Origin of the sequence: Citrobacter sp. Cb028, assembly GCF_030336705.1 — a bacterium.
Classification (GTDB): domain Bacteria; phylum Pseudomonadota; class Gammaproteobacteria; order Enterobacterales; family Enterobacteriaceae; genus Citrobacter; species Citrobacter braakii.
The window spans coordinates 507,989-691,151 of sequence record NZ_JAOWCZ010000035.1 but is presented as its reverse complement, the minus strand read 5'-3'; the positions used below and the strand labels follow the sequence as shown (position 1 = coordinate 691,151).

The following is a 183,163-nucleotide window of genomic DNA, read 5'->3' as shown; positions in this document are numbered from 1 at the left end:
ACCCGCATCCCTGCGGGTTCTCCCGGCCTTACGGAAACACGTCGGCAATTTTCAGCCGGACCAGCCCACACCTGACCCCCCTGCGTTTTTTATCTGAACAGCAAAACAGAGTTAACTGGAAGTCAGTGCGTTGCAGCGATGACCCCGGTCCGGCTGAAAATCGATGAGGCGTTGACGGCTGACCGGGTCTGCCCGCAGGGATGCGGGCAGAGGGGACGGCCTGCAGGGACGCAGGCCCGGCCCCGACCCGACAGGCAGACGGCATAAGACGAATGAATCGCGCAGCGACGATTTTCCCGCCGGGAGCCTGGGATGCAAGGGAGGCGGCGGTGAGCCTCCCTTGCGCGTTCACAGGTATAACGTTATCAGAGAAGCAACGCACATAAGGTGAACGGAAACTGATTCAGAGCAAAACATTTCCATACAGGCTTAACTGAACGGTATTGCACCATGGGGCGAAGTTCAGCGTGGCCGAAAACTATGCTTCCTTACCATCCGGAAGCACAATGTTACTGGCGGCAAGCTGCCCCATGTTGTTGTACATTGCACAGGCGGCTTCAACAATCGGCATCGCCAGCGCGGCCCCGCTGCCTTCGCCCAAACGCATCCCCATATTGAGATACGGCTCCAGTTCAAGATGCGCCAGCGCGGTGCGAGCCCCCTTCTCGGCGGAGAAATGTGACGGGATCAGGTAAGGTTTAATCTGCGGCGCAATCTGGCAGGCCGCCAGCGCAGCGGAATAAGAGAGAAAACCGTCCAGCACAACCGGCAGGCCGCAGGAGGCCGCCCCCAACATCACCCCCGCCATGCCGACCAGATCAAACCCGCCTACCTTAGCCAGCACATCGATACCGTCATTGCGATCCGGTTGATTGACGGCAATTGCTCGCCGCACAACATCGACTTTATTGCCTACTCTTGAAAGCGGCAGGTTAGCGCCGATACCCACCACATCCTCGGCATCGCTGCCGGTCAGCACGCTGACGATTGCCGCCGCTGGTGTCGTATTTGCCATACCAAGTTCACCGACGCCAAACAGCGTTACGCCATCTTTGGCCAGCTCATGGGTATAGCGAATAACCTCCAGCAGCAGCTCCTCGGCCTGCGAACGACTCATCGCCGGGCCTTGTGCAATATTGCCGCAGCCGCGCGCCACGCGCATATTCACCACGCCAGGGATAAGCTCAGCATCGATGCCGACATCAATCACATGTACCTTTGCCCCCGCCTGAGCGGCCAGCACACAAACGCCTGTCGTCCCACGCGTCATATTAGCAGCCTGAATAGCCGTGACGATTTTAGGCGAAACAGCAACCCCTTCATCCCATACACCGTGATCGGCGCACATCACCAGCATCGCTTTGCCATTCACATGCGGTACGCCCTTCAGACCCGGCATTCCGGCCAGTTGCACGGCGAGCGACTCGAGCCGACCAAGACTTCCTGGCGGTTTAAGCAAGCCATCGACATGCTGCTGTGCACGCAGCATCGCAGCACTATCAGGTGAAGGGATTGCGTGGAGTAAAGAGGTTAAAGTCTGCATAAGGGTTCCAGTATGTTGGCTGACTCAGAGCAGAGCCAGCAGGAAAATCAACTCGCCAAGTTCAATGGCCGCGCCCAGCGTATCGCCGGTCTGCCCATCCAACGTGCGTTTTAATAACTGCCCAAGAATAAAAATCGCCACTATCGTGATAACCAGCGCCGCCACGCCGCGCATGCCAGGAAGAAGCACGGCAGCCAGGATCGCCGCGAATCCCAACGTGACGCAGGTTTGACGCCCGGTGACTTTACCGATAAAGACGTTGCCCAGCCCTTCTTCGCGGGCGTAGCGATGTCGATACATCAGCAAAACAGCGGTACCCCGCCCGGCGACACAAGCGGCTGCAAGCGCCGCCAGCATCGGCGTGCCCCGCAAAGCCAGTTCGCTCACCACCAGCACTTTTGCCAGCAACACGAAAATTAACGCCAGTCCACCGTGAGTCCCCAGGCGGCTGTCACGCATGATTTCCAGCATCCGCTCGCGTCGACGGGCCGAAAAAATACCGTCACAGGTATCCGCCAGACCGTCGAGATGAAATCCCCCGGTCAATAACGCCAGCGTGAGGACTGCAAACAGGGCCGCCAACGGCACCCCACACCAGGGCTGCAGCGCCATAAAGACCAGCCCCGTCAGCCCTCCCAGCACCACGCCAATTAGCGGGAACATCACAATGCCACGTGAATAGTGCTCGAAATCCAGTCCTTGCGACCAGCGAGCAGGAACGGGCAAGCGACTAATAAAAGAGAGCATTGCCCAGAACAACTTACTCATTTAATTTTGACTCCAATTCCTGATACCACCAGCCAGACCTCATCAGCCGCCGCCGCCAGTCGCTGGTTCACACGTCCTGCAATATCGCGAAAATGCCGTGCCAGACGGTTCTCCGGAACAATCCCCATTCCGACTTCGTTAGTGACCAGCACAACCCTGGCCGGACAGCGCTGACAGGCCGCAATCAGCGAACGAATTTCATCCTCAATAGATTGCTCCATCGCCGCGTAATCCCAGCTATCCGGGTCGCTGTCACCGCCCAGCGCAAACAGCAGGTTAGTCACCATCGTGGTGATGCACTCCAGCAGAATGGCTTCTTGTGGATCGTTTGCTGCCGTAATCAGTTCATCGAGATGTTGCCAGCGTTCGGCTGTCCGCCAGTGCGCAGGACGTCCGTCACGATGATGCTGAATTCGCGCAGCCATCTCCTCATCAAAAATCTGCGAAGTCGCGATATACAAAACGTTTGGAGAATCTGCGATCAGCGCTTCCGCATGCCGACTCTTGCCGCTTCGCGCGCCGCCAGTCACCAGAATCATCATACTGGCTCCCGGTGTTGCTGCATGATGGTATAAATTTTCTCAATATCGATGTGTTGCCGCATCGCATCCGCCAGCAGATCAAACTGCTGCGATTTATATTGCGCGTAATGGAAGGTGGAATCCAGCGGCGCTAACCCTTTACGTTCTCGCAGGCCATTAACCAGCGCACGGGTAAATTCATCGCTGTCGAACAGACCGTGAAGATAGGTGCCGAACGCCAGGCCATCGGCAGTGACCGCGCCATCAGCCACGTTGCCACCGTCTTTACGCAGCGTCATCACCGACCGGCATTCCTCGGTTAATGCCGTTTCGCCCATATGAATTTCATAACCGCGAACGGATAATCCCGCGGTACCCGCCAGCCAGTCCGGCAGCGAGGAGGACATTTGTCCCTCAACCAGGGTCGTGGTTTTATGCTGGGCAAAATGCGTTACGGTATTGAGCAAGCCCAGACCCGGCAACGTACCGAGTCCTGACTCAACTTCATCAATGATGGTTTCGCCGAGCATTTGATAGCCACCGCAAATCCCCACTACGGGTACGTTATTACGATGTAATTGCACCACGCCATGCGCCATCCCGCTTTCACGCAGCCACACCAGATCGCCCAGGGTGTTTTTGCTGCCGGGCAGAATCACCAGATCGGCCCCCGCCAACTCTTCAGGCTGGCGAACATAGCGCACGCGCACATCCGGCTGTGCGGCAAGCGCATTGAAATCAGTAAAGTTAGAAATGTGTGGTATCTGAACAACGGCGATATCGATGTCGCGTTTGTCTGTGCGCAAATATTTGCCCTTTTGCAGCGCAACGCCATCTTCATCTTCCAGGTCAACGTCCAGCCATGGCATGACGCCCAGGACCGGAACGCCGGTCAGCGCTTCAATTTGCTCAATCCCGGAATACAGCAACGCCACATCACCGCGAAACTTATTGATGATCACCCCTTTTACCCTGGCGCGTTCATGGTCGTGCAGTAGCGCCAGCGTGCCGTAAATGGAGGCAAACACCCCGCCGCGGTCGATATCCGCCACCAGAACGACAGGGCACTGCGCCATTTCAGCCATACCCATATTGACGATATCGCGATCGCGCAGGTTAATCTCAGCCGGGCTTCCCGCCCCTTCCAGTACCAGCACATCGAATTCCTGCGCGAGACTGTTATAAACAGACAGGATTTGATCCCGTAGTTTCGGTTTGTACTCGTGGTAGCTCACCGCATCCATATCGGTTGCCACTTTGCCCATCAGTACAACCTGCGCTTTACGATCGCTGGTCGGCTTAAGCAGCACCGGATTCATACGCACATCTGGCGTAATACCGGCGGCCTCAGCCTGAAAAATTTGCGCGCGGCCCATCTCTTTGCCCTCTGGCGTAATGCCAGAGTTCAGCGCCATGTTCTGCGATTTGAACGGTGCGGTACGCAGTCCATCCTGATAAAAAATTCGACACAGACCGGCGACCAACACGCTTTTACCTACATCAGATGCCGTTCCCTGCAACATTATTGCCTGCGTCATGACGCCTCCTTCAGTGCGTTCTCTCGCATACAGCTAAAAAATTCAGCCTCTGTTTTACACAGCGGGAAACCCAGCTCGGTATGCAGCTTCACCAGCCAGGGCTGAGTTAATCCCGCTTGTTCAATAAGATCCGTCCGGGCAAACACATCACCCGGCGAGCCGTGCGTTAGCACTTCACCCCGGCGTAAAACGTACACTGCATCGCTGACTTCATAGATAAGATCGATATCATGGCTGGAGATAACCACGTGGTTTCCTTGCGCTACGATGCGTTTGATTATCTCAATCATCTGCGTGCGGCCTGATGGGTCAAGGCCCGCAGTAGGTTCATCCAGTAGCAAATACTGCGCCTGCAACACCAACGCCCCGGCAATCGCCACACGTTTTTTCTGCCCGTGACTTAAACACTGAATTGGTTGATGGCGAAAATGCTTGGCATCGACCAGCGTGAGCGCATCATCCACCCGGCGGGAGATTTCAGTCTCATCCACCCCAAGGTTGCGCAGGCTGAAGGCAATATCGCTGTCGATATCGGTATAAAAAATTTGCTGATCGGGATCCTGAAATACGGTTGCCACCTGCTGTCGCAGCGCCAGCAGGCCGCGCTTGCTGTAATCCAGCGGTTTGCCTTGCCACATCACCGCGCCTTCCTGCGGGCGCAGTAAACCACTCAGGTTCATAAACAGCGTGGATTTCCCGCAGCCATTAGCACCGACCAGCCCGGTGACGGCATGCGTTGAAAAGTCCAGCGTTAGCCCTTTGAGGATCGGGTCATCCTGATAGCGAAACCAAAGCGCTGAAGTGGCAAGCATACTTTTCCTTACAGGTGAAAATCACCCTGATACAGTTTGATATCCAGTGTGGTGGTCATTTGCTGGTAGCGGATCAACACGCGGGTAAACAGCAATCCCACCAGCATCGCCAGCGAGCGATAGCCCAACGGCAAGCTACGATAACCAAAACGTAGCGTTTGTGCGCGATGAATAGCCAGCGCCTCGTCTAACAGGATAAAAATAAAGCGCCAGGTTAGCAGGATCTGCTCAGTGAGCAGGCGAGGAACGTGCGCGCGTTTGAGTAAGATAATCAATTGCGGAAACGGCAGATTCAGTACCAGCCAGAACGTTGCCGCCAGCGCAGCCAGGCTGCGCCAGAAGGTTTCATTGGCGGTGACAAGCCCTGGCGCGCTAACGCCTAACCAATAGCTTCCAACGGGGATGCTGGCCAGCAGCGTCTGCGGATCGCGGCTAAAACTAAACAGAATGGTCACGACGCCGACCGTCAGAAAACCAAACGGTAATGCCATCCAGCGACACCAGCGCCAGAAGGAAATGCGCAGCAGCCAGCAGCTCAGCGCGGCAATCAGTAACAGCTCAATACCCTGCCCCAACGGGGGCAGAGTAAACGCCAGAATCATCATCATCAGCCAGAGCAGAAATTTCCGCACGGGTGAGACATGAAACCAGCGACTTTGATAGCTAAGCCTGTCAAGCCCGGTCATCACGGCGTTGCCTGCCCTTGGTGTAACCCAGAATGTAGAAAATCACTGCTGCGCCCAGCGATCCCTGAAGCGTAAACAGCAGGCTTTCAATCTCACCGCTTGCCGGTTCATACAAGGGCTGGAACCACGGCTCATAATGTGGGGCAATTGCCTGAATCTGACTCTCCGCCTCACCGTCTGAGCCACCGTACTCTCCACCATGGTTGATAAAGAACGGCAGGATCACCAGCGCCACTACCATCCCTAACAAAATCAGCGTCTTTTTCATCGTTAATGTCCTTGAGCGGTAATCAACTGCCGTTTGGTTAACTGGTCATAAATCATTACGGTGAGCAGACCTTCCGCTATCGCAATTGGGATCTGCGTCAGGCAGAAAATCCCCATGAACTTGATGATTGAACCCGTAGCACCGGCGGATGGGTCCGGGAACGCCACGCCCAGTTGCACCGAGGTCACGAAATAGGTGACGAGATCCGCCAGCATCGCGCACAGGAAGACGCAAACATCACGACGCAACCCCGCACGGCAGGCCATTTTCCACACCATGTAACCCACCACCGGGCCAATCACTGCCATCGACATGCCGTTAGCGCCAAGCGTTGTCAAACCACCGTGCGCCAGCAACAGTGCCTGGAACAGCAGGACGATTGCCCCGAGGATTGCCACCACGCCCGGTCCAAACAGGATAACCGCCAGGCCTACCCCGGTAGGGTGCGAGCAACTTCCGGTAACAGAAGGAATTTTCAGCGCTGACAGCACAAAAATAAACGCGCCGCACAGAGCCAGTAACACTTTTTGGTGACTATCTTCCTGCACGATTTGGCGCAGCCGCACCAGCCCGTACCACAGGCACGGTAAAAACAGCAGCCACCAGGCCAGCGCCCACATCGGCGGCAAGAAACCTTCCATTATGTGCATGGCGAACGCTTGTTCAGGAACAACCATCAGTAATAGCGCCGCAGCCAACCCGCTGAAAGACAGCTGTTTTAGCTGTTGTTCAAGCTTCATTGTGCATACTCCCACTGTTTATTGACCAGAATGGTCGAGAAATAAGGCAGCGGCTGATCGTCGCTCACCTCATCGAGATGACGCCAGCACTGTTCACCCGGCAGCGTGGCTTCAGACATCATCAATGCACAGCCCAACAAACCCTCTTGTTGCAGCAGCGCTTTGATGCGCGCAAAACGACCGTATACCTTCATCAGCACCAGACTGTCATGCTGCTTTAACGCCTGCTGGATTTCCGCTTCCGGCGCGGTACAGGAGACCACGGCCAGTGACTGTTGCTCCATGGCGAGCGGCGTTTTTGACCGCGCGGCAATCGCAGCGAAAGAGGTCACGCCCGGGACGATTTCTAACCAGTCAGGACAGCCAATACGCTGGAGTAAAAAAACCCAGGTGCTGAACAGCATGGCGTCGCCAAGTGTAATAAAGCCCACTTGCTTACCCGCTTCGACTTCCTGAACCAGCGCGGCCGCAACGTCATCCCATACTGCCTCTTTTTCGGCGCTGTCAGCACTCATAGGAAAATGGCAGCAGCGAACTTCGGTCTGCTCGCCGATATATTCACGTACGATCGACAGCGCCAGACTGTCGCCACCTTTACGCCCAGCGGGCGCATAGAGAATATCCAGCGTACCCAGCGTGCGTGCGGCCCGCACGGTGATAAGATCGGAAGCGCCAGGCCCGGTGCTTAATGCGTACAGTTTTCCGCTCATGCCGCTTCCTCCAGCGCCACATTAAGCGCCTGTTGTAAATGCGCCACGAACATAGCGCGAACCGCCGGATTCTCACCCAGACCACTGAGCCACGGCGTAGCCGGTATCCCGGCCGCATTGAACAATGTTTTCCAGGAATCCTCTTCGTCAGAGGCCATATCATTGATGGCATGATCGCCAGCAACTAACATCAGCGGCATCAGATGCACCGCCGTCACCCCTTCCTGAGACAAACTTTCAATCAGCACATCGACTTCCGGGTAACTTTCCACCGCCCCAACCCGCGCCGGGTAGCGCTGTGCCGTCATCATATGGTCGAGGCAGGCATAGGCGGCAAAGGCATGATGGCTGGCACCGTGTCCCATAAACACCACTTTTTCATTTTCGCCAAGCACCGGCATCTGCTGTTGCAGCGCCAGCATCAGCTGGGCGTAATCGTCATGGCTGCTCAGCAGCGGAACACCCAGCGTCAGGCGAGAAAAAAGCGGGCGCATGCTTTGCACTTCGCGGACAATTTTTTCGTATTCATCACCGTTGATAATGTGCAACGACTGAATAGCCACGTCCTGATACCCCTGCTCCGCCAGCTTTTGCAGCGCCTGCAGCGGCGTGTCGATCTCAATGCCGTCGCGCTGCTTGAGCTTGCGGATAATCATCCCGGAGGTAAACGCCCGAAACAGGTCGCGGTCAGGGCAACTGGCTGCGAGATCGCTCTCGCAAGCCACAATATTTTTCTCACAGGTGTCGTGATAGCTGGTGCCAAAGCTGACCACCAGAAGCGCCTTTTTCATCTCTAACTCCTTAAGCAGCGGCCAGCCAGCGCGTTAAACGCGCCCCAAAGGCGGCCTGACTTTCCAGTAACTCTTCTCCCGTCACCAACGGTGCCGGACGTGTAATCACGATGCAGGGGATACCAGCATCCAGACAGGGTTGAACTTTCTCCTGATAACCACCTTCCGCACCGGATGCCTTAGTGATCACCACATCAGCCTGACACTGGCGATAAAACGCAGCGTTGAACTCGGCGCTAAACGGCCCGCACAATGCAAAAATCTCACCGACGCCAAATCCCAGGTCCGCGCATTGCTGAATAACCTCGGCTACAGGCAGGACGCGCGCCAGCAGCGTTTTTTCAGGCAACCCTTCGCGCCAGATAGCCAGATCTTTACTGCCGGTCGTCAGCAGCACGCGGTCACCGAAACGGCGCGCAACCTCGCAGGCTTGCTGAATACTCTGTACGGTATAAAGCTGCGGGTGGGTTAAACCGCTTAACTGCTCAGGACGTTGATAGCGGCTCAGCAGTACCCCCGCCGCTTCGCAGGCGTTCATGATGTTGCGGCTCACCACCTCGGCATACGGATGCGAGGCGTCTATCACCCAGCGCGTCTGATTTTCCTGTAGCCAGGCAATCATTTGTTCGCGTTCCAGACGTCCGCAGCGCACCTGACCTTTGATATCTCCCGCCAGCTGCTTCCCCGTTGGGGTCGCAACTGACAGGGTGTAGGCCACATTGGCTGCGTCCAGTTGCTGGCACAGCATGCGCGCATCGCTGGTACCGCCCATGACCAACACATCACCGTAATTCACAGCACATAACCTCGTGGCGTGATCATCAGGCCGTCCTGAACATAGGTTGTTTTGTTGCCAACGATCACAAGGCTGGTCATATCAACCGGTTCAAAGTCCATTTCACCCAGGGTGGTCAACCATTTTTCCTGTTTTTTACGTCCGGCTGACTTCACAATACCCACCGGCGTTTGCGCGCTCTTGCTGGCAGAAAGCAGCTCAAATGCGCGCGCCAGATGACCTTCGCGACCCCGACTGCGCGGGTTGTAGAAACAGATTACAAAGTCTGCTTCGCCGGCAGCCACTATGCGTTTTTCGATAACTGGCCACGGTGTTAACAGATCGCTCAAGCTGATGTGGCAGAAGTCGTGCATCAACGGCGCGCCCAGCAAAGAGGCGGCGGCAATGCTGGCCGTCATTCCTGGGATCAGCCTGACCTCAACATCCAGCTTTTGCTTGCTGACCAGCTCAAGCACCAGCCCGGCCATACCGTAAATCCCTGCATCACCGCTGCTGATCAGCGCCACATTGTGACCTGCCTGCGCCAGTTCGATCGCCGCCTGGCAGCGTTCAATCTCTTTGCACATCCCGGTTTTGATCACCTGCTTGTCGCCAGTGAACGCTTTTACCAGGTGGGTGTAGGTTTTATAGCCAACGATGATTTCCGCTGCCTGCAATGCTTCAACGGCTTCCATGGTCATCATTGCCTGCGAGCCAGGGCCAATTCCAATTACGCTTAACATCAGTGTGAAACTCCCAAAGTGATAGTGACGCCCTGTTCTCGCAGGGTCTCGCCTAACAGTTTTCCGTGGCTCAGCAGCCAGGCTGCAGGACCGGAAACGCTTCCTGTACCCACCGTTTTGCGAACAAACGATGAGGCCGGAAAACGGTGTTCATGCTCACGCAGCGCGTCAGCAGTAAAGGTTTCGAAAGGAACGCGACAGCACGAAGCCAGTTGGATAAGTCCCTGTTCATCTTTTTTCAGCGTGATACTGCCAATCGCTTTAAGCGCCAGCGGATCGAGCTGCTGGGCTTCGAGTTGCCTGGCAAGCAGCGCGGCCAGCAACGGGAACGGCGTGTCACGACGACAACCAATTCCGGCCACAACACGTTGTGGCACCAGCTTCCAGTGCGGAACAGGCAGATCGGGTAAGTTGGTGCGTAAGGTGATACACACCAGCGCATCCAGTTCAGGAAGCTGATTGAGATCGGTTACCGTGATAAAACCGCGCCGGTCGCAATGACTGACATCCTGCGTCAGTTCATCATCCCACCACAGCCCAACCCGCTTATTACTGACCAGCATCTGATTAACGATCTTCACCGCCGAACGGAAATCACTCATCCGGGCATTCAGTTGAAATGCCAGCGTATCCAGTGCCGCCATATCGTTGACATCCGTCGCAGTGGTGATCACCGGATCGGCGCCCAACATGCCCGCCAGATACCGCGCCAGCGCATTGGCACCGCCCGCGTGACCGGAGAGCAGGCTGATGACATGCTGGGCGCGTTCATCAATGACCACCACCGCCGGATCGCAAAATTTGTCGTTGACCAGCGGGGCCAGCACGCGCACCGCAATGCCGGTCGCACCGATAAAAATCAGCGCCGAGTAATTCGCAAACGCTTCGCGGGCGGTATTCGCAAAGCCGTTTTCGAAAGGAATGAATCCCTCCTCCAGCAGCTTTTCACTGGTAAAACAGGTGACCGGCAGCATGGCCGCCAGACGTTTTGCCAGCGCAACGCCTCCCGGGGTCAGGCAAAAAAGCGCAATTGACTCAGGCTTTACGGTATTCATGGCTAAAGTCCGCCGCATAGAGTTTGGAGTAGTGATACTCCGAGCCCAGGAAATTACCGACCAGAATAAGAGCCGTTTTACGGATGCCCGCATCACGAACCTTGTCGCCAATATCCGCCAGGGTACCGCGCACAGTCTGGCTTTCCGGCCAGGTTGCCTTGTAGATCACCGCCACGGGCGTGGTCGCCGGATAACCGCCTTCAATCAAACGCTCGGCCACACGATGAATACGCTGAACGGACAGATAAATCGCCATAGATGTCTGGTGACTGGCAAATGACTCCAGCTGTTCGCGCTCCGGCACCGGCGTGCGTCCTTCCAGGCGGGTAATGATCAGGCTCTGTGAGACCTCAGGCACGGTATACTCAACGCCCAACTCCGCCGCCGCACCAAGGAATGCGCTGACGCCGGGCACCACCTGCCAGTCAATCCCGCGTTTGGTCAGTTCCTCACCCTGCTCGCGCACGGAACCGTACAGCGAAACATCGCCGGTTTGCAGACGCACCACGGTCTTACCCGCTTTCACTCCGGCTTCCATCAGATCAAGGATCTGCTCCAGATGCAGTTCAGCGCTGTCGTGGCATTCAGCACCAGCAGGACAATATTCCAGCAGTTCGGTGTTAATCAGCGATCCGGCGTAGATAACAACCTGCGCCTGCTGTAGCAACCGGTAACCTTTGAGGGTAATCAGCTCGCGATCGCCAGGACCTGCGCCAACAAACCACACGCTACGGGGATCAAAAATCTCAGACATGGTTTCCTTCCTTCTGACAGGCGATAACAAATACGGGGTTATTCGGTTTGAAATAGTGACCACTGCCAAGCGTGGTAAGCGAGGAAACCTGTAGCTGCAGGCAATCCACTCCCGGTACGCCAAGATGGTCCAGATGTGCCAGCGCGGTGTTGAGGTTTTCCTGGAGGATGAATGTCATCACCAGCCGCCCTGCGGGATGCAATTGACGCATTGACCAGTCAATCAGTTCAGTCAAATGGCCACCGCTGCCACCCATGAAAATGGCATCGGCTTTTTCAGCGATGGTCATCGGCGCAACACCGGGAAAAATGTCGATGTTTGCACAGGCAAAATGCTGGCGGTTTTCATCCAGCAACCTGAGCGCCGCCGGGTTACGCTCGATTGCCGTCACGCGCAATCCAGGGTATTGCAGCGCGGCTTCTATCGACACGCTGCCGGTTCCCGCGCCAATATCAATCAGGTGACTGGCGCGGTGTAATTCAAGTTTTGAGAGGGCAAGTGCACGTACCGCTTCTTTGGTCATCGGCACTTTCTCTCCACGTAAAAACAGCTCATCTTTCATCAAGGATCACCACTGCATTCATGTCATAGTCGGCGTTAACTTCGTTCACAGGCAGGAAATGGATCCGTTCGTTTTCCATTGCCAGGTTTTCGCCAATCACCATCCAGCGATGTCCCTTGCCTCGTGCAATGAGCTGCTGCGCAATTTCACGCGGGCCGCACTGCGCATCTGTCACCATCGCCACCTTGTTATGTCGCGCCAGTTCATCGAAACAGACGCTGCGACCATGGCTACTGGTCAGCCACATATCGTTCATATCAATACCGGACTGCGCACACAGGTACTGCACCGCGCTAATACCGGGAATAATGCGCACATTTTCAATACCAAAATGCGCCACCATGCGCGTCCCGATGCCGTAAAACAGCGGATCGCCAGATGCCAGCACCACAACGCGTTGCTCCTGGTGCGCGCAAATCCAGTTCAAAAGTTCGAGAATATTGGCGCCGAGAACAAACTGTTCACCGGTAAAATCCGGGAATTGCTGCAAATGCCGCTTTCCACCGACCAGAACATCAGCCGTTGCGACCGCTTCACGCGCCGCAGGCGTCATCAAATGCAAACCGGCTGGTCCCATCCCTACAACGGTTAACATTGCATCTCCTCAGCAATCTCTGCGACCGGGCGATTACTTCCAAGCACCTGATTATCAAAAGAGAACATGATGGCGTCACAGGTCGGGGGATTTTTGGTAAAGCGCAACGTTTGCAGGACGCGCATACAGATGCGCTTAGCCAGATGGTTGTAAATGTGCTGAAAACCGTATGCTTCTATGTGTTCCATCGCCGCCTCGGTGGTATCGCAGTCGCTGACCAGCGTGAGCAGTTCCAGCGGCGCCCCCAGTAACGCGAGGTGGGCCACCAGCGTTTCCATGCGAGCATCGGCAATATGGCTGTGGGTATGAAAGATCCCCGCCGCAATTTTGACGAGCTTACCAGGGTGTCCCACCAGCACAATTTGTCGGAACCCCAGACGTACGGCTTCTTCAATCATGTAGCCGACAAAATTGCTCATAGTGACCACAACCTGGGTGTCGATCCCCATCTGCTCACGCACAAAACGTTCGCCGTGGTTTCCTGGCACCAGTACGACACGCTCCAGCCCCGCCGCTCGCTTAATTTCCAGCTCCAGCGACAGTGAACGTTTCCAGCTTTCTTCAGACATCGGCGTGACGATCCCAGTCGTACCAATGATCGAAATGCCGCCCAGAATGCCAAGGCGGGAGTTGTAGGTTTTTTGCGCCCGCTCTTCGCCTTCCGGCGCGAAAATTTCAATTTGCGCCCCACGATTCGGACCAATCGCCTCACGAACCGCAGACTCAATGGTCTGGCGAGGTGTGCGATTAATCGCCGAACTGCCCACTGGCAGGCCGATCCCTTTGCGGGTTACCGTGCCAACGCCTTCCCCGCCCTGAAGGGTTATCTCTTTGCTATCGTTTAACGTCACGCGGGCAAAAATCAGCATGCCGTGAGTGGCATCCACATCATCGCCACCGTCTTTGCGGATGGCGGCTATCGCCTGCTGTCCTTCGATATGCGGTGACTCTACGTTCAGACACAGCGTCACACCTGATGGCGTCACGATAGAAACCTGATGGATCAGGTGTTGGCGCAATACCATCAGCGCCGCCACTTTTGCCGCCGCCGTCGCGCACGATCCCGTGGTATATCCTTTACGCAGCGCTTTACCGTTGTGCCACACAGGCGTATCGAAGGACTCGCTCATCGCGCCCCCTGCATGTGATAAAGCATGGCGTTGACGATCGCGGCGGCGACGTTACTTCCTCCTTTACGACCTAACGCAGCAATGGCGGGCAGATTGCTTTGGGTCAGTGCATCTTTCGACTCTTCTGCACCGACGAACCCAACCGGTACACCAACTACGCCACTGACGGCCACATCATGCTCAAGCAGGCGGAACAGCGCTGTCGGCGCGTTGCCAAACACAAACAGCTTTTCACCCTCTTCCTTCACCGCAATGTCAACGGCCGCCATTGACCGGGTAATGCCCTGCTCTTTTGCCGTCCGCACGACCCGCGGGTCGCTGATGTAGCAGCGGCATTCGCCACCGAATTTTGCCAGCAGCGTTTTATTAATCCCGGAAAGGGCCATAGTGGTATCGGTATAAATCACGCTCGAACGGCTAAGCGCCGCACAGAACTGCTCCAGCACATCACTGGAAAACCACAGAATGTCCAGCCAGTCGAAATCCGCTGTCGTGTGAATAACCCGCTTGATAATGGCTTCATGTAACGGGCTGGCAAACTGATAGTCCGGGCGGGTTTCACGGATGATCTCGCCAATAATGTCGAAACTTTTGGCCTCAATCGCCTGGGGTTGCTGGATATATTGCATTGTGTTGTCCTCAGGCTACACCGACCAGCAGCCACCGCAGCGCAATAAACAGCGCCAGTGCCAGCATCGATGCCACCCACATCAATCGAATCGTATGGGAAATGTCGTCTACCGAAATGTCGCGTTGTGCATCACCGATCCACGGTTTCTCAACGCGCTCGCCAAAGTAGTCATTAGGACCACCCAGACGAATTCCTAATGCCCCGGCAACGGACGCTTCTGACCACGCGCAGTTTGGGCTGCTGTGGTTGTAGCGATCGCGCCAGCCAATCTGCAAAGCACGCGCGCCGTCCTGGCGACATAAAAATGCCGCTGCGCCCAGCAGCAGCCAACTTAGTCTCGCGGGAATATAATTTGCGACATCGTCCAGACGAGCGCTGACCATACCGATAGCGCGGTATTTTTCATGTTTGTAACCCACCATGGAGTCAAGGGTGTTTACCGCTTTGTAGGCCATCGCCAGAGGCGCACCGCCGAGGAGCAAGAAGAACAGCGGCGCGATGATGCCATCAACGGTGTTCTCTGCCACGGTTTCCACTACGCCGCGATTGATCTGCTGTGGCTGTAATTGCGAGGTATCACGTCCTACAATCCATGACAGCTTTTCCCGACTTGCAGCAAGGTTACCGGCACGTAGCGGACGCTCGACATCCTGCGCGGCGTTTGCCAGGCAGCGCCCGGCCAGCACGGTAAAGATCATCCAGACCTCAACCACCCAACCAAGCCAGGGATGAATAGAGTGCGCCAGCGCCAGTACTCCCCAGGACACAGCCCAGGTCAGCCCAACCACCACAATCCACATCACCGCGCCACCGATGCGTAGCGCACGGTCGCTATGGCAGTAACGCCGAACAACCCGTTGCACCGCAGAAATCAGATTGCCAATCCAGCGCACCGGATGCGGCCAGTTCTGCGGATCGCCGATGATAAAATCAAGCAGCCAGGCAACACACCACGCGAGGATGGTCATAGTGCGCTCCTCGCGGCTGCCAGCCAGTGGTTAAGCATCTGCGGACGTTGAGCAAAATGAACGTGTAGATAGCTGGCAAAGGTATTTCCCACCTGCCAGCCGCCGGACCAGGCTTGCAGCGTTTTGCCATCGCGCACTTTGCGACAGTTCATCACCGCGGGAGTTTCAGGGGTAAAATCGGAGTAGTGGAATTCATGTCCGCGCAGCACTTCGCCTTCTGCAGCCAACAACGTTTGCTGCGCGGCCTGCGCTTCGCAGTAGCCAAATCGGGTCAGACGTTTTCCCATTTTGCTGTGACCGGGAATGATATCCGCCATCAGCCAGGTATCACCCTGGCTGTCTTCCAGCGAACTGCCGAGATACATCAGCCCCCCGCACTCGGCATAAATCGCGACACCCTGCTGGTGCGCCGCCCGCAGTTGGTTAAGCATTGCAATATTACGGGCCAACGCCGCAGCATGTAACTCAGGATAGCCACCCCCCAGCCAGATCATCTGACAGTCGGGTAAACAGGTGTCGTGCAACGGACTAAAACGGACAATTTTAAGCCCCGTGCGCTCCAGTAGCGTAATGTTGTCCGGGTAGTAGAAGTTGAACGCTTCGTCATCGGCGATAGCAAGCGTTAGCCCTGCCCCGGCGTCTGCGGCGGGCAGCGCTGGCCATTCACCAGCAGGAAGCGTGTCTAACTGGCTTAATCTCAACAGCGCGTCGATATCAAGGGTTTGCTCCAGCGTCGCGGCAAACGCCTGCCACGGCTGCTGGTTGATAACCGACTCACGCGCGGTAACCAAACCCAGATGACGCTCGGGAAGCGCAACGCCTTCCATACGGGGAACGTAGCCTAAGACGGGTACAGCGCAGTAACGCTCAATCGCCACTTTCAGGAGCTGGTAATGCGTTTCGCTGTTAACCCGGTTAACAATAACGCCGGCAATATTCAGGGTTGGATCAAAATGCTGAAACCCCATTACCGTCGCGGCGATCGAGGTGGAAACGGCTTTGCCATCAACCAGTAGGATAACCGGACAGCCTAACTGTTTGGCCATCGCGGCGGTGCTGCAGTAGTTTGGGTCGGTGCCGTATCCGTCATACAACCCCATAACGCCTTCAATAACGGCGATATCCGCATGTTGCATGTGCTCGCGAAATAAAGCATTCAGGGTGGGGACGGGAAGCATGAAGCTATCAAGATTGCGGGAAGGAGTGCCGCATACCGCGGTATGCCAGCCGGTATCAAGGTAATCGGGGCCTACTTTGCAAGGCTGAACGCGTAAACCGCGTTTTTTCAACAAGCTCAACAAGCCCAGCGTCACCGTGGTTTTACCACAGCCGCTTCCGGTACCTGCAAGAACAAAAGCGTGAAAATTGGCCGCCATACCCTGATCCTGTTCAGGGTGGTAGGGGTGTAAAGATACCCAGTCTCTCGACTGTATGCATCTGAACCACCCACTTCCCACCGAAGTTGTTGGTAGTCACTGACAGGCAGGTCTTCTGGCTTAGCGTCATCCTCACCCGTCCTTCCCAATCTTGCGATCAGTGGTCAATACGGGGTCGTCAGCATCACAGCAGCGGGGGCTGCGGGGGATTCTCACCCCCTTCCCTACCACAAATGTGGCAAACCTGTCAGTTCAAGAGCCTGATTAATTAAGCTCTCTGTTATGAGGTAAATTCACGACCTCATGACAATAATTCAATTTAATATCTTGCCGGGTTCATTCAACCAATTACCTGGCATAAACCCACTTATTCATATGCTCGCATTCTGAATGAAAGTGCCAACAAAGAATAAAGAAAGTCATTCACAGAGACACTGTATCTCATCACAAAAATAAAAACTGGTGCAGTTTATCCCTCTAATACTAATATTTTGTTGCGCTATGACAATTTATTGACTGCTGTCGCTACTTTTCATTTTATAATGACTGGCATAGCGCCCTATATCAAAAATCGGCAATAGCAAAATATTGCCATTTAAGCGGATTCGCCACGTGAAATGACATTTATTTGCTGGCGAAATGCCTGCGGCGTGACCTGATACGTTTGACGAAAAACTTTGCAAAAATAACTGGTTTGCGAAAATCCTAAATTACGCGCAATGCTGGCTATGCTCCAGTCACTGTGGCAAAGCAGCTCTTTTGCACTGGCCATTCGCTGCTGGTTTACCCATGCGTTAAAACCGATACCATGATATTTTTTGAACAATTTGCTGAAATAGTAAGGGCTAAGGTAAACATGAGAGGCGACATCTTCCAGACGCAATTCGTCTGATAAATGCGCATCAATATAGCGCAGTGCTTTTTTCATTTTGCTGTCATGAGGATTGGTGCTGCGGTTAGCGCGTACCGGCTCTGACTGCTGCGGGTTATCTTTGATAACCACAAAATTAAGTTGTTTCTTAAGGCAATTTTCCACGATGAGCTTCAGCAGATCCGCTGAGGCGATGACTCGCGAATAATCCATTTCCGGTACATTACGAAACTCGTTGACCAGTTCGGGATCGGCTTGCCAGCGGTCATCTACATTCAGAATATCAACCAAACCAACATCGTTACTTAAGCGTACCTGGCCACAAAGCACAAACCCTACCAGGTGCCCCGCAATGACCAGCGGAATTGAGAAATCGGTAAGTCCGGCGTGACAGCGATAGATGCAGGGTTGATCGGATTTAGAGGCTTCCAGCCCTCCACAGCGATCGCTCATACGACAACGGGTACTGTGCTGAGGATGCTGACGCATCAACTGGCAAAAAGGGGTGAAATTAAAAAGCTCAGAAATTTCATCACCGTGAATATTGACAACCACAACGGCCAGACTGGTGGCCTGCGCAAAATCCTGTGCGATTTTATTAATGAGTTCTGAGTTCAGGGCACTCGCAGAAATCATGATAAAACCTCTCAGTTAATTTATTGTTATAAATAAAACATATTATTCACATTCATTTTCACCCTGCCATCCTGAGCATTGATGAAAGTCGTAATTGAACATAACAAAAGTCTCCCATTCTTGGGAGACTTTTTGGGCAGTTCAGGATACCGGATCACGAAAACAGTTTTTACTTTTCAAAAATAAACTTCTTCTGTGAAGCTAGCTCTCATTTTCGTCCAGCTTACACGTATTACAGGGTAAATTTTTGCCAATCAAATAACGATAAATTGCTGCACCCGCGCACGCGCCGATGATAGGGGCCACAATCGGTACAATGAAATAAGGGATATCACGCCCACCGGTCATCGCAACATCTCCCCACCCGGCCATCCAGGCAAACAATTTAGGGCCAAAATCACGCGCCGGATTCATCGCAAATCCGGTGAGCGGACCGGTGGATGCGCCGATAACAGCAACCAGAATACCAATCAGCAGTGGTGCCAACGGACCTTTAGGCACACCGTTACCGTCGTCAGTCAGCGCCATGATCATCCCCATAAGAATGGAGGTAATCACCACTTCGACCAACGCTGCCTGCCAGACGCTGAGCGCCGCCGCAGGATAAGTACTAAAAATACTGGCAAGGTGCAGGCTTTCCAGACTGCCGCGCACCATCTGGTGGGCCGACTCATACTCGGTAAACAGACTGCCGTAGAGCAAATAAGCCAGCAAAGCGCCACCAAAGGCCCCCGCGACCTGCGCCACAGTGTAAGGTAAAACTTTGCGCCCCGGAAAACAGGCAAACAACCACAGTGCGATGGTGATAGCAGGGTTGAGATGCGCGCCAGAAATCCCGGCCGTCAGGTAGACTGCAAGCGAGATCCCCAGACCCCAAATGATGCAGATCTCCCACAATCCCAGGCTGGCACCTGCGACTTTCAGAGCGCTCAGGCAACCAATACCAAAAAACAAAAACAGCCCGGTACCCAAAAACTCAGCAATGCATTGCGCTTTTAGTGAATCGTTCATTGTGACACCTTCTAAGCAGAGTTCGTGTCTTTACCAGCGGACTCCTCACTGGCAAGTAGAATACTTCGAGGCTTACTATAAAAGGCCGTATCAGCAAATTGTTGGCATTCTGCGGATAGCTTGCCCTTTAAAATCGTGGTGCAATAGCAAATTCTTGCTACGCACTTTATTAAAACATTAGAGACAATCGGGATTACGCGTATTACACGGACATTTTCAAAACAATAAAATATTGCTATTAGCAGAAATCCGTTTTCAAACCACCATCACAATTTCATTTTTTTCGCATAGCAAATGATATTTATAATGTCACCAGAAAAAGTGTAAATGTGGAACTGACATAACTAAATAATCACATCAATAAAATTTAATATACCCATTAAAAACAACAAGTTAAAATAATTAATAGCAATTTTATATCACCTTACCTCTATTATTTTTTCACTCTCAATTTCAAGTCAGCCATTCTTTTTCCTCGCATCTTTTTATAGTCATGAACATCGGGACAACCCAGGCGAGGTCTTTATGCAACAAGAAGCGTTAGGAATGGTAGAAACCAAAGGCTTGACTGCAGCCATAGAGGCCGCAGATGCAATGGTGAAGTCAGCCAATGTAATGCTGGTCGGCTACGAAAAAATTGGTTCGGGGCTGGTAACAGTCATTGTCCGCGGCGATGTTGGCGCAGTCAAAGCAGCAACAGATGCAGGTGCCGCCGCAGCACGTAATGTGGGAGAAGTGAAAGCCGTACACGTCATCCCACGCCCTCACACCGATGTAGAAAAAATCTTACCGAAGGGAATTAGCTAATGAGCAGCAATGAGCTGGTTGATCAGATCATGGCGCAGGTGATTGCTCGCGTGGCAACGCCGGAACAGCAGGCTATCCCTGAAAATAATCCTCCAACACGAGAAACGGCTATGGCAGAGAAAAGCTGCAGTTTAACGGAGTTTGTCGGTACTGCGATTGGCGACACCGTCGGTCTGGTAATCGCCAACGTGGACAGCGCCCTACTGGACGCAATGAAACTTGAAAAACGGTATCGCTCCATTGGCATCCTTGGCGCGCGTACTGGTGCAGGCCCGCACATCATGGCCGCAGATGAAGCGGTAAAAGCCACCAATACTGAAGTCGTCAGTATTGAGTTGCCACGTGATACCAAAGGCGGCGCGGGTCACGGTTCGCTGATTATTCTCGGCGGCAACGATGTTTCCGACGTGAAACGCGGAATTGAGGTTGCGCTGAAAGAACTGGATCGCACCTTTGGCGATGTGTATGCCAACGAAGCCGGTCACATCGAGATGCAATACACCGCACGCGCCAGCTACGCGCTGGAAAAAGCCTTTGGTGCACCGATTGGCCGTGCCTGTGGCGTGATCGTCGGCGCCCCGGCATCCGTTGGTGTCCTGATGGCTGATACTGCGCTGAAATCCGCCAACGTGGAAGTAGTGGCCTACAGCTCCCCAGCCCATGGCACCAGCTTCAGTAACGAAGCCATTCTGGTCATTTCAGGCGATTCCGGCGCTGTGCGTCAGGCCGTTATCTCCGCCCGCGAAATCGGTAAAACCGTACTCGGGACCCTCGGCTCAGAACCGAAAAACGATCGTCCGTCCTACATCTGATATCAGTGAGGCTGATTCATGAGATCGAAAAGATTTGAAGCACTGGCGAAGCGCCCTGTGAATCAGGATGGCTTCGTTAAGGAGTGGATCGAAGAAGGCTTCATTGCGATGGAAAGCCCAAACGACCCTAAACCGTCGATTAAAATCGTCAACGGTACAGTCACAGAACTGGACGGCAAATCCGCCAGTGAATTTGACTTAATTGACCATTTCATTGCCCGCTATGGCATTAACCTGGCGCGCGCTGAAGAAGTCATGGCGATGGACTCAGTAAAACTTGCCAATATGCTTTGCGACCCTAACGTGAAGCGCAAAGACATTGTGCCGCTGACCACCGCAATGACCCCGGCAAAAATTGTCGAAGTGGTATCCCATATGAACGTCGTTGAGATGATGATGGCCATGCAGAAAATGCGGGCTCGTCGTACACCGTCTCAGCAGGCGCACGTCACTAACGTTAAAGATAATCCGGTGCAGATTGCCGCTGATGCTGCTGAAGGCGCCTGGCGCGGATTTGACGAACAGGAAACGACGGTTGCCGTTGCGCGTTATGCCCCCTTTAACGCCATTGCGCTGTTAGTCGGCTCACAGGTTGGGCGCCCTGGCGTATTAACCCAGTGCTCGCTGGAAGAGGCGACCGAACTTAAACTCGGTATGTTAGGCCACACCTGTTACGCGGAAACCATCTCTGTCTATGGTACTGAACCCGTCTTTACCGACGGCGATGACACGCCATGGTCGAAAGGCTTCCTCGCCTCTTCCTACGCCTCACGCGGTCTGAAAATGCGCTTTACCTCCGGCTCTGGCTCAGAAGTTCAGATGGGCTACGCCGAAGGTAAATCGATGCTTTACCTTGAAGCCCGCTGTATTTACATCACCAAAGCCGCTGGCGTACAGGGTTTACAAAATGGTTCAGTAAGCTGCATCGGCGTGCCTTCCGCTGTGCCGTCAGGCATTCGTGCGGTGTTAGCTGAAAACCTGATCTGTTCCTCCCTGGATCTGGAGTGTGCCTCCAGCAACGACCAAACCTTTACCCACTCGGATATGCGTCGTACTGCCCGCCTGCTGATGCAGTTCCTGCCGGGTACTGACTTCATCTCTTCCGGTTATTCCGCTGTGCCGAACTACGACAACATGTTTGCGGGTTCGAACGAGGATGCCGAAGATTTTGACGACTACAACGTTCTCCAGCGAGACCTCAAGGTAGATGGGGGTCTGCGTCCGGTTCGTGAAGAAGACGTTATCGCCATTCGTAATAAAGCGGCGCGCGCTCTGCAGGCCGTCTTTGCCGGGATGGGATTACCGCCAATCACTGATGAAGAAGTGGAAGCGGCGACTTACGCCCACGGTTCGAAAGATATGCCGGAGCGAAACATCGTTGAAGATATCAAGTTTGCGCAAGAGATCATCAATAAAAACCGTAACGGTCTGGAAGTGGTGAAAGCCCTTGCTCAGGGCGGGTTTACCGATGTTGCTCAGGACATGCTCAACATCCAGAAAGCCAAGTTAACCGGGGATTATCTGCATACCTCCGCCATTATCGTTGGCGACGGACAGGTGCTATCCGCAGTAAATGACGTCAATGACTATGCCGGTCCGGCAACAGGTTATCGCCTACAAGGCGAACGCTGGGAAGAGATCAAAAACATCCCTGGCGCACTTGATCCCAACGAACTTGGCTAAGGGGTGAAAAATGGAAATCAATGAAAAGCTGCTGCGCCAGATAATTGAAGACGTACTGTCTGAAATGCAAACCAGCGACAAACCCGTCTCATTCCGCGCATCGACAGCGGCTAGCGCGCCACAGGCTGCAGCGGCGCAGGGCGACAGCTTTCTGACCGAGATTGGCGAAGCCAAACAAGGCCAGCAGCAGGACGAAGTGATTATTGCCGTAGGTCCCGCGTTTGGACTGTCGCAAACCGTCAATATCGTAGGGATCCCGCATAAGAACATCTTGCGCGAAGTGATTGCGGGTATTGAAGAAGAAGGCATTAAAGCGCGCGTTATCCGCTGCTTTAAATCCTCCGATGTGGCATTTGTCGCCGTGGAAGGTAACCGTCTGAGCGGTTCCGGGATCTCTATCGGCATCCAGTCAAAAGGCACCACGGTAATCCACCAGCAGGGGTTACCGCCGCTTTCTAACCTGGAGCTGTTCCCTCAGGCACCGCTTCTGACGCTGGAAACCTATCGTCAGATCGGTAAAAACGCCGCGCGTTATGCCAAGCGTGAATCTCCGCAACCGGTCCCTACTCTGAATGACCAGATGGCTCGTCCTAAGTACCAGGCGAAATCGGCCATTCTGCACATTAAAGAGACCAAATACGTCGTGACGGGCAAAAACCCGCAGGAACTGCGCGTGGCGCTTTGATAAAGGATAACTCCATGAATACCGACGCAATTGAATCGATGGTTCGGGATGTGCTAAGCCGGATGAACAGCCTGCAAGGCGAGCCCGCGACGCCGGCCGCGGCGAGTTCATCAGCACATACCGCGAAAGTCACGGATTACCCTCTCGCGAATAAACATCCTGAGTGGGTAAAAACCGCAACCAACAAAACTCTGGATGACTTCACGCTCGAAAATGTTCTGAGCAACAAAGTGACGGCGCAGGACATGCGCATCACCCCTGAAACGCTGCGCCTTCAGGCGGAAATCGCCAAAGATGCCGGACGTGACAGACTGGCGATGAACTTCGAGCGTGCCGCTGAGCTAACCGCTGTACCTGACGATCGCATTCTTGAAATCTACAACGCGCTACGCCCATACCGCTCAACGAAAGATGAGCTGATGGCCATCGCCGACGATCTCGAAAATCGTTATCAGGCAAAGATCTGTGCAGCTTTCGTTCGTGAAGCGGCAGCGCTGTACGTTGAGCGTAAAAAACTCAAAGGCGACGACTAACTCAGGGACAGGATCATGCGATATATAGCTGGCATTGACATAGGCAACTCATCAACGGAAGTCGCTCTGGCTACCCTCGATGAGTCTGGCGCACTGAGCATCACCGGCAGCGCGCTGGCAGAAACCACCGGAATTAAAGGCACATTACGTAATGTGTTTGGTATTCAGGAGGCACTTTCGCTGGCAGCAAAAAACGCCGGTATCAATGTCAGCGATATTTCGCTCATCCGTATCAATGAAGCCACCCCGGTCATTGGTGACGTCGCGATGGAAACGATAACCGAAACCATCATCACTGAATCCACCATGATCGGCCATAACCCTAAAACGCCGGGCGGCGTCGGATTAGGCGTTGGCGTCACTATTACGCCGGAAGACCTGCTCAGCCGTCCGGCGGATACGCCCTATATTCTGGTGGTGTCATCGGCATTTGATTTCGCCGATGTCGCCACGATGATTAATGCCTCCGTCCGCGCCGGATACCAGTTAACTGGCGTTATTTTGCAGCAGGACGATGGCGTATTGGTCAGTAATCGTCTGACTCATCCCTTGCCTATCGTCGATGAAGTCCTTCATATCGACCGCATCCCGTTAGGTATGCTGGCTGCCATTGAGGTCGCAATTCCAGGAAAAGTCATTGAAACGCTTTCTAACCCTTACGGGATTGCGACCGTTTTTGGCCTCAACGCCGACGAGACTAAAAACATTGTCCCGATGGCGCGGGCGCTGATCGGCAACCGTTCTGCCGTGGTCGTGAAAACGCCATCAGGTGATGTGAAAGCACGGGCCATTCCTGCCGGAAATCTGGAGCTACAGTCGCAGGGTCGTACCGTACGGGTCGACGTTGCAGCTGGCGCTGAAGCGATTATGAAAGCGGTTGGTGAATGCCCGAAACTGGATAACGTCACCGGAGAGGCTGGGACCAATATTGGCGGCATGCTGGAGCATGTGCGACAGACAATGGCTGAATTAACTAACAAACCCAGCCACGAAATTTTTATTCAGGACCTGCTGGCAGTCGATACCTCGGTTCCCGTCAGCGTGACCGGCGGGCTAGCCGGTGAGTTCTCGCTGGAACAAGCTGTCGGCATTGCTTCCATGGTGAAATCAGACCGCCTGCAAATGGCGATGATTGCTCAGGAAATCACGCAAAAGCTCAACATTGACGTCCAGGTTGGCGGCGCCGAAGCCGAAGCTGCCATTCTGGGGGCCTTAACCACCCCCGGCACGACGCGGCCACTGGCTATTCTGGACCTCGGTGCAGGATCGACCGATGCCTCCATCATCAACCCGAAAGGCGAAATTATTGCCACGCACCTGGCGGGTGCGGGCGATATGGTCACGATGATTATTGCCCGTGAACTGGGGCTGGAAGACCGTTATCTCGCTGAAGAGATCAAAAAGTACCCGCTGGCGAAAGTCGAGAGCTTGTTCCATCTTCGCCACGAAGATGGCAGCGTCCAGTTCTTCCCTACACCTCTCCCGCCAACGGTTTTTGCCCGCGTATGCGTAGTAAAACCCGATGAACTGGTGCCACTGCCAGGCGAACTGGCGCTGGAGAAAGTCCGGGCCATTCGCCGCAGCGCTAAGGAACGCGTTTTCGTCACCAACGCACTCAGAGCGCTACGTCAGGTGAGTCCGACCGGGAACATTCGGGATATTCCCTTTGTGGTGCTGGTTGGCGGCTCATCCCTGGACTTTGAAGTTCCGCAACTGGTCACCGATGCGCTGGCACACTATCGCCTGGTTGCCGGGCGCGGCAACATTCGTGGCACCGAAGGTCCGCGCAACGCGGTCGCGACAGGGCTGATTCTCTCCTGGTACAAGGCATTCGCTCATGGAAAGTAATCTCACCACGCCAGCCATCGTTATCTTCGCCACTGCTGACTGCATTGACGTCTGGAGTGATGTGCTGCTGGGTATTGAAGAAGAAGGGATCCCCTTTGTGATTCAGGAGAGCCCGTCAACTGACGTTATCCACAACGCATGGCTGGCGGCTTGCCACTCGCCGCTGCTGGTTGGCATTGGCTGCAGTCGCGAAAAACTGGTCGTGCACTATAAAAACTTACCCACATCAGCGCCACTATTTACGCTGACGTATCAACAAGATAACCACGCCCGACGCAGCATTGGTAATAACGCTGCGCGGCTGGTTAAAGGCATTCCGTTTCGGGAATGCCACTCATAACCCACAGGAGAAAAGCAGTATGAATAACGCACTGGGACTGGTTGAAACAAAAGGGCTTGTCGGCGCTATTGAAGCCGCTGATGCCATGGTGAAATCCGCAAACGTGCAGTTGGTTGGTTACGAAAAAATCGGCTCAGGCCTTATCACCGTTATGGTTCGCGGCGATGTCGGCGCAGTGAAAGCTGCCGTAGATGCAGGAAGCGCTGCAGCAAGCGCCGTTGGCGAGGTGAAATCCTGCCACGTTATCCCGCGTCCGCACAGCGACGTTGAAGCCATTTTACCTAAATCCGCATAAGTCGTTGCAACCAAGGAGCACAGCGTGAAGCAATCACTGGGATTACTTGAAGTTAGTGGTCTGGCATTAGCCATCAGTTGCGCGGACGTCATGGCGAAAGCCGCCTCCATCACGCTGGTGGGCCTCGAAAAAACCAACGGTTCAGGCTGGATGGTGATCAAGATAATCGGGGATGTGGCCTCCGTCCAGGCGGCCATTTCCACCGGTGTCAGTTTCGCTGACCAGCGAGATGGACTGGTGGCTCACAAAGTCATATCCAGACCAGGGGATGGCATTCTGTCACATAGCATCACCCCGGAGTCTGAGTCTGAGTCTGAGCCAGCGCCCGCCCCGACACCGGTCGTACCACATGAAGAGATCCCTGAGGACCATGCAGCGCCCGAAGCGCCACAAGATGCAGAGTTGATTAGCTGCAATCTGTGTCTTGACCCTGCCTGCCCCCGTCAAAAGGGCGAGCCGCGCTCTCTTTGTCTGCACTCAGGCAAACGAGGTGAAGCGTGATGGATAAACAGCAACTGGAGACAACGGTCACCAAAGTTCTGGATGAAATGCGTGAGCGCCCTATTCCGCTAGGGATCTCTAATCGTCATATTCATCTATGCGCTGAAGATTACGACCGCTTGTTTCCCAATCACCCTATTAGTGAGAAAAAAGAGCTGCTGCAGCCCGGACAATATGCAGCAGACCAGACCGTCACGCTGGTGGGACCAAAAGGTCAGTTAAAAAATGTGCGCTTACTCGGCCCACTGCGTAGCACCAGTCAGGTCGAAATTTCTCGTACCGACGCTCGTACGTTGGGAATTGCTGCTCCACTACGGATGTCAGGCAGTATCGAGGGCACGCCAGGCGTTCGCCTTATCAGTCCATTTGCTGAACTGGACTTAGCATCCGGGGTAATCGTCGCCCAACGCCATATCCATATGTCGCCGCTCGATGCCCTAATCCTGCGCGTTTCCCATGGCGATAAAGTCTCTGTTGCCATTAATGGCGATGAACGTCGACTGATTTTCGATAACGTCGCCGTACGCGTTTCGCCGGATATGCGCCTTGAGATGCATATCGATACCGACGAAGCCAATGCTGCGGGCGCAGATAATCCGCAGGCATTTGCCACACTGGTGAGCCCACGATGAACAACGAACTGCTGCAACGCATTATCGAGGAGGTTGTTTCCCGATTAAAAAAACGCGCGGAAAGCACGCTCTCGCTTAGCGTCGCGCAGTTACGCGAAATCGAACCACGGACATTGTGCTGCCAGTACTCGTCGCTCCACCTCCTGCAGGCGGACCTGCCATTGCTGGAGCAAATTGCCGAGGGCTGCGCGGACAACATGTCGGTGGTAACGATCCACGAAGCGCTGGCATGCGGAGTCCGCGTGAAAATTTCACTACAACACCGATTGTTACCCGCAATCCCCGTTAGAAAACTTGCGCGTCTGCCTCTGGAGTTCAGTGACGAGCTGGGGCGAATCATCGTTTTGCATCCTGACAAACTTCTCAGCTATGCCGACGTCGCCCAACTGAAAGGGGGCGTTCTGGTGCTACGTCGTCGATGTGTCGTGACGGCTCTGGCTCAGGACGCCGTCGGTACGCGAAATGTCCAATTAATTAAGCAGGAGTGAGCTATGCATCTGGCACGGGTTACAGGCGTTGTGGTTTCCACGCAAAAATCCCCATCACTGGTGGGGAAGAAACTGTTGCTGGTACGTCGGGTGAGTGCGGACGGAGAGCTTCCCGCGTCCCCTGTGAGTGGAGATGAAGTCGCGGTTGATTCTGTCGGCGCTGGAACTGGAGAACTGGTATTACTCAGCAGTGGCTCCAGCGCCAGACACGTTTTTTCCGGCCCTAATGAGGCCATCGATCTGGCTATCGTCGGCATTGTCGACACGCTTTCTCGTTAGGAGGAACTATGGCGATTTATACCCGCACTGGCGATGCCGGCACAACGGCCCTCTTTACCGGGCAACGCGTGAGCAAAACGCACCCGCGCGTCGAGGCTTACGGTACGCTGGACGAACTTAATGCGGCGCTTAGCCTGTGTGTTTGCGCAGCGAAAAACCCGCAGCACCGCCAGTTACTCGAAAACATTCAACTGCAGCTTTTTTGGTTCAGCGCCGAGCTGGCAAGCGAAAGCGAAAAGCCAGCGCCAGAGCAGCGCTACATCAGCTCAGAAGAAATTGCCGCGCTGGAGGCCGCCATTGATACCGCGATGGGAAGAGTGCCCCCCCTACGCAGCTTTATTTTACCTGGCCGCAGCGAAGCCGCCAGCCGTCTGCACTTTGCCCGCACGCTGGCCCGCCGCGCAGAGAGGCGACTGGTCGAACTCTCCACCGAGATTTCCGTCAGACACGTGCTGATGCGTTATATCAATCGCCTCTCCGACTGCTTATATGCGCTTGCACGAGCAGAAGATCATGACGCCCATCAAAACAACATTATTCAGAAAGTGGCGGAGCGTTATCTCGCAGCCATCCGTACATCAGCCACCAGGGAGCCGGCTATGTCTCTGTCTTTTCAGGAACTCCACCAACTCACTCGCGCTGCGGTAACGAGAGCAGAAGAACTTCAGGTTCCGGTCGTCATCAGCATTGTTGATGCGAATGGGACCCAAACGGTGACCTGGCGCATGCCTGACGCATTACTCGTCAGTAGCGAACTGGCACCGAAAAAAGCCTGGACCGCCGTGGCAATGAAAACCGCCACGCATGAGCTGACATCGGCAGTGCAGCCAGGCGCCGCGCTTTACGGTCTGGAAAGCCATATGCAGGGAAAAGTCGTCACCTTCGGTGGCGGGTACGCATTATGGCGTGAGGGGTTACTCCTTGGGGGTCTTGGCATCAGCGGGGGAAGCGTTGAGCAGGATATGGACATTGCAGAAACGGCCATTGCGGCAATTAACGTGAGAACACATCAATGAACACTTCAGAACTTGAAACCCTTATTCGTAACATTTTGAGTGAGCAACTTGCCCCGGCCAAAGCAGAAGTTAAGGGTAATGGAATTTTTCCGTCCGTTAGCGAAGCGATCGATGCCGCTCATCAGGCTTTTCTGCGTTATCAGCAATGTCCATTGAAAACCCGCAGCGCCATCATTAACGCCCTGCGAGAAGAGCTGACGCCTCACCTTGCTTCATTGGCTGCTGAAAGCGCTGCCGAAACGGGAATGGGCAACAAAGAGGATAAGTTCCTTAAAAATAAAGCTGCGTTGGATAATACCCCGGGTATCGAAGATCTCACCACTACGGCGCTTACCGGTGACGGCGGCATGGTGTTATTCGAGTATTCACCCTTTGGCGTGATTGGTTCCGTCGCCCCCAGCACCAACCCGACGGAAACCATTATTAACAACAGCATCAGTATGCTGGCTGCGGGAAATAGCGTTTATTTTAGCCCACATCCAGGTGCAAAAGCGGTCTCACTGAAGCTGATTACCATGATTGAAGATATTGCTTTTCGCTGCTGCGGGATTCGGAATCTTGTCGTCACGGTCACAGAACCCACTTTTGAGGCTACCCAGCAGATGATGGCGCACCCTAAAATCGCAGTTCTGGCGATTACCGGTGGTCCAGGCATTGTTGCTATGGGCATGAAAAGCGGGAAAAAAGTCATTGGCGCAGGCGCAGGCAATCCTCCCTGCATTGTTGATGAAACAGCCGACCTGGTTAAGGCGGCGGAAGATATCATCAATGGCGCATCCTTTGATTACAACCTCCCCTGCATTGCTGAGAAGAGTCTGATTGTTGTTGATGCCGTTGCCGAACGACTGGTTCAACAAATGCAGTCTTTTGGCGCGATGCGACTCAATAGCGAAGAGATAGACAAACTGCGCGCAGTTTGTCTGCCAGAAGGAATAGCCAATAAACAACTGGTAGGGAAAAGCCCGGCAACCTTACTGGAAGCCGCGGGAATACCGGTTCCGGCAAAAGCACCTCGATTACTGATAGGTATCGTCAAGGCTGACGACCCATGGGTTACCAGCGAGCAACTGATGCCAATGCTCCCCATCGTAACGGTGAGCGATTTTGACAGCGCGTTAACGTTGGCCCTGAAGGTTGAAGAGGGATTGCATCACACCGCCATTATGCATTCGCAAAATGTGTCACGTCTGAACCTTGCCGCGCGCACGCTTCAGACCTCCATTTTTGTGAAAAATGGCCCCTCTTATGCTGGGATTGGCGTTGGTGGTGAAGGCTTTACCACCTTCACCATCGCAACGCCGACCGGCGAAGGAACGACATCTGCGCGCACTTTCGCACGCTCTCGTCGTTGCGTGCTGACAAACGGTTTTTCTATTCGCTAATGGGGCCGTTATGAAAAGCTTTTCACTGCAAACTCGATTGTACAGCGGCCAGGGAAGCCTGGATGTGCTTAAGCGCTTCACGAATAAGCATATCTGGATTATCTGCGATGGTTTTCTCGCGCGTTCTCCCCTGATTGAAAAGCTGCGCGACGCGCTGCCAGCGGATAACCGCATCAGCATTTTCAGCGATATCACCCCCGATCCCACCATTAACACGGTAGTACAAGGGATTGCGCAAATGCAGTCCCTACGACCGGACGTCGTAATTGGTTTTGGCGGTGGCTCTGCACTGGACGCCGCAAAAGCCATCGTCTGGTTCAGCCGACAGTTCGGTATTGAGATTGAAACCTGCGTTGCAATTCCCACCACCAGCGGCACGGGATCGGAGGTGACCAGCGCCTGCGTGATTAGCGATCCGGATAAAGGCATTAAGTATCCATTATTTAATAATGCGCTTTATCCGGACATGGCCATCCTTGATCCGACGCTGGTCGTCAGCGTTCCACCAGCCATAACAGCGAATACCGGCATGGACGTATTAACGCATGCGCTGGAGGCTTACGTGTCCACGAAAGCCAGCGACTTCACCGATGCGCTGGCTGAAAAAGCGGCACAAATTGTCTTCCAGTACCTGCCTGTCGCCGTCAGCAAAGGCGACTGCCTGGCAACCAGAGGAAAAATGCACAACGCGTCAACGCTCGCGGGAATGGCATTCAGTCAGGCTGGTCTGGGTATCAATCATGCGATTGCCCATCAGTTGGGCGGCCAGTTTCATCTGCCCCACGGACTTGCCAATGCGCTGCTGCTGACCCATGTCATTCATTTTAATGCCCGCGATCCGCGGGCTGCGAAGCGCTATGCCCGTTTCGCTAAAGCCTGCCACCTATGCCCGGATAACGCGAACGATACGGCGGCACTGAATGCGCTAATTCGTCATATAGAGCTACTCAAAAAACAGTGTGCGTTACCTTCTTTTGCTGACGCGCTTAAAGACGGAAAGCAAGCCTGGTCACAACGTATACCGTCGATGGTTCAGGCCGCGCTGGCTGATGTCACGCTGCAAACCAATCCTCGTGTTGCCGACGCCAGCGCCATGCAGGAACTGCTTGAGGAATTATTATGAAGACAGCCATGACGGCAGAGTCCACGCTTTATGATGCGCAGACAATTCGCGAACGCGTTCGCGCAGCGGGTGTTGTCGGGGCCGGAGGCGCAGGCTTTCCTGCTCACGTAAAATTACAGGCGCAGGTCGATACGTTTCTGGTCAATGCGGCAGAATGTGAACCGATGCTGAAAGTTGACCAGCAATTGATGGCCGTTCAAGCTGAGCGACTTATCCGTGGCGTTCAATATGCCATGACGGCTACCCGGGCCAGGGCCGGTATTATTGCGCTCAAAGAGAAATATCAAAAGGCTATCAATGCGTTAACGCCCCTTCTGCCTGTCGGGATCCGCTTACATATTTTGCCTGATGTCTACCCGGCTGGTGACGAGGTTTTGACCATCTGGATGGCAACGGGCCGGAGAGTTCCGCCTGCCGCGCTGCCGGTCAGCGTCGGCGTGGTGGTCAATAACGTCCAGACTGTACTCAACATCGCCAGAGCCGTTGAGCAGCAGTATCCGGTTACGCGCCGTACCCTGACCGTTAATGGCGCGGTCGCCAGACCAATCACTCTGACCGTCCCTATCGGAATGTCTTTACGTGAGGTTCTGGCGTTGGCAGGTGGTGCTACCGTTGACGAGCCCGGTTTTATTAACGGTGGTCCGATGATGGGCGGCCTGATTACCTCACTGGATACCCCAGTCAGCAAGACCACCGGGGGACTGCTGGTTTTACCAAAGTCTCATGCGTTGATTCAGCGGCGGATGCAGGATGAACGCACCGTGCTTTCCGTCGCAAAAACCGTTTGCGAGCAGTGTCGTTTGTGTACGGATTTGTGCCCAAGGCATTTGATCGGCCATGAATTATCGCCGCACCTGCTGGTTCGCGCGGTTAATTATCAGCAGGCGGCCACTCCGCAGTTACTGCTCACGGCCCTGACCTGTTCAGAATGCAATGTATGTGAAAGCGTAGCCTGTCCGGTTGGGATTTCACCTATGCGAATTAACCGCATGCTTAAACGCGAGCTACGGGCGCTCAACCATCGTTATGAAGGGCCGTTAAATCCTGAGGATGAAATGGCGAAGTATCGGCTTATTCCGGTGAAGCGCCTTATTACCAAACTGGGCCTTAGCGACTGGTATCACGATGCGCCACTGACTGAGACTGATTATCCCACGGATAAAACGACGCTGTTGCTACGCCAGCATATTGGTGCCAGCGCCATCCCATGTGTACTGCAGGGCGAACACGTTGTTCGCGGTCAATGCGTTGCCGATGTACCGTCCGGTGCATTAGGCGCACCTGTCCACGCCAGTATTGACGGTATTGTCAGCGAAATTACTGAGCAATCCATCACGGTAATAAGAGGTTAATCATGTCTCAGGCTATAGGGATTTTAGAACTCACCAGCATTGCCAAAGGAATGGAAGCGGGCGATGCCATGTTAAAAAGCGCGAATGTGAATTTACTTGTCAGCAAGACCATCTGCCCGGGTAAATTTCTGCTCATGCTCGGTGGTGACGTAGGCGCAGTACAACAGGCGATCGCCACCGGAACTTCTCTTGCTGGCGATATGCTCGTTGATAGTCTGGTACTACCCAACATTCACGCCAGCGTACTTCCTGCGATCAGTGGACTTAACAGCGTGGATAAGCGTCAGGCCGTTGGCATTGTTGAAACATGGAGCGTTGCGGCCTGCATCTGCGCCGCCGACCGTGCGGTTAAAGCCTCCAATGTCACGCTGGTACGCGTCCATATGGCATTTGGTATCGGTGGCAAGTGCTACATGGTTGTCGCTGGCGATGTGTCTGATGTGAATAACGCAGTGACAGTTGCCAGTGAAAGTGCGGGTGAAAAAGGTCTGTTGGTTTACCGTTCGGTCATCCCTCGTCCGCATGAAAGCATGTGGCGACAGATGGTGGAGGGATAATGGAAAGACAACCCACCACGGATCGTATGATTCAGGAATATGTTCCTGGCAAGCAGGTTACGCTGGCACATCTTATCGCTAATCCGGGTAAAGATTTGTTCAAGAAACTGGGATTACCAGAATCGGTTTCCGCAATCGGTATTCTGACGATTACCCCCAGCGAAGCCTCAATCATCGCCTGTGATATCGCCACGAAATCCGGGGCGGTAGAGATTGGTTTTCTCGACCGTTTTACCGGCGCTGTGGTACTGACGGGGGATGTTTCCGCCGTTGAGTACGCGCTGAAACAGGTAACCCGGACGCTGGGCGAAATGATGCGTTTTACCGCCTGTCCCATCACCCGGACATAATCTCATGAAACGCATAATGCTAATTGGCCCCAGCCAGTGCGGTAAAACGTCACTTACACAGTGCATGCAGGGAGAGGCGCTTCATTATCAGAAGACCCAGGCCATTGTCTGGTCTCCCACAACGATAGACACACCGGGTGAATATCTCGAAAACCGCTGCCTGTACAGCGCGCTGCTGGCCAGCGCCTGTGAAGCAGACATCATCGCGCTGGTTCTCAATGCTGACGCGCCGTGGTCACCTTTTTCTCCAGGTTTTACTGGCCCGATGAACCGACCCGTTATCGGCCTCGTCACCAAAGCCGATTTAGCCATCCCGCAGCGTATTTCTCTCGTGGAGAGTTGGTTAGTTCAGGCTGGCGCGCAAAAAGTATTTGTCACCAGCGCGCTGGAGAATACCGGGGTCGATGAGATGTTCATTTTTCTGAATGCAAAGGAACCTTCATGTCTCACAAAATAATGGCCATTAATGCAGGTAGTTCCTCGCTTAAGTTTCAGCTCCTGGCGATGCCGCAGGGTGAAATGATTTGCCAGGGACTGATCGAGCGTATCGGTATGTCTGATGCGCAGGTCACCCTAAAAGCACCAGCACAAAAATGGCAGGAGACTTTGCCCGTAGCCGATCACCGTGAAGCAGTAACGCTGCTACTGGAAAAACTGCTCAGTCACAATATTATCAGCAGTCTGGAAGAGATCGACGGCGTTGGCCATCGCGTCGCACACGGTGGAGAATCCTTCAAAGATTCCGCACGGGTAACCGATGAAACACTGGCGGAAATCGAACGCCTAGCGGAACTGGCACCGCTTCATAACCCGGTTAATGCGTTGGGGATTGCGATATTTCGCCAGCTACTGCCGAAAACGCCGGCCGTTGCGGTTTTTGACACAGCTTTTCATCAGACCCTTGATGAGCCTTCTTTCATCTATCCCCTGCCCTGGCGCTACTACTCAGAGCTCGGTATTCGTCGTTATGGTTTTCATGGTACCAGCCACAAGTATGTCAGCGCTCAGCTTGCTGAAAAGCTGGGCGTGCCGCTCAGCGCCCTGCGGGTTGTTTGTTGTCATCTGGGCAACGGTAGCAGCATCTGCGCTATCAAAGGCGGACACTCGGTGAATACCTCCATGGGCTTTACGCCGCAGTCTGGCGTAATGATGGGCACGCGAAGTGGCGATATTGATCCATCCATTCTGCCGTGGATTGCCCTGCGTGAAGGCAAAACCCCGCAGCAGCTCAACCAATTGCTCAACAATGAGTCCGGATTACTCGGAGTTTCTGGTGTTTCACCCGACTACCGGGACGTTGAACATGCCGCAGATACGGGCAATCACCAGGCAGCACTGGCATTGACGCTTTTTGCCGAGCGGATTCGCGCCACTATTGGCAGCTATATTATGCAGATGGGCGGTCTGGATGCGCTGGTGTTTACCGGGGGAATTGGTGAAAATTCAGCGCGGGCTCGCGCCGCGATTTGCCACAATCTGAATTTCTTAGGTCTGGCCGTTGATGAAGAAAAAAATCAGCGTAACGCCACCTTTATTCAGACGGAAAATGCGGTGGTTAAAGTGGCGGTGATTAATACCAATGAAGAGCTGATGATAGCCCAGGACGTTATGCGTTTAGCGATATCAGAAACTGTGACATTGGGCATTCCCGCCTGATATTGCCGCACCGCAAATTGCGGCAAATCATGGTAATAGCGCGATCGCCATGACACTATGCGCCGAGGATTGCTGAACACAAAGGTGAAGACGTGGCTGTTGCGCAATGTCCCGCATCGTGCGGAGAACTTATCCAGGGCTGGATTCTGGGCAGTGAGAAACTGGTCTCCTGCCCGGTCGAATGGTATAGCACCGTTGAGGTCACTTCAGGCTCACCGCTGACAGATGAACGTCCACTTTCTCGGGCAATGGTTGACAGGCTATTACAGCACTGGCAGTACCCGGCGCATCTCAGTCAGGATATCCGGATAGATGTTCAGTCAACCATTCCCATCGCGAAAGGTATGGCCAGCAGCACTGCGGATATTGCCGCCACGGCCATCGCCGCGGCGCATTATCTGGGCCATCAGCTGGACGAGCCAACACTGGCACAGCTTTGCGTTTCGCTGGAGCCGACCGACAGCACCGTTTTTCGTAAGCTTACTCTTTTCGATCATAACAACGCCTCCACGCAAATTGGTTGTGAAGCTCAGCCTCAACTCGATCTGCTGGTTCTCGAAAGCCCTGAAACATTGCGTACCGCGGATTATCACCGTATTCCACGTCATTCCGGCTTGCAGGCGGGAGCTGCGGCCCTCAAACGGGCATGGGAAAAAGTACAGGAAGCCTGTATTAGCCAAAATCCTTACCGGTTGGGAGAAGCGGCTACGCTTAGCGCAATCGCCAGCCAATTGCTGTTACCAAAGCCGGATTTTGATTCACTATTAGCACTGGTGGAAGAATGTGATTTATACGGCGTCAACGTCGCGCACAGCGGCAGCGTAGTCGGACTGATGCTGGACAGAAATCGTCATGATGTGGATTACATTAAATGGATGCTGACGCAGAAAAAACTTACGATTCACTGGCCGGAACAGCATTTGTTACGCATGGTGACGGGCGGGGTCGAACTGCAATAAGGGTCGCCGCGCGGCAGCGACCCGGACAAGCATAAAATCGTTACTCGGCTTTCGCTTCGCCGTTTTTCACTTCGCCCATGGCTTTCAGCTTTTTAGAGATATCGCGGCGTTCTTTAGAGATCTCGGCGTTTTTGATGATGTAGTCATCAACACGATCTTCATAATCGCTTTTCATGCTGGCAATGATGCCCTGAATCGCTTCCACGCTCATACCAGGCTTGATGTAGTCGCTCAGGTTGTCCAACAGCAGAACGCGTTTCTGGTTGTCACGGATCTTTTTCTCAACGTCCTGGATTTCACGTTGCAGTTTGTTTTTACGACGGAACAGACGAACAAATTCCAGCACGTCCTGGAAAGAAGGCTTGGTAGTTTCCATTTTTACACCCCTGATAATGTGAGATTCGGATTCGTTAAAACAACGGCTAAAGTGGGTCAACATTACTTTCATGCCCGCCATACTTCAAGTTGCATCTGCATCGACAATGCATGGTTGAAACCTGAGTTATCGAGGGTAAAGCCATTGCAGTTACCAATGGTTTTAGCCTTTTTCAGTATCATACCTCTAATCTTTGCTGAATCGAAGCAGCAGTAGAACCAATCCCCTCATCTGCTCTTTATTTGCGCAGTGCGCGACAGATTAAATGTGACAGTAACTCCAGCTGTCGAGCCATCTCCATGTTCAACCAAACGTAGCCGTGAATGGGCGTTTCTGCGACATTATCGCCTTTATGCTCAGCAATAAGCTGACGCAGCTCTGCTACGGTGTCATTGAGCTTTTCCGTATTGGCAAGCACCGGCTGCGGATTACCTTCATACAAGGCGTGGGTTATTGTCAGTAGTGCCTGCTGGGTCCTGAGCTGAGTTTCACGCAGAGTATGCGCATTCAACATGACAAAGTGGCTGGTACGGCTGGCCCACAGCGCATTAATTTGCAGCTCGAGCATGCAGACCAGATTGCGATTCACCGTCTGAATAGCCTCAAAGATCGATTTTTGAATGCGGGTTTCCTTGCTGGCAGGAGCGATGAGCCCACGCATTTTGACAACGTCGCTCAACAGTTGTTGTAAATGTTTTTCCAGCCGCGGTTGCTCGAGCAGATTGGGGGATAGCGCGGCCTGATACACCCGATTGTACCCCGTGACACAATGCGCCAGTTGGATACGCCAGTGTATAAATGCCCGCTGCGGCCAGATGCCGGTAAACAGCATCGCCAGTAACGACCCCAGAATAACATCACCGCCGCGCCATAACGCGGTATTCATATCTCCGGCAGGCGCACCCACGACCACAGCAAGCGTTATGCCAATCAGCAGCGCCTGATACGGCCTTTTTCCCAGCGCCAGCCAGCCGCAGAGAAACATCGCTACCGCGCACCATATCAGCATTAACGGCAGCGAGAAGAGTTCCAGACGCAGGGCAACCAGTCCCAGGACCGAGCCCAGGATCGTGCCACCTATACGTTCAAAGGCCCTGGGAACAACGTTACCCCAAAAAGATATTGGCCCCATGATCACCACCAGCGTGATCAGAGGCCATGTACCTTCGGGAATGTTTAACAGGCGTACCAACAGAAAAGTAAGGAGAAACGCCAGCGCAATGCGAATACCATGCACCACACGATAATGACGATACAAACGAATTTCAAAAGGACTCAGCGATTTGTCTGCACGCACTCATGCACTCCGTCAGGGAATAGCAAAGAAGCGAATTGTACCTGTTTTTAGCGTGAAAAGATCATCCTGATTTACACCCCAAACAGTTACTTCGTCTGCACTGGCACGTACATTTCAATGTCCCAGTAACCGTCCTCCATGCCATTGTTCATATAAACTTCAAAGCAGGGTTTAGCGGCTATCGCATAAGTCGTATCCTGCAACAGGCGCTCGAAGAACTGATACCAAGGCGTCGCAAAATCGTGATTCTCAACGCGCGCAACGGCGACAGCATAGTCGCCACCCGCCAGTTCGGTGAGGATCACCCCTTCGCTGTTTTCCGGGATTTCAAAACCTTCAGGCACAGAAACCACGGTATCACAGCGCAATTTTTCCGCAGGAACAACATCAGGGTTGTCGTAATAAACAGCAATCCATTCCAACGGCACAATCTGTTTACCGTCGACCCACTTCATTAATTGCTCAAACCCCTGCTTCACCGTTTGTTCCCACGGTCCAACCATATGGAAACCGGCAATCATGCGTTTTTCGACCAGCTTTATCTCGTACTCCATACAACCTCCACTGTTACACTGTATTTATATACAGTGTAATTTCTGGCTATGTCGGCCACAAGGAAATAGTGATTATTATGTGAGCAGATTCGCACTCTTGCCAGTCAGACGCATCAGGAAAAACTACGCCTTGTGGTGGAAATAATCGCTCAGGCGCGAGAAAACGCCGCCTTCGCCGACGGATTCCAGCGTAACCAGAGGCCAATGCGCCACCAGCTTATCCCGATCGTAGAGTTCAATTTCCCCCACACGTTGATGTGCAGCGATGGGAGCAACCAGCTCTTTCTTATCAAGGACATATTTTGCTTTGATGTTAGGGACTTCTGCTTTAGGCAAGGCCATCCAGAAATCCTGCTCGGTTCCGAGGCTGATTTTTTCTTTATCGCCATACCAGATGCGTTCAGTGCCAACCTGCTTACCGCTACGCAAAACCTGCACTGTATCGAAGTTGTGTTGCCCCCATTGCAGCAGTTTACGCGCCTGATCTTCGCGCCCTTTCGCACTCTCCGCGCCCATCACCACCGCAATCAGGCGGCGCTGACCATCGACGGCGGAAGCAATCAGGTTAAACCCGGCACCGGACGTATGCCCTGTCTTCAGGCCATCTACGTTCATGGTTTTATCCCACAACAAGCCGTTACGGTTTTGCTGTGTGATGCCGTTCCAGGTAAGGCTTTTCTCACTGTACATATGGTAGAAATCCGGTTCCCCGTGGATGATAGCGCGGGACAGCACGGCCAGGTCGTACGCGGAGCTATGCTGACCCGGCGCATCCAGACCATGTACCGTTTCAAAATGGGTGTCCTGCAGGTTCAGTTTTTGCGCATAGTTGTTCATCATCGCGACAAACTGCGGCTGCCCTCCGGCGATGTAATCCGCCAGTGCCACGCAGGCATCATTACCGGAATCAACAATTAACCCACGGCTGAGGTCACGTACCGAAACGCGATCCCCTTCTTTCAGGAACATCAAGGATGAACCGACAAATACCGGATTATCTTTTGCCCATGCATCGCGCCCGACGGTCACAATATCTGTCGGACTAATACGCTTGCTGTCAATTGCGCGATCGACAACATAGCCAGTCATCAGTTTCGTCAGGCTGGCAGGATTGCGCTGCTGGTGTTCATTACCGGCTGTCAGGATTTGGCCCGTGGTGTAATCCATTAACACCCATGCCCCGGCAGTAATCGCAGGAGGTTGTGGGGCGAAGCTCACGGCATCGCTCGCCCAGGCGGGCGAAAAACTCATCGTTAATAGTGAAGCGGCAATAAACAAACGGCGTTTCAACAGCATGTCCTCAGGAAAGGGAGAAATAGCCGTTCTTTTTACGGAAGTTCTGTCGAACAAACATGGATAAATTGCAAGAAAATGTGACATAAGGCACATTTTCTTGCTATCAGGAAAGGGTTTCAGAGACAAATCTCGCCGGAACTACCCTTTACGCGGCACGGTCTCTGCGTGATGACTGCGATGGCGGTGATAACCATCGATCATACTGCGAAAAATTTGCCCCGGTGTGTCACCCAGCGTGCACAGGTAAATATGCGCGCAGATGAACAGTAAGCCCACAATCGCTAACGCCATATGCAGCATCAGCATCACCGGCCCCGCCCCTACCACCTGCGGGTAGAGACATAGCAACCCGGTGATGATCAGTAGTGGAACCAGTGCGTACATGATGGCCAGGTAGGCCAGCTGTTGCAGCGGGTTAAATTTGTCCTCTGCCGTTGCGGCAAACGGGTGCGGCTCACCTTTCATAATGCCATACAGATAAAAGCGTGTTTGCAGCAGGCAGCGTGATATCAACCCGCTAAATTTCACGCGATAATGGCAGCCGTTGCCGCTGGTTGCGTTTATTAACACAAAGCCAATCCAGAAGGCCAGCAATGCGAAGCCACACCAGGTATGTAGCTGCACCATTAAGGCCACCGGTCCGACAGAAAAGTGGCCAAACAGGCCGCTCAGCAGAAGCAGGATAAAGAGCAGCGCATTACCCCAGTGCCAGCGGCGGACCGCCAGCGAATAGAGGTAGTCCCGATGCTCTTCCCCGGTTGCCGTTTTGGGCGCCAGCATCCGACGTAACAGCGCGTGCGTTACCAGGCCCGCAATCATCAGCACAATAATAACGCCTGCATAAATGAGCCACAGCGGCCAGTAGTCCGGCGCATAGTTAAGCTCTGCTCCCCAGATAGAATTCATACATTACCCTCCTGATGGATCTCTTTACGCCGATAGACACTTACCGGGCCGCTACGCGTATCCTGCTGGCGATAAACCTCTTTTTGATTAATCCAGTGCTGAATTTCCGGGTCATCGCGACGACCAAATTTCAGCGCATCCGTCGGACAAACGGAAACGCAGGCTGGCGATTGTCCGACCTCCAGGCGAGTATCGGCGCAGAAGTTACATTTGTCGGCAATCCCCGTTTGTGGGTTGAGGTAGCGGACATGGAACGGGCAAGCGGCAACGCAGTAGTCACAACCAATACAGCGAGACTTATCCACTTGTACAATGCCATTTTCGTCACGAAATGAAGCACCGGTAGGACAGACGCTGACGCACGGCGCATCTTCACAATGCTGACAGGAAACGCGAACAAACTGGAAGTGGGACAGCACCTCGGGTTCATGTTCGGGGGAACGGATCTGCACTTGTAGGCGACTAAATCCCTCCGGCACGTCATTCAGTACCTTGCAGGCAACCGTACACGCCTGGCAGCCAATACAGCGTTTCTCGTCATGCAGCATGACATAAGGGTTTGTTGATTGATTCATGATGTTCTCCTTTCTCATGCCCGACGAAGCGTGACGCCAGCGGTGTGCACCACCGTACCGGAAACCGGACTGGTAACATGCGGAAGCAAATTACCGCAGTGAATACCGTGCGTCGTCGCCGCGGTTTTGGCTCCCGCCTTGGCGCCAAATCCCATATAAACGAACAGCGTATCGGGTCGTATTCCGGCAGTAACCAGCGCTTTGCCTTTTTCCTTACCGGTCGCATTTTCCAGCCAAATCTCATCGCCGTTTTTGATGCCTTTTTCACGGGCCGTTTGCGGGTGGATCCACACCGCGTTATCCCACATCAGCTCACTCAGCAGTGGTACATATTGCGTCGCGCCGTTGGTATGCACCGCAACTTTTCCCTGAATAAAATAGAGTTCATTGTCGCCTTTGAGGGCAAAATTGCGGGCGCGCGGAATACCGTAGCCAGGCAAAAGTGCTTCCAGCTCTTCAGAGTAGAGTTCAATTTTTCCAGACGGGGATTTAAAGCGCAGTTGCTCGCCATAGGTACCGTCGCCATCAACCGCCACTGCGCCCGGATAACGCGCCACAAACTGACGCACCGCTTCAGGTTCCCGCAGCAGCAGCGGAATCCCCCACTCCCGATATCCTTTCTGACGCAGTTCAGCGGAAAGCGCATGATCGCCATTAAGCTGGTACAGCTGCCGCGTCTGCATATCCTGCCAGGGGTAGAACTGCCCAAGACCTAACTGCACAGCCAGCTCTTTCCAGATTTGCCAGCTCGGACGCGCATCCCCAATCGGCTCTACAACCTGCTGGCGCAGGGCATAGGCCGGATTCAGGCCCGACATGTCAGAGACTTCTTCATCGCGTTCAAGGTAGGTGCATTCGGGTAACAGATAATCGGCATATGCCGCGCTTTCGCTTAAATAGACATCACAACTGACCACCAGATCGAGTTGTTCAACGGTTTTGACCAGATCAGGTCGGCAGGTCACGGTTTGGAAAGGATTGTGGCGGGACATAATCCATCCCTTCACCGGATACGGCGTCTGGTTTAACACGGCATCGATGATGCTTTGCACCACGCCGCCGCCCGCCGCGATGTACTTGAATTGTGGGGCAACCAAATCGATGCGCTGCGCCGTTGGCTTGGGCAATTTGGCATCAGGTTTTGCCAGCACCGGAGCGACCTTCTCTCCGGCCAGCTTATTGTAGGTCGCCGCGGCTTTTTTCTGGTACAAGCCGCCTTCACGCTCAATATTTCCCAGCAGCGCATTAAGGGTGAAAATCATACGCCGCATATCAATTTCTTCTTGCGAAAACGTCGCGCGATGGCCAGGACTGACGATAGCATGAGGCGCACAGGCGGCCATTTCGCGGGTGACCCGAACAATAACATCAGCAGGCACATCAGCTTGATTTTGCGCCCATTCCGGCGTGGTCTCTTGTACCGCTTCGGCCAGTTGGTCAAACCCTGTGGTGTAGCGCGCTACGAAGTCCGCGTCATACAGATGTTCATTAATCATGACGTGACACATGGCCATTAACACCGGCAAGTCGCCGCCCGGCTTGAGCGCATGCCATTCATCCGCCTTGCTGGAGAAAACTGACAAACGGGGATCGAAGCTGACCATTTTTGCGCCCTTTTCCTGCGCGGTCATCAGTTCATGCGTTTCGGCAACCTCAATACCTTCATAGAGATTGTGGCCAAAAGAGACCATATAACGGGTATTGGCGATATCCATAGCCAAATCGCCGCCCATCATCACTTTAGCGGCAATCGATTTTCCGGCAGGGCATGTCGAGGCATGCGTAAAGGTGTTTGGCGATCCAAACGCCGTTGCCAGCTGAAATAAATGACCCGAAAGCGAACCGGATTTGGAAGAGAATACGACCCCCTGAGGACCATGCTGCGCTTTTATTGCCGTCATTTTTTCGGCAATTTCTTTGTAAGCCTGTTCCCAACTAATAACCTGCCATTCTCCGCTGCCGCGAGGCCCTGTGCGTTTCATGGGTTTGACAATACGGTGCGGGTCGTTGACCAGGCTAACACCACTGCCTCCTCGCGCGCAGACACGCGTGCCTTGTTGAGGCGCATTAGGGTTCCCCTGAATAAAAACCGTCTTGTTATTAATTACCTGTGCCTGTATTGGGCAACGATAAGAACACATTTCGCACAAGCTTGGCGTCAGGGATGTTTTCCCCTTAATGCTCTCTGGAGAATTTCGCGCCAGTGCGCCAGGCGGAAAACTGCCTATCGCGCAGGCTGAGCAACCGATACCCACTCCTCGCAAAAAATTACGCCGACTAATGCTCATATAACCTCCTGTTATTAGATATATCCAATTATTATATGGTGTTTAGATTATTAATTTTTAACCTCACTCACATTTCATTAGAATATAGAGCAGCTAACCGCCAAAATAAAAACCCATTGTTTATAAAAGAATTTTAAAATTTCCAGAACACAACAAATCAGCACCAAATAACAATAATGGTTCTCATTTATATTATTTATCAGCTCATAGATTTCAGAAAATTTATTCCAGTAATTTCCCTTAACAGTGCAAAATTTATTAATCAATTCTATTAAAGCCTGTTCATCTCAATTTTATTGCGTACATCATTCAGCATTGATAATCGCTTTGCTGATTACCTCGCTATTTTTTGGTATTCTTGGACGAGCGCTAAATTGATCCCGGACATAACTGAACAATGAATGACGGCAAGCAGCAACCTGGTTTTCTCTTTCACGATTACGAGACCTTTGGTACCCATCCGGCGCTGGACAGACCCGCGCAATTTGCGGCTATCCGCACAGATAGCGATTTCAACATTATCGGTGAACCTGAAGTCTTTTATTGCAAACCCGCAGACGACTATCTGCCGCAGCCTGAGGCGGTGCTGATAACCGGTATCACACCGCAGGAAGCGCGTGAAAAAGGAGAAAATGAAGCCGCCTTTGCTGCGCGCATCCACGCCCTGTTCACCGTGCCGAAAACCTGTATCCTGGGCTATAACAACGTGCGCTTCGATGATGAAGTAACGCGCAACATCCTGTATCGCAATTTCTACGATCCCTATGCCTGGAGCTGGCAGAACGATAATTCACGCTGGGATCTGCTGGATGTGATGCGCGCCTGCTATGCCTTGCGTCCTGAAGGAATTAACTGGCCGGAAAACGACGACGGCTTACCCAGCTTTCGCCTGGAGCATTTGACCAAAGCCAACGGTATTGAACATGCCAATGCCCACGATGCGATGGCCGACGTATACGCCACAATTGCGATGGCGCAATTAGTGAAGTCGCGCCAGCCGCGCCTGTTTGATTATCTCTACAGCCATCGCAATAAGCACAAGCTGGCCGCACTGATTGATGTCCCGCAAATGAAGCCGCTGGTCCATGTTTCGGGGATGTTCGGCGCATGGCGCGGCAACACCAGTTGGGTGGCGCCATTAGCCTGGCATCCTGAGAATCGCAACGCGGTGATTATGGTCGACTTAGCCGGTGATATTTCACCGCTGCTCGAACTGGACAGCGACGCGCTGCGTGAGCGGCTCTACACTGCTAAAGTTGATCTGGGAGATAACCCAGCCGTGCCGGTTAAACTGGTGCACATCAACAAATGCCCGGTACTGGCACAGGCGAATACCTTGCGCCCGGAAGATGCCGATCGCCTTGGCATTAACCGCCAGCATTGTCTGGATAATCTCAAAATACTGCGCGAAAACCCGCAGGTTCGCGACAAAGTGGTGGCCATCTTCGCCGATGCGGAACCCTTTACGCCATCAGATAACGTAGACGCACAGTTGTACAATGGTTTTTTCAGCGATGCCGATCGTGCCGCGATGAAAATCGTTCTGGAAACTGAGCCGCGCAATTTACCGGCGCTGGATATCTCCTTTGTCGATAAGCGCATTGAAAAGCTGCTGTTTAACTACCGCGCACGTAACTTCCCCGGAACGCTGGATGAAGCCGAACAGCAGCGCTGGCTGGACCATCGTCGTCAAATATTCACGCCGGAGTTTTTGCAAAATTACGCCAATGAATTGCAGATGCTGAGCCAGCAATATGCAGATAACAAAGGGAAACTGATGCTGCTGAAGTCACTCTGGCAGTATGCGCAAGAGATTGTATAACTCCCACGTATAAAAAAACCGGAGAACATGTCTCCGGTTTTTTTTATCTAAATACAGTTATTACGCGATATCTTCGTCGTACTGTGGCACCGGGTTACGGAAGCTTTTGGTCACGCAAGCCAGGTAAATCAGACCAATAGCGGCCCAGATCAGACCCAGAACCATTGAGCTCTCTTCCAGGTTCACCCACAGCGCACCAACGGTCAGCGCACCGCACATTGGCAGGAACAGATACTGGAAGTGGTCTTTCAGCGTCTTGTTACGCTTCTCACGGATCCAGAACTGGGAGATCACCGACAGGTTAACGAAGGTAAACGCCACCAGCGCACCGAAGTTAATCAGCGCCGTCGCCATCACCAGGTCGAAGTTAATTGCCAGCAGAGCAATCGCACCAACCAGAATGATGTTCATGGACGGAGTACGCCATTTCGGGTGGACATAACCGAAGAAACTTTTCGGGAACACACCGTCACGCCCCATCACATACATCAGACGCGCTACGCCTGCATGCGCCGCCATACCTGACGCCAGTACGGTAATGGTAGAGAAAATCAGCGCGCCGACCTGGAAGAACTTACCAGCGACATACAGCATGATTTCCGGCTGCGAAGCGTCCGGATCCTTGAAGCGTGAGATATCCGGGAAGTACAGCTGCAACAGATAGGTGGAGACGATAAAGATCAGGCCACCAATCAGCGCGGTCAGGAAAATCGCCCGCGGGATCACACGTTCAGCGTCTTTGGTTTCTTCAGACAGGTTGCTGATACCGTCAAAACCGGTGAACGAGAAGCACAGGATAGTCGCTCCCGTGATCATCGGGATCACATGCGCATCACCTGACCAGAACGGACGGCTGCTCGCCAGCGTACCGGCACCTTCCCCTTCGAACACGCCATAAACGACCATGCCGAGGATCACTGCAATCAGCACCACCTGCAACAACACGATGACGGTGTTGAAATTCGCAACAGATTTCAGGCTGCGCAGGTTAAAGGCGGTCATAAAGGCCACCAGCGCCACCACGAATATCCATGACGGTATCGACGGCACCAGAGCTTCAAAATAAATTTTCGCCAACAGAATGTTGATCATCGGTGCGAACAGGTAGTCCAGCAGTGATGACCAACCCACCATAAAGCCAACGGTCGGGCTAATGGATTTCTGGGCGTAAGTGTAGGCAGAGCCTGCAGACGGATAGCGACGCACCAGTTTACCGTAGCTCAGTGCGGTAAAGAGGATGGCGATCAGTGCAAAGGCGTAAGCTGTCGGGACGTGACCATCGGTCATTCCTGATACGATACCGAATGTATCGAACAGCGTCATCGGCTGCATATAGGCAAGGCCCATCATGACAACCGGAACCAGCGTAAGCGTTTTACGTAATTCCACGCGAGAGGTGTTTGGAGTAGCGTTATGCGACATGGTTATCCCCCATTACGGCGAAAACCGTCGCGTAAGCAAAAAATTGCCCCATTTTTTGTTAATCCTCAGCGACAACAACTGTCGATTTTTAAGTAAGTATCTATCCGGTACGAAGCCCGGCCTCTTTTATGAATGATTGGTTTGATGCAAAAAAATAACCGACGCGTATTAAAACGTCGGTTAATGTCATTTTTTGCAAGCGGCGTATTTTGCACTAATTTGGAGAGAAATAACAAGAGATTGAAGCTACTACAAAAGAATATTTTTTCTTAACTGATTGATTTATCAGCAGCCGTTTTAACATACATCCCCGCAATAGCACTATTTGCTAAAATCTCATCCCGCCACCAGGCACTGGCCAACCCGGCAGTCTGTTCATTCCAACCTATCCACACGGGTTCAAAGATAATTTGTGCGACCACTTTTTTCTCAATCAGAGCGCCGCTCTCCAGAAATCGCTGCGCCAGATAGCGTGGAATATAGCCGCATCCCAGACCACTGATTTGCAGTTCCAGCTTGGTTTTGAAGTCAAAAACGGTGATGGCTTCCTGATCGTCAAGCACCTGGGAGCCGGAGACGTTGGCATGCTGTGCATTGTCGCCCACCACAATCGCGCGAAAACGCCGAATAGTGCGACGATTCAACGGCTCCTGTTCCTGCGCCAGCGGATGATGCGACGCAACCACAAACACCTGCTCCAGAACCCCTAGCTGCGCAAAGCCAAATTCGCTCGCTGCAGGCGGCTCATGCGTGGCGCCGACAATAATATCCGCCCGCCCCTGAGTGAGGGCATCCCAGGAGCCGCCCAGCACGCCATTGATAAATTTCAGGCGCGTCACACTGTGGTGTTGATAGAAAGATTCGATGAGTGGGGCCAGCAGCGAAAAGGGAAACGTATCATCTACGCCAATAACCAGTTCATTCTCCCAGCCTTCGTGAAGTTTAATCGCCTGCTTTTCGAGTTCGCGGACGGTGTGCAACACCTCCCGCCCCTTTTCCAGCAGCATCTGCCCGGTACGGGTAAACTTAGCCCGATGTCCGCTGCGATCGAGTAGCTGAATATTAAGATCGCTTTCCAGCTTATGGACGGTGTAGCTAAGCGCAGACGGCGTCTTAAACAATTTTGCCGACGCCGCAGCGAAACTGCCCTCTTTTTCCAACGCATCGAGGATGATAAGAACGTCCAGCAGTGGTTTCATACTCGCCCCCTGGCGGTATCAGCGGCACTCTGCTGGTCTGTCACTCCATCGGCATCACCAGCGGGTCAGGATACTGGTACTCAAACCCAAGCTCGTTACAAATACGGTTGCCATCAATGACTTTACCTTTACCGTTATCCTCATTACCACGAAATTCCGGCGGCTCCATCCCCAACTGGCGGGCCATCTGTGGATAGAACACATTGCGCGCCGGATGCATAGGCGCACATATATTATAGATGTGTCCCCCTTTTGGCGCTTGCAGCAGCAAAGAGATGGCGGCAACCACATCATCCAGATGCACCAGATTGACGCCATGGTGTCCATCTGGCGCCGTCTTGCCAGCGAAAAAACGACCGGGATGTCTTCCCGGGCCGACAAGTCCGGCCAGGCGCAAAATATCCACCGAAGTGCCGGGTAAATTGTGCAACCAGTCTTCAAGTTCTTTCAATACGCGACCACTTGCAGTGACCGGGTTACGCGGAGTCCCTTCTTTCACGATGCCTTGTGCATCGCCATAGACCGACGTCGAACTGGTAAAAATAATCCGCGGGATACGGTACGCCAGCGCACTGTCGACCAGCTCCTGCATAGCCTGCAGGTAAAATGTCTCCCCCGGACCGCTACGGCGCGCAGGTAGCGTAATAACCAGCGCGTCGGAGTCCATCAGTGCGTCGAGATCGTCTGTCTCACAAACCAGTTCAGGCTCCAGGCGCAGCGAGTAGCTCTCTATACCACTCATGCGGGCCGCTTCAACCCCATCCAATGTGGTTTTGCTGCCGGTAACCTGCCAGCCTCTCGCCGCCAGCGACATAGCTAACGGCATGCCTAACCAACCTAAACCGACAATTGCGACCTTTTTCATGCCTTCTCTCCTGACTTTTGGCCTATAACGCAAGGCTACGCTAGCCCACAGTGGCTGACAATTCATAGTATCAATATGAAATGAATTAATGATCAAAAAAAGCCCTTGCTTTCCGTAGCTAAAGTGGTTTAGGTTAAAAGACATCAAATGAATAAACATTCATCGAGAAAATTTATGACACGCGCTCAATTCAAACACCATCATCACCATCATCCTGACTAGTCTTTCAGGCGATGTGTGCTGGGAGACATTTAAATCTTCCAGCGGTGCATGAGCGTATGAGAAAGCCCCCGGAAGATTTCTTCCGGGGGCTTTTTTTTGTGCGTGACCCAAACTGATTCAGACAGGATAACGAGGAATAAAGAATGTTAGATAACACCCGTTTACGCATAGCTATGCAGAAATCAGGTCGTTTAAGCGATGATTCACGCGAATTGCTGGCCCGTTGCGGCATTAAAATTAATCTTCACACCCAGCGCCTGATCGCGATGGCTGAGAATATGCCGATCGATATTCTGCGCGTGCGTGATGACGATATCCCGGGTCTGGTGATGGACGGCGTCGTAGATCTCGGCATCATCGGGGAAAACGTTCTCGAAGAGGAACTGCTCAACCGCCGGGCACAGGGTGAAGATCCGCGCTATTTTACCCTGCGTCGTCTGGACTTCGGCGGCTGCCGTCTTTCGCTGGCTACCCCGGTTGATGAAGCCTGGGATGGCCCGGCAGCGCTGAACGGTAAGCGTATCGCTACCTCTTACCCACACCTGCTTAAACGTTATCTTGATCAAAAAGGGGTGTCGTTTAAATCCTGTCTGTTAAACGGCTCTGTAGAAGTCGCCCCCCGCGCAGGTCTGGCTGATGCGATTTGCGATCTGGTGTCAACCGGAGCCACGCTTGAAGCCAACGGTCTGCGTGAAGTGGAAGTGATTTACCGCTCTAAAGCCTGCCTGATTCAGCGCGACGGCGAAATGGCCGAAGCCAAGCAACAACTGATCGACAAACTGCTGACCCGTATTCAGGGGGTTATTCAGGCACGTGAATCAAAATACATCATGATGCACGCGCCGAGCGAACGTCTGGACGAAGTCATCGCCCTGCTGCCAGGCGCTGAGCGCCCTACCATTCTGCCACTGGCGGGTGACCAGCAGCGCGTAGCCATGCACATGGTCAGCAGCGAAACCCTGTTCTGGGAAACGATGGAAAAACTGAAAGCGCTCGGCGCCAGCTCCATTCTGGTGCTGCCGATTGAGAAGATGATGGAGTGATAGCCATGAGCTTCAATACCCTGATCGACTGGAATAGCCGTAGTCCCGAGCAGCAGCGCGAACTGCTGATGCGCCCGGCGATATCCGCCTCTGAAAGCATCAGCCGCACGGTGGCCGAGATTCTTGAGAACGTCAAAAATAACGGCGACCGGGCGCTGCGTGAATACAGTGCAAAGTTTGACAAAACCGAGGTCGGCACGCTGCGCGTCACCGAAGAAGAAATTCAGCAAGCCAGTAGCCGCCTGAGCGACGAGCTGAAAGAAGCCATGCAGGCGGCGGTGCGTAATATTGATGCGTTCCACACCGCGCAAATCCTGCCGCCGGTGGATATTGAAACTCAGCCTGGCGTGCGCTGCCAGCAGGTTACTCGCCCTATCGCCTCCGTGGGGCTGTATATTCCTGGGGGATCGGCACCGCTCTTCTCGACCGTATTAATGCTGGCGACCCCGGCGCGTATCGCTGGCTGCAAAAAAGTGGTGCTCTGCTCACCGCCGCCGATTGCCGATGAAATCCTCTACGCCGCGCAACTGTGTGGCGTAAAAGAGGTGTTCAACGTGGGCGGCGCGCAGGCCATTGCCGCGCTGGCGCTGGGTACCAAATCTATTCCTAAGGTCGATAAAATCTTCGGGCCAGGCAATGCGTATGTGACCGAAGCCAAACGTCAGGTCAGCCAACGTCTTGACGGCGCGGCTATCGACATGCCTGCGGGCCCGTCTGAAGTGCTGGTTATCGCCGACAGCGGCGCGACGCCTGACTTTGTTGCTTCCGACCTGCTCTCTCAGGCCGAACACGGCCCCGACTCGCAGGTTATCCTGCTGACACCAGACGCTACGCTTGCCGAAGGCGTGGCCAAAGCCGTTGAACGCCAGCTCGCCGAGCTTTCCCGCGCCGACACCGCACGTCAGGCGCTCGCCGCCAGCCGACTGATCGTCGCCAGAGATCTTGAGCAATGCGTGGCCATCTCTAACGCCTACGGCCCGGAGCACCTGATTATTCAGACCCGTAACGCGCGTGAACTGGTTGACGATATCACCAGCGCTGGTTCGGTATTCCTGGGTGACTGGTCTCCTGAGTCGGCTGGCGACTATGCTTCCGGCACCAACCACGTTCTTCCGACCTACGGCTATACCGCAACCTGCTCAAGCCTTGGGCTGGCTGATTTCCAGAAACGGATGACGGTACAGGAATTAACTCCCCAAGGTTTCTCTGCCCTGGCCTCCACCATTGAAACACTGGCCGCTGCTGAACGACTGACTGCCCACAAAAATGCCGTCACCCTGCGCGTTAACGCCCTGAAGGAGCAAGCATGAGCACTGACAACTTTCTCAGCGTCACTGATTTAGCCCGTAATAATGTTCGCGAGTTAACGCCCTATCAGTCTGCCCGTCGTCTTGGCGGTAACGGTGACGTGTGGCTCAACGCGAATGAGTACCCAACCGCCGTTGAGTTCCAGCTACGCCAGCAGACGCTGAACCGCTATCCGGAGTGTCAGCCGAAAGCCGTAATTGAGAATTACGCGCAGTATGCTGGCGTCAAACCAGAGCAGGTGCTGGTCAGCCGCGGTGCAGATGAAGGGATCGAACTGCTGGTGCGCGCTTTTTGCGAACCCGGTAAAGATGCAATTCTCTACTGTCCGCCGACTTACGGCATGTACAGCGTCAGCGCCGAAACGATTGGCGTTGAATGCCGCACCGTCCCGACCCTGGATAACTGGCAGCTGGATTTACAAGGCATCGCGGACAAGCTTGATGGCGTGAAAGTGGTCTACGTATGCAGCCCCAATAACCCAACCGGCCAGCTGATAAATCCGCAGGACCTACGTTCACTGCTCGAAATGACGCAGGGTAAAGCCATCGTGGTCGCTGATGAGGCCTATATTGAATTTTGTCCTCAGGCCACGCTGGCAGGCTGGCTGTCTGAGTATCCGCATCTGGCAGTATTACGCACGCTGTCCAAAGCGTTTGCTCTCGCCGGTTTACGCTGCGGATTTACGCTGGCGAATGAAGAGGTTATCAATCTGCTGTTAAAGGTGATTGCTCCCTACCCGCTTTCTACCCCGGTAGCGGATATCGCCGCCCAGGCGCTGACGCCACAAGGGATTTCCGCCATGCGCCAACGCGTAGAGCAGATCCTGCAAGAGCGTCAGTATCTGGTGGAGAACCTGAAAACCATTCGCTGTGTAGAGCAGGTTTTTGACTCTGAAACCAACTATGTTCTGGCGCGCTTCACCGCATCAAGCAGCGTATTTAAATCTTTGTGGGATCAGGGCATTATCTTACGAGATCAGAATAAACAACCTTCATTAAGCGGCTGCCTGCGAATTACTGTCGGAACCCGCGAAGAGAGCCAGCGCGTCATTGACGCCTTACGTGCGGAGCAAGTATGAGCCAGAAGTATCTTTTTATTGACCGTGATGGAACCCTGATTTCAGAACCGCCAAGTGACTTTCAGGTCGATCGCTTTGACAAACTCGCCTTCGAGCCGGACGTCGTTCCCGTTTTGCTGAAGCTGCAAAAAGCCGGCTTTAAGCTGGTGATGATTACTAACCAGGATGGACTCGGTACGCAGAGCTTCCCGCAGGCCGATTTTGACGGTCCGCATAACCTGATGATGCAAATATTCACCTCTCAGGGCGTAGCATTTGATGAGGTGCTGATCTGCCCGCACCTGCCAGCGGACGCGTGTGATTGCCGTAAGCCAAAAGTGAAACTGGTTGAGCAGTATCTGGTTGAACAGGCCATGGATGTGGCAAACAGCTACGTCATTGGTGACCGGGCGACCGATATTCAGCTCGCAGAAAACATGGGCATTAGCGGATTACGCTACCACCGCGACACCCTGAACTGGGCGATGATCGGTGAGCAGTTGACCAAACGAGACCGTTACGCGCACGTTGAGCGTAATACCAAAGAGACGCAGATTGACGTCAAAGTCTGGCTGGACCGCGAAGGCCGTAGCAAAATCAATACCGGCGTTGGCTTCTTTGACCACATGCTGGATCAAATCGCCACCCACGGCGGTTTTCGCATGGAGATTGCCGTCAAAGGCGATCTGTATATTGACGATCACCACACCGTTGAAGATACCGGTCTGGCGCTGGGTGAAGCCTTAAAGCTGGCATTAGGCGATAAACGCGGTATCAACCGTTTTGGTTTTGTGCTGCCGATGGACGAGTGCCTGGCACGTTGCGCGCTGGATATCTCGGGGCGTCCGCACCTGGAATACCGCGCGGAGTTTACCTACCAACGCGTTGGCGATCTGAGCACAGAGATGATTGAACACTTCTTCCGTTCACTTTCTTACACCATGGGTGTCACCTTGCACCTGAAAACCAAAGGGAAAAATGACCACCACCGAGTGGAGAGCCTGTTTAAAGCCTTTGGTCGTACGCTGCGTCAGGCTATTCGCGTAGAAGGCGATACGCTGCCCTCCTCAAAAGGAGTGCTGTAATGAACGTGGTGATCCTTGATACCGGCTGCGCCAATCTGCACTCGGTGAAATCCGCCGTCGCGCGCCATGGATACGACCCGGTTGTCAGCCGTGACCCGGACGTGGTGCTGCGTGCCGATAAACTGTTTCTGCCGGGCGTCGGTACCGCCCAGGCGGCTATGGACCAGTTGCACGAGCGTGAACTGATTGAACTGATTAAAGCCTGTACGCAACCGGTACTGGGGATCTGCTTAGGCATGCAACTGCTTGGCCGTCGCAGCGAAGAGAGTAACGGTGTCTCTCTGCTGGGCATTATTGAGCAGGACGTTCCGAAGATGACCGATTTCGGTCTGCCGCTGCCGCATATGGGCTGGAATCGCGTCTATCCGCAGGCGGGAAATCGTCTGTTCCAGGGCATTGAAGATGGCGCATATTTCTACTTTGTACACAGCTATGCTATGCCGGTGAACCCGTGGACCATCGCCCAGTGCCATTACGGCGAACCATTTACCGCGGCAGTACAAAAGGACAATTTCTTTGGCGTGCAGTTTCACCCTGAACGCTCGGGCGCGGCTGGGGCGCAGTTGCTGAAAAACTTTCTGGAGATGTAATGATTATTCCGGCATTAGATTTAATCGACGGCACGGTGGTGCGTCTTCATCAGGGCGATTACGCAACGCAACGTGATTATGGCAACGATCCTCTCCCCCGTTTACAGGATTACGCAGCTCAGGGTGCCGAAGTACTGCACCTGGTTGATTTAACTGGCGCGAAAGACCCGGCGCAGCGGCAGATCCCGCTGATTAAAATGCTGGTCGCTGGAGTCAATGTTCCGGTGCAGGTTGGTGGCGGCGTACGTACCGAAGCGGATGTTGAAGCGCTGCTTGACGCTGGCGTCGCGCGCGTAGTGGTGGGTTCGACGGCGGTAAAATCTCCCGAAGTCGTCAAAAGCTGGTTTGCCCGTTTTGGCGCCGACGCGCTGGTGCTGGCGCTGGACGTTCGAATTGACGAGCGCGGTAATAAACAGGTTGCGGTTAGCGGCTGGCAGGAAGATTCCGGGGTTTCTCTGGAAGAACTGGTTGAGACCTATCTCCCTGTCGGCCTGAAACACGTGCTGTGCACCGATATCTCCCGCGACGGCACGCTGGCTGGCTCAAACGTCGCGCTTTATGAAGAAGTGTGCGCCAAATATCCGCAGGTGGCGTTTCAGTCATCTGGCGGTATAGGTGGAATTGAGGACGTAGCCGCCCTGCGCGGGACTGGGGTTGGCGGCGTGATCGTCGGACGCGCTCTGCTGGAAGGTAAGTTCACCGTTGAGGAGGCCATTCAATGCTGGCAAAACGCATAATTCCTTGTCTGGACGTTCGTGATGGACAGGTGGTAAAAGGCGTCCAGTTTCGCAATCACGAGATTATTGGTGACATTGTCCCGCTGGCAAAACGCTATGCCGATGAAGGCGCAGATGAACTGGTGTTCTACGATATCACCGCCTCCAGCGATGGCCGAGTAGTGGATAAAAGCTGGGTATCTCGCGTGGCGGAAGTGATCGATATTCCGTTCTGCGTTGCCGGTGGCATTAAATCCATCGACGATGCGGCGCGCATCCTCTCCTTCGGGGCGGATAAAATCTCTATCAACTCCCCGGCGCTGGCCGAACCGGAGCTTATCACTCGTCTGGCTGACCGCTTTGGCGTGCAGTGTATCGTGGTAGGCATTGATACGTGGTATGACGCCGAAACCGGAAAATATCATGTTAATCAATATACCGGGGATGAAAGCCGTACCCGCGTCACGCAATGGGAAACGCTGGACTGGGTGCAGGAAGTACAAAAACGCGGCGCAGGCGAAATCGTCCTGAACATGATGAACCAGGACGGCGTGCGTAACGGCTACGATCTGGAGCAACTGAAAAAAGTGCGCGACGTTTGCCATGTACCGCTGATTGCCTCCGGCGGCGCGGGCACCATGGAACACTTCCTTGAAGCCTTCCGGGACGCCGACGTTGACGGCGCGCTTGCCGCTTCCGTCTTTCACAAGCAAATTATTAATATTGGCGAATTAAAAGCGTACCTGGCAACACAGGGCGTGGAGATCAGGATATGTTAACGAAGCAACAATGCCGCGAGCTGGACTGGGAAAAAACCGACGGACTGATGCCAGTCATCGTGCAGCATGCGGTTTCCGGTGAGGTACTAATGCTGGGTTATATGAACCCGGAAGCACTGGATAAAACGCTTGAAAGCGGCAAAGTGACCTTTTTCTCGCGGACCAAACAGCGCCTGTGGACCAAGGGTGAAACCTCCGGTCACTTCCTGAACGTGGTGAGCATCGCGCCCGACTGCGACAACGACACCCTGCTGGTACTGGTTAACCCGATTGGCCCGACCTGCCATAAAGGCACCTCAAGCTGCTTTGGCGATGCCAGCCACCAGTGGCTGTTCCTGTATCAACTGGAGCAACTACTGGCCGAACGTAAAACCGCTGATCCGGCAAGCTCCTACACTGCGAAGCTGTATGCCAGCGGCACCAAACGCATTGCGCAAAAAGTGGGTGAAGAAGGCGTAGAGACCGCGCTGGCCGCAACCGTGAACGATCGTTTCGAACTGACCAATGAAGCCTCTGATCTGATGTATCACCTGCTGGTTCTGCTGCAGGATCAGGACCTCGACCTGACGACGGTGATTGAGAATTTACGCAAAAGACATCAGTAATCTTTAGACGTAAAAAAACCGGGCGAGCCCGGTTTTTTTGTTATTGAGATGAGCGCTTATTCGGCTTTGTCTTTATAGTTGCGCAGCGCATTTCGCCCCAGCACGATCCCGGCACCAATCATCCCGCCGAGCAGAACCGCCAACACCAAAGTTATTGATTTTTTGGGGCTATCACGACGAATCGGTAACGTTGGTTTCATCACATAGCGGTAGGAGTGCAGTTTTGCCTTTTCAAGATTTAACGCCTCAATATCCAGCAGGTTTTGCTTGGTCTGGTAGTAATTACCAGAGAAGATCAAGGGACGAGTCGCTTCGTGTTCAATCATTGATTTCAGTGCATCACTGCCCAGCAATAGCATACTGTCCTGCGTGACATCCTGAGTTTGCTGAATTTGTGGCTTAATTACCCCAGCCTGTTCTGCATAACGCAAAGCTTCCTGAATTTGCCTAATTCGCAGATCTTTTTGTTCCTGAGCAACCGCTTCCTGAGTTTTCAGAGAATCTTGCAGCGTAGCTGTTTGCAACTTGACATTATCAGCAAGATCAAGCTCCAGTTCTTTGGCAACCTTTTCATCTATTTGTTGAATATATTCAGCAAGTTGACGCTGAGCTTCTTCTGGGGAAGCACCAACATAAGAAACCGCTAACGGCAGTTGTTGGCCTTTTACAGACTGCTCAATCGACAGTTTTTCCGGTTTTTCCTGATTATCCAGCGTTTCCGCCAATGCAGAGAAAGAGGTACTGAAACGACCAATAACGTTTGTCTGAAGTTCAGTCACCTTAGGCGCGCTGGCACCATACAACACATTGAGTGCGTTGTTATACGTGGCAATCTGTCCAACATCCGGTTGAGTGATAATCGCTGTAGAGGTCCATTTCTCTTTAGCAACCGCTAAATAACCGACAGCACAGGCAATAGCAATAACGATAGCAACAATAATCGTCAATTTCCCACGCCACAGCTGCATCAATAAATCAATCAGATCAATCTGCTCCGGATCGTTACTGCGCCCGGATACGTTGTTATCACTCACAGACATAGATATCCTAAATGAGGAAAGACTAAAACTGGCATTAGTTTAGTCATAAATATGTTTAATGCCATAGGATTATTGATAAAAAAAACAGATTATTTAAGTGATTTTAATTGGTATTTTAATCACTACTGAAAAAAGAAGTGGTTTACTAAAAGTGTCAATACTCTGGGTTCCTACTCTGAGCAAAATATCGAACGAAAGGTTAAATAGTAGTCAACGGGCATACCTAACGCTTCCGTACGTTAAATTCACTATGTGAATATATAATAGCTGACCAGTAAAAATGGCAAGCATGAAAAAAGATAACGATTAGCTTTTTTGTCATCTAACGGTATCATTCCATTTTTCGTCGCACCTACTGGTGCCTGGCTCCCCTTTAGCCAAAAGAGGAACGAACATGAAATACCTGGTTACGGGCGCCGCTGGTTTCATCGGCTTCCACGTTAGCAAACGCCTCCTTGAGGCAGGCCATCAAGTCGTCGGTATTGATAATCTGAACGATTACTACGACGTCAGTCTTAAACAGGCTCGTCTGGCGTTACTGGTACATCCCGGTTTCCATTTTCATAAGATTGATTTAGCCGACCAGGATAGCATGGCTGAGCTCTTCATATCCGGGCATTTCGAACTTGTGATTCATCTTGCCGCCCAGGCTGGCGTACGTTATTCGCTCGAAAATCCGCATGCCTACGTAGACTCAAATCTCACAGGTTTTCTGAACATACTGGAAGGGTGTCGCCATAATAAAATTCAACATTTACTCTATGCATCCTCCAGTTCGGTTTACGGTCTGAATCGCAAAATGCCTTTCTCAACGGATGATTCCGTCGATCACCCCGTATCTCTGTATGCGGCAACCAAAAAAGCCAATGAACTGATGGCCCATACTTATTCCCATCTGTATGGATTGCCCACCACCGGGCTACGTTTCTTTACCGTGTACGGCCCTTGGGGTCGCCCGGATATGGCGCTGTTCAAGTTCACCAAAGCGATACTGGAAGGGAAAAGTATTGACGTCTATAACTACGGCAAAATGAAGCGTGACTTTACCTATATTGATGATATCGCCGAAGCAATCATTCGCCTGCAGGATGTCATTCCGCAATCAGACGATCAGTGGACCGTTGAAACAGGAACACCAGCGGCCAGCATTGCGCCGTATCGGGTTTATAATATCGGTAATAGCTCACCAGTTGAGTTAATGGACTACATCCGAGCCCTTGAAGATGCACTGGGCATTGAAGCTACGAAAAATATGCTACCGCTACAGCCTGGCGATGTACTGGAAACCAGCGCAGATACTAAAGCACTGTATGATGTTATTGGTTTTAAACCTCAAACAACGGTTAAAGATGGGGTGAAGAACTTTGTTGACTGGTACCGTGATTTCTACAAAGAATAATTACTGATCGATTTAGAATAAAAAGGCCTTTAATAAGGCCTTTTTTGTGGGGAGGAGGATTAATCGCTACCGAACAGATCGCGTGTATACACTTTTTCTGCAACATCAGATAACTCTGACGTCATGCGATTAGAAATAATAATATCTGCTTCATTTTTGAACGCATTAAGATCACGAACCACCCGAGAGTGGAAAAATTCATCTTCCTCCATGACGGGTTCGTAAATAATAACGGGTACACCCTTGGCTTTAATACGCTTCATAATTCCCTGAATAGAAGACGCCCGGAAATTATCGGAACCACTTTTCATAATCAAACGATACACGCCAACCACTTGAGGTTTACGCGCAAGAATAGAGTCTGCAATAAAGTCTTTGCGCGTGCGGTTAGCATCAACGATCGCGCCAATAATATTGTTTGGCACAGACGCATAGTTAGCCAGCAATTGCTTAGTATCTTTCGGCAGACAGTAGCCACCATAGCCAAATGACGGGTTGTTGTAATGATTACCGATACGCGGATCCAGACATACCCCTTCGATAATCTGGCGTGAGTTCAGACCAAGGCTTTCTGCATAGCTATCCAACTCATTAAAATAGGCCACGCGTAACGCCAGATAAGTATTAGCAAAAAGTTTGATGGCTTCTGCTTCAGTCGAGTCAGTAAACAACGTTGGAATATCTTTCTTCACCGCACCTTCCTGCAGCAACGCAGCAAAGCGCTCCGCGCGCTCAGAACGTTCGCCAATAACAATACGCGACGGATGCAGGTTATCGTACAACGCACGGCCTTCACGCAGGAACTCCGGCGAGAAGAAGATATTGTCGGTACCCAACTGTTCTTTAATGGAGTTCGTAAAACCAACGGGGATGGTGGACTTAATGACCATTACCGCATTTGGATTAATTGCAACCACGTCGCGGATCACAGACTCGACGCTGGAGGTGTTGAAATAGTTGGTCTTCGGATCGTAGTCAGTTGGTGTCGCGATGATAACGTAGTCCGCGTCGCGGTAAGCATCATACTTATCGGTCGTTGCACGGAAATTTAGCTGCTTTGTCGCCAGGTACTCTTCGATTTCTTTATCAACAATCGGCGATTTTTTCTGATTCAGCATCTCGACTTTGGCCTGGACGATATCCAGAGCGACCACTTCATGGTGCTGGGCAATCAGAATACCGTTCGACAGACCTACGTAACCTGTTCCTGAGATAGTTATCTTCATTCGCTCTGTAACTTCTTCCGGTTAAACATTTGAGGGTGAACACACCGCCAGCATTATGGCGTATCGGCTCCGCATAACGTCATTATATCGTGATTTGCTACAACACCGGCTATCAGACCTGACTGAATCCCATTTTTTGGCAATAAAAAAGCCCGGAGGAGCGCTCCGGGCCTGTATTTACAGTTGGGTTAAATCAGATTAATCCAGCCATTCAGTGTGGAACACACCTTCTTTATCGGTGCGTTTATACGTGTGCGCACCGAAGTAGTCACGCTGGGCCTGAATCAGGTTAGCCGGCAGCACCGCGGAACGGTAGCTGTCGTAGTACGCCACTGCAGCGGAGAAGGTCGGTACAGGAATACCGTTCTGCACAGCGTAAGCCACTACATCACGCAACGCTTGCTGATATTCATCAGCGATATTTTTGAAGTACGGGGCCAACAGCAGGTTCGCGATACCCTTGTTTTCAGCATAGGCGTCGGTGATTTTCTGCAGGAACTGTGCACGAATAATGCAGCCCGCGCGGAAGATCTTGGCGATTTCGCCGTAGTTCAGATCCCAGTTGTATTCATCAGACGCGGCACGCAGTTGAGAGAAGCCCTGCGCGTAGGAGACTATTTTGCCCAGGTACAGTGCGCGACGGACTTTCTCAACGAATTCTGCTTTATCCCCAGCCAGTTTAGCCTGCGGTCCAGAAAGCACTTTGGATGCCGCAACGCGCTGATCTTTCAGAGAAGAGATATAGCGAGCGAATACGGATTCGGTGATCAGCGACAGTGGTTCCCCCAGATCCAGTGAACTCTGGCTGGTCCATTTTCCGGTACCTTTGTTCGCTGCTTCATCCAGGATCACATCAACCAGGTATTTACCCTCTTCATCTTTTTTGGTGAAGATATCTTTTGTGATGTCAATCAGGTAGCTGCTCAGCTCGCCTTCGTTCCACTCGGTGAAAGTAGTGGCCAGCTCTTCGTTAGACAGGTTCAGACCGCCTTTTAACAGAGAATAGGCTTCAGCAATCAGCTGCATGTCGCCGTATTCAATACCGTTGTGCACCATTTTCACGTAATGACCCGCACCGTCAGCACCGATGTAGGTCACGCACGGTTCGCCATCTTCAGCAACAGCGGCGATTTTAGTTAAAATTGGTGCAACCAGCTCATACGCTTCTTTCTGGCCGCCAGGCATGATAGAAGGACCTTTCAAGGCACCCTCTTCACCGCCGGAAACACCAGTACCGATGAAGTTAAAGCCTTCGGCGGACAGTTCACGGTTACGACGGATAGTGTCCTGGAAGAAGGTGTTACCGCCATCAATGATGATGTCGCCTTTATCCAGATACGGCTTCAGGGAGTCAATAGCAGCATCAGTGCCTGCACCTGCTTTCACCATTAACAGGATACGACGTGGGGTTTCAAGAGACTCGACGAACTCCTTGACCGTGTAGTGAGGAACCAGCTTTTTGCCTGGGTTCTCAGCGATAACTTCTTCGGTTTTTTCACGGGAGCGGTTGAAGATGGAGACGGTATAACCACGGCTTTCGATGTTGAGCGCCAGGTTGCGCCCCATCACTGCCATACCGACTACGCCGATCTGTTGCTTGGACATTACATACTCCTGTCAGGTGTGGTCACCACACGACTTGTGTGCGGCTTGAATGTGGTTTAGATGTTAACTCATAAATTATATCGTCGGGTAGCAGAAGATGCACTTTAACTATAGCCATGCCATTGAAGATAATTATATGAAGTATTTTTGTTACCGCGAAAAACTATTTTATGTAATTTTTAATTTTTTTTATGATTCTCTCCGGCACTGAAAGCTTCCAGCTTTTAGCCCAGTGATGAATAGCATAGCAATCCTGAGTTATATAAATCAAAAGAAGTTGCTCACGTTTATTTTTACCGTAAGGATTAAATGGATAAAAATAATCCGCATTATAAATGGTTACATCTTTAACTGTGCTAAATGGCTGAGCTAAGTCACGCTCGATCCCCTGAGACATTAATAACTTCTTCAATAAAACAGGAATGGTAATAAGTCCCTTAGCCTCTGCCACATGATCTTTTAACTGTTCAAAGAGCCAAAAACCCGGTTCACAGCCCAATATTCCGCAACTGGGTGTTGCAATATCTTCTTCACCCAAGAAAGCAACGTTGTTAACCAATGGAGTTATGTCTTTAATAAGTTCCATATCAGTATCAAGGTAAATACCACCGAACCTTGCAAGTATTTGACAACGAATATAGTCAGTAGCAAAAGCATATTTCTTTTTTTTTAGCATTTCATCAACGTATTTATTCGTGCCAAAAACTTCAAAATATTTTTCTTCATCCCATAAATTAACTTCAAAACCTTTTGCATAAACTGACCATGTGCTCATGCAATCAGAATACATTTTAGGGAGAGGATTCCCTCCCAGCCAAATATAATGGATTATTTTAGGAATCAATTTTTCAATACCTTTAATAAGTTTTTCTTGAAAGAGGAAAACACTAACAACATTCTAAATATATAATATCTAATTAATGAAACCTTACTTTTAATAAAGTTTAAATTTTCACTATTCATCACCGGAGAAAAATGATATATCGTTTGCTTATAAATATTTAAATTGATATTTTTTAATAAAAGATTGGAAGTAACAAAAGCCAAGGTTCCCCGTTTGTTTTTCTTTAAAAGACTGTAGTAATTATGTGTCAAGCCATCTTCTAAATACTCACACAAATAAATAACTTTATTATTTGCAAGAAGATAATGTTCATCTAATATTTTATTCCAGCAATATGCTTCTGTCATAAATTTTTCATTATCAAAAATAGGGAATGGATTTTTTTTCAGCAAATCTCTCTTGAATACTAAAGCTTTATCTCCTTTTACCCCTGAAAAACATTTATAATCAAGGGTATTGCTTCTAAATTTTTCGCCAACAATATTACCAGAATCAGAAAAAGCTTTCAAATAAACCATTCCCGCACAGTACGGGTCAACTGCTTTTATAACATCATGCAATATTACAGAGATAGCATCTTGTGGAATAAAATCGTCACTATCAACAATATAAATCCAATCAAAACTTGCTTCTTTCACTCCTTTATTTACAGCTGAAGGTTTGCCTCCATTTTCTTTTTGGTGAAACTTTATAGTAAAGGGAGATGACAATTGAAATTCATGCATGACATCTTTAATATTATCCGTTGACCCATCATCTATTACGATCCATTCAAAATCATAGATATCTTGCTTGAGCAATGATTGAAATAAGTTGCCAATAAGAGTGGCTCTGTTGTACACAGGAGTGACTATTGAAACAGGCATTTTATTCTCGGATAGTTAGTAATAACTCGCCATGGTGTAAAAATATAGGCCAAGCTTTTTAGTTGCATGAAAAATAATGGCTTTGTTTTTTTTATGAAAAGGAAAAATACAAAGTTAGCTACGCAATAGGAGATCATCGATACAATAGCTGCACCAATCGCCCCATATATAGGAATAAAAATAATATTCAATATCACATTCAAAATCGCAGCTACCACAGTTTTATATATATCCAAATCAATCCAATTCCTGGCATATAGCCATTTTGATGAAAATGCACCAAGGAATATAAATAAACTTGTCCATATGTGAATAGACAAGATGTGAGAGGATAGTAACATTCCCTCGCCATATAAAATTTTCATAATGAACGGTGCGAGAAAAGTTACAACGATTGATGCAATCACAGTTAACAAACTTACCGCACCACAAATCCATTCAAGAAACAGGAACGCGTCATTTTCATTTCTATTAGCCAGTTGAACAATTTTTGGGAAAAAAGCATTCCCTATGATCCCGGCACACATAAACCAAATCGCTGAAATACGCAACGCTGCGCTAAAAGCGCCAGTTTCATTCGTTCCAACCAGGTGCTCAAGAAGCAAAACATCACACTGCGCAAATAATGAAACACTAACAGTTGAGATAATTAATTTCATTCCTAATGAAAAATATATCTTTACAGTATTTCTGTCTACCCCCCATTTACACCCTGGCTTAAACCAATAAAAATAAATGATTACACTCAATACTCCCTGAAATACATAGAAAAGTAGATAAGCATAAAAAACATACCACTCAAAATATATACACATCCATAAATAAATATATGATAAAGTAATACTAAAAATAATAGTGAAAGCTCGATACTTTGACTCCACTAAGGCACTGTAATGAAAATAAATAACTTTAGAAAACAAGCTCAATAAATTCGATATCAGGATTATTGACAAAAAGAATATAGCATACTCCATATGTGAATACGCAAAATATACAATTGCAATCATCGACAACATGTAGGCTACAATGCCTAAAAATTGCAGAAAAAGGGCAGAGCCAATTTCATTACCAGCCTTGTTTGGATTCTCAACAATTCGTTTGACAACGATAACATCTATGCCCAATAAGAAAAAAGATAATAATAGTTGAGAAAGATTGGTTATTGTTGCCCACTCCCCCAACGTATCCAGTCCGTATAATCTTTTTATTGCGGAAAAAAGTGAAAGCTGAAAAACAAGCATAAACACTCTATCACTTAATAGCCAAAAAAGATTACTAAGATATTTTTTCATTATTCGTTACCCTGATTTATATATTCAAGGCCATTGCTAAATGTGTGCATTAGGTAACTTATTATATTATACACATTTTCATTTAAAGGGCGCGACTCAAGGAATGTGTAAGAATTATTTCCTGCAGTAACATTAAGCATTAAGTACAGGAAAGGGATCAAGTTTATTCCTAACAATAAGCAACCGTAAAAATACTTTTGCTTAAATTTCATACCGGAATTAAACAAGTAATTTTTCAAAAAGAATGGATAAAGTGCAAATAAAATCATGCCTAATCTATTTGACAAGGCAGGGAAAGGTAAAAGTGTATAAAAAAGTACAACTTCTTTAATTAATAGGAATGAAATCAAGCGTTCCTTATTTCCTGACAGAAATCGTAACCGGCATATTATTAATAAATTAACGGTAGTAATTATTATGTAATTTACAGGTAATGTGCTGAATTTGTCATTTGAGGACACATCACTAAATCGCTGTAGAAGAAAATCGAAAAGCGGAGATAAAAAAAGAAATGAAGCTCCTAAAAATGAAAAAACAATAACAATCGGCAACGAAACCTTTTGCTTTCTAGTTAAACGATATGCAATATAGATGAGAATATTAATAGCAGCAGAAATATGAAAGAAAAAGCTAACTAGGAATAATGCCCATCGATATCTGGTCGTAGATTTTATTGCATAAAGAAAAATCAAGGTCGAGATAATCTGACGTAAAAAATATGAAGTAACTTCAATAAATCCCAAATTAAGGAAAAATAGGCCTAACAACATTACTCGGAATTTATTATCGATATCCTTTGTTATCGACGTCAACAACGCAACTATTAAGCAGTAACTTACTAACAATAAAGCCTGTTCATTAGCACCTGTAATATATCCAACAAATTTCATAAAAGCCAAGAACATAAATTCAAGACCTTTACCAAAACGCGGATAGTTGAAAACCTCGACACTTCCATCGTATATGCCATTATAAATAGACATATATTCGGCAATATCACTAAACGGTTTCTGCGTTGCAAAAAAGACAATTATTGTTGTGGCAACAAATATCAGGGATAATCTTCGGGCCAGAGGACTTAAAAGTGGAGATAAGAAAACCAAAATTATTACAGATAATAGAGGGTAGTAAAATATTAATAAGGAAAAAAATGCACTTAAAATCACCGGAAGATATTGCGTCATCAAAATGTTTGGGATTTTATTACTCAATCCGCTTGTTCCTTTAAACATTTTTAAAGCACCCTCTTATGAGAATACACAACGCTCTAATTTTTGGTATTTTATTATCAATTTTTTTCTTTTCCAAGATGAACTTTTTAAACCAAAAAGCAGTCACAAAAAGAATTCCTGTGACATTCCCCAGGCATCGTTTAAATATAGCACCTCGAGCTGCTAATGTGTTCTCATCAGTATAAATTCTAATACCTGAACTTTCTAATGGATGTATAGTAACAGTAATTGGCAGAAATCGTATATGATGATTATGACTAAGGGCATCCGATAAGAATATCGGTTCTTCACCAGCAGAATAAACACTGCCCAAACCAAAGCGTTCATCAAATCTTATATTACTTTCTTTAACCAGAAAAATATTTATGCACATTTCAATTGAGGATACGCTAAAGACATCAAGCCTTTTGAGTTCATAACTTTCTGGTTTATATTTCTTACGAAGGTGATTTGCTTCATCACAGCTTTGAAACTGATAGTGAGATGAATGTTCTTCTTTAATCAGGTACTGGCTTAACAGTTCTAAACCATCATTTCTATAGTAAACATCGTCATCACTGATAATTAAATAGTCTATGCCCAACGTTATTGCTTTGTCTAAAAGAACATTCCGACTTTTACTTAAACCTCGTTCATTCTTGGTTATAATATATACATTTGATAGTTGCGTAAGCATTTTATCTATTTTTGTATCAAAATTATCCTGATGTGATATTATAACAACAACATTGGAGCTTATGTTTTTAACTTTGTCATAAAGATCATTTATACTCTTACCAACTGTCGAAATTCCAATTGCTAATTTCATGTTGCATCATTTCCCTGTTTATTTAGAAATTTATTATTTGAGTCACATCATTAACGGTAACATTCATACTCGTTTTGCAAGCCCTAAATAAACATAACAAAGGAAGTAATATATCGACTTTATTACAGGAAGATGTAACACCTTTCGGTAAATAGTCCACTGCCATGTCATTACGATTAATTTATTAGCCGAAACAGAATTTTTAGAAAGTCTATAGTATGCGAGATTCTCCTGAATACAATAAGCCTGCCTACTTTTTGCGAAGATCTCTAGCCACATGACATAATCTTCGTGGCCAATTGTTTTTTGATAAAACTTACCTAATTTCTTCGCATTATATATACCGGTAAGATTACCAATATAATTACTTTTTAACATATCATCGAAATTTATTATTTCCGGAGAAATTCGTTTGTTAACTACATTTGAAATATCATCTTTAAAGGTGGAGTAATTATTTGCAACAACATCCCAGCCTTTATTTAATATACTTAATTGCTTTTCAAGTTTTTGAGGGTGCCATAAATCATCGCTATCTAGAAAGCATATATATATTCCATTACATGCCTCTATCGCTTTATTTCTGGTTTCAGCCACCCCCATGTTAGCTTCATTCTCTAAATATGTGATTCTCTTGTCAGAAAATGACAAGATTATTTCCTTAGTACGGTCTGTTGAGTAATCATTAACTATATATAATTTAAAGTCACTCTCACTTTGCATTAACACAGAATTGATACTTGCTGCGATAGTTTTCTCTGCATTATATGCAGGCATAATAATTGAAAAAATTTCATCTACCATTTCTAATTCCAACACTATGATATTTAAAGCTTGCAGATTGCAAATTTATTATAAATATTTTCTAGTGCCGAAGTATTGTCTCCACAATAAAATTTGTAATCGATATTTTTACATCTGCCATTACGTGATTCCAGCAGAGTATTTTTCAACATTTGAATATCACGAGGTTGCCCAGAATAAAAATGCTCTACATTAATATAAGCTTCTCGTTTATTAAAATAATCGATTAGATCTGGCACATAAAAAATACATGGTTTTTGCTGTGGGAAAAATTCAAAACACACACTAGAATAATCAGTTATCAAACAATCAAAACCTGATAATAACTTAACAATGTCTTCTGATTGCTCCAGGAGATAAATATTACCATTCACAGGAATTTCTTTTGTTTTGTTATATTTAATGTCTAAAGGATGCAATTTACAGAAAATCTCAATATTATTTTCCTTAAAGAACGCATGTTCACTGATAAAGCTATCAATAATCTCTGAGACTGTACTACTGCCATCTCTCCACGTTGGCATATACAACACTTTGTAGACAGAGCTGGTGCCAGCGGGATTTCCTTTATTTAAGGCATAATATTCGTATGATTTTGCAATAGATGGCGTGCCTAATTTTAGCACTCTTTGCGATGGCAAAGCCATCGACTGAGATAAATGTTTACCAAGCTCACTATCTGAAGTAACAAGATAATTATAAAATAAATTTATTCTAGCTTTGAGTATTTTTTTTAAAAGCACATTTATGAAACAATATTTGCTTTTTTGATAATCACCACGATAATCTAGCAAGATTTTTTTTATTGGTAATCCATGCCATAGCTGTACACGTTGATTAAGGAAAAAAAGAAAAGGAAGCCGACCAACGCCATGCGTGAGGAAAATATAACGTCCTTGGATCAATTTTAATAACGTAGAAAAATATGATTTTTTTAGATGATCATTAGTTATAAATAATACACATTCACCTTTCTTTTCAAAATATTCAAAAACATACCTAACATTGCCTACATAGCCAAGTGGAGAATAAAATATGTAATATTTTTTTGAAATCAAACGATTGAAAGGAAGTAGCACCATAAGAGTTATTAACTCTAGTATAATCCTGATATATTTCATTAATATTTCTCTTTCCTACCTTTTACTACATATCTCAATTATTTCTGTAGTAGAAACTGAAGGTGTCCTTGGTAAATAAATCACTTCACATGCAGGTTTAACCCAATCAAATCGCCCTTCCCAATCATCCCCCATCACCAAAATATCCGCATTATATCTTTTTATATATTCTAGTTTCAGTTCTAATGATTCTTCTATAAATACCTCATTGACCACTCTCAGTGAAGAGATAATTTTCACCCTTTCCTTTTCATTATAGACTGGATATCGTTGTTTTTTAGAGAAATTGAGTTCATCCGAAGATACACCCACAATAAGATAATCACCAAACTCCGCAGCTCTTTCTAAAATATTAATGTGGCCTATATGAAATATATCAAATGTCCCAAAAGTAATAACTTTCTTCATTTTTTAATCCTCTAAAATTGCTACACCACATTTAAACACGCTACCGCCCCAGGCTTAACAGCTACCCGTGCACTATTTGACAAATTATCCACGTCGCCAACTATTCCCTCAACAAAACGAGTGATTCAGGCGCTGTTACTTATCACTACAACAGTCTACCGATAACTTTCAAAGGTTATAACGCCCAAGATTACTGCATTTTCTCACGGGCAAAAACATAAAAGGTAGCATGCACTCCATAAATAGAAGATGTGGAGTACAAGGCTACCGCATTTCAATGAAATGATTAGGTAATACTTAGGAGAGCAAGGATTTGATGCTTTCCCTGAACTTCGCCCCTTCCTTCAAGTTCCGTAGCCCATACTTCACGAACGCCTGCATATAGCCCATTTTTTTACCGCAGTCGTAGCTGTCGCCCGTCATCAACATCGCATCAACAGATTGTTTTTTCGCCAGTTCTGCAATAGCATCCGTTAACTGAATTCGACCCCAGGCACCTGGCTGGGTATGCTCGAGTTCTGCCCAGATATCAGTAGAAAGCACGTAGCGTCCTACAGCCATCAGATCGGAATCAAGGGTTTGTGGTTGATCAGGTTTCTCAATGAATTCAACGATACGGCTGACTTTACCTTCGTTGTCTAAAGGCTCTTTGGTCTGAATGACAGAATACTCAGACAGATCGCCTTCCATTCGTTTTGCCAACACCTGACTACGCCCGGTTTCATTGAAACGTGCCACCATGGCAGCGAGGTTGTAACGTAGCGGATCTGCACTTGCAGTATCCAGAACGACGTCTGGTAATACCACAACAAACGGGTTATCCCCGATAATCGGGCGAGCACAAAGAATTGAATGACCCAGCCCCAGCAGCTGAGCCTGACGAACGTTCATGATAGTCACGCCAGGCGGACAGATCGACTGCACCTCAGCTAATAACTGGCGCTTAACACGCTGCTCAAGCAATGACTCGAGTTCATAAGAGGTGTCGAAATGGTTCTCAACCGCGTTCTTAGAAGCGTGAGTCACCAGAACGATTTCTTTGATACCTGCAGCTACAATTTCGTCGACAATGTATTGAATCATCGGCTTGTCAACGATCGGTAGCATCTCTTTCGGGATTGCCTTCGTGGCCGGCAACATGTGCATCCCAAGGCCCGCTACCGGGATAACTGCTTTCAAATTAGTCATTCTCTCTCCTACCTCATAACGGCTGATAAAGTATAGACTTTAGCCGTACGTTAGCCAGTATTGCTGGCTCCATCCTCAACACGAAATAACCGGGTTAAGGTCAACCGAATGCAAACACTACACTTTACCAGCACCGAGATGAACTCAGATTCCTCGGAAACGTACCGATAGAGTCGTATTTTTAACATTCCGAAAAGTCATAGTTAACTGAGCCCCTGATACTCTACAAACAACAATCACTCTGAGACAAATGTGATGTCATCTTTCTTATCGTGTAAAAATTCGTATTTTAAAGTGCGATCCAGTCCTTGGGACAATGTGTAAGGAGCGACAAAACCAGAGGAATGGACTTTTGTTGCATCAAACTGTGTTGTGGCACAGAACTTCTTCACGCGCACAGAGCTGACAGCATATTTTTTGCCTGTCACTTTTCCCAAAATATCAAAGCAATAACCGCCTAACATGCCTAAAGCGTAAGGTAAGTGTGCTGAGGGGATTTTTTTACTTAAGCTCTGTTCAACTTCGGTAACCAGTTGATTCATATTGAGATCAGGTTTATCAACGTAATTATAAACCTCATAGCCAGCAGTCACATTCTTCAGTTTATACTTGATAAACTCAACAATATTACCCACATAAGCCATTGATTTATAATTCGTACCCGCCCCAACCATCATAAACTTACCGCCAGCGATTTGCTTCAGCAGATTATAAACGTTGCCGCGGTTGCGTTCGCCAAAGATAACCGTCGGGCGGATAATGGTCAGCGAGCGTTCATTTGGAGCTTTGGCATGCCATTCACGCAGGACTTCTTCAGCTTGCCACTTACTTTTACCGTAGTGGTTGAAGGGATCGTGAGGATGATTTTCATCAGGGTTGGTTTTGTTCAGGCCATAAACCGCGACAGAACTGGTGAAAATGATGTTCTTTACATCATTTTTCTCCATAGCGGCCAATACATTGCGCGTCCCCTGAACATTCACATCATAGTAGAGTGAAGTAGGACTGACATCATCACGGTGTTCAGCCGCTAACAAAACGACTGTATCATAGCCTGAGAGCGCCTGATCCAGGGCTTGTTGGTCGCGAACATCGCCAATCTGCGTAATTTGTGGGTAGAAGTGGCTCTGTTGTTTATCAAGATTCTTGATTTCAAAATCTGTAATTGCCGTTTCCAGGAGTCTGGTACCCACGAATCCGGATGCACCGATGAGCAAAACTTTATCGTTCATAAATCACTTTGTCTGTTCGTAACACAAGAAACATATGATAAAGATGAGCGTCTCCCCTGAGTAGTCAATGCTGCCCAGCCCCAGCTTTAACAGTAATTGAGTGATTATAATCTTTTAGCCAATGATATCCAGTAAGATTATAGTGAGGTTATCCCCCACGTCCCGGGAGTCGAAAATTCACCGCTTCGACATTCACCACCTGATGGTTTACCCGGTCGATGTCAACTGAGCTTTGCCCGGTTTCGTTTACCGCATGGACATTTGCCAGCGAGAGTAATGTGTCCTGTTTTGCCATAAACTTGCCGCGCACATCCTGACGGAGATCGAAGTGCATCTTAAGTGCGGGTCCCGTTACAGATTGCTGCATCACTTTGATGTTACGTAAAAAGAGATGCTGCGGTTGGTTGTGTAACTCGAGCGTGGCACGCTTCATTTCCACATTGGTAATCGCCACAAATGATGTCGCATTACCCGAGGAGATCTGAATACCGCGCAATTTGTATTCACGTTTCGTATTATCCAGATGAATATTATTTAACTTAAAGTTTTGTGGAATGGATAAATAACGCCCTTTGATTACGCCGTAACCAATGAGCATACCAGCGCTATTCTCCATATTGATATTATCAATTACGAAATTATCACATCCGTAAATAGCGACCGTCGCATTATCAATGCCCGCTTTCTTACTGAAATCCGGGGTGATATTTCGCGCGGTAATATTACGAATAATAAAGTGTTTGCCGTTCTCCACATGGACTAACTGTCGGCAGTCGCTACCAGTGATGTTCGCTACCACAAAGTTTTTTACCGCCAGTTCATCGGGATAGGTATTGTCATAGGTACTCCCCGCCAGACCGATGCCAATGCCCCAGTTCACGTTGCCGTTGGTACAGTTGATACGTTCAATGACATGGTCAGAAATGAGGATATTGCTGTCGTTTATCGCCACATTCCACTCGATAGCATCACCCTGTAAATCGCTAAAACGGCTGTTCGTGATCTTTACGCCGTCCATTCGGTTATGAAAACCCTGACGCAAAATGCCATAGTTAGCGCGCGTGACGGTAATATCATCGATAATCAGATTACGCATCAGCCTCGAGGTTTTACCGCCGATATAGATTTGCGTCACCGGACCGAAACCGCTCATGGCAATCCCTATTATCACACAGTCCGACCCCCGCACATCGAGGGTAACGTTCCTCAGGCTCCCGCCCTGCTCGCCCATCACCTTGCATCCATCCTGCAGAACAAAGCGCCCACGGCCATTGCCGCTAATTCGCCCTTGCAGAAATAGCGTTTTGCCAGGCGGGATAACAACTGCGGTATTGAGATCCTTACATTCCAGTCCATTTGGTACGACTACCGTTTGTCCTTCTTTGAACGCCTGCCTGAAAGAAGCGACCCAATCCTTTGGGTTGTAATCTTGAATGTTGACGCTGCCCGATGATTCAAGCGCCCGGACAACGGGAGTATGCAGTACGACAAGCGCAGAGCCTGCCGTCAGAAAAGTACGGCGTGAGAGTTTGTTCTCTGACATACAACCTCGATTTACATCGTTTGCAGCAGACTGGCTAACTGTTTATTGATCGCTAACTGATTAAATTCAGTTTCAATTTTTTCGCGCGCGCACTGCACAATCGGCTGTACCTGTTCACTGTCGAGCAGGCTGAATGCCGCTAATCTCTCTGCCAGTGCCTGCGCATCGTTTTCCGGTGCCAGCCAGCCAGACTTTCCCGACTCGACCAGCTCCGGGATCCCACTGTGGACAGTAGAAATTACCGGTATACCTACCGCCATCGCCTCCATCAGCGCCACCGGGATCCCCTCCATATCGCCGTCTCTTCCGGTGATCGACGGCAGCAAAAATACATCCGCCTGCTCAAGCATTTCCTTCACCTGATGGCTGGGTTTAAAGCCAGGCATCTCAATCACATCATCAAGTTGATATTGCTCGATCAGCGTACGCAGACGACGCTCCCAGGGGCCAATGCCAAGGATGCGATAACGGAATGAGACGCCCTGCTCTTTCAACTGACGACAGGCTTCGATGGCAACGTGCAGTCCTTTTTTCTCAGTTAACCGGGCGACAGAGATAATCTCCAGCGGTGCGGCTGGCGATTTCAACTGGCGGGGCGTAAAGCGCGTCATATCGATACCCATGCGCGAGACCGCGATTTTCTGAGGCGGGCACCCCATATTTTTTAAACGTCCGGCCCAGAGGTTGCTGATAGGTAACATCAAATCCCCACGTTCAAACAGTTGCTGATATTCAGGGGTGTAGTGGGCAAGCACATCCCGATGCGAAACATCAATGCCGTGAAATACCGTGGCGATTTTGCCGCGAATCATCCCTAGCTCACGCAGTTTGGCGGCCGTTACGCCTGCGGGTCCAAAATGAGCGATAAACACATCCGCTTCAAACGCCCGCGGATTCCCACCGCAAATGGCCGCCAAAATCAGATTGCGCGCCTCATCGCCATAGCGTGAAACATTCAGCGCTTTCCAGGTGGCTGCGCGGGTAATACCGCGCAGGGCCGCCACTGCCCTATACTTAAGCTTCGCCAGTTTGCTGTTCGGCTCATTCAGTAACCAGCGCGTTTTTTCACCCAGACGGTAGGTATTAAATGAAGCATGGGTATTTTCAAGATCGCCCTTGTGCAACGCGACAATTTCCACGTCGTAGCCCATGTCGATAAATGCGGTAATCTGATTGAGTACAAAGGTCTCGGAGGAGAGCGGAAATTTAAGCAGGAAAAAGCCAACCTTCATTTTTCCCCCTCAATACGCGTTAAAACCGATTGCACCATGTTCACCCCACGTTCACGCTCACGCCTAACCGCGTCGCCGAGACGTATGTTCAGCTCAGGTAGCTGTCCGAGAGCATTGGCGACCTTTCCTTCCAGGCTGCCATCGAGCAGATGGCGAATATCGACGGCCATCTCTGCTAACCCCAGTTGTTGCATGATCCCTGCCGATTTATGCTCATAATTAATGGCGATGGCTGGCGTCATAAAATTCATCGAGATGATGGCCGAGTGCAAACGAGTCCCCACAGTCAGATCGCATGCAGCCAAAATTCTCCCCATCTCCAGGTCGTTGAGTTCATCCATCACCACGTGATAACGGCCCGGGTCGTTAATATACTGGCGCAGGTTCAACGCCACCATGCGGTCATCTTTGTTGTAACTATCAATACCGGTACAGGTTGACAGCGCTATCACCTGGTAACCTTCATCAAGGATGCGGTTCACTACCCCAGCAAAAGCTTGCTCATAGGCCTGCTGCGTAGTCCCCAGACGCTTATCAAAAGGAGCCAGCTCACGCAGAGTAATGGCAACGGTCTTCTGTTTTGCCGCCATGTGTAACCAGTGCTGTACGGCATAACCAGGCTCATAATCCTCATCATGGTTATTTACCAGCCAGGCGGTATCTACCCCGGTTTCGACTTTATCCGTGTTTATTGCACTGCGCTTCATCAGATCCAGACTGACGGATTCACGCAAAATCAACGCATTACAGTGTCCAAAAACGTAGTTCGCCAGTTGATTAAACTGTTCATCCTGGAATGGCCCCACGCTGTGGCCAATCATGTACAGCGGTTTTTTCGCCATAAACGTACACAGGGCATGTTCAAACTGCGGTACGCCATACAGATCGACAAAAAACGATCCGCCGACCTGGATAATGGCGTCGTAGTGCGACAGCAGACGAACAAAATCGGTAAACCCCTGGGCGATCGCGATATTGCGCAGATTACCGGAATCGGTGACACGCGAGAGCAGCACCTGATGCTGATAGCGACGACGCAGCACCTTCTTCACGCGTCCCATGACGCCCGCGGCGTTATTGTGTTGCTTCATCTGCGAATACAGCGGATCGCCCATCACCGGGCGGTTCAGCAACCACGAAGAACTCACCGGATAACGGCTCATAACATCCACTTCAGTCTCAGGACGCAACGCGTTAATGGCATCCAGCAAACCGCGCAGTATCGCGCTATCCCCACGGTTCCCACAGGTATGGTTGCCTAAAATTAATAGTTTCATTATGACCTCTTAAAGCGTTGTTCTTATCCTGCACGAAGCAAGATTTTCATTTTTTCACTGCGGCAGAGCTGGCGTTTTATTTCCACCACTAACGGATGGCGCGACACCACAATCATCGCCGCAAACGCCAGCGCTCCTGCCGCTACCTGGATCCCCAGTAACGCACCTGGCGACAGTTGGCTGCGCAGCATTACGTCCAGCGCATAGCTCACCACAAGGGTAGGTAAAGAGAGATATAACGGCAGCCACAGACTGAGCATGTACTGGCGGTAGCTGGAGCCAAGAACAGGTTTGATCATCACGAAGTAACTGAGGATCGTGTTAATCACCTGGACCAGCAAAAAGCCCAGCGTCACGCCAATCGCCCCGGCCTGATGACCACCGATGAAAATGGCGGGAATAAACAGAAAGGTTTTGAACACATTGAATTTGAAGCTGATGTCGACCCGTGCTTTCGCCATCAGCAGTGAACCGATCGGATTCCCCACAGAGCGCAGCAGTCCAACAATGCACAGCAGTTGCAAAACGGGAATAATACCGTTCCACTTCTCGCCAAATACCAGCGGCACCACATTGTTCGACACCACCATCAATCCCAGTAGTACCGGGAAGTTAATGATCCCGACCACCGACAGCAGCTTGTAAAAATTCACCCGTAGCTTTTCACTGTCGTCCTGAATTTTGGCAAACGCCGGAAACAGGACACGGGTAATAATCGGGTTCAGTTTGATCGGGGGAACAACCGCCACGTTCCAGGCGAGATTGAATCCGCCCGCCACACCTGCGCCCAACGTTTTGGCTAAAACCAACGTGGAAAGGTTGGTATTGAGGTAATTGATAATGCTGTCTGCCGTCAGCCACGCACCAAAACGCAGGTTCGACGAAACGGATGCCAGCGAAAAATGCAGCCCCGGACGGTAAATCCGGCGACCAAAATAGCCGAACAGCAGCGTTCGTAGCGTACTGTTCACCAGATACCCGAGAATGGCCGTCAGCGCGAGCGGCCAGAAATGGGCGCTGACCACGGTAAAGGTAAAACCGGCCAACACCGAACTGGTTTCAATCATGCCAATTTTGTTGAAGGCCAGCTCTTTTTGCATCAGCGCGCGAAACTGCTGCCCGTGCGGTATCACCACAAACGCCAGCGATAAGGTTTTGATGAGTGGCGCCAGTTCGGGATTATTGAGCACGCTGGCAATCGTCCCGCTAAGCAGAAACATCGCCACACATACCACCATACCCAGCCCAACGTTGAGCCAGTACAGCGTTGTCAGCTCAAGATAACCGATGTCTTTGCGCTGAATAATTGAATTGGCGATACCGAAATCCGACAGCGTATCGGCCAGCGCAATGATCACCAGCGACACTGTTAACAACCCAAACTGGTGGTTATCAATAATCCGCGCCAGGACGGTCATCTGGATAAGTCCCAGACCAATAATGATCACCGTAGCAATCGCCGACCACTTTGCGCCATTAAGCGTTTTTTCTCGTAAGCTCATGTTAATACGCCGCTTTGTTCACAAAGCCTTTGAATACCGTCAGAAAAACAATTTTGATATCGAACCACACGCTCCACTCGCGAATGTATTCGAGGTCAAACTCCACACGTTTTTCCATTTTTTCCAGCGTATCGGTTTCACCGCGCCAGCCGTTGATTTGCGCCCAGCCGGTAATGCCCGGTTTCACCTTATGGCGTAACATGTACCCCTCGATCAGTTGGCGGTACTGTTCGTTGTGCGCTACCGCATGCGGACGTGGCCCGACGATAGACATCCCCCCGGTCAGGACGTTAATAAACTGCGGCAGTTCATCGAGCGACGTCCGGCGCAGGAAATTTCCCACAGGGGTAACGCGCGGATCGTTTTGCGTCGCCTGCGTCACCACCGCGTCGTTCTCCATCACTTTCATCGAGCGAAACTTCCAGACTTTGATCGGCTTCCCGTCCATGCCATAGCGGGTCTGGCGGAAAATCACCGGACCTTTGGAGGTCAGTTTTACCAGCAGCGCAATACCACACAGCACCGGGGAAATAAGCAGCAGGATCAGTGAAGCCAGCACGATATCTTCCGCGCGCTTTAACAGGCGATTAATCCCCGAGAGCGGCGTGTCATACAGCGGCACTACCGGAACGCCGTTCATCTCTTCAATCCGTGAATGCAGGATGTTGAAGGTAAAGACATCAGGAATGAGGATCACCGAGCAGGTGGTGTCGGCCAACTCACGCACCAGTTTTTTTACGCTGGCGCCATCGCTCATCGACATGGCGATATAAACGTTATGAATGCGTGAAGCTTTGGCGTCGTCCACCAGTTGTTGCAAATTACCGGCCCAGTCGCGGGAGTTTTTTCCAGGGATTGGGTCGTGATAGACCCCCGCCACTTCAAATCCCAGCCACGGTTCATGGCGAAAACTGTCCAGCAGCATTTGTCCGGCGGGCAGGTCGCCAGCCACCGCCACCCGGCGGGTGTTGTAACCACGATTACGCAGCCACCCCGCACCGTAGCGAATAAACGAACGACTCAACACCAGGCCGACGCTTGAAAGCAGATACCATGCCAGCCAGACGGCGAGACGGTTATCGAAATCGTTATTAAAGGCGATCAGACCTGCGCTAAAAATCAGACTCAGCGTCCAGTTTTGTAGTAACAGCACCAGCTCAGTGGAAATTTTGACGCCGCGCCAGGAGCGATAAAAATCCGTTATGCCACCGAGCATCTGAAAAACGACCAGCGTGATCAGCGCCACCAGCAGGTGCATATACAGGAAAGGCAAACCGCTTAATTCGCAGATCACCCACAACCCGCCAAACATGATGGTGATATCTGAAAAGCGTTGCACCATCGAAATTAACGACGCATTGGTTTTGGCGCGTTCGCGCTTTTTTAGATGTGTCATCGTGGTTCCTGTTAGTCACCCTTTGCCCATAAGCGGGCAAAGGAAGCACCGGCATTACTGATTCAGTAACGCCAGAAGAGTGCGCGTTCGCGCTTCCATCAACGGAATATCTCCGCGCGATTCCACGTTCAGGCGCACCACCGGTTCGGTATTGGAAGAGCGTAAATTGAAGCGCCAGTCGACAAACGCCATGCTGATACCGTCCGTTCTGTCCACCGTCAGCGCCTCACGGGAAAAGTGCTGCTCCACACGCGCAATCGCTGCCGCCGGCTCTGCCAGCGTGCTGTTGATTTCCCCACTCGCCGGATAGGCCACCATCCGGTCACGGACCAGTTCACCCAGCGACTGTCCTTTCAGACTCAGCAGTTCCGCCACCAGCAGCCACGGGATCATTCCGCTGTCGCAGTAAGCAAAATCACGGAAATAGTGATGCGCGCTCATTTCACCGCCATAAATGGCATCTTCATGGCGCATGCGCTCTTTGATAAACGCGTGCCCGGTTTTTGACATCACCGGTTTACCGCCTGCCGCCGTCACCACATCCACTGTGTTCCAGGACAGGCGCGGGTCGTGGATAATTTTCGCCCCCGGATTCTTCTCCAGAAACGCTTCTGCCAGCAGGCCGACAATGTAATAGCCCTCAATGAACTGACCTTTTTCATCGAACAGGAAGCAGCGGTCAAAATCACCGTCGAAGGCAATCCCCATATCCGCACCGTGTTCAATCACCGCATTGCGCGTGTCGGCCCGGCATTCCGGCAGCAGAGGGTTGGGGATACCGTTGGGGAAGTTGCCATCCGGCGTATTGTGAATTTTGATGAACTCGACCGGCACCCCCAGCGCCTGAAAACGGGCATCAATGGCGTCAACCACCGGACCTGCCGCACCGTTGCCGGAGTTGAGCACCAGCTTCATCGGTTTCAGGCTGCCGGGATTGATGTAACCCAGCAGGTGGTCGATGTAGGCATCGCGGGTAGTAATACGCTGGTAGTGGCCACGTTTTGTCGCATCAACCGCCGGGAAGTCGTTGGCTTCCGCCAGGCGCTGCACGTCGCGCAGACCGGTATCACCGCTGATGGGCCGCGCCCCTTCCCGCACCAGCTTCATACCGTTGTAATCCATCGGATTATGGCTGGCGGTCACTTCAATACCGCCGTCAATGCCAAGGTGGAAGGTGGCGAAGTAAATCTCTTCGGTGCCCGACATGCCAATATCCAGCACATTCACCCCCGCGTCCTGCAGCCCTTTCGCCAGCGCCAGCTTTAGCGTCTCGCTGGTCAGACGCACATCGCCGCCCAGAACGATAGATTTTGGCTTCAGGAACTCGCCGTAAGCGCGGCCAATGCGCCACGCGATCTCTTCATTCAGCTCTTCGCCCAGCCTGCCGCGAATATCGTAGGCTTTGAAACAGGTTAATTTCGTCATGATTTCCCCTTCTTCAGGCAACAGTTAGCCCTCTCCTGACTGGAGATATTTTCCCCAAAATGACTAGCCGTTAGTTTTTAGGCCGGATAAGGTGTTCACGCCGCCATCCGGCAACGATGATGTTGTGTTACGCGCGCCCGTAGCGATCCGCAAACCGCACCACATCATCCTCATCGAGGTAAGATCCGGAGCGCACTTCAATCAGATCGAGCGGGATTTTCCCGGGGTTCTCCAGACAATGGGTCGCCCCCAGCGGAATATAGACAGACTCGTTTTCAGCAAGCAGTTTGATATCATCATTGATTGTCACCTTCGCGGTACCGGCAACCACAACCCAGTGTTCAGCCCGGTGATGATGCATCTGCACAGACAATCCCTCACCAGGCTTGACGGTAATTCGCTTCACCTGGTAACGCTCTCCGGCATCAATTGAGTCGTACTTGCCCCACGGACGATAAACTTCGCGGTGAATATGATGCTCATGACGCCCGTCAGCCTTAATTTGCTCTACCACTTTTTTGACGTCCTGCACCGCGTTGCGATCGGCTATCAGCACCGCGTCTTTGGTCTGCACCACCACCAGATCTTTCACCCCGACGGTCGTCACCAGGCCGGATTCGGCATACACGTAACTGTTTTCCGTTTTGTGGCTAATGACGTCGCCGTGATGCACATTGCCTTCAGCGGTATGGGCACTAATTTCCCACAGCGATGACCAGGAGCCAACATCGCTCCAGCCTGCGTTCATTGGCATCACCACCGCATCGGCGGTACGTTCCATTACCGCATAGTCCACAGACTCTTCCGGGCAGGCGAGAAACGCCTGTTCATCAACGCGGATAAAATCGAGATCGGGGTCGACCGTGCTCATGGCGTTCTCACAGGCTTCAAGAATATCGGGACGATACTTTTTCAGTTCTTCCAGGTAACGTCCGGCCCGGAACAAGAACATGCCGCTGTTCCAGTAGTAGTCGCCGCTCGTCACGTAAGCCTGCGCGGTTTCCAGATTGGGCTTTTCAACAAACTGTGCCACCTCAAAAGCCACGGCGTCGGTATTCGTCGGCGAGACCTCCCCCCGGCGGATATAGCCATAGCCGGTTTCCGGCTGGTCCGGCACGATACCGAACGTCACCAGCTTACCCGCTCCGGCATATGGCATCGCATTGCGAACCGCCTCGCGGAATGCCTCTTCGTTGGCAATCATGTGATCGGCCGCCAAGACCAGCAGCAGCGGATCCTCACCCGGACTTTGACGTTTTGCCGCCAGCGCGGCCAGCGCTATCGCCGGTGCCGTGTTACGCCCGGCAGGTTCGAGAATGATGTTCTCAGTCAGTTTGTGCAGCTGTCGTAATTGTTCCGCTACGATAAAACGGTGTTGTTCATTACAGATAACCACCGGGCTTTCGCACTCCACGCCGTTCAGACGGCAAATCGTCGTCTGCAGCATGGTGAGATCGCCTTTCAGGCACAGGAACTGCTTTGGGTACAGCACGCGGGACAGTGGCCATAAACGGCTCCCCGAGCCACCGGCCATCACCACCGGAAAGAGTTTGCTTTGACTCATCATGTACCCCGTATATCTGCAAGAAATTGACTCAGCACGTTTTCTTTATCCAGCGTGCGTTCGGCATAATCACGTGCCACCGTGTTTACTTTTGGCATCATCAATGCCCGTTTAATACCGCAAACCAGCGCGTTTACCGACTCCGGCTCCACGCACACCGCAATGCCAGGGTGAGCGTCACAAAGCTGACCCAGCTCGGTTTCAGGTTCGGCAGTAATAACTGCGTTACCACCAACAGCGAGGATATTGGTCAATTTGGAGGGCAGTACGGCATCAGCCGCACCACGCTTTTGCACGACCAGATGACAATCCGCAATCTTGAGCAACGCTGGCAGCGCGTCATATGATTGCAGCGGAAAGAACATCACGTTGTTCAGGCCGCGTTCGCTGGCCATGCTCTCCAGCCGCGCTTTACCACCGCCCTGCCCGACAATCACAAACAGCCAGGGGTGTTCGCTCAACTCGACCGCTGCGTCTATCACGCTCTCCAGCCCCTGCTTTTCACCGATATTGCCTGAGTAAAGAACGATCTTTTGATCGGCAGGCAATCCCAGTTGCCGGGACAACGCCAGGGCATCGGCGTCGCTCACATCACGAAAGCGCGTCACTTCCGACCAGTTCGGAAAGAAAATAACCTTGTGCGGCGCAACGCCTTTTTCCATGGCTTTGTGCATCATGGAACGGGAAATCGTCGAAATATGGTCCATATTCAACAGCCCACTGCGCTCAAAGGCGCTGGCCAGTTTTGCCACCATACCGCGCGTGCCTTTGCCCGCCATTCCTAGCCCCAACATGGCATCGACTTCGTAATCCTGAACGTGCAATAGCGTACGTGCGCCACAAAGCTTTGCCAGCAGGCGCATGCCCGGCGTGCAAAACAGCGTCGGCACTACGCCGATAATGCGATCCGGCTTCCAGCGACGTTGCGCCAGTAGCGGGAAAAAACTGCTCAGGGCGAAACTGCCCAAATGCAGCAGGCGCTTGAGCGTTGAGGGTTGCTCAGGCACATACAGCGGACAACGCCAGACGAGGGCGTCGCCCTCTTCGCGACGGTAGCGCCAGGATGAATAACTGCCGTTTACCTTCCACTGGGGATAATAAGGCGGCGCGGTGATCACCCGAACGTCATGCCCCTGCTGCGCCATCCACTCCACCATTTCACCGGTGTATTTGCCGATACCGGTCAACTCCGGCGAATAGTTGATGCCATACACGAGGATCTTCATAGCCCGGGTACTCCGGCCTGACTTGTTTTACAGAAGTAAGCCCGACTGTTGTCGTGCACGTGGTCACTGGCCAGAATCTGTGTAGACGCCATCCATCGGTACGCATCATGTTGGACATTGGGCAGTAGCAAGTCGTTTTCCGACACCCGCAGACGAAATCCCAGCACGATGTAATGCGTTGAGAAATCATCCCCAGAAAAGTTGTCGTCATAGAAGTGCTGCCAGACACCGTAAAACTCCGCAGCGGACAGCGGTAAACGTAACCCCAGCTCCGTTTCGGTAAGCCGCTCAAAGGCCACGTGCAGCGGTTCATCTTTTTGCACCCGACCGCCGGGCACGAACCAGTAACCCTGCGCCGGACGATTGAGACGCTTACCGAGCAGAAATTCACCGTGGGTGTTTTCCACGATCAAATCGATGGAAATCAGCGGAGTTGAACGTACTACGGTGGCAAAATCCTCATGACGTAAAAACATGCTTACCCCCGGTAGCGCTGCTGGTTTTCAAGGAACCACTGCCAGGTACTGGCAAGCCCCGCTTCCAGTGATATCTCGTGATACCAGCCCAACTGATGCAGACGCGTAACATCGAGCAATTTGCGCGGCGTTCCATCCGGTTTGCTGGCGTCGAACACCACGCGCCCCTTGTAACCCACGACCTGCGCGATGGTTTGCGCCAGTTCGCGGATAGTGCAGTCCACGCCGGTCCCCACATTGATATGCGACAGCATCGGCTGGGTATATTCCTGCAAGACTTCCTGAGCCAGCTCCATCACGTGGATACTGGCCGCTGCCATATCGTCAACATGCAGAAATTCACGCATTGGCGTCCCGCTTCCCCACACCACCACATCCGGCGTATTGTGCTCGCGAGCGTCATGAAAGCGGCGCAGCAGCGCCGGGATCACATGCGAATTACTCGGGTGGAAGTTGTCATGCGGCCCATACAGATTGGTCGGCATCACCGAGCGATAATCGCGGCCATACTGGCGGTTATACGATTCGCACAGCTTGATCCCGGCAATTTTGGCAATCGCATACGGCTCATTGGTCGGTTCCAGCTGCCCCTGCAACAGCTCGCTTTCGGCTATTGGCTGGGTGGCTTGTTTTGGATAGATACAGGATGATCCGAGGAACAGCAGTTTATTCACGTTATGCAAATGCGCAGCATGAATAATGTTGCTCTCAATCATCATGTTTTCATAAATAAAATCAGCAGGATAAGTATTATTCGCTATGATCCCGCCGACTTTAGCCGCCGCCAGATAAACCTGGTCAATACGTTCAGTGGCAAAGAACGCCTGCACCGCACTGGCGTCCAGCAGGTTAAGTTGGTCGCGGGTACGCAGCACCAGCTCGACATTATCTCGCTGCGACAATTGTCTGACGATGGCGGACCCCACCATCCCGCGATGGCCCGCCACAAAAATACGTTGTGTCTTCATCCTCAGTACTCCAGCGCGATGGCGACCTCGTAACCGTGCGACTTCAGCAGGGAATGCTTCTTCGCTGCTTCAAGATCGTTGGCAACCATTTCCGAGATCATCTGGCGCAACGTGATTTCCGGCTTCCAGCCCAGTTTTTCATGTGCTTTGGCCGGATCGCCCAGCAGCGTTTCCACCTCTGCCGGACGGAAATAGCGCGGATCGACGGCAATCATGACATCCCCAGGTTTCACACCCGGCGCGTCGTGTCCGGTTACGGAAACCACAATGCCTTTCTCATTCACGCCCTCGCCTTCAAAGCGCAATTTAATCCCCAACTGAGCGGCGGCCATTTCCACAAACTGGCGCACGGAATACTGCACGCCGGTGGCAATCACGAAATCTTCCGGCTTGTCCTGCTGCAGCATCATCCACTGCATCCTGACGTAATCTTTGGCATGCCCCCAGTCACGCAGCGAATCCATATTGCCCAGGTACAGGCAAGACTCCAGCCCCTGCGCGATGTTGGCGATCGCACGCGTAATTTTGCGCGTGACAAAGGTTTCGCCGCGGCGCGGAGATTCGTGGTTAAACAGAATGCCGTTACAGGCATACATACCGTAAGATTCGCGGTAGTTGACGGTTATCCAGTAGGCGTACAGCTTAGCAACGGCATACGGCGAGCGCGGGTAGAACGGCGTGCTCTCTTTCTGCGGGATTTCCTGTACCAGACCGTACAGTTCAGAGGTGGAAGCCTGATAAAAACGGGTCTTCTTTTCCAGGCCGAGGAAGCGGATAGCTTCCAGCAAACGTAAGGTGCCGATAGCATCGACATCCGCGGTGTATTCCGGTGAATCAAACGACACCGCGACATGACTCATGGCGCCGAGGTTATAGACCTCATCCGGTTGCACTTCCTGTAAAATACGGGTCAGGTTGGAGGAGTCCGTCAAATCGCCATAGTGCAGATGGAATTTGGGATTGCCCGAATGCGGATCCTGATAGATGTGGTCCACTCGTTCGGTGTTGAATGATGAAGCGCGGCGCTTAATACCGTGTACTTCATACCCTTTTTCCAGCAGGAACTCTGCCAGGTAAGAACCATCCTGCCCGGTTACGCCAGTGATGAGAGCGACTTTTGACATGTTATTACCTCTTAAATGATCCCCTCAGGGAGTAACTTTCTCGACGCGTTCGCGTGTGACTATTGCGGGATTTCCCCGACAAACGACATTGGCTGGCAGCGATTTAAATACACTGCTGCGTGCTCCGACGACGGTGCCATCGCCAATCGTCACGCCAGGCGCGACAAAGACATCTGTCGCCAGCCAGCATTTATCACCAACTACAATTGGTGTGGCGTTAATATCAAAATGTTGACTGGCATAATCATGACTCCCGGTGCATAGATAACTTTTTTGTGAAATAACCGCGTGCGCACCAATCGTAATATCACCCAGCGTATATAAAACCGCGTCATCACCCACCCAGGAATAATCTCCCAGGGTTAATTTCCACGGATAAGTAATTTTTACTGAAGGTCGAATAACTACGTTTTTTCCTATTTTTGCGCCAAACATTCGCAATAAAAACGCACGCCAGCGATACATTACCTGCGGGGACCAGCGAAATAATGTGGCTTGCACTGCCCACCATAATTGCACTTTAATGGCACCGCCGCCGCGAAAACCTCCCGGCACGTTGAAGCCGCTTAAATCCTGCATAATGTACCCTTACGCTTTTCCATATAAGGTTTTTGTTTTACCGGTTGTGCGCAGACGTAAATATTCTGACAACCCGGTCCAAAAACCTGGCATGTGTAATATCTGGCGCTGTACCTTTTTTGCATCCCGGCACAATTCCAGATTATTCGTCGTTGACACCCCACCCATGGAAAACTCTGACACCAGCCCGCTCAGCTTTTTAAACGCGTAACCTGACTTATATAATTTGGCTGCCAGCGCGTAATCAGACGATATCTTATATTGCAAATCATAGCGCCAGACATTCAGTCCAGAGAGAGGAAAGAAGATGGCCTGATGGCTGGCGGGAAGGCTGTGATAAATATACCAACCCGGCTTGGCCCGCCGCTTAATTTTGTTACCATTACCGAAATCCAGCAACGCATCGCCAATGACCATCGCTTTATCGCTCTGCGTTTTTAGCTGGCGGATAAAATGAGCCGCATCTGCATGCAAAATATCCCCGGAGTTGAGGAACAGCGCAAACCGCCCGCGCGCCATAGCGATACCTTTGTTCATTGCATCATAGATGCCCTTATCCGGCTCGCTGACAAACCGTAACCGGTGCTCTCCACTGAGCCCTTCAAGAAAGGCCGAGGTACCGTCAGAGGAGCCGCCATCAACAACAATCCACTCAAAACTGATATCACCCGCCTGCGCCAGATAAGCTAACGACGCGTGAGTTTTGACGATCCCTTCCAGATTACGAAAGGCGACGGTAATAATACTGAGCAGCATGCGTTCTACCTCGCTATATTCAGCGCCTTGCGCAAAATAAACGGACATACAATTAAAAATGCATATTCCGGACTAAATACTGAACCTGTAAAAAACAGCGACAGCGGCGTAAAAAGATAAAGCTGCACCCGATAATTCTGATTATCACCAAACGCATTGATCATCATCTTCATGACTTTCCCCATGTACCACAGGGCTAATATCACCGCGAACCATGAGAAATAAATAATCAGCAGATACAAGCCATTGTCTATCGTTTTACCAACATCTGCACCGTTAAAAATTCCGAATGACGCAACATATTCATAAAGTGAGCCGAATCTCACTACCCCATCAACGTTAAGTAACGAATAACCGACCATTACTAATGGTCCCACGATACGATAATACGATGATGAGCCTTCAGTTCCTAAATCTCCAAGCCGTGTCGCGATGTACGGAAACGCAAATATCACACCAACGACAAACACGCTTAATGAGATTATCGCCAGCGGCAACTTCTTTTTTATCGCATCTTTATTCAGATACTGGAACGCCCACTCCAGGAGGTAAAACAAAATAAATGTCATTACCCCTGAAAACGATCCTGATAATATTATCCCTGCCAGAATCATAGCATCGGACTTAGGCGTTTTGATACCAAACTGTTTGATACTGAGCCAAATTGAGATTAACGCCAGAGCGAAGAATGCCGGTTCGAAATAGAGTGCAGTGGTGCGCTTCCCGCCAAACTTAATAAAGTTCAGAACATAGCTATTACTGTAAATAAGATATTTCGAAATAATTTCCATTAAACTGCTGCCGCCACTAAGAATTATCTGCGCCATTTCCACCGCAGCTAACCCCACCACCAGGCCCACAACCAGCCAGAAAAAACGCAAGATCTTAATGTAGTTATGCGGCGAAATGGTTTTGAAGCGAATACTCCACACCATACCGATAATCACCACGGTATAGACAAACAGCATTGCGGACGTCACGTACTTGCTGGCATCCAGTGATTGTCCGAACAGATAGTTAAACGCCGTCAGTCCGCCCCCCACGCCCAGCGCAATCATTAATTTTTTAATATTGATGCGCTCGACAAACAGCAACAGCAGAACGGGCAAAAACGTGACGATAGTTATCGGGAAGCTCTCGCCAAGCTGGGCGAGTTTGACGTTAACCAGCAGATAAAGCAGCGGTAGCACCAGATAGCTACAGATTCTGATAGAACGAGACATACTCCTCCAGCATCTGTTGTCCACTGTATGCCACCCGGCTGCGCTGGCTGAACGCGGCAAGCGACGTGTCAAATACCGCCTGCGCAATGTCTGATCTTTTCAGTTGCACCAGGTGCAAAACGTCCGCTTCGCTGAACGTTTTGCCGCCCGATTTCGCCAGCACTTCCTGCGCGGCATCGCTGTGCGTAGCAATAACCGGTACGCCGATGGAAAGCGCTTCGCACAGAATCAGCGGGTAGTTATCAACGCGCGAGCTGAACACCAGCCCATCCATCTCGTTAAGCGCGCTCATCAACGTGCGCTTATCGCTCTCAAACCCGTGATTGATGACGTTATCCCCGACAAACGGAGAAAATTTGCCGAAGGTATGCAGCTCAATTTTGTCTCCGAGCGCAATCATCGCTCGCACCAGTTGCTGACTGGTTTTTCCGTCATAGCGCAGGTCATGGGCCACCACGGCGATTTTCGGTCTGCCGCTTTCTTCATGGTTAGCGGGAAGTTCGGCAAGAATGGCTTCCGTTGCCACATCGATGCCGTTGTTAATAATGCGGCAACGACCGACGCCATACAGACTGTTGAATGCGTCGGCCACATGCTGACTGGGCGAGATGAACTGGCAGCCCAGTGCCAGCATGGCGCGAAACATCTGCCGTTTACCAGGCAACTGTTGATGGGCTTTATCGATTTTTACCGGCGGATAGTTACTGAGCGTTGGACATTTCTGACAGCCCGTTTTCCAGCTTTCGCAACCATCGGTAAAGGCACAGCGCCCGGTCACGCTCCAGTGATCGTGCAGCGTCCAGACGAAGGTGATATCCGGTTTATGCGCCTTCACTTTTTGGCAAAAGGTGACCACCTCTTCCAGATTCAACCAGTAGCTGTGCAACACATGAAAATGCAGTACCAGCGGGCCGGAAGTGCGGGTTACCGTACGGTACAACTTGTCGAGATTGCCAAACATGTCGCGGTTCGCGAAACGAAACAGCGCAATGTTCGCCGCCGACGTCAGACGTGGCGTATGTTTGATAACCTGCGGGTAATTCTCGTGACTGACGCTTTTCTTACCGCCTTTGCCATAGCCGTAGACAAAACGCGACGACAACCCTTTTTCCAGCGCCCTCAGATGCAAATCTAACGCTACGCCTGCCGCCCCGCCTTCTGCGAGCCGCACATTAAACTGTAATATTTTCATTTTATTACCTTCACCCGTGCCTTCTCGCCCACGACCAGCGTATTGTCCGGGATGCTATCCACGACGACGCTCCCGGCGCCAATCGTCACGTTATCGCCAATGGCAACGCCGCCAAGCAGAGTGACATTGGCCCCCAGCTCAACGCCGTTACCGATGACCGGACAGGACAGATCGTTGCCGCCAAGATTGCCGATGGTGACGCCGTGGCGCAGGGTGAAATCATCCCCCGCCACCACGTGTTTATTGATCACCACCCCATAGCCATGATGGATGGTGAAACGACGACCAATAGATGCAGCGGCCTGGATTTCATAGCCAAACACGCATTCAGTGATAAGGCGATACATCACCAGCACCGGCGCCGCCCACAGGTTGTTCAAGACATTTTTTTTACGCCAGACGGAGCAAAAATGGGCAATCCGATAGGCCACCACCATGCAGCAGGGTCGCAGACTCCAGCCGTTCGCGCGTAAATCTTCCAGCATACTTAGCGTCCTCGCAGTCCGTCGGCCAGGCGCTTACTATTGCGAACAGAAAGCAGCGTCAGCAACGTGCGCCAGTTCATCCGTTTATTGCGGATCTGGTAGAGGGTAAACAGCTGGTATTTCTTGCTGGCCCGGTCAAATTTGCCTTTGTGCTTACGGTAGAACTGAAAGTAGCCGGAGAATTTATGCGGGGATGAGGTAATACGCATTTCACCGTGATTCACATGCAGGATCTGCGTTGCCTCTTTTACCTTCCACGGTTTGCCATACGCCACCACCATACGCAGGAAAATGTCATAATCCTGCGCCGCTTTCAGCGTGGTATCGAACAGGCATGCTTTAAACCGCCAGGCCCAGGTAAATACCTGATTACCAATAATATTGCGCTTGTAAAATTTACGGCGTGAATAAACGGCCTTCGGATAGAGCGGCAAACTGGTCGGCTGCGAATATACTTCGCCTTCACAGACATAGTCATTGGCATACAGAAACGCCCGCGTCACCAGATGATGGCGATAATTGAGAAATACGCTCAGGCGGTTCGGCGTCCATTCATCATCATCATCAATACCCGTAATATATTGCCCACTGGCCTGCATGATGGCCTGATTACGCACCGCACAGGCTCCGGAGTTAGTGGGATTACGCGTATACGACACACGCGGATCGTTGAGTTCTTCAACAAATTGCTGCAGTTGCTCATACGAGGAAGAGCAATCATCCACAATGATCATCTCCCAGTGAGGATAGTCCTGGCGCAGTACCGATTTAATCGCCCGGATGGCCAGTTGCTGACGGTTCCAGGTGGGCATATAAATTGAAATTAGCGGGTTGTCTGTCGTCATTTTCGTTTCCCAGATATCCCCGTCATACTTCAAGTTGCATCTGCGTTGGCTTTCCTGCAACTCGAGTTATTTAGGGTATAAATATGTTTTTGTGGGCCGCTATCCGGCAATGTTCGTTACCTATTTCGAATCCGAGGTGTACTCGTATTCGTAGTAACCGTAATCCTGATACCCGCTGGCGCGGCGGAAGATCGAGTTCAGGATCACCCCTTTCACCTGAATGCCGTTTTGCTCAAAGCGACTCAGGCTGGTTTCCACCTCTTTCAGCGTGTTGACCGCGTAACGCGCCACCATCAGCGTGGTTCCAACGTGACGACCCACGATAGCCGCGTCGGTCACCGCCAGTATTGGCGGGGTATCGATCAGCACCAGGTCATAGTGCGAGCTGGCCCATGCAATCAGTTCGCCAAAGCGTTCACTCATCAGCAGCTCGGAGGGGTTGGGGGGAATTTGTCCGCGAGGGATCAGATCGAAATGTGGAATCGATGTCGGTTTCGCGCTGGATGAGATATCCCCCTTGCCGATGAGGATCTCAGACAGACCGTTAACGTTATTGGTCCCCAGCAGCTCGTGGGTATAGCCTTTGCGCATGTCGCAGTCGATCAACAGCACGCGTTTGTTGGTCTGACTAACGACCGCCGCCAGGTTGGCGCAGACAAATGTTTTACCAATCGACGGGCTGACACCGGTCAGCATCAAGACGTTGTTGCGCGCCTGCATCATGGCAAAGTGCAGGCTGGTACGCAGGCTGCGGACCGCTTCTATCGCAAGATCCGTCGGATTCCCCACTGCCAGCAACTGGCTTTGCTTGTAGCGTTTCACGCCTTTAATGGTCTGCACGTTATCGCGTGCTTTTTGCCATTCTGATAGCGGAATGCTGGCATACACGCTGATACCATGCTCTTCCAGCGCCTGTGGGCTTTCAATGCCGCGATTAAACAGGGAACGCAGCAGTACGCCCACCACTGAAAGCATCAAACCAAGAATGATGCTACCGAGAATAATCAGCGTCGTTTTCGGCTTCAGCACGCCAGGCTGGGCAATCGCGGGATCGACGATGCGCACATCTCCGACCGTACTGGCCTCGGTAATCTTCAGCTCCTGCTGCTTGTTCAGCAACTGCATATAGACCTGCTGGCCGGACTCCACGTCACGCGTCAGACGGACAATTTCCTGCTGCGTTTTCGGCATCGCCGTTACGCGCCCGTTCAGCTTGCTTTTCTCATCTTCCAGCGCCTGGCGTTTTTCCAGCAAGGTGCGGTACGCAGGGTGCGCTTTGGTGAACAGCTTGGAAATCTCCGCTTCTTTGAAGGTCAGCTCATTAAGCTGCGCATCAATATTCACCATGGAATCCAGCACCGCTTTGGCTTCCAGCGGCAAATCCACGGAGTCTTTGTCCTGACGAAAGGCATTCAGCTTGTTTTCGGCAACGTCCAGTCGGTTACGCACCTCGGGCAACTGCTTTGCCAGAAACGCCAGACTTTTGGCGGCCTCTTCAGATTTACGCTCCACGTTTTGTTGCAGATAGTTGCGGGTAATACTGTCAAGGATCTGGCGGATTTGCTCGCGGTCTTCGCCGGTAAAGGTCAGGCTCAGTACGCCAGTGTCTTTGCCGGTTTCCGTCACCATCAGATTATTTTGCAAGGTGTTGATCATGCCCAGCGTGGAGAATTTGCTGACGGTAAATTGGCTCTCAGGGCTGGCATGGATCGCCTCGACCAGCATCGTCACGCCGTCATGTTTCAGCACCTGCCCAACCTGCCCCTGGGCGCTAAAACCTCCGTCACTCACCAGCTGATAACTTTTGTCATTCAGCACGCTTAGCGTGAAGGTCTGTTCATTCATTGCCTTTGGCAGCGTGAAAGTCGTCACGTTAACCGTTTCGTTCTGGCGACCCATCAACCGATCCCAACCCGCGCCAAAAATGGGGAACGTATCTTTGGTAACCGCGATATCCAGGTTGAGATCGTCTACCGTTTTCCCCAATACCAGCCGTGACTGGATGAGCTGAATTTCCGCTTCAGAGGCCGGAGGTTTGTTCGACAACGCCGAGCCAATATCCTGCACCAGTGAATTTCCGGTATTTTGCTCAATTTGCACCAGCGCGTCCGCACTGTAGATCGGAGTGGCAAATAGCGTGTAAACCGCTGCGCATAATGCAAATGCCGCAGTAATACCAAGCACCCACCAGCGGGCTTCCACCACCGTTGCCACCAGACGGCCAATATCGATTTCATCATTGCCCGTTACCGGCGCAGCAGACTGTTTTACTTTTTCTATCATTGTTTTCCCTGCTCTGCGTTCAGTGCCTGAGCCCATTGGCGTGCAGACCGTTCAAGTAATGCGTACACCGCGTCAAACGCATCGCGGCTTTTACGATACGGATCGGGAATTTCGCGCTCGCTGTCCCAGTGACCAAACAGCATCACTTTGCCGCGCATCTCCGGCACCATTTCACACAGGGCAGAGATATGGCGTTTTTCCATGGTCAGGATCAGGTCATACTCCCGGCACATTCGTCCCGAGATCTGCCGGGCACAATGATTCTCCAGTGACAGGTTGTGCGCATGCGCCACGCTGATGGCGCACGGGTCCGCGCCTTTGCCTACCAACGCCCCGAGGCCGGCAGAAGAGACCGTCAGCGCCGGGTGAAATTGCCCTAACAAGCGCTCTGCCGTCGGAGAGCGGCAAATGTTCCCCACACAGACAACTAAGATTTTGTTAAACATGACGATTACCAGTTGTGAAGGTCGCTGGCCGTGTCCGTCATATAGCGAACACCGCTAATAGTCGGCAGCAACTGATTGATCAAACGGTTCCAGCGAGCAACCGGCGCGGTAGTGACGTACACCACATCGTATGGCTGGAGTCGGAATGACGTCGCCATCACCAGCGATGTCGCATCGGACATATCAAGCTGATAGATATTGGCAATCTTGCCGTTGTTCCCGCCCTCGCCTTTCAATGGACGAATAACGAAAATGCCGCTGGCGTTGGAGGTGGTCAGGTCGATACCTTCCGCGTTGCCGAGCGCTTCGGTGAGCGTCATGCCGCTGAAGTCCATTTTGAGGGTGCTCTGTTTTTTCACTTCCCCCATTACGAAGACTTTCAAATCGTCATTACGCGGAACAAACAGGATGTCGCCAGGATAGAGCAGACGGTTCTGGCTCAGGTCGCCATTTTGCATTAGCGCTTGCAGTGAAATACGTTGCTCCTGACCTTTATGAGTCAGTACAACGTTGCGCCAGTCTGCCGCCTCGGTGAGACCGCCTGCGGCATTAATGGCATCGAGAACGGTAAGCGGCACGTTGGTGATGGCCTGCTGGCCGGATTTGTTCACCTGCCCGGAGACATAGGCCTTCTGCGAACGGAAAGCGGCGATATTAACGTCCACCTGCGGGTCAGCAATGTACTTCGCTAAGCGCCCGGTAATATCACTACGAATTTCGGCCAACGTTTTCCCTGACACGCTAACTTTGCCGATGTAGGGGTAAAACATGGTGCCATCAGGCTGCACCCAGTTGCCGGCATCACTTGAGCTACGATACTGCCCGGCCGGCGTGGTGAGTTCAGGATGATCCCAGACGGTGACATTCAGGACATCGCCCGGGCCGACCCGGTACTGATACCCGGAAATCTCCTGGTCGAGAGACATATTAGGCTGCGCAACATTTGGTCGGGGACGTAATTGTTCGACCAGCCGTGGGGTGAGTGGATAAACATTCACCATGCGATCGATATCAAAATCAGCGTCCTGCTGTTTAATCACATCTTTGCCCATCGTAGACATATTGCTGCCCGGAAGCACGGTACAACCGTTTATCAAGATTACCGATACCAATACAGGTATCAATTTAAGTTTGGATTTCATCATTGATTATTTATCACTTTGGCAGAGTAATTATCACGTGCGATCTAAATAGCGACTTCGCCTGTACGCATTTACCTTGCCGTTAATTGAAAAGGAATTTAACTGGCATCTGTCCTAAAAAAAATGAATTCATCTGCGGTCTCTTGACAGAATAATTTAGACTCGTCTCAGGCGACCAGACACGCTACCGCCCCTGGCTTCATTAGCTACCAATGCACTGATTAATTTAAATTTTTATCTTCCTCTTTATTTTCATCACATTCACAGCGGGAACGCATCAGGAATAGCGCCGCTGGTTGATAAGGAAATATTTATCTTTTGATTATTACCGGAGGAATTGTTGCAGCTAAGCGAATATCAGGCAAGGTAACAAGTTACCGACAACTTGCTTTTAAGATTAATATTAAGCGTTGAATTTGTATATTTTTAGGATTTTATTGATATTGACAACATTAATATATAAATATCCCACCTGCGATATTTCTTAAAGAGCTTTGGATTAATAATATTATTTCCTGTAGTTACATTAAGGCTAATATCCCGTACCTGGTTGTAATAGGCTACAGAGAAATCCCTCCTCGCCATTGCATTTTTCGCCAGTTTTACCCATGATCGAATTGTGACAATTGTCATACAACTATGGGTATAGCATTTACTATGGAATGGATTGCCGATCCGTCAATCTGGGCCGGACTCGTCACGCTAATCGTGATCGAACTTGTTCTTGGCATTGATAATCTTGTTTTTATTGCCATCCTCGCGGAGAAACTGCCTCCTGCCCAGCGGGATAAGGCGCGTATTACCGGGCTACTGCTGGCGATGGTCATGCGCCTGCTGCTGTTGGCATCAATATCATGGCTGGTAACGCTGACCACGCCGCTGTTCAGCATTCGCGGCCTGAGCTTCAGCGCGCGCGATCTGATCATGCTGTTCGGCGGTTTCTTCCTGCTGTTTAAAGCCACCATGGAGCTAAACGAACGGCTGGAAGGCAAAGACAGCGAGAACCCGACCCAGCGTAAAGGCGCTAAGTTCTGGGGCGTCGTCGCGCAAATAGTCGTGCTGGACGCCATCTTCTCCCTGGATTCCGTCATTACCGCCGTGGGGATGGTCGATCACTTGGCGGTAATGATGGCTGCGGTGATTATTGCCATCAGCCTGATGGTGCTTGCCAGCAAGTCGCTGACGCGCTTTGTCAACAGCCATCCCACTATCGTCATTCTGTGCCTGAGCTTCTTGCTGATGATTGGTTTCAGTCTGGTCGCCGATGGGTTTGGTTTCCATATTCCGAAAGGTTATCTGTACGCCGCCATCGGCTTCTCGGTCATGATAGAAGCATTGAACCAGTTAGCTATCTTTAACCGCCGTCGCTTCCTGTCAGCCAACCATACCCTGCGCCAGCGCACCGCCGAGGCGGTAATGCGACTGCTGAGCGGGCAAAAAGAAGACGCCGAACTGGATGCCGAAACCGCGGCAATGCTGGCAGACCATCATGAAGGCCAAATTTTTGCCCCTCAGGAACGGCGGATGATTGAACGTGTGCTGAACCTTAATCAGCGTACGGTCAGCAGCATCATGACCTCGCGCCATGATATTGAGCACATCGACCTCAATGCGCCGGAAACAGAAATCCGCGCTTTGCTGGAAAAAAACCAGCATACGCGTCTGGTGGTCACCGGCGAAGATGAGCAGGAAGACTTGCTGGGCGTGGTGCATGTCATCGACCTGTTGCAGCAATCTCTTCGCGGCGAGCCGCTCGACTTACGCGTCTTGATTCGCCAGCCGTTGGTGTTCCCGGAAACTCTGCCGCTGCTTCCGGCGCTTGAGCAGTTCCGTAACGCCCGGACGCACTTCGCTTTTGTGGCCGATGAATTTGGGTCAGTTGAAGGGATTGTAACGCTCAGTGACGTGATGGAAACCATCGCCGGTAACCTGCCAAATGAGGTAGAGGAGATTGACGCCCGCCATGACATTCAGAAAAACGCGGATGGTTCATGGACCGCAAACGGACACATGCCGCTGGAAGATCTGGTGCAGTACGTGCCTATCCCGTTAGATGATAAGCGTGAATATCACACCATTGCCGGACTGTTAATGGAGTATTTGCAGCGCATCCCGAAAACCGGGGAGGAAGTTCAGGTTGGCGACTATCGACTAAAAACCCTGCAGGTGGAAAATCATCGCGTGCAAAAAGTCCAACTGATACCGCTGCACAGTGAAGAAGAGATGGATTACGAGGTGTAAATCACGAGCCGGAGGCGGCATCAACCGCCATCCGGCAATATGAATCAGAGTTTATCCAGCAACTTTTTAACATCTTTACCGTTGCGGGAGTCTTTATTGCGATCGGCCCAGTCGTTAAGGCGACGTTTCGCTTCATCCTGCAAATGCTTACGCAAAATCTGGTCGACCTGCAGACTGTAGTTTAGCGCCTGCCACTGACCGTAGACTCTGAGAGGAACTGGGGTAGCCTTCAGGAAGTTAATCAGCTTACTTTCGCCATCCCAGCCGCCCAGCACGCGAATGTTAAACAGCGTGTCGCAATTCAGCTTCACCAGATCCAGCGTTCCCTTGCCGGTCAGCGCCAGCATCGCCGACTCACCCGCCATGTTATCCAGCGTAACCTCGCCGTTATCCAGCGTCATATCGGTTACAAAATGATCCAACCGGGTCACGTTATCCAGGTTTTGCTGAGCTTTAACATCCCCACCGTTACGCTCGACGGCCTGTTGTATCATCTGCTGGAAGTTCATTCCTTCCATTCGCGTATCGCTCATTTCGACATGGGCCTGCCCTTGCCAGCTATGACGAAACGCCTGGGCATCAATATCTGAGCCAGAGAAATCCCCTGCCAGTGACAGCTTACCGGTGAGGGCGATGGGGTAGTTGAAGGCTTTCAGAATAGTACCAATTTCTACGCCTTCCAGGCGCGGATGGAAGACAGCTCGCGGTTGTCCTTTTCTGGCATCCAGCATACCAGGAAGCGACACCAGCCCACCGTCACTTTTCCCCTGCAACTGCGTAACGTTCAATAAGCCGAACTGGTTGTCAATTTTTGCCGAGACATTATCAAACACCATTTTCCGCCACAGCACTTTGTCAGCTTGCAAAGCGATGTCTGCCGAAAATCCCTTCAGTCCCTGATACGAAACGGCATCAACTTGAGAAGCAATAACGGGGCGCGCCAGCGTTGACTGACTCTGACCTTGCTGAACCTCACCGTTCGTCGTCACAGCCTCACGCTGTACGAGCAGATTGTCCAGATTGAGCTGACCAAACTTCAGGTCGACGGCCCATTCTGGTTTATCCAACAATGTCACATGAGCTTGCCCGGCGAGAGAGCTGTCGTTAGCGGTCAAATGAATCTGGCTAAACGCGAGCTGTTTTTTCTCTTCCAGCCACTGCGCCTGAAACTGTCCCTGACCTTTGATCCCCTGCGTCGGTAGATCGGCCCCCTGCAGTTGCCAGCTTAGCTGCTCAATATTCGCGGATAAGTTATGCGGATAGTCGGAGGCATCAACGCTGCCGTTGAAGGATAATGCGAGGTCACGCTGATCGCGGTTAACGCGCCCGGAGAAATCAAACGTGCCGCGGTGCTGATTATCCTGTTCCATGTCCAGACGAATATCGCGAACCGTGATCTGTTCATCGTCTTCATGCTGGAATACCAGAACGCTATCGGCAACACGCAGGCGGGCAATATCAAACGACCATCCTCTGTCTTCAGCCAGGTCGGGCAACGTATTGTCTTTTGGGGCAACGGGCGCATCTTCGCCGCGCACCGCTTCAGTTTGCGGGGTCAGTTGAATCACCGCGCCTTTGAGCATCACCTGCTTCACACTGAGCTGGTGACTCAACAGCGGCCACAACGCGACGTCAAGACGCATATTGTCGGCACGAATCAGGGGTTCGCTGGCGCCTTCAGCCGTTAACACCATGCGCCCCGAGAGGATACTCAGCTGTGGCCATACGTGCCAACGCAGAGGGCCATCCAACTGCAGCTGATATCCGCTACGCGCAGCAACCTGCTTGACCATATATGCGCGGAAATCATTCGGATTCACCAACAGTACTAACGCAGAAAAACCGGCCACCAGCACGACCAGTAGGATCATCAGCGTCGTCAGAAATCGTCTCATGCTATCCCCAATGGACTGAAAATACTCAGTCTTTATCGATCCGGCTGGCAACGGCGCCCTGCTGATCGCGATACTTTGCATCCTGACGACGGTTGTAAGGTCGCGCCGCCGGACCGGAAAGCGGTTCGAAGCTTAATGCGCCAATCGGCATGCCAGGACGCAGGGCCAGCGGTAGTTTTCCGGAGTTGTAAAACTCCAGTACGATACAGCCAGACCAGCCCGGATCGATACGGTGTGCGGTGACGTGTACCATCAGTCCCAGACGCGCCAGCGAAGAGCGGCCATCTAACCAACCCACAAGATCGGAAGGCAGCGTCACGGATTCGAACGTCACTGCCAGCGCCAGTTCGCCCGGATGCAGGAAAAATGCCTCGCCGTCTTTGAGGACGATTTCATCACTCATCACGCGATCCAGCGCGGCGCTGACTTCATCTTTCGGTCCGCTCAGATCGATATACGCCGCCGTATGCCCGCGGAACGTACGGAATTTGTTGCCAAGGCGCACATCTACCGTGGCGCCGTTGATTCGCTCGACAGGAGGGCGTGGATTGATCGACAGACGACCTTGATCCAACCAGGCTTCAATATCTCGGTCACATAAACGCATGGCACTTTCTCCTTTCGTGCTTCAACCCCTTAATGCCAGGTGCATTAAGGGTGAACCAGGTTATCACTGAACGGTACACAATTCGCTGAACTTATTCAAAGAACTGACTGATTTTAGCCTTCAGAATATCGATGGCGATGCGGTTTTTACCCCCGCGCGGCACAATGATGTCGGCGTATTGTTTTGAAGGCTCAATAAATTGCAGGAACATCGGACGGACGGTTTTCTGATATTGCGCCATCACTGAATCCATTGAACGACCACGTTCGTTCACATCGCGCTTGATACGGCGCATCAGGCAAATATCCAGCGGGGTATCAACAAAAATAGAGAAGTTCATCTCATCACGCAAACGCGCATCCGTCAGCAGCAAAATGCCTTCCAGGATGATGACTTTCTTGGGTTCGATATGAATAGTGTCTTGCGTGCGCGTGTGCTCAACGTAGCTGTACACCGGCAGCTCAATGGCACTACCGCGTTTCAGCGTTTGCAGATGTTGGAACAGCAGGCTGTGATCCATCGCGTTCGGATGGTCGTAGTTGGTTTTTACACGCTCTTCCATCGATAGATGGCTTTGATCTTTGTAATAGCTGTCTTCGGGAATAACGCCAATATGTTCGTCACCGACTTGTTCACGCAATTCGCGATAAAGAGTACTGGCAATAAGACTCTTGCCGGAAGCCGATGCGCCGGCAATGCCGATAATGACGCACTGATGGGACTGATCAGTCATAAATTTAGCGACCTGATTAACCTGGATGTTAGGAAGGGCGGCGCCGAAACGCCAAACGCGGCAATTATAGGGATTTCAGCGGCGCGACGCCAGCCCAGGCTGCACCAATGCCTTCCCTGTCGCAAATTAAAACGGTCATATTTAAAGCATGCGCTACATTTATTCGCCAGCCTTAGTAATTAATAGCTTGAGAGTGTTAATTTATGAGCAGCTGGCGTATAAATTGTAAATTATTTGTACTAGCATAAACCCAGATTAAATGTGATGCGTCCGGCATCTCTACTGGGCGACAACGGCTATTTGGGTAGAGTGGTAATGAGTAAACAATCCCAACATGTTTTAGTTACCTTACCTCATCCTCTACTGCGCCTGGCCAGTTTAGGTCTGGTGGCTTTCATCTTTACGCTGTTCTCGCTGGAACTGTCTCGTTTCGGGGCGCAGCTGGCGCCGCTGTGGTTTCCGACCTCAATCATGATGGTGGCTTTTTACCGTCATGCGGGAAAAATGTGGCCGGGGATCGCGCTGGCGTGCTCATTGGGTAACATCGCGGGTTCTTTGCTCTTCTTCCCCGGAGAGTCGCTTAGCTTTACCTACACGGCCATCAACATTATTGAGGCTGTCGTGGGGGCAATGTTATTGCGCAAACTGCTGCCCTGGTACAATCCTTTACAAAATCTCAACGACTGGGCGCGCCTGGCATTCGGCAGCGCAGTGGTCCCTCCGCTGCTGGGCGGCGTATTACTCTGGTTATTATTACCGCAAGAAACGTCGTTAAATACCTTCCTCATTTGGGTGCTGTCAGAATCCATCGGCGCGCTGGCGCTGGTACCATTAGGTTTACTGTTTAAGCCACATTATCTGCTGCGCCACCGCAATCCGCGATTACTGCTTGAAACTCTGATTACGCTTCTGGTGACGTTAACGTTCAGTTGGCTGTCGATGATGTTCATTCCATGGCCGTTTACCTGCGTTATTGTCCTGTTGATGTGGAGCGCTGTCCGTCTGCCGCGTATGGAGGCGTTTTTAATTTTCCTCAGCACCGTGATGATGGTTTCGCTGATGTTGGCCGCTGACCCTTCGCTGCTCTACACCCCCAAACAGAACATGATGACCAGCATACCGTGGCTGCCGTTTTTGATGATCCTGTTGCCAGCCAATATGATGACCATGGTGATGTACGCGTTTCGGGCTGAACGCAAGCACATCTCAGAAAGCGAAGCGCGCTTTCGCAATGCTATGGAATATTCCGCAATTGGCATGGCGCTGGTCGGGACTGAGGGGCAATGGCTACAGGCCAATAAAGCCTTGTGCCAGTTTCTGGGCTATAGCCAGGAGGAGCTACGTTCGCTCACCTTCCAGCAATTAACCTGGCCGGAAGATTTGAACAATGACCTCGAACAGTTAAACATGCTGGCGCGCGGGGAAATTAACAGCTATTCCATGGAGAAACGCTATTACACGCGCGCAGGCGAGGTGGTATGGGCCTTGCTGGCCGTTTCGCTGGTGCGCCATAGCGACACCACCCCACTCTACTTTATTGCGCAGATTGAGGATATTAACGATCTGAAGCACACCGAGTGGATGAACAAACGGCTGATGGAGCGCATTACGCTCGCTAATGAAGCCGGGGGGATCGGCATTTGGGAATGGGAACTGCAGCCTGATGTGATCAGTTGGGATAAGCGTATGTTCGATCTCTACGAAGTCCCGGCACATATCAAGCCCAGCTGGCAAGTCTGGTATGAATGCGTTGTACCTGAAGATCGCGAACACGCCGAAAATGTGATTCGCGATTCGCTGGCCGCACGAGCCCCGTTTAAGCTTGAGTTTCGTATCGCGGTAAAAGGTGGCATACGGCATATCCGCTCATTGGCCAACCGGGTACTGAATAAAGACGGTGAAGTTGAACGCTTACTTGGCATCAATATGGATATGACCGAGGTGAAGCAGCTCAACGAAGCGCTGTTCCAAGAAAAAGAGCGTTTGCATATTACACTCGACTCCATCGGCGAGGCGGTGATTTGTATTGATGTCGACATGAATGTGACCTTTATGAATCCGGTCGCTGAGAAAATGAGCGGCTGGCAGCAGGAAAACGCAATTGGCATTCCGCTCCTGACAGTACTGCGTATTACTTTCGGCGATAACGGTCCGCTGATGGAAAATATCTACAGTGCCGACATGTCACGTAAGGCAATGGAACAAGAAGTCGTCCTGCATTGTCGCAACGGCAACAGTTATGACATTCAGTACAGTATCACGCCCCTCAGCACCCTTGATGGCGGCAGCATTGGCTCGGTGTTGGTCATTCAGGATGTCACCGAGTCACGTAAGATGTTACGCCAGCTTAGCTACAGCGCTTCGCATGACGACCTGACGCAGTTGGCCAATCGGGTCAGCTTTGAAAACCATCTCAAACAGTTGCTGCATACGGTGCACGACGCGCACCAGAGTCATGTGCTGGTTTTTATCGATCTTGATCGTTTTAAAGCGGTGAACGATAGCGCAGGTCATGCTGCAGGCGATGCCCTGCTGCGCGAACTCTCTTCACTGATGCTAAGCATGCTGCGGTCCAGCGATATGCTGGCGCGCCTTGGCGGCGACGAGTTTGGTCTGTTGCTGCCGGATTGTAATATCGAAAGCGCCCGCTTCATCTCAGGTCGCATCATCAGTGCTATTAACGATTACCACTTCATGTGGGATGGCCGCTTGCACCGCATTGGCGCCAGTGCGGGAATTACGCTGATTGATGACAAAAACCATATCGCGACTGACGTCATGTCTCAGGCGGATATCGCCTGCTACGCGGCGAAAAACAGCGGACGTGGGCGTGTCTGCGTCTATGAACCCCAGCAAAGCCAGGCGCATGCCGCGCGTAGCCAACTGTCATTGGACGAACAAAAGCATACCATTACGCACAGCCCGATGCTGATGATCGCCAGAGGCGTGGCTTCTCCACGTATACCTGAGACGTTTAGCTTCTGGCTTATATCGCTACGCTTAGGGACCGCTGAAGGCGAAGTGATTGAAGAGCAGACATTCCGTACCGGGCTGGTCGATCCCACATTGAATCAAGCGCTCGACCGTCGGGTATTCAGCGAATTCTTCCAGAATGCGGCCCCGGCAGTCGCCAGCAAGGGCCTCAGTGTTGCGCTCCCCCTTTCCGCCGCCGGGCTGCTCAATTCAGAACTTGTTGATGAGCTGCTGGAACAATTGCAACATAGTCCGTTACCGCCGCGGCTGCTGCACCTGACCGTTCCGGCCAGCGTCATCAAAACGAATCCAACGCAGGCGATATCCGCCCTGCATCGGCTACGTCAGTTCGGTTGTCGAATTGTGTTAAGTCAGGTCGGTCGTGATTTAGAGCTTTTTGACAATCTGAAATACCGCATTGTCGATTACCTGTTGCTTGACAGCGAGCTAAGCGCCAGCGCTCACGGAGACCTGATTGACGAGATGTGGGTGTCCATTATCCAGGGCCATGCCCAGCGTCTGGACATTAAAAGCATCGCCGGTCCGGTGCAGTTGCCGCTTATCATGGATGCGCTTTCTGGCATCGGTATTGACATGATTTATGGCGACATTATTGCCAACGCCCAACCGCTGGATCTGCTACTGAATACCAGTAATTTCGCCATCAACTGACGGCTGCCAGCCATCCGTGTACCAGATATGCAAGAGTGCATAGGAGCGCCAGGGTTTCCAACGCTCTGCATACCGCCGGATCTGGGCTGGCGTCATGCCGGGAAAACGCTGTTTAATCAGATAATCATCCGGCAAAAAAACATCCTTCGCCTGCCAACCACGCAGCGCAAAATAGTTGGCGGTCCAGCGCCCTATTCCGGGAAACGTTTGTAGTTGCTTAACGCCTTGCTCAATATCGTCAGGCGCTACTGTCGCAAGCGTTCCTTCAAGCGTTGCACGCGCCAGGTGAATCAACGCTTCAGCGCGTTTGAGCGGCATCCCTAACGTTTTCAGGTGCAGCGGTTCGGCGTCAGCAAGCGCTTCAGGCGTGGGAAAAGAAACATACCCTGGGGCATCCTCCAGCGTGTCGCCATAAGCATGGGCGACTTTCGCCGTCAGTTTTGCCGCCATAGCCACGCTGACTAACTGCCCTAAAATCGCCCGTACCCCTTGCTCAAAAGCATCGACACATCCCGGCAGGCGCAGTCCCGGACGCGCCGCACCAAGGCTTCCCAGCGCGCTGACAATTTGCTGCGGGCAACAAGTAAGATCAAACAAACGGGTTATTTTCGCCAGGCACTCGGGGGCGGCGGGTTGTAATCCCGAACTTAACGTCACGTGTAGCACATTGGCGTGCAAATCCGGTACGACGCGCACCAGACCCCGATGCTCCCCTACGGACAGGCTTCTGGTATAACTCAGTTCCTCCACCGTTTCGACACCGTCAACCGCACGGGCGGCAAGAAATCCCAGCATCCAGGGCCAGTCATAAGGCGGTTGCCAGCTCAGCGTGAACATTCAGTTTTCCTTTTTATGCAAACCTACAGCATAAACGGTATTCAATCGATGCGCCTTGCTTTCATATTCCAGTTGTCGGAGCGTCAACATTTCGTTAAAGTCACGCCCCTTCTTCACTGGCATGGGGATTTTTACGGTGTTTATTGGTTTTGACTACGGTACGGCAAACTGTTCAGTGGCCGTTATGCGTGACGGGCAGCCTCACCTGCTCAAAATGGAAAATAACAGCACGCTTCTGCCTTCAATGCTGTGCGCGCCAACGCGCGAAGCGGTCAGCGAGTGGCTGTATCGCCATCACGACATCCCAACCACGGACGACGAAACGCAGGCGCTGCTTCGCCGCGCGATGCGCTATAACCGCGAAGAAGACATCGACGTTAACGCCAACAGCGTGCAGTTCGGTCTGGCATCGCTGGGTCAATATATTGAAGACCCGGAAGAGGTGTATTTCGTTAAATCGCCAAAATCATTTTTGGGTGCCAGCGGTCTGAAGCCGCAGCAGGTTGCGCTGTTTGAAGATCTGGTCTGCGCGATGATGCTGCACATACGCAACCAGGCACAAAATCAGTTGCCGGAAGCCATCACCCAGGCCGTTATTGGTCGTCCCATCAACTTCCAGGGGTTAGGGGGCGATGACGCCAACGCCCAGGCGCAGGGTATTCTTGAACGTGCGGCTAAACGCGCCGGTTTTCAGGATGTCGTCTTCCAGTACGAGCCGGTAGCGGCTGGTCTGGATTACGAAGCCACGCTGCAGGAAGAAAAACGCGTGCTGGTGGTGGATATTGGCGGGGGTACAACCGACTGTTCACTGCTGCTGATGGGGCCGCAATGGCACCAGCGCGCCGATCGCGAAAACAGCCTGCTGGGGCACAGCGGCTGCCGCGTTGGCGGGAACGATCTGGATATTGCTCTGGCGTTTAAACATCTGATGCCGCTGCTCGGTATGGGGGGAGAAACGGAAAAAGGGATCGCCTTACCTATTCTGCCCTGGTGGAACGCGGTCGCGATCAACGATGTTCCCGCGCAAAGTGACTTCTACAGTAGCGCCAACGGTCGCTTGCTCAACGATCTTGTCCGCGACGCGAAAGAAGCCGATAAAGTCGCCCTACTGCTTAAAGTCTGGCGCGAGCGTCTGAGCTATCGCCTGGTGCGTAGCGCAGAAGAGAGCAAAATCGCGCTTTCCGATCAGACCATTGTGACGGCGGCGATACCGTTTATCAGCGACACGCTGGCAACCGATATCAGTCAACACGGGCTGGAAGCTGCGCTCAATCAGCCCCTGGCGCGCATTCTGGAGCAGGTTCAACTGGCGCTGGAAAACGCGCAGGAAAAACCGGACGTGATTTACCTGACCGGCGGTAGCGCGCGTTCGCCGCTGATTAAAAAAGCCCTCGCCCAGCAACTTCCCGGGATTCCGATCGCGGGGGGCGATGATTTCGGTTCCGTTACTGCCGGACTGGCCCGCTGGGCTGACGTTGTTTTCCGCTAAGCGGCTCGCATGCTGAAAAGTACGCGTATTGACATCACCATTGCTGTGGCTTATTTTCAGGAGTGAGGGTTAGGGAGGGCTTCCCCACCCCCTGGTGTCTTAGTAAGCCGGTAAGCTAATCACTAAGAGTATCACCAGTATGATGACCTGCTTCATCATAACCCTTTCCTTATTTTGGCCCCTTCCTCGGGAGGGCCTTTCCCGTTCCAGCGTCCCGCTGAAATCTCTGGCTCTCCTCCTTTTTGCCTTATCAGCACGCTAACGCACAATCACGTATTCGCTATCTTCACCACCGATTGTTGCGTAACGCTTCGCAAAGCCGCATTAGCATTCAGACGAATCCCGACAGTGTTTCATAATTCCTCCATTTTTCTCCCTTGTTCGCTGGCTAAACTAGTATCATTCCGCGAATCGTTTCAGGATGAGAAACTTATAACAATGAAAGGCAGTAAAAAATCCCGCTGGGTGATAGCAATCGCGATCGTTGTGGCCACCGTCGCCGCCATCTGGTTCTGGCAAAGCCGTAACGACGCCCAGGAAAACGCACCGGGCGCTACCAAACCAGCGCAGCACACGCCAGGTTCGGGACGGCGTGGAATGCGCTCCGGGCCGTTGGCTCCCGTTCAGGCTGCCACCGCCGCCATGGAAGCCGTTCCGCGTTACCTGACAGGACTGGGTACCATTACTGCCGCAAATACCGCCACGGTACGTAGCCGGGTGGATGGTCAGCTCATTGCCTTACACTTCGAGGAAGGACAGCAGGTAAAAGCCGGCGACCTGCTGGCAGAGATAGATCCCAGCCAGTTCAAAGTTGCTCTGGCTCAGGCGCAGGGCCAACTGGCAAAAGATAAAGCCACGCTGGCAAATGCCCGTCGCGACCTTGCCCGCTATCAACAGTTGGTGAAAACTAATCTGGTCTCCCGCCAGGAGCTGGATGCCCAGCAGGCGCTGGTAAATGAAACGTTAGGGACAATCAAAGCCGATGAAGCCAGCGTCGCCAGCGCCCAATTGCAGCTTGACTGGAGCCGGATAACCGCGCCTGTAGAGGGGCGTGTCGGTCTGAAGCAGGTCGACGTCGGTAACCAAATTTCCAGCGGCGATACCACCGGAATCGTCGTCATTACGCAAACCCATCCTATCGACCTGATATTCACCTTGCCTGAAAACGACATTGCCACCGTGTTGCGGGCGCAAAAATCGGGGTCTCCGTTAAAGGTCGAAGCCTGGGACCGAACCAATTCGCAAAAACTGAGCGAAGGCGTCCTGCTCAGTCTCGACAATCAGATTGATGCCACGACCGGAACCATCAAAGTTAAAGCCCGTTTTAACAATCAGGATGATGCTTTATTCCCTAACCAGTTCGTTAACGCCCGCATGCTGGTCGACACGGAACAAAATGCCGTGGTGATCCCAACGGCCGCCCTGCAGATGGGCAATGAGGGCCATTTTGTCTGGGTGCTGAACAGCGAGAATAAAGTGAGCAAACATCTGGTTAAACCAGGTATTCAGGATAGCCAAAAAGTAGTGATCGCCGCCGGGTTGTCCGCAGGCGATCGGGTCGTAACCGACGGTATTGACCGCCTGACGGAAGGCGCAAAAGTAGAAGTCGTAGAGGCGCATGACGCCTCTGCTCAGGATGAGAAAACTGCGCCCCGCGGATACGGCAAAAAAGGAGCTAACTCCTGATGCAGGTGTTACCTCCGCACAACACAGGCGGGCCATCACGCCTGTTTATTCTGCGACCTGTCGCCACCACGCTGCTGATGGTCGCGATTTTGCTTGCCGGTATTATCGGTTATCGTTTCCTGCCGATCGCCGCCTTACCGGAAGTCGATTACCCCACGATTCAGGTCGTTACGCTGTACCCGGGCGCCAGCCCGGACGTCATGACCTCGGCGGTAACCGCGCCGCTTGAGCGTCAGTTCGGACAGATGTCCGGCTTAAAACAGATGTCCTCGCAAAGTTCCGGCGGCGCATCGGTCGTCACGTTGCAGTTTCAACTGACACTCCCGCTGGATGTTGCCGAGCAGGAAGTTCAGGCTGCGATTAACGCCGCCACCAATTTATTACCGGGCGATCTGCCCAATCCGCCGGTCTACAGCAAGGTAAACCCGGCAGATCCACCGATCATGACGCTGGCGGTCACGTCCAGCGCCATGCCGATGACGCAGGTGGAAGATATGGTCGAAACCCGCGTCGCGCAGAAAATCTCTCAGGTTTCCGGTGTCGGTCTGGTAACACTTTCCGGCGGGCAACGACCGGCGGTCCGCGTGAAGCTTAACGCACAGGCTATTGCCGCACTCGGTCTGACCAGCGAAACCATCCGTACAGCCATTACCGGGGCTAACGTCAATTCGGCAAAAGGGAGTCTTGATGGCCCAACGCGTGCTGTCACCCTTTCCGCCAACGACCAGATGCAGTCCGCAGACGAATATCGCCAGCTCATCGTGGCCTATAAAAACGGTGCGCCGGTTCGTCTGGGCGATGTCGCCACCGTCGAACAAGGGGCAGAAAATAGCTGGCTGGGTGCATGGGCCAATAAGCAACAAGCCATTGTAATGAATGTTCAGCGCCAGCCTGGGGCGAACATCATCTCCACGGCAGACAGTATCCGTCAAATGCTGCCGCAGCTCACCGAAAGCCTGCCCAAATCAGTTAAGGTCAGCGTGCTTTCGGATCGTACGACCAATATTCGTGCGTCCGTTGCAGACACCCAGTTTGAGCTAATGCTGGCGATTGCGCTGGTGGTGATGATCATCTACCTGTTCCTGCGCAATATTCCGGCGACGATTATTCCTGCGGTCGCCGTTCCGCTGTCGCTCATCGGCACCTTCGCGGTGATGGTATTTCTTGATTTCTCCATCAATAACCTGACCCTAATGGCGCTAACCATCGCGACAGGATTCGTAGTGGATGACGCTATCGTGGTTATCGAGAATATTTCTCGCTATATCGAAAAAGGCGAAAAACCGCTGACTGCCGCCCTGAAGGGGGCTGGTGAGATTGGTTTTACCATCATCTCTCTGACATTTTCGCTAATTGCCGTGCTGATCCCGCTGTTGTTTATGGGTGATATCGTTGGCCGATTATTCCGCGAGTTTGCCGTTACGCTGGCCGTGGCAATTCTGATTTCCGCCGTCGTCTCGCTCACCCTCACGCCGATGATGTGCGCGCGCATGCTTAATCAGGCCTCGTTGCGTAAGCAAAACCGCTTCTCCCGCGCCTCGGAGCGTATGTTCGATCGCGTCATTGCCGGGTACGGTCACTGGCTGGCAAAAGTGCTGAACCATCCGTGGCTCACGCTGGGCGTGGCGTTCGGCACGCTGGCACTGAGCGTTATGTTATGGGTCTTTATCCCCAAAGGGTTCTTCCCAATCCAGGACAACGGCATCATCCAGGGTACGCTGCAGGCGCCGCAGTCCAGTTCATTTGCCAGCATGGCCCAGCGCCAGCGCCAGGTTTCCGATGTCATCCTTCAAGATCCGGCGGTCGAGAGCCTGACAGCTTTTGTCGGCGTGGATGGTACTAATCCGGCATTGAACAGCGCGCGTCTGCAAATCAACCTTAAGCCGCTGGACGATCGCGACGATCGCGTGCAGAAAGTGATCGCACGCCTACAGGACGCGGTTGACAGAGTACCCGGCGTTGATCTCTATCTTCAGCCCACCCAGGACCTGACGATTGATACCCAGGTCAGCCGGACGCAATATCAGTTTACGCTGCAAGCAACGTCCCTTGACGCCCTCAGCACCTGGGTTCCACAGCTGTTAGAAAAACTTCACCAGCTACCGCAACTGTCCGATGTCAGTAGCGACTGGCAGGACAAAGGGCTGGTGGCGTATGTGAACGTCAATCGCGATAGCGCCAGCCGTTTAGGCATCAGCATGGCGGATGTCGATAACGCCCTGTACAACGCCTTCGGCCAGCGACTGATTTCAACCATCTACACCCAGGCCAACCAGTATCGCGTCGTGTTGGAACATGACACCAATAGTACGCCGGGGCTTGCTGCACTGGACACTATCCGTCTGACCAGCAGCGACGGCGGCGAGGTTCCGCTCAGCGCAATCGCCAGCATTGAACAGCGTTTCGCTCCGCTGTCGATTAACCACCTCGATCAGTTCCCGGTCACCACCATCTCGTTCAACGTACCGGACGGTCATTCGCTGGGCGATGCGGTGCAGGCAATTCTGGATGCCGAAAAAACGCTCAATCTGCCAGCAAATATTACCACCCAGTTCCAGGGCAGTACGCTCGCTTTCCAGGCCGCACTGGGTAATACCATCTGGTTGATTGTGGCTGCGGTTGTCGCGATGTATATCGTCCTCGGCGTGCTGTATGAGAGCTTTATTCACCCGATTACCATTCTCTCCACGCTACCCACGGCGGGCGTCGGCGCCCTCCTGGCGTTAATGATTGCCGGCAGTGAACTGGACGTCATCGCGATTATCGGCATTATTTTGCTTATCGGTATCGTCAAGAAAAACGCCATCATGATGATCGACTTCGCCCTTGCCGCGGAGCGCGAACAGGGCATGACCCCACGCGACGCTATTTTCCAGGCCTGTCTGCTGCGTTTTCGCCCGATTCTGATGACTACGCTGGCGGCACTGCTCGGCGCGTTGCCGCTGATGTTAAGTACCGGCGTGGGGGCCGAATTACGTCGTCCATTAGGAATTGGTATGGTCGGCGGTCTGCTGGTAAGCCAGGTATTAACCCTGTTTACCACCCCGGTGATTTATCTGCTGTTTGACCGTCTGTCGCTGTACGTGAAAAGCCGCTTCCCGCGTCAGGAAGAGGAAGCGTAGATGAAATTTTTCGCGCTTTTCATTCATCGTCCGGTGGCGACCATTCTCATTTCGGTGGCCATCACCCTGTGCGGGATACTGGGCTTTCGTCTGCTGCCGGTAGCTCCGCTGCCGCAGGTGGATTTCCCGGTGATCATGGTCAGCGCATCATTACCGGGCGCTTCCCCTGAAACGATGGCGTCTTCGGTAGCCACCCCGCTGGAGCGCTCACTGGGGCGCATCGCGGGCGTGAACGAAATGACCTCGAGCAGTTCCCTTGGCAGTACGCGCATTATTCTTGAATTCAAATTCGACCGTGACATCAATGGTGCGGCGCGGGATGTTCAGGCCGCGATTAACGCAGCGCAAAGCCTGCTACCCAGCGGTATGCCAAGCCGCCCCACGTACCGCAAAGCCAACCCTTCCGATGCGCCAATCATGATCCTGACGCTCACGTCGGACACTTACTCGCAGGGTGAACTGTACGATTTCGCATCAACCCAATTAGCACAGACCATCGCGCAAATCGACGGCGTGGGTGACGTCGACGTTGGGGGCAGCTCTCTGCCTGCCGTGCGCGTAGGGCTTAATCCGCAAGCGCTGTTTAATCAGGGCGTGTCGCTGGACGACGTGCGTAGCGCGATTGCTAACGCCAATGTGCGTAAGCCGCAGGGAGCTATCGAGAATGATACCCACCGCTGGCAGGTACAAACCAACGATGAGCTGAAAACCGCCGCCGAGTACCAGCCGATTATCATCCACTACAATAACGGCGCTGCGGTGCGGCTGGGCGATGTTGCGTCTGTGAGCGACTCGGTGCAGGACGTACGTAACGCGGGGATGACCAACGCAAAACCGGCTATCCTGCTGATGATCCGCAAGCTGCCAGAAGCCAATATTATTCAGACGGTAGACAGCATTCGGGCCAAATTACCGGAGTTACAAACGCTGGTACCGGCCGCCATCGATCTGCAAATTGCCCAGGACCGTTCACCGACCATTCGCGCCTCGCTGGAGGAAGTCGAACAGACGCTGATTATCTCCGTTGCGCTGGTTATTCTGGTGGTCTTTGTTTTCCTGCGCTCCGGGCGCGCGACCCTGATCCCTGCGGTAGCGGTTCCGGTCTCGCTGATCGGTACCTTTGCCGCCATGTATCTGTGCGGGTTCAGCCTGAACAACCTGTCATTAATGGCGTTGACCATTGCCACGGGATTTGTCGTTGATGACGCGATCGTGGTGCTGGAAAATATTGCCCGCCACCTGGAAGCGGGAATGAAGCCACTGCAGGCGGCGCTACAGGGTACGCGCGAAGTGGGATTCACGGTGCTCTCAATGAGCCTGTCGCTGGTAGCGGTGTTCCTCCCGCTGCTATTAATGGGCGGATTGCCTGGGCGCTTGCTGCGCGAATTTGCCGTCACGCTGTCAGTTGCTATCGGTATCTCGCTGCTGGTGTCGCTGACATTAACGCCAATGATGTGTGGCTGGATGCTCAAATCCAGCGCCCCGCGTGAACAGTCTCGTAAACGAGGTTTTGGTCGTGTGCTGGTGGCACTGCAACAGAGTTACGGCACTTCGCTTAAATGGGTGCTGCGCCATACGCGACTGGTAGGCGTGGTGTTACTTGGCACCATTGCGCTGAATATCTGGCTTTATATTTCCATCCCCAAAACCTTCTTCCCGGAGCAGGATACGGGCGTGTTGATGGGGGGGATTCAGGCCGACCAGAGCATCTCTTTCCAGGCGATGCGCGGCAAACTGCAGGACTTTATGAAGATCATCCGCGACGACCCGGCGGTGAATAACGTCACCGGTTTTACCGGCGGTTCCCGGGTTAACAGCGGGATGATGTTTATCACCCTCAAGCCACGCGATGAGCGCGGTGAAACCGCTCAGCAGGTGATCGACCGCCTGCGCGTCGCGCTTGCAAAAGAGCCTGGCGCGAATCTGTTTCTGATGGCGGTGCAGGATATTCGCGTCGGCGGCCGCCAGGCCAATGCCAGCTATCAATACACATTGCTTTCCGACGATCTGGCGGCGCTGCGCGAGTGGGAACCGAAGATCCGTAAAGCGCTTGCCGCCCTGCCCCAACTGGCGGATGTCAACTCAGATCAGCAGGACAATGGCGCGGAAATGAACCTGGTCTACGATCGCGACACCATGTCTCGTCTGGGGATCGACGTTGCAGCCGCTAACAGCCTGTTGAACAACGCTTTTGGACAACGGCAAATTTCAACTATTTATCAACCGATGAACCAGTACAAAGTGGTGATGGAGGTCGATCGACGTTACACCCAGGACATCAGCGCGCTGGATAAAATGTTCGTCATCAACAATGACGGTAAGGCAATCCCGCTATCGTACTTTGCCAAATGGCAACCGGCGAATGCCCCGCTGTCGGTAAACCATCAGGGCTTGTCCGCTGCCTCAACCGTGTCGTTTAACCTGCCAACAGGTTCTTCACTGTCAGAGGCGACAGAGGCTATCAACAGAACCATGACCCAGCTCGGCGTCCCCTCCACGGTTCGCGGTAGCTTTGCCGGCACGGCACAGGTATTTCAGGACACCATGAACTCACAGGTGATCCTGATTATCGCCGCCATTGCCACAGTCTACATCGTTCTGGGGATGCTGTATGAAAGCTATGTCCATCCCCTGACCATTCTCTCCACGCTACCTTCAGCTGGCGTCGGGGCTTTGCTGGCGCTGGAGCTGTTCAATGCCCCGTTCAGCCTAATCGCCCTGATAGGGATAATGCTATTAATTGGCATTGTGAAGAAAAATGCCATCATGATGGTCGATTTTGCGCTGGAAGCGCAGAGAAATGGCAAGCTGCAGCCAGAAGAAGCCATTTTCCAGGCCTGCCTGCTGCGCTTTCGCCCAATCATGATGACCACGCTGGCGGCGTTGTTTGGCGCGCTGCCGCTGGTGTTATCCGCCGGGGATGGCTCCGAACTACGTCAACCTTTGGGGATAACCATTGTCGGCGGGCTGGTCGTGAGTCAACTCCTGACGCTGTACACCACGCCCGTGGTCTATCTCTTTTTCGACCGTCTGCGTTTTTCGCGTAAAAACAGCAAACCGGTAGCAGAGTTATGACAGAACTTCCCGACAGCACCCGCTGGCAACTTTGGATTGTGGCATTCGGCTTTTTTATGCAGTCGCTGGATACCACCATCGTGAATACTGCGCTTCCCTCGATGGCGGCAAGCCTCGGGGAAAGCCCGTTACACATGCATATGGTCATTGTGTCATATGTTTTAACCGTTGCCGTGATGCTGCCCGCCAGCGGATGGCTGGCGGACAAAGTTGGCGTGCGTAATATCTTCTTCACCGCCATCATCCTGTTTACGCTTGGCTCGCTGTTTTGCGCCGGGTCCAGCACACTCAACGAGCTGGTGATGGCGCGCGTCTTACAAGGCGTTGGCGGTGCGATGATGGTGCCGGTCGGCAGGCTAACGGTGATGAAAATCGTTCCACGTGAGCAATATATGGCGGCGATGACGTTTGTCACATTGCCCGGTCAGATTGGCCCGCTACTGGGACCGGCATTAGGCGGTATTCTGGTTGAGTACGCCTCCTGGCACTGGATATTTTTGATTAACATTCCGGTTGGCATTGTCGGCGCGATAGCGACGTTAATGCTGATGCCCAACTACACCATGCAAACCCGACGCTTCGATCTCTCCGGATTTGCGATGCTGGCAGTCGGCATGGCGGTACTGACGCTGGCGCTTGATGGCAGTAAAGGAACCGGCATCTCCAGTATCTCGCTGGCAGCGTTGGTTATCTGCGGAGTGCTGGCTATTGCGCTGTATCTGAAACACGCCCATCGTAATCCACGCGCGCTGTTCAGCCTGAATCTGTTTCGCACACCGACCTTCTCGCTGGGTCTTTTCGGCAGTTTTGCCGGACGCATCGGTAGCGGTATGCTGCCGTTTATGACGCCGGTGTTTTTACAAATAGGCCTCGGTTTTTCCCCCTTTCATGCCGGGCTGATGATGATCCCGATGGTGCTCGGCAGTATGGGCATGAAGCGCATCGTGGTGCAGGTCGTTAACCGCTTTGGCTACCGTCGCGTACTGGTCGCTACAACGCTTGGCCTGTCGCTAGTCAGTCTGCTGCTGATGACCACCGCGCTGCTCGGCTGGTATTACGCCCTGCCCTTCGTACTGTTCTTACAGGGAATGGTCAACTCAACGCGCTTTTCATCCATGAACACCCTGACGTTAAAAGACCTGCCTGACGATCTCGCCAGCAGTGGTAACAGCCTGCTGTCAATGATCATGCAGCTGTCGATGAGTATCGGGGTGACCATCGCGGGACTGCTGCTAGGTATGTTCGGTCAGCAGCATAGCGTCATCGACAGCGGAAGTACGCATACCGTCTTTATGTATACCTGGCTGTGCATCGCATTCATTATCGCGCTGCCCGCCATTATTTTTGCCCGCGTGCCGAACGACACGCAAACCAACGCGGTGATTTCACGGCGCAAAAGGAGCACCTGATGAAGTTCTGGCGGCCCGGTATCACCGGCAAACTGTTTCTGGCGATTTTCGCCACCTGCATCGTATTGCTGATCAGCATGCACTGGGCCGTACGCATAAGCTTCGAACGCGGTTTTATTGACTATATCAAGCACGGTAACGAACAGCGGCTGCAAATGCTCAGCGACGCATTAAGCGAACAGTATGAACAGCACGGCAACTGGCGATTCTTACGCAATAACGATCGGTTTGTTTTTCAGATCCTGCGCTCTTTTGAACACGACAACGACGATGATAAACCCGGCCCCGGCATGCCGCCGCACGGCTGGCGTACGCAGTTTTGGGTTGTCGACCAAAATGCCCGCGTGCTGGTCGGTCCGCGTGCTCCGGTCCCCCGTGACGGTATGCGCCATCCGATCCGCGTCAACGGTAGCGAAGTCGGTGCCGTGATTGCCTCTCCCGTGGAACGCTTAACGCGCAATACGGATATCAATTTCGACATGCAGCAAAGACGTTCCAGTTGGCTCATCGTCGCGCTTTCCACGATCCTGGCTGCGCTGGCAACGTTTACGCTGGCGCGCAGCCTGCTGGCCCCGGTCAAGCGGTTAGTGGAAGGCACGCACAAACTGGCGGCTGGCGATTTCACCACTCGCGTTGCGCCGACCAGTACGGATGAGCTGGGCAAGCTGGCGCAGGACTTCAACCAGCTTGCCAGTACGCTGGAAAAAAACCAGCAGATGCGTCGTGACTTTATGGCCGATATTTCTCACGAACTGCGTACGCCGTTAGCGGTGTTGCGCGGTGAACTGGAGGCCATTCAGGATGGCGTACGCCAGTTCACCCCTGACTCCGTTGCCTCTTTGCAAGCTGAAGTGGGTACGCTCACCAAGCTGGTGGACGATCTGCATCAGCTCTCCATGTCCGATGAAGGCGCGCTGGCCTACCAGAAAACATCGCTGGATCTCATCCCGCTGTTGGAAGTGGCAAGTGGCGCATTTCGTGAACGCTTTGCCAGCCGTGGACTGACGATACAACTTTCACTCCCGGACAGCATGACGGTATTTGGCGACAGGGATCGTCTGATGCAGTTGTTCAACAATCTGCTGGAAAACAGTCTGCGCTACACCGACAGCGGCGGTGGGCTGCACATCAGCGCCGAACAACGCGAGCGTATGGTTTTATTAACCTTCGCTGATTCCGCTCCCGGCGTAAGTGACGACCAGTTACAGAAGCTGTTTGAACGATTTTATCGCACCGAAGGCTCGCGTAACCGTGCCAGCGGTGGTTCCGGGCTGGGGCTGGCAATTTGCGTCAATATCGTACAGGCGCATAATGGTCTGATCCGCGCCGCCCATTCGCCTTTTGGCGGGGTGAGCATTACAGTAACATTACCGCTGGAACGCGATTTACAGAGAGATGTATGACTGAGCTACCCATTGATGAAAACACGCCGCGTATTCTGATCGTGGAAGACGAGCCCAAGCTGGGGCAACTGCTTATCGACTATCTGCGCGCGGCAAGCTACGCTCCTACGCTCATCAGCCACGGCGATCTGGTTCTTCCTTACGTGCGTCAGACGCCGCCCGATCTGATCTTGTTGGATCTGATGCTGCCTGGTACCGACGGCCTGACTCTGTGCCGGGAAATCCGCCGATTCTCTGAAGTCCCCATCATGATGGTAACCGCCAAGATAGAAGAAATTGATCGCCTGCTGGGGCTGGAGATCGGTGCGGATGATTATATTTGCAAACCCTACAGCCCGCGTGAAGTTGTTGCTCGCGTGAAGACGATTCTGCGCCGTTGCAAGCCGCAGCGCGAACTGCAACAGATGGATGCTGACAGCCCGTTGATCGTCGATGAAGGTCGTTTTCAGGCGTCCTGGCGTGGGAAAATGCTCGACTTAACGCCTGCTGAATTTCGCTTACTCAAAACGTTGTCGCATGAACCGGGAAAAGTGTTCTCCCGTGAACAGTTGCTCAATCATCTCTATGACGATTACCGTGTCGTTACCGACCGAACCATCGACAGCCATATCAAGAACCTGCGACGCAAGCTGGAATCGCTGGATGCGGAGCAGTCGTTTATCCGCGCGGTCTATGGCGTAGGGTATCGCTGGGAAGCCGACGCCTGTCGAATTGCGTAAACACTCCCGTCCTGCAGGACTCCGCGGCTTCGTGGAGTCCTGTTGACTAGCAACTCTCCAAATATCGCTCATACTCTTTGTGGCAACACTGTCGTCAATAACTGTTTGATATAAAACTTTAATCAAGGAGTTCATATGGCTGGTTGGTTTGAATTAAGCAAGAGTAGCGATGATCAGTACCGCTTTGTTCTTAAGGCTGGAAACGGGGAAACTATCCTTACCAGTGAGCTTTACACGACAAAAGGGGCGGCAGAAAAAGGGATCGCATCTGTCCAGGCTAACAGCCCTCTGGCCGAGCGTTACGAGAAAAAAACGGCAGCTAATGGCAAATTGCATTTCAATCTGAAAGCAGCAAACCACCAGATTATTGGTAGCAGTCAACTGTATGCGAATGAACAGTCGCGCGAGACCGGTATTGCTTCAGTTAAGACCAATGGTGTAACTCAGACGATAAAAGATAAAACCTGATAATGACTCGCTCAGCCGGGTAACGCCACGCTGTCGCCCGGCGTTTTTCTTTACCTGTCTTCCCCACAGCGCTACAATGCCCGCCCTTAATATGGGGGCACTCCCCTAACCGCCTCATTGAGTGAGGCGAGTCTGACCTGTCATCAGAACGAGATAATTATGTTTAAACCGGAACTCCTTTCCCCGGCGGGAACGCTGAAAAACATGCGTTACGCTTTCGCCTATGGCGCAGACGCTGTATATGCGGGCCAACCGCGTTACTCACTGCGCGTACGCAACAACGAATTCAATCACGAAAACCTGCAGCTAGGCATTAATGAAGCCCATGAACTGGGTAAAAAATTCTATGTGGTGGTTAATATTGCCCCGCATAACGCCAAGCTGAAGACCTTCATTCGTGACCTGAAACCGGTGGTGGAAATGGGACCGGATGCACTGATCATGTCCGACCCCGGTCTGATTATGCTGGTGCGCGAAAACTTCCCTGACATGGACATTCACCTTTCAGTACAGGCTAACGCCGTAAACTGGGCGACGGTGAAATTCTGGAAGCAGATGGGATTGACCCGTGTGATCCTGTCCCGCGAACTGTCGTTGGAAGAAATTGAAGAGATCCGCACCCAGGTGCCGGATATGGAAATTGAGATCTTTGTTCACGGCGCGCTGTGCATGGCTTACTCCGGCCGCTGCCTGCTCTCTGGCTACATCAACAAGCGTGACCCAAATCAGGGTACCTGTACCAATGCCTGCCGCTGGGAATACAACGTGCAGGAAGGCAAAGAAGACGTGGTGGGCAATATCGTGCATAAGTATGAGCCTATCCCGGTACAAAATGTTGAGCCGACGCTGGGTATTGGCGCGCCAACTGACAAAGTCTTTATGATCGAAGAAGCCCAGCGTCCGGGTGAGTACATGACCGCGTTTGAAGACGAACACGGCACTTACATCATGAACTCGAAGGATTTGCGTGCCATTGCCCACGTTGAGCGCCTGACTCAGATGGGCGTGCATTCGCTGAAAATTGAAGGCCGTACTAAATCATACTATTACTGTGCACGTACCGCGCAGGTTTATCGCAAGGCCATTGATGATGCCGCTGCCGGGAAACCGTTCGACCCGCAACTGCTGGAAACGCTGGAAGGTCTGGCGCATCGCGGTTACACCGAGGGGTTCCTGCGCCGCCATACGCATGACGACTATCAGAACTACGAATACGGCTTCTCTGTTTCCGAGCGTCAGCAGTTTGTCGGCGAATTCACTGGCGAACGTAAAGGTGAACTGGCGGCTGTGCTGGTGAAAAATAAATTCACCGTCGGCGACAGCCTGGAGCTGATGACCCCACAGGGCAACATCAACTTTACCCTCGAACAGATGGAAAACGCGAAAGGCGAAGCGATGCCGGTTGCGCCGGGCGATGGTTACACCGTGTGGATGCCTGTACCGGAGGATATCGATCTGAATTATGCATTGTTGATGCGTAATTTTACCGGTGAGTCCACGCGCAACCCACATGCTAAGTAGTTAATTACGGTTATTTTTCAGCGTTCGGAAGATTCTTAGAAATCGATCACATACCGCTTCGTTCATTAAGGGTATTATCCCATCCGCTGAAAAACATAACCCATAAATGCTAGCTGTACCAGGAACCACCTCCTTAGCCTGCGTAATCTCCCTTACGCAGGCTTATTTTTTGCCTGCCGTTTACCCCCCTATTCAAATCACGACTTTCAGGCGAAAAAAAACCGGGCATTACGCCCGGTTGATTAGGTGATTAGATATCAATGTGCTGCTTCTGGCTTGTGCTTTTGCGCACTCTGGAAACCATAAGTCAGCTCATTTTTCTCTTTATCCAGCGCAACGGTCACCTGACCGCCATCCACAAGCGAGCCGAACAGCAGTTCGTTAGCCAATGGTTTTTTCAGGTTATCCTGGACAACGCGCGTCATCGGGCGTGCGCCCATTGCGCGGTCATAGCCCTTCTCAGCCAGCCAGTCGCGGGCTTCCTGACTCACTTCCAGAGAGACACCTTTCTGATCCAACTGAACCTGAAGTTCGACGATAAACTTATCAACAACCTGATGAATCACCTCAGTAGAGAGATGATCGAACCAGATAATGTTGTCGAGACGGTTACGGAATTCCGGCGTAAACACTTTTTTGATTTCGCCCATCGCATCAGTACTGTTGTCCTGATGAATCAGCCCAATCGATTTACGCTCGGTTTCACGCACGCCGGCGTTAGTGGTCATGACCAGCACCACGTTGCGGAAATCCGCTTTACGCCCGTTATTGTCGGTCAGCGTACCGTTATCCATCACCTGCAGCAGCAGGTTAAAGACGTCCGGATGCGCTTTTTCGATTTCATCCAGCAGCAGTACCGCATGCGGATGCTTAATGACAGCATCCGTCAGCAAACCGCCCTGGTCGAAACCGACATATCCCGGAGGCGCACCAATCAGGCGGCTGACGGTGTGACGTTCCATATACTCGGACATATCAAAACGCAGCAGCTCAATACCCAGCGCTTTGGACAACTGCACCGTGACTTCGGTCTTACCAACGCCAGTCGGTCCGGCAAACAGGAACGAACCGACAGGTTTATGCTCGTGTCCCAGACCAGCACGGCTCATTTTGATCGCTTCAGTCAGCGCCTCAATGGCTTTATCCTGTCCGAATACCAGCATTTTCAGACGGTTGCCCAGGTTTTTCAGCGTATCGCGATCGCTCTGCGAAACGCTCTTCTCCGGGATCCGCGCAATGCGGGCCACGACGGACTCGATATCCGCCACGTTGACGGTTTTCTTGCGCTTGCTGACCGGCATCAGACGTGCCCGCGCGCCCGCCTCATCGATCACGTCAATCGCTTTGTCCGGCAGATGACGATCGTTAATGTATTTCACCGCCAGTTCGACCGCTGCACGCACCGCTTTGGCGGTGTAGCGAACGTCATGGTGCGCTTCGTATTTCGGCTTCAGACCGTTGATGATCTGCACGGTCTCTTCAACCGACGGCTCAGTGATATCGATTTTCTGGAAACGGCGTGCTAGCGCGCGGTCCTTTTCAAAGATATTGCTGAATTCCTGATAGGTTGTGGAGCCTATCACACGGATTTTACCGCTGGAGAGCAACGGTTTGATCAGGTTAGCCGCATCCACCTGGCCGCCCGATGCCGCACCCGCGCCGATAATGGTGTGGATCTCATCGATAAACAGAATGCTGTTAGTATCCTGTTCCAGTTGTTTCAGCAGCGCCTTAAAGCGTTTTTCAAAATCGCCACGGTATTTGGTACCCGCCAGCAGCGAGCCGATATCCAGAGAGTAAAGGGTACAATCAGCCATCACTTCCGGCACGTCGCCCTGGACGATACGCCAGGCGAGGCCTTCCGCAATAGCGGTTTTCCCGACGCCAGACTCACCCACCAGCAGCGGGTTGTTTTTTCGACGACGGCACAGTACCTGAATGGCGCGTTCCAGCTCTTTGTCCCGGCCAATGAGCGGATCAATTCCGCCCACACGGGCAAGCTGGTTAAGGTTAGTCGTGAAGTTCTCCATACGGTCCTCCCCGCCAGCTTGCTCTTCGTTATTCGGCTGATTACCAGAGTCAGAGGACTGACTTGGTTCGTCTTTGCGCGTGCCATGAGAAATAAAATTCACCACATCAAGGCGGCTCACTTCATGCTTACGCAGCAGATAAGCCGCCTGAGATTCCTGCTCGCTGAAGATGGCGACCAGCACATTAGCACCGGTAACTTCATTGCGCCCGGAGGACTGAACATGAAAGACCGCGCGTTGCAACACACGCTGAAAACTCAACGTGGGCTGCGTGTCGCGCTCTTCTTCACTGGCAGGCAATACGGGTGTGGTTTGTTCAATGAAGGCTTCGAGTTCCTGACGCAGCGCCACCAGATCCACAGAACACGCTTCCAGCGCTTCGCGGGCCGATGGGTTACTGAGCAATGCCAGTAGCAAGTGCTCGACGGTCATAAACTCATGTCGGTGCTCGCGCGCTCTGGCGAAAGCCATGTTTAAACTGAGCTCCAGTTCTTGATTGAGCATAGGCACCTCCCCCAATATTTATGCCTGCATTTAGGCTTTTTCTAGCGTACACAGCAACGGATGCTCGTTCTCCCTCGCATACTTGTTCACCATCGCAACTTTGGTTTCAGCCACTTCGGCAGTGAATACGCCGCAAATCGCTTTACCTTGATAGTGAACGGCAAGCATCAGTTGCGTTGCACGTTCTACATCATAAGAAAAGAATTTTTGTAACACGTCAATAACAAACTCCATCGGAGTGTAATCATCATTGACTAATATCACTTTATACATAGATGGCGGTTTTAGCGCGTCGCGCAATTTATCTTCCGCCAGCAGATCGAAATCCAGCCAGTCGTTAGTCTTACCCATTGTCAGTCGTCATCTTCAGTTACGGTTTCCGGCAGAAAATCTTGCCGCTGACAAGCAGCCTATGCGCACAATCAATCTACCTCAAGTATTAGATAACTATCATCTATTAGTGCCATCCGCGACATCTGTCACATAACCGACAATAGCGTTAACTGCTTCAAATTTTGATGCATTTTTACCCTATTCCGTCAGCCTGGCGCTTGACGCCTCGCCTGATTTCTCTAAATTGTAGTTTCGAGAGTTGGCGAGGTTTTGAACAGCCCCCACTCCGCCACCGGTTCATTCCATCTTACTTATATAAGATTTACGAAGGATGTCGAAGCATGGAAACGGGTACTGTTAAGTGGTTCAACAACGCCAAAGGGTTTGGTTTCATCTGCCCCGAAGGCGGCGGCGAAGATATTTTCGCCCATTACTCCACCATTCAGATGGATGGTTACAGAACGCTAAAAGCCGGACAATCTGTCCAGTTTGATGTCCACCAGGGGCCAAAAGGCAATCATGCCAGTGTCATCGTGCCTGTCATTGAAGCAGAAGCTGTCGCATAGCTCTTCTGTTTCATTGTGTACATCCCGCAGTCAAAATGCCAGCCTTTGCGGCTGGCATTTTTATCTCGATGGTATTATTCCCGCGCCAGAGCATCTACCGGATCCAGCCGCGCCGCATTTCGCGCCGGTAGCCAGCCAAACAAAATCCCGGTCGCAGTCGAACACAGAAACGCCGTCAATAAGGCTACGGGTGAGAAACCTATTTCCCAGCCAGGCAGGAATAGCTGAAGCGTAAAGGCGATCAGCATCGACAAGCTAATGCCCAGCGCGCCGCCAACCAGACACACCAGCACCGCTTCAATTAAGAACTGCTGCAGTACGTCACTGGCGCGGGCGCCAACCGCCATACGAATGCCAATCTCGCGCGTTCGTTCGGTTACCGAAACCAGCATAATATTCATCACACCAATCCCACCGACCACCAGCGAAATCACGGCCACCAGCGTCAGGAAGAGTTGTAATGTACGTGTGGTCTTTTCGGCGGTTTTCAAGACACCGTCCATATTCCAGGTGAAGAAATCCTTCTTACCGTGGCGTAACGTCAGTAGTCGGGTGAGCTGCTGCTCGGCCTGAGCACTATCAAAACCGTCTTTCACCCGCACGGTGATCGAGTTCAGCCACGACTGCCCCATAATTCGCCCGGACATGGTGCTGTAAGGCAGCCAGACCCGCAGGATCTTGCTACTGCCAAACATCGACTGTTTCTCTTCTGCAACACCAATCACCGTGGCAGGCATATTCCCCACCAGCACGACTTCGCCGACAACTTTCGCTTTGTTGGGGAACAATTGACGACGGGTATTGCTGTCGAGCACCACCACCTGAGCGCGACCCGCCAGTTGTTCAGCGTTAAAAGTGCTCCCTTCGCTAAACGTCATGCCATAGACGTTGAAATAGTCGCCGCTAACGCCATTAGCACTGGCTGCCACGTCGATATTGCCATAGCGTAGCCGCAGGTTTTTCGACACCGCAGGCGTCACCGAACTGACCCAGGGCTGCTTCTGTAACGCCGTTAAATCGTCATACTTCAGCGCCTGTTGATATTGTGGGTCGTCGTCGCCGAAATCTTTGCCAGGATAGATATCGATGGTATTGGTGCCAATAGCGCGAATATCTGCCAGTACCAGCTGTTTAGCCGCATCGCCTACCACCACAATCGACACCACCGAAGCAATACCGATGATGATCCCAAGCATGGTCAGTAGCGTTCGCATTTTATTCGCAGCCATTGCCAGCCAGGCCATAGTGAGCGCTTCGCGAAAACCGCTGACAAACTGCCCCCAGCCGGACGCCGTTTTCACCGTCGGCTCCGCGATATCGTGCCCGGTAGAGGGTTTGTGCGACGGCGGATTGCGCACAATCTCGCCGTCACGAATTTCAATGACGCGTTCGGCCTGTGCGGCAACCTGGCTGTCGTGAGTGACGATAATCACCGTATGCCCGCGATCGCGCAGCTGATGCAAAATCGCCATCACCTCTTCGCCTGAATGGCTGTCCAGCGCGCCGGTGGGTTCGTCGGCGAGGATAACCTGTCCCCCGTTCATCAGCGCACGCGCAATACTGACCCGCTGCTGCTGACCACCGGAAAGCTGGGAAGGCTGATAGTCGACTCTGTCGCCCAGACCCAGTCGCTGCAGGAGTTCTTGGGCACGGGCCAGGCGCTGCTTACGATCGGTGCCAGCGTAGACTGCAGGCACCTCAACGTTTTGCGCGGCGGTTAAATGCGACAACAAATGATAACGCTGGAAGATAAAACCGAAATGTTCGCGACGCAGCTGGGCTAACGCATCGCTATCCAGCGTGGAGACATCGCGCCCGGCAACCCGATACGTACCGCTGGTGGGTTTGTCCAGACAGCCGAGAATATTCATTAGCGTCGATTTACCCGAGCCAGACGCCCCGACAATCGCTACCATTTCCCCGGCCTGAATGCTCAAGGATACGTCCTTCAATACCTCGACCTGGCCTTCGCCTGATGGATAGCTGCGGCGGATATTGCTCAGTTCAAGCAATGCCGTCATTTTGGCGCTCCAGCGTTGCCCTCACCGGTGATGACTTCATCCCCCTCTTCCAGCCCTTTCACGATCTCCACATCGGTGTCATTACGCGCGCCGATAACCACTTCGCGTTCACGGGTTTCGCCGTTACGCAGCAGCCTGACGTTATAACGATTGTTGCCAATAGGATCGCCCAGCGCCGACAGCGGGATCGTCAGGACATTTTTGACATCCGTGAGCTGGATATGGACCTGAGCGGTCATATCCAGACGCAGGATCCCTTTCGGGTTGGGAACTTCGAAGCGAGCATAGTAGAAAATTGCATCATTCACTTTCTCTGGCGTCGGAAGAACATCTTTGAGCTTACCTTCGTAGCGCGTCTGAGGATCGCCCAGTACGGTAAACCAGGCCTTTTGCCCGGGATGCAGGTGAATCACATCCGCCTCGGAAACCTGCGCTTTCACCAGCATGGTGCTCATATCTGCCAATGTCAGAATGTTAGGTGCCTGCTGGGCAGCAATAACGGTTTGCCCCTGAAGGGTAGTAATTTGCGTGACTTCGCCTGCCATTGGCGCGACGATGCGGGTGTAATCAAGGTTGGTTTTTGCCGTATCGAGAGAGGCCTGATTACGCTTAATTTGCGCATCAATTGTGCCGATTTGCGCCTGTTTGACCGCCATCTGAGTAGCCGCCGTGTCGAGATCCTGCTGCGAGACAGCCTGGGTTTTCGCCAGCTGTTGCTGACGGGAAAGCGTTACCCGCGCCAGTTTCCACTCGGCTTCAGCCTGTAAACGCTGAGCGCGTAATTCCATCAGCGTCGCTTCAACCTCTTTAATCTGGTTTTGCGCCTGTTCAGGATCGATAACGCCAAGCAGTTGATCTTTTTTTACTTTGTCGCCAATCGCGACCGACAGCGTTTTTAACTGCCCGCTTACCTGCGCCCCGACGTCAACTTTACGCAACGCATCCAGTTTGCCGGTTGCCAGTACGCTTTGCTGCAGATCGCCCGGACGCACAATTAACGTTTGATACTGAGGTAAAGGCGCATTAAGCGTTCGCCAAAGTGCAATTATCGCCACAATAATGATGATGGCGAAGAGAAAATAGCGCTTTTTGATTTTTCCCTTGAGCTTCATAAATGTCCCAATTTCCCCCAATACGTCCACCAGAGTGGAGTGGTAAACATCAACGTTAAATAAATAGCCGTTGAAAAACGCAAGAATAACAGAGTTATTGATGAATGGTTAAGATCCGCTGTGTTGAAATTAGTACCAGAGTATCAATCGGATTTAAATTATGAGTCAACTAACTGAAAGCACTTTTCTTTCCACTAAACCCATTACCAGCTTTGGCCTTTTTTACGGCCTGAGCAGCGGTCATATACGACCCGCACATTGCTGGGATAAACGGAGCTTTCGTCGTAAGTTTATCTGGCGCTCATTGTTGATACCCCGTCTGACTCAGGAATGGATGAGTGAACTCGCCCAATGGCCGGACCTTGAAAGCCTGCTCTCCCGCCAACCCCGGCTGCCGGTGCGTATGCACCGTCCTTACCTCGCGGCAAATTTCACTCGTAAAATGCGTTTAGACGCGGTGCGTTTTCATTACCATGTTATCCGCCACGCATTCTTACCCGCAGAGTTTAACGCCTTATTAACCAATGACGGTTTACAGCTGGCGCAAATTGAAGGCAAAGATGGCGATATATTTACCGTAACCATGATGATGTTCCCGGTACTGGATAAAGAGGGAGAAAGTACCATTCAGGTGCAAAATGGCGACGGGGACGTGCTGACCAAAATGACGTTTACGTTCTGCGAATATAATGGGAAAAGTACATTATTCATTGGCGGCGTACAGGGCAATTCGCAACTTCCACATGAAGCAATACAAAAAGCGACGAAGTCCTGCCACGGTATTTTCCCAAAACGTATAATTATGGAAGCCATTTGCCGTTTAGCAGAACAGTTGAATATCGAAAAGGTCATGGCGGTCAGCAATGAACAGCATATCTTTCGCAGCCCGCGTTACCACGATAAAAACAAGGTGATACTTTCCGACTACAACGCATTTTGGGAGTCGGTTGGCGGTGAGTGCGACAGTCACGGCTATTACCATATCCCACGCACAATGGCGCGAAAAAGCGAAGCGGACATTGCCAGCAAAAAACGCGCGGAATACCGCCGTCGCTACCAGTTACTGGACAGCATCCACTCGCAGCTGTCGTCGATGTTTCGCAACTAATCCGCTCTGCCGCGTGCCAACCACAGCACGCGGGAAAACATTTTTCGCAGCAGCGTTGGCACCGCGTCAACGCCGCGCCGCCCGGCTTCCATCGCCACCTCAATGGCTAAATCTGGTTTTGACGACCTGTGAATCGCCTTCGAGATAATTTTGCGCATATTCATGGGCACGTTTTCGGGGATTTGCGCCACCCTGTGGAATACGTCAGCGAACCCCTGGCGATACATAAAGTGTTCCATGTCCAGCGCGGGAAGCATGGTTAAATGATCGCGCTCTTCTTCTCTGTCGTTATTCAACAAACTCCGCACCGTAGCGGCATACTTTTTCCCAGCTTCATCACCATCAACCAGCACATGCCACTCGATACCCATCCGGCGGGCGAACTTAACCAGCGGCTTAAGGCCGGACTGGGCAAATTCAATGACTTTGATACCTTCCGCATCAAAGTGGTGCCCACACTGGCGGGCCAGTTCGTTAATGACCCAGGTTTCCGTTTCGCCTTCCACCAGCAGCCAGCAGCGGGCAAACAACGACGATGCACGGTTAAAACGAATATGAAAGGCAATACGCCGACCATCTTCTGCGCTGATCCCACCTGGCCCAAGCCGCCAAGCGGCGACGCGGGAGGACTCACGCACCAGGCGGACAACGTGTTCCACGGGGGTGAGGGACAGTAACTCACCTGAGTTGGTGGTCGCCACCCGTTGCAGAGGAAGCAAATTCAGCAGGTGCCAGGCAACCGACAGCATAATCGGATGTAAACGCGTTTCAGGATCTTCTACCAACAGTAACGGCCGGGCGTCTTTATCGAGCCTCAGCGTACCTTTGGCCTGTAACAGCGTCGAAAACAGTCCCAACAAGATCACGCGGTGCGTGCGTCCGCCCGGTCTATCAATCATACGGTTGATAATATCCAGATAGCGCCAGCTACGTTGTTCGTTATTGGAACGTCGACGCATCAGACGATAGCGGGACTGACTGGAACCTTGCTCAGAAAAATAGTGTTCCAATAGCTGTACCATGGCCGATAACCCCTGACGTATCTGCCCATCTGTCAGGTTTTGCGGTCGGGTAGCCAGTTCACGTGCCAGAAAATCCAGTTGCCGCGCGGTCACTTCGACATCCGCCGAATCCGGCACCGTACCGTTACGGATCCGTCGCATAAAACGCGCGTCGCGCAGGCGCAGTACTGGCATCAAACGCACGAGGTGCCGCGCCTGATCGTTAATGTCGTCGAGGGGAAGCTGATGGCCCTCGCCATCCAGAAAACTGCGTAACGTCAGAACGCTACCGTCGTCCGCACATTCACCTTCCAGTCGATAGAAAATGCGGTGATAGCCATCCTGACACAGCGTCCAGCTGGCTTCCAGAGGACGATACCTGCGCACGCGGTGGCGACCCGGTTGAGACTCACGAAACGTCAGGATGATATGCAGATGATGTTCCCGGCCTTGTATATCACCCGGCGGGAACCAGAAATCTTCGCGGTCAAAGTGGTACAAATCAGTTTCCGGCGACAGCAACAGGGTTAAAGCATCCAGCAGACTGGACTTACCCCACGCGTTCTCCCCAATCAGCACGTTGCTTTGCTCCAGCATCAACGACAGACGGTTAATACCACGAAATCCAACAATCTCAACGCGTTCGAGAATCATATAGCCTCCGGAAATGCTAACTTTTTCCTTCAAGTTATCAGGAGTATAACGGCAAGCGGGCGCTCAGGACACCCGATATGATCAGGAGGTTAGTCGCAGAAATCAAAAAATATAAGAATATTCTTCTTATGTTTTCCCCGGAATATTATTTCAGAACTCAATCATCGCCGTTTTGCTAATTGAACTATGCTTCATTCATCCAATATTCAAAAAGGAATCACAACATATTGCCTTAAATCAAATTTTTTCATCAATTTAACTGGCGAAGGGATGATGTTTTTTTCTAAAATACCGGCTCTTTCATCATCGTCCCTTTTAGCGATGAATTACCGGGTAAGGAACACGAACCCGGAACTTTTAATTGAGGTGGTTATGTTCAGGAAATTAGCAGCCGAATTCTTCGGTACGTTTTGGCTCGTCTTTGGTGGGTGCGGTAGCGCAGTTCTGGCCGCAGCATTCCCGGAGTTGGGTATTGGATTTGCCGGTGTCGCGCTGGCGTTTGGTTTGACCGTATTAACCATGGCATTCGCCGTAGGTCATATTTCCGGCGGACACTTTAACCCGGCGGTGACCTTCGGTTTATGGGCGGGCGGTCGCTTCCCGGCAAAAGACGTTATTGGTTATGTTATCGCTCAGGTTGTGGGCGGTATTGTTGCAGCAGCGGCACTGTATCTTATTGCCAGCGGTAAAGCTGGTTTTGACGCAACTGCCAGTGGTTTTGCCTCGAACGGCTTTGGTGAACATTCACCTGGCGGCTATTCAATGATGTCTGCCGTCGTAATTGAAATTATTTTGACCGCTGGTTTCTTATTAGTGATCCACGGTGCGACCGATAAACATGCTCCGGTAGGTTTTGCACCCATTGCGATTGGTCTGGCGTTAACCCTGATCCACTTGATCAGTATTCCGGTTACCAACACCTCCGTTAACCCGGCACGTAGTACCGCTGTAGCCATCTTCCAGGGCGGCTGGGCATTACAGCAATTGTGGTTCTTCTGGGTTATGCCGATTATCGGTGGGGTCCTCGGCGGTCTTATTTACCGCACTCTGCTGGAAAAACGCGATTAATCGATAACAAAAAAGGCCTGGCGCAAGTCAGGTCTTTTTTTTCCCCGCTATATTTCCTTTTATTTGCAACTTTACTCCCTTCATTGCATTGAGTAGTGTGTGCTGGCGCATTTCGTCTTACTCTCAGCAAGGATCTGGTTTTCATGTTTTCAGGGCTGTTAATCATTCTGGTTCCCCTTATTGTGGGCTACCTTATTCCGCTTCGGCACAGGGCTGCATTAAAACTCATCAATCGCCTGTTGAGCTGGATCGTCTACCTTATTCTCTTTTTTATGGGTATCAGCCTGGCGTTTCTGGATAATCTCGCCAGCAACCTGTTAGCCATTCTTCATTATTCTGCGGTCAGCGTGACGGTCATTTTGCTGTGTAATATCGCGGCGCTGTTCTGGCTGGAGCGTTCGCTGCCCTGGCGACATAACCACAAGCAAGAAAAGCTACCCTCGCGAATTGCGATGGCACTTGAGTCGCTCCAGCTTTGTGGCGTCGTCGTCGTGGGTTTTCTGCTCGGCCTCACCGGTCTTCCTATTCTGCAGCACGCCACCGAAGCCAGCGAATATACGTTAATCTTTTTACTGTTCCTGGTCGGGATTCAACTGCGCAACAGCGGTATGACCTTAAAGCAAATTGTGCTGAATCGCCGGGGGATGATTGTTGCGGTGGTCGTCGTCGCCAGTTCGATGCTGGCGGGGGTTATCAATGCGTTGATCCTCGGCCTGCCGCTGAAAACCGCGCTGGCGATGGCATCAGGTTTTGGCTGGTACTCCCTGTCCGGTATTCTGTTAACCGAATCGTTCGGGCCGGTGATTGGTAGCGCCGCCTTCTTTAATGACCTGGCCCGCGAATTGATTGCCATTATGTTGATTCCTGGAATGGTGGGCCGCAGCCGCTCAACCGCGCTGGGGCTATGTGGCGCGACATCAATGGATTTCACCTTACCGGTGCTACAACGCAGCGGCGGTCTGGAGATGGTTCCGGCAGCCATCGTCCACGGCTTTATTCTGAGTCTGTTAGTGCCTTTGCTGATGGCGTTTTTCTCCGCCTGAAGTCAGGACAGATACCTCTCTGGCGGTAGTCATCTACCGCTAAAATTGCGCTAAATCAATCTCCCTGCAAGTTGTAGCAGAAATCCCTTTTATCCCTTCGCGCACAGGCATAACCTTAAACATGTATATTAAATATAACTTTAAAAGGTGTGACCATGTTTTGTGTGCAATGTGAACAAACCATCCGTACTCCGGCAGGAAACGGCTGCTCTTACGCGCAGGGTATGTGCGGTAAAACGGCTGAAACCTCCGATTTGCAGGATCTGCTGATTGCTTCCCTACAAGGTCTGTCTGCATGGGCTGTTAAGGCACGTGAATACGGCATCATCGACCATGAGGTTGATAACTTTGCGCCGCGTGCATTCTTCTCCACGCTGACCAACGTTAACTTCGATTCCCCGCGTATTGTTGGCTATGCCCGTGAAGCTATCGCCATGCGCGACGCCCTGAAAGCGCAATGCCTGAACATCGACGCGAACGCAGCGGTCGCTAACCCGATGGCCGATCTGCAACTGGTCAGCGACGATCTGGGCGACCTGCAACGTCAGGCCGCTGAATTTACCCCGAACAAAGACAAAGCAGCCATTGGCGAGAACATTCTCGGCCTGCGTCTGCTGTGCCTGTACGGCCTGAAAGGTGCGGCAGCTTACATGGAGCACGCGCACGTTCTCGGTCAATACGACAACGACATCTACGCTCAGTACCACAAAATCATGGCATGGCTGGGAACCTGGCCTTCCGATATGAACGCTCTGCTGGAGTGCTCAATGGAAATCGGCCAGATGAACTTCAAAGTGATGAGCATTCTGGATGCTGGCGAAACCACTAAATACGGCCACCCGACGCCAACTCAGGTCAACGTCAAAGCAACCGAAGGTAAGTGCATCCTGATCTCCGGTCACGACCTGAAAGATCTGTACAACCTGCTGGAGCAGACCGAAGGTACCGGCGTTAACGTCTATACCCACGGTGAAATGCTGCCGGCGCACGGCTACCCGGAACTGCGTAAGTTCAAACACCTGATCGGTAACTACGGCAGCGGCTGGCAGAATCAGCAGGTTGAATTTGCCCGCTTCCCGGGCCCAATCGTAATGACCTCTAACTGCATCATCGACCCAACCGTTGGTGCCTACGATGACCGTATCTGGACTCGTAGCATCGTCGGTTGGCCGGGTGTAAGCCACCTCGAAGGCGACAACTTCGCTCCGGTAATTGCTCAGGCTCAGCAGATGGCGGGCTTCCCGTACAGCGAAATTCCGCACCTGATCACCGTTGGTTTCGGTCGTCAGACTCTGCTGGGCGCGGCTGATACCCTGATCGACCTGGTAAGCCGCGAAAAACTGCGTCACATCTTCCTGGTTGGCGGTTGTGATGGCGCGCGTGGCGAACGTAACTACTTCACCGACTTCGCCACCAGCGTGCCGGACGACTGCCTGATCCTGACTCTGGCGTGCGGTAAATACCGTTTCAACAAACTGGAGTTCGGCGATATCGAAGGCCTGCCGCGTCTGGTCGATGCAGGTCAGTGTAACGATGCATACTCTGCCATCATCCTGGCGGTAACCCTGGCTGAGAAACTGGGCTGTGGCGTGAACGATCTGCCGCTGTCTCTGGTGCTCTCCTGGTTCGAACAGAAAGCGATTGTCATTCTGCTGACCCTGCTGTCTCTGGGTGTGAAAAACATCGTCACTGGCCCGACTGCGCCTGGCTTCTTCACGCCGGACCTGCTGGCAGTTCTCAAAGAGAAGTTCGGTCTGCGTTCCGTGACCACCGTTGAAGAAGACATGAAGCAACTGCTGAGCGCGTAAGGAGTAAAGAATGACAATGCCAACTCATCAGTGCCCATGGCGGATGCAGGTTCATCACATCCATCAGGAAACGCCGGATGTATGGACAATTTCGTTGCTGTGCCACGACTATTATCCGTACCGCGCCGGGCAGTATGCACTGGTCAGCGTACGTAATTCAGCGGACACGCTGCGTGCTTACACCCTCTCTTCAACGCCGGGCGTTAGCGAATACATCACGCTGACCATCCGCCGCATTGACGATGGCGCAGGCTCACAGTGGTTAACCCGCGACGTGAAGCGCGGCGACTATATCTGGCTGTCCGATGCAATGGGTGAATTCACCTGTGATGATAAAGCGGAAGACAGATTCCTGATGCTAGCCGCTGGCTGTGGCGTCACGCCAATCATGTCAATGCGTCGCTGGTTGGCAAAATACCGCCCACAGGCAGATGTGCAGGTGATCTTTAACGTCCGTTCACCGCAAGATGTCATTTTTGCCGACGAATGGCGCGAGTATCCGGTGACCTTAGTTGCTGAAAACAATGCCACTGACGGTTTTGTTTCCGGCCGACTGACCACCGAACTGCTGCAAAGCGTACCGGACCTGGCTTCGCGCACCGTGATGACCTGCGGCCCGGCGCCGTATATGGATCTGGTCGAGAAAGAAGTCAACGCGCTGGGCGTGACACGCTTCTTTAAAGAGCAGTTCTTCACCCCGGTAGCTGAAGCCGCCACCAGCGGTCTGAAGTTCACCAAACTGCAGCCGGCAAAAGAGTTTTATGCGCCGGTAGGCAGTACGCTGCTGGAAGCGCTGGAAAGCAATAAAGTGCCGGTTGTCGCCGCATGCCGTGCGGGCGTTTGCGGCTGCTGCAAAACCAAAGTGGTTGACGGTAACTACACGGTCAGCAGCACCATGACGCTGACCGACGCAGAAATTGCTGAAGGTTATGTGCTGGCTTGCTCCTGTCATCCGCAGGGTGATTTAGTGCTGGCGTAATTGGCCGATATCTGATGTACAAAAGGCTACCCGGTTATATCGGGTGGCCTTTTTTTATGCTGTCAGACGCTGCAAAATTCCTATTTTTTCCCCCTCCCAGGCAAAATCCCGTCCTCCTCCTGCGAATTATCGACCACACTTACCTGGCACAGGTTAAGCAAAACCCCGACTACCACGTCGAACTTTCTACAAAGGATCCCCATGAAAAAAGTGGCCATCGTCGGCGTAGGTCCCACCGGAATTTATACGTTTCATGCCCTCGTTGAGCGCGGTGAACCGCTGGAGATACAGCTTTATGAGCAAGCTGAGGAAGCTGGCGTAGGCATGCCTTATAACAGCGACAACAACGGAGACCACATGCTGGCCAATATAGCCAGCATTGAGATCCCGCCGATTTATATCAGTTATCTGACGTGGCTACAGAATCAAAGCGATGAATACCTAGCGCAGTTTCGGCTTGAACGTACATCGTTGCATGAGCGGCAATTTTTGCCCCGGGTGATCCTCGGCGACTATTATCGCGATCGTTTTTTAGCCATCGTCGATAAAGCGCAAAGATCCGGGTTCCCAATTCGCGTATATGAATCAAGTAAAGTCACCGACCTGCAAGCAAACCCGACTGGGGTCTCTCTGTGGATCAATCACGCGTCACAGCCCGTCGAAGTGGATTTCGCCGCTATCGCCAGCGGTCATCTGTGGCCAGAAACTGATGCTCAAGCACGCAAGTTTTTCCCCAGTCCGTGGACCGGCCTGATGGAGGCGCAGATTAGCGCTTGCAGGGTGGGTATTCTGGGCACCTCGCTAAGCGCTATCGACGCGGCGATGGCCGTGGTCAGTCAGCATGGTACCTTCACCACCAATACCGACCGTTCACTGCAGTTCACGCGTAAACCCGACAGCCAAAACCTGAAGCTGACCCTGATGTCGCGCAGCGGTGTGCTGCCTGAAGCGGATTTTTACTGCCCTCTTCCCTATGAACCGCTGAATATCGCGACGCAAGAAGCGATTGAAGACGCCATTGCCGAGGGCCAAAACGGATTACTGGACCGCATCTTCCGGCTTATTGTGCAACAACTGCAAGACGCGGCGCCAGGGTGGTGCCAACAGGTAGCACTTGCAACGCTTAACGCCGACACATTCCCCGAGGTCTATTTTGCCGACAGGCTCAAGCATGACTCTTTTGACTGGGCGAGGCGTAACCTGGTGGAGGTTGAGCGCAACAAGCAGGAACAACATACCGTCGCCTGGCGCTATACCTTATTGCGCCTACACGAGGTTATTGAAGAGATCGTTCCTCATCTTGATGCTCGCGACGAAAAACGTTTCAGGCACGGACTGGCGCGCGTCTTTATTGATAACTATGCGGCAATCCCGTCTGAATCTATCCGCCGATTGCTGGCTCTGCACGATGCCGGGCTGATTGAGATCCTCGCACTCGGCAAGGATTATGAGCGTACAAATGAGCAGGAAAGGACGGTCATTTACCACCACGGTCAGCGCAGTGAATTTGATGTATTTATTGACGCCCGAGGACAACGGGCATTGCAGAGCAAAGATATTCCGTTCCCAACGCTACGCGATCAACTGCTGGCCTGTGGCGATGAGATCCCGGATATCGGCGAAGATTACACGCTGCAAGCGCCGGAAAACGCCCGCAACCGCATCGCCTTTGGCGGACTGCCGTGGTTGATGCACGACCGTCCCTTTATTCAGGGGCTGGTGGTTAGCGCTGAAATAGGCGCCGCGATGGCAAAGGCATTGACGCAACGTGCACTGAAACGTCGGCACAAACTGTGGAGCAGTGACGAAATGGATTAGCGGCCAGACTTAATGGCGAGGCGGAGATAGGTTATCGCGTCCCCGCCTCTGTCTTGATTCTCGGATGGCAAACTATCGCCAGGCCGAGTTTCCGGCAACGGAGAAACGCCCCGCGCCCAAAAATGCCACGGCCAGAGCGCCGATGAAGAAATACACCAGACTTTCAATTGCCCATGCGCCGGTTTTATCCAGTGACCAGGTTTCACCCATCCCGACCATCAGCCATGCCACCACCATCGTAAACGCGAGCCCCAACGCCGCCGGACGCGTCAGGATCCCAAGAATAATCAGGCACGGTGCCACAACCTCTCCCAGCAGAACGCCATACGCAATAAAGCCAGGGAAACCTTTCGCTATCAGCATGCCACTGATGCCATCAATCCCCGCGAACAGTTTATGCAGCCCATGAAACAGCATTAATCCCCCCACGGCAATACGTAACAAAAACTTGCCAAAATCTTCATGAGTCAGTACCCGGTTAACTGTATTTAATAGTTTTATAACCATTTGAATTTATTCCTTGTTTAACCATATCCAATAACAAACTACGCTTAATACAGGCTTAATGAAAACTGCCGGAAATAAGAGGTAATGATAAGCATAACTATTATCTTCATCTAAACTTGTAACCGGTATCACATTAAAGGAGAAGGAAAACCATGAAACAAACGGTTGCCGCTTTTATTGCTAAAACACTCGAACAAGCTGGCGTTAAACGCATTTGGGGTGTGACGGGTGACTCGCTAAATGGCCTTAGTGACAGTCTGAATCGTATGGGAACGATTGACTGGATGCCAACCCGTCATGAAGAGGTTGCGGCCTTCGCCGCGGGCGCTGAAGCGCAGTTGACGGGAGAACTGGCCGTCTGCGCAGGCTCGTGTGGACCAGGCAACCTGCACCTGATTAACGGCCTGTTTGATTGCCACCGCAACCACGTCCCGGTGCTGGCAATTGCTGCACACATTCCATCCAGTGAGATAGGCAGCGGTTATTTTCAGGAGACCCACCCGCAAGAGTTGTTTCGCGAATGTAGCCACTATTGCGAGCTGGTTTCCAGCCCTGAACAGATCCCACAGGTGCTGGCAATTGCCATGCGTAAAGCGGTGCTCAACCGCGGCGTCTCCGTGGTGGTATTACCCGGCGACGTTGCGCTGAAGCCAGCACCAGAAAGCGCCAGCACTCACTGGTATCATGCGCCGCTCCCGGTGGTCACTCCGGAAGAAGAAGAGCTCAGAAAACTAGCGCAACTGCTACGCTACTCCAGCAATATCGCCCTGATGTGCGGCAGTGGCTGCGCCGGTGCGCATAAAGAACTGGTTGAGTTTGCTGCTAAAATAAAAGCGCCGATTGTGCACGCCCTGCGTGGTAAAGAGCATGTGGAGTACGACAACCCTTACGACGTGGGCATGACCGGGCTGATCGGCTTTTCATCCGGCTTCCATACCATGATGAATGCCGACACGCTGATCCTGTTAGGTACCCAGTTCCCCTATCGCCCGTTCTACCCCACCGACGCCAAGATTATTCAGATTGATATCAATCCGGCGAGCATTGGCGCGCACAGTAAAGTTGATATGGCGCTGGTAGGCGATATTAAATCCACACTCCTCACCCTGCTGCCGCTGGTGGAAGAAAAAACCGATCGGCAGTTCCTGGATAAAGCGCTAGAACACTATCGTGAGGCGCGTAAAGGGCTGGATGATTTAGCCAAACCCAGCGATAAAGCCATTCATCCGCAGTATCTGGCGCAGCAGATCAGCCATTTTGCCGCTGACGACGCCATCTTCACCTGCGACGTTGGCACGCCAACGGTGTGGGCGGCACGTTATCTGAAAATGAACGGTAAACGCCGTCTGATCGGTTCGTTTAACCACGGGTCGATGGCCAATGCCATGCCCCAGGCGCTCGGCGCGCAAGCGACCGAACCGGGACGTCAGGTTGTCGCAATGTGCGGTGACGGCGGTTTTAGCATGCTGATGGGCGACTTTCTGTCGGTTGTGCAAATGAAGCTGCCGGTGAAGATTATTGTCTTCAACAACAGCGTGTTGGGGTTTGTGGCGATGGAGATGAAAGCTGGCGGTTATCTGACCGACGGCACCGAACTGCACGATACAAATTTCGCACGGATTGCCGAGGCTTGCGGTATCACGGGCATTCGCGTGGAGAAATCCTCAGAGGTTGATGAAGCGCTGCAAAGGGCGATGTCGATTGACGGTCCGGTGCTGGTCGATGTGGTCGTCGCGAAAGAAGAACTGGCGATCCCGCCGCAGATCAAACTCGAACAAGCTAAAGGTTTTAGCCTGTATATGCTACGCGCAATCATCAGCGGGCGCGGTGATGAAGTGATCGAACTGGCGAAAACTAACTGGCTCAGGTAAAACAGAGGGCATTACCTCACTTAAAAAGGAATGCCCGTGATTGATTTACGCAGTGATACCGTTACACGACCAAGTCGCGCCATGCTCGAAGAGATGATGGCCGCCCCGGTCGGGGACGACGTCTACGGTGATGACCCTACCGTTAATGCCCTCCAGCAATACGCAGCCGAGCTTTCTGGCAAAGAAGCCGCAATTTTCTTACCCACTGGCACTCAGGCGAACCTGGTGGCTCTCCTCAGCCATTGTCAGCGCGGGGAAGAGTATATCGCCGGTCAGGGCGCGCATAACTATCTCTACGAAGCGGGTGGCGCAGCGGTACTCGGCAGCATTCAACCGCAACCTATCGACGCCATGCCGGATGGCTCTTTGCCGCTGGACAAAGTGGCGGCAAAAATCAAAGCGGACGATATCCATTTTGCCCGCACGCGTCTGCTCAGCCTGGAAAACACCCACAACGGCAAAGTGCTACCACGCGAGTATCTGAAAGAGGCCTGGGAATTTACCCGTGAGCGCAATCTTGCGCTGCATGTCGACGGCGCGCGTATTTTTAACGCCATCGTCGCCTATGGCTGTGAGTTAAAAGATGTCACGCAATACTGCGATTCGTTCACCATTTGTCTCTCCAAAGGTTTAGGAACGCCGGTAGGCTCACTGCTGGTCGGCAGCCACGAGTACATCAAGCGCGCCATTCGTTGGCGTAAAATGACCGGTGGCGGAATGCGTCAGGCCGGTATTCTGGCGGCGGCCGGACTGTATGCGCTGAAAAATAACGTGTCGCGTTTACAAGAAGACCATGACAACGCCGCCTGGATGGCGGAACAACTGCGCGAAGCAGGAGCGGACGTCATGCGCCACGACACCAACATGCTGTTTGTCCGCGTTGGCGAAGAACACGCTGCGGCACTGGGCGAGTACATGAAAGCGCAAGGCGTGCTGATTAACGCCTCGCCGATTGTGCGTCTGGTGATGCATCTGGACGTATCGCGTGAACAGCTTGCTGAAGTCGTCGCCCACTGGCGCGCTTTTTTAACCCGCTAAGGAGATGGGCGTGCCGCAACGGATTTTGGTTCTTGGCGCCAGTGGCTACATTGGTCAGCATCTGGTACAGGCGCTCAGTCAGCAAGGGCATCAGGTGCTGGCTGCGGCACGCCGCATCGAGCGGCTGGAAAAGCAGCAGTTGGCCAACGTCAGCTGCCATAAGGTCGATTTGAATTGGCCAGATAACCTAACGCCGCTGCTGACCGGCGTTGATACGGTCTATTACCTGGTCCATGGCATGGGAGAAGGCGGTGATTTTATCGCCCATGAGCGCCAGGTAGCAATGAACGTGCGCGATGCGCTACGTGATACGCCAGTCAAACAGCTTATTTTCCTGAGCTCATTACAGGCTCCCCGGCATGAACAATCCGATCATCTGCGTGCGCGACAGATAACCGCGGACACCCTGCGCGAATCAGGCGTGCCGATGACCGAATTGCGCGCTGGTATTATCGTAGGGGCAGGTTCTGCCGCCTTTGAAGTGATGCGCGACATGGTCTACAACCTGCCGGTACTCACCCCTCCGCGCTGGGTGCGCTCGCGTACCACGCCTATCGCGCTGGAGAATTTAATGTACTACCTGGTGGCGTTGTTGGATCATCCTACACGCCAACACCGCGTACTCGAAGCCGCCGGGCCGCAGGTATTGAGCTATCAGGAGCAGTTCGAGCATTTTATGGCGGTCAGCGGTAAACATCGCCTGCTCATCCCTGTCCCCTTTCCTACCCGCTGGATTTCGGTCTGGTTTTTGAACGTCATAACGTCAGTGCCGCCGACCACGGCAAAAGCGCTGATACAGGGTTTAAAACACGACCTGCTGGCCGATGACACCGAATTACGCACGCTGATCCCGCAAAAGCTGATTGCCTTTGATGACGCGGTGCGCAGCACGTTGAAAGAAGAAGAGAAGCTGGTCAATTCCAGCGACTGGGGTTACGACGCGCAGGCATTTGCCCGCTGGCGCCCCGAATATGGCTATTTCGCTAAACAAGCTGGCTTTAGCGTTGAAACCTCGGCCAGTCGGCAGGCGCTGTGGCAGGTGGTGAATCGCCTCGGCGGCAAAGAAGGCTATTTCTTTGGCAATATTTTATGGAAAACGCGCGCGGCGTTGGACCTGCTGGTCGGCCATAAGCTGGCGAAAGGCAGACCGCAAAACTCTCTGTTGCAGGTTGGCGATACCGTTGACAGCTGGAAAGTGATCATCGTTGAGCCAGAAAAACAGCTGACGCTGCTGTTTGGGATGAAAGCGCCAGGATTGGGTCGTCTGAGCTTCACGCTGGAAGATAAAGGCGACCACCGACGCATTGATGTCCGCGCCTGGTGGCATCCGCACGGCATGCCAGGTCTTTTCTATTGGCTGCTAATGATCCCGGCGCATCTGTTCATTTTCAGAGGGATGGCGAAGCGTATTGCTAAACTTGCAGAACAAATCACAGACTCATGATAAAAAGAGCCTGTATTCTTTCATGTTTCCCATTGCATACAGACGAAATTCACGGAAGAATGCGCACGACGTTTTTTAAACACAGTGGATTGATATGAAGGTACTGGTTACCGGAGCCACCAGCGGCTTAGGCCGAAACGCGGTTGAGTTTTTATGCAGCAAAGGCGTCAGCGTCAGAGCTACCGGTCGCAACGAAGCGATGGGCAAGCTGCTGGAGAAAATGGGCGCAGAGTTTGTGCATGCCGATTTGACCGAGCTGGTCTCTTCGCAGGCAAAAGTGATGCTCGCCGGTATCGATACGCTGTGGCACTGCTCCAGTTTTACCTCACCATGGGGAACTCAGGAAGCCTTCGATCTGGCCAACGTTCGCGCAACCCGCCGTCTGGGCGAGTGGGCCGTGGCCTGGGGCGTTCGTAACTTCATTCATATCTCATCACCGTCGCTCTATTTTGATTATCACCACCATCGCGATATCAAAGAGGACTTCCGCCCCCAACGCTTCGCCAATGAATTCGCCCGCAGTAAAGCGGCTGGCGAAGATGTGATTGCGTTGCTGACACAGGCCAACCCGCAAACCCGTTTTACGGTATTGCGTCCGCAAAGCTTGTTCGGACCACACGATAAAGTCTTTATCCCGCGCCTGGCCCATATGATGTACCACTACGGCAGCATTCTGTTGCCGCACGGCGGAAGTGCGCTGGTGGATATGACCTACTACGAGAATGCGGTGCACGCGATGTGGCTGGCAAGTCAGCAAGCCTGCGATAATCTGCCGTCGGGTCGTGCGTACAACATTACCAACGGCGAGCATCGCACCCTGCGCAGTATTGTGCAGAAACTCATCGACGAGCTGAATATTGATTGCCGTATCCGCTCCGTACCCTACCCGATGCTGGACATGATTGCCCGCAGCATGGAGCGGTTAGGCAATAAATCCGCGAAAGAGCCAAAGCTTACGCATTACGGCGTCTCGAAGCTGAATTTTGACTTTACGCTGGATACCACCCGCGCTCAGGAAGAATTAGGTTATCAGCCCGTTGTGACGCTGGATGAAGGGATTGAGCGTACCGCGGCCTGGCTGCGTGACCACGGCAAACTGCCGCGTTAACCCTGCCCGTATTTCTCCAGTAACGCTTCGGCAATCGCCTGAGTTTCTGCATCCGCCACGCCGTTCCACAAGGTTGGGCGGAAGTGCATCTGGAAGGCCATAATCACCCGCCGCTGTTCACGCGGCGTCATTTCAGGTTTTACCTCATAACCATAGCGCGACAGCAGATCGAGCAATGATGAGGTTTCTACCGGTGCATCGGGCGCTCGCCCGGCAAGATAAAACGCCACTCGCTGAGCATCCGGCCACGCGCCAATTCCTTGCGCAGCCAGTTCTTCCCATGGAAACAGCGGACCTGGATCGTCCTTGCGCTGCGGTGCGACATCCGCATGGGCCACCACGTCCTGTGGTTTTATGTCATAGCGGGCAATAATATCTTTCGCCAAGGGGATTAACGCCTGAATTTGCGCGGGTTCAAACGGCGCAAAATACTTGCTGCCCGCCGATTTTTGCCAGCCGCGGTTTTCCAGCTCAATGCCGATCGAGGTATCGTTAATTCGCGTAGCGCCGCGCCAGAAGCTAATCCCCGCATGCCAGGCCAGATCTTTTTCCGGCACCAGTTGCCAGATACGCGGTTTGCCATGGTAAAGCGGCGGCACTGCCGGGATCAGATAGTGCGAACTGACGTTTTTATCGGTCAGCGTAGCCAGAGAAGAGTCGAAATCATCGGCCGTGTAATGGATAACCAGCACTTTAATGCGCGGGTAAGCAGCCTGCGCCTGACGACGGGTATCTAACTGATACCCGTCTTTGTCGACAATCCCTTTTTCACCAGCACATCCTACCAGCAGCAGCGTTAATGCCAGCAGATACAGCAGACGCTTCATCGGCGAGTTTTCACCGCGGTGCCGCTGACGCTCACCATCAGCATGCTACCGTCTTTGCCTACGGTTTCGTAATCGATATCGATACCGACAACCGCATCAGCACCGAGCGCTTTTGCCTGTTCACCAAGCTCCTGAAAAGCAATCTCACGCGCTTTACGCAGTTCTTTTTCATACGCGCCGGAGCGACCGCCGACGATATCGCGAATGCCGGCGAAGAAATCGCGGAAGATATTCGCGCCTAAAATGGCTTCGCCAGTCACAACACCGCAGTATTCCACGATGCTCTGCCCTTCCAGCGTAGGGGTTGTCGAAAACTGCATGGTTAATCTCCTTTTTGCGCTAAGAGCACGATCTCAAAAGCATTATCGAACCGATCCACTATCATTGAAAGGATATATTCTTTACACAAAATAATTCGAGTTGCAGGAAGGCGGCAAGAGAGTGAATCCCCAGGAGCATAGATAACTATGTGACTGGGGTGAACGCACGTAGCCAACGCACAAGCAACTTGAAGTATGACATGTAAATCAACGTAGAACACTAATAGTAGAAAGCTAATAAGGAAATCATTATGCGCTACTCGAAACTCTCTCTGCTGGTTCCATGTGCACTACTTCTCAGCGCCTGTACTACCGTGACACCGGCCTACAAAGATAACGGCACGCGTAGCGGCTCATGCGTAGAAGGCGGGCCAGACAGCGTGGCTCAACAATTCTATGATTACCGTATTCAGCACCGAAACAATGACATTACCCCCCTTCGTCCGTACCTCAGCGATAATCTGGCGAAACTGCTGAACGATGCCAGCCGTGATAACGCGCATCGCGATCTGTTTAACAGCGATCCGTTCTCTAGTCGCGCTACGTTACCGGACAGTGCCAGCGTCGCCAGCGCATCGACCATTCCGAATAGTGATGCACGCAACATTCCGCTGCGCGTAGAGCTTAAACAGGGTGACCAAAGCTGGCGTGATGAAGTGCTGATGATCCGCGAAGGCCAGTGCTGGGTAGTTGACGATGTCCGCTATCTGGGCGGCAGCGTACACGCGCCAGCCGGGACGCTGCGCCAGTCTGTCGAAAACCGCTAACCGCCCCATTCAGCCGCCTGAATCATAACCCCCATAAATTGTCTGGCATTCTGCATAGAATGCCGACAATTATTCTTGCCCACTGGTGGCCCCGCTATTTTGTGCTATGTTTAGATAAGAATGCGGTTTGCATTTAACTTTTAACGCATAAATATTGCATAACTATTCTGTCAAAGGTAGTATCTGCGGCTTCAATAGCTATCAGACTGCCAGTATCGAGTGTCAATGAGTATTCAATTAAACGGCATTAACTGCTTCTACGGCGCACATCAGGCGCTGTTCGATATAACGCTGGATTGCCCTCAGGGTGAAACACTGGTGTTACTTGGCCCAAGTGGAGCCGGGAAAAGCTCGCTGCTGCGCGTACTCAACCTGCTTGAGATGCCGCGCTCGGGCACACTCTCTATTGCGGGAAACCGTTTCGACTTCACGAAGACCCCATCAGACAAAGCCATTCGGGAGCTGCGTCAGAACGTGGGCATGGTCTTCCAGCAATACAACCTTTGGCCGCATCTCACGGTTGTGCAGAATCTGATTGAAGCGCCCTGCCGCGTACTGGGTCTGACAAAAGATCAAGCGCTGGCGCGTGCCGAAAAATTGCTGGAACGTCTGCGCCTGAAGCCGTACAGCGATCGCTACCCACTGCATCTCTCCGGTGGCCAGCAACAGCGAGTGGCCATTGCCCGCGCGTTGATGATGGAGCCGCAGGTGCTGCTGTTTGATGAACCTACCGCAGCGCTTGATCCGGAAATTACTGCCCAAATCGTCAGCATCATTCGTGAACTGGCGGAAACCAACATTACTCAGGTGATCGTCACCCACGAAGTGGAAGTTGCACGTAAAACGGCCAGCCGTGTGGTGTATATGGAAAACGGTCATATCGTCGAGTTTGGGGATGCGAGCTGCTTTGCCAACCCGCAAACCGAAGCGTTTAAAAACTATCTCTCTCACTAAGATTCGGGACAATACAATGAAAAAAGTTCTGATTGCCGCGCTAATCGCAGGTTTTAGCCTTTCCGCTACCGCAGCCCAAACCATTCGTTTCGCCACCGAAGCGTCTTATCCTCCGTTTGAATCTATTGATGCGAATAACAAAATCGTAGGGTTTGACGTTGATCTGGCGAATGCGCTGTGTAAAGAGATTGACGCGACCTGTACCTTCACCAATCAGGCCTTCGACAGCCTGATCCCGAGCCTGAAATTCCGTCGTTTTGACGCGGTGATGGCCGGTATGGACATCACGCCAGAGCGTGAAAAACAGGTTCTGTTCACCACCCCGTATTACGACAACTCTGCCCTGTTTGTTGGCCAACAGGGTAAATACACCGGCATTGACCAGCTGAAAGGCAAAAAAGTCGGTGTACAAAACGGTACTACGCACCAGAAATTCATCATGGATAAACATCCGGAAGTGACCACCGTACCGTATGACAGCTATCAGAATGCCAAACTCGATCTGCAAAATGGTCGTATTGACGGCGTATTTGGTGATACCGCAGTGGTGACCGAATGGCTGAAAGATAATCCAAAGCTGGCCGCAGTTGGCGACAAAGTGACGGATAAAGATTACTTCGGTACGGGTCTGGGCATCGCTGTGCGCCAGGGCAATACCGAGCTGCAGCAGAAATTTAACGCTGCGCTGGAAAAAGTGAAGAAAGATGGGACTTACGAGACCATCTACAACAAATGGTTCCAGAAGTAATACTTGATGAATGAATTTTTTCCTTTAGCAAGCGCCGCCGGGATGACCGTCGGCCTTGCCGTTTGTGCGCTGATTATTGGCCTCGCGCTCGCCATGTTTTTTGCCGTCTGGGAGTCAGTAAAATGGCGTCCGGTAGCATGGACGGGCTCAGCCCTGGTCACCATCCTGCGTGGTCTGCCGGAAATTCTGGTGGTTCTGTTCATCTATTTCGGCTCTTCACAGCTGCTGCTGACGCTGGCCGATGGCTTTACGATCAATCTCGGGTTTGTACAAATCCCGGTTCAGATGCAGATCGAAAACTTCGACGTCAGCCCGTTCCTGTGCGGTGTAATTGCGCTGTCATTGCTGTATGCGGCTTACGCGTCGCAAACGCTGCGTGGCGCGCTGAAGGCCGTACCACTCGGACAATGGGAATCAGGTCAGGCGTTGGGTTTGTCTAAAGCCGCGATCTTCTTTCGCCTGGTGATGCCGCAGATGTGGCGCCACGCTCTGCCGGGACTGGGTAACCAGTGGCTGGTATTGCTGAAAGATACCGCGCTGGTCAGCCTTATCAGCGTGAACGATCTGATGCTGCAAACCAAGAGCATTGCCACCCGTACCCAAGAGCCGTTTACCTGGTACATTGTGGCGGCGGCTATTTACCTGGTGATTACGCTGGTGAGTCAGTACATTCTCAAACGCATTGACCTGCGCGCGACACGATTTGAGCGGAGACCAGGCTGATGCTTGAGTATTTACCTGAATTGTTAAAAGGGCTGCATACCAGCCTGACGCTGACGGTCGCCTCCATCGTGGTTGCTCTGGTGCTGGCGCTGGTTTTCACCGTCATCCTGACGCTAAAAACGCCGATTGTGGTCTGGTTGGTTCGCGCCTATATCACGTTGTTTACCGGTACTCCGCTGCTGGTGCAAATCTTCCTGATCTACTACGGGCCAGGGCAGTTCCCGACGCTACAGGAGTATCCGGTACTGTGGCACCTGCTCTCTGAACCGTGGCTGTGCGCCTTAATTGCGCTATCGTTAAACAGTGCGGCTTATACCACTCAACTGTTCTACGGTGCTATCCGCGCAATCCCGGAAGGCCAGTGGCAGTCCTGTGGAGCGTTGGGGATGAGTAAGAAGGATACGCTGGCGATTCTGTTGCCGTACGCCTTTAAACGCGCCCTCTCCTCGTATTCTAACGAAGTGGTGCTGGTGTTTAAAAGTACCTCACTGGCATACACCATCACGCTGATGGAAGTCATGGGCTATAGTCAGCTGCTGTACGGTCGCACTTATGACGTCATGGTTTTCGGCGCGGCGGGTGTGATTTACCTGATCGTCAACGGTTTGCTGACGCTGATGATGCGCTTGATCGAACGTAAAGCGCTGGCGTTTGAACACCGGAATTAAATCGGTTTTTATGTCTGATGGCGCTACGCTTATCAGGCTACGATTCATCTTCCGTTGTACACTCTCCGGTGAATATGCATAAAGCCAAAATAAAAAAGACGGACAACAACCTAAATTGTCCGTCTTTTTTTATATCAGAAAAAAATAGTTAATCATTTTTATTGCATATAAATTCATTAAATGGCATTGTTAATTCACGCCGCAGACACGGTAAATAATCATAAGATTGACAGACGGGAGTTCCACCATGAAAAAGTTAGTACTGGCCGCATTACTTGCTACTTTCGCCGCAGGCGCCTCAGCTGCTGATAAAATTAGTTTCGGTGTATCAGCGACTTATCCGCCATTTGAGTCACTGGATGCAAGCAATAAAATTGTCGGTTTTGACATCGACCTGGCAACGGCACTGTGCAAACAAATGCAGGCTGACTGTACTTTCACCAATCATGCTTTTGATAGCTTGATTCCCGCGCTGAAATTCAAAAAATATGATGCGGTGATTTCCGGAATGGACATCACGCCTGAGCGTAGCAAGCAGGTGGCATTTACTCAGCCTTACTATGCAAACTCCGCGCTGGTGATTGCGAAAAAAGACACCTATAAAACCTTTGCCGACCTGAAAGGGAAACGCATTGGCATGGAAAACGGTACCACGCACCAGAAATACCTGCAGGACAAACACCCTGAAGTGAAAACCGTGGCCTACGACAGCTATCAGAATGCGATTATCGACCTGAAAAATGGTCGTATTGATGGCGTATTTGGCGATACCGCCGTGGTTAACGAGTGGCTGAAAACCAACCCGCAGTTAGGTGTAGCCACTGACAAAGTGACCGACCCACAATACTTCGGTACTGGTCTTGGCATTGCGGTTCGCCCGGATAACAAAGCCCTGCTGGAAAAACTGAATAGCGCGCTGGCCGCAATCAAAGCTGACGGCACGTACCAAAAAATCAGCGATCAGTGGTTCCCACAGTAACGTCCACCCAATCTGAAAAGCCGCATTCTGCGGCTTTTTTTATCTCTTCGCCTTCGCTTTCAGTCAGTTCTTACGCCATAAACCCATTCCTGGCGTACACTTGTTAAAACGAAAAAAAGTGAGGCAAACGGATGATAGCGTTCCCTGCCAGTTTACTGATCCTCAATGGAAAAAGTGCTGATAATCTCCCCCTGCGTGATGTCATTGCAGAGCTACGCGATGAAGGCGTGGAAATCCATGTTCGCGTTACCTGGGAAAAAGGCGACGCACAACGCTACGTTGATGAAGCTCGCCAGTTAGGTGTTGCAACGGTGATTGCCGGCGGCGGCGACGGCACAATTAACGAAGTCTCGACGGCGCTGATCCAGTTGCAGGGCGGCAATATCCCGGCGCTCGGTATTTTACCGTTGGGAACGGCGAATGATTTTGCAACCAGCGTAGGCATACCCGACGCCCTTGATAAGGCGTTAAAACTGGCTATCGCCGGAAATGCGACTGATATCGATATGGTTCAGGTCAATGATAAAACCTGTTTTATCAATATGGCGACCGGCGGCTTCGGCACACGCATCACCAGCGAGACGCCAGAAAAACTCAAGGCCGCATTAGGTGGCGTATCGTACTTTATTCACGGATTAATGCGCATGGATACGCTCAAACCCGACATCTGCGACATTCGTGGGGAAGATTTTCACTGGCAGGGTAAGGCGCTGGTCATTGGTATCGGTAATGGTCGTCAGGCCGGTGGTGGGCAACAGCTTTGCCCGACAGCGCTGATCAACGATGGTCTGCTGCAACTGCGTATTTTTACCGGCGAAGAGTTGTTGCCAGGGCTGCTTTCGGCGTTAACGCAATCCGAAGACAACCCTAACATCATCGAAGGCGCATCATCGTGGTTTGATATCCGCGCCCCGCACGAAATTACGTTTAATCTCGATGGCGAACCGCTTAGCGGACAAGAATTTCATATTGAAATCCTGCCCGCAGCGCTACGTTGCAGACTGCCGCCGGGTTGTCCGCTACTGCGTTAACACGACGACACCCCAACTGGGATCAGGCAATGGTGACTTTGCTGTCCAGATAAACATCCTGCACGGCGTTAATCAGCTTAACGCCGTCAGCCATGGTTTTCTTGAATGCTTTTCGTCCAAGAATCAGCCCCATGCCGCCAGCACGTTTGTTAATCACTGCCGTACGTACCGCATCGCTCAGATCGGTTTCGCCGCCAGCCGCACCGCCAGAGTTAATTAATCCGGCGCGCCCCATATAGCAGTTCGCCAGCTGATAACGCACCAGATCGATTGGGTTGTCGCTGGTCAGCTTGCTGTAAACGCGATCGTCGGTGTAGCCAAAGTTGACTGCTTTATACCCGCCGTTATTTTCCGCCATTTTCTGCTTAACGATATCCGCCCCGATAGTGGCTGCCAGATGGTTAGCCTGCCCGGTGAGATCGGCGGAAACATGGTAATCCACGCCATCTTTTTTAAACGCGGAGTTACGCAGATACGCCCATAGCACGGTGACCATCCCCAGTTCATGAGCACGCTCGAACGCCGCAGAAATCTCTTCAATCTGGCGACGGGACTCCTCTGAACCGAAATAGATGGTTGCCCCTACCGCAACCGCACCCATATTGAATGCCTGTTCTACGCTGGCATACAGCGTCTGATCAAACGTATTGGGGTAGCTCAGCGTTTCGTTGTGGTTAATTTTTACAAGAAACGGAATGCGGTGCGCGTAGCGACGGGAGACAGAAGCCAGCACGCCATAGGTCGATGCCACGCAGTTACACCCTGCTTCGATAGCCAGTTCCACAATATTCTTCGGATCAAAGTACAGCGGGTTAGCCGCGAACGATGCCCCCGCGGAGTGTTCCACGCCCTGATCCACCGGTAGAATCGACAGATAACCTGTCCCGGCCAGTCGGCCCGTGTTATACAGCGTTTGCATATTACGCAGCACCGCTGGCGGACGATTGTTATCCACCATCACGCGATCGACGTAATCATGTCCAGGCAGGTAAAGTTGGTCAGAAGGAATGGTCATACAACGATGCTGTAAAAGGTTGTCGGCATCTTTGCCAAGCAACTGCGCAATATCAGTCATAGCTATGCTCCCGTAAGTTCCGATTTGAAACCGGAATGTGGATTGTCCTGACCCGCTTTGTTGCGGGCAGCAATAAGCCTGGTACCGACTGCGTTTTTTTTCCATCTTTAGCGCACTTTTCAGCAACTTCTGCTGGCTCGATTCAGGAAGAAATAATGTTAAGGCGGTCAAATTTAGACCTCAAAGGTATTTTAAAGGTATTATCGAATGGTACTATCAGTGCGTACCTTACCTGTCATGAAGGATTTAAAGATGAAAACTACAGTTAAGCTGTCGTTCATGATGTTTATAGAGTGGTTTATCTGGGGCGCCTGGTTTGTACCGCTGTGGCTGTGGCTGAGTAAAAGTGGCTTTAGCGCCGGGGAGATCGGCTGGTCCTACGCCTGTACCGCGATTGCTGCGATCCTGTCGCCCATCCTGGTCGGTTCTGTCACTGACCGTTTTTTCTCCGCGCAAAAAGTGCTGGCGGTGCTGATGTTTGTCGGCGCTATTTTGATGTACTTCGCCGCCCAGCAAACCACCTTCAGCGGATTTTTCCCGCTGTTACTGGCCTATTCGTTGACCTATATGCCGACGATTGCGCTGACCAACAGTATCGCTTTTGCCAACGTCAGTGACGTTGAGCGTGATTTCCCGCGCATCCGTGTGATGGGGACCATTGGCTGGATCGCCTCTGGTTTGGCCTGCGGTTTCTTACCGCAAATGCTTGGCTATAGTGACATCTCCCCTACCAATATTCCTCTGCTTATCACTGCCGGAAGCTCGGCTCTGTTGGGCGTCTTTGCGTTCTTTTTACCGGATACGCCGCCGAAAAGTACCGGCAAAATGGATTTCAAGGTCATGCTGGGTCTGGATGCGCTGATCCTGCTGCGGGATAAGAACTTCCTCGTCTTTTTCTTTTGCTCTTTTCTGTTCGCGATGCCGCTGGCGTTCTATTACATCTTTGCCAACGGTTATCTGACAGAAGTCGGGATGAAAAACGCCACCGGCTGGATGACGCTGGGCCAGTTCTCTGAAATCTTCTTTATGCTGGCGCTACCGTTTTTCACCAAACGCTTTGGCATTAAAAAGGTATTGCTGCTTGGTCTTATTACTGCGGCTATCCGCTACGGATTTTTCGTTTACGGCGGCGCGGAAGAATATTTCACTTACGCTCTGCTGTTTCTCGGCATTCTGCTGCACGGCGTCAGTTACGACTTCTACTACGTCACAGCCTACATTTATGTCGATAAAAAAGCGCCCGTACATATGCGCACCGCGGCGCAAGGGCTTATCACCCTCTGCTGTCAGGGATTCGGTAGCCTGCTCGGTTATCGTCTGGGCGGCGTGATGATGGAAAAAATGTTTGCTTATCAGGAACCGGTGAATGGTCTTACCTTTAACTGGGCTGGCATGTGGGGATTTGGCGCGGTCATGATCGCCGTCATTGCCGTAATGTTTATGATTTTCTTTCGCGAGTCAGATAAAGAAATCACCGCCATTAAGGTGGACGATCGCGATGTAGCATTGAAACAAGGGGAAGTAAAATGAAAGCAGAACGTATTCTCGGTGCTCTTTATGGGCAGGCGTTAGGGGATGCGATGGGTATGCCGTCGGAACTGTGGCCAAGAACCCGGGTTAAAGCCCATTTCGGTTGGATCGACCGTTTTTTACCCGGCCCTGCGGAGAATAATGCCGCCTGCTATTTTAACCAGGCGGAGTTCACTGATGACACCTCCATGGCGCTGTGTCTGGCTGATGCCCTGCTTGAGTGCGACGGAGAGATTGTACCCGACGTTATTGGCCGCAATATTCTGGCCTGGGCCGAACGTTTTGATGCTTTTAATAAAAACGTGCTCGGCCCGACCTCAAAAATTGCGCTAAAAGCCATTCGCGACGGCAAACCTGTCGCCGAACTGGAAAATAACGGCGTTACCAACGGAGCGGCAATGCGCGTTTCACCGCTGGGATGCCTGCTCCCCGCGCGCGATCTCGATGCCTTTATCGATGATGTGGCATTAGCCTCCAGCCCGACACATAAATCGGATTTGGCTATCGCTGGCGCAGTGGTGGTCGCGTGGGCGGTATCACGCGCTATCGACGGCGGAAAATGGTCAGAGATTGTCGACGCGCTGCCAGCCATTGCCCGGCATGCGCAGCAAAAAAGGATCACTACCTTTAGCGCATCGCTCTGTGCACGCCTTGAGCTGGCGCTGAAAATTGTCCGTAACGCTGACGGCATTGAGTCTGCCTGCGAGCAGTTGTATCAGGTTGTGGGGGCCGGAACCAGTACCATTGAATCCGTGCCTTGCGCCATCGCTATGGTTGAGCTGGCGCAGACCGATCCTAACCGCTGCGCCATTCTGTGCGCGAACCTCGGGGGCGATACCGACACCATCGGGGCGATGGCAACCGCCATTTGTGGCGCGCTCCACGGCGTAAGTGCGATTAATCCGGCATTGAAACATGAGCTCGATGCGGTAAATCAGCTAGACTTTATCCGCTACGCCAGTGGATTGATGCGACTGCGCGAGCAGCGGGAGGCACTATGAGCACCACGCGTCTGCAACAACTTCTCCCGCAGTTACGCACACAGCGACCCGTTACGGTGGTGGGTGCGGCGGTGATTGATGTCATTGCCGATGCGTATGCCCTTCCCTGGCGCGGATGTGACATTGAACTCAAACAGCAAGGGGTGAACGTTGGCGGCTGCGCGCTCAATATCGCCGTAGCACTCAAGCGGTTAGGTATCGACGCCAGTAATGCTTTACCGCTGGGTCAGGGGGTGTGGGCCGATATTATCCGCAACCGGATGGCAAAAGAGGGACTGCACAGTCTGATCGATAACGCCGCAGGCGATAACGGCTGGTGTCTGGCTCTGGTCGAGCCGGATGGCGAACGTACCTTTATGTCCTTTAGTGGCGTCGAAAATCAGTGGAACGCTGACTGGCTGGCACAGCTGGAGATCCCACGTCACAGCCTGGTTTATCTCTCGGGCTATCAGTTAGCCTCTCCGTGTGGTGAGTTGCTGGTGCATTGGCTGGAAGGGCTGGAGGAAGTGACGCCGTTTATCGATTTTGGCCCACGCATCGGCGACATTCCCGAGCCCTTACTGGCAAGAATTATGGCCTGCCGTCCACTGGTATCGCTCAATCGGCAGGAGGCGGAAATTGCCGCCGAGAGGTTTGCATTAAGCCAGGATGTAGAAGGTTTTGGCGCACAATGGGTGCAACGTTTCGCCACACCGGTGGTGGTACGCCACGATAAAGACGGTGCGTGGTATTTCAGCACACAAACTTCCGGTTGCATGCCGGCATTTGCGACAGCGGTCGTTGATACCATTGGCGCTGGTGACAGCCACGCTGGCGGCATGCTGGCGGGACTGGCGTCTGGCTGGTCGCTGGCTGACGCGGTACTGCTTGGAAACGCCGTGGCGTCCTGGGTGGTAGGGCATCGCGGGGGCGATTGCGCCCCTACGCGCGAGGCGTTACTCCTCGCACACAAACACGTATAGATCGCTTCGACAATAGCTGATGCTGTATTCAATGGGCCGTTGCTGCTGGTCAAGCGCTACCTGCTTGATCACCAGCACCGGCACTTTGCTGTCCATTTGAATGTGCGCCTGGAATTCTGCGTCAGGCATTCGGGCACTGACACGTGAGCGCGTGCGCTGCGGGAAAATATACTGGCTGCGAAAATAGTCATACAGTGAAACGCCGATGGCATCCACGTCATGGATTAGATGGGCAGGAACCCATGACTCTTCAATAGAAACCGCATCTTCATCTACGTAGCGAATGCGCTTGAGCAAGAAGACGTCACTCCCCGTGGCAACAGCCAGCTGCTGCGCTACATCTTCCGGGCAAGGCACAATCCGCTTGTTAACCCACAGCGTATCTGGTTTTTTACCGCGCAACACCACCTGCTGTGAAAAACCACGCGCTTCTTTTAGCGAATACTCGAAGATGTTATTGATTTGCGTCCCGTAACCGCGGGCGCGCGTCACGACACCTTCTTCTTCCAAAGCCTGCATCGCCTTACGAACCGTAATTCGCGAAACGCCGGTCAACTGGCTGAGATCGCGCTCGCCGGGCAGGATGTTTCCATGCTCCAGAATCCCGCTACGCACAGCGTTTTTCACCGTTTGCGCAAATTTGATATACAGCGGCGTGTTATCTGCCGCGGAAATACGTTCATTCAGTTGCGCGATAAGCTGGGTATGCGCTTGTTCCATTTATCTTTTTCCTGCAGCCGTTTCTGCAGCCAGTATACTCATTACCACCACGCGTGGAAATGATGCACCGGACCAATTCCCTCGCCGACTTCCAGGGTGTCGGCCTGCGCCAATGCCGCTGAAAGCCACAACTTAGCTTCCTGCACTGTCTGTGCCCAGTTGTCATGGCGCGGACGCAGCGCCGCCAGTGCCGCTGATAGCGTACAGCCAGTACCGTGGGTATTTTTGGTCATCACCCTTGGCGCGGTAAAACGCTGCTCGCCATCACGGGTAAAGAGCCAGTCGGGGCTTTGCGCATCCTCCAGATGGCCGCCTTTCATCAACACCGCCTCGCAACCCAGCGCCCGCAGCGCCCTTCCCTGCTCTAACATCTCCTGCTCAGTCTGCGCATGGGGAACCCCGAGCAGCGCCGCAGCTTCGGGTAAATTTGGGGTGATAATCGAAACCTGCGGCAGCAAATGGGTACGCAGCGTTTCAACCGCCGAAGGAGACAGCAACGGATCGCCGCTTTTCGCCAGCATCACGGTATCCAGCACGACATTTTGCACCCGATGGCGACGCAAGCGTTCGGCGACTGCTTCAACAATATCCGTTTCCGCCAGCATACCGATTTTAGTGGTGTCGACACGCACATCACTGAACACCGAATCCAGTTGTGCGGCGACAAAGTCAGGTTCAATGCGATACACCGACTGCACCCCGCGCGTATTTTGCGCCACCAACGCCGTGATAACCGAGCAGCCGTAAGCGCCAAGCGCCGAGAACGTTTTTAAATCGGCCTGAATACCTGCGCCACCGCTTGGATCGGTTCCGGCAATCGTTAATGCGTTAATCCGTTTCATAGTTGCTCCTGCGCGTTCAGGTTATAGAGGGCGTCAATAAATGCCGGGACAAAACTGCCCGGTCCGGTTGATTGTCGAGTGGCTATTTGTCCGGCCTGTTTCATCCAGCTACAGGCGGAGGCGACGTTATCAAGCCGGTCACCGTGCAGGGCGCAGCTGGCCGCAACGACCGCCGACAGCGCGCATCCGGTGCCCACCACGCGCGTCATCAACGGGTCACCCCCGTTCACGCAGACGGTACGCTGACCATCGGTGACATAGTCAATTTCGCCGGTAACCACGACAATGGTCCCAACCTGACGAGCCAGTGCCTGCGCTGCGGGAAGCGCAGCGGCTGCCGTATCGGTCGTATCCACGCCGCGTCCCCCGCCGTTCATACCCGCCAGAGCCAGTATTTCCGAAGCGTTGCCGCGGATAGCTGCAGGCTGTAGCGCCAACAAATCCAGACAGAAGCGACGACGAAACTCCAGCGCCCCCACGGCAACGGGATCGAGCGTCCACGGGGTTTTAGCAAGTTGTGCCCGCTCAACTGCAGCACGCATCGCCGTAGCCCGTTCCCGGGTTAAGGTGCCGACGTTAACCAGTAATGCACTGGCAATAGACGCGAACTGACTGGCTTCCTCAGGCTCGATTACCATTGCAGGTGATGCGCCCAGCGCCAGCAGCGTATTGGCCGTAAAGCTTTGCACGACCTCGTTGGTCATGCAGTGTGTGAGAGGGGAAAGCGTTCTAAATTGGTGTAAGGTGTGAGCCGCGAGTGCGCGGCTGTGCAGGTCAGGCTGCATGGTTCAGCTCCTGCCCGCGCGAAGAAGGGACACGAGCAGTGTCAGACTTCCCTACGCTGGCATTATCCAGATCAGGTGGTACGGGTATTTCTCAGCCTTCACCAGGAAGGGCACCCCGAGTCGTTGAAACACAAGTTTCGGTAACAGAATACTGCCGACGCTTGATGATGTAAATTAGCGCAGCACCATGGCCCTCCACGAAATTACGGGGTAAGGTTGCAGCTAATCTGTACATTCATTTACACTTTTTACGAAATGACTGGCGTGATCACAAAAAAGTTCTTGTCAGATGCCCTATAAGCCAGGAATGATACACGACTGATGTTGATGACCCGAACAGGTAAAGAGGATGGGTATGAAGAATAAAATGTTGCTGGGTGCACTCCTGCTTGCAAGCAGCGTCGTCTGGGCCGCGCCGGCCGCAACAGCTGCTCCCACCGGAATTGATAAGTATGAGTTGAGCGGTTTCATCGCCGATTTTACCCATTTTAAACCTGGTGACACGGTCCCACCGCTGTACCGTACTGACGAATATGCGATTAAGCAATGGAACCAACGCAACCTGCCAGCACCTACCGCCGGTACCCACTGGACCTACATGGGTGGTGCGTACGTGCTGATCAACGATGCTGACGGTAAGATCATTAAAGCCTACGACGGCGAGATTTTTTATCATCGTTAATAGAAAAAACACGTACTTTCAGCAAGAAAGTACGTGAAATACCCGCAAATCAATTAGTCATAAGATACTGCAAATATCACTTTACTTTGTATTTCACCAGGCAGTAATGATTCCCCTGTCACGCGAACATATTTCGCAGTAATAGGGAAAGTGTACTGATTACTGATTGCTTCCAGTTTGGTCATTCTGTTCATCAGATTATCCCCCTGTTTTAGAGGAGAAGTCGCGGTGCCATTATATATCTGGAACCCCACCCCTTTGGCGCCATTCGCTATCGTGTTTTTTAGTATTTTCCCGTTTTCATCCCAGTCACCGCGCACCACTTTAAAAGTGACGGGATTGGTGGTAACGTTATATATACTTTCGCAATTCAATACCAGATTTGTGGAACCCGATTTGGTATTATTAACCGTGAGCATCTCATTTAATGTGGTATCTGGCATTTTAATTTCGTAGCGGAGTAATGAAAACTGACAGGTGGTGGGTTTATGCGTTACTGTAAAGCTTAAATTCTGTGTAAAAGCTGAATTACTCGATAAACGTCCGGTAACCCAGCAATAAAGATAAGCTAACCAGTTTGAAGTACAAGAATTATCAGAGGTAATACTTACTGCCGGGTCGCTCAGACTAAACGCGTCACCGGATACGGTCTGCTTAATAGTCCCTGAATTTACATATCTTGCTGAGATGGTGAAATTTTTGGTATCCAGCGCTTCGCCGGCACTAACCGTTTTCTTACCAATACTTACTGGAAAATCATTGCTGGTCAGATTGATATTAATTAAAACCTTCTTGCCGCTGCCTCCCTGAATTGCAACAATGTAATCCTTGAGCGGTGTTGTATAATATAAGCTATCACTGTTGGCTGTACACACTATGTTGCCACTGGAACTGAGATTAATTTGATTTGTTGCTGTTCCAGATGTCATATCCAGATTAATTGTCGTTAACCCGCCATTTTTCGTCTGAAATGTACACCCGGCATCAGCACCAAAGGATGACAGCAGCAAAAATATCAAAAATACGTATCCTTTCATATCTTGCATCCTTATCGGCAAATATAGACTTTATTCTCATCAATCACCCTATCGAAGGTAATTGTACAGAACTGTCCCTGCTGTTTATTAACTGCAACATGTACCGACGCGGGAATGTCGTTAGTGCGAATAAATAACCGGCTACCCTGCCCCACCAGACCAATATTATTACCGATTTCATCTTCCACTTCATAACCGAATGATAACGGAGAGCCGTCCGGACGCTCGGCCAGGAAGTACCAGGGTTTGCGCCGATCGGTTTCAAACTCCGTCATCACGACCGCACCGCGATAGGGTACTGTACCTTTTCGATTGCCCAGTAATGCCACATCGCTATTAGTGTCGGAAAGATCCAGCATCAGCATATTTTCACGGTACGGCGTCAGACTGTCGTAAACCGCGTAACCCCTACTGTTGGTCGTTAGGTAACGATGCCCTTGCACAGCCGCACCCTGTAACCCAGGCGCTTTAACAATGGCGAATGTATCTGAAAGCCGGGGAGTCAGAGCCACGCCCTCAGACCACACCACAATCCCCCCCTGAATATTGCCGCTGGCCTGTTGATACTTATTCGATTGGCTGTAACTACCGCCTACAGTCGCCACTGGCGCGCGCCAGACCATGCTACCGCCCGCCGTTGTCTCGTTCCCCTGTCGTTGCTGACTGAGGTTGGCACCATAGCTGAATTGATCGCGATTACCCGTCACCCCGCTTAAGCTGGTGTTATTCGACTGAAAGCCGTCATTATCAAACGTCGTGGAATTAGAGACGAACAGATCGCGTCGAGGAGTGGAAATACCGTCCCCCCACGAGAACGGGATGGAGATATACAGGTTAAAACGCTTATCCTCGTGGTTGTCCTCATCGTACGTTTGACTCACGGCAAAGGTATAGCTAACTCGCTGCCAGGCGTTAGAGTAGCTAAGCTGATAATCTTTGCCGTTTCCACTGCGTTGCCAATAGTCGCGCCACAGGCCACTGACCGCCAGGGATCCCCAGTTTTCGGGTAACGCTTGATTTATATTCAGTGAAAAACTGTTCTTGCGGCCAAAGTCGTTTTGATAGTAGTCCGCAATGTCATAAACATCGTTTTTATCGCGATTATAGTTATTTTTATTATTCGCCCACACGTAGTCATTAAAGGTACGATAATCCCGCGAGGAGTAACGATAAGCTGCCAGTGCAAACTGCGTACCGGTCTGCGTGACATATTTGTTCCATGCAACCTGATAGCTCTGACCATCAAAAACATCACCATTATCCTGCTCGCTATGCGATCGCGTGGCGTCTACCGATACTGCGCCAATGGGGGTATTCCAGCCAGTCCCAAGCACAAATGAAGAATAGTTTTGCGAAAGCATTGTGCCGCTATAGACCGTTAGCAGATTGTTCAGACCATACTGATAACTCCCTTGCAGGAAATCATACTGATTGCCAGCCCCTTCAATATGACTTCGCCCTGCAGCGAAATCATATTTCGATACGCCCGACTGCAGCATATTTGGCACAGATGAAAAAGGCACCAGATAATGAGATATCGAACCGTTAGCCTCTTTCACACTGACATCTAAATCCGAACCGCCGCCAGCGAGTTGTAGATCATCAATAGCAAATGGACCTGGTGGTACTTCTTTCTGGTAAATAACAAAACCATTTTGTTCGATGGTTACCAGGGCGTTGCTCTGGGCAATCCCACGAACTACAGGGGTAAAATTCTGTTTTGAGTTTGGTAACATTTGCATATCGCGCCAGATACGCACACCACGAAAACGTACGGCATCAAAAATATCAGCCCCGGTATACATGTCACCGGCGCGCAATGTACCAAGAATCGACGGCACACCACGTTCCACATATAACGTGTTGCTCTTCCATTTGCCGTTGCCCTCGTTACCTTTCGTATAGTTGTCACTTGAATGCAACTGCCACCCCAGCAGGTTCAACCCGCTATTCAGGTTCACATAGCTGCTTTTATCATCACCACCGTGTTTATAATTACTGTAATACTGGCTGGCGTAATAAGAGGTATAAAAAGCGTTCACCCCACGATCCCAGGTTTCAGGCGGCATATATCCTGGTTCATATTCAATCACATACGCCTGAGGTACGCTTAAATTTAGAATAAACTCCCCAATGTCATAACTGACACTGCCGCCCTGCACTGCTGCACGCAGCGGCACGCAGCCTTCTTGTTTATCCGTTTTAATGTTCCCGGTGCGAATACCAATTTGCTGCAATTGTGCCCAGGGCAGACATGTCAGTTCGGGATCGTCTTTAATATCAATATCGTACCGACCACGCCACTTATTATTAAGATAAACATCCATTTCATATATACCGGGCATTGGCTTATCGCCATCAATTTGATAGCGAGAGATTTTCTCACCATTCAAACCACCGATCATAAAGTGGGTATCAAACGTGTCTTCTTCAGCCCATGCGGATGAAGCAGCCAACACCGACAGGATTGACAGTGTAATAGAATTTATCTTTGACATAATCAATCCTTGACTATCTTTCCGTTTTTATTTTTTCACTTAAGTAGTTTCCGTGATCATCAATAAGAGTAACCTTGTAATGATTAACGACAGCAGTGGTGACGACCTTTTTATCTGACCACGGAGCAAGTAACACTGTCTCGCTGTTTATTTTTGAATTACCCACTAGTTCAGGAATAGTAATCCAGTTAGCAGAATTATTTTTGATATTAATGCCACCGCTGATATCTCTGACGCTTAAGCGAGAAAAGCTTTTTTCATCTACACCGGCGATACCCTGCGGGCGATATATAAATTTGATGCGATTCTGCATAGCAAATTTAATCATGTTCTTGCCTTCTGATTCCGCAGAATTAGGAGGAATATCTAACACATTCAGGAAAAAAAGACTTTCACGATCTTCCGGTAGCGTATTTGCCAATTGCTTAATTTTCAGTTGTTGACCAGAGCCTCCGCTGACCTTTGCCACCGGAGGGCTCATTACAAATGGCACGTGGATTTTTTCGGGTGGCAGACTGGTATCTCCGTCATCTATCCAGGATTGAACCAGCGAGCTGCGACTGCCTTCATTCATTAATTGCACGGTAATTTCTTTTTTCTGTGCCGGATAAATGACACGGGTGCCGTAAATGTATATGCCGCCCCACGCAGGCATTACTGTACCGGCCAGTAAAAACACGAGTATTTTTTTCATTATAATTATCCTTACTGCGGAAATAATCGGCGGCCGGAGCCGCCGACAAACAGGATAGTCATCTTAATCAGTAACAACCGTCATCGTCAGCGAAGAGGCCACATCACCAGCGGAGACATCGGCAGAACCAATTTTCGCGTAGCGTGCGCTAAAGTTCAGAGTATATTTATTGTCCGCAGTTTTAGTTAACTCAATACCTGTATCGGGGTTAACCTGTTTAGTAAAATCATCACCATAGTAAACGGTGAAGCCAGCACCATTATTTGCTGCGGTATTTCGTGTAATATATTTATTATTGCTGTCAAATTGAGAACTGGAGAAAGTAATTTTTGGTGCTTTACTTCCTGTACATTCAACCGTCAATGGCACGGTGGTTTTATTTGAGTATCCTTCATAAACACCACCAGCACTTAAGGCATTTAATCTGTCAGCACCAATTTGGTTCATACCAATGGTCGCAGTGGTATCCCCTGTAAATTTACAGGTGGTCCCTACTACCTTACCAGTAATAATCAGTTCACCCTGATCAGAATCAGCAGCAAAAGCCCCAGCGCTCATAACTACAGCGGACAGAACAGCAGCGGAAATAATTGAACGTTTCATCGTATATTCCTTAATGAATTAACTTCTATTGGTTAAGAGGACTTAACCCGTGAAATTAAATTCGCACACCAGAAACGTTACCGCAATGTAAACGCGTTGTTTTATTGATTTAAAACAAATTGCAAAGCGCAATATAATAGAAACAAATCAGTCGATTTTTTTATTCTTTTAAATTAATAAATTTACGAGATTAACTGTCGGAATGGAATTCTTCAGAGAAATGATCAGCCACGTATTATTCACAATAATAATGCATGGCTGATAAAAGACGTTTAATCGTAACGCGTCATCACAATTTGTCGTGTAGCGTCACCGGTGATAGTAACAATTTCAGTTACCGCACCTTTTGTTGGATTTGAAACACCCGCTCTGACGTTTGAAAAGGAAATGGCATTGCCACAGCGTTGCTGCAATTCGTTATTTACAACATCAGCGCTACAGGTGGGTTCAGTTACCCGACCATTGATATTCAGGGTGGCAGTATCTGTGGCGAAAGCAGAAGCGCTCATTCCATAAGCCAAAGTAATAACTCCCAAGAATAAATTTTTTTTCATTACGTTCATTATTCCTGTATCGGTTGGGAAACAGCACACAAGCCGTCTTTCCAGTAGATTATGGATTAACTGCCTCGCTAAGACTAATTGAGATTGTAGATTAATTCGACCAATTTGATCAATTTAAATGATGCATTGAGGGTGTTTATTCAGAAAAAGACATGAATTATACAGTCCGGATAAATAATTGAGTGAGGTTTTTCATCCAATATATTCACCGCATCAATTCATTATTGATGCGGTGAATATTTTTAACGCTATTAATTACACCGCGCGGAAGGCAATTTCACCCGGGATCACTTCCCCTTGCCAGTAGAGCTGGGCAGCGACACGTCCTGCCAGGTCGCGGTAAATGGCGGTAAATTCGCTGTCAGGACGGCTGATGACCGTCGGCGTACCACGATCCAGGTCTTCACGCAGAGAAATATGCAGCGGCATCTGTCCCAGCAGTTGGGTGTGATACTGCTCAGCCAGTTTCTGCGCGCCACCGGTGCCGAAGATTGGCTCGTGATGACCACAGTTGCTGCAAATATGCATACTCATATTCTCAACAATACCCAGCACTGGCACTTCGACTTTTTCGAACATCACGATGCCTTTTTTCGCATCGATCAGCGCGATGTCCTGCGGAGTGGTCACCACAACAGCACCCGTGACCGGAATGTTTTGCGCCAGCGTCAACTGGATATCACCCGTACCCGGCGGCATATCCAGTACCAGGTAATCAAGATCCGGCCATAAGGTTTCTTGCAGCATCTGCAGCAGGGCTTTGCTGGCCATCGGGCCACGCCAAACCATCGCATTATCGTCAGTAACCAGATAACCAATAGAGTTTGTCGCCAGGCCGTGAGACATGATCGGCGCCATGTGGGTACCGTCTGGAGAGGTTGGACGCTGGTTTTCCGCACCGAGCATCGTTGGGATTGACGGGCCATAAATATCGGCGTCCAGTATCCCTACCTTCGCCCCTTCCGCAGCCAGCGCCAGCGCCAGGTTCACGGCGGTTGAGGATTTACCTACGCCACCTTTACCCGAACTGACGGCGATGATGTTTTTTACACCATTAATGCCCGGCTGGTTTTTCACGCGTTTCAGCGTCGCAATGTTATGCGACAGTTTCCAGTCGATTGCTTTCGCACCAGTAATACGCAGCAGATCGGCGCTACATTGCTCTTTTAAGTCCTCAAACGCGCTCTGCCAGACAAACGGCATGACCAGCTCAACGTGCAACGTGTCATCCATCCAGGCGACGTGATGCAACGCTTTAAGCGTCGTCAGATTATGCTTCAGGGTTGAATGCTGAAAATTCGCCAGCGTCCCGGCAACCATCGCGCGCAGGGTCTCTGGTGATTTGGCCTGGGATTGTGCGTTCATCCCGACTCCTTTTTGTTGTTCTGAAAATACAATAGTCACCAGGTAGTTTACTCCAACCGCAACAATTATTCATTTACGGATAAATGCCCTTATCGCTTGGCGCAGTAATTACCATTTTGGTACTATCAAAGCCCTTTTCACTACAAAAGAAGTAATTGCCCACTATGACTCAAGTCGCGAAGAAAATTCTGGTAACGTGCGCGCTGCCGTACGCCAACGGCTCTATCCACCTCGGCCATATGCTGGAGCACATCCAGGCTGATGTCTGGGTCCGTTACCAGCGAATGCGCGGCCACCAGGTTAACTTCATCTGCGCGGACGACGCACACGGTACGCCAATCATGCTGAAAGCACAGCAGCTTGGGATCACGCCAGAGCAGATGATCGGTGAAATGAGTCAGGAGCATCAGACTGATTTTGCGGGTTTTGACATCAGCTATGACAACTACCACTCTACGCACAGCGAAGAGAACCGAGAGCTGTCTGAGCTGATTTATACGCGCCTGAAGGAGAACGGTTTTATTAAGAACCGTACTATCTCCCAGCTTTACGATCCAGAAAAAGGCATGTTCCTGCCGGACCGGTTCGTTAAAGGCACCTGCCCGAAATGTAAATCTCCGGATCAGTATGGCGATAACTGTGAAGTCTGCGGCGCAACCTACAGCCCGACCGAACTTATCGAGCCGAAATCCGTTGTTTCTGGCGCGACGCCAGTAATGCGCGACTCCGAACACTTCTTCTTTGACCTGCCGTCATTCAGCGAGATGCTGCAGGCCTGGACACGCAGCGGCGCGTTGCAGGAGCAGGTCGCCAACAAAATGCAGGAATGGTTCGAATCCGGCCTGCAGCAGTGGGATATTTCCCGCGATGCCCCATACTTCGGTTTTGAAATCCCGGATGCGCCAGGCAAGTACTTCTACGTCTGGCTGGACGCACCAATTGGCTATATGGGTTCGTTCAAAAACCTGTGCGATAAGCGCGGCGACACGACCAGTTTTGATGAGTATTGGAAGAAAGATTCCGACGCCGAGCTGTATCACTTCATCGGTAAAGACATCGTCTACTTCCATAGCCTGTTCTGGCCGGCGATGCTGGAAGGCAGCAACTTCCGTAAGCCGACCAACCTGTTCGTACACGGTTATGTGACGGTAAACGGTGCGAAGATGTCCAAATCTCGCGGTACCTTCATTAAGGCCAGCACCTGGCTGAAGCACTTTGACGCCGACAGCCTGCGCTACTACTACACGGCGAAGCTTTCTTCACGCATTGATGATATCGACCTGAACCTGGAAGACTTCGTTCAGCGTGTAAACGCCGATATCGTCAACAAAGTAGTCAACCTGGCATCACGTAACGCAGGCTTTATCAGCAAGCGTTTTGACGGCGTACTGGCTGCTGAACTGGCCGACCCGGCGTTGTATAAAACCTTCACTGACGCTGCTGCGGTGATTGGCGAAGCATGGGAAAGTCGTGAATTTGGTAAAGCTATCCGTGAAATCATGGCGCTGGCCGATGTGGCAAACCGCTACGTTGACGAACAGGCTCCGTGGGTCGTTGCTAAACAGGAAGGCCGCGATGCCGACCTGCAGGCGATCTGCTCCATGGGTATCAACCTGTTCCGCGTCCTGATGACTTACCTGAAACCGGTTCTGCCAACGCTTGCTGAACGTGTAGAAGCTTTCCTGAACATCGAGCTGAGCTGGGATGCCATTAAGCAACCGCTGCTCGGTCACAAGGTCAACACCTTTAAGGCGCTCTACAATCGCATCGACATGAAACAAGTTGAAGCGCTGGTGGAAGCGTCGAAAGAAGAAGTGAAGGCCGCTGCCGCACCGGTAACCGGCCCGCTGGCGGATGACCCGATTCAGGAAACCATTACCTTTGACGATTTCGCCAAAGTTGACCTGCGCGTGGCATTGATTGAAAACGCCGAGTTTGTGGAAGGTTCTGACAAACTGCTGCGTCTGACGCTGGATCTCGGTGGCGAGAAGCGTAACGTCTTCTCTGGTATTCGTTCTGCCTATCCGGATCCGCAGACCCTGGTTGGACGTCAGACCATTATGGTTGCTAACCTGGCACCTCGTAAGATGCGCTTCGGCATTTCTGAAGGGATGGTCATGGCGGCAGGTCCTGGCGGGAAAGATATCTTCCTGTTAAGCCCGGACGAAGGCGCAAAACCTGGCCAACAGGTGAAATAAATCAGACATCTCGAGCGCTGCAACTGCAGCGCTTTTTTTTGCTGAGGGATTTACCTTTAATCTTAAACACACTCCCCCACTCCATTTTCGGACTGCTCAGCCATCGCTATTAGATTTATTCTATACTGCTCTGCTATTAAGGCCGCCCGGCCCCTTCATATTCATTAGAATTATTATTTAGCTTTCGATATTCATAAAATGGAGTTTCCATGACAGCGTTACAAAAATTAGTTTCTCTCGCCGTGGCATCGGTTGTGGTTTTTTCCCTGGCGGGTTGTGGTGATAAAGAAGAGACGAAAACATTCAATGCCAATCTTAACGGTTCGGATATCACCGTCTCTTACACCTATAAAGGTGACAAAGTTCTGAAACAAAGCTCCGAAAGTAAAATCAGCTATGCGTCTGTCGGCGCCAGCAATAAAGAGGAAGCCGCAAAAGTATTCGATGCGTTAAGCGCCAAATATCAAAATATTGCAGGCGTAGAAGAAAAGCTCACCTATACAGATACCTACGCGCAGGAAAATGTCACTATCGATATGGAAAAAGTCGATATAAAAGCGTTGCAGGCAATTTCCGGGATGAAGCTTTCTGAGAAAGCCGATAAAAATATCAGCATGAAGCAAATGCAAACGGTAATGGAATCGGCGGGTTTTAAAGAAGTGAAATAACATCCTGGCGACCCGATATTCATCGTGGTCGCCAGCGTCGTTTTACGCTTTCGTTTTGTGCACTCGCGACGTCAAACCCCGCAGGAAATAACGCAGAAACTGATCGCCGCATTCGCGATAGTTCTTATGGTCCGGCGCGCGCATCATGGCGGTAATTTCCGGCATCGACACACGAAACTTCTGCTCGGTCATAATGGCCAGAATATCATCGGTTTTCAGCGAAAAGGCTATACGCAGCTTTTTCAGCACCGTATTGTTGTTAACACGACGCTCAAGCGCCAGTTCCGGCGCAGACTCGTCTTTACCACGCAGATGATAAATCAGACCGTTTAAAAATCCGGAGAGAATGATATCCGGGCAGCGAATAAACCCGGCTTCATCTTCTTTTGTCATCCAGGTATCAAAACCTGCGGAGGTGGATTCCATGTCAGCAAGCGCAAGAATACGCACCATGTCGTTATTGTTCGCTTTCAGGGTGTAGCGCAGGCTACGAAGAATATCGTTACTTAGCATAGAGCCTTCAACTGTCGGTGATGCAATGGCGCGCAGTGTATCAGTTTTACAGTCCAATCGCCTCTTTTAGACTTTTAAGATAACGGCGACTTACCGGAACTGTCAGCCCGTTGCGTAAAATCAGTTCGGCCTGACCGTTTTCTTCCAGACGGATCTCCCGCAATTGCGCCATATTCACCAGATACTGCCGATGGCAGCGCAGCAAAGGTGTACGGCTTTCCAGCGTTCTGAGCGTCAGTTCGGTGAAACCTTCTTTACCATCGCTGCTGGTCACATACACGCCGCTCATGCGGCTGCTGATAAACGCCACGTCATCCATTTGCAGCAGATAGATTCGGCTGTGGCCGCTGCACGGAATAAACTTCAGCGCCTGCTGATTCTCCGGCAGTAGCGATACATCCTGCTTCGTGCGCTCCTGACGTAAACGGCTCAGCGTTTTTTCCAGTCGCGCCTCTTCAATCGGTTTGAGAAGATAATCAAACGCGTGTTCTTCAAAAGCTTTCACCGCATATTCATCAAAGGCAGTAAGGAAAACAATATACGGACGATGCTCAGGATCAAGCATGCCAACCATTTCCAGACCGCTGATACGCGGCATCTGAATATCAAGGAACAGGACATCCGGACGCAGTTTATGTACCGCGCCGATGGCTTCCACCGCATTCGAACATTCGCCGACGATCTCGATGTCGCTTTGCGCCTGCAACAGGATCCGCAGATTCTCCCGCGCTAACGGTTCGTCATCGACAATCAGCACTTTGATCATGCCAGTTCCTCCAGAGGAAGTCGTAAAGTGATTCGGGTAAAGCGGTCAGGTTCACACGCTACGCTGATGCCAAAATCGTCGCCAAACCGCTCGCGCAGTCGTTTATCAACCAGATTCATACCCAATCCGCTGGCCTCAGACGTTGGCTGATACAACCCGGCGTTATCTTCAATATCCAGCATCAGATACTGCCCTTCACGGCGGGCGGTAATCGACACTTCGCCGGTATCCAGTAGCTGAGAGGTACCGTGCTTAATGGCATTCTCCACAATAGGTTGTAGGGTAAAGGCAGGTAATTGCTGATACGAAAGCGCATCTGGCACCGTCAAAGTCACCTGCAGGCGCGACTGAAATCGCGCCTTTTCAATTTGCAGATAGGCATTAACGTGCTCAATTTCATCAGCCAGCGTCACAATCTCCGACGGACGTTTTAAGTTTTTGCGAAAGAACGTCGACAGATACTGCACCAGTTGGCTGGCCTGCTCGCTATCACGTCGGATCACGGCTTTGATGGTGTTGAGCGCATTAAACAAAAAATGGGGGTTCACCTGTGCATGCAGGAGTTTGATTTCCGACTGCGTGAGCATCGCTTTTTGCCGCTCATACTGCCCGGCCAGAATCTGCGCCGAAAGCAACTGGGCGATCCCTTCCCCCAGCGTGCGGTTGATCGAGCTAAAGAGGCGGTTTTTGGCTTCATACAGTTTGATGGTCCCCATCACCCGCTGGTTTTCCCCCCGCAAAGGGATCACCAGCGTCGAGCCTAATTTGCATTGCGGGTGCAAAGAGCAGCGGTAAGGGACTTCATTCCCATCGGCATACACCACCTCTCCGGTTTCTATCGCCCGTTGGGTGTACGACGACGAAATAGGTTTTCCGGGTAGATGGTGATCGTCACCAATGCCGGTAAATGCCAGCAGCTTCTCGCGGTCGGTAATTGCCACAGCACCGATATCCAGCTCTTCATACAGCACCTGAGCGACCTTCATGCTGTTAACCTCGTTAAACCCCTGGCGCAAAATACCCTCCGTTGAGGCGGCAACTTTGAGCGCAGTGGCGGAAAAAGCAGAGGTATATTTTTCAAACATCGCCCGTTTATCGAGCAAAATACGCATAAATAAGGCTGCGCCCACGGTATTCGTCACCATCATTGGCGCGGCGATATTACTGACCAGCCGAAACGCATCGTCAAACGGCCGGGCGATTAACAAGATGATCAGCATCTGCACCAGTTCGGCGACAAAAGTAATGGCACCCGCGGTCAGTGGGCTAAAGACTTTATCGGTACGGCCACGACGGGTGAGCACGCTGTGCACCAGCCCGCCGAGCAAACCTTCGACAATGGTCGAAATCATGCAACTGAGCGCCGTCATTCCGCCCATTGAATAACGATGTAAGCCACCGGTTAGACCGACCAAACCGCCGACCACCGGGCCGCCAAGCAGCCCGCCCATCACCGCGCCGATAGCACGGGTATTAGCAATAGAATCATCAATGTGCAGCCCGAAATAGGTGCCCAAAATGCAGAAAATGGAAAAGGTAACGTAGCAAAGCAGCTTGTGCGGGAGCCGGATCGTGACCTGCATCAGCGGGATAAACAAACGCGTTTTGCTCATGAGCCACGCGATAACGAGAAACACACACATCTGCTGAAGCAGCAGCAACACCAGATTAAACTCGTACATACCTGCCAACCACACATCACTTAAAAGCGCGTAACATACATGGGCTGCGCGTAACTTTCTTTGAAGTGTTGCAAAAAAAAAGGAATTTGTGAGAACGATCACTCGAAAGCGCGAGCATGACTACAAATTCACCCATTTGTTGATCAAAAAACAGACAAAACTACCTGGTTCGCAAAAGAGCGTCTAAAGTAAAACTGGGACCTCGCGAGCATAAGTGAGACGACGATGGCGCTTTACACAATAGGTGAAGTGGCTTTGCTTTGTGATATCAACCCTGTCACTTTACGCGCGTGGCAGAGGCGTTACGGATTACTGAAACCGCAGCGAACAGACGGTGGGCATCGCCTGTTTAACGACGCGGATATCGACCGGATCCGTGAGATAAAACGCTGGATAAATAACGGCGTTCAGGTCAGTAAGGTAAAAATGTTGCTCAGCAATGAGAACATTGATGTGCATAACGGCTGGCGCGAACAGCAAGAGACGCTGTTGAGCTATTTGCAAAGTAATAATCTGCATAGCCTCAGGATGTGGATCAAAGAGCGCGGTCAGGATTATCCCGCACAAACGCTCAACACCCATTTGTTCATTCCGTTACGCCGTCGCCTGCAATGTCAGCAGCCGATCCTGCAGGCGTTACTGGGGATCCTCGACGGTGTCCTCATCAACTACATCGCGATTTGTCTGGCCTCGGCGCGCAAGAAACAGGGTAAAGATGCCCTGGTTGTCGGCTGGAACATTCATGATACCACTCGCTTATGGCTGGAGGGTTGGGTAGCCAGCCAGCAGGGATGGCGCGTTGACGTCCTCGCCCACTCGCTAAACCAATTGCGACCAGAGCTGTTTGAAGGGCGAACCTTACTGGTCTGGTGCGGCGAAAGCCAAACGCCCGCTCAGCAGCAACAACTGAACGAATGGCGCGCGTTAGGTCACGATATTTATCCACTCGGTATTTAAAGCCAACCAGGATCGGCTCTTAATATTCTGTTAACAAACGTGTACAATCCTTAGATTCACATAAGGAGTGCATAATGAGCGCAGCTAAAATCGGTGTCATTACCCTCTTCCTGCTGATGGCCATCGGCGGTATCGGCGGCGTCATGCTGGCAGGCTACACATTCATTTTACGTGCCGGGTAAGGTGGCTCGCTAATCGCTCAAACCCGCGGTCAACTATCACCGCAGCCAGCGCGACCAGCAGCGCCCCCTGAATCACATAGGCGGTATTGAACCCGCTCAGGCCGATGATAATCGGCGTGCCCAGCGTGTTCGCCCCGACGGTTGAGGCTATCGTAGCGGTGCCGATATTAATAATCACCGACGTGCGAATTCCCGCCAGAATAACCGGTGCCGCCAGCGGCAACTCCACTTTACGCAGCCGCTGGCCCTGACTCATGCCCATTCCGCTGGCGATATCCATCACGCTGGGAGGAATTCCGCCGAGTCCCGCCAGAGTTGCCTGCAAGATTGGTAACACGCCATACAAAATCAGCGCGATAATCGCGGGTTCAAGCCCAAACCCCATCACCGGTACGGCGATCGCCAGCACGGCGACCGGAGGAAATGTCTGCCCCACGGCGGCAATCGTTTCCACCATCGGCCTGAATTCCGCGCCCCAGGGCCGGGTTACCGCTATTCCCGCGCCGGTGCCAATGATGACGGCAATAAGGCTTGAAATCCCCACCAACGCAAAATGACTCAACGCCAGCGCCGTAAAACTTTCCTGCTGATACACGGGACGCGGCAGCGCCGGAAATAGCGAACTAAACAGGGCCTGACTGTGAGGCAATCCCACCAACAGGATCAGAAACAGCACAACAAGCCATAGCAATGGATCAGCAAGACGTTTCACGGGTCGGCGTCTCCGAAAGCAAATCGCGAAAATGAAGCGTCCCGCAGGGTAACCCCTGCGGCGTCACGACCGGCAAGACATCGCAGCCACGCGCCACGAACACCGACAATGCATCACGTAGCGTCATCTCATCCACCAGCGGCTCGCCGTCTGAGTGTTCGCCGCGACGGATAAAATCCCCTACCGTACGCAGTGACAACAGCCTTACGCCCAGTTCACTGCGGCCAAAAAAAGTTTGCACGAAATCATTCGCTGGCGCAGTGAGCATCGACAGCGGCGTGCCTTGCTTCACAACTTTTCCCGCATCCATCAAAATCAGATGCTCCGCCAGTCTCAGCGCCTCGTCGATATCATGCGTCACCAGCACAATGGTACGTCCCAATAAACGATGGATACGCGTCATCTCCTGCTGCAGCGCGCCGCGGGTGACCGGGTCCAGCGCGCCAAAAGGCTCATCCATCAGTAGCACCTGCGGATCTGCGGCCAACGCACGCGCAACTCCAACCCGCTGCTGTTGTCCACCGGAAAGCTGATGCGGATAACGGTGGCGCAAACTCGCCTCAAGGCCCAGCAGCGCCATTAGTTCATCTGTTCGGTCATCAATACGTGAACGTGACCACTTTTGCAGCTGCGGTACGGTGGCAATATTCTGCGCGACGGTCCAGTGGGGAAACAAACCAATAGACTGAATCGCGTACCCCATGCGCCGTCGTAACTCCAGCACCGGCAGGCTGCGGATCTCCTCCCCGGCGAAACGGATCTGCCCGCTGTCATGTTCAACCAGCCGGTTGATCATCTTTAGCGTGGTAGACTTGCCCGAACCTGACGTGCCAATTAATACCGAAAAGCTGCCTTCTCCTAACTGCAGGTTAAGGTCGTCGACGGCTTTTTGCTGGCCATAGGTTTTACTGACATGGCGAAATTCAATCATTATTCGATACCTTTAGCAGCGCGATCCCTAAATCAAACAGCGCATCAATCAACACAGCCAGCACAACGACCGGGATCACGCCCAACAGCACTAAATCAACGGCGCTACTGAGCAATCCCTGAAAGACCAGCGCGCCAAATCCCCCTGCACCAATCAGCGCGGCTATCACCGCCATCCCCACCGTCTGGACCATCACCACTCGCAAACTGCGCAAGAAGACCGGCAGCGCCAGTGGAAACTGCACTGAGATAAACCGCTGACGCGCGCTCATCCCCATCGCCCGGGCGCTTTCAAGTACATCGCGTGGAACCTGATTCAATCCAGCCACTACGCCGCGAACCAGCGGTAAGAGCGCATACAGCACCAACGCAATAAGCGCAGGCGTCAGACCGGTTCCCGCTACGCCAAGCGAACCCAGCAAGGGAAAGTGCTTCACCAGTCCAGCAAGCGGCGCTATTAACAGGCCAAACAGCGCGACGGAGGGAATAGTCTGGATAATGTTCAGTACCGCGAATACCGGCCCCTGACGGGAGACAGAAAAAGTACACCAGACGCCCAGCGGCACGCCAATGAGCAGCGCGGGCACCACGGTAGCGAACAGAATCGTCAGATGCTGCGCCAGCGCGTCGTTAAAGACATCCTGGCGGTTGGCATATTCTTTAAGCAGAGAAAGATCGTTAAACGTACCGGAGAGCAGTAACACCAGCGGCAAAATGAATATTTGTGCGTGCAATAACCAACGCCACGACGCCCGTTCGGTGATGCGACGAATGGCGTCACTGGCTGCCAGCAGCATCACTCCCAGCCCTAACCAGAACCCGCTGCCCAGGCTGGTTCTGGCCAGAGGACTACCCGTCTGGGCCAAATACGTTGCCGTTGTGCCGGCGATGACCAGCACCGCAATCACCAACAGTTGGCTAACGATAAGCGTCAATATATTGCCGGATTTTCCCGGTACAAAGCACAGAAGAAACAGCACCACACAGGCCGCCGCTAATCCCCATGCCATGTCGGGTTGGATATCCCAGAGTTGACGACCTTCACCGGAAACCAGGCGATTGGGAGCATAACTAATGAAAGGAAGCGCTGCCGCCGCGATGGTAAGAAACACCAGCAGCAACAGCACCCGATTTACTGAAATATTCGACAAAACACCCACCTGCTGCAAACTCCGTTACTTCACCCATCCTTTTTGCTTCAGGTAGTCTGCTGCGACTTTTTTCGCATCCAGTCCCTCCACGGCGATACTGGCATTCAGCCGTTGCAGCGTTTTTTCATCCAGGCTGGCAAATACCGGTTGTAGCCATTCTGCCATTTGCGGGTAGTCCTGCAGCACCGATTCACGCACAACGGGCGCTGGCGCATAAATGGGCTGTACGCCTTGCGGATCGCTTAATGTTTGCAGACCAAGCGCCGCAACCGGACCGTCGGTACCGTAGGCCATCGCTGCATTGACCCCAGAGGTCTGCTGCGCCGCTGCTTTAATCGTCACCGCGGTATCCCCCCCCGCCAGCGACAACAGCTGATTCTGATTCAGTTTGAAACCATAGGTTTTTTCAAAGGCAGGCAGCGCGTCAGCCCGTTCGATAAATTCCGCAGAGGCGGCAAGTTTGAACGTCCCCCCGTCTTTCAGGTAACGGCCTAAATCGGCAAGGGACTCAAGCTTATTCTTTTGCGCGACATCCTGGCGAACCGCAATGGTCCAGGTGTTGTTGGCGGGCGCAGGCGTTAGCCAGATCAGCTTATTTTGCTCTGCGTCCAGCTTTTTCACTTTGTCATAACCGGCCTGCGCATTTTTCCATGCAGGATCATTCTCATCTTTAAAAAAGAATGCGCCATTGCCGGTATATTCCGGATAAATATCCACTTCACCAGAGGTGATTGCCCCACGCACCACCGGAGTGGTACCCAGCTGTACTTTATTAACGGTTTTCACGCCGTGACTTTCGAGCACCTGCAAAATAATGTTGCCGAGCAGCGCCCCTTCGGTATCTATTTTTGAACCGACCGTGACGGGTGACGCGGCCTGCAAGGGCAAGCTGATCGCGGCTAACAACGCCAGCGAACCCACCCAAACTTTTGAAATTATCATGCTGCACTCCTCATTCTTTTACGGCCCTTTTCAGAGACTTGAGGAAAAAGCATAGTCGAAAAATCAAGCCTTAACCTGGCAATAGGGTAGTAACACTGAGAGTTACTCGCGGTAAGGCGATAATGCAATAAAAAAAATCCGGCAAACCCAAAGTGAGTTTACCGGATGGTACGATTTCGCAGGCCTGATAAGCGTCACGCTATCAGGCATGATATCAATTACAGCAGTTCAAATTCGCCCTGCTTCACTCTGGCAGAATCCACGCCGATAAAGACGTTGAACTTGCCCGGTTCGGCATCGTATTGCATACGCTGGTTCCAGAATTTCAGCGCTTCAACATCAATTGGGAAGCTAACGGTTTGGGTTTCACCCGGCTTAAGATTCACCTTCTCAAAACCTTTCAGCTGTTTTACCGGACGACTCATTGAAGCGGTAACATCCTGCAAATACATCTGAATCACCGTCGCACCTTCGCGTTTGCCGGTGTTGGTCACCTGCACGCTGGCCGTCACGGTCCCGTCACGCTTCATCGTCGGAGAAGAGAGTTTCACATCAGAAACCGTGAATGTGGTGTAGCTCAGGCCATAGCCAAAGGGATACAACGGACCGTTCGCTTCGTCAAAGTAGCGCGACGTGTACTTATTCGGCTTATCGGCATTATACGGGCGACCGGTATTAAGATGGCTGTAATAGACCGGGATCTGTCCGACAGAGCGCGGGAAAGACATCGGCAACTTGCCTGACGGGTTGTAATCGCCAAACAGCACGTCGGCGATGGCGTTACCGCCTTCCGTCCCGGCAAACCAGGTTTCGAGGATCGCATCGGCCTGTTGATCTTCCTTAACCAGAGCCAGCGGACGACCGTTCATCAGTACCAGAACCAGCGGCTTACCCGTGGCTTTCAGCGCGGTAATCAGGTCACGCTGACTCTGCGGAATGGTGATATCGGTGCGGCTGGAGGCTTCATGCGCCATTCCCTGCGCTTCACCAACTACCGCGACGACCACGTCAGACTGCTTCGCGGCGTTAACGGCTTCATCAATCATCGCCTGCGGCGAACGCGGGTCAACCTTCACCGCCTCTTCATACTGGTTGAGGAAGTCGACAATGCCTTTGTCGTTGGTGATGTTCGCCCCTTTGGCGTATACCACTTTGCCCTGCTCGCCGATGGCATTTTTAATCCCCGTCAGCACCGTTACTGACTGATCGGCAACCCCGGCAGCAGACCAACTGCCCATCACATCACGCTTGCTGTCGGCCAGCGGACCGACAACCGCTACGGTGGCGGATTTTTTCAGCGGCAATGTTTCCAGACGGTTTTTCAGCAGCACCAGGCTTTCACGCGCCACTTCACGCGCCTCTTTGCGGTGCAAACGGCTTTCCGCGTTGGTGTCCTGCGGGTCAGATTCTTTGGCCCCCAGATGGCTGTACGGATCGTTAAACAGCCCCATATCATATTTCACGTTCAGCACATGACGCGCAGCGTCGTCCAGCTCCGCCATCGTCACCTTACCTGACTTAATCAACCCCGGCAGGTATTTGCTGTAATACTCATCGCTCATGCTCATGTTGATGCCGGACTTGATCGCCACACGCACCGCATCTTCAGGATCGGCGGCAGTGCCGTGCTTAATCAGTTCCTTAATCGCGCCGTGATCGGAAACGGTAATGCCCTTAAAGCCCCACTCATCGCGCAGCACGTCTTTTAACAGCCATGCATCCGAAGTCGCCGGCGTGCCGTTCAGCGAATTAAGCCCCACCATCACCGCACCGCTACCGGCGTCCAGTCCGGCTTTGTACGGTGGCATATAGTCGTTGAACAAACGCTGCGGGCTCATATCGACAGTGTTGTATTCCTTGCCGCCTTCAACCGCGCCATAGGCGGCATAGTGCTTGACGCTGGTCATCACCGAATAGCGATCGGCCGGGCTTTTACCCTGCATCGCTTCCACCATGGTTTTGCCCATCGTGGCGGTCAAATACGTATCTTCGCCAAACCCTTCCGAGGCGCGGCCCCAGCGCGGATCGCGCGAGACATCGACCATCGGCGCCCAGGTCATATTCAGACCATCATCGGCGGCTTCATACGCAGACACTCGACCAACGGTTCTGACCGCATCAAGATTAAAGGAGGACGCCAGACCGAGGCTTATCGGGAATACGGTACGCTGACCGTGCAATACGTCGTAGGCAAAAAAGAGAGGGATTTTCAGGCGGCTGAGATCCATCACCTGATCCTGCATTTTGCGGATATCCTGGCGCGTGACGGTGTTAAAAATTGCCCCAACCTGCCCGTCTTTGATCATCTCGCGGATGGCTTCTTTCGGGTTATCAGGCCCGACGCTTATCAAACGGAGTTGCCCAATCTTCTCATCTACGGTCATCTGCTTAAGTAAATCGGTAACGAAGGCATCCCGCGCCTCTGGCGTCAGTGGATGGTTACCAAACAGAGTGTCCGCCAACGCTGGTTGCAATGCCAGACTCACCGCGACACCTACAGAACATAGCCATTTCATGTTGATTCTCTCTTTATTTTTTCCCGACGAGGCAGCGAAAATATAACAAAAACCGCAGTTTGCCGTAAGACTAAACGGGAGCGATAAAGAAAGCTAAGGTTATTCTCCTAATTTTCGAAACCAGCGCGAATCAGTAAAAGACGAACCAGAGACAATATGAATGAGAAAGCGTATTGTCATACAAAGCGCTATGCTTGTTCCTGATATTGAGTCCCACCACAAGGAGTGGAGAATGTCTTCCATTACAACAGATAATAAAGCTTTCCTGAATGAACTGACCCGTCTGGTGGGTCATTCACACCTGCTGACAGAACCTGCTAAAACCGCCCGCTATCGCAAGGGATTCCGCTCCGGCCAGGGCGATGCGCTTGCCGTCGTGTTCCCCGGGTCGCTTTTAGAACTGTGGCGCGTTTTGAGCGCCTGCGTCGCCGCGGATAAAATTATTCTGATGCAGGCCGCTAACACCGGCCTGACCGAAGGGTCTACGCCGAGCGGTAATGATTACGACCGCGAGATTGTCATTATCAGCACCCTGCGTCTTGATAAGCTGCACGTCATCGGCAAAGGTGAACAGGTGCTGGCCTATCCAGGAACCACGCTCTATTCGCTGGAAAAAGCGCTCAAACCGTTTGGCCGTGAGCCGCATTCGGTCATCGGATCTTCCTGTATCGGCGCTTCGGTTATCGGTGGCATTTGCAACAACTCCGGCGGCTCGCTGGTACAGCGCGGCCCGGCATACACGGAGATGTCGCTGTTTGCGCGTATTGACGAACAGGGAAAATTACAGCTGGTTAACCATCTGGGTATTGAGCTGGGCCAGACCCCGGAGCAGATCCTGAGCAAACTGGATGACGAGCGTATTAGAGATGACGATGTTCGCCACGACGGGCGTCACGCGCACGATCACGACTACGTTACCCGTGTCAGAGATATCGACGCGGACACGCCCGCACGCTATAACGCCGACCCGGATCGCTTGTTTGAATCGTCCGGTTGTGCAGGCAAGCTCGCGGTCTTTGCCGTGCGTCTGGACACCTTCGAAGCCGAAAAAAACCAGCAGGTCTTTTACATCGGCACCAACCAGCCAGAGGTGCTGACGGAGATCCGCCGTCATATTCTGGCAAAATTCGAGCATCTGCCGGTCGCCGGTGAATATATGCACCGCGATATTTACGACATCGCTGAGCAATACGGCAAAGATACGTTTCTGATGATCGACAAGCTCGGCACCGACAAAATGCCGTTCTTTTTCACCCTGAAAGGTCGCACCGATGCGATGCTGGAAAAAGTGAAAATTTTCCGTCCTCACTTCACCGACCGGGCAATGCAGAAATTTGGTCATTTGTTCCCCAGCCACTTACCGGCGCGCATGAAAAGCTGGCGCGATAAGTACGAGCATCACCTGCTGTTAAAAATGGCCGGTGGCGGCGTGGCTGAAGCCCAAAACTGGCTAAGCGAGTATTTCAAAACCGCTGAAGGCGACTTCTTTGCCTGTACGGCGGAAGAAGGCAGCAAGGCGTTCTTGCACCGCTTTGCGGCGGCTGGCGCGGCTATTCGTTATCAGGCCGTACATGCGGATGAGGTGGAAGATATTCTGGCGCTGGATATCGCGCTGCGTCGTAACGACACCGTATGGTACGAGCATCTGCCTCCAGAGATCGACAGTCAACTGGTGCACAAACTCTATTACGGTCACTTTATGTGTTACGTTTTCCATCAGGATTACATCGTGAAAAAAGGCGTGGATGCGCATGCGCTCAAAGAGCAGATGCTGGAACTCCTTCGTGAGCGTGGGGCGCAGTATCCGGCAGAGCATAACGTCGGGCATCTGTATCAGGCACCGGAAACCTTGACCCGTTTTTACCGTGAGAATGACCCCACCAACAGTATGAATCCGGGTATTGGGAAAACGAGTAAGCAGAAGTTCTGGAAAGAATCGTAAACCTGAAAAAGATAAGCGCTACCGGGCATGTTGCCGGGAGCGCTTCGCTTGCCCGGCCTACTGCTACATTCGCTATGCGTAGGCCGGATAAGACATCTTATTTAATCGTTCTGTGCGGTTTGCTCGCCCTTCGCCGAACCTGCCGCCGCCATCTGCGCAGCTTTTTGCTTTTTATAGCTCAGCGCCGCCGCCGGAACCGGCATCACCTTGCCCGTTTCAATCCAGGTACGTAAACGGCTGGCATCTGCAAAGTGAGTATATTTGCCAAAGGCATCCATCACCACCAGCGCCACCGGTTTGTTGTTAATCACCGTGCGCATCACCAGACAGTGGCCTGCCGCATTGGTAAACCCGGTTTTCGTTAACTGAATATTCCAGTTATCGCGGTATACCAGATGGTTGGTGTTACGAAACGGCAGCGTATACGCAGGGTTGGCAAACGTCGCCATATCTTCACGCGTAGTACTTAACTGGCCGATCAGCGGATACTGTTTGCTGGCGATCAGCAGCTTGGTTAAGTCACGGGCGGTCGAGACGTTATGAATCGACAAGCCAGTGGGTTCCACAAAGCGTGTCTGAGTCATGCCGAGCGCTTTCGCTTTGGCATTCATGGCTTTGATAAACGCGTTGTATCCGCCCGGGTAATGATGCGCCAGGCTCGCCGCCGCGCGGTTTTCTGATGACATCAGCGCCAGTAGTAACATGTCTTTACGACTGATTTCGCTGTTCAGTCGTACGCGAGAGTATATGCCTTTCATCTCCGGCGTCTGGCTAATATCGACTTTCAGCTTTTCATTCAGCGGCAGTCGTGCATCAAGCACCACCATCGCCGTCATTAATTTGGTAATCGACGCAATCGGACGCACAAGGTCCGGGTGGTTCGAATAGATAACTTTGTTGGTATTCAGATCAACGATCATCGCGCTACCGGACGCTATCTCAGGTTGAGAAGCCGCTGCGGTAGTTGCCGTTTTCGCCACGGCTTGGGGTGCAAAAGGAACGGCCAGCACCAGGGCAAGGCTTAATAATGAAACTCGGAATTTCAGCATGATGAGATTTCTGATAATGGTTCACGCACGTCACAACGCACACCGCCAGAGATTAAGTATTATCTCAAGCTAGCTCAGGCATCATAGCGATCCGGTAGGTTTGCTGCCACAGGAGAATCATCTCGAAATGCTGCGTTGCTGACTTTTACGTCAACAACGCAGCGTAGACAGGTTTATCCGTCAGAATAACCGATAGCCGTAACCCCACAGGATTACCGTAATAGCCAGCAGAACCTCCAGTACCAGCACACCGATCGCCAGCGTCGAACTGGAAAAACTCAACCCTTCCTCACGAGTGATATTCAGGAACGTCGGAATACCGAGATAAAGTAAATAACCGGTGTAAAACAGCGCGAGAGTCCCGACTAATGCGCACAGCCAGACCAGCGGATAAAGTGCGACCAGCCCGCTTAAAAACAGCGGCGTCGCGACATATCCGGCAAACACCATACAATGTGCCAGCGACGGACGCTGCGGGTAGTTACGCGCCATCCACCAGATAACCCGGCCCATGACGGCAACGCCCGCCAGCATCACCCCGTAAAACAGAATCGCCATTGCAAATCCAGTCAACAGGGATAATTTCAGGATATTGCCATCGCCAAAATCCCAGCCGATTTGTGTGGTACCGATGAACGCACAAATAACCGGGATTGCCGCCATCAGCAGTACATGGTGGGTATAGTGATGCGAAACGCTTTCGTTTTCGCTGTTGATCACATGCATTTCACGATCGGGATGGGAAAACAGCCCCCAGACATGGTTCATACCGCCCCCTTCTTGTCAGCTCCGGACCTCAACAGTTCAAGTATAATTCAGCTTTGGATTAATTTTTGTACAACAACAAAAATGACGAACCGCTAATTCAGCGCTTTTAAACCCCACGATGATTCACAGGGTGTATGCTTAACGTCGGGAGGTCATCCAGACATATGGATATAAACAGTCTTATTGCACATTACGGTTACGCCGCATTGGTCATTGGCAGTTTGGCCGAAGGTGAAACCATTACCCTGCTGGGCGGCGTGGCGGCACATCAGGGATTACTTAAATTTCCTCTGGTGGTTATCTCTGTGGCCCTGGGCGGGATGATTGGCGATCAATTGCTGTATTTGCTTGGGCGTCGTTACGGTGGAAAAATTTTGCGTCGTTTCTCAAAACATCGCGACAAAATCCGCCGGGCGCAGAAAATGATCCAGCGCCGTCCTTATCTGTTCGTGATTGGCACCCGTTTTATGTATGGTTTTCGCGTGATCGGCCCGTTGCTGATTGGCGCAAGCCATTTGCCGCCTAAAATTTTCCTGCCGTTGAATATTCTGGGAGCGCTGGCGTGGGCGCTGATATTTACCACGCTGGGTTACGTGGGGGGAGAAGTCATTGCGCCGTGGCTACACAATCTCGACCAGCATATTAAGCACTGGATATGGCTGGCTCTGGTGATTGTGCTGGTGCCTGGCGTTCGGTGGTGGTTAAAAAAACGCAGCAGCAAAAGTACAGCCCGGTAGCGCGATGTCTACCGGGCGGGTGCGTTACGAAGCGTGGTAGCCGCCCCCCAGCGCACGATTCAACTGGATTGAGGCATCCAGCCATTGCCCTTGTAAAAGCAGAGCGTTGCACCGTTCACGTAATGCCGGGATCTTTGCCTCACTAACCCGGGAGCCCGCAATAATTCCGGCATTGAAGCGCGCCTGCGCCAGACCCACTACGCGCAGTGCATCATGCTCAATCTGCTGCTGATGCTGATTCTTCTGCGCCAGGGTTTCTACCTGCGATGCTGCACGCGCCACGTCATTCACCGCATCCACCACGGCTTTGTTGTAATTCGCCACCGTCAGGTTGCTTTGCGCTTGAGTAATGTCGAGATTCGCGTTCAGCCTGCCGCTATCAAAGATAGGCAGCGTCAGCCCGGCCGTTACGCCCATTTGCTGCGCGGAATGGCGAAACAAGTCGCTCAGATGTAACGCATCCTGTTGTAAAAATGCCATCAGATTTACATCGGGATAAAACGCCGCTTTCGCCGCATCAATGCTGCTCAGCGATGACTCTATGTACCAGTGCGCCGCCTGCAAATCCGGTCGGCGGGCCAGCAGCGAATAACCTAGCTGGGACGGAAGCTGGCTTTCCACCGCGGGCAGCGGGGTCGAATGGAGTTTCAGGGCTGTGGACTGCGAGTTGGTCAGCGCGCTCAACCGCGCTTCAATCACCTTCATTTTACCGCTGACATCGTTCAGCTGCTGCTCTGTTTTGCTGGAATCGATATCGGTTTCAACGCCTTCCACCGAAGAAGTAAGACCATTTTGATACAGTTGACGATCAACGTTAATGACGTTCTGCTGCTCGGTTTCGATTTGCGTCAACACGGTTTTCAGCCCGGCCTGCGTTTGCCATTCCCAGTAAAGACGAGCCACACCGCTCGCCAGCACCTGTCGCGTTTGCTCGCGCTCGGCTTCACGCGCCTTAACGGCCCCAATACGTGCCGTCACTTCGGCCCGATTTTTACCCCACAGATCCAGATTCCAGCCAGCAGTTAAACCCAAGGTGCCGTTGGTGTACCACGGCCCGGTCGTCCCGGCGGCCGGATCGGTAATGGCAAACGGTCCCATCAGCCCTTCGGCTGACATTCTCTGACGCTCCACATCTGCAGAGAAATCGATCTCCGGGCCATCCTGCGCCTCCACAGCCTTAGCCTGCGCCTCCGCCAGTTGAATGCGCTGTTCCGCGACCTGCATATCAGGGGAGTTTCTTAACGTGCTGTCAATCAGCGCATTAAGCTGGGGGTCATGGTATGCCTTCCACCATTGGCTGTCCGGCCAGCCATTTTTTAACGCCGCAGGCAATGTGGTATCGACATTCGCAGCGGGGGTCTGCTGTGACAGAGACTGGCGGTCATCATACATCGGCGCGCAACCTGACATCAAAATAAAAAGCGGCAACAATGCCGTCGTGACAAAAGCAGAATTACGATTCATGGAGAGACACAGGTAAGAAAAGATGTGCTGAGATTACGACTTGTCGCGTTTCCTTTTTTAGTTACGCGTGGCAATACACCTTTGGCAATAAAAATATATAATCGGAAAAATATACACCCAACAAATAATTTAGATTAATTAATTTTAATAATTTATGGATGGAGACATTATGTCACAGAATATCTATGACGATCCCGAGTTCTTTGCCGGATATGCCACACTGGACCGTTCAGTAAAAGGGCTCGACGGTGCGCCAGAATGGCCGACAATTCAAGCGATGCTCCCCGCTCTACAGGGAAAAAATATCCTCGATTTGGGTTGCGGATATGGCTGGTTTTGCCGCTACGCGCGCGATAACCAGGCGGCCAGCGTAGTGGGACTGGATATTTCACACAAGATGTTAACTCAGGCGCACAGTATGACGCAGGGTAATGGCATCGTTTATCGCCGTGAAGATCTCGAAACGCTTTCCCTGTCGCCAAATTCCTTTGACCTGGTTTACAGCTCACTTGCCCTGCACTATTTGCGCGATATCGCGCGATTATTCGTAACGATTTACCAGTCGTTAACACCGGGAGGCATGTTGGTATTCTCTGCCGAGCATCCCATTTATACTGCACCGCTTAATCAAGGTTGGATAAAAGATAAAACCGGGCAACAGTCCTGGCCGGTCAATCATTATCAGCAGGAAGGCACACGCATCAGTAACTGGTTCGCGGAGGGTGTCAAAAAACAGCACCGTAAGCTGGCGACCTGGATTAATGCGCTGATAGCCGCCGGATTCGAAATCGTTTGTGTCGATGAATGGGGACCGTCCGCTGAACAGATTGCTGAAAACCCGGCGCTGGATGAAGAAAAAGAGCGGCCAATGGTGTTTCTGCTCAGCGCACGTAAACCGGAGTAAGGTCATTACAGGAAGATTTTCAGAGGCTTTCCTATACTTAACCTGAACTCACCAAAAAAGGAACGCTGATGAAAATCTTACTGTGGATTATTTTAGTTATTTTTCTGATTGGGTTATTGGTGGTAACTGGCGTGTTTAAGATGATTTTTTGAAAAAGGTTATTCCGTTGGTGATGAATTTGTTGCCTCCGGTGTATTGCTACGTTCACCTTATGTTTTTCACTTCTCTTAAACGATCCTCCCTGTGAACGTGTTAAGGGTACTATCGCCGTACCCTTAACAATCCCGGCTCCCGGCGGGAAAATTGCCG

General features: G+C 51.9%; 172 protein-coding genes, 1 pseudogene, 2 riboswitches and 1 other annotated feature. Of the genes and pseudogenes, 73 read left to right on the top strand and 100 right to left on the bottom strand.

Annotation, left to right across the window (positions count from 1 at the left end; genetic code table 11):
- Positions 1-478 precede the first annotated feature (478 nt).
- From cobT to pduF, 22 genes are all read right to left on the bottom strand, one after another.
- Entirely contained in the window at positions 479-1,543 is a 1,065-nt protein-coding gene (cobT, locus tag OGV75_RS22090) for a nicotinate-nucleotide--dimethylbenzimidazole phosphoribosyltransferase (protein WP_016156857.1), read from the bottom strand.
- A 24-nt stretch (positions 1,544-1,567) separates the two neighbouring features.
- Positions 1,568-2,311, bottom strand: coding sequence for an adenosylcobinamide-GDP ribazoletransferase (gene cobS, locus OGV75_RS22085; RefSeq protein ID WP_286481224.1), 744 nt, complete (start codon positions 2,309-2,311; stop codon positions 1,568-1,570).
- On the bottom strand, positions 2,308-2,853 hold the full coding sequence (gene cobU, locus OGV75_RS22080) for a bifunctional adenosylcobinamide kinase/adenosylcobinamide-phosphate guanylyltransferase (protein ID WP_016153512.1): 546 nt from the start codon (positions 2,851-2,853) through the stop codon (positions 2,308-2,310). The genes cobS and cobU overlap by 4 nt, the downstream gene beginning before the upstream one ends.
- On the bottom strand, positions 2,850-4,370 hold the full coding sequence (locus OGV75_RS22075; RefSeq protein WP_047357945.1) for a cobyric acid synthase: 1,521 nt from the start codon (positions 4,368-4,370) through the stop codon (positions 2,850-2,852). The genes cobU and OGV75_RS22075 overlap by 4 nt, the downstream gene beginning before the upstream one ends.
- A complete protein-coding gene (locus tag OGV75_RS22070) occupies positions 4,367-5,182 on the bottom strand; it encodes an energy-coupling factor ABC transporter ATP-binding protein (protein ID WP_286481222.1) in 816 nt (271 codons plus the stop codon). The genes OGV75_RS22075 and OGV75_RS22070 overlap by 4 nt, the downstream gene beginning before the upstream one ends.
- Positions 5,183-5,190: 8 nt before the next feature.
- Positions 5,191-5,868 carry an energy-coupling factor ABC transporter transmembrane protein gene (locus OGV75_RS22065; RefSeq protein WP_016156861.1) on the bottom strand — a complete coding sequence of 226 codons (678 nt, stop codon included), beginning with the start codon at positions 5,866-5,868 and terminating at the stop codon, positions 5,191-5,193.
- The gene (locus OGV75_RS22060) at positions 5,855-6,136 is read right to left on the bottom strand and encodes an energy-coupling factor ABC transporter substrate-binding protein (RefSeq protein WP_006683999.1); all 282 of its coding nucleotides are present in this window, start codon (positions 6,134-6,136) and stop codon (positions 5,855-5,857) included. The genes OGV75_RS22065 and OGV75_RS22060 overlap by 14 nt, the downstream gene beginning before the upstream one ends.
- A gap of 2 nt (positions 6,137-6,138) precedes the next feature.
- Positions 6,139-6,876 carry a cobalt ECF transporter S component CbiM gene (cbiM, locus tag OGV75_RS22055; RefSeq protein WP_016153516.1) on the bottom strand — a complete coding sequence of 246 codons (738 nt, stop codon included), beginning with the start codon at positions 6,874-6,876 and terminating at the stop codon, positions 6,139-6,141.
- The gene (locus OGV75_RS22050; RefSeq protein ID WP_016156863.1) at positions 6,873-7,586 is read right to left on the bottom strand and encodes a cobalt-factor II C(20)-methyltransferase; all 714 of its coding nucleotides are present in this window, start codon (positions 7,584-7,586) and stop codon (positions 6,873-6,875) included. The genes cbiM and OGV75_RS22050 overlap by 4 nt, the downstream gene beginning before the upstream one ends.
- Entirely contained in the window at positions 7,583-8,377 is a 795-nt protein-coding gene (cbiK, locus tag OGV75_RS22045) for a sirohydrochlorin cobaltochelatase (RefSeq protein WP_019077091.1), read from the bottom strand. The genes OGV75_RS22050 and cbiK overlap by 4 nt, the downstream gene beginning before the upstream one ends.
- A 10-nt stretch (positions 8,378-8,387) precedes the next feature.
- A complete protein-coding gene (locus OGV75_RS22040; protein ID WP_046275695.1) occupies positions 8,388-9,173 on the bottom strand; it encodes a cobalt-precorrin-6A reductase in 786 nt (261 codons plus the stop codon).
- Positions 9,170-9,895: a precorrin-3B C(17)-methyltransferase gene (locus tag OGV75_RS22035; protein ID WP_003030278.1), complete on the bottom strand. Its 726-nt coding sequence runs from the start codon at positions 9,893-9,895 to the stop codon at positions 9,170-9,172. The genes OGV75_RS22040 and OGV75_RS22035 overlap by 4 nt, the downstream gene beginning before the upstream one ends.
- Entirely contained in the window at positions 9,895-10,950 is a 1,056-nt protein-coding gene (gene cbiG / locus OGV75_RS22030; RefSeq protein WP_286481219.1) for a cobalt-precorrin 5A hydrolase, read from the bottom strand. Before cbiG ends, OGV75_RS22035 begins: the two co-directional genes overlap by 1 nt.
- Positions 10,931-11,704: a cobalt-precorrin-4 methyltransferase gene (locus OGV75_RS22025; protein WP_003030275.1), complete on the bottom strand. Its 774-nt coding sequence runs from the start codon at positions 11,702-11,704 to the stop codon at positions 10,931-10,933. The genes cbiG and OGV75_RS22025 overlap by 20 nt, the downstream gene beginning before the upstream one ends.
- The gene (locus OGV75_RS22020; RefSeq protein ID WP_016153521.1) at positions 11,697-12,266 is read right to left on the bottom strand and encodes a decarboxylating cobalt-precorrin-6B (C(15))-methyltransferase; all 570 of its coding nucleotides are present in this window, start codon (positions 12,264-12,266) and stop codon (positions 11,697-11,699) included. Before OGV75_RS22020 ends, OGV75_RS22025 begins: the two co-directional genes overlap by 8 nt.
- The gene (locus tag OGV75_RS22015) at positions 12,256-12,861 is read right to left on the bottom strand and encodes a cobalt-precorrin-7 (C(5))-methyltransferase (protein ID WP_019077093.1); all 606 of its coding nucleotides are present in this window, start codon (positions 12,859-12,861) and stop codon (positions 12,256-12,258) included. Before OGV75_RS22015 ends, OGV75_RS22020 begins: the two co-directional genes overlap by 11 nt.
- Positions 12,855-13,991, bottom strand: coding sequence for a cobalt-precorrin-5B (C(1))-methyltransferase CbiD (gene cbiD / locus OGV75_RS22010; RefSeq protein ID WP_016153523.1), 1,137 nt, complete (start codon positions 13,989-13,991; stop codon positions 12,855-12,857). Before cbiD ends, OGV75_RS22015 begins: the two co-directional genes overlap by 7 nt.
- On the bottom strand, positions 13,988-14,620 hold the full coding sequence (locus OGV75_RS22005; protein ID WP_008785140.1) for a cobalt-precorrin-8 methylmutase: 633 nt from the start codon (positions 14,618-14,620) through the stop codon (positions 13,988-13,990). Before OGV75_RS22005 ends, cbiD begins: the two co-directional genes overlap by 4 nt.
- Positions 14,621-14,630: 10 nt before the next feature.
- Positions 14,631-15,590 (bottom strand): adenosylcobinamide-phosphate synthase CbiB, encoded by a 960-nt coding sequence (gene cbiB / locus OGV75_RS22000; RefSeq protein ID WP_047357938.1) that lies wholly within the window; start codon positions 15,588-15,590, stop codon positions 14,631-14,633.
- Positions 15,587-16,966: a cobyrinic acid a,c-diamide synthase CobB gene (locus OGV75_RS21995; protein WP_286481218.1), complete on the bottom strand. Its 1,380-nt coding sequence runs from the start codon at positions 16,964-16,966 to the stop codon at positions 15,587-15,589. Before OGV75_RS21995 ends, cbiB begins: the two co-directional genes overlap by 4 nt.
- Positions 16,967-17,054: 88 nt before the next feature.
- A riboswitch (cobalamin riboswitch) is annotated at positions 17,055-17,229 on the bottom strand.
- Positions 17,230-17,561: 332 nt separating this feature from the next.
- Positions 17,562-18,473: a transcriptional regulator PocR gene (gene pocR, locus OGV75_RS21990; RefSeq protein WP_016153526.1), complete on the bottom strand. Its 912-nt coding sequence runs from the start codon at positions 18,471-18,473 to the stop codon at positions 17,562-17,564.
- A gap of 201 nt (positions 18,474-18,674) precedes the next feature.
- Positions 18,675-19,484, bottom strand: a complete 810-nt coding sequence (pduF, locus tag OGV75_RS21985; RefSeq protein WP_016153527.1) for a propanediol diffusion facilitator PduF — start codon at positions 19,482-19,484, stop codon at positions 18,675-18,677.
- Positions 19,485-20,009: 525 nt separating this feature from the next.
- Between pduF and pduA the strand changes: the two genes are divergently transcribed.
- The 21 genes from pduA (at position 20,010) to OGV75_RS21880 (ending at position 36,782) form a co-directional block, all read left to right on the top strand.
- Positions 20,010-20,291 (top strand): propanediol utilization microcompartment protein PduA, encoded by a 282-nt coding sequence (gene pduA, locus OGV75_RS21980; RefSeq protein ID WP_003030255.1) that lies wholly within the window; start codon positions 20,010-20,012, stop codon positions 20,289-20,291.
- On the top strand, positions 20,291-21,103 hold the full coding sequence (gene pduB / locus OGV75_RS21975; RefSeq protein WP_016153528.1) for a propanediol utilization microcompartment protein PduB: 813 nt from the start codon (positions 20,291-20,293) through the stop codon (positions 21,101-21,103). The genes pduA and pduB overlap by 1 nt, the downstream gene beginning before the upstream one ends.
- A gap of 18 nt (positions 21,104-21,121) precedes the next feature.
- Positions 21,122-22,786, top strand: a complete 1,665-nt coding sequence (gene pduC / locus OGV75_RS21970) for a propanediol dehydratase large subunit PduC (RefSeq protein ID WP_003030249.1) — start codon at positions 21,122-21,124, stop codon at positions 22,784-22,786.
- A gap of 10 nt (positions 22,787-22,796) precedes the next feature.
- Positions 22,797-23,471 carry a propanediol dehydratase medium subunit PduD gene (gene pduD / locus OGV75_RS21965; protein ID WP_003844241.1) on the top strand — a complete coding sequence of 225 codons (675 nt, stop codon included), beginning with the start codon at positions 22,797-22,799 and terminating at the stop codon, positions 23,469-23,471.
- A gap of 14 nt (positions 23,472-23,485) precedes the next feature.
- A complete protein-coding gene (gene pduE / locus OGV75_RS21960; RefSeq protein WP_016156871.1) occupies positions 23,486-24,004 on the top strand; it encodes a propanediol dehydratase small subunit PduE in 519 nt (172 codons plus the stop codon).
- Positions 24,005-24,019: 15 nt separating this feature from the next.
- Positions 24,020-25,852, top strand: a complete 1,833-nt coding sequence (locus tag OGV75_RS21955) for a diol dehydratase reactivase subunit alpha (protein ID WP_019077098.1) — start codon at positions 24,020-24,022, stop codon at positions 25,850-25,852.
- Positions 25,842-26,192 carry a glycerol dehydratase reactivase beta/small subunit family protein gene (locus OGV75_RS21950; RefSeq protein WP_181500259.1) on the top strand — a complete coding sequence of 117 codons (351 nt, stop codon included), beginning with the start codon at positions 25,842-25,844 and terminating at the stop codon, positions 26,190-26,192. Before OGV75_RS21955 ends, OGV75_RS21950 begins: the two co-directional genes overlap by 11 nt.
- A gap of 19 nt (positions 26,193-26,211) precedes the next feature.
- Complete coding sequence (gene pduJ, locus OGV75_RS21945) at positions 26,212-26,487, top strand: propanediol utilization microcompartment protein PduJ (RefSeq protein WP_001057752.1); 276 nt, start codon at positions 26,212-26,214, stop codon at positions 26,485-26,487.
- Positions 26,488-26,511: 24 nt separating this feature from the next.
- On the top strand, positions 26,512-26,988 hold the full coding sequence (locus tag OGV75_RS21940; protein WP_053389622.1) for a BMC domain-containing protein: 477 nt from the start codon (positions 26,512-26,514) through the stop codon (positions 26,986-26,988).
- A complete protein-coding gene (locus OGV75_RS21935; RefSeq protein WP_016153533.1) occupies positions 26,988-27,620 on the top strand; it encodes a phosphate propanoyltransferase in 633 nt (210 codons plus the stop codon). Before OGV75_RS21940 ends, OGV75_RS21935 begins: the two co-directional genes overlap by 1 nt.
- Positions 27,617-28,108: a microcompartment protein PduM gene (gene pduM / locus OGV75_RS21930; RefSeq protein WP_049040282.1), complete on the top strand. Its 492-nt coding sequence runs from the start codon at positions 27,617-27,619 to the stop codon at positions 28,106-28,108. The genes OGV75_RS21935 and pduM overlap by 4 nt, the downstream gene beginning before the upstream one ends.
- A gap of 3 nt (positions 28,109-28,111) precedes the next feature.
- Positions 28,112-28,387 (top strand): EutN/CcmL family microcompartment protein, encoded by a 276-nt coding sequence (locus OGV75_RS21925; protein WP_003030211.1) that lies wholly within the window; start codon positions 28,112-28,114, stop codon positions 28,385-28,387.
- Between the two features lie 8 nt (positions 28,388-28,395).
- The gene (gene pduO, locus OGV75_RS21920; RefSeq protein WP_286481215.1) at positions 28,396-29,403 is read left to right on the top strand and encodes a two-domain cob(I)yrinic acid a,c-diamide adenosyltransferase PduO; all 1,008 of its coding nucleotides are present in this window, start codon (positions 28,396-28,398) and stop codon (positions 29,401-29,403) included.
- On the top strand, positions 29,400-30,785 hold the full coding sequence (gene pduP / locus OGV75_RS21915) for a CoA-acylating propionaldehyde dehydrogenase PduP (RefSeq protein WP_047415486.1): 1,386 nt from the start codon (positions 29,400-29,402) through the stop codon (positions 30,783-30,785). The genes pduO and pduP overlap by 4 nt, the downstream gene beginning before the upstream one ends.
- A gap of 10 nt (positions 30,786-30,795) precedes the next feature.
- Positions 30,796-31,908 carry a 1-propanol dehydrogenase PduQ gene (locus OGV75_RS21910; RefSeq protein WP_053389619.1) on the top strand — a complete coding sequence of 371 codons (1,113 nt, stop codon included), beginning with the start codon at positions 30,796-30,798 and terminating at the stop codon, positions 31,906-31,908.
- Positions 31,905-33,260: a cobalamin reductase PduS gene (gene pduS, locus OGV75_RS21905; RefSeq protein WP_286481212.1), complete on the top strand. Its 1,356-nt coding sequence runs from the start codon at positions 31,905-31,907 to the stop codon at positions 33,258-33,260. The genes OGV75_RS21910 and pduS overlap by 4 nt, the downstream gene beginning before the upstream one ends.
- A gap of 2 nt (positions 33,261-33,262) precedes the next feature.
- Entirely contained in the window at positions 33,263-33,817 is a 555-nt protein-coding gene (pduT, locus tag OGV75_RS21900; RefSeq protein ID WP_003030201.1) for a propanediol utilization microcompartment protein PduT, read from the top strand.
- On the top strand, positions 33,817-34,167 hold the full coding sequence (gene pduU, locus OGV75_RS21895; protein WP_016156881.1) for a propanediol utilization microcompartment protein PduU: 351 nt from the start codon (positions 33,817-33,819) through the stop codon (positions 34,165-34,167). The genes pduT and pduU overlap by 1 nt, the downstream gene beginning before the upstream one ends.
- Before the next feature lie 4 nt (positions 34,168-34,171).
- Positions 34,172-34,624 carry a propanediol utilization protein PduV gene (gene pduV, locus OGV75_RS21890; protein WP_286481211.1) on the top strand — a complete coding sequence of 151 codons (453 nt, stop codon included), beginning with the start codon at positions 34,172-34,174 and terminating at the stop codon, positions 34,622-34,624.
- Positions 34,609-35,823 (top strand): acetate/propionate family kinase, encoded by a 1,215-nt coding sequence (locus OGV75_RS21885; protein ID WP_047499004.1) that lies wholly within the window; start codon positions 34,609-34,611, stop codon positions 35,821-35,823. The genes pduV and OGV75_RS21885 overlap by 16 nt, the downstream gene beginning before the upstream one ends.
- 92 nt (positions 35,824-35,915) lie before the next feature.
- Positions 35,916-36,782: a GHMP family kinase ATP-binding protein gene (locus OGV75_RS21880; RefSeq protein ID WP_016153543.1), complete on the top strand. Its 867-nt coding sequence runs from the start codon at positions 35,916-35,918 to the stop codon at positions 36,780-36,782.
- Between the two features lie 40 nt (positions 36,783-36,822).
- Here OGV75_RS21880 and OGV75_RS21875 read toward each other — a convergent pair whose 3' ends face one another.
- From OGV75_RS21875 to phsA, 7 genes are all read right to left on the bottom strand, one after another.
- A complete protein-coding gene (locus OGV75_RS21875; RefSeq protein WP_003834176.1) occupies positions 36,823-37,158 on the bottom strand; it encodes a DUF496 family protein in 336 nt (111 codons plus the stop codon).
- Between the two features lie 238 nt (positions 37,159-37,396).
- Positions 37,397-38,455 carry an FUSC family protein gene (locus OGV75_RS21870; protein ID WP_016156885.1) on the bottom strand — a complete coding sequence of 353 codons (1,059 nt, stop codon included), beginning with the start codon at positions 38,453-38,455 and terminating at the stop codon, positions 37,397-37,399.
- 86 nt (positions 38,456-38,541) lie between these two features.
- Entirely contained in the window at positions 38,542-39,009 is a 468-nt protein-coding gene (gene sbmC / locus OGV75_RS21865; RefSeq protein WP_016153545.1) for a DNA gyrase inhibitor SbmC, read from the bottom strand.
- Positions 39,010-39,132: 123 nt separating this feature from the next.
- Positions 39,133-40,305 (bottom strand): serine-type D-Ala-D-Ala carboxypeptidase DacD, encoded by a 1,173-nt coding sequence (gene dacD, locus OGV75_RS21860; RefSeq protein ID WP_032931656.1) that lies wholly within the window; start codon positions 40,303-40,305, stop codon positions 39,133-39,135.
- 138 nt (positions 40,306-40,443) lie between these two features.
- Positions 40,444-41,211 carry a thiosulfate reductase cytochrome B subunit gene (gene phsC, locus OGV75_RS21855; protein ID WP_286481210.1) on the bottom strand — a complete coding sequence of 256 codons (768 nt, stop codon included), beginning with the start codon at positions 41,209-41,211 and terminating at the stop codon, positions 40,444-40,446.
- On the bottom strand, positions 41,208-41,786 hold the full coding sequence (gene phsB, locus OGV75_RS21850; protein ID WP_016153548.1) for a thiosulfate reductase electron transport protein PhsB: 579 nt from the start codon (positions 41,784-41,786) through the stop codon (positions 41,208-41,210). Before phsB ends, phsC begins: the two co-directional genes overlap by 4 nt.
- A gap of 14 nt (positions 41,787-41,800) precedes the next feature.
- A complete protein-coding gene (gene phsA / locus OGV75_RS21845) occupies positions 41,801-44,074 on the bottom strand; it encodes a thiosulfate reductase PhsA (RefSeq protein ID WP_101700021.1) in 2,274 nt (757 codons plus the stop codon).
- 397 nt (positions 44,075-44,471) lie between these two features.
- Here phsA and sbcB point away from each other — a divergent pair, with 397 nt between their 5' ends.
- On the top strand, positions 44,472-45,896 hold the full coding sequence (gene sbcB, locus OGV75_RS21840; RefSeq protein ID WP_286481209.1) for an exodeoxyribonuclease I: 1,425 nt from the start codon (positions 44,472-44,474) through the stop codon (positions 45,894-45,896).
- A gap of 60 nt (positions 45,897-45,956) precedes the next feature.
- Here sbcB and plaP read toward each other — a convergent pair whose 3' ends face one another.
- From plaP to OGV75_RS21825, 4 genes and pseudogenes are all read right to left on the bottom strand, one after another.
- On the bottom strand, positions 45,957-47,318 hold the full coding sequence (plaP, locus tag OGV75_RS21835) for a putrescine/proton symporter PlaP (RefSeq protein ID WP_016153551.1): 1,362 nt from the start codon (positions 47,316-47,318) through the stop codon (positions 45,957-45,959).
- Positions 47,308-47,370, bottom strand: a complete 63-nt coding sequence (gene yoeI / locus OGV75_RS23580) for a membrane protein YoeI (protein WP_099045591.1) — start codon at positions 47,368-47,370, stop codon at positions 47,308-47,310. Before yoeI ends, plaP begins: the two co-directional genes overlap by 11 nt.
- Before the next feature lie 162 nt (positions 47,371-47,532).
- Positions 47,533-48,517 (bottom strand): annotated as a pseudogene (locus OGV75_RS21830) (LysR substrate-binding domain-containing protein).
- A 40-nt stretch (positions 48,518-48,557) separates the two neighbouring features.
- Positions 48,558-49,382, bottom strand: coding sequence for an SDR family oxidoreductase (locus tag OGV75_RS21825; RefSeq protein ID WP_286481207.1), 825 nt, complete (start codon positions 49,380-49,382; stop codon positions 48,558-48,560).
- 174 nt (positions 49,383-49,556) lie between these two features.
- Here OGV75_RS21825 and hisL point away from each other — a divergent pair, with 174 nt between their 5' ends.
- The 9 genes from hisL to hisIE all read left to right on the top strand — a co-directional run bounded on the left by hisL (position 49,557) and on the right by hisIE (position 56,787).
- On the top strand, positions 49,557-49,604 hold the full coding sequence (gene hisL, locus OGV75_RS21820) for a his operon leader peptide (RefSeq protein WP_100250077.1): 48 nt from the start codon (positions 49,557-49,559) through the stop codon (positions 49,602-49,604).
- Positions 49,580-49,702 (top strand) — a sequence feature (His leader region). Its footprint overlaps the gene before it by 25 nt.
- A gap of 45 nt (positions 49,703-49,747) precedes the next feature.
- Entirely contained in the window at positions 49,748-50,647 is a 900-nt protein-coding gene (gene hisG, locus OGV75_RS21815; protein ID WP_003834191.1) for an ATP phosphoribosyltransferase, read from the top strand.
- A gap of 5 nt (positions 50,648-50,652) precedes the next feature.
- Entirely contained in the window at positions 50,653-51,957 is a 1,305-nt protein-coding gene (gene hisD / locus OGV75_RS21810; protein WP_286481206.1) for a histidinol dehydrogenase, read from the top strand.
- Positions 51,954-53,033, top strand: a complete 1,080-nt coding sequence (gene hisC, locus OGV75_RS21805; protein ID WP_103283972.1) for a histidinol-phosphate transaminase — start codon at positions 51,954-51,956, stop codon at positions 53,031-53,033. The genes hisD and hisC overlap by 4 nt, the downstream gene beginning before the upstream one ends.
- Positions 53,030-54,097, top strand: a complete 1,068-nt coding sequence (hisB, locus tag OGV75_RS21800) for a bifunctional histidinol-phosphatase/imidazoleglycerol-phosphate dehydratase HisB (protein ID WP_016153556.1) — start codon at positions 53,030-53,032, stop codon at positions 54,095-54,097. Before hisC ends, hisB begins: the two co-directional genes overlap by 4 nt.
- Positions 54,097-54,687: an imidazole glycerol phosphate synthase subunit HisH gene (gene hisH, locus OGV75_RS21795; protein WP_003030129.1), complete on the top strand. Its 591-nt coding sequence runs from the start codon at positions 54,097-54,099 to the stop codon at positions 54,685-54,687. The genes hisB and hisH overlap by 1 nt, the downstream gene beginning before the upstream one ends.
- Positions 54,687-55,424 carry a 1-(5-phosphoribosyl)-5-[(5-phosphoribosylamino)methylideneamino]imidazole-4-carboxamide isomerase gene (hisA, locus tag OGV75_RS21790; RefSeq protein WP_286481204.1) on the top strand — a complete coding sequence of 246 codons (738 nt, stop codon included), beginning with the start codon at positions 54,687-54,689 and terminating at the stop codon, positions 55,422-55,424. The genes hisH and hisA overlap by 1 nt, the downstream gene beginning before the upstream one ends.
- Positions 55,406-56,182 carry an imidazole glycerol phosphate synthase subunit HisF gene (gene hisF, locus OGV75_RS21785; protein ID WP_019077116.1) on the top strand — a complete coding sequence of 259 codons (777 nt, stop codon included), beginning with the start codon at positions 55,406-55,408 and terminating at the stop codon, positions 56,180-56,182. The genes hisA and hisF overlap by 19 nt, the downstream gene beginning before the upstream one ends.
- Complete coding sequence (gene hisIE / locus OGV75_RS21780; protein ID WP_000956425.1) at positions 56,176-56,787, top strand: bifunctional phosphoribosyl-AMP cyclohydrolase/phosphoribosyl-ATP diphosphatase HisIE; 612 nt, start codon at positions 56,176-56,178, stop codon at positions 56,785-56,787. The genes hisF and hisIE overlap by 7 nt, the downstream gene beginning before the upstream one ends.
- Positions 56,788-56,843: 56 nt before the next feature.
- Here hisIE and wzzB read toward each other — a convergent pair whose 3' ends face one another.
- On the bottom strand, positions 56,844-57,827 hold the full coding sequence (gene wzzB / locus OGV75_RS21775) for an LPS O-antigen chain length determinant protein WzzB (RefSeq protein ID WP_046275330.1): 984 nt from the start codon (positions 57,825-57,827) through the stop codon (positions 56,844-56,846).
- 394 nt (positions 57,828-58,221) lie between these two features.
- Between wzzB and OGV75_RS21770 the strand changes: the two genes are divergently transcribed.
- Complete coding sequence (locus tag OGV75_RS21770) at positions 58,222-59,226, top strand: NAD-dependent epimerase (protein WP_286481201.1); 1,005 nt, start codon at positions 58,222-58,224, stop codon at positions 59,224-59,226.
- Positions 59,227-59,285: 59 nt separating this feature from the next.
- On the opposite strand, the gene ugd is transcribed toward OGV75_RS21770, so the two are convergent.
- The 32 genes from ugd to OGV75_RS21610 all read right to left on the bottom strand — a co-directional run bounded on the left by ugd (position 59,286) and on the right by OGV75_RS21610 (position 94,539).
- Positions 59,286-60,452 carry a UDP-glucose 6-dehydrogenase gene (gene ugd / locus OGV75_RS21765; RefSeq protein ID WP_046275328.1) on the bottom strand — a complete coding sequence of 389 codons (1,167 nt, stop codon included), beginning with the start codon at positions 60,450-60,452 and terminating at the stop codon, positions 59,286-59,288.
- A 198-nt stretch (positions 60,453-60,650) separates the two neighbouring features.
- The gene (gene gnd / locus OGV75_RS21760; RefSeq protein WP_094169139.1) at positions 60,651-62,057 is read right to left on the bottom strand and encodes an NADP-dependent phosphogluconate dehydrogenase; all 1,407 of its coding nucleotides are present in this window, start codon (positions 62,055-62,057) and stop codon (positions 60,651-60,653) included.
- Between the two features lie 163 nt (positions 62,058-62,220).
- Positions 62,221-62,901, bottom strand: a complete 681-nt coding sequence (locus OGV75_RS21755; protein ID WP_053389920.1) for a glycosyltransferase family 32 protein — start codon at positions 62,899-62,901, stop codon at positions 62,221-62,223.
- The gene (locus tag OGV75_RS21750; protein ID WP_200013579.1) at positions 62,898-63,767 is read right to left on the bottom strand and encodes a glycosyltransferase family 2 protein; all 870 of its coding nucleotides are present in this window, start codon (positions 63,765-63,767) and stop codon (positions 62,898-62,900) included. The genes OGV75_RS21755 and OGV75_RS21750 overlap by 4 nt, the downstream gene beginning before the upstream one ends.
- The gene (locus OGV75_RS21745) at positions 63,752-65,059 is read right to left on the bottom strand and encodes a flippase (protein WP_142417506.1); all 1,308 of its coding nucleotides are present in this window, start codon (positions 65,057-65,059) and stop codon (positions 63,752-63,754) included. The genes OGV75_RS21750 and OGV75_RS21745 overlap by 16 nt, the downstream gene beginning before the upstream one ends.
- Positions 65,059-66,291 carry an EpsG family protein gene (locus OGV75_RS21740; RefSeq protein WP_046275999.1) on the bottom strand — a complete coding sequence of 411 codons (1,233 nt, stop codon included), beginning with the start codon at positions 66,289-66,291 and terminating at the stop codon, positions 65,059-65,061. The genes OGV75_RS21745 and OGV75_RS21740 overlap by 1 nt, the downstream gene beginning before the upstream one ends.
- Complete coding sequence (locus tag OGV75_RS21735; RefSeq protein ID WP_053390243.1) at positions 66,284-67,099, bottom strand: glycosyltransferase family protein; 816 nt, start codon at positions 67,097-67,099, stop codon at positions 66,284-66,286. Before OGV75_RS21735 ends, OGV75_RS21740 begins: the two co-directional genes overlap by 8 nt.
- Before the next feature lie 63 nt (positions 67,100-67,162).
- Positions 67,163-67,903: a glycosyltransferase family 2 protein gene (locus OGV75_RS21730; RefSeq protein WP_181603983.1), complete on the bottom strand. Its 741-nt coding sequence runs from the start codon at positions 67,901-67,903 to the stop codon at positions 67,163-67,165.
- Between the two features lie 23 nt (positions 67,904-67,926).
- The gene (locus OGV75_RS21725; protein ID WP_053388862.1) at positions 67,927-69,024 is read right to left on the bottom strand and encodes a CDP-glycerol glycerophosphotransferase family protein; all 1,098 of its coding nucleotides are present in this window, start codon (positions 69,022-69,024) and stop codon (positions 67,927-67,929) included.
- A 15-nt stretch (positions 69,025-69,039) separates the two neighbouring features.
- Positions 69,040-69,432, bottom strand: a complete 393-nt coding sequence (locus tag OGV75_RS21720; RefSeq protein ID WP_046275979.1) for an FAD synthase family protein — start codon at positions 69,430-69,432, stop codon at positions 69,040-69,042.
- A gap of 297 nt (positions 69,433-69,729) precedes the next feature.
- Entirely contained in the window at positions 69,730-70,620 is an 891-nt protein-coding gene (gene galF, locus OGV75_RS21715; protein ID WP_286481195.1) for a GalU regulator GalF, read from the bottom strand.
- A 236-nt stretch (positions 70,621-70,856) separates the two neighbouring features.
- Positions 70,857-71,852: an SDR family oxidoreductase gene (locus tag OGV75_RS21710; RefSeq protein WP_200013576.1), complete on the bottom strand. Its 996-nt coding sequence runs from the start codon at positions 71,850-71,852 to the stop codon at positions 70,857-70,859.
- 148 nt (positions 71,853-72,000) lie between these two features.
- The gene (wcaM, locus tag OGV75_RS21705) at positions 72,001-73,395 is read right to left on the bottom strand and encodes a colanic acid biosynthesis protein WcaM (RefSeq protein ID WP_286481193.1); all 1,395 of its coding nucleotides are present in this window, start codon (positions 73,393-73,395) and stop codon (positions 72,001-72,003) included.
- A gap of 11 nt (positions 73,396-73,406) precedes the next feature.
- Entirely contained in the window at positions 73,407-74,627 is a 1,221-nt protein-coding gene (wcaL, locus tag OGV75_RS21700; protein WP_286481191.1) for a colanic acid biosynthesis glycosyltransferase WcaL, read from the bottom strand.
- Positions 74,624-75,904: a colanic acid biosynthesis pyruvyl transferase WcaK gene (gene wcaK / locus OGV75_RS21695; RefSeq protein ID WP_286481190.1), complete on the bottom strand. Its 1,281-nt coding sequence runs from the start codon at positions 75,902-75,904 to the stop codon at positions 74,624-74,626. The genes wcaL and wcaK overlap by 4 nt, the downstream gene beginning before the upstream one ends.
- A gap of 23 nt (positions 75,905-75,927) precedes the next feature.
- The gene (wzxC, locus tag OGV75_RS21690; protein ID WP_286481189.1) at positions 75,928-77,406 is read right to left on the bottom strand and encodes a colanic acid undecaprenyl disphosphate flippase WzxC; all 1,479 of its coding nucleotides are present in this window, start codon (positions 77,404-77,406) and stop codon (positions 75,928-75,930) included.
- 1 nt (position 77,407) lies between these two features.
- On the bottom strand, positions 77,408-78,802 hold the full coding sequence (gene wcaJ / locus OGV75_RS21685) for an undecaprenyl-phosphate glucose phosphotransferase (RefSeq protein ID WP_016156914.1): 1,395 nt from the start codon (positions 78,800-78,802) through the stop codon (positions 77,408-77,410).
- Between the two features lie 54 nt (positions 78,803-78,856).
- Positions 78,857-80,227 carry a colanic acid biosynthesis phosphomannomutase CpsG gene (gene cpsG / locus OGV75_RS21680; protein ID WP_065554140.1) on the bottom strand — a complete coding sequence of 457 codons (1,371 nt, stop codon included), beginning with the start codon at positions 80,225-80,227 and terminating at the stop codon, positions 78,857-78,859.
- Between the two features lie 127 nt (positions 80,228-80,354).
- Positions 80,355-81,791, bottom strand: a complete 1,437-nt coding sequence (gene cpsB / locus OGV75_RS21675; protein WP_053388855.1) for a mannose-1-phosphate guanyltransferase — start codon at positions 81,789-81,791, stop codon at positions 80,355-80,357.
- Entirely contained in the window at positions 81,791-83,017 is a 1,227-nt protein-coding gene (wcaI, locus tag OGV75_RS21670) for a colanic acid biosynthesis fucosyltransferase WcaI (RefSeq protein ID WP_047359123.1), read from the bottom strand. The genes cpsB and wcaI overlap by 1 nt, the downstream gene beginning before the upstream one ends.
- Positions 83,014-83,493, bottom strand: a complete 480-nt coding sequence (locus OGV75_RS21665; protein WP_047359124.1) for a GDP-mannose mannosyl hydrolase — start codon at positions 83,491-83,493, stop codon at positions 83,014-83,016. The genes wcaI and OGV75_RS21665 overlap by 4 nt, the downstream gene beginning before the upstream one ends.
- A gap of 2 nt (positions 83,494-83,495) precedes the next feature.
- Positions 83,496-84,461 (bottom strand): GDP-L-fucose synthase, encoded by a 966-nt coding sequence (gene fcl, locus OGV75_RS21660; protein WP_172860503.1) that lies wholly within the window; start codon positions 84,459-84,461, stop codon positions 83,496-83,498.
- Between the two features lie 2 nt (positions 84,462-84,463).
- Positions 84,464-85,585, bottom strand: a complete 1,122-nt coding sequence (gene gmd, locus OGV75_RS21655) for a GDP-mannose 4,6-dehydratase (protein ID WP_016156920.1) — start codon at positions 85,583-85,585, stop codon at positions 84,464-84,466.
- Positions 85,586-85,609: 24 nt separating this feature from the next.
- Positions 85,610-86,164: a colanic acid biosynthesis acetyltransferase WcaF gene (wcaF, locus tag OGV75_RS21650; RefSeq protein WP_016153587.1), complete on the bottom strand. Its 555-nt coding sequence runs from the start codon at positions 86,162-86,164 to the stop codon at positions 85,610-85,612.
- 9 nt (positions 86,165-86,173) lie between these two features.
- Positions 86,174-86,920: a colanic acid biosynthesis glycosyltransferase WcaE gene (gene wcaE / locus OGV75_RS21645; RefSeq protein WP_275395411.1), complete on the bottom strand. Its 747-nt coding sequence runs from the start codon at positions 86,918-86,920 to the stop codon at positions 86,174-86,176.
- 5 nt (positions 86,921-86,925) lie between these two features.
- Complete coding sequence (gene wcaD / locus OGV75_RS21640; protein WP_047359125.1) at positions 86,926-88,143, bottom strand: colanic acid polymerase WcaD; 1,218 nt, start codon at positions 88,141-88,143, stop codon at positions 86,926-86,928.
- Complete coding sequence (wcaC, locus tag OGV75_RS21635; RefSeq protein ID WP_019077135.1) at positions 88,118-89,335, bottom strand: colanic acid biosynthesis glycosyltransferase WcaC; 1,218 nt, start codon at positions 89,333-89,335, stop codon at positions 88,118-88,120. The genes wcaD and wcaC overlap by 26 nt, the downstream gene beginning before the upstream one ends.
- On the bottom strand, positions 89,332-89,820 hold the full coding sequence (gene wcaB, locus OGV75_RS21630) for a colanic acid biosynthesis acetyltransferase WcaB (RefSeq protein WP_016156923.1): 489 nt from the start codon (positions 89,818-89,820) through the stop codon (positions 89,332-89,334). The genes wcaC and wcaB overlap by 4 nt, the downstream gene beginning before the upstream one ends.
- A gap of 2 nt (positions 89,821-89,822) precedes the next feature.
- Positions 89,823-90,665, bottom strand: a complete 843-nt coding sequence (gene wcaA / locus OGV75_RS21625) for a colanic acid biosynthesis glycosyltransferase WcaA (protein WP_016153592.1) — start codon at positions 90,663-90,665, stop codon at positions 89,823-89,825.
- Between the two features lie 120 nt (positions 90,666-90,785).
- Positions 90,786-92,948 (bottom strand): tyrosine-protein kinase Wzc, encoded by a 2,163-nt coding sequence (gene wzc, locus OGV75_RS21620; protein ID WP_279266440.1) that lies wholly within the window; start codon positions 92,946-92,948, stop codon positions 90,786-90,788.
- Positions 92,945-93,394: a low molecular weight protein-tyrosine-phosphatase Wzb gene (gene wzb / locus OGV75_RS21615; protein ID WP_286481182.1), complete on the bottom strand. Its 450-nt coding sequence runs from the start codon at positions 93,392-93,394 to the stop codon at positions 92,945-92,947. The genes wzc and wzb overlap by 4 nt, the downstream gene beginning before the upstream one ends.
- Positions 93,395-93,399: 5 nt before the next feature.
- On the bottom strand, positions 93,400-94,539 hold the full coding sequence (locus tag OGV75_RS21610) for a polysaccharide export protein (protein WP_286481180.1): 1,140 nt from the start codon (positions 94,537-94,539) through the stop codon (positions 93,400-93,402).
- Positions 94,540-95,193: 654 nt separating this feature from the next.
- Between OGV75_RS21610 and OGV75_RS21605 the strand changes: the two genes are divergently transcribed.
- A complete protein-coding gene (locus OGV75_RS21605) occupies positions 95,194-96,777 on the top strand; it encodes a TerC family protein (RefSeq protein ID WP_019077138.1) in 1,584 nt (527 codons plus the stop codon).
- A gap of 44 nt (positions 96,778-96,821) precedes the next feature.
- Here OGV75_RS21605 and asmA read toward each other — a convergent pair whose 3' ends face one another.
- The 3 genes from asmA to udk all read right to left on the bottom strand — a co-directional run bounded on the left by asmA (position 96,822) and on the right by udk (position 100,012).
- The gene (asmA, locus tag OGV75_RS21600) at positions 96,822-98,672 is read right to left on the bottom strand and encodes an outer membrane assembly protein AsmA (RefSeq protein ID WP_181547386.1); all 1,851 of its coding nucleotides are present in this window, start codon (positions 98,670-98,672) and stop codon (positions 96,822-96,824) included.
- A 25-nt stretch (positions 98,673-98,697) separates the two neighbouring features.
- Positions 98,698-99,279, bottom strand: coding sequence for a dCTP deaminase (gene dcd, locus OGV75_RS21595; RefSeq protein WP_016153598.1), 582 nt, complete (start codon positions 99,277-99,279; stop codon positions 98,698-98,700).
- A 91-nt stretch (positions 99,280-99,370) separates the two neighbouring features.
- Positions 99,371-100,012, bottom strand: coding sequence for a uridine kinase (udk, locus tag OGV75_RS21590; protein WP_003036776.1), 642 nt, complete (start codon positions 100,010-100,012; stop codon positions 99,371-99,373).
- Between the two features lie 315 nt (positions 100,013-100,327).
- Here udk and OGV75_RS21585 point away from each other — a divergent pair, with 315 nt between their 5' ends.
- Complete coding sequence (locus tag OGV75_RS21585) at positions 100,328-103,657, top strand: diguanylate cyclase (RefSeq protein WP_155574507.1); 3,330 nt, start codon at positions 100,328-100,330, stop codon at positions 103,655-103,657.
- On the opposite strand, the gene alkA is transcribed toward OGV75_RS21585, so the two are convergent.
- Positions 103,625-104,494, bottom strand: coding sequence for a DNA-3-methyladenine glycosylase 2 (alkA, locus tag OGV75_RS21580; protein ID WP_286481178.1), 870 nt, complete (start codon positions 104,492-104,494; stop codon positions 103,625-103,627). The genes OGV75_RS21585 and alkA overlap by 33 nt on opposite strands.
- A gap of 136 nt (positions 104,495-104,630) precedes the next feature.
- Here alkA and yegD point away from each other — a divergent pair, with 136 nt between their 5' ends.
- Entirely contained in the window at positions 104,631-105,983 is a 1,353-nt protein-coding gene (yegD, locus tag OGV75_RS21575; RefSeq protein WP_046275425.1) for a molecular chaperone, read from the top strand.
- Between the two features lie 99 nt (positions 105,984-106,082).
- Here yegD and OGV75_RS21570 read toward each other — a convergent pair whose 3' ends face one another.
- Complete coding sequence (locus OGV75_RS21570) at positions 106,083-106,142, bottom strand: type I toxin-antitoxin system Ibs family toxin (RefSeq protein WP_109017525.1); 60 nt, start codon at positions 106,140-106,142, stop codon at positions 106,083-106,085.
- 279 nt (positions 106,143-106,421) lie between these two features.
- On the opposite strand from OGV75_RS21570, the gene OGV75_RS21565 reads away from it, so the two are divergent.
- The 8 genes from OGV75_RS21565 (at position 106,422) to trhP (ending at position 119,386) form a co-directional block, all read left to right on the top strand.
- Positions 106,422-107,669: an MdtA/MuxA family multidrug efflux RND transporter periplasmic adaptor subunit gene (locus tag OGV75_RS21565; RefSeq protein WP_181547382.1), complete on the top strand. Its 1,248-nt coding sequence runs from the start codon at positions 106,422-106,424 to the stop codon at positions 107,667-107,669.
- Positions 107,669-110,791, top strand: a complete 3,123-nt coding sequence (locus tag OGV75_RS21560) for an MdtB/MuxB family multidrug efflux RND transporter permease subunit (RefSeq protein ID WP_286481175.1) — start codon at positions 107,669-107,671, stop codon at positions 110,789-110,791. Before OGV75_RS21565 ends, OGV75_RS21560 begins: the two co-directional genes overlap by 1 nt.
- A complete protein-coding gene (gene mdtC, locus OGV75_RS21555) occupies positions 110,792-113,866 on the top strand; it encodes a multidrug efflux RND transporter permease subunit MdtC (RefSeq protein ID WP_016156934.1) in 3,075 nt (1,024 codons plus the stop codon).
- Positions 113,863-115,275, top strand: a complete 1,413-nt coding sequence (locus OGV75_RS21550) for an MFS transporter (protein ID WP_016153605.1) — start codon at positions 113,863-113,865, stop codon at positions 115,273-115,275. The genes mdtC and OGV75_RS21550 overlap by 4 nt, the downstream gene beginning before the upstream one ends.
- On the top strand, positions 115,275-116,678 hold the full coding sequence (gene baeS, locus OGV75_RS21545) for an envelope stress sensor histidine kinase BaeS (protein ID WP_016153606.1): 1,404 nt from the start codon (positions 115,275-115,277) through the stop codon (positions 116,676-116,678). Before OGV75_RS21550 ends, baeS begins: the two co-directional genes overlap by 1 nt.
- Positions 116,675-117,397: an envelope stress response regulator BaeR gene (baeR, locus tag OGV75_RS21540; protein ID WP_019077149.1), complete on the top strand. Its 723-nt coding sequence runs from the start codon at positions 116,675-116,677 to the stop codon at positions 117,395-117,397. Before baeS ends, baeR begins: the two co-directional genes overlap by 4 nt.
- Before the next feature lie 135 nt (positions 117,398-117,532).
- Entirely contained in the window at positions 117,533-117,865 is a 333-nt protein-coding gene (locus OGV75_RS21535) for a YegP family protein (protein ID WP_019077150.1), read from the top strand.
- Positions 117,866-118,024: 159 nt separating this feature from the next.
- Positions 118,025-119,386: a prephenate-dependent tRNA uridine(34) hydroxylase TrhP gene (trhP, locus tag OGV75_RS21530; protein ID WP_046275427.1), complete on the top strand. Its 1,362-nt coding sequence runs from the start codon at positions 118,025-118,027 to the stop codon at positions 119,384-119,386.
- Positions 119,387-119,643: 257 nt separating this feature from the next.
- Here the strand turns inward: trhP and clpA are convergent, their stop codons facing one another.
- Together clpA and clpS are read right to left on the bottom strand one after the other, a co-directional pair.
- The gene (gene clpA, locus OGV75_RS21525) at positions 119,644-121,920 is read right to left on the bottom strand and encodes an ATP-dependent Clp protease ATP-binding subunit ClpA (protein ID WP_016153651.1); all 2,277 of its coding nucleotides are present in this window, start codon (positions 121,918-121,920) and stop codon (positions 119,644-119,646) included.
- A 30-nt stretch (positions 121,921-121,950) separates the two neighbouring features.
- Positions 121,951-122,271, bottom strand: a complete 321-nt coding sequence (gene clpS / locus OGV75_RS21520) for an ATP-dependent Clp protease adapter ClpS (protein WP_003036810.1) — start codon at positions 122,269-122,271, stop codon at positions 121,951-121,953.
- A gap of 323 nt (positions 122,272-122,594) precedes the next feature.
- On the opposite strand from clpS, the gene cspD reads away from it, so the two are divergent.
- The gene (gene cspD, locus OGV75_RS21515) at positions 122,595-122,819 is read left to right on the top strand and encodes a cold shock-like protein CspD (RefSeq protein ID WP_003036813.1); all 225 of its coding nucleotides are present in this window, start codon (positions 122,595-122,597) and stop codon (positions 122,817-122,819) included.
- A 74-nt stretch (positions 122,820-122,893) separates the two neighbouring features.
- On the opposite strand, the gene macB is transcribed toward cspD, so the two are convergent.
- Together macB and macA are read right to left on the bottom strand one after the other, a co-directional pair.
- Positions 122,894-124,840 carry a macrolide ABC transporter ATP-binding protein/permease MacB gene (gene macB / locus OGV75_RS21510; protein ID WP_286481173.1) on the bottom strand — a complete coding sequence of 649 codons (1,947 nt, stop codon included), beginning with the start codon at positions 124,838-124,840 and terminating at the stop codon, positions 122,894-122,896.
- On the bottom strand, positions 124,837-125,952 hold the full coding sequence (gene macA / locus OGV75_RS21505; protein ID WP_016156938.1) for a macrolide transporter subunit MacA: 1,116 nt from the start codon (positions 125,950-125,952) through the stop codon (positions 124,837-124,839). The genes macB and macA overlap by 4 nt, the downstream gene beginning before the upstream one ends.
- A gap of 160 nt (positions 125,953-126,112) precedes the next feature.
- Between macA and OGV75_RS21500 the strand changes: the two genes are divergently transcribed.
- The gene (locus OGV75_RS21500) at positions 126,113-127,060 is read left to right on the top strand and encodes a VirK/YbjX family protein (protein WP_047359135.1); all 948 of its coding nucleotides are present in this window, start codon (positions 126,113-126,115) and stop codon (positions 127,058-127,060) included.
- Here the strand turns inward: OGV75_RS21500 and OGV75_RS21495 are convergent.
- Entirely contained in the window at positions 127,057-128,715 is a 1,659-nt protein-coding gene (locus OGV75_RS21495; protein ID WP_016153655.1) for an ATP-dependent endonuclease, read from the bottom strand. The genes OGV75_RS21500 and OGV75_RS21495 overlap by 4 nt on opposite strands.
- 372 nt (positions 128,716-129,087) lie before the next feature.
- Here OGV75_RS21495 and aqpZ point away from each other — a divergent pair, with 372 nt between their 5' ends.
- From aqpZ to OGV75_RS21470, 5 genes are all read left to right on the top strand, one after another.
- The gene (aqpZ, locus tag OGV75_RS21490) at positions 129,088-129,783 is read left to right on the top strand and encodes an aquaporin Z (RefSeq protein ID WP_016156940.1); all 696 of its coding nucleotides are present in this window, start codon (positions 129,088-129,090) and stop codon (positions 129,781-129,783) included.
- 143 nt (positions 129,784-129,926) lie between these two features.
- Positions 129,927-130,826 carry a LysO family transporter gene (locus OGV75_RS21485; protein ID WP_016153656.1) on the top strand — a complete coding sequence of 300 codons (900 nt, stop codon included), beginning with the start codon at positions 129,927-129,929 and terminating at the stop codon, positions 130,824-130,826.
- A gap of 155 nt (positions 130,827-130,981) precedes the next feature.
- Positions 130,982-132,634: a hydroxylamine reductase gene (hcp, locus tag OGV75_RS21480; protein ID WP_286481171.1), complete on the top strand. Its 1,653-nt coding sequence runs from the start codon at positions 130,982-130,984 to the stop codon at positions 132,632-132,634.
- Between the two features lie 10 nt (positions 132,635-132,644).
- A complete protein-coding gene (gene hcr / locus OGV75_RS21475; RefSeq protein WP_181547320.1) occupies positions 132,645-133,613 on the top strand; it encodes an NADH oxidoreductase in 969 nt (322 codons plus the stop codon).
- A 201-nt stretch (positions 133,614-133,814) separates the two neighbouring features.
- A complete protein-coding gene (locus OGV75_RS21470) occupies positions 133,815-135,431 on the top strand; it encodes an FAD-NAD(P)-binding protein (RefSeq protein WP_286481168.1) in 1,617 nt (538 codons plus the stop codon).
- A 72-nt stretch (positions 135,432-135,503) separates the two neighbouring features.
- Here OGV75_RS21470 and OGV75_RS21465 read toward each other — a convergent pair whose 3' ends face one another.
- Positions 135,504-135,938 (bottom strand): DoxX family protein, encoded by a 435-nt coding sequence (locus OGV75_RS21465; RefSeq protein WP_016156945.1) that lies wholly within the window; start codon positions 135,936-135,938, stop codon positions 135,504-135,506.
- Between the two features lie 152 nt (positions 135,939-136,090).
- Here OGV75_RS21465 and poxB point away from each other — a divergent pair, with 152 nt between their 5' ends.
- The 4 genes from poxB to OGV75_RS21445 all read left to right on the top strand — a co-directional run bounded on the left by poxB (position 136,091) and on the right by OGV75_RS21445 (position 141,399).
- Positions 136,091-137,809 (top strand): ubiquinone-dependent pyruvate dehydrogenase, encoded by a 1,719-nt coding sequence (gene poxB / locus OGV75_RS21460; protein WP_181627229.1) that lies wholly within the window; start codon positions 136,091-136,093, stop codon positions 137,807-137,809.
- A 36-nt stretch (positions 137,810-137,845) separates the two neighbouring features.
- Positions 137,846-138,847 (top strand): low-specificity L-threonine aldolase, encoded by a 1,002-nt coding sequence (gene ltaE, locus OGV75_RS21455; RefSeq protein ID WP_137352637.1) that lies wholly within the window; start codon positions 137,846-137,848, stop codon positions 138,845-138,847.
- A 10-nt stretch (positions 138,848-138,857) separates the two neighbouring features.
- Complete coding sequence (locus OGV75_RS21450; protein WP_211941248.1) at positions 138,858-140,291, top strand: SDR family oxidoreductase; 1,434 nt, start codon at positions 138,858-138,860, stop codon at positions 140,289-140,291.
- A gap of 94 nt (positions 140,292-140,385) precedes the next feature.
- Positions 140,386-141,399, top strand: coding sequence for a 3-beta-hydroxysteroid dehydrogenase (locus OGV75_RS21445; RefSeq protein ID WP_016153664.1), 1,014 nt, complete (start codon positions 140,386-140,388; stop codon positions 141,397-141,399).
- Here the strand turns inward: OGV75_RS21445 and OGV75_RS21440 are convergent.
- Complete coding sequence (locus OGV75_RS21440) at positions 141,396-142,226, bottom strand: N-acetylmuramoyl-L-alanine amidase (RefSeq protein ID WP_200013567.1); 831 nt, start codon at positions 142,224-142,226, stop codon at positions 141,396-141,398. The genes OGV75_RS21445 and OGV75_RS21440 overlap by 4 nt on opposite strands.
- Complete coding sequence (locus tag OGV75_RS21435) at positions 142,223-142,546, bottom strand: heavy metal-binding domain-containing protein (protein ID WP_001160725.1); 324 nt, start codon at positions 142,544-142,546, stop codon at positions 142,223-142,225. The genes OGV75_RS21440 and OGV75_RS21435 overlap by 4 nt, the downstream gene beginning before the upstream one ends.
- Before the next feature lie 251 nt (positions 142,547-142,797).
- Between OGV75_RS21435 and OGV75_RS21430 the strand changes: the two genes are divergently transcribed.
- The 7 genes from OGV75_RS21430 to yegS all read left to right on the top strand — a co-directional run bounded on the left by OGV75_RS21430 (position 142,798) and on the right by yegS (position 148,416).
- Entirely contained in the window at positions 142,798-143,313 is a 516-nt protein-coding gene (locus OGV75_RS21430) for a lipoprotein (protein WP_016153666.1), read from the top strand.
- A 225-nt stretch (positions 143,314-143,538) separates the two neighbouring features.
- Positions 143,539-144,267, top strand: coding sequence for an arginine ABC transporter ATP-binding protein ArtP (artP, locus tag OGV75_RS21425; protein ID WP_016156950.1), 729 nt, complete (start codon positions 143,539-143,541; stop codon positions 144,265-144,267).
- A gap of 16 nt (positions 144,268-144,283) precedes the next feature.
- Positions 144,284-145,015 (top strand): arginine ABC transporter substrate-binding protein ArtI, encoded by a 732-nt coding sequence (gene artI, locus OGV75_RS21420; RefSeq protein ID WP_016156951.1) that lies wholly within the window; start codon positions 144,284-144,286, stop codon positions 145,013-145,015.
- A gap of 6 nt (positions 145,016-145,021) precedes the next feature.
- The gene (artQ, locus tag OGV75_RS21415; RefSeq protein WP_016153668.1) at positions 145,022-145,738 is read left to right on the top strand and encodes an arginine ABC transporter permease ArtQ; all 717 of its coding nucleotides are present in this window, start codon (positions 145,022-145,024) and stop codon (positions 145,736-145,738) included.
- Positions 145,738-146,406 (top strand): arginine ABC transporter permease ArtM, encoded by a 669-nt coding sequence (gene artM, locus OGV75_RS21410; protein WP_016153669.1) that lies wholly within the window; start codon positions 145,738-145,740, stop codon positions 146,404-146,406. The genes artQ and artM overlap by 1 nt, the downstream gene beginning before the upstream one ends.
- A 247-nt stretch (positions 146,407-146,653) precedes the next feature.
- Positions 146,654-147,385: an arginine ABC transporter substrate-binding protein ArtJ gene (gene artJ / locus OGV75_RS21405; protein ID WP_016153670.1), complete on the top strand. Its 732-nt coding sequence runs from the start codon at positions 146,654-146,656 to the stop codon at positions 147,383-147,385.
- A gap of 131 nt (positions 147,386-147,516) precedes the next feature.
- Positions 147,517-148,416, top strand: coding sequence for a lipid kinase YegS (gene yegS / locus OGV75_RS21400; protein ID WP_137352639.1), 900 nt, complete (start codon positions 147,517-147,519; stop codon positions 148,414-148,416).
- A gap of 22 nt (positions 148,417-148,438) precedes the next feature.
- Here yegS and fbaB read toward each other — a convergent pair whose 3' ends face one another.
- A complete protein-coding gene (gene fbaB / locus OGV75_RS21395) occupies positions 148,439-149,491 on the bottom strand; it encodes a class I fructose-bisphosphate aldolase (protein WP_016153672.1) in 1,053 nt (350 codons plus the stop codon).
- A gap of 252 nt (positions 149,492-149,743) precedes the next feature.
- On the opposite strand from fbaB, the gene OGV75_RS21390 reads away from it, so the two are divergent.
- The 3 genes from OGV75_RS21390 to OGV75_RS21380 are packed head-to-tail and all read left to right on the top strand — an operon-like array spanning position 149,744 to position 152,984.
- Positions 149,744-151,021 (top strand): nucleoside permease, encoded by a 1,278-nt coding sequence (locus tag OGV75_RS21390; protein ID WP_049269027.1) that lies wholly within the window; start codon positions 149,744-149,746, stop codon positions 151,019-151,021.
- Positions 151,018-152,022 carry an ADP-ribosylglycohydrolase family protein gene (locus tag OGV75_RS21385; RefSeq protein ID WP_016156954.1) on the top strand — a complete coding sequence of 335 codons (1,005 nt, stop codon included), beginning with the start codon at positions 151,018-151,020 and terminating at the stop codon, positions 152,020-152,022. The genes OGV75_RS21390 and OGV75_RS21385 overlap by 4 nt, the downstream gene beginning before the upstream one ends.
- The gene (locus OGV75_RS21380) at positions 152,019-152,984 is read left to right on the top strand and encodes a PfkB family carbohydrate kinase (RefSeq protein ID WP_286481167.1); all 966 of its coding nucleotides are present in this window, start codon (positions 152,019-152,021) and stop codon (positions 152,982-152,984) included. Before OGV75_RS21385 ends, OGV75_RS21380 begins: the two co-directional genes overlap by 4 nt.
- Here OGV75_RS21380 and OGV75_RS21375 read toward each other — a convergent pair.
- From OGV75_RS21375 to thiM, 3 genes are read right to left on the bottom strand one after another with little or no spacing between them, the layout of a single operon-like run.
- Positions 152,958-153,704, bottom strand: coding sequence for a GntR family transcriptional regulator (locus OGV75_RS21375; protein WP_286481165.1), 747 nt, complete (start codon positions 153,702-153,704; stop codon positions 152,958-152,960). The two genes, OGV75_RS21380 and OGV75_RS21375, sit on opposite strands and share 27 nt — an antisense overlap.
- Before the next feature lie 41 nt (positions 153,705-153,745).
- The gene (thiD, locus tag OGV75_RS21370; protein WP_286481164.1) at positions 153,746-154,546 is read right to left on the bottom strand and encodes a bifunctional hydroxymethylpyrimidine kinase/phosphomethylpyrimidine kinase; all 801 of its coding nucleotides are present in this window, start codon (positions 154,544-154,546) and stop codon (positions 153,746-153,748) included.
- On the bottom strand, positions 154,543-155,331 hold the full coding sequence (gene thiM / locus OGV75_RS21365) for a hydroxyethylthiazole kinase (protein WP_286481162.1): 789 nt from the start codon (positions 155,329-155,331) through the stop codon (positions 154,543-154,545). The genes thiD and thiM overlap by 4 nt, the downstream gene beginning before the upstream one ends.
- Before the next feature lie 31 nt (positions 155,332-155,362).
- A riboswitch (TPP riboswitch) is annotated at positions 155,363-155,459 on the bottom strand.
- Positions 155,460-155,680: 221 nt separating this feature from the next.
- On the opposite strand from thiM, the gene OGV75_RS21360 reads away from it, so the two are divergent.
- A complete protein-coding gene (locus OGV75_RS21360; RefSeq protein WP_019077205.1) occupies positions 155,681-156,013 on the top strand; it encodes an RcnB family protein in 333 nt (110 codons plus the stop codon).
- A gap of 53 nt (positions 156,014-156,066) precedes the next feature.
- Here the strand turns inward: OGV75_RS21360 and OGV75_RS21355 are convergent, their stop codons facing one another.
- The 6 genes from OGV75_RS21355 to apbC form a co-directional block, all read right to left on the bottom strand.
- The gene (locus OGV75_RS21355) at positions 156,067-157,050 is read right to left on the bottom strand and encodes a fimbrial protein (RefSeq protein ID WP_286481160.1); all 984 of its coding nucleotides are present in this window, start codon (positions 157,048-157,050) and stop codon (positions 156,067-156,069) included.
- 11 nt (positions 157,051-157,061) lie between these two features.
- A complete protein-coding gene (locus OGV75_RS21350; protein ID WP_286481159.1) occupies positions 157,062-159,548 on the bottom strand; it encodes a fimbrial biogenesis outer membrane usher protein in 2,487 nt (828 codons plus the stop codon).
- A gap of 13 nt (positions 159,549-159,561) precedes the next feature.
- The gene (locus OGV75_RS21345; RefSeq protein WP_016156960.1) at positions 159,562-160,242 is read right to left on the bottom strand and encodes a fimbrial assembly chaperone; all 681 of its coding nucleotides are present in this window, start codon (positions 160,240-160,242) and stop codon (positions 159,562-159,564) included.
- 63 nt (positions 160,243-160,305) lie between these two features.
- Positions 160,306-160,845: a fimbrial protein YehD gene (gene yehD, locus OGV75_RS21340; protein ID WP_016156961.1), complete on the bottom strand. Its 540-nt coding sequence runs from the start codon at positions 160,843-160,845 to the stop codon at positions 160,306-160,308.
- Positions 160,846-161,117: 272 nt separating this feature from the next.
- Positions 161,118-161,399, bottom strand: coding sequence for a DUF2574 family protein (locus OGV75_RS21335; protein WP_142417529.1), 282 nt, complete (start codon positions 161,397-161,399; stop codon positions 161,118-161,120).
- A gap of 264 nt (positions 161,400-161,663) precedes the next feature.
- Positions 161,664-162,773 (bottom strand): iron-sulfur cluster carrier protein ApbC, encoded by a 1,110-nt coding sequence (gene apbC, locus OGV75_RS21330; RefSeq protein ID WP_016153686.1) that lies wholly within the window; start codon positions 162,771-162,773, stop codon positions 161,664-161,666.
- A 164-nt stretch (positions 162,774-162,937) separates the two neighbouring features.
- On the opposite strand from apbC, the gene metG reads away from it, so the two are divergent.
- Both metG and OGV75_RS21320 read left to right on the top strand, forming a co-directional pair.
- Complete coding sequence (metG, locus tag OGV75_RS21325; RefSeq protein ID WP_213238815.1) at positions 162,938-164,971, top strand: methionine--tRNA ligase; 2,034 nt, start codon at positions 162,938-162,940, stop codon at positions 164,969-164,971.
- 209 nt (positions 164,972-165,180) lie between these two features.
- The gene (locus tag OGV75_RS21320) at positions 165,181-165,639 is read left to right on the top strand and encodes a YehR family lipoprotein (RefSeq protein ID WP_016156964.1); all 459 of its coding nucleotides are present in this window, start codon (positions 165,181-165,183) and stop codon (positions 165,637-165,639) included.
- Positions 165,640-165,681: 42 nt separating this feature from the next.
- Here OGV75_RS21320 and OGV75_RS21315 read toward each other — a convergent pair whose 3' ends face one another.
- The 3 genes from OGV75_RS21315 to OGV75_RS21305 are packed head-to-tail and all read right to left on the bottom strand — an operon-like array spanning position 165,682 to position 168,600.
- Entirely contained in the window at positions 165,682-166,152 is a 471-nt protein-coding gene (locus OGV75_RS21315; protein WP_016156965.1) for a YehS family protein, read from the bottom strand.
- A gap of 46 nt (positions 166,153-166,198) precedes the next feature.
- Positions 166,199-166,918: a two-component system response regulator BtsR gene (btsR, locus tag OGV75_RS21310; RefSeq protein WP_016153690.1), complete on the bottom strand. Its 720-nt coding sequence runs from the start codon at positions 166,916-166,918 to the stop codon at positions 166,199-166,201.
- Positions 166,915-168,600: a sensor histidine kinase gene (locus OGV75_RS21305; RefSeq protein ID WP_016153691.1), complete on the bottom strand. Its 1,686-nt coding sequence runs from the start codon at positions 168,598-168,600 to the stop codon at positions 166,915-166,917. The genes btsR and OGV75_RS21305 overlap by 4 nt, the downstream gene beginning before the upstream one ends.
- A 225-nt stretch (positions 168,601-168,825) precedes the next feature.
- Between OGV75_RS21305 and mlrA the strand changes: the two genes are divergently transcribed.
- Positions 168,826-169,557 (top strand): HTH-type transcriptional regulator MlrA, encoded by a 732-nt coding sequence (mlrA, locus tag OGV75_RS21300; protein WP_016153692.1) that lies wholly within the window; start codon positions 168,826-168,828, stop codon positions 169,555-169,557.
- 74 nt (positions 169,558-169,631) lie between these two features.
- Positions 169,632-169,739: a protein YohO gene (locus OGV75_RS21295; protein WP_003027354.1), complete on the top strand. Its 108-nt coding sequence runs from the start codon at positions 169,632-169,634 to the stop codon at positions 169,737-169,739.
- Here OGV75_RS21295 and OGV75_RS21290 read toward each other — a convergent pair.
- The 5 genes from OGV75_RS21290 to bglX all read right to left on the bottom strand — a co-directional run bounded on the left by OGV75_RS21290 (position 169,720) and on the right by bglX (position 175,990).
- Positions 169,720-170,451, bottom strand: coding sequence for an ABC transporter permease (locus OGV75_RS21290; protein ID WP_047416222.1), 732 nt, complete (start codon positions 170,449-170,451; stop codon positions 169,720-169,722). The two genes, OGV75_RS21295 and OGV75_RS21290, sit on opposite strands and share 20 nt — an antisense overlap.
- The gene (locus tag OGV75_RS21285) at positions 170,435-171,382 is read right to left on the bottom strand and encodes an ABC transporter ATP-binding protein (protein ID WP_016153694.1); all 948 of its coding nucleotides are present in this window, start codon (positions 171,380-171,382) and stop codon (positions 170,435-170,437) included. The genes OGV75_RS21290 and OGV75_RS21285 overlap by 17 nt, the downstream gene beginning before the upstream one ends.
- On the bottom strand, positions 171,375-172,541 hold the full coding sequence (locus OGV75_RS21280) for an ABC transporter permease (RefSeq protein ID WP_101700144.1): 1,167 nt from the start codon (positions 172,539-172,541) through the stop codon (positions 171,375-171,377). Before OGV75_RS21280 ends, OGV75_RS21285 begins: the two co-directional genes overlap by 8 nt.
- A gap of 15 nt (positions 172,542-172,556) precedes the next feature.
- Positions 172,557-173,474 (bottom strand): glycine betaine ABC transporter substrate-binding protein OsmF, encoded by a 918-nt coding sequence (gene osmF, locus OGV75_RS21275; protein WP_080858899.1) that lies wholly within the window; start codon positions 173,472-173,474, stop codon positions 172,557-172,559.
- Positions 173,475-173,692: 218 nt separating this feature from the next.
- Positions 173,693-175,990 (bottom strand): beta-glucosidase BglX, encoded by a 2,298-nt coding sequence (gene bglX / locus OGV75_RS21270; RefSeq protein WP_016153697.1) that lies wholly within the window; start codon positions 175,988-175,990, stop codon positions 173,693-173,695.
- 232 nt (positions 175,991-176,222) lie between these two features.
- Between bglX and dld the strand changes: the two genes are divergently transcribed.
- The gene (gene dld, locus OGV75_RS21265; RefSeq protein ID WP_286481153.1) at positions 176,223-177,932 is read left to right on the top strand and encodes a D-lactate dehydrogenase; all 1,710 of its coding nucleotides are present in this window, start codon (positions 176,223-176,225) and stop codon (positions 177,930-177,932) included.
- Between the two features lie 101 nt (positions 177,933-178,033).
- Here dld and pbpG read toward each other — a convergent pair whose 3' ends face one another.
- Positions 178,034-178,981 carry a D-alanyl-D-alanine endopeptidase gene (pbpG, locus tag OGV75_RS21260; protein ID WP_016153699.1) on the bottom strand — a complete coding sequence of 316 codons (948 nt, stop codon included), beginning with the start codon at positions 178,979-178,981 and terminating at the stop codon, positions 178,034-178,036.
- A 180-nt stretch (positions 178,982-179,161) separates the two neighbouring features.
- The gene (locus tag OGV75_RS21255; protein WP_094761991.1) at positions 179,162-179,749 is read right to left on the bottom strand and encodes a Yip1 family protein; all 588 of its coding nucleotides are present in this window, start codon (positions 179,747-179,749) and stop codon (positions 179,162-179,164) included.
- Between the two features lie 164 nt (positions 179,750-179,913).
- Here OGV75_RS21255 and OGV75_RS21250 point away from each other — a divergent pair, with 164 nt between their 5' ends.
- Positions 179,914-180,486 carry a DedA family protein gene (locus OGV75_RS21250; RefSeq protein ID WP_016153701.1) on the top strand — a complete coding sequence of 191 codons (573 nt, stop codon included), beginning with the start codon at positions 179,914-179,916 and terminating at the stop codon, positions 180,484-180,486.
- Between the two features lie 24 nt (positions 180,487-180,510).
- Here the strand turns inward: OGV75_RS21250 and mdtQ are convergent, their stop codons facing one another.
- A complete protein-coding gene (mdtQ, locus tag OGV75_RS21245; RefSeq protein ID WP_286481151.1) occupies positions 180,511-181,950 on the bottom strand; it encodes a multidrug resistance outer membrane protein MdtQ in 1,440 nt (479 codons plus the stop codon).
- A 169-nt stretch (positions 181,951-182,119) separates the two neighbouring features.
- On the opposite strand from mdtQ, the gene OGV75_RS21240 reads away from it, so the two are divergent.
- Positions 182,120-182,854 (top strand): class I SAM-dependent methyltransferase, encoded by a 735-nt coding sequence (locus OGV75_RS21240; RefSeq protein ID WP_151222497.1) that lies wholly within the window; start codon positions 182,120-182,122, stop codon positions 182,852-182,854.
- Between the two features lie 68 nt (positions 182,855-182,922).
- Positions 182,923-183,006, top strand: coding sequence for a small membrane protein YohP (locus tag OGV75_RS23705; RefSeq protein WP_019077217.1), 84 nt, complete (start codon positions 182,923-182,925; stop codon positions 183,004-183,006).
- Positions 183,007-183,163: the final 157 nt, after the last annotated feature.

What these genes read in the sequence shown, in the direction of transcription:
- OGV75_RS21385 (WP_016156954.1), top strand. Translation starts at nt 151,018, where the DNA reads ATGAAAGCAGAACGTATTCTCGGTGCTCTTTATGGGCAGGCGTTAGGG.
- hisD (WP_286481206.1), top strand. Translation starts at nt 50,653, where the DNA reads ATGAGCTTCAATACCCTGATCGACTGGAATAGCCGTAGTCCCGAGCAG.
- OGV75_RS21360 (WP_019077205.1), top strand. Translation starts at nt 155,681, where the DNA reads ATGGGTATGAAGAATAAAATGTTGCTGGGTGCACTCCTGCTTGCAAGC.
- OGV75_RS21750 (WP_200013579.1), bottom strand. Translation starts at nt 63,767, where the DNA reads ATGCCTGTTTCAATAGTCACTCCTGTGTACAACAGAGCCACTCTTATT.
- pduB (WP_016153528.1), top strand. Translation starts at nt 20,291, where the DNA reads ATGAGCAGCAATGAGCTGGTTGATCAGATCATGGCGCAGGTGATTGCT.
- pduV (WP_286481211.1), top strand. Translation starts at nt 34,172, where the DNA reads ATGAAACGCATAATGCTAATTGGCCCCAGCCAGTGCGGTAAAACGTCA.
- wcaE (WP_275395411.1), bottom strand. Translation starts at nt 86,920, where the DNA reads ATGCTGCTCAGTATTATTACCGTCGCCTTTCGTAATCTGGAAGGGATC.
- OGV75_RS21495 (WP_016153655.1), bottom strand. Translation starts at nt 128,715, where the DNA reads ATGATTCTCGAACGCGTTGAGATTGTTGGATTTCGTGGTATTAACCGT.
- fcl (WP_172860503.1), bottom strand. Translation starts at nt 84,461, where the DNA reads ATGAAGACACAACGTATTTTTGTGGCGGGCCATCGCGGGATGGTGGGG.
- cpsB (WP_053388855.1), bottom strand. Translation starts at nt 81,791, where the DNA reads ATGAGTCAAAGCAAACTCTTTCCGGTGGTGATGGCCGGTGGCTCGGGG.
- alkA (WP_286481178.1), bottom strand. Translation starts at nt 104,494, where the DNA reads ATGTTCACGCTGAGCTGGCAACCGCCTTATGACTGGCCCTGGATGCTG.
- OGV75_RS21335 (WP_142417529.1), bottom strand. Translation starts at nt 161,399, where the DNA reads ATGAAAAAAAATTTATTCTTGGGAGTTATTACTTTGGCTTATGGAATG.
- poxB (WP_181627229.1), top strand. Translation starts at nt 136,091, where the DNA reads ATGAAACAAACGGTTGCCGCTTTTATTGCTAAAACACTCGAACAAGCT.
- OGV75_RS21345 (WP_016156960.1), bottom strand. Translation starts at nt 160,242, where the DNA reads ATGAAAAAAATACTCGTGTTTTTACTGGCCGGTACAGTAATGCCTGCG.
- hcp (WP_286481171.1), top strand. Translation starts at nt 130,982, where the DNA reads ATGTTTTGTGTGCAATGTGAACAAACCATCCGTACTCCGGCAGGAAAC.
- OGV75_RS21380 (WP_286481167.1), top strand. Translation starts at nt 152,019, where the DNA reads ATGAGCACCACGCGTCTGCAACAACTTCTCCCGCAGTTACGCACACAG.
- OGV75_RS21435 (WP_001160725.1), bottom strand. Translation starts at nt 142,546, where the DNA reads ATGCAGTTTTCGACAACCCCTACGCTGGAAGGGCAGAGCATCGTGGAA.
- pduP (WP_047415486.1), top strand. Translation starts at nt 29,400, where the DNA reads ATGAACACTTCAGAACTTGAAACCCTTATTCGTAACATTTTGAGTGAG.
- pocR (WP_016153526.1), bottom strand. Translation starts at nt 18,473, where the DNA reads ATGATTTCTGCGAGTGCCCTGAACTCAGAACTCATTAATAAAATCGCA.
- wcaC (WP_019077135.1), bottom strand. Translation starts at nt 89,335, where the DNA reads ATGAAAATATTACAGTTTAATGTGCGGCTCGCAGAAGGCGGGGCGGCA.
- OGV75_RS21665 (WP_047359124.1), bottom strand. Translation starts at nt 83,493, where the DNA reads ATGTTTTTACGTCATGAGGATTTTGCCACCGTAGTACGTTCAACTCCG.
- wcaJ (WP_016156914.1), bottom strand. Translation starts at nt 78,802, where the DNA reads ATGACACATCTAAAAAAGCGCGAACGCGCCAAAACCAATGCGTCGTTA.
- cobU (WP_016153512.1), bottom strand. Translation starts at nt 2,853, where the DNA reads ATGATGATTCTGGTGACTGGCGGCGCGCGAAGCGGCAAGAGTCGGCAT.
- sbcB (WP_286481209.1), top strand. Translation starts at nt 44,472, where the DNA reads ATGAATGACGGCAAGCAGCAACCTGGTTTTCTCTTTCACGATTACGAG.
- OGV75_RS21925 (WP_003030211.1), top strand. Translation starts at nt 28,112, where the DNA reads ATGCATCTGGCACGGGTTACAGGCGTTGTGGTTTCCACGCAAAAATCC.
- OGV75_RS21710 (WP_200013576.1), bottom strand. Translation starts at nt 71,852, where the DNA reads ATGAACGATAAAGTTTTGCTCATCGGTGCATCCGGATTCGTGGGTACC.
- yegS (WP_137352639.1), top strand. Translation starts at nt 147,517, where the DNA reads ATGATAGCGTTCCCTGCCAGTTTACTGATCCTCAATGGAAAAAGTGCT.
- cbiK (WP_019077091.1), bottom strand. Translation starts at nt 8,377, where the DNA reads ATGAAAAAGGCGCTTCTGGTGGTCAGCTTTGGCACCAGCTATCACGAC.
- ugd (WP_046275328.1), bottom strand. Translation starts at nt 60,452, where the DNA reads ATGAAGATAACTATCTCAGGAACAGGTTACGTAGGTCTGTCGAACGGT.
- cbiD (WP_016153523.1), bottom strand. Translation starts at nt 13,991, where the DNA reads ATGAGCGAGTCCTTCGATACGCCTGTGTGGCACAACGGTAAAGCGCTG.
- OGV75_RS21305 (WP_016153691.1), bottom strand. Translation starts at nt 168,600, where the DNA reads ATGTACGAGTTTAATCTGGTGTTGCTGCTGCTTCAGCAGATGTGTGTG.
- OGV75_RS21470 (WP_286481168.1), top strand. Translation starts at nt 133,815, where the DNA reads ATGAAAAAAGTGGCCATCGTCGGCGTAGGTCCCACCGGAATTTATACG.
- OGV75_RS21440 (WP_200013567.1), bottom strand. Translation starts at nt 142,226, where the DNA reads ATGAAGCGTCTGCTGTATCTGCTGGCATTAACGCTGCTGCTGGTAGGA.
- OGV75_RS21550 (WP_016153605.1), top strand. Translation starts at nt 113,863, where the DNA reads ATGACAGAACTTCCCGACAGCACCCGCTGGCAACTTTGGATTGTGGCA.
- OGV75_RS22050 (WP_016156863.1), bottom strand. Translation starts at nt 7,586, where the DNA reads ATGAGCGGAAAACTGTACGCATTAAGCACCGGGCCTGGCGCTTCCGAT.
- OGV75_RS22015 (WP_019077093.1), bottom strand. Translation starts at nt 12,861, where the DNA reads ATGTTAACCGTTGTAGGGATGGGACCAGCCGGTTTGCATTTGATGACG.
- gmd (WP_016156920.1), bottom strand. Translation starts at nt 85,585, where the DNA reads ATGTCAAAAGTCGCTCTCATCACTGGCGTAACCGGGCAGGATGGTTCT.
- OGV75_RS21745 (WP_142417506.1), bottom strand. Translation starts at nt 65,059, where the DNA reads ATGAAAAAATATCTTAGTAATCTTTTTTGGCTATTAAGTGATAGAGTG.
- OGV75_RS21295 (WP_003027354.1), top strand. Translation starts at nt 169,632, where the DNA reads ATGAGCGCAGCTAAAATCGGTGTCATTACCCTCTTCCTGCTGATGGCC.
- OGV75_RS21430 (WP_016153666.1), top strand. Translation starts at nt 142,798, where the DNA reads ATGCGCTACTCGAAACTCTCTCTGCTGGTTCCATGTGCACTACTTCTC.
- pbpG (WP_016153699.1), bottom strand. Translation starts at nt 178,981, where the DNA reads ATGCTGAAATTCCGAGTTTCATTATTAAGCCTTGCCCTGGTGCTGGCC.
- OGV75_RS21610 (WP_286481180.1), bottom strand. Translation starts at nt 94,539, where the DNA reads ATGATGAAATCCAAACTTAAATTGATACCTGTATTGGTATCGGTAATC.
- wcaB (WP_016156923.1), bottom strand. Translation starts at nt 89,820, where the DNA reads ATGCTGGAAGATTTACGCGCGAACGGCTGGAGTCTGCGACCCTGCTGC.
- mdtQ (WP_286481151.1), bottom strand. Translation starts at nt 181,950, where the DNA reads ATGAATCGTAATTCTGCTTTTGTCACGACGGCATTGTTGCCGCTTTTT.
- hisH (WP_003030129.1), top strand. Translation starts at nt 54,097, where the DNA reads ATGAACGTGGTGATCCTTGATACCGGCTGCGCCAATCTGCACTCGGTG.
- pduS (WP_286481212.1), top strand. Translation starts at nt 31,905, where the DNA reads ATGAAGACAGCCATGACGGCAGAGTCCACGCTTTATGATGCGCAGACA.
- pduC (WP_003030249.1), top strand. Translation starts at nt 21,122, where the DNA reads ATGAGATCGAAAAGATTTGAAGCACTGGCGAAGCGCCCTGTGAATCAG.
- OGV75_RS21995 (WP_286481218.1), bottom strand. Translation starts at nt 16,966, where the DNA reads ATGGCGGCCAATTTTCACGCTTTTGTTCTTGCAGGTACCGGAAGCGGC.
- wcaF (WP_016153587.1), bottom strand. Translation starts at nt 86,164, where the DNA reads ATGCAGGATTTAAGCGGCTTCAACGTGCCGGGAGGTTTTCGCGGCGGC.
- cpsG (WP_065554140.1), bottom strand. Translation starts at nt 80,227, where the DNA reads ATGACGAAATTAACCTGTTTCAAAGCCTACGATATTCGCGGCAGGCTG.
- OGV75_RS22070 (WP_286481222.1), bottom strand. Translation starts at nt 5,182, where the DNA reads ATGCTTGCCACTTCAGCGCTTTGGTTTCGCTATCAGGATGACCCGATC.
- pduT (WP_003030201.1), top strand. Translation starts at nt 33,263, where the DNA reads ATGTCTCAGGCTATAGGGATTTTAGAACTCACCAGCATTGCCAAAGGA.
- OGV75_RS22005 (WP_008785140.1), bottom strand. Translation starts at nt 14,620, where the DNA reads ATGCAATATATCCAGCAACCCCAGGCGATTGAGGCCAAAAGTTTCGAC.
- hisC (WP_103283972.1), top strand. Translation starts at nt 51,954, where the DNA reads ATGAGCACTGACAACTTTCTCAGCGTCACTGATTTAGCCCGTAATAAT.
- OGV75_RS22065 (WP_016156861.1), bottom strand. Translation starts at nt 5,868, where the DNA reads ATGACCGGGCTTGACAGGCTTAGCTATCAAAGTCGCTGGTTTCATGTC.
- yehD (WP_016156961.1), bottom strand. Translation starts at nt 160,845, where the DNA reads ATGAAACGTTCAATTATTTCCGCTGCTGTTCTGTCCGCTGTAGTTATG.
- OGV75_RS22020 (WP_016153521.1), bottom strand. Translation starts at nt 12,266, where the DNA reads ATGAAAGATGAGCTGTTTTTACGTGGAGAGAAAGTGCCGATGACCAAA.
- pduF (WP_016153527.1), bottom strand. Translation starts at nt 19,484, where the DNA reads ATGAACGATTCACTAAAAGCGCAATGCATTGCTGAGTTTTTGGGTACC.
- OGV75_RS22075 (WP_047357945.1), bottom strand. Translation starts at nt 4,370, where the DNA reads ATGACGCAGGCAATAATGTTGCAGGGAACGGCATCTGATGTAGGTAAA.
- baeR (WP_019077149.1), top strand. Translation starts at nt 116,675, where the DNA reads ATGACTGAGCTACCCATTGATGAAAACACGCCGCGTATTCTGATCGTG.
- hisG (WP_003834191.1), top strand. Translation starts at nt 49,748, where the DNA reads ATGTTAGATAACACCCGTTTACGCATAGCTATGCAGAAATCAGGTCGT.
- fbaB (WP_016153672.1), bottom strand. Translation starts at nt 149,491, where the DNA reads ATGACTGATATTGCGCAGTTGCTTGGCAAAGATGCCGACAACCTTTTA.
- OGV75_RS22035 (WP_003030278.1), bottom strand. Translation starts at nt 9,895, where the DNA reads ATGTTAAGCGTAATTGGAATTGGCCCTGGCTCGCAGGCAATGATGACC.
- OGV75_RS21355 (WP_286481160.1), bottom strand. Translation starts at nt 157,050, where the DNA reads ATGAAAGGATACGTATTTTTGATATTTTTGCTGCTGTCATCCTTTGGT.
- artM (WP_016153669.1), top strand. Translation starts at nt 145,738, where the DNA reads ATGCTTGAGTATTTACCTGAATTGTTAAAAGGGCTGCATACCAGCCTG.
- baeS (WP_016153606.1), top strand. Translation starts at nt 115,275, where the DNA reads ATGAAGTTCTGGCGGCCCGGTATCACCGGCAAACTGTTTCTGGCGATT.
- OGV75_RS21375 (WP_286481165.1), bottom strand. Translation starts at nt 153,704, where the DNA reads ATGGAACAAGCGCATACCCAGCTTATCGCGCAACTGAATGAACGTATT.
- OGV75_RS21770 (WP_286481201.1), top strand. Translation starts at nt 58,222, where the DNA reads ATGAAATACCTGGTTACGGGCGCCGCTGGTTTCATCGGCTTCCACGTT.
- OGV75_RS21825 (WP_286481207.1), bottom strand. Translation starts at nt 49,382, where the DNA reads ATGAAAAAGGTCGCAATTGTCGGTTTAGGTTGGTTAGGCATGCCGTTA.
- OGV75_RS21605 (WP_019077138.1), top strand. Translation starts at nt 95,194, where the DNA reads ATGGAATGGATTGCCGATCCGTCAATCTGGGCCGGACTCGTCACGCTA.
- OGV75_RS21955 (WP_019077098.1), top strand. Translation starts at nt 24,020, where the DNA reads ATGCGATATATAGCTGGCATTGACATAGGCAACTCATCAACGGAAGTC.
- wcaD (WP_047359125.1), bottom strand. Translation starts at nt 88,143, where the DNA reads ATGTCTCGTTCTATCAGAATCTGTAGCTATCTGGTGCTACCGCTGCTT.
- cobT (WP_016156857.1), bottom strand. Translation starts at nt 1,543, where the DNA reads ATGCAGACTTTAACCTCTTTACTCCACGCAATCCCTTCACCTGATAGT.
- OGV75_RS21735 (WP_053390243.1), bottom strand. Translation starts at nt 67,099, where the DNA reads ATGAAATTAGCAATTGGAATTTCGACAGTTGGTAAGAGTATAAATGAT.
- OGV75_RS21255 (WP_094761991.1), bottom strand. Translation starts at nt 179,749, where the DNA reads ATGAACCATGTCTGGGGGCTGTTTTCCCATCCCGATCGTGAAATGCAT.
- thiM (WP_286481162.1), bottom strand. Translation starts at nt 155,331, where the DNA reads ATGCAGCCTGACCTGCACAGCCGCGCACTCGCGGCTCACACCTTACAC.
- artQ (WP_016153668.1), top strand. Translation starts at nt 145,022, where the DNA reads ATGAATGAATTTTTTCCTTTAGCAAGCGCCGCCGGGATGACCGTCGGC.
- artP (WP_016156950.1), top strand. Translation starts at nt 143,539, where the DNA reads ATGAGTATTCAATTAAACGGCATTAACTGCTTCTACGGCGCACATCAG.
- wcaL (WP_286481191.1), bottom strand. Translation starts at nt 74,627, where the DNA reads ATGAAGGTTGGCTTTTTCCTGCTTAAATTTCCGCTCTCCTCCGAGACC.
- thiD (WP_286481164.1), bottom strand. Translation starts at nt 154,546, where the DNA reads ATGAAACGGATTAACGCATTAACGATTGCCGGAACCGATCCAAGCGGT.
- pduM (WP_049040282.1), top strand. Translation starts at nt 27,617, where the DNA reads ATGAACAACGAACTGCTGCAACGCATTATCGAGGAGGTTGTTTCCCGA.
- wzc (WP_279266440.1), bottom strand. Translation starts at nt 92,948, where the DNA reads ATGATAGAAAAAGTAAAACAGTCTGCTGCGCCGGTAACGGGCAATGAT.
- OGV75_RS21720 (WP_046275979.1), bottom strand. Translation starts at nt 69,432, where the DNA reads ATGAAGAAAGTTATTACTTTTGGGACATTTGATATATTTCATATAGGC.
- dld (WP_286481153.1), top strand. Translation starts at nt 176,223, where the DNA reads ATGTCTTCCATTACAACAGATAATAAAGCTTTCCTGAATGAACTGACC.
- mlrA (WP_016153692.1), top strand. Translation starts at nt 168,826, where the DNA reads ATGGCGCTTTACACAATAGGTGAAGTGGCTTTGCTTTGTGATATCAAC.
- pduD (WP_003844241.1), top strand. Translation starts at nt 22,797, where the DNA reads ATGGAAATCAATGAAAAGCTGCTGCGCCAGATAATTGAAGACGTACTG.
- OGV75_RS21535 (WP_019077150.1), top strand. Translation starts at nt 117,533, where the DNA reads ATGGCTGGTTGGTTTGAATTAAGCAAGAGTAGCGATGATCAGTACCGC.
- wcaA (WP_016153592.1), bottom strand. Translation starts at nt 90,665, where the DNA reads ATGACGACAGACAACCCGCTAATTTCAATTTATATGCCCACCTGGAAC.
- pduO (WP_286481215.1), top strand. Translation starts at nt 28,396, where the DNA reads ATGGCGATTTATACCCGCACTGGCGATGCCGGCACAACGGCCCTCTTT.
- OGV75_RS22060 (WP_006683999.1), bottom strand. Translation starts at nt 6,136, where the DNA reads ATGAAAAAGACGCTGATTTTGTTAGGGATGGTAGTGGCGCTGGTGATC.
- dacD (WP_032931656.1), bottom strand. Translation starts at nt 40,305, where the DNA reads ATGCTGTTGAAACGCCGTTTGTTTATTGCCGCTTCACTATTAACGATG.
- hcr (WP_181547320.1), top strand. Translation starts at nt 132,645, where the DNA reads ATGACAATGCCAACTCATCAGTGCCCATGGCGGATGCAGGTTCATCAC.
- OGV75_RS21320 (WP_016156964.1), top strand. Translation starts at nt 165,181, where the DNA reads ATGACAGCGTTACAAAAATTAGTTTCTCTCGCCGTGGCATCGGTTGTG.
- OGV75_RS22025 (WP_003030275.1), bottom strand. Translation starts at nt 11,704, where the DNA reads ATGTCTGAGATTTTTGATCCCCGTAGCGTGTGGTTTGTTGGCGCAGGT.
- OGV75_RS21250 (WP_016153701.1), top strand. Translation starts at nt 179,914, where the DNA reads ATGGATATAAACAGTCTTATTGCACATTACGGTTACGCCGCATTGGTC.
- OGV75_RS21315 (WP_016156965.1), bottom strand. Translation starts at nt 166,152, where the DNA reads ATGCTAAGTAACGATATTCTTCGTAGCCTGCGCTACACCCTGAAAGCG.
- OGV75_RS21585 (WP_155574507.1), top strand. Translation starts at nt 100,328, where the DNA reads ATGAGTAAACAATCCCAACATGTTTTAGTTACCTTACCTCATCCTCTA.
- cbiG (WP_286481219.1), bottom strand. Translation starts at nt 10,950, where the DNA reads ATGAATACCGTAAAGCCTGAGTCAATTGCGCTTTTTTGCCTGACCCCG.
- OGV75_RS21285 (WP_016153694.1), bottom strand. Translation starts at nt 171,382, where the DNA reads ATGATTGAATTTCGCCATGTCAGTAAAACCTATGGCCAGCAAAAAGCC.
- OGV75_RS21390 (WP_049269027.1), top strand. Translation starts at nt 149,744, where the DNA reads ATGAAAACTACAGTTAAGCTGTCGTTCATGATGTTTATAGAGTGGTTT.
- macA (WP_016156938.1), bottom strand. Translation starts at nt 125,952, where the DNA reads ATGAAGCTCAAGGGAAAAATCAAAAAGCGCTATTTTCTCTTCGCCATC.
- sbmC (WP_016153545.1), bottom strand. Translation starts at nt 39,009, where the DNA reads ATGGAGTACGAGATAAAGCTGGTCGAAAAACGCATGATTGCCGGTTTC.
- OGV75_RS21500 (WP_047359135.1), top strand. Translation starts at nt 126,113, where the DNA reads ATGAGTCAACTAACTGAAAGCACTTTTCTTTCCACTAAACCCATTACC.
- trhP (WP_046275427.1), top strand. Translation starts at nt 118,025, where the DNA reads ATGTTTAAACCGGAACTCCTTTCCCCGGCGGGAACGCTGAAAAACATG.
- wcaK (WP_286481190.1), bottom strand. Translation starts at nt 75,904, where the DNA reads ATGAAACTATTAATTTTAGGCAACCATACCTGTGGGAACCGTGGGGAT.
- phsA (WP_101700021.1), bottom strand. Translation starts at nt 44,074, where the DNA reads ATGAGCATTAGTCGGCGTAATTTTTTGCGAGGAGTGGGTATCGGTTGC.
- OGV75_RS21725 (WP_053388862.1), bottom strand. Translation starts at nt 69,024, where the DNA reads ATGAAATATATCAGGATTATACTAGAGTTAATAACTCTTATGGTGCTA.
- OGV75_RS21240 (WP_151222497.1), top strand. Translation starts at nt 182,120, where the DNA reads ATGTCACAGAATATCTATGACGATCCCGAGTTCTTTGCCGGATATGCC.
- OGV75_RS21935 (WP_016153533.1), top strand. Translation starts at nt 26,988, where the DNA reads ATGGATAAACAGCAACTGGAGACAACGGTCACCAAAGTTCTGGATGAA.
- hisA (WP_286481204.1), top strand. Translation starts at nt 54,687, where the DNA reads ATGATTATTCCGGCATTAGATTTAATCGACGGCACGGTGGTGCGTCTT.
- OGV75_RS21445 (WP_016153664.1), top strand. Translation starts at nt 140,386, where the DNA reads ATGAAGGTACTGGTTACCGGAGCCACCAGCGGCTTAGGCCGAAACGCG.
- pduU (WP_016156881.1), top strand. Translation starts at nt 33,817, where the DNA reads ATGGAAAGACAACCCACCACGGATCGTATGATTCAGGAATATGTTCCT.
- OGV75_RS21875 (WP_003834176.1), bottom strand. Translation starts at nt 37,158, where the DNA reads ATGGAAACTACCAAGCCTTCTTTCCAGGACGTGCTGGAATTTGTTCGT.
- phsC (WP_286481210.1), bottom strand. Translation starts at nt 41,211, where the DNA reads ATGAATTCTATCTGGGGAGCAGAGCTTAACTATGCGCCGGACTACTGG.
- OGV75_RS21565 (WP_181547382.1), top strand. Translation starts at nt 106,422, where the DNA reads ATGAAAGGCAGTAAAAAATCCCGCTGGGTGATAGCAATCGCGATCGTT.
- cspD (WP_003036813.1), top strand. Translation starts at nt 122,595, where the DNA reads ATGGAAACGGGTACTGTTAAGTGGTTCAACAACGCCAAAGGGTTTGGT.
- mdtC (WP_016156934.1), top strand. Translation starts at nt 110,792, where the DNA reads ATGAAATTTTTCGCGCTTTTCATTCATCGTCCGGTGGCGACCATTCTC.
- dcd (WP_016153598.1), bottom strand. Translation starts at nt 99,279, where the DNA reads ATGCGTTTATGTGACCGAGATATTGAAGCCTGGTTGGATCAAGGTCGT.
- OGV75_RS21730 (WP_181603983.1), bottom strand. Translation starts at nt 67,903, where the DNA reads ATGGTAGATGAAATTTTTTCAATTATTATGCCTGCATATAATGCAGAG.
- galF (WP_286481195.1), bottom strand. Translation starts at nt 70,620, where the DNA reads ATGACTAATTTGAAAGCAGTTATCCCGGTAGCGGGCCTTGGGATGCAC.
- pduA (WP_003030255.1), top strand. Translation starts at nt 20,010, where the DNA reads ATGCAACAAGAAGCGTTAGGAATGGTAGAAACCAAAGGCTTGACTGCA.
- OGV75_RS21885 (WP_047499004.1), top strand. Translation starts at nt 34,609, where the DNA reads ATGTCTCACAAAATAATGGCCATTAATGCAGGTAGTTCCTCGCTTAAG.
- gnd (WP_094169139.1), bottom strand. Translation starts at nt 62,057, where the DNA reads ATGTCCAAGCAACAGATCGGCGTAGTCGGTATGGCAGTGATGGGGCGC.
- wzb (WP_286481182.1), bottom strand. Translation starts at nt 93,394, where the DNA reads ATGTTTAACAAAATCTTAGTTGTCTGTGTGGGGAACATTTGCCGCTCT.
- pduJ (WP_001057752.1), top strand. Translation starts at nt 26,212, where the DNA reads ATGAATAACGCACTGGGACTGGTTGAAACAAAAGGGCTTGTCGGCGCT.
- hisIE (WP_000956425.1), top strand. Translation starts at nt 56,176, where the DNA reads ATGTTAACGAAGCAACAATGCCGCGAGCTGGACTGGGAAAAAACCGAC.
- cbiB (WP_047357938.1), bottom strand. Translation starts at nt 15,590, where the DNA reads ATGACCATCCTCGCGTGGTGTGTTGCCTGGCTGCTTGATTTTATCATC.
- bglX (WP_016153697.1), bottom strand. Translation starts at nt 175,990, where the DNA reads ATGAAATGGCTATGTTCTGTAGGTGTCGCGGTGAGTCTGGCATTGCAA.
- metG (WP_213238815.1), top strand. Translation starts at nt 162,938, where the DNA reads ATGACTCAAGTCGCGAAGAAAATTCTGGTAACGTGCGCGCTGCCGTAC.
- macB (WP_286481173.1), bottom strand. Translation starts at nt 124,840, where the DNA reads ATGACGGCATTGCTTGAACTGAGCAATATCCGCCGCAGCTATCCATCA.
- artJ (WP_016153670.1), top strand. Translation starts at nt 146,654, where the DNA reads ATGAAAAAGTTAGTACTGGCCGCATTACTTGCTACTTTCGCCGCAGGC.
- wzxC (WP_286481189.1), bottom strand. Translation starts at nt 77,406, where the DNA reads ATGAGCTTACGAGAAAAAACGCTTAATGGCGCAAAGTGGTCGGCGATT.
- btsR (WP_016153690.1), bottom strand. Translation starts at nt 166,918, where the DNA reads ATGATCAAAGTGCTGATTGTCGATGACGAACCGTTAGCGCGGGAGAAT.
- asmA (WP_181547386.1), bottom strand. Translation starts at nt 98,672, where the DNA reads ATGAGACGATTTCTGACGACGCTGATGATCCTACTGGTCGTGCTGGTG.
- wcaI (WP_047359123.1), bottom strand. Translation starts at nt 83,017, where the DNA reads ATGAAGATCCTCGTGTATGGCATCAACTATTCGCCGGAGTTGACCGGT.
- cobS (WP_286481224.1), bottom strand. Translation starts at nt 2,311, where the DNA reads ATGAGTAAGTTGTTCTGGGCAATGCTCTCTTTTATTAGTCGCTTGCCC.
- OGV75_RS21350 (WP_286481159.1), bottom strand. Translation starts at nt 159,548, where the DNA reads ATGTCAAAGATAAATTCTATTACACTGTCAATCCTGTCGGTGTTGGCT.
- wzzB (WP_046275330.1), bottom strand. Translation starts at nt 57,827, where the DNA reads ATGTCTGTGAGTGATAACAACGTATCCGGGCGCAGTAACGATCCGGAG.
- OGV75_RS23705 (WP_019077217.1), top strand. Translation starts at nt 182,923, where the DNA reads ATGAAAATCTTACTGTGGATTATTTTAGTTATTTTTCTGATTGGGTTA.
- wcaM (WP_286481193.1), bottom strand. Translation starts at nt 73,395, where the DNA reads ATGTCAGAGAACAAACTCTCACGCCGTACTTTTCTGACGGCAGGCTCT.
- osmF (WP_080858899.1), bottom strand. Translation starts at nt 173,474, where the DNA reads ATGATAATTTCAAAAGTTTGGGTGGGTTCGCTGGCGTTGTTAGCCGCG.
- OGV75_RS21910 (WP_053389619.1), top strand. Translation starts at nt 30,796, where the DNA reads ATGAAAAGCTTTTCACTGCAAACTCGATTGTACAGCGGCCAGGGAAGC.
- hisB (WP_016153556.1), top strand. Translation starts at nt 53,030, where the DNA reads ATGAGCCAGAAGTATCTTTTTATTGACCGTGATGGAACCCTGATTTCA.
- aqpZ (WP_016156940.1), top strand. Translation starts at nt 129,088, where the DNA reads ATGTTCAGGAAATTAGCAGCCGAATTCTTCGGTACGTTTTGGCTCGTC.
- pduE (WP_016156871.1), top strand. Translation starts at nt 23,486, where the DNA reads ATGAATACCGACGCAATTGAATCGATGGTTCGGGATGTGCTAAGCCGG.
- OGV75_RS21465 (WP_016156945.1), bottom strand. Translation starts at nt 135,938, where the DNA reads ATGGTTATAAAACTATTAAATACAGTTAACCGGGTACTGACTCATGAA.
- hisF (WP_019077116.1), top strand. Translation starts at nt 55,406, where the DNA reads ATGCTGGCAAAACGCATAATTCCTTGTCTGGACGTTCGTGATGGACAG.
- apbC (WP_016153686.1), bottom strand. Translation starts at nt 162,773, where the DNA reads ATGAACGCACAATCCCAGGCCAAATCACCAGAGACCCTGCGCGCGATG.
- udk (WP_003036776.1), bottom strand. Translation starts at nt 100,012, where the DNA reads ATGACTGATCAGTCCCATCAGTGCGTCATTATCGGCATTGCCGGCGCA.
- plaP (WP_016153551.1), bottom strand. Translation starts at nt 47,318, where the DNA reads ATGTCGCATAACGCTACTCCAAACACCTCTCGCGTGGAATTACGTAAA.
- phsB (WP_016153548.1), bottom strand. Translation starts at nt 41,786, where the DNA reads ATGAATCAATCAACAAACCCTTATGTCATGCTGCATGACGAGAAACGC.
- OGV75_RS21950 (WP_181500259.1), top strand. Translation starts at nt 25,842, where the DNA reads ATGGAAAGTAATCTCACCACGCCAGCCATCGTTATCTTCGCCACTGCT.
- OGV75_RS21560 (WP_286481175.1), top strand. Translation starts at nt 107,669, where the DNA reads ATGCAGGTGTTACCTCCGCACAACACAGGCGGGCCATCACGCCTGTTT.
- OGV75_RS21740 (WP_046275999.1), bottom strand. Translation starts at nt 66,291, where the DNA reads ATGTTTAAAGGAACAAGCGGATTGAGTAATAAAATCCCAAACATTTTG.
- artI (WP_016156951.1), top strand. Translation starts at nt 144,284, where the DNA reads ATGAAAAAAGTTCTGATTGCCGCGCTAATCGCAGGTTTTAGCCTTTCC.
- clpS (WP_003036810.1), bottom strand. Translation starts at nt 122,271, where the DNA reads ATGGGTAAGACTAACGACTGGCTGGATTTCGATCTGCTGGCGGAAGAT.
- OGV75_RS21485 (WP_016153656.1), top strand. Translation starts at nt 129,927, where the DNA reads ATGTTTTCAGGGCTGTTAATCATTCTGGTTCCCCTTATTGTGGGCTAC.
- cbiM (WP_016153516.1), bottom strand. Translation starts at nt 6,876, where the DNA reads ATGAAGCTTGAACAACAGCTAAAACAGCTGTCTTTCAGCGGGTTGGCT.
- clpA (WP_016153651.1), bottom strand. Translation starts at nt 121,920, where the DNA reads ATGCTCAATCAAGAACTGGAGCTCAGTTTAAACATGGCTTTCGCCAGA.